Below are 230,686 nucleotides of genomic sequence, written 5' to 3'. Positions count from 1 at the left end.
TTCCATTCCTTTTCAGGTGTATAATGGTGGTCCCGTAGAGCAGGATAACCTCTATTTCATTCATAGGGTGCCCCATTTAATCGAAAACAGTATTGAAATTTCCGATGGTATCTATTGGGGAGGTGATTTTGAAAAAATCATCGATCTAATCAACAAACAGGTCATTTCGGAGAATGACATCCGGTTTTTTCTAGGATATTCTGGTTGGTCCTCTCTTCAATTGGATAGAGAGCTCTCTTCCAAATCTTGGATTGTGGTCCAAAATGATTATGAAAGCGATATTATCAACAAGGCTGCGGATGCTTTTTGGAAAGAAAAAATGCTAGAATTGGGAGGAAACTATTTGTTGTGGTCCAACTCGCCTGAAAACCCTAGCCTAAATTAAAATTCTAACTCAGACGCGCCAAGGCATTTAATTTTCCCAAAACGCTTTTTGCCACTTTGTTTTCATAGGATTTTTTTCTGTACTTGGTTATAGGTTGAATTCCTATTACGCTATTGGTAACCCATAACTCATCTGCCTTTTGCAGTTCAAAAGGTGACACGGCCTCTTCTACCAAGTTAATATCTGCATCCTTTTTCAAGATTTCTATCAACTTCTTTCTCAAAATACCGTTTAGGCATCCGTGTTCTAGAGGTGGTGTCTTTATTTGATTCCCTTTTACAACAAATAAGTTGCCATTTAAGGCTTCTACTACTTGCTTTTGATTATTGACCAATAGACAGTTGTCATACCCGTTCTCATCCGCATAAATGCTTCCAACCACATGCAGAACCTTGTTATTGGTTTTTAAATTGGAAAGCATATCTGGATTCACATAAAAATCTTTGTACAATTCAACCTCATAGGTTTCCTCGTTCAAAATAAAAAAGGGCTGATTCCAAGCCTTTGCCTCTATGATATAAGAAATATCATTGGTTGTTGGAAGATAGAGTCCGCCGTTATTCCTAAAGACCGTAAATCTCACACGAGCAGGCCCGTTCATTAAATCGTTCCCGCTAATGGTTTCCAGAACCTTGTCTTCCAAATTTTCCATGGTAAAATCCATAGGAATTTCCATGCGTAAAATTCGCATGGAGGCCATTAGTCTTAGATAATGGTCTTCCCAAAAGATAAGTTTACCGTTAATGGCCCTAAAACTTTCAAAAAGGGAATCTCCATAGCGAAGGCCCCTATTTTCATGATTCAAATATTGTTCTCCCTGCAGTAAACTTCCATTAAAATTGACCATAAAAAAAGCCTTAAAAAAATTAAGGCCCAAATATAAGGTTAATGTAGAAAAGGAGACTATTTAGACCCCAATACCTGCTTAAGGTCACCTACCTGATTTCTCCACAGCATTTTTGCTTCCTCTACCTCATCTTCTTCTGCAAAATCTGTTATAAAAAGCGAAACATCTTTGGTAATCTCGTCCACTATTATTTTCATTTCAAAAAAGGAATCATCCTCGTTGTCTACCCAAGTAAACTTAACAAATTCCTCACTTTTACGTTTCAGTAGTTTGGCTTCTTCTTCGGCGCCATCCCAAATAAAATTGAAAATCTCTCCTCTAGAATTTACATTGTCCGCGAACCACTCAGACAAACCTGAGGGCGTTGATATATATTGATACAGTAATTGTGGGGAAGCCTGTATTACAAATTCAAGTTCAAATTTTAACTTATCCTCCATTCTTTATTTTTAAGTATGGGCAATATATATATTTCCTTATGATAAAAAAATAAAACTCTAAGAATATTTTTTATGCATTGAATGTTGAAGAACCCGAATATTACCATTATATTTGCAGCCGTTTTAAAAAACGATAGGGCTTTAAAATTCTGCTTGTTCCTTAGAGAAAGGAAGGTTTTTAAGTTTTATTTTTTATATGGCGAGGTAGCTCAGCTGGTTAGAGCGTCGGATTCATAACCCGGAGGCCGAGGGTTCAAGTCCCTCTCTCGCTACAAAAAACCCAAGATGTATTCTTGGGTTTTTTTAATTCTTTTCTTAGAGATATCTTCATAATAAAAAACTAAGTAAAATACTTCTATCTCCTTGCGGCAATTACTTTAATAAATGTATTTTTTCCTTGCTGAATTACCCTCGCTGTTTCTTGATTTTTTAAAAGCGAACATTTCTATTCAGATAATTTTACCCGAGATGGTTGTAGGTTTATAGATACTTTGACGACCAATCTACCGAGAAATAAAATTTACAGATATAATGATAAAAGATAAACTAAAAATAGATATTGTTTCAGATGTGGTTTGCCCATGGTGTACCATCGGCTATAAGCGTCTCAACAAAGCCATTGAAGAGATGGGTCTATCTAATGAAGTGGAAATAGAATGGCATCCGTTTGAGTTAAATCCAAATATGCCTTCAGAAGGCCAAAATACTCAAGAACACTTAGCGGAGAAATATGGTGTAACACCTGAACAACAAAAAGAATCACAAGCCCATATGGCGGAAGCCGGGGAAGAACTCGGTTTTATCTTTAATTACTTTGATGATATGCACATTGTAAACACCCTTGATGCACATGTGCTTTTAGAATATGCCAAAGAGTTTGGTAAGCAAACGGAACTAAAAATGCGCTTAACTACGGCCTATTTTAGTGAAAGAAAAGATGTTTCGAAACGGGATGTTCTTAAAGAAGCGTTACAAGAAGTGGGCCTTGACGCAGAAAAAGGAATACAGTTGTTAGATGAAGACGAAAAGCGCTACGAAGTTAAAAGCAAGATAGCCTACTGGCAAAATCTCGGGGTCAATTCCGTACCCACCATAGTTTTTGACAAAAAAAGTGCCGTTACCGGTGCCCAACCTGTACACATATTCAAAAAAGTCTTGACAGAAATGATGCAAGATTCACAAAGCGTGTGATAGCCCCATAATAGCACACTACATTCAGCACAAGCTCTAATTAACAAGTTAGACCACCCTCATGGCGGTCTTTTTTGTTTCCTATATTTTAACAATCATTAAATTTGATTTTAAATACTTGTAATGAAGAACACCATTTCGGCAAGGGTTGCAGATTTTCTACATAACTACCCGCCATTTAACGAGATTATGATCAGGGAACTACAGATTCTGGCGCAGGAGGTTCAAATTGTTTACAAGGTAAAGGATGAACTTATATTCACCGAAAACGAAAAAGCCCACGATTACTTCTACGTAGTACACAAAGGTGCTGTTTCACTAAGCAAAACAGCGAATGGTGATTTTGTAGATCTATGCGATGAAGGTGATATATTTGGCCTACGCCCCCTTATGGCAAACGAAAATTATAAAATGGAGGCCAAGGCATATGAAGAATCCATTCTATATGCCATTCCCATAGCAGAATTTAGACCCTTTACAAAGAATCATGAGGGAGTGGCTAATTTCTTAATGGAAAGTTTTGCTTCAAACACCAGAAACCCTTACTCCATTGGCAAAAAAGGTAAATTATTTCAAGAAGGACAGGAAGAGTCAATTCCTCAAAACAATGATTATTTAGACTTACAAACTATAAATTATTCCAAAAAGCTCATAAGTTCAACTTCGGGAACTACTATAAAAACGGTAGCCACCCTTATGACACAAAAAAAAATAGGAGCTATGCTAATTTTGAAGGAAAAGCTTCCTATCGGAATCATAACAGATAAGGATTTAAGAAACAAAATTGCCACGGGAGAATACCCTATTTCGGCGAAAGCCAAAGATATTATGAGCTCTCCAGTAATCACCTATCCCAAAAAAATGACTTTGGCCCAAGCACAAATGGCCATGATGAAAAGTGGAATTAGCCATCTTTGTATCACCGAAGACGGAACCCCGAACACTGAGGCCGTGGGCATAATCTCGAAACATGACATTATGCTGGAGCTGGGCAATAATCCGGCCGTTCTTATGAAGGCAATAAAGCGCTCCAATAAGTTCAAAAAAATAAAAACAATTAGGAGGGGCATTATGAGCCTATTACAAGGTTACCTTAGACAGAATTTACCGCTCACACTTACCTCTAAGATAATTTCCGAACTCAATGATGCCTGCATTAAACAGGTTATAGCCATTTCTTTGGAGGAAATGGATACTCCGCCACCAGTATCCTTTTCATGGCTAGCCATGGGCAGCCAAGGCAGAAGTGAACAATTATTACATACCGATCAGGATAATGCTTTGGTTTTTGAAGATGTTTCTCAAGAAGAGTTAGAGACCACTAAGAGTTATTTTCTTGAATTAGCCAAAAAAGTTACCCAGGGTTTACAGTCCATTGGCTATAAATATTGTCCAGCAGATATGATGGCTTCCAATCCAGATTGGTGCATGAGCCTATCACAATGGAAAGAAAGGACCTTGCATTGGATTACCAACCCTGGTAAGGATGAGGTCCTTTTATCTTCCATTTTTTTTGATTTTAATATTTCCTATGGAAATAGAGAATTGGTAGATGAATTAACGGAACATATATTCTCAATAACACAAAAGTATCCTATATTCTTTGTTCATTTGGCCAGTGGGGCTTTACAAAACCCCTCTCCCAGCGGATTTTTCCGTTCTTTTTTGGTTGAAGAAAATGGAGCGCACAAAGATTTTTTTGATTTAAAGCGAAGGGCTCTTATGCCTTTGGTAGATGGCGCCAGGGTGTTGGTCTTATCAAGTCAAGTAAAATCCATTAATAATACGGCGGAACGATTTGAAAAATTAGCAGAGCTAGAACCCAATAATGCCGAACTGTTTTTGGCCTGCTCTTATGCTACCAAGGCCCTACTGAAATTTAGGACCAAACAAGGCCTTCTACATAATGATTCCGGTAGGTTTATAGAGCTAGAAACCTTGAGCAAAGAGGAGAAGGTTAAACTGAAACGTACGTTTAAAACCATAAAAGAACTACAAGAGCTTATAAAATTAAGGTTTAAAGTAGCTAATTTGGTAGGATGATCAACTGGTTTAAAAAGAAAAGAAAAATTAATTATCCCGATTTCTGGAAATCCTATGCTAGGAAATTTAATGACAGTCTACCGGAGGATTTAAATTCCATAAGATTTGTGGTTTTGGATACGGAAACTACAGGCTTTGATTATGAAAATGACAGGGTATTGTCCATTGGAGCGTTAAGTCTAAAAAATAACACCCTTATAGTAAACGAAAGCTTTGAAGTTTTTTTAGACCAGCATTTTTACCACGCCAAGAACGTTGAAATACACGGAATTTTAAGAGATGGCAAGCAGGACCGAATAACCGAATTGGAAGCCCTTATGCTGTTCTTAGAATTCATTGGGAATGCTGTTTTGGTGGCCCATCATGCTAGGTTTGACATAAATATGATCAACCACGCCTTAAAACGACACGGAATGCCCAAACTTAAAAACAAAGTCTTGGATACCTCTGTGCTATACAAAAAAACCTTAATTGCCACTCCGCTATCCAGACCTCAGGAAGTCTATAGTTTGGATTATCTGGCGGATAAATTTGATATTTCGACCAAAGACCGGCACACGGCCCTTGGTGATGCCTTTATAACGGCCTTAGCTTTCCTTAAAATATTGGTGAAGCTTAAAGCACAACGAAATTTTACGGTAAAAAAACTTGTGCGATAATTGGCGAACTATTTACTCAAATAGGCCAAGACATTCTTTTCAATTCGCTCTTGAATATTGGAAATGTCGGCTTTTTCAAATGTCGTTCCGGTAATATTTTCAAAAAGTTCAATATACCTATCACTAACGGTTTCAATATAGGAATCTGTCATTTCAGGAACGCTCTGGCCTTCCAAACCTTGAAATCCGTTCTGTATCAGCCATTGGCGAACGAATTCCTTGGATAATTGTTTTTGACCTTCTCCTTTTTGCTGTCTCTCTTTATATCCATCCGCATAAAAATATCGGGAAGAATCCGGGGTGTGAATCTCATCGATCAGGACAATCTTACCATCTTTGGTTTTACCAAATTCATACTTGGTATCTACCAAAATGAGCCCTCTCTCCGCGGCTATTTCGGTTCCCCTTTGAAATAGACTACGGGTATATTTTTCAAGAACTTCGTAATCTTCTTTGGAGACTATTCCTCTTTTTAAAATTTCCTCCTTGGAAATATCCTCATCATGGTCTCCTTTCTCCGCCTTGGTGGCCGGAGTAATAATTGGTTCCGGAAAGGCATCGTTTTCCTTCATTCCCTCTGGCATAGGTACTCCGCATAACAAACGTTTACCGGCCTTGTATTCCCTAGCAGCATGGCCGGACATATACCCACGAATCACCATTTCTACCTTAAAAGGTTCACATGCATGCCCTATGGCCACATTTGGGTCTGGAGTAGCAATCAACCAATTGGGCACAATATCTTGGGTGGCTGCCATCATTTGGGTAGCAATCTGGTTTAGAATTTGGCCTTTATAGGGAATACCCTTGGGCATGACCACATCGAATGCCGAAAGACGGTCTGTTGCTATCATTAACAAAATATCGTTCTCAAGAGTGTAAACCTCCCTTACCTTGCCTTTATAAACACTTTTCTGGCCAGGAAAATTATAATTGGTATCAATGATAGTATTGCTCATTAGACCTATGTATCGCTATGTATTTTGATTAATTTTTAATTCTGATGCTCTATTGTTTTGTACGCATCCACAACTTTTTTCACAAGTTTATGGCGTATAACATCTTTATCATCTAGGTAAACAATGCCAATACCCTCTGTATTCTTAAGGATCAATAGAGCTTCCTTTAAACCTGAAATTACTCTTCTTGGTAAATCGATCTGCCCCGGATCGCCTGTGACCAAAAATTTAGCATTTTTTCCCATTCTGGTAAGGAACATTTTCATTTGGGCATGGGTGGTATTCTGCGCTTCGTCCAAGATAACAAATGCATTGTCCAACGTACGCCCACGCATAAAAGCCAAGGGCGCTATCTGAATGGTACCGTTCTCGATCAAATGTGCCAATTTTTCCGAAGGAATCATATCCCTAAGACCATCATAAAGAGGTTGCATATAGGGGTCTAGCTTTTCTTTTAGGTCACCTGGCAAAAAACCAAGGTTCTCCCCTGCCTCAACCGCTGGCCTTGTAAGTATGATCCTCTTTACTTGTTTTTCCTTTAACGCTTTAACGGCCAAAGCTACCCCGGTATACGTCTTACCTGTTCCCGCAGGACCAATGGCAAAGACCATATCGTTCTTTTTGGCCGCATCTACCAATTTGCGTTGGTTCACGGTCTGGGCTTTGATCAACCGGCCACTTACCCCATGTACCAAAATTTCTCCACTCCCTTCCGGAGATTCGTAATCAGAAGAAGTTTCGCTGGTGAGCACACGTTCGATGACGTTTTCATCCAATTTGTTGTATTTGGCAAAGTGGGCGGTTAGCATATCCATTCGGGTATCAAACTCCTCCAGCATTTCCTCGTCTCCGTAAACCTTTATTTTATTGCCCCTAGCAACAATCTTTAATTTGGGAAAGTACTTTTTGAGTAGATCAATATTCTGGTTCCCCTGCCCAAAAAACTCCCTTGGGCTAATATCGGTAAGTTCTATTATGAGTTCGTTCAAAAAGAAATAGTGTTAAAATTAAAGCCCTGCTATAATTATTTCGCTTGGCTGTTTTTTTGTCATAATTTTGTTTAACAAACTTAACGAAAATTCAGTTTGTCTAACTAAAAACATATCAACATTGCTGCATGGCAATTATAACCCTTACCACAGATTTTGGAGTTAAAGACCATTTTGTAGGTGCCCTCAAGGGCACTATTTACAGAGAATTGGAAGATGTAAGAATTGTTGATATTTCCCATGATGTAAGTCCGTTCAATATTCAGGAATGCGCCTATATTCTTGAGAATTCCTATAATAGCTTTCCGGAAGGTACCATACATATTGTTGGCGTTGATTCTGAACCCACCCCGGAAAACCAGCATATTGCGGTTTTGGTAGATGGCCACTATTTTATTACTGCCAACAACGGGGTGATAGGGTTGATAACCTCTGCCAAAAACCCTGAAAAAGTGGTGCATTTAAATATCCCGAACCCTACCCATGGCTCCTTTCCTGTAATGGATGTATTTGTGCAAGTTGCTTGCCATATTGCACGTGGTGGTACGCTTGAAGTAGTTGGCCGGCCTTTTAATGAGCTCAAGGAACTACGCGACTTTACCCCTACTGTTGTTGATAATGGAAATAGAATCATAGGAAATGTGATTTACATTGACAATTACGGGAATGTTGTCACCAACATTCATAAAAACTTCTTTGAGGCCTACAGAAAGGGACGAAGCTTTGAACTTAGCGCCCGTAGCACCAAAGTACACCACATTCACAATAAATACAGTGACATTATCAATTTTGAATTGGATAAGGGACAACGTAAAGGTGCCGGAGATTTGTTGGCTCTTTTCAACTCTGCCAACTATATAGAACTTGCCATCTATAAAAGTGACCTTAAAACGGTTGGGGGCGCATCTACCCTTTTAGGTCTGGATTATAGAGATACGATTACCGTTAGTTTCACTTAATCTTAGAATTAGGATGTTCTAGGTTACAAAATGTTATTAAATTTGGAATTTATTGGGGCCCTCGTACATTTTAAGATTTATCCGGAATGTCAATCACCCTTTTTTTATAACTAAGCCAAAGATTTAATGCTCGCTATTTTTAAACGCGAAATACAATCATTTTTTACTTCGCCCATAGCCTATTTGGTAATAGGTCTATTTTTAGTTCTTAACGGATTGTTCCTTTGGGTCTTTAAAGGACCTTATAATATTTTTGAATACGGATTCGCAGATTTAAGCAATTTCTTTCAGTTGGTTCCCTGGGTTTTTCTTTTTTTGATTCCTGCCATCACTATGAAAAGCTTTTCCGAAGAACGTAAGTTAGGAACTTTAGAATTGCTTTTCATCAAACCGTTGAGCCTTTCTCAGACCGTTTTAGGTAAATTTTTTGGAACACTGGTTTTGGGAATCATCGCCCTAATACCCACTTCCATCTATGTGTATGCAATCCATGAATTGGGAACAACGGTGGGCAATTTGGATATGGGCCCAGTAATAGGGTCTTATATGGGCACCCTATTTCTTATGTCTTGTTATACGGCCATTGGCATTTTTGCTTCAACACTTTCTGAAAATCAAATTGTGGCCTTTATCATTGGAGTAGTTCTTTGTTTTTTGTTCTTTTTTGGTTTTGAGGGCTTGGCATCTCTATTTGATAGCGGTCAAGCATCATTGACAGTTCAAAATTTAGGCATGAAACATCATTTTGATAGTATTTCATTGGGAGTATTGGACACTAGAGACCTTCTTTATTTTATTTTACTAACCGCTTTCTTCCTGTTTTTAACATGGCAGCAGCTTAAAAACATGAACCGATAATGAAGAAAGCTCTCCTACCAGCACTAACGGCTCTTTTTATCCTTTTTGTACTAAATTTTATAAGTCAGTTTGTCTACACCCGGTTTGACCTGACCGAAGATGGGCGTTTTACCCTTTCCAACGAAGCCGTGGACATTATTTCATCCTTTGAAAAACCGGTAATTGTTGATGTGCTCTTGGATGGTGAATTACCTCCGGAGTTTGCCAAATTAAGAACGGAAACCAAACAGATTTTAGAAGAATTTGCATCGGGAAACAACCAGATAAAATTTAACTTTATCGATCCTTTGGAGGATTCCGGTTCTGCGGAACAAACGATGGCAGAACTACAAGGATTAGGGCTTACACCCGCCCAAATTACGGTGGAAGACAACGGGAGTATGTCCCAAGATATTGTATTTCCATGGGCTCTAGTCAATTACGATAACAAAACCGTGAAAGTGCCCTTGCTTAAAAATAAACTAGGAGCCAGTTCTGAAGAACGCGTAAACAACTCCGTTCAGCAATTGGAATACGCTTTTGCAGATGCTTTTTCAAAGATATCCATCAAAGAAAAAAAGCAAATAGCCATCGTAAAAGGTAATGGGGAACTCGACGATATCTATATTGCCGATTTTCTCACAACTCTTAGGGATTACTACAATATTGGCGCTATCACCTTAGATTCAGTAGAGACCAATCCGCAAGGTACGTTGGACCAACTAAAACAGTATGACCTAGCAATCATAGCCAAACCCACTCAGGCCTTTTCAGATGGAGAAAAGTTTGTGATGGACCAATTTATGGTAAACGGTGGAAAATCCGTTTGGTTAATGGATCAGGTAACAATGGAGCTTGATAGTTTACTGAATGAAAACGGTAATGCAGTTGCGCTCCCGAGGGAACTTAATTTGACCGATTTCTTTTTTAGATATGGCGTACGTTTAAACGCAGATCTGGTTAATGACATGTACTTTACCCAAATTGTTTTGGCAACAGGAGAAGGGAGTGATTCCCAGTACAACCCTGTACCATGGATGTACCATCCTATGGTGTTCCCCAAAACAAATCATCCCATAGTAAACAATATAGAAGCGTTACGATTTCAATTTGCGGGAAGTATAGACACCTTGGCCAATGCATATCATAAGGAAATACTACTTACCAGTTCTCCCCTATCGCGTTTGGAGGGTACCCCAAAAGTGGTTGACCTCAACATCATAAGTCAAACCCCGGACAAGGAGAAATTCAATAACGGTAACAAAGCTTTGGCGGTTTTGATTACAGGTAAATTTACATCGGCCTATAAAAACCGAATCAAACCCCTTAAACTAGATAGAAGCAAGGATGATGGATCTGCAAGTGCCATGCTGGTCATTTCAGATGGGGATTTGATAAAAAATCAAATTCGTAATGGTAGGCCGCTGGAATTGGGTTATGACAAATGGACCAATAATTACTATGGCAACAAGGAATTTTTACTTAACAGCATCAATTTTATGTTAGATGACAAAGGACTTATAAACATTCGCAGTAAGAAAGTGGCCATTCCGTTTTTGGACCAAAAGAAGATTGCAGCGCAAAAAACCAAGTGGCAACTTATGAATATAGGGGTTCCCGTGGTTTTAACACTCGTTTTTGGGTTCTTGTTCAGCTACTATAGAAAGCGTAGCTATAGCAAGTAGATGTTAATAAGTTTGTTTCGATAAAAAGCACAATTAAAATATCTTTGTTTGTCTTATATTTTGAGGTATTTATAAAATTTTGACAAGACATTTGAGAACATTATATCCTACAAAATTGAAATAACCGTCTTCCTATGAAATTCATAGTATCCAGTACTTATCTCCTTAAACAGCTTCAGGTTTTGGGTGGTGTTATAAACAATAGCAACACCTTGCCTATTCTAGACAATTTTCTTTTTGACCTTAAACAGGACAAATTAACTGTTTCTGCATCAGATTTAGAGACTACGATGAGTTCCGTACTCAATGTAGATTCGGACAATGAAGGTGTTATTGCGGTTCCTGCCAAGCTACTTTTGGAAACGTTAAAGACTTTCCCGGAGCAACCCTTGACCTTTATTGTAGAAGACAACAATACGGTTGAAATAAGTTCTAATCATGGTAAATACGCTTTAGCGTATGCAGATGGCGCAGAGTTTCCCAAAGCGGTGGAATTGGCCAACCCAAGTTCTACTACCCTTATGGGCGATATTTTAGCCACTGCCATTGATAAAACCATTTTTGCGGCCGGAAATGATGATTTAAGACCGGTAATGAGCGGTGTATTCTTTCAGTTTAGCACGGAGAGCCTCACCTTTGTGGCTACTGATGCCCATAAATTGGTAAAATACCAACGTTCGGATGTTACAGCCTCGCAGGTGGCGGAGTTCATTATGCCTAAGAAACCTCTAACTTTGTTGAAGGGTATTTTGGCGGGAAGTGAATCTGATGTGGTCATTGAATACAATGAGAGTAATGCCAAATTCAGTTTTGAGAATACGGAGTTGATCTGTAGATTGATTGATGGGAAATACCCTAATTATGAAGCTGTAATTCCTAAGGAAAACCCTAACCAACTCTCTATTTCCAGAACACAATTCTTAAGTTCCGTTAAGCGTGTGGCTATTTTCAGTAATAAGACCACCCATCAAATACGATTAAAAATTGCCGGTGCAGAACTTAATATTTCTGCCGAGGATATAGATTACAGTAATAAGGCCGAAGAACGATTAACATGTTCGTACCAAGGTGATGATATGCAAATTGGTTTCAATAGCCGTTTCTTGACGGAAATGCTGAACAATTTGAACAGCGATGATGTTTCCTTGGAAATGAGCTTACCTAACCGTGCAGGAATCCTAACCCCAATTGACGGATTGGATGAGGGAGAAAATGTAACCATGTTGGTAATGCCGGTAATGCTCAATAGTTAGATAATAAAACTATCAGATATAGAAAAAGCCTTGGGTATCCCAAGGCTTTTTTATTTCAACTCCAACTAATTTTAGGAAATAAACTTAATGGTCATAAAGTAGCTAGGAGATTCTCCATTGCTGGCCTTTACTGCATTTACTATAGGCAGAATGAAGGCGATAATACCAATAAAAATAAGACTAAGAATACCAAGCCCCAATAGAAGTATGGCCGGTATACTTAAGATTGTAAACAGCAACATGCTCAGTTGAAAATTAACGATGGCTTTTCCATGCTCATCCATTCCTTGAACAGAATCTTTAGAAGTTAACCAAATGACCAACGGTACAATAAGCCCCCCGCATCCTGTCACATACGTTAGTAATTGCGATAGGTGAGCCAACACTAATAGTGAGTTATTAGTTTCCATGGCTCTTTTTTGATTGATGATTTCCATTTGCTTGATGAATTAAAGGGTTACACTTATAAGACGCATGAATTACCGAAATGTTACAACTTCCTAAAAATCCCGTATCCACAAAAAAACCCGTAACAAGGGGTTACGGGTTTTTTAGCATTCAATATGTAAGCTTCTAGCTCTTTCTAAGTTTAAGCTCAAGTTTTCTCAACTTCTCTTTTTTCTTTATAATCTTAAGTTGTTCCTTTTCTATTTTGTTATTGATTTTGTCGATATCATTAGGAGATAATTTTCCTTTGATTTTATCCATCTCCATATCTTCCTTCATAGAATTGATCTTTCGTTCCTTTTTGGCAATAGCCTTCTTTTTATCAACTACTGCATCTTTAAGCTTTTCCCGTTTTTCCGCCGCCTTTTCCATTTTCTTACGGGCCTTTTCCGCTTTCTTAGCTTCTTTTTCCGCTTTTTTTGCCTCCTTCTCGGCCTTTTCTATTTCGGCCTGTAATTTTTTTTGCGCTTCTAAATCAGCTAGTTCAAATGTTTGGGTAGAATCTGTTTCTACCTCTTCTCGTTCCTGCGCATAAACGAAAGACATTCCGCTCATCAGCATCAATCCTACTACATGTAATCTAAACTTCATTTAAATGTATTTTAATTGTTAATGGTATACCGAAGGTATATATTTTAAAAATTTCTACGAACGGCTTGGTACTCTTTTTTCAGGAATGTCATCCTATGAACACTTCAATTCTATTTTATTTAATTTTGCCCAAAATCCGCTCATGATTTCAAATGATACCATCATAGCTTTGGCCACTCCTTCCGGTGCCGGGGCTATTGCCGTTATACGAATTTCTGGCCAGAAAGCCCTATCAATTACCGCTCCTTTGTTCAATTCTGCCTTTGGCAAAGAAGTAATGCAACAACCAAGCCATAGTATTCGTTTGGGTCACATCGTGGATAACGGTAAAACCTTGGATGAAGTACTTCTTTCCTATTTTAAGGGTCCACATTCCTATACCGGGGAAGATGTTATAGAAATCTCCTGCCATGGCTCAACTTACATTCAGCAACAAATAATCCAATTATTCCTTAGAAACGGGTGTAGAACTGCTGAAGCGGGAGAATTTACCTTACGTGCTTTCTTAAACGGAAAAATGGACCTGAGCCAAGCAGAAGCCGTCGCCGATCTAATTTCAAGCGATAATGCCGCATCGCATGAAATAGCCATACAACAAATGCGCGGAGGTTTCAGTAATGAAATAGCCGATTTACGCACAGAGCTTTTGAACTTTGCCTCATTGATTGAACTAGAACTTGATTTTTCCGAAGAGGATGTTGAGTTTGCAGACCGTACACAATTCAAATCGCTTTTAGAAAAAATTAGAGAAGTTCTACGACGCTTAATTGACTCCTTTTCGGTGGGCAACGTTATAAAAAATGGTATTCCCGTTGCTATAGTTGGGGAACCCAATGTTGGAAAATCCACTTTGCTGAATGCCTTGCTAAACGAAGAAAGAGCTTTAGTTTCCGATATTGCCGGAACGACTAGGGACAGTATTGAGGATGAAATTTCTATTGGTGGAATCGGTTTTAGGTTTATTGACACCGCCGGGATTCGAGAAACGCAGGACGTTGTGGAGGGAATGGGAATTCAACGTACATACGAGAAGATAGAAAAATCCCAAGTAACCCTTTTCTTGGTCGATTCCATTCAAATCTTACTTTCCAAGGAACGTAGAAATAACCTACTTACCTCATTGGAGAGAATTAAAAATGACCATCCTGAAAAACCAGTAGTTGTGGTGGCCAATAAAATGGATCAAATTAGCGCTGCCGATATTGAGAAGTTGCAGAATTTGCTAAGTCCTATTGAGGGAATACAAGTGCAACTACTCTCTGCCAAAACCAAAAAAGGGGTTGAGGAGCTTAAAGAAATTCTCCTAGGTTTTGTAAATACTGGAGCCCTTAGAAATAATGAGACCATTGTTACCAATACCAGGCATTACAACTCTCTTTTAAAAGCCTTGGAGGAGATTGAAAAAATACAATTGGGAATGGATCAAAACTTGTCAAGTGACCTTTTAGCCATTGATGTTAGAGAAGCTTTATATCATTTAGGTGAAATCACCGGACAAGTTACCAATGATGAGCTTTTAGGTAATATTTTTGCCAATTTTTGCATCGGAAAGTAATTTAATTTTCCCATACTTGGATGATGTATTCTTTTGTTTGACAATGAAATACTTACATTTTTTTTAGTTACTTTTAATTGATTCTCAAGTGATTTTAATTGACAATTTGGTACACCTAAAATACATCTTGTCATCTTTGTAGCGATTAAAGGTGTACCCTAAAGGCTACACAACTTCCATCCGATGCACAAACAGGAGAAGAATATCACATAATTGTGGAAGGGAATGATGCCGGTTTCCCGTCAATTACCAGATACCAACGGGTAATCTTTACGGTGAAATAGAACATATAACTCTTGAAGATGTTGAAACGGAAAAATCTTAGTTTTCAATTAAGTACATCATCCCTTTTTCTATTATCACCTATATCCCATACCTATGGGAGCTAGACCGTTTGTACCCCTTAAGTTTTAGCTTGTTTCCCTTTATTTCTACCACGGAAAAACTATTGTTTTCCAGGCCTTCAAAATCAACCATTCCCAATACGGTCAAATAATGAATTCCATTTTTACTAATATGGTCTTCCGCATGTACGTGTCCTTGAAAAACTGCTAGCACCTTTCCGGAAGCCTCAAAGAGTTTTTGGGCCTTGAGATAGTCATTTACATGATATTTATGTTCATCCCTAAAGAACTCGTACAAGGGGTGGTGACAAAACACCATTACGGGCAGGGTATTACTTTCCAAATCCTTCTTCAACCAATCTAGTTGCTCCCTTCCTAGGTTGGTATCTTGCCAATCTTGACCTAGTTTATAAAAATGGTCTCTCCCCTCCTTGGTGTGGTTTCCGTCCAGGACTATGAAATGAAAACCGTTTCTATCAAAAGAATAATATCCCTTGTCAGAAACAATTCCGGTATTGGTCACATTCTTAATAAATTGTTGTTTGGTGATGCTATCCACATCATGATTGCCTATACAGTGAAAAGTGTCTCCTTTAAACTTTACAAATTCGGTTTCTATTTTTTGAAGGTACCCAAGCGTCTTTTGTTCGTCCTTGGATTCGTCCTCATCTTTAAAATCGCCCAAATGAACAACAAAGTCCACCTTTTCCTTGTTCATAACCGAAACAAACTCCTGAATTTTTTCCAATGCTCCCCTATAAAATCGGGTGCCGGCCACTTCCCTATCCGCATAATGGGAATCTGAAGCCAATCCAATTCTAATGTTTTTATCAACCATAAAATATGGATCCAACGGAACTATTAAGGTGGATGCGCAGATGGCGGACGACTGTTTTAAAAATTTTCTTCTTCCCATGGATACCGGTTTGTTTATGAGAAAGGCAATTTACATAAGATTATAAATAGCTCATTTAATAATCATCATTTTTTGAAATATCTTATTTTAGAACAATCAACCAAATTACCATGCAGAGCCCTAAATTCAAAAGAAACCTCTCACGTATACTGCCGTATGGCATTATTTGGTTGATAATCGGGTGGTTAATACTCTTTATTCAAGAAGCAGCTACACAACACCAGAATTTAAACCCTGATGCGGCCATTACCCTAACACCCTCGGTTTTTGTTTTCGCCAGCGTAGCCGTAGCCCTTGTCGGTTTTACTGTTGGGGCGCTTGAAGTACTTTGGTTGGGTAGAATATTCGCCAAAAAATCATTTTTCAAAAAAATATTCTTGAAAGTTGCTTTTTACGGGGTATTCTTGACCTTGGTCATGTTTATTGTATATCCTATTGCTGCCGGTTTGGAGTTGGAGTTATCTCCATTACACCCCAGAGTGCTTGAAAAGCTGTCCAATTTTTTTGTAAGTCTAGATTTTGCAAGCACGGCCGTTTCCCTTGGGTTTAGTTTATTTATAAGCCTATTTTACTCGGAGATAAGTGACAACGTTGGTCACGGGGTACTTATGAACTTTTTTACCGGTAGATATCATAAACCGAGAGAAGAAGAGCGAGTCTTTCTTTTTGCTGATATGAAATCATCAACCAGCATTGCGGAAAAATTAGGTCATACCCAATATTTTCAATTACTCCGAGACTACTATCAAGATTTTTCAGATGCCATCATTAATTCTTCGGGAGAGGTCTATCAATATGTTGGGGATGAAATTGTAATTACTTGGAGGGTACATCAAAACCAAAATATCCACAATTGTCTCGATTGTTTTCTTGCCATGAAAAAAAGACTGAAGGCAAAATCCAGCTATTATCAGAATAAGTACGGTGTTGTTCCCACATTTAAAGCAGGCTTGCATATAGGCAAGGTAACGACCGGGGAAATAGGAGACCTAAAAAAAGATATCATTTTTACGGGCGATGTGTTGAATACCACGGCAAGAATTCAAGCTCTTTGTAATGAATTGAGCACTGATATTCTTCTATCTCAAAATCTGGTCAGCCAAATGAAACCATCTTCTAAATTTGCATTTAAGACCGTTGGAGCGCATCCGCTTCGGGGTAAAGAAGAAGTTTTGGAACTTTTTACGATTGTTTCTGTAAATCTCTAATTTCGCTCAAAGCAAAAATATATGGGATAGGAACACTAAGTGCCTTACCCCTTAACAACTTTTATTTTTGTCAATGTTGCTCGATATAGCAAAGTAAATCATCAAGTCCATAGATCATCCTTCAGTAAAAACTATAGATTTCAGTAGTTTTAAAATTGTATTTTTAGGCTGACTACGACTTAAATCTACAAACCATGACCTCTACCGAAGCGCGTCTTAAAGAACGGGTAAAAGAACTCACCTGCCTCTATGAAGTCACTTCCATCATCGTAAATGCAGATTATGATGATTTAAAATCATCTCTTGACGAAATTGTACTCTGCCTTAAAAGAGGTTGGCAATTTGTAGAAGATACCGAAGTTATTTTAGCCTATGACAATTTTCGAGTGCAAACCAAAGATTATAAACCTAGTCAAGTTTGTTTGTATACCAACATCAAGGTCTTTGATGAAAATAGTGGGTATATTAAAGTTACCTACCCAGAAAATAAATACCAATTATCCGATTTTCTAAAAGAAGAGCAAGACCTGTTGGATAATATTAGCTTGACCATTGGCCATTTGTTTGAACGAAAACTGGTAAGAGATAGGGAAGCGGCCATAAAAAGACAAATGGAACGAGCGGACCGTTTGCATATTCTTGGTGAAATTACCGCAGGCATTGCCCACGAGCTCAATACCCCATTGGCCAATATTTTAGGCTTTGCCGAGTTGCTTCAAGAGGCCATTAAGGATAAAGATGCGCTCAGGGACATTGAAAAAATCATGGAAAACGCCATTTTCAGTAGGGAAATCGTAAAAAAATTGATGTTTTTTGCCTGTGAAATGCCACAGGAAATGGTGGAAATTGATTTGATTCCCCTTGCGGAAAACGCCCTTAAACTGCTTCAACCTTCCTTTAGGAATAAAAATATCCGACTCAAAAAACTGTTCAGCCATGACAGCATCAAAATGAAGGCAGATACCGTACAGCTTACCCAAGTGCTTTTTAATCTTATAATGAACGCCATTTACTACTCTCCAGTAGAAGGGGTTATACAAGTGGATATAAAGAAATCCGCTAAAGGTATTCAGATAAAAATTGCAGACCAAGGCGATGGAATTGAAGAAAAAAATGAAGATAAAGTCTTTGAGCCCTTTTTTACTACCAAACCTATGGGAGAAGGCTCTGGTCTTGGACTAAGCGTGGTACACGGCATCATTAGCAGTCACCAAGGCACTATAGGTCACGAGCCCAATAAACCAAAAGGAACTATTTTTAGGGTAGATTTTCCAAATTCCCAAGCATGCTAAGAAAAGAGAATATATTGTTGGTCGATGATGATATTGGCATTTTAGAATTATTGCAGAGGCATTTGCAATCAATGAACTATCATACCTACAAAGCGGTTTCTGTAAAAGAGGCAGTGCGTATCTTAAAGGACACCTACATTGATTTGCTCATAACGGACATTCAAATGCCCGAGGTTGATGGACTTCAACTCTTAAAGTTTACCAACGAACACTACCCCGAAATGCCCAAATTGGTTATTACCGGCTATCCCTCCGTTTCTGGAACTTTGGAGGGCATCAAATCTGGAGCTATGGATTACCTCACCAAACCCTTCACCAAGCAGGAACTGAAAGAAAGTGTTGAAAAAGCCTTTATTCACGGGGCGGAAAAAAAGAAAAAGAAAAGACCTGTTCCCCAAAAGGAGGAATATGGGGGCATGATCGGTAGTTCGAGTCGTTTTCAAGAAGTGACCGAATTGATCGATCGGGTTAAGAACAACAAAGCAACCGTATTAATTCAAGGGGAAAGCGGAACAGGTAAAGAATTGGTGGCTCGCGCCATACATTATTCCGGTAAGTATGCGCGTACCCCATTTATAGCGGTCAATTGCGGCGCCATACCAGAAAACCTACAAGAATCTGAACTCTTCGGCTATGTAAAAGGAGCATTTACAGGCGCCAATGAAAACAGAAATGGATTTTTTCAAGCTGCCAATGGGGGTACTTTATTTTTGGATGAAATTGGCACAGCTTCCTTAGCCGTGCAGACTAAATTGCTGAGGGCCCTGCAGGAAAAAGAAATAGTTAAGGTGGGTTCTAGAAAGGTTGAAAAAGTGGATATCCGAATTATCGCCGCTACCAATGCCAATTTAAGGGAAGATATAAAGAACAATCATTTTAGGGAAGATCTTTATTACCGACTGACCGTAGTAGAAATAAAAGTTCCGCCTCTGCGTGAGCGAAAAGACGACATAGCTCTATTGACTGATAGTTTTTTGCATAAATACGGGCTAGAATACAAAGACCGACCTCTTAAGCTTTCTCCTGAGGCTGCCGAAATTCTTCAACGCTATGAATGGCCCGGCAATGTGAGGGAATTGGAGAATGTAATTCAGCGTGCCATTATAATGGCCGATGGAATCGTAGAAATTAAGCATTTACCAGACCGATTGAAATTTCAAATTGAATTTGAAGACGAAACTTTTGTTTCACTAAAAAAGATGGAAAAGAAATACATCGAACGGGTTCTTCAATATTGCCAAGGAAATAAGACGAAGGCGGCCGAAATTCTTCAGATAGACCGTAAAACCCTGCGAAGCAAATTAGAATAATTTAAACCGAGTAAGAAACACCCGTTTGGGTAAAATATCCCCAACTCTAATTTTAGGCTCAAATTATTACACACTTACAAAATACTAATAACCAGTCATATACAATAAAATCAAAAAAACTTTCATAAGATGGGCACACCCTTTGCCCAATGTGGTACAGAATTGCCCAATTGGGTAGTATGGTTCTGGATGACATTAATGAAAGTGGTTTTTTCAAATATGTCTTTGTATTGAGAAGGACATATTCGGATTAAAATAAATTTCGAGAAAATCGCCGGTTCCTAAATCTCAAAAGGCAGTTCTAAAAAAACAAATTGATAACCTTAAAATTTTTAGAACATGATCAAATACGTAGCAGCATTTTTACTTTCAGGTGTATTTTTAAACGCGCAAGAAGATGTAAAAGTTGGGGACGTTCTTGAAATAGGAAACCCCGAAGCAAGAACATACAAGCACATTGAGGTGCCCAGAGCAAATTTCATTATCAAAAGAGGTGGCATTGCCGATTATAAAACGCTTAAAGGCGAGGAGGTAGTAGTAACTGCCATTAAAGAAAAGAAAGATGGTACCCAAGAAATTAAAATCAAGCGTACCAACGGTCACCGTTTCTTTGGTAGCCACCCGGTAATCGCCGCTAACTATAAAGAAGCTTTGGCTTCCGGTGAATTAAGGGTACAATAATTCTTAGACTTTATAAGTAACTTAGGCCGGTCATTTGATAATGACCGGCTTTTTTATGCTGTTATTTTTCCTTCTGGTAATACTTTCAAAATGAATTTTGAGTTCAACATTTGTTAACTTTAAACAAAACCTCAGAATTGAACCTTTGAAAAAGCGCTTTCTCTACTTGCTCTTCTTTATAACCACACTAGGGTATTCCCAGCAAAACTATCAGCGTACCCTGAAATTAATGGGGAGCAGATTTGATATTACAGTGGTTGCAAAGGATTCGGTTCAAGGCGATAAGTACATCAATACCGCCGTAGCAGAAATTAAAAGGATTGAAAAGCTAATTTCTTCCTGGGATCCCCAATCACAAACGTCATTTATTAATAAATATGCAGGAAAGAAAGCAGTTACCGTTCATCCGGAACTATGGCAGCTCATCAAAAGAAGTTTGAGTATTTCCAAAGCAACCGATGGTGCTTTCGACATTACCTATGCCTCCATGGATAGAATTTGGGATTTCAACAATCCTGACACCTCCTTACCCTCAGCCGAAGAAATAAGGGCGTCTGTCTCTAAAGTAGGTTTTGATAAGGTGGTATTAAACGAAGAAAACCATACCGTTTTGCTTAAAAAATCTGGAATGAAGATAGGATTTGGAGCGATAGGTAAAGGCTATGCGGCCGACATGGCCAAAAAATTATTGATAAAACAAGGTGTTAGCGGGGGAATTATCAATGCCTCTGGCGATATGAACACTTGGGGACAGCAAGCGAACGGAAAGCCATGGAAAATAGCCCTGACCAACCCGCTGAACAAGAATCAAGTCTTTGCTTCGTTTAACTTAAATGAGGAAGCTGTAGTAACCAGCGGCAACTATGAAAAATATAAAATGATTGATGGCAAGCGTTATTCGCATATTATAGATCCACGTAGTGGCTGGCCCGCCAGTGGATTGGCGAGTGTTACCATTTTTGCGCCCCAGGCAGAACTTGCAGATGCCTTGGCTACGGCCGTTTTCGTCATGGGCAAGGAAACAGGGATGAACCTTGTTCATCAAATACCCAAAGTAAAGGCCATCATTATTGATGATCAGGGAAGAATTTTTACTTCCAAAAACATTGAAATAAATAGAACATGGGAAAATTAACGGTTCTTTTGGCCCTATCTGGGCTAATGTTCACAAGCTGTCTAACGGTAAAAGAGTATCAAAAGGTCAACTTGAACGACCCAGATATGGTGCTTACGGATAAAAAAGTGGACCGAAACCTAAATGTGATGCATTCCTACAGAGAGGGTTCCGTAGGTGCGAATGGAGGTAAAACTGGAGGCGGATGCGGATGCAATTAAGAACATTTTCAATCATGCTGAAAAACGGACTAGGTTTTTGTTTTTTCATGGCTAGTTCCTTGCTCACGGCCCAAGATGACAATTCCTATAAAAAACGGGTCTTGGAAACCTCTGAAATAGACTTTCTCACAAGTTACTATACACAAGACGGAGAAAATGCGGCTGTTACCGGTGGTACAGGAACCGAAGAACTTACCGATGCCACAGGCACGGTCATTGTTTCCATTCCCATGAACGATGACGATGTTTTAACGGTCGATGCCGGAATTTCTGCTTACACCTCGGCATCTTCCAGTAATGTAAATCCTTTTGACAGCAATAGCGATGCCGATGCTTTTAATGCCTCTACGGGAGCCTCCCAGTCGGATGTTTGGGTGAATTTTACGGGCACGTATAGCCATAGTTCCGATGACCGAAACAAGATTTGGACAGGAAAGCTCTCCGTGAGTTCAGAGTATGACTATTTTTCTTTTGGATTTGGAGGAAGTTATACCCGTCTTTTCAACGAAAAAAATACCGAAGTCAGCCTAAGCACCAATATATTTCTAGACCAATGGAAACTCATTTATCCCATAGAATTACGGCCTTTTGCCGAAGGCGGCATCGGAGAATTCAGACGTAGTGAAATAACCGGAAACTCCAATTACAACCCAACTTTTACCGATTTGGAAAACTCCAATCGAAATTCCTATGCCCTAGGATTCACCTTGTCGCAAATTCTACACAAAAAACTACAGGGTTTGATTTCGGTGGATGTCGTACAGCAACAAGGTTTGCTCTCTACGCCTTTTCAACGGGTTTATTTTGATGATGTTCCGGATGCTTTTGTGGAAGGTTTTCATCTGGCGGATGATATTGAAAGACTACCGGATAACCGAATCAAATGGGCCCTGGGTACCCGACTCCATTGGTTTTTAAATGCTTCGCTATCCTTGAGAACCTATTATCGATTTTATACCGATGATTGGGGAATTACCTCCCATACGGCCAGTGCAGAACTCCCCATTAAACTAACGGATAAGTTTACCATTTACCCCTCGTACAGATATTACGGGCAGCAAGCAGCCGATTATTTCAACGGTTATGACCAGCATATTTCAACACAGGATTATTACACTTCAGATTTTGACCTTTCCGAATATGTGGCCCAGCAATTAGGTTTTGGCATTACCTATACGGACATCTTTACCAACCTTAAAATCTCAAAAATTGGGCTTAAAAGTGTCGATGTAAAGGTTTACAAATACGACCGAAATACCTCGTTCAACTCTTGGATTGCCCTTGGTGGTTTCAACTTTGTGGTAGATTAAATTATGCTTCAAGGCCTTTCCACTCGTGATAATTGATTGTTTTTACAGGGACATGAACGGCCAATGCCCCTACATAGTCTTTTTTGGGCATAAAGGACGATAAACTCCATTCGTTTTTTTCGTTTTCATCCCAACGAGTAGCAAGTAATTCGGCCTTCTCCCCTATGGTAACCGAAAAATCCGCCAAAGGAAATGAAAGTCCGCTCCCCTTCGCCTTTATGAATGCTTCCTTACGTGTCCAGCATCTATAAAATGCTTCAAATTGTAACTCTTTTTCTATTTTCTTGAGATTTTCAATCTCGTCAGAAGCAAAAAAATTATCGGCAATTTCCATCACCTCAAAATCAGTTTTTATATACTCCACGTCCACACCGAGCTCCAACTTTATTACAAAGGCTAACACTACCATTTCCCCCGAATGGGAAATATTGAATTTAAACTCCGGATAATCTAAAAAATAAGGTTTATCATACGCTGCATAACCCATTTGAATAGAAACTGGAGTACAATTGAGGTACTGGCCCGCCAATAGGCGTAAGCCGCTTCTTGCCAAGATATTCAAGCGTTTGTCTTTTTCGAATTTAAAACGTTGGCTTCGTAGTTGCTCTTCTTGGGACAATAGTTGAAAGTAAGACGTTAAATCATGTGGGAACTTAGCGGTATCAATAGACCAAATATCAACTGAATTACTTAAAAGCGTCATTAACTTATCTATTGTCTTGTAAATTTTTAGACTCGTACCTGTCCATTAAATCATCTACGTTCTTAGCCGTTTCCACCACGGTGCCTTCTAAAAATAATCGATCATGATGGCCTAAGGTTGGCTGCACATGTAAGTTTCCTGTGGTCATTTTTTCCCAAGAAGCAACCACCTTTGTATTGAATTCTTCCTGTTTCTTTTCGGTGAGAAGAAGATTTACAGGACTTTTTATAGGTTGCCAATGATACGAGCGATAAATCTCAATATGGTTCAAATGCAATTCTTGAACAATCTTTTCACTTCCTGTGACATCGTTCGTTTTTAAACGTTCCCTTAGGGGACGAATGAATTTCCCCTTTACAAAATTGGATACGGTCTTCACCGGATTCTTCGCGAACCTACCCAAAAAAGCCTTTGCCCTTCTAGGGGTTTGTGAAGCATCAAAAAGACTTAGGTAGTCGGCCATGGTGTCAGCGATTATTAGGTTGGCCTGCTCGCCTTTTTGTTCTAACTGCCTGCAAACCTCCACACCAATAGCTGTATTGTAGCAATAGGAAATAAAGTGATAAGGCCCGTGTGGTTTTACCTGCTTTATATCGGCTATAAAATCTTTTGCCATGGCATTCACCGATTCATGGAGTACCAACTCCCCCTCATGTGGAGAGGCTTGAAGGGCAAAAACAGGTCGGTCATTTTTTAATTGTTTCCCAAATAGATTGTAAAAGAAAAAATGGGTACCTCCGCTATGCAAACAGAACAAGGGAGGTTTACTTCCGTTAGGTACAATAGAAACTAAATGTTTTAGGTGGAGTTGGGAAATTGCTTCTTCTGTCCTTTGATCTTCTGAGGCCATATAATTGGCCAATTTCTCCACATTTTGATGCTCAAAGAGTTGTTTGGGTTCCAAGTCAATTCCAGCAGCCCTCGCTTTGGCAATCACTTGAATGCTTAAAATAGAGTCCCCACCAATTTCAAAAAAATTATCCGCCACGTCAATATTTGGAAGTTGCAATACTTCCTTCCAGATGGCCAGTAATTTTTTTTCGACATCATTTTTTGGCTCTCGCGCCTCAGGCTTCGCTTTATGTTCTTCTTTATCTAATGGACGTTCATTGCGGAGCGCTTTTTTATTCACCTTCCCATTGGGCAGCAAGGGGAATTCCTCCATTTTTACCCATTGAGCCGGAACCATGTATTCTGGCACCTTGGCTCGAAGACTGCTTTTTAAAGCTTCCAAATTGAAATCTTGCTTAGCTTTCACATAAGCCACAAGTTGTTGGTAATCTGGTTTTTGAGATGATTTATTTCTCTGTAATACACGCTGTTCTGCCCTTGCCCAAAGTAACTTGCGTTCTTCGGGAGTCAGTTTGGTAATTCTATCTTTAAGCGCAGTAGTCAATTTATTCGTTATTTTTTATTCTCTGGAGGACAAGAATGATTCCGTTTTACCTAACATTTCAACTTCGTTTAAAAGTTCCTCAATATCCTCTTCTTCCAGTGTAGCCATCAATTGGCCAAGAAATGCATCGGGATCATCAAAATCTGAAAAATTGCTATCCTTTTCAATTTCCAAGGTTTCAACTTGGGCAATAACTTCGGTCACGGCACCCAATGATTTGATGGCATTCTCCACTTCTTCCAGTTCTATTCTATAACCCCGTAGTTTTACCTGCTGGTCTGCCCTTCCTAAAAATTCCAAGTTTCTATCGGCCCTAAACCTACCCAAATCCCCGGTTTTATACATCTTTTCATAAGCGGAATGGGAAAAGGGATTTTTAAGAAATACCGCAGACGAAAGTTCCGCCTTATTCAAATATCCTTTGGCCAAACTTGGCCCGGAAATATAGATTTCACCCACCGCACCAAACGGAACCATTTCTAAATTCTTATTGAGCAGATAAATCTTGTTACCAGCTACTCCCCTACCAATGGCAACGGTTTTCTCCATTTCTGCGGGAACAATCTCGTGCGCCGTGGCCCAAACCGTAGCCTCTGTTGGTCCGTACTCATTATACAGTTTTGTACTCGGCAACTTTTTAAAGTGTAATTGACATAGGGAAGGAGTACATGCCTCACCTGCAACTATAATTGTATTTAAAGTACGAAGTTTAGCCATCTCCACATGTCTCAGAATAAGTGCGTACAAAGAAGGGAGCATAAGGGTATGACTTACTTGATTTTTTTCAATCAGTTCCCCAATTTTTTGTACATCCTGTTCAATTCTATTTTCGGTAAGAATCAAGTTGCCACCTGTGCAGAGCGTCCAAAAAATTCCAGCCTTTGAGCTATCAAACGAGATGGAAGACATTAAAAGAAACGCTTTGGGGCTATCTTTGTAAAAATCAAGCCGACCAGCGGTTGAGTTGAGGATATCACCATGTGTGATGGGTACTCCTTTGGGTTTGCCACTACTCCCCGAGGTATAAATAACGTAAGCTAGATTATTTCTATTAAATGCTGGAAAAATAATGTTTACCTTAGTATCCGAGGGTTTTACTTCATCAATAAAAAGCGTTTGTATTTCTTTTCCTTTAAAAACTTCCTTTAGCGAACTATGGGAAACTAACAAGGAACATTGAGCATCTTCCAAAACGAAATGTAGCCGTTCCAAGGGGTAATTAGGATCTATGGGTAAATAGGCATTCCCGGATTTTAAAATACCCAACAGACCAATGATCATTTCAATAGAACGGTCCATACACAAGCCGATAATTCTATTGTGTAGGCCTTTTGTCTGGTTCAAAATATGAATTGCTACCTTTTCTGCCCTACTATCCAGATCTTGATAGCTAAGAGCGGTATCACCAAAAGTTACGGCGTTTTTATCGGGGAATTTTTTAGCTACTTCCCCAATGATTTCGTGAATTCCCTGATATTCTAAAAAAGTTTTGATTTTTGCGGGTCTTTCAAGGAAAAAATCTTTTTCCTTTTCCGTTAACAGACAAATTTCTGAGGTTTTAATGGCAGTTGATTCTAAAAGCTGCCTCAAAAGAATTTCATAGTGATCCAACATTCGTTTAATGGTCACTTCTTGAAATAAATCGGTATCGTATTCCAAAGTAAGATCAAGGCTACCTTTTTTTTCCGTAATCGAAAGGGTAAGGTCAAACTTGGCAACCTCTGTATCAAATTCAAACTCTTCGGATAATTGAACCTCATCACCAAAAACAGGAACTTCTTCTTGAGGGTGGTATAAAAACATGACCTGAAAAAAAGGATTTACAGAAAGTGAACGCGATACTTTCAGCTCCTTTACCAAGACATCAAAAGGAATGCTTTTATTGGAAAAAGCTTTCAAGGTATTTGATTTTATTTTTTCTATTAAAGACGCAAATGACTCATTCTCGGAAATCGAATTTCTAAGAACAACCGTATCGATAAAAAACCCAAAGGCATCTTCCAAGGCTTTGTTATTTCTATTGGATACAGGAGTGCCCACCAAAATGTCATTTTGACCCGTATACTTATATAATAGCACGTAGAAGACAGCTAAAAGAAGATTAAAAGGAGTCATTTTTTGGGCTATTGCCAGTTTCAAAATCTCGTTTGAAAAGCGCTCGGACAGCGATTTTGTTAATTGTTTTCCATTGAACCTTGGCACCGCCGGTCTTTGAAAATCCGTCTGAATATTTAAAACAGGTATTTCCCCAGAAAGTTTATCCTTCCAGTAATCCAATGCCTGGGAATTTATTTCTTTATTTCTTTCCCAATGGGCGTAATCCTTATACTGGATTTCTGGTTGAGAAACTATCAAATCGGCTCCGGAAACCAATCTTCTATAATGGATTGCCAATTCATTCTTTAGCAGACCAATAGACCATTCGTCCACAATGATATGGTGCATGGTAAGGAAAAAGACATGGGAATCCTCCGAAAGTTTGATCAGGGAGACTTTTAAAAGCAGCGGACTTGATAACGTAAAAACGGTTCGGGACTGCTCGCGCATCAAGGCTTGCAAAAGCCTATCAGATTCAACACTTGGATGGTTGCTGAAATCCTCCTGTCGTATTTCTGGATTTAAATCGGATGTTTTTATCACAGGAGCACCATTTTCCATCGGAAAATAAGACCTCAGTATTTCGTGATTTTGGCAAACTTGCTCAAAGGCTTGCTGCAAAAATTGAGTCTCCAATTTTCCCTTAAAAAGTAAAGCTTCCGAATAATTATAAAACGGATTTTCAGGATTCAATTGCTGTAAAAACCAGATACGCTGCTGACCGCTGGACAGAGGAATCTTTGCCTCCTCCGGCGCTTTCGGCACCGTGGATTGCGTGGATGTTCTGGATTTGTCCCGATTCTTCCACTTGCTTAAAAGGGAACTATTTGAAGCCTTTTTTTCCAATTAAGAGATCGTTTTGTTTGAAGTTACAACAAACCAATGAACCTGGCGATGGGGTACAAATTGCGATTAACGATTTCATCCAAAGGCAAATCCACATCAAAGGCTCTTTCTATAAACCAATAGGCAGATACCAAAATGAGAAGTGCCGATAGGCCTACCAATAATTTTGGATATATTTTTCGCTTACGGATAAAATATAGAATTGGAAAAATCAAAGCTATGATCACTATTTGACCAATCTCTACCCCTACATTAAAACCTACTAAGGATAAGGAAAGATATTCCCCCTTAAATCCTAAATCCCCTAAAACACTGGCAAATCCGAAACCATGGAACAGACCAAATATAAAGGCAATTACCCAATCCTTACCTTTAAAAATAGGCTTGATATTATGCAGAGCGGCCAAACCTACGGAGAATGCAATAATAGACTCTACCACCCTAGACGGTAATTCTATAATACCCAAAGATGCCAAACTTAAAGTAATGGTATGTGCAAGGGTAAAAAAGGTAACAATCTTTAGAATATACATAAAGGCCGGCTTGAATTCCAACACCGGCTCCCACCCAAATATGTTGAATTTAGGAGACGCTTCCCCCAAGGGCTCCTTTCTTCTTCGTACAACGGACGGTAAAATTAAGGCCAAAAGGAAAAGAATATGGTCCATACCTATCCAAATATGCCAAATTCCCTGTTCTACCATAGCTACAAATCCCTTCCACAGCGATGTTTCTGTAAGGTCAATGGTTCCCTTAGGTTCATCCTTAGTTAGGTAGAGAGCTACAATGGACTCATTATTAATCAAACCGGCTTTCCAATTGTATTCCATGGCAATCAACCCTTGATGCGAAGGGTCTTCTTCCATAAACGCGGTATATTCCACCATTAGGTCATCAGGAATATTTTTTGCCGGTTCCAACCTAAAATGAAAATTGATAAAGTCTCCAAAACTGGTATCAAGTTTAGAAAGCTCACCCGTGAAAACAATTTTGTAAGCTCCTATTTCGGTAGAGGAAAACTGCAAATGGTTCAGTAGGTATTCTTCAATTTTCTTTTGGTAAGGACGCACATCTTCAATACTGGGACCCAGACCTACATCCAATTTAAAGACCGACATAAGTTCGTTCGCATTTACCTCAACGCGACCTTCAATTCCAGTTTCCTCATAGATTCTTAAATAAATAAGGCTCTGTTTGGGTTGGTGGGCATAAATTAAGGTAGGTAGTAAAAGGAAAGCAACAAGTAATGGTAACAGTTTTTTCATAACGTGTAAAAAGGTACAGATTTTTATTGTTGCAAAATAATGCCCGGGTTCGAAAAATGGATCAAGGCGATAAAATATCCATTGTAGCGCAGACAAAATTTAAGTGCAATAGTACATTTGAGTTTCCTAAAATGAGCATTTTTAAAAAAACACTATACTAATCTGTTGGTTTGGTTGATAAATATTGCCAATATTTTAAAAGAAAGTATATCAAAGTAGCTTTTTTTCGATTATCGACCCCAAAATTCGGATTAGCAATCCAACTTTTGTTTGAATTCTTAAAATCCAAAACCTACCTTTACCAAGCTATGAATTAAGAAAATACACCTTTTTATCAGGAGGAGTATTTTGGTTTGTTAATTTTAATCATCAACCAAGTTCCTATCTTGTTATACAACTTACAACATATAATTGAAAGTGTAGCAATATCCCTCCCGGACCGTGTTGCTTTTAGTTGTCTAAAAAAGGTCATTACTTACCAAGAATTGGACCACCAAGCCAATCAACTTGCTCATTTTCTATTAAATAATGGACATTCAAAAGGGGATCGAATAGGAATTTTTATGCCTCGCTGCTTAGAATCTGTAATAGCTGTTTATGGCATTCTTAAATCAGGTGCGGCCTATGTTCCATTAGACCCTTTTGCACCTACCCATAGAACGGCTGCAATTATGGAGGATTGCAACATAAAAACCCTGGTTACTATACCTAATCTAAAAAATAGGACAGAAGGTGTATTAAAGGAGACCTCCCAAGTGCAGCTTATCATCGGACCGGAAACGATTTCTAATGGTACATCTATAGCTTGGGAAACCATCCATGAGGAAAACTATAGCAAGCCCCTATTGGAAATTTTGGAAAGCGATTTGGCGTTTATACTTTATACTTCCGGGTCTACAGGTGCTCCAAAAGGAATTATGCACACCCATTATAGTGCCTTGAGTTTAGCTAAAATTGTGGCGGACACTTTTGACTTTCATGAAGATGATATTTTCGGCAATCCAGCTCCACTGCATTTTGACCCCTCTACCTTCGGTTACTTTGTGGCTCCGTTAGTACGGGCTAAAACCGTGATAATCCCCGAGGCCTATTTAAAAATGCCTGCCAGTTTAAGTGTATTGATTGCTCAAGAAAAAATAAGTGTTTGGTACTCAGTACCCTTAATGCTCATACAACTGCTTAAAAGTAATACGCTTACGAAACACGATTTTTCCCATTTACGATGGATTTTCTTCGCAGGAGAGGTTTTTACTCCCAAGCATCTAAAAGCCCTAATGGAAACCTTACCCCAAGCTAGGTACTGTAATTTATATGGCCCGGCCGAACTTATTCTATGCACCTATTATCCATTAGAAGAAATTCCCGAAGCCCATATCAACATACCCATCGGAAAGACGTGGGCCAACACCGAGTTTAAAATCTTAAATTCTCAAGGCGAAGAAGTGGCACATGGCGAAGAAGGCGAACTGGCCATACGTTCCGCAACCCTAATGCAAGGCTATTGGAACAACCCCGAAATGACCAAAAAATGCTTTTACCAAGTTAATATTGCCCAAGGTTATCAACATACGTATTATAAAACAGGGGATTTAGTAAAATTAAATGAATCCAATGAACTACTCTTTTTAGGTAGAAACGACCGCCAAATAAAGCTAAGAGGCTATCGCGTAGAATTGGATGAAGTTGAAAATATTCTATCACAACATCCCCTGGTGGAAGAAGCCGCGGTAATAGCACTAAAGGACACGGAAGAGACTCAAAAATTACAAGCCAGTATTCTTTTAAAACACGGTAAATCCTTACAAGTGGATGCACTTCAAGAATTCTGTAGCCAATTTTTACCCTCGTATGCCCTCCCTGAGAGTATAACAATAATGAAAGATTTTCCAAGAACCAGTTCCGGAAAAATTGATCGTAGACAAATTGCCAATTTAATAGACCAGCCACAAACATGAAAGATAAAATTTCCAATTATATAATCCACCATATTGCGAAACAGAAAATAGATACAATTCATGCTGACGATGATTTGCTAGCCGACGGATTAATAGATTCTCTTGGAATGATGAAATTGGTGGCGTTCGTAGAAAAAGAGGCTCAAATAAAGATTCCTCCCGAAGATCTGACCCTCGAAAATTTTATGACCATTGATCATATTCTCGAGTATTTGGCAAACCAATCAACAACCTGATATCTTCCTCCCCCATGCAAGATCAAAGCAAAACAAAATTACCATTGACCCAAAGTCAACTTTCTATCTGGGCAAGTCAAAAACTTCAGCCGGATATTCCAACACATAATATTGTCTATACTTTTGAAATTATAGGTTCTCTCAACACAACTGTTTTTAAAAGAGCATTTGCCAAGCTTGTTTCCGAAACGGATGTCTTCAACATAACTTTTGGAGAAGATCAAGGAGAGCCTTATCAGAAAAAATCGAGCTTTAAAAATTTTGAATTGCCCATTTTTAATGTAACGGGCGTATCGGAAAAGGCAGTAGAAAAGCAGATTAACGAAAAGACTTTGGAGCCCATAAATATTGAACACCGAGTGTTTGATGCTCTTCTTTTACAAAAACAAAATAGCTCAATTTGGTTATTAAAATTTCACCACCTCGTAACAGACGCCATTTCCTATCAAGTACTTTATCAGAGATTGAACGTTTTGTATACAAATTTAATGGTCGAAGAAGAAGATGACCAAAATGTTTTAGGTAATTATTTAGATTACGTTTCGTTTGAAAACGAAGCCGTTCTCAGGGAAGATTTTGATGAACAGGCTACCTATTGGAAAGAAAAGTCAGCGCAAATTGTTGATGAGGCAAAATTCTATGGTGAGAAGAAAAAGCCTAATACTACCGCCGCTGAACGTATACTCGTAAACTTAGGGCCAGAACGTTTAGAAAAGCTTAAAAAGCTTAGTCAATTGCCCCAAGTTAGAGGTTGGACTCAAAGTCTGACTTTGTACAACATTTTTATGACTGTTTATGCAAGCTTTATCAACAGGGTAACTGGCAGCGATAAAATTGTCATTGGCTCCCCTTCTCATAATAGGAATGAACCAAAATTTAGTAAAATGCCCGGGCTTTTTGTAGAAGTCCTTCCTTCCTATTTTAATATAGCCGAACAGGAAAGTTTTCAATCCCTATTTCAAAAAGTAAAAATTGAAAGCAATAATTTTTTAAGAAATGTCTCTCCCGGTATGGTGGGCAATGTAAAGGACCATCAGATAACCGCGGTACTGAATTTTATAAATGCCGAATTTCCTGATTTTAACGGCATGCCTACTAAGGTTAAATGGATTCACAATGGGCATATAGACGCATCTCACGATATACGGTGCCACATTTTTGACTTTGAGGGCGATGGTGATTACAACATTGCATTTGACTTAAACAACTCTGTTTTCAATGAAGAAAAAAGAAAAGAGGTACCCCAGCATTTTCTTCTTCTATTAGATGCTTTTTTAGAGAATTTACAATCCGAAATAGACAGTATACCCTTGGTTAAACCCACTTTTTCAGATGAAAGCAATTTTTCCCAAGAAGAAAGTTCAAAAACAAGGACAGTATATGAAGAATTTAAGCTTCAAGCTGAAAAAAATCCAAATTCCATTGCCCTGCAAAGTAGGGCGGAGACACTTACTTATGGAAATCTATACCAAAAAGTAGATGTTCTTGCCAGTCATTTGCTTTCAAAAGGGATACGAGAAGGAGATAATGTTGGGCTGAATTTACAACGAAGTACGGATTATGTGATAAGTGTTTTGTCCATTTTAAAGATTGGGGCGGTATTTGTACCCATTGCTACAGACCAACCTTTGGAAAGAGTAAAATATATCGTACACAAGGCCAATTGCTCATACATTTTGAGCCAAAAAGAACTTCCTTTAGAAATAGCGTTTACCAACCTGAATTTATTCCATTGGTCAAAGCCTCAACAAGAAGACTTCAAATTTAAAATCCCTTCTGATAATCAACTAAGTTATATTTTATTTACTTCAGGAAGTACGGGTAACCCAAAGGGAGTAGCAATTTCCAATGGAGCTTTAAATAATTACCTAAATTGGGCAAAAAAGACCTATGAAATAGATGATAAAAGTATATTTCCCTTATTCACATCCATAGGCTTTGATTTAACGATTACCTCCCTTTTCCTCCCTCTGATATCCGGAGGTAAAATGATCATATACCCTGAAAAAGAGAGCGGTCCGGACACCTCTCTTTTGGACGTAGTTACGGATAATTTGGTAAACACTATAAAACTCACTCCAAGCCACTTAGCGCTCATTTCGGACAGAGACATGAGCAACTCAAAGATTGACATCATGATATTGGGCGGAGAAGACTTAAAGACGGTATTGGCAAAAAAGGTAAAGAAACAATTTCATCCTCAACTTCGCATTTTTAATGAATATGGCCCCACGGAAGCTACCGTAGGATGTATTTACAGCGAGTTTGATGAAACTAGGCACCACCAAACGTCGGTACCCATTGGCAAACCTATCGATAACACGCAAGTCTATATTCTCGACCGGCATATGAATCTGGTTCCCAATGGGGTTCAAGGAGAACTTTACCTTTCCGGAAAAGGTCTGGCCGAAGGCTACATGGGTGAACATGAATTGACAGCCGAGAAATTCTTGGAAAACCCCTACCGACCACAAACCAAAATATACAAGACTGGGGATTTGGCACGTAGGAATGCTGATAAGGAATTGGAGTTTTTAGGCAGGATAGATGATCAGATCAAACTCCGGGGACATAGAATAGAACTTTCTGAAATAGAGGCACAATTACTAAATATTGAGGGAATTGAAAGTTGCTCTGTTGTGGTAGTTTCCGGCAACAAACCGCCTAATCAAGCAGAAACCACAAATTGTGTGAAATGTGGTTTGCCTTCCAATTATCCAAATACGGATTTTGATGAATTAGGTGTTTGCCATCTGTGCAGGGCCTTTGAGTCCTACGAAGAAAAAGCGCATCGGTATTTCAAGAACGACGATGCCCTAGTACAACTTTTAACCTCCAAAAGAGAAGAAAACCCTAATTACGATTGTATTTCCCTTTTAAGTGGTGGAAAGGACAGTACGTACGTTTTGGCCAGACTTGTAAATATGGGGTTAAAAGTATTGGCGTTTACCATGGATAATGGTTACATATCCGAACAGGCAAAAGCCAATATTGATAAGATTGTGCAGAATTTAGGCGTAGACCATGTATATGGTGAAACACCTCACATGAACGAAATTTTTGTGGATAGCCTCCATAGACACCAGAATGTTTGTAACGGCTGTTTCAAGACCATTTATACCCTAAGTACCTCCATTGCCCTAGAGAAGAAAATTCCATTTATAGTTACTGGATTAAGCAGGGGACAGTTTTTTGAAACCCGTCTTACGGAAGAACTTTTTTGGGATGACCATCTCAATACGGAAAAAATTGACCAGACCATTTTAGATGCCAGAAAATTATACCATCAAGAAAACGATGCGGTAAAGAAGCTGTTGGATACTTCTATGTTTGATGATGAAAGCGTTTTTGAAAAAGTACAGTATGTAGATTTTTATAGGTATAGCGATGTGAGCTTGGATGAAATGCTGCAATATCTTAAAGACGAAGTAGGTTGGGTACGACCTACGGATACGGGCAGATCAACCAATTGCTTGATCAACCAAGTGGGAATCTATGTGCATAAAAAAGAATTGGGGTACAGCAATTACTCCTTCCCATACAGTTGGGACGTTCGCTTGGGGCATAAAACCCGAGAGGAAACCTTGGATGAAATAAACGAGGTAATTGACGAAACCGAGGTAAAGAGAATCATGTCTGAAATTGGTTACTCCAAAGATAACGAAGCCGTGGCCAATAGTGACAGGTTAGTTGCCTATTTTACGGGAAATACTGGGGTGTCGGTAAAACAAATACAAACAGTGTTGAGGGAACGACTTCCCTCCTACATGGTCCCCTCCCAATTTAAACAATTGAATGAACTACCACTTACCAAAAACGGAAAGGTAGACAAAAAGACGCTACAACAGCTAACAAGCGTACAAATAGAGCTGGATACCCCGTATGAAGCCCCTAGAAATGAAATTGAGGAGCTTCTGGAGGGTATTTGGAAAGAGGTGTTAAAATTGGATAAAGTGGGTATACACGATGATTTTATCGCTTTGGGAGGTCATTCATTGGCGGCTATTAGAGTGACCGCGAGACTCAATGAGGAAATAGAGAGCAACTTCCCCTTAAATAAGGTATTTGAATACCCTAACATAGAAGCCTATGCGCAATACGTTGAAAAAACGCTTACAGAACTTTTGGAAAATTAAAACCTTTTTAAAATAAACTCGTAGATACAAGAAACCAACTTAATGTAATTGAAACAGAATCTCCTAAAATATGGTGCTCTTTTTATGGCTATATGCTATTTGGCCAACCCCATGCACGCCATGCTAAGCGAGGTGTTTCATGATCTTTCCCATTTAATGGAAGAACCGGCTTCTCTTGTACATCATCATTCACATGGGATAGAGAGTCATTACCACCATCATCAAGGGCATGAACATCCATCCGTATCGCACCATCATCAATTGATTGATTTTTTTGATTCGTTGTTCCAAGAACGCTCCGAGCAAAATAAACAAGATCAAAACGTTCAAAGTTCAATTTCCCTAGATAAACATATCAATTCAACGAATATAAAATTAGCTCCTCTTCACGATTTTGAGAAAAAAGCTGACTTTATAAAAATTTCCCTTCCCTTGCTACAGGGGTACTTTAATAAAATACTTCATCCGCCAAATCTTATTTCTTTCTAAAACAAACTAAGAAGAAAAGGGATTACTTTTCTCAAATTAATAATGGTCTATCTAGAAAAAATAAGCTCGTTTAGGCCAATAACACAAGCTGTTGGACCAATAGGATATTCCTTTTAGGAGATGCCTCTTAGGTTCTTATGGTAAACAGCCATATGACTCACTAAAATTTAAATAAATGAAAAATATAAATACCATCATCCTGTTGGTTTTAACAGGATATTCGCTTAAGGCACATGACCTTTATGGTACCGTTACCAACGAAAAACAAGTTGGTCTAGAAGGTGTAGGTGTATATAATAAGAATACAGGGGGCTATACATATACCAATGTTTCCGGCTATTTTGAACTGGACGATATTTCTGTAGGCGACCAGATATTCTTTTACAGTCTAGGCTTTAAAAACTACGAATTGAACATCACGGAAGACTTATTGGACGGAACAGTAGAAATCGTTTTGCAGGAGTCCGTAGTAAGTCTCGATCAAGTTGTTTTGGTTTCAAAAGTGAATGCCCTCAGTAATTTCGTGAATGTTGATGTTAAGACCAGCCCCGTAAAATCCTCACAGGAAATATTGCGAAAAGTTCCGGGTTTGATTATCGGCCAACATGCCGGAGGTGGTAAGGCAGAACAGATTTTTTTAAGAGGATTTGATGTCGACCACGGTACTGATGTAGCTCTTAGCGTAGACGGTCTGCCCATAAACATGGTGTCACATGCTCATGGACAGGGATATGCAGATATGCATTTTATTATTCCTGAAACCATAGACAATTTAGATTTTGGTAAAGGCCCATATTATGCCAACAAAGGAAATTTTAATACTGCCGGATATGTAGACCTCAAATTAAAGAAGAAAATTGAAAACAGCATAGTTTCCGTAGAGGCGGGACAATTTAATACCCTAAGAACTTTGGGGATGTTTAAGGTTGCAGAAAGTGATTTCAGTAACGCCTATATTGCTTCGGAAATGTTGCTATCGGACGGTCCGTTTGAATCTTCCCAGAACTTCAATCGCCTAAATGTAATGGGTAGGTACAACTACAACAACAGAAAGGACCAAGATCTTACTATTTCCATATCTCATTTTCAGAGTAAATGGGATGCTTCCGGGCAAATTCCCCAACGAGCGGTAGATCAAGGGTTAATTGGTCGTTTTGGCGCAATTGATGATACCGAGGGCGGCAATACCAGCAGGGCCAACTTCTTGGTGAACCATATTAAACAACTTGATGAGCATTCTAGTGTACGTTCAAAAGCCTATATTACTAACTATTATTTTGAACTATTTTCCAATTTTACCTTTTTCTTGGATGATCCTGTTAATGGGGACCAAATTAGGCAATATGAAAACAGAACCATCATTGGTGCTGAAACCGCCTATCAAAATGCTATACACGTAGGTAACCATGATTCCCAATTAAAATATGAAACAGGTCTAGGGTTTAGGTATGATGACGTAAACGATGTGCAATTATCAAGAACGGCTAATAGAAAAACACTTTTAGAAAGATTGGCGTACGGTAATGTAGACGAATTGAATGCCTACGGATTCTTTGACCTTACCTACAAGAAGAACAAATGGACCATTAATCCGGGTTTAAGGTTGGACTATTTTAAGTTTGACTATGAAAACCTTCTAACAGAGGCCTATGACAATAAAGGGGAACAAAAATTATTCTTAGGCCCCAAATTGAATTTAATTTATGCGGCCTCGCCAAATGTTCAGCTGTTTTCTAAAACAGGTATAGGCTTTCACTCCAATGATAGCAGGGTGGTAACCGCACAGAGCGGAGAAGATATCTTGCCAATGGCCATTGGCTCCGATTTGGGTACCATTATAAAACCAACGGATAGGTTGGTTATCAACGCCGCTTTATGGTATCTGTATTTAGAGCAAGAATTCGTTTATGTGGGAGATGCCGGTATTGTTGAACCAAGTGGAGAAACAAAAAGACTAGGGGTCGATCTTGGTTTAAGATATCAGCTTACAGATTGGTTATATGCCAATGGAGACATAAATTACACTTACGCAAGAAGTATTGAAGATCCAGACGGAGAAAATTACATTCCTCTTGCTCCAGATTTAACATCAGCAGCGGGACTAAGTTTTAGTGATATCAATAACTTTTCGGGAGGTATCAATTATAGATATATCAAGGATAGACCTGCTAACGAGGACAATTCTATTGTAGCCGAAGGGTATTTTGTAACCGATTTAAACCTGAATTACTCCATTAAAAACTGGACATTGGGATTGATTGTTGAAAACCTATTTGATACCGAATGGAACGAAACACAATTTGCGACGGAAAGCAGGTTATTTAATGAACCACAATCCTTTGAAGAAATCCATTTTACCCCCGGAACTCCTTTTTTCCTACGAGGGAAAATCTCTGTTAACTTCTAAACAAAGTAATGCCAACATATTGAAAAAGTAGCGGTTATAACCGCTACTTTTTTGTTTAAAATAGGCTCAAAATTTTGATTTTCTATGCGCATTCTTCTAACGTATCTTTGCATTGAATGAAAATTGATTTTTCATCGTTTAATTAGAACAGAATTAGTAGCGCTCACATATGTTCAATTTTTTCAGCAAAAAAAGATTTCTGGTCGATAGCCTCAAGGGGATGGTTGATATCCATAATCATATTTTACCAGGCATAGATGATGGGGCTAAGACAGTGGAAGATTCTATCAATCTTATAAAAGGAATGCGGGAAATTGGGATCAGGAAGTTTATAGCAACCCCACATATCATGCATAACTATTATCCCAATACGCCCAAAACAATTTCTGCTGCCTTGAACAAATTAAGTGAAGAGCTGATCGAGCTAAAGTGGGAAGTTGAATCCTTGGAGGCCGCTGCAGAACATATGATCGATGATAATTTTGAGAACCTGTTGGACCAAAACAAAGTAATGTCCTTAGCAGGAAATTATTTACTGGTGGAAATGTCTTATCTACAACCGCCCATCAATTTCGACGAGGCCATAAAGAAAACTGCCGAGAAAAATTATTTTACCATTCTGGCACATCCGGAGAGATATGGTTTCTTACATTTTAAGAAAAGAAAATATAAAGAGTACAAAGAGCAAGGAATGCTTTACCAAATGAACTTACTTTCTTTAAGTGATTACTATGGTAAGGAAGTACAGAAAATGGCATTAGAGCTTTTAGAGGATAACCTTATTGATTTTGTGGGATCGGATATCCATAACCTACGACAAATTGAAGCCTTAAAGAAAATTACTATAAGTCAAAAAACAGAAGAAAAAATTATCCCAATAGTAGATAGGACTATTGCTAATTTTTACTAAATCAACAAATCTTTAAAAGAGACGGGCGCCATTAGGCGCCCGTCTCTTTTAAATACAATTAAGTAGTACTATGATTTAATTGTCTATCAATAGTTTCATAGTTACAACTTCCCCTTGATTCATTGCAATTCTCACAAAATACAAACCATCAGGTAGCGTATCTACCGCAATAGAAGCTGTATTTTCCGTAGCGGAAATATCCTTAGGCAAATAACCCTTAAGCAATTTCCCTTGTTGGTCATGAATGTTGATTCCGATCATAATTAGGTCCTCTGGCTGATTGATCAGCCTAAAAGTAGCCCTACCATTTGTAATTGGATTTTTCTCGACAATGATACCCATCTTATTACCTTCCCCAACATCAAAAACGGAAATGGTCAAAGTACTTGTATGTTGCTCACCGGAAGTATTGGTAACCGTAAGTTCAACGTCATAAGTACCAGGGTTGGTAAATGTATGTACCGTGTCCAACTCTTCCGTTTCATTAGTTCCATCATCAAATAGCCATATAAAAGAATCTATATCTCCCATTGAACTACTGCCCGTAAAGGTGACTTCTAAGGGGGCCTCCCCCTCTCTAGGAGTTTCGCTTATAACTGATAGTAAACCATTTTCAGGAATGACAGTCACTGTTACCGTATCTGAAGAAGATTCATTTTCGTCGTCTGTAACCGTTAATCTAAATTCGTATACCCCAGCTTGCATATTACTAACAGAAAGTTCAGGATTATTTTCTCCGGACAAACTTGCGTTAGGTCCACTGATCTTGGTCCATGAAAATGAAACTTGTCCTCCATCCGGGTCCATTCCCGAACCAGTAAGAACCACACTATTGTTAGGCAATGTGATTTCCACATTCTGCCCTGCTTCTACAATTGGTGCACTATCTGAAGTTGGTTGAACAATGGCAATACCCGAAATTTTTGGATTTTCTTCTACAGGGGTTAACGTAATGGTCAAGCTTCCATCCGTTACTTCAATATCTGAGAAATTCTCAATAACAGCGGTAGCCGCACCGCCAGCCGCAACAAAAATATCATAGTCATTGATAATACCCTGGCCTTCTACATCAATATGGAATACCCTAGATCCAGCACCACCACTTTCACCATCGCTTCCGGCAACGCCAAAGTAAATTTCCGCAAAATGTAAGTCCACACTATGAGTTCCATTTGAAACGGGAATCTCATAAATTAAATTTCCGCTCGTCCTATACCTTTCGGTTTGATACAATTGATCATTCTCCGTATTGGCAATTTCAATTGCATTGGTAAGAACCGAACCTCCGTTTGAGTACTGATCAGCTGCCCAATTAACACCTCCAAAACTAAATGCCTGGCCTCCGGCATTAATATTGGTAATGCCCATTTGACCAGTTACGATGATGGATACATCATCAAAAGCCATTTCACCTTCGTCATCCGTAACCGTTAGCCTAAAGACGTAAGTGCCGGGTTCCGTTAGACTAGAAGTGGTAGCACTGGCAGAATTGCTATTGTTTAATGTAATTGAAGGACCACTCGTTTGGCTCCATGCAAAAGTAACGGTTCCTCCATCAGGGTCATTTCCGCTACCATTTAGGTTTACAGCTGTTCCCGGAACTACGGATTGGTCCGCCCCTGCATTCACAGATGGGCTACCATCTGTCACTAAAGCCGAGGTATTCTCATAAATTCGAAGTACTTTATTTCTCAACCAACCATTGGAAACCACATCCAAATCTCCATCACTATCAATATCAACTACACGAGCCCCATCATGATGTTCTAAATCAAGGGAACCATTATCCAATACTTTCAGATTAAACTGTCCAGAATCACATAGGTCGTTTTCAAAAGCGATAAGTCTTCGATCACCTCTCCATTCTCCTACTACAATATCCTTATCTCCATCAAAGTCAATATCAACTGCAAAAACACTTAAGCTACCATCTATATTCGCATCAAGTATGTTCCGGACCCAAGGCTGTGTTGGATCCGAAGGCGCCGCAAACCAAGCAAATTCTTTAATATTTCCAGTGGCACCCAAACTCAGTTGCCCCACCACGGCATCAAGGTCTCCATCCCTGTCAAAATCCGCTAATTGTGCTCTATCCGGTGTTGTTACATAAGTAATTCCGGTTGAGAACGTCTCAAACTGTAAATTTCCATTGTTACGTAACCAATTGCTTCCCTGAAATAAATCCAAGTCCCCGTCACGGTCAATATCCCCTGCCTGAATATCCTCTCCTGTACTATCATTACTGATATCTACTAATTGCCAAGTTCCGGTTGTTGGATCGGCAGAAGGTGTTAACATCTGCACTGGTGATCCAGTAGATTCTGCCCCGTTCCAGTTAATTGCCATACGGTATGGACCCCCCACATCAAAAACGCCACCAGCAATACCCGCAAGAAAGGGTTCATAATAGTCCGTATCACCCGCAGGAATATTGTTAAAAACGGTGAAATTTCCTTCGCCATCATTTTGGGCCCAAACTAATTGAGCACCTGTATACTCACCGGTAGTTCCCAAAAGGTCCATATCCCCATCATCATCAAAATCATAGACATGGGCAACATTTTTGAAGGTTCCGCCAATGGTATTCTTTTCCCAGTTTCCTCCTGCGGAACCAGGGTTGCTGTACCACCAACCTCCGGTTACGATATCCTTTAAACCATCACCATCCAAATCATCATCTGCAAATGTATAAACAACGGTATAGGGGTTTTCATCAAATTCATGAACTACCCAAGAATCAGGAAATGCTGTTTCATTACAAGTTATAGCACCAGTGACATTAACGGTTACTTGATCTGAAATACCTGTACCTGTATGATCCGCATTATACAATTCTACTTTAATGGTGTGTTCTCCCAAAGGTAGGTCATCAATGGGTATTGGATCGTATCCATAATACCGATCTACCATAACATCATCTATGAAATAATGAATATGGGTATCCCCTTCATTAATTACCCAATTCTCCACTCTAAAAGCGACCTCAAATGGCTGGTTAACATCCCAACCATTGGAAGGAGAGGTAATCACAATATCCGCATTTGTACTGCCTCCCTCAAAGGTGTCCTTTGATAAAATTTCAATACCATTAACCTTGGGGCTTTGTACGATTCCGTTAAAGTAAATGCTCACAAATCCATCGGAAACATTCACATTATCAAAATCCTTTACTAGTGCGGTAGCAGGATCGGTTTCTGCTAAAATATCGAAATTGGATAGTACTTCTTGACCTTCAATGACCACATCAAAAACCCTTGATCCAGCACCTTTATCTAGTTGGTTGGCATCTACTCCAAAGAATATCTCTGCAAAATGTAAACGAATGTCATATTCCCCTGAAAGTGCAACGGGTATTTCATATCCAAAGGATCCTTGATTGCTGGTATATCTTTCAGATTGGTAAAGAACATCATCATCTGTTCCTGCAACATCTACGGCCTTGACATATTGACTTCCTGAATTGAAATATTGGTCCTCTATAAAAATCTCACCACCTGGTCCGGTAATCTGGCCTCCTCCTGTATTTATTCGAATCTCTTCAAAAACGAAAAAGCTAAAACTATCGGTTATCATAGGAACCCCGCTCGTATTCTGAACATTGGATATACTGAGGTTGTAATCTACTCCTGCACTTAATTGACTAGTATTCAAATAAACTGTGTGACCATCAGGTTGTAGAACGGCACTCTGTACCGTAACGCCGTTGGTAATGGTATAATTAGCAACATTTTCAGCTGTACCCTCATTAACGTATTCCGAAAATTTGACTACCACTTTGTTGTTTCCATCGGGCTCAACTAGCTGTACTTTGGGAGGTGTATTATCTTCGGATATACCATCTCCCAAAAATTCAACATAATTAAGACGGAATATATCTTGCGATACACTTGCATTTTTAAAGACAAAGAACAAATCATGTTTGCCGCCGGGATTGGTAATTGGCGTTTCTACATATTGCCAATTATCATTCCCTCCTGTGGACGGTATAGGTGTTGTCGTAACCAACGTACCCGTGGGACTGTCTAAGCGCAATTCAATACTACCACCGGCATTTGAAGTTGCCACCAAGTACTTCACTGCATTCATGTTCAACAAGTTACGCCCAGTAAACGAAATATAGGAATTGTTATTTACTTGGATGGCACTTGAAGCTCCCTCCAGCTCATAGGTGTTGGGAATAATCGTTACACCGTTCTGAGTATCAAAATATTCTGCTTCCCTTCTTTTTGGATGCACCCGTATTTGGCTTCTAGAAATAAGTCCTCCAGAATCGGTATAATTGGCATTTATAACAAAGAAAATGTCCATTTCCCCGTCAATTTGATGATCACCATCTCCCAAATTAATGGATGTAGTACACGCATCTATCGTACCTACATCATGAAAGTGGTTTTCATGGCCCAATGAGGGTATTACATTCACATCTTCACAGGGTATCACCCCATCCTCTGCATCTGTGGTAACCAAATTAAAATCAGTATCATCGTTCCAATTAAAGAAACCGCCGTCTACGGGAGAATTAAAGCTAAAATCCGCCTGAGTATTCCCCGCGTAGATAGTGATGGTTTTCGCCCCCACGGCTCCATCCGGGTCCGTTACTTTCAATTGTGCTGTATACGTACCTTCAGAATTATAAACGTGTTGGATATTTGGCGTAGTGTAATCTACGTTACCATCTATATCAATATCCCAAGCATAGGAAAGTGGAGAATCCCCATCAGGATCTGTGGTTTGGTCTCCCGTAAAATTGACCGTTAACGGCAATGTTCCATTAGTTACATCTGCCTCCATTACCACCGTTGGTGGAGAATTCGTTGTGAATCCGGTATAATTCACTTGAATTAGTTTACCAATACCATCTGGAATATCTTGAGGACAACAACCTGCACCATAAGCCAAAATGTACATTTTACCGTCAGGACCTAATTCCATGTCTATATAACCGTCTGCGCTATTCCCTGAACCCGGAAAGATGGCCGAAGAAAGTTGCTCTTCGGAAATAATCGTTCCATCAGCTGCCATGTCCACCGCCCAGATTTTACTACTATTAAAATCAAAGAAAAAGAACATATCATCAAACTCCACCGGCAATCGCTGCTCATCTAATAGATCCGTATCATAATCATATCTAAAACCAGCTAAATAACACTTATGGAACTTTTCTATCCAAGCGGGCTGTGCCGGTGGTAATACGGTTAGCCCTGTATTCCATTTTGAAACATTCTCCGGTGCAGCAGGGTCGTTGTAGTATTTCGGATTTGTATACGTTATTTGATAGGCATCATTATCAGCACCCGAAAAATAAGGCCAACCGTAATTTCCCGCTTGCTTGGTCAAATTGATTTCATCCAATCCTTCTGGACCTAATTCTCCAGCAGTATTACCATCCGGGCCTACCTCACCCCAAAATAACCAATCTGTATTCTCCTTATCCACAAAAATCCGATAGGGATTTCGCGCACCCATCACGTAAATTTCAGGTTTTGTATTGGGTGTGTTTGGAGCAAATAAGTTACCGGCAGGAATAGTATACGAAGCGCCAGCTCCTGGCTTGATCCTTAAAATTTTACCTCTTAGGTCGTTGGTATTGGAAGAAGCCTTTTCTGCACTAAAATCTGAATTGTCCTCATCTATGGGCGCATAATATTTGCTTCCGTAGGTGGTATTGTCACCCGTAGCTATGTAGAGATTTCCTTGAGAATCAAAATCCATATCCCCTCCGGAATGCCAAAGCGCCGATCGAGAGGTATTCCATTGAATAATTACCTCCTCTGAACTGAAATCAACTGCATCCCCCACTACACTAAAACGAGAAACCCTATACCCTACAAAATCAATAGGGGCATAATGAAGGTATATTTTGTTATTAGTTTCAAAATTTGGATCTACGGCAATCCCTACCAAACCATCTTCATGTTCATGATAAACGGGTAGAGTTCCAGCCGAAACTGTAAATTTTTGATCAGGTTTGTAAATTAAGATCTCCCCAAAACGATCCAGAATAAAAATTCTTCCGTCTGGCGCAAACTTAAAATTAGTTGCGTTGGAGAGGCCCGTCACAATATCAACTTTTGAGAACTGATCTGTTAATTGGGCATTGACTTGTGAAACACCTGCTATTAAAACGGTAACAAATACAAAGAAGTAAGGTAGAAAGTAGTTCTTTTTCATAATAAGGCAATTCTTTAAACACACCCAGTTAAAGCAGGGATGAAGAAACCGACGATAAATATAAATCAATAACACTTAAAGGATAAAATACCCTACTCAAATTCGTTCAAAGCCAGCTGAACATCGGTAAAGTACATCACGCTTTTTTAATTAACCCGAGCAAAACCAAAACAGGGGATTTTGGTTATAGGTATTCATAAAAAAACCTTGATAAAATCAAGGTTTCAAACAATTGGCTAAAATATTAAAATTTCCACCATTTCTTTTGGGTTTTGCCGTAGCCATACCCATATTTTCCTCCATACCCCAATTTACTGGCCTCCACATCATTAACTACAAAGGAAAGGTCTTTTAGTTTACCTTCTTCCTTTAGTTTTATGGGGTATTGGACTGCTTTTGTTTCGGTAACACCAGCCCTTGTCACATAAATCATCAAATCTGAATACTCGCTGATAAGAAGGGTATCCGTTACTACCATTAAAGGTGCCGTATCCACAATTACATAATCATAATCTTTGGAAACCTGGTCCAAGAGTTCCTTGATTCGTGAACTCATTAACAATTCCGCCGGATTGGGAGGGATTCTACCGGAATAAATGACATCTATAGTATTGTGATGAACTAGCATAGGATTAACAATATCCTTGACTTCCAAGGTATTGTCATAAAGGTACTCCGTTAAGCCCGCATCTTTATTTCTACTAGGCTTGGACATCTTATCTACATCGTTCCCAGTGAAAAAGGTATATAGTTTTGGATTTCTAATATCACCTCCAATTAATAACACTTTTTTATTGGTACTTGCCAATATCATGGAAAGATTGGTTGAGAGAAATGTTTTTCCCTCTCCTGGAACACTGGAGGTAACAAAAACTACATTTCCTCTTCCAGTATTTTTCTCTTTGGTTTTAAGTAAATAATCAAGGTTGGTCCTAATAATTCTAAGGGACTCGGCTAAAACGGACCTATCTTCTTTAATGACCAGTTTGCCATCATTCTTGGATAATTTTGGTAACTCCCCAAGAATAGGAACATTCTTTACTTCCTTTTCCAAGGAGTACATACTGTGAACTTTATTATCCAACAAATCATGCCCATATATTATGGAGAAGGGAACTAGCAAACCTAAAATTATGGAAGCCAAATAAATGATCTTCTTCTTTGGAGATACCGGCAGGTTACTAACGCTATACGCCCTATCTATTACTTTGGACTTTGGAGAGCTGGAAGCAGCCGTAATTTGAGCTTCCTCCCTTTTTTGTAATAAATAAAGATAAAGGGACTCGGTTGTCTGCTGTTGTCTTGTAATATCCCTAAGAGCTCGCTCATTGGCCGGAGACGAGTATATTTTGGAATTAAAACGAGCTTGCTGACTACTCAGTGAGTTTACGGTCATACCCAAGTTGTTCACCGTTCCTCCGAGACTGGACTGCATACTATTTTTTAGCCCGGCAATCTGTTGGTCTAAATTTACGATAACAGGATTTTTCTCATTGGAACTTTTTAAGAGCCTTCTCCGCTCCAATACCAATTGATTGTAACGGTCTATAGTACTCGTAATACTGGGGTCCGAAAGTCCCAAGTTAGTAGGTAATACCTCGTAACTTCCCTGCTGCTGCACTAATTGTTGCATCGATGCCGCAATATTCAACTGATTACGGGCATTGGCCAATTCTTGTTGGTTGGCTACACCTACATTAAGGTTTACATTCGTCTCAGCCGCTATATCCGTAACCCCTCGCTCCGTTTTAAAGTCTTGGGCAGATTGGTCAACACTAGATAGATCGGTTGCAATATTGGCAATCCTTTCATCAATAAAGTTCGAAGTTCTATCAGCGATGATTTGTTTATCTTCAATAGCATTTTGATTATAAACATTGACCAAGGCATCAAGAATATCCGTTGCTTTTTCCTTTATGGCATCTTCCAACGTGAGGTTCACGATATTGGAAAATTCTCCCGGATTGGAAACTATTATGCTTTTTTGATACGCTTGTGCTACTTCACTGATCGGATTTACCGCCACCCTAAGTTGCCTGTCTTTGTAATTTTCGAAGACTCCTACGTTTGGTGTAATTACGATATCACCAATGGGCGTGGGAATATTTTTACCAAAAGCATATACCTTGACCGGCTTGTCCTCTTCTTCCGTAAAACCAAATGTGGTGGAAGAGGCGATGGTAATAAAAAATTCATATTTAGCCCTGTTCAGTACGCTATCCGCAGCAATAAAACTAATATTGACAGGAGGGTTCCTATAAAGCTCCATCTCTTTAATGTTCCCCTGTAATAAAATCTTACTGTTCAGGTTTAAGTCCTTGACAACTTGAATGAAATTTGACCTAGAATTTATAATCTGCAATTCATCCTCAACCTTGTTCTTGCCGCCTCCTAGGATAGGAATGTCTTGAAACACATCCAACTCAGAGCCAGAAGCCTTATCCTCCAGTATTTGAATCTGTGTCTGTACGGCATATTTAGGAGTAGCATACCGAATATATATGAATGCTAGAATAAGAGCTATCAAAATACTCAGTAAAAACCACTTCCAATGCTTTAAATAATTGTCAAGGGTTTCCTTTAGGTCTAAATTACCCGCAAAACTTGTGGAATGAGAACTCATTGGTATCTTTTAAAATTCAATCCTAGTTTGTTCTAGTGATCAATAAAACGGTTGACGTGATTAATAAAGAGGCAACCGATACATAAATGGAAGCTCTATTGTCTAAAGAAGATGTTTTAATAGCTGAATTATTGGGCTCAACATAGACCACATCGTTCTGGGTCAAGTAATACACAGGAGAACTCAAGGCATCTTTGTTGGTCAAATTAATACGGGTATACACCTTTGTTCCGTCAAAATCCCTAATGACCATAACATTTTCCCTTAACCCCTTAATAGTTAAATCACCTGCAAGCCCTAAAGCTTCTAAAACAGTAATTCTCTCCCCGTTAACCGGGTAGGTTCCAGGTCGGTTCACCTCACCTAAAACAGTTACACTAAAGTTCCTTAATCTTATATTGATAATGGGGTCCTTAAGATATTCCGACAAACGATCTCTTAACAACATACGCACCTCTTCGGCAGATAAACCAGCAATTTTTATTTTCCCTATCACAGGAAAATCTATTTCACCATCTTTATCAACTAGGTAATCTACTTGCTCGGGTCGTCCAAAACCGCCTTCTTCAGAAGCACCTCTAAACAGGTTAAAGGGTGCACTTGCTTCCTTATCCAGAGTTGAAACATAAATACTGACCTGATCGTCTACTTTAAATTTGGGAGTAAAACTATTTTTATCCACCAAGGTCTCAAAGTCTCCTGTGTTTTGAAAATAAACCACTTCTTTCCTGGATGCGCAAGAAGTTAGTACAAATGAGGTAATAGATACTAAAAACAGAAATCTAAAGGTTGTTTGTAAGCGATTCATATAGTAAAATTTTTAGGTGCAATGATAGTGAAAAAGATTATAAAACTTTCTTTAATGGTGCTGTCTTCGTGCGTGACTCTTTCTTTTTGTCAAGATTACATAGCTCAGAATTGTTAGAAATATATTCCGGAACAATTTCCTTCATCAAAGCAACCGTACTACCATTAAAGAACATATTGGAAACACAAAGTTCATCGATTTTGGATCGCACATGGGTATAATCAACTTCCCTAGTTTTACTGATCATTATCTTTTTGTGATATGTAGGTAGGGTATTCTCCCCATTGGCCAAAAGTTCCTCATACAATTTTTCCCCAGCCCTAAGTCCCGTAATTTTTATATCGATATCCTCAGGATACTTCAGACCGGATAATTTGATCATATTCTTGGCCAAATCAAATATCTTAACGGATTCTCCCATATCAAATATGAAGATTTCCCCGCCATCACCCATGGCACCTACCTCCAAAACTAATTGAGAAGCTTCCGGAATGGTCATAAAAAAACGGGTTACTTCCGCATGTGTAACGGTCAAGGGCCCTCCTTTTTCAATCTGTTTTTTGAACAATGGAATAACGGATCCATTTGAGCCCAATACATTACCAAATCTAGTAGTTATGAACTTGGTTTTACCCTCCTGTTGCATACAACTAACATACATTTCAGCAATTCTTTTGGTAGCCCCCATTACGTTTGTTGGGTTTACCGCTTTGTCCGTAGAGATAAGTATGAACTTTTCTACGCCATGGGCCATTGAAAGATCAGCAACAACCTTGGTTCCCGCGATATTTATCTTAATGGCCTCATAGGAGTTATACTCCATAAGGGGCACGTGTTTATAGGCTGCTGCATGAAACACGATATCAGGCCTGTGTTCTTGAAAAAGATTGTTCAACCGATTTTTGTCACGAACATCTCCCACCACCGGAATGAAATTATGGTAGCCATTTTGTTTCAATTCTTGTTGAAGGTCATAGAGTGCAGATTCTGCTTGATCAATGATCAACAGTGATTTGTACTCATAAGTACAGAGCTGTCTTACTATTTCACTACCTATAGACCCGGCACCACCTGTAACAAGCACCACCTTATTTTTTACTTCATCCGAAATTTTAGAGTTACGAATGCTAATAGGAGCCCTATCCAATAAATCTTCAATTTGAATTTGCTTGATTTGAGAGACCTTTAGCTCGCCATTGATCCATTGCTCTACAGGAGGGACAATCTTTACTTGTACTGGAAAATCAACCAGCCCTTCTACTAATAACTTAAGATGACTAGGATCAATATTTTGGATAGAGAAAATAACTTCCGATATGCTATTTTTTACAATAAAATCCTTTGAAAGAATGTCTTTGTGAAAAACCTTTACCCCATTAATTTGTTTACCTACCTTTTTTACGTCTTCATCTACGTATCCCACAACTCTTACCCTACTTTTGGTATGGTTTACCAAGGCATTTTGTGTAAGAATTCCGGATTCGCCAGCACCATAAATCAATACGTTCTTATTGATTTTAAAATCACGGGCCATAAAATTGTTATACAGGGACTTAAATACATACCTGGAGCTAGTTAGCGCAACAAAGCTCAATAAACTATGAATGATAATTATGCCTAAAGGGACAGTAAAATTATCAAAAACTCCAAGTTCCCTATTAAATAAGACCATGGATATCAACAGAATACTGGATAGACAAATGGCATTAAAAATATTATACACATCCCTAACCCCTGTATGTCTTACTACCCCCTTATAGGAACCAGTAAATACGAAGGACGCCGCTGATATTAAGGAAATAATAGGCAATTGAACGAACAATTTGTCAATATCAAAATCCAAGGTTAGGTTAAACCTAATGATGTATGAAAGAACAAAAGAAACGACAATCATGCAAACGTCTATGAGCAAGACCAGCCATTTGGATGCATATCTATGGGCGTTATTGACCAAAAAATTCTTTATCATGGTTGTTATATTACATTTTTAATAAGGGCAACTATTCTATGTAAATCCTCTTCTTCAAGATTTGAACCGCTAGGCAAGCAAAGACCACGGTTGAACAAATCTTCTGAAGTACCATCCGTATAGTTTGCACAATCTTTAAATATAGGTTGCAAATGCATGGGTTTCCATAAGGGCCTCGATTCAATATCCTCATCCAAAAGGGCTAATCTTATTTTCTCCCTGACCTCAAAAGAAGGTGTCAAAATACAAGTAAGCCATCTATTGGAGTAATACCCAGATGGCTCATTTAAAAACTCAATATTTGAATTTTCTGTTAAGTGTTCTTTATAAAAGTCATGATTGAACCTTCTGGCCGCCACTCTATCATCCAAAACCTCCATTTGGCCACGACCAATTCCTGCCAATACATTACTCATTCTATAATTATAACCCACATGGGAATGCTGATAATGTGGGGCATCATCCCTAGCCTGTGTGGCCAAGAATACAGCTTTTTTCTTATGTTCCTCATTTTTGGAAACTAAAGCCCCCCCTCCTGAAGTGGTTATAATTTTATTTCCATTGAAGGAAAAGACCCCTATATCCCCAAAACTACCACATTTAATACCCTTGTAAGAGCTTCCCAGCGCCTCCGCACTATCCTCAACAATGGGTATTTGGTATTTTTTTGAAATTTCTGTAATCTCGGTAACCTTATAGGGCATGCCGTAAAGGTGAACGGCTATGATTGCTTTTGGCCTTTTCCCTTGGGCAAGCCTCTCCTTAATAGCTTTTTCCAATAACTCTGGAGAAAGATTCCATGTATCACTTTCGCTATCCACAAAAATTGGGGTAGCGCCTAGATATTTAATGGGATTGGCAGATGCCGAAAAGGTAAAACTTTGACAAAGTACTTCATCCCCAAAACCTACACCTAAAAGTTCAAGGGCTAAATGAAGTCCGGCAGTACCGGAACTAAGGGCGGCAACATGTACATTTTCATCGACATAGTTTTCAATGGCCTTTTCAAAATTATTTACATTGGGTCCTAAGGGTGCCACCCAATTGGTATCAAAGGCTTCTTGTACAAATTTCTGCTCGTTTCCGCCCATATGGGGAGAAGACAACCAAATTTTATGATGTGTCACTGTTTTCACTAGCTAGGGTTTAATTCTTTTAAGATTGGGGTATTAAAAAATAAGCTTAACAATTTAAAGCAGCGTAAAACTAATTCTTAAAAGGTTCCATTAGGATATATTTGGTTAAAGATGTTGAAATAATCGGTTAATCGCATCATAATCCCAATTACACATTAAAAGCAATCATCAATACATACGGCCTAAACAGGTAAAAAGACGTAATAAAGACCCTTATAGCAACGCTCAAAATTATAGCGAACTCAATTCTAGCACCTTAGCTTCTATTATATTCTGCAAAATCCTTATGCTCCTTTTTATATAATTCGTCTTCGGGCAAGGATTTAAAATAGTCATAGGTTACCTTCATTCCTTCCTCTCTAGAAACTTTTGGCTCCCACCCCAGTATTTCCTTAGCTTTTGTAATATCGGGTTGGCGTTGCATGGGATCATCTTTTGGCAAGGGCTTGTAAATCACCTTTTGATCGGTACCCGTAAGTTTTACGATTTCCTCGGCAAAATCACGAATGGTTATTTCATGAGGATTACCAATATTTACGGGCATATCGTAATCACTCAACAATAACCTATAAATACCTTCCACCTGATCATCCACATAGCAAAAGGAACGGGTCTGGCTACCATCTCCAAAAACGGTCAAATCTTCCCCTCTCAAAGCTTGGCCAATAAAGGCAGGTATGACCCTTCCGTCATTCAATCGCATACGCGGACCATAAGTATTGAAAATACGAACAATCCTAGTTTCCAGACCATGAAAACGGTTGTACGCCATAGTAATGGACTCCATAAATCGTTTGGCCTCATCATACACTCCTCTTGGCCCAATGGTATTTACATTCCCATAGTATTCCTCAGTTTGCGGATGCACTAAGGGATCTCCATATATTTCTGAAGTAGAAGCAATTAAAATACGGGCCTTTTTAGACTTTGCAAGACCCAATAAGTTATGGGTACCTAAAGCCCCAACTTTTAAGGTCTGAATAGGAATTTTCAAATAATCTATGGGGCTCGCTGGAGAAGCAAAGTGCAGAATATAATCCAATTCGCCTGGCACATTAACAAACTTACTAACGTCATGATGGTAGAACTCAAAATTCTTGAGCTTGAACAGATGCTCGATGTTTTTTAAATCTCCCGTAATAAGGTTATCCATTCCAATAACATGGTAACCCTCTTTAATAAATCGATCGCACAAATGCGATCCCAAGAACCCCGCTGCGCCGGTTATTAATATTTTTTTCATTTCGAAAAGTTCAATTGGTATTAGTTGATTTTTGCACTTGTCTTATATATACAAACAATTGGCACGAAGATAATTACTCTTCACCTAACTGAAAGCACATCCCTACAAAAAATACTACCAATCACACAATTTATTGGTTGAATTACCAAGCTGAAATTTATTAGTACCCCAAACTTTAGAATTGCTATTTGCCCTCGGAATCAATTTTTATCAAAGAACGGAAGCCAAATCGGATGAACTTAACCTTAAATAATCCTATTTAAACGAAAAAAAGTAGGTTTTTTTTGAGTTATTTGGTAATCTTTGCAACCGAACGAAATGAATTTTACCATGAAAGAAGTAAATAAAATATGCTGCATTGGTGCAGGATATGTGGGCGGACCTACCATGTCTGTTATAGCAAGTCAATGTCCGGAAATAACGGTGACCGTTGTTGATATCAACCAAACTAGGATTGACCAGTGGAATGACGAGGATTTGGACAATTTGCCCGTTTACGAACCGGGGCTTAAAGAGATTGTTGGGGAAGCAAGGGGCAAAAACCTCTTCTTTTCTACGGATGTGGACAAAGCCATTGACGAGGCAGAAATCATTTTTATTTCGGTAAACACGCCTACCAAGACCTATGGTAAGGGAAAAGGACAAGCGGCCGATTTAAAATTTGTGGAGCTTTGTGCCAGAAATATTGCCAAAGTGGCCAAAACCGATAAAATAGTTGTTGAGAAATCAACTTTACCTGTACGTACTGCCAGTGCCATTAAAAGCATCTTGGAAAACACCGGTAATGGCGTCAACTTTGAAATCCTTTCCAATCCTGAGTTTTTGGCTGAAGGTACTGCTGTAGAAGATTTGTTAAAAGCTGATAGAGTTTTGATCGGTGGAGACGATACCCCTTCCGGTCAAGAAGCCAAAGATACCTTAAGCTCTATTTATGAGCACTGGCTTCCCAAAGAACGTATTTTACAGACCAATGTATGGTCTTCAGAACTATCTAAATTGGTAGCCAACGCCTTTTTGGCCCAACGTGTTTCATCCATCAATGCCATCTCCGCATTATGTGAAAGAACGGACGCTAACGTAGCCGAAGTTTCTCGAGCCATTGGAACCGATAGCCGTATAGGACCTAAATTTTTAAATGCCTCTGTCGGGTTTGGGGGTTCTTGTTTCCAAAAAGATATTCTCAACTTGGTATATATCTCCAGAAGCTTCGGGCTGACCGAAGTAGCCGATTATTGGGAACAGGTGATTATTATGAACGATTACCAAAAAAGAAGGTTTGCAGAAAACATTATCTCTACCCTTTATAATACCGTTTCAGGAAAGAAAATTGTTTTTTTTGGATGGGCTTTTAAAAAGGACACCAATGACACCCGAGAATCAGCCGCCATCAATATTGCGGATGCACTTTTAGAAGAAAAAGCGGAAATCGTAGTTTATGACCCTAAAGTATCGGAAAAACAGATTTATGCAGATTTGGATTATTTGGGTACTCGTTCCCCAGAGGAGAACAAAGCCCTGCTAACCGTTGTCACGGATCCAATTGATGCGGTTAAGGATGCACATGCCGTTGCGATACTTACGGAGTGGGATGAATTCAAATCCTATCCATGGGACGCTATTTTTGAAAAAATGTTAAAGCCCGCCTTCGTTTTTGACGGTCGTAGAATTTTGGATAAGGAAAAAATGGAATCGATAGGCTTCCAATATTACAAAATAGGTCAGTCATGAAAATTTTAGTGACCGGAGCCGCTGGCTTCATCGGCTACCACCTTTGCGAGAAATTGGTAAAGGAAGGGTATGAAGTAATTGGATTGGATAATATTAATGATTACTATGATGTAAACCTTAAGTTTGGCCGATTGGAACAATTGGGCATTGATAGGGAAAAAGCAACCCATTTCAATGAAATTGTAGAAAGCTCTCTTTATGCTGGCAAATTCTCTTTTGTACGAATGAATTTGGAAGACAGGGAGGCTTTGCCCAAATTATTTAAAAAGGTCGCTATTGGAAAGGTGTGTAATCTTGCGGCACAGGCAGGAGTACGTTACAGTATTGAAAATCCTGAAACGTATATAGACAGCAATATAGTTGGATATCTCAATCTTTTGGAATGCTGTAGACACCATAAGATAGCGCATTTGGTATATGCTTCCAGTTCCAGTGTGTACGGACTCAATGAAAAGATTCCGTTTTCAACGAACGATACTGTTGACCACCCTATCAGTCTTTACGCGGCGAGTAAAAAGAGTAATGAACTCATGGCGCATACCTATAGCCATCTTTTTGATATTCCAACTACTGGATTGCGTTTTTTTACCGTTTACGGACCGTGGGGAAGACCGGATATGGCACTCTTTCTATTTACGGATGCTATTGCAAAAGGTGAGCCTATCAAAGTTTTTAACCATGGTAAAATGGAAAGGGACTTTACCTATGTGGATGATATTGTAGAGGGAGTCTATAGAATTCTTACAGGCACCTTGGACAACAGACCTAAATACAAAGTCTATAATATTGGAAACAATAACTCCGTGAAATTAATGGACTTTATTGAAGCTATTGAAAATAGCATGGGAAAAAAGGCCAAGAAAAACATGATGGACATACAACCAGGTGATGTGGAGCGAACTTGGGCAGATGTTACTGATTTAATGGAGGATTATGGCTATAAACCGGATACTCGGGTATCCACGGGCATTGAAAACTTTGTAAAATGGTATCAAGAGTATTATTCATAATAATCATTAATATAATCAATTAATCCAAACCCATGATTTAATCATGGGTTTTTTATTTTCAATTTATCAAACTTTCAATTACAAACTTAAACTCATATAAGGAATCGATTTATTAACTTCGGGGTTTGTAAAATTTGTTTTAATGACTCAATCAAAAATTGCCATTATCGGCCTAGGATATGTTGGCCTTCCACTAGCTCGGTTATTTGCCACCAAATATCCAGTTATTGGATTCGATATCAATGAAATTAGAATAAGCGAACTCAACAATGGGACTGATAGCACCTTAGAGGTAAGTGATCAAGAACTACAAAATGTTTTGGTGAGCACTCCTCAAATAGAAAGTAATGGCCTCTTTTGCACCAATCAATTAGATGCCATATCCGATTGCAATTACTACATTGTTACCGTACCTACCCCGGTAGACAGTACCAACAGACCTATTTTGACCCCACTATATAAGGCGAGTGAAACGGTGGGTAAAGTGCTGAAAAAGGGGGATGTTGTAGTATATGAATCTACTGTATATCCTGGGGTAACCGAAGAAGAATGTGTTCCGGTATTGGAAAGAGCAAGCGGTTTAAAATTCAATCAAGACTTTTACGTAGGCTACTCCCCAGAACGTATCAATCCGGGAGATAAAGAGCACACCGTAGAAAAAATCTTAAAGGTAACTTCCGGGTCCACTCCTGAAATAGGCAAAAAAGTAGACCAACTTTATTCCTCGGTTATTACTGCAGGAACCTATTTGGCTTCCACTATAAAGGTGGCGGAAGCTGCTAAAGTCATTGAAAACTCGCAACGGGATATCAATATTGCTTTTGTCAATGAACTGGCAAAAATATTTAACCTAATGGATATCGACACCCAAGCCGTTTTAGAAGCTGCCGGAACTAAATGGAATTTTCTCCCCTTCAAACCAGGATTGGTTGGTGGACACTGTATAGGAGTTGATCCTTATTACTTGGCACAGAAAGCTCAGGCCTATGGCTACCACCCAGAAATTATTTTAGCAGGAAGGCGCATGAACGACGGGATGGGTAAATATGTGGCATCGGAAATTATCAAATTGATGGTGCAAAGGGAAATCAAGATTAAAAATGCCAAAATACTGGTTTTAGGCATCACTTTTAAGGAGAATTGCCCTGACGTACGCAATACCAAGGCCGTGGATGTAATTAAGAATCTAAAGGAGTATGGCACTGAAGTTACCCTTTATGACCCGTGGGCTTCCCAAAAAGAGGTAAGGGAGGAGTTTGATTTGGACATGTGTTCCACAATGCCCAATGAACTCTTTGATGCAATTGTATTGGCCGTAGCACATAAAGAATACCAAAATTTAAATCTTAGGTCTTCCTTGAAGCCAAATGGAATTATTTATGATGTAAAAGGAATAATTAAGGAGCCTGTGGAAGGTCGACTATAAAAAAGAATTGCAAGAAGTAAAAGGAAAGGGGCTGTTAAGCCCCCTTTTTTTGTTGTATTTTCTTCCAAAATTTTTTATTAACAAAACTTTAACACACCCGCTGCAATAGACTGCAAATGCCTTTATTAAAGGCAGCAAGAAGTTGAAGCTCTACTGTTCATCGATTTTTTTATTAAAAAAAAGTTAAAAAAGAGTTCACTGTAATCCATTTCAACTGAGTCTTACGTACATCTCTTCTTGCTTCAAACACTTTTATTTTTAACTCTTTAGAAGCCAAAAAAAGAAAGTAGGCAAAAAATTTTGTCACTCAATTATAGGGTCTATTTTTGCGCGGATTGCTTTTCGTCGATGATTATTTCATTTCATCGATAGTCAATCTAGAAGATTAGAAAATAGTTAACATTTTACCTACCCTATGAACTTTTACCCCACAAAAGTGAACAGGTCCTTTTTGGTCACTGTATTCGTATTTCTTGTTTTAATTCTATCTTGTTCCAAGGACAGCGATTTTTTAAAAGATGCCATTTTGGACCCCAATACCCCTACCGTAAGTTCCGAAGAAGTAGATTCTGAGGATGAGGAGGTTGTTGAGGAAGAGGAAGTGTTGGAAGAAGAGGAAGGAGTTGTAGAAGAGGAAGCCGAAAAGGTTCCTACGGAAATAAGAACAACCATCTTCACCCCAATTCACGATGCCCACTTACAAAGTGGCAAAGGGTATAATGACCACCTCATTCGATTAGAAGAAAACCATAGGGAAAGTTATTTAATGTTTGATTTAAGCCAAATCGACTCCATAGGAGGTTCCTTGGCAGAAACACATTTGGAATTTACCATTGCCACAGATGATGGTCATGGAACCATATCGGTACACAAGGCCGTGGAGGGAAGTTGGACAGAGGAAGACCTATCAGATACCACCGCCCCACAAGTTGATTCGCTTCTGGGCGCGACCACCAATGACTATAGGGTAGGTCAAACAGAGGAAATTATCTTAAAAGAAGACAAGCTTGATCCCGGACTTATCACCTTGGTTTTAAAGCATGAAGACGGCGATGATGTGGCCTTTGCCTCCAAAGAACATCCAAGCCAAAAAGGTCCAAGACTCGTTGTTGTTTATGAAGCGCCACAAGATGCAGAGGCCATTGTTGGGGATGAAATGGAAACGATAGAAGTTACTGACCAAGACCGGGAGGAAGAAAACCCGGAAACCGATACGCCCAATCAAGAAGAGGAACCAGATAGTTCGGGAGAAGAAAACACTCCTGAAACGAACGAGGGAGAAAACCCGGAAACCAATACTCCCACTCAAGAAGAGGAGCCAGATAGTTCAGTAGAAGAAAACACTCCTGAAACGAACGAGGAAGAAAACCCGGAAACCGACACGCCCGTCCAAGAGGAAGAGCAAACAGAAGATGAAACGGCCGCACCACCGGTTAGTAATGACAATGAAGCACCCAAGGCCATTGCTGAAGCAGACGTTACTAAAGGCAACGCCCCTTTAAAGGTTACTTTTAACGGGGAAAATTCCTCTGATGATATCGCCGTAGTAAGCTACGCGTGGGATTTTGCAGATGGTAACTCCAGTAAGGAAAAGAATCCGGTACATACCTTTGAAAAAGCAGGGGAACATAAAGTACGTTTAACCGTTAAGGACGAGCAAGGAGCTTCCAACACCCAAACCTTGACCATTACGGTCACCGAAGAGGAAAAAAGTGCTCCGGTTGCCAAAATAAAGGCCTCCACTACTTCAGGAACGGCACCTCTTAAAGTTAATTTTTCCTCTGCAGAATCTTCGGACAAAGACGATGATATAGCTAGCTATGCATGGAATTTTGGCAATGGTAAAACATCCACTAGTGAAAGTACATCTACTACTTTTGATAAAGCCGGAACCTATGAAGTAGCACTTACGGTGAAGGACAAAGCGGGCTTGACCGGCAAGGCCACTCTAAAAATCACTGTGGAAGAGGAAGAAAATGAGGCCCCTAAGGCCTCGGTCTCTGCCGACAAAACTTCTGGTGAAGTACCTTTAGAGGTTCAGTTTAAGGGAAGTAATTCTTCAGATGACAAGGAAATAGATAGTTATGCATGGGACTTTAAGGACGGTTCCAAAAGCAGTGGGTCCAACCCTAAATATACCTTTACCAAAGCGGGTACGTACCAAGTGAGCTTAACCGTAAAGGATGAGGAAGGTTTATCTGACAGTAGTAGTATTACCATTACGGTCAAGGAAAAACAAAATGAGGCCCCAGTGGCAAGAGTAAGTGCCACCCCTACCAGCGGCGAAGCTCCTTTAGATGTGCAATTTAAGGGCAGTAATTCAAGTGATGACGATGACATTACTAGCTATTCCTGGGATTTTAAGGATGGTTCTACAGCAACCAGTGTAAATCCGTCCCACACCTTTAATGATCCTGGCACTTATAAAGTAAGCCTTACCGTAAAGGATAGTGATGGAGTAACGGATACGGAGACCATTACCATTGAGGTATCACAAAAAAGTTCTGGAGGTGGTAGCAATACAGGCAACTATCCTTCCAATGCCGTATTTGCATCTGATTTTGGATTTAACTCCAGTGATGCAACTGATGCAATTTATAGTGCATTGACATCTGGCAGTTCTTATGTAGTTATAGACAAACAAAGTAGTGATTGGATTGTCAAACCGTTAAAACTATTTAGATTAAGTAACATGACAATTGTATTTGAACAAGGCGTAACTTTAAGGGCCAAGTCAGGTGCTTTTTCATCCTCTAGCAGCATCTTATTTCAATTAGTATCTCCTGAAAACATTACTATTGAGGGAAATGGTGCAACTTTAAGAATGAACAAGTCAGAATATAATTCAATGGAAAATAGGCATGCGCTATCAATTCATAGTGGCAACGATGTAACTGTTAAAAACTTGACTTTAAGGGACAGTGGCGGCGATGGCATATATATTGCCGGTGGAAACAGCAGCAACTATTCCAAAGACATAACCATAGACGGTGTTGTTTGCGATAACAATAGAAGACAGGGAATGACGATTATTAGTGCCGAAAATGTCTACGTACGAAATTCAACTTTTAAAGGCTCAAGTGGTGCAGACCCGGAATCAGGAGTTGATTTGGAACCCAATAACTCAGATGAGCGATTGGTTAATATAAATTTTGACAATTGTAAATTCACCGAGAATGATAGCCATGGAGTACTTATTTCTACAGGAAAGTTGAAAAGTTCTTCAAAACCAATTAGCATTTCTATAAAAAACAGTGAATTTAGTAATAATGTTAAATCCCCTAGTGGAGGCGTTTCAACAACGGATTTATTTGTTACTCAAGGCCTTACTACTAACCCGGTAAAAGGTAGTGTTAATTTTCAGAACGTTAAATTTAGTAATATAAGATACAAGGCCATTATGATTAAGAAAGCTGCGGAGGCATTTAAAGTAAGTTTCAGTAGTTGCTCCGCATATAATATATCTAGAAACGGAAATGACCCTGGCATTTATTTAGAAGCCTATTCCGGAGAGAACTCCACAGGAAATTTGGCATTCGATAATTTTTATATGGAATACTCTAAAAATGTCCCCTTTATGAAAGTGAATGCTCCTAATAGCGGTCATATACTAAGGGACATCTCTGGTTCATTCCGAATTAATGAGCCAAACAACAACCCGTTAGAATATTCCGGAGGATACTCATCTAATAGCAATAGTAACGTAAATATTAAGGTTAGCTACGTAGATTAAAAATCTCATCATAATTGAAAAAAGGGGAAAGGCACTTAAATAGGTGCCTTTCCCCTTTTTTACCAAACTGTATTAAAATAAAAATGGACGAATTATAATCAAATTTCTTAACGAAAGATGCATTTCATCTAAAATTTGAATTTTGGACAACAAAAAGGTATTTTATTAGTTCTTCACTAAGATAATCCGATAAAATAACCCAGTTATCGGTTCTACGAATAAGTTTAAAAAAATTTGCTACAGTCAGGTCCCCAAATCTTGAGGGTAGCGTTAAAATCCTACTTATGCTATGTTGTCAATTACTTTTTATAAAAAAATTTTATCAAAATTTATTTTTGTAATCTTTATCTTACATTTTTCCTGCTCAAAAGATACTGATTTGCTATCTTCACGTTTAATTTCCGATTCTCTTCAAGAGTTTGGGAATGAACTAATTATTAAGAATGATATCTACTATTTTCAAGGTTCAAATGAAATCGTCCTTAATGTTTTAGACAATGACATCATAAACGATGAAAATAATGTGAAGATTATAACCACAACTCAACCTGAAAATGGATCAGTAGAAATTAATTCGGACAATACCTTAACTTACTCTCCCAATAATGAGGTTGAAAGTTCACAAAATGTTTCATCAACCGCAGATATATTAGAAGCGGAAAATCAATCGACTACTGAAGAAAATATCGAGGAAGATACTTTCACTTATACGGTCGAGACCACAGATGAAAATGGACAAAGCACAACCAAAGAGGGAAAAGTAACTATTGAATTTAACAAATATCATCACGAGCTAAAAGCCTTTCCTGACGCTCAAGGTTTCGGGAAGTTTGCATCAGGTGGTCGTGGAGGCAGAATTATAGAGGTTACTAATCTAAATAACAATGGACCTGGTAGTTTAAGAGCTGCTTTAGAAGCTGAAGGTCCACGAAATATAGTTTTCCGGGTTTCTGGCACGATAGAATGTGATTCTTATCTTGTAATCAAAAATGGTAATGGAAACGTAACGATTGCCGGACAAACCGCTCCTGGCGAAGGTATAGCAATTAAAGGTGCGGAATTAAGAATACAGGCTTCTAATGTGATTGTTAGACACATAAGAATAAGACCTGGTGACGAAACATCAGGATCTAATGAAGACGCGCTAAGAGTCGTAGCCTATAAAAACACTTCAGTTAAAGATGTAATTATTGATCATTGTAGTATAAGCTGGGGTAAAGATGAAAACATAGAAATTGGGGGTATCGGAGGAACCAGTAGTGTACAAAATGTCACTATTCAAAACTCAATAATAGGTGAAAATATAAATACTAAATACGGTCTTCTGTTATGGAACAGAGCAAAAAATATAAGTGTTTATCAAAACTTATTTGTACATAATAAGGAAAGGAATATAAGATCTTCCACCTGCACATCAAGTTTTGAAATGATAAATAATTTAATTTATGGTTTTAAAGATGCAACATATCCTACTTATGAGAATCAGTTCGATATTATAGGGAATGTTTATAAGTCAAATCCAGGATTGAAGGCCAACAAAACAGTTATACAACTAACAGCATCTTTAAATAACTGCCCAGATGGTAATATTTCTCAAACTGAAGCCTATATTAAAGATAATATACTAGACGGAGAAAGTGCCTCTTACTCATCGAATATTCAGCCCTATATTAAAAGTAGTAAAATATTCAATTCTGGAATTGAGCCAATGAAATCATCCTCAGTTGAGTCTTATGTCCTAGAGGATGTAGGAGCAACAAAACCAAGTAGAGACTCTTCCGATAGAAGAGTTATCAACAACGTGATTAATGGAGATGGAGGTCTTCTCTCATCCGCAAATAGTGTTGGGTATCCGAACCTTAAGTCTGGTGAGGCTTATCCGGATGAAGATAAGGATGGTATGGATGATGAATGGGAAATCAAGGTAGGCCTAGACCCAAACAATAGTTCAGATGCAAATCTCGATGCCAATCAAGACGGTTATACCAATTTAGAAGTATTTTTTCATTACTTAGCTACTTTATAATATGTTAGCTTTTTGAGGAAATAATACTAATTATTTATCCTCATTTAATGACATCCAAATTAAAGTCTTCGTTCTTTTCTCTAGAATATGAAATATATTTTTCTCCTACCTTGGATACATTGTCCAATATAATTTTTCCATGTACGTCAGACACGCTCTTTAAAGTTCCCATTTTAGAACCCCTAACCACAAAGTAGGGAACATTAGTTTCGTAGGAAATAACAAGATTTTCAAAAACAAACCCACCGAGTGTATATTCACCCGTATAATAATCTGGTACCTCTAAGTAGATTACTGGATAACTTTCATCTTGACATATATTGCTCGCAACACAATTCCTAAAAATCACCCTATAGGAGTCACTCGTTTTTCTGCTATAGCATATTCCCCATTTGGAGTTTTTTATCAAACAATCCTCTAAAAGCACCGTACCCTTAACAGGATTGTTCTTTTTAGCATGAAAGACAATTTCACTTGCTACATATTTATTTTCAAAACTATGATTATTCTCTATTACGCATTCAAAAAAAGAAATATCAACTGGCTTTGAAGTATTATCCAATTTTTGTAGCGCAATGGATATACCTGAATGGTCATTATTACGAAATAGGCAATTTTTAAAAACTATATTATCCAGAATATCACTACTTGAATTTGGCTCTATATCTAATCCAGCTCCAGGCAGGGTGCCTTTGGTATTTAAGAAAGAACTGTTCTTAACCAAGACGTTCTTCCCACTTATAATAGACAAACCTTGCCTTTTATTGTTGTTAGATATGATACTATCGATAAGAATATTTTGGGAGTATTTACCATTTTTTGAACCCGATATATAAATTCCATCACCTCCAGAATCTCTTAAGGTAAGCCCTTTAATTAATATGTTATTACTACTTTTTATACTTATACAATGACGCCATTCACCATCTTGATACTCTTCCTTATTCATTACCAGTTCAGCATTGATGCCATACAATTCAATATCTCTCGAATTTTGTATTGATATCAAAGCGTCATTTTTACCCAAAAATTCGCCTTCCTTTGCGCATAGTTTTACACCATCTTCAAAAATGATTACTTTATTTGAAACATCAGTTAATTTAATAGGAAGGGAAATCCAATCCGATTTTTGTTTAGTGAAAACTATTGTGTCAAAGTTTGATTCAATTGCTTGATTGATGAATTCACTAGAATCATCGGCACTAAAACCGAAATTTGATATGTTAATTTTCTGAGCATTTAATGTTAAACTCAATATCAATGTCAATGAAATTAGAAAATTCTTTTTCATAAAAGCTCTCTCATTTGCTATAACAAAATAATAGGTATTGCCTAAAGTAATGTTAATTTTGTCATTGGGATTTATCCATTCATCTCAAACTTGATAAAAATATACAATAATTCAATCAAGTATGTTGTTTTTTAAACATGTGGAAAAATTAAGCTGAAAATTAATGAGGACAAAAAAATCTATCGCATTTACAATTGGTTCTTTAGGTACAGGAGGAGCTGAAAGAGTAGTTAGTACACTTGCTAATGAACTTATTCATTCATATAATGTCACCATCATAAATTTCTCTAAAAAGAGTCCATTTTATAAGTTAGACCCAAGGATTAACCTTGTTTATTGTCTCGAAGAATTAATGCCGAGCAAATCTATATTTGATACAATAAGATTAAATTGGCAATTGTATCTAAGAATTAAAAATATTGTAACTAATTATAAAATTCAGTTGTTAATAGGATTTTTAACTAGGGAGAATATTCTTTCCGTAATGGCTGCAAAATCCTGTAAAATACCAGTCATAATTAGTGAAAGAAATAACCCTTATAAAATGAGTTTTGGAATTCTTTGGAAACTATTATTAAGATTTAGTTATCCAAAAGCAGATTATTTAGTCATACAAACAAAGGAAATCGAACAATATTTTAAAGCTTTTGTGAAAACGGAAAAGTTAAAGATTCTGGCTAATCCAATTGCTTCTCAATTGACCAATAGCAGAACGTTCTCTTTGGAAAGAAAAAAAGTAATTTTAAATGTGGGACGTCTCAGTGAACAAAAGGCACAACACATACTCATCAAAGCCTTTGCGAATATCAAATCTGAAGGTTGGGAAGTGCATATTGTTGGAAAAGGCGGCAGACAGAGGGAGCTTCAAAATTTAATTAATCAGCTGAACATGGAAGAAAAAATTAAGTTACTACCTCCTACTAAGGAAATTGCCACATATTATAATTCTAGTTCAGTTTTTGTATTCACATCTATTTTTGAAGGGTTTCCGAATGCTTTAATTGAGGCTATGCACTTTGGTTTACCATGTATAGCAACTGACTGCCCTACGGGGCCATCAGAACTTATCAGGAATAACGAAAACGGCTATTTAATTAATGTTAATGATGTTTTGGATCTTCAAAAAAAGTTAGATACGCTAATGAATAATAAGGCTTTGCGTGATAAATTTTCCTTAAATGCTATAAATGAAGTCGATAGATTTAGAGCAAAAGAAATAGCTAAAAATTGGGAAAAATTAATATCTTCTAGTCTTGCATAGGATTGTTTTAAATGATTAATAAATTAAGAAAAATTGTTAAAGAATTTGATTTCAAATCTCTTTTTCAAAATCAGGTAATTACTAACATACTTACTGTTGGTATTTTAACTATACTTGTTAAATTTATAGGATTTTATAAGGAATCGGTAGTAGCAGCAAATTTTGGTCTTTCAGAAATCCTAGACACTTTTCTAATTGCTTCATTGGTTCCTGGTTTTATTGATACTGTTTTCCTTGGAGCGTTTAAGAACGTGTTTATACCAAGTTATGTGGCAGAATTAAAAAAAGGAAAAGAAATTTCTTCATTTCAATCTACTGGTTTTATCGTTACTTGTTTAGTCTCTTTGTTTTTTATGCTCATCGCATACCTTTTTACTGACTTTTATCTTGAAACCTTTTTTAAAGGTCATACCGAAGAATATTATTTAATGATTAAAAGACAATTTCAGTTTTTACTTCCTTGTATTTTTATTTGGGGTTTATCTTCTTTACTTAGTGGCTTGTTAAATATTTATGGAGAATTTAGATATTCCTCTCTTGGTACAGTATTCGTACCTATTTCCATAATTACTTCGTTATTTCTCCTAAGAGATTTATTGGGTTATTTAGTTTTAGCGCTAGGAACACTTTTGGGTTCAATAATTGGTTTATTATATTTCTTTTTATTGTGCAAGAGAAAAAATATCTTAAAATTATCTAGACCTGACTTCCGAAGCCAAAATGCCAAAATTATGTTTTCTCAAATTCCCGCCAAGGTTTCTTCCGGGTTTCTTACTGGAATGAACGGTGTAGTAGACCAATATTTTGCTGCACAACTGGCCATAGGTTCAATTGCTGCAATTAACTATGGAAAAAAGATGCCCGCATTTTTAATAGGTATTTTAGTTATTGCTATAACTAATGTTTTGTTACCCTATTTTTCAAAACTTATTTTAGATGACCGACAGAAATCATTTAAAATGGTATTCAAAATGATGAAAATAACATTTCTAGGTGGAACTCTTTTTGCCGTACTGGGAATATTATTTACAGATTTTTTTGTAGAATTATTTTATCAGCGCAAAGAATTTACACCTAGGGATACCGAATTAGTTTCTATAATACAGAAGATTTTCTTGATTTATATTCCCTTTACCATTGCAGGCATGATTAATGTTAATTTTCTTACCAGTATTAACAAAAATGCTTTTATGGCATATGTCTCTCTTATTGCCTTAGTGATTAATATCGTATTAGATTATATATTAATACAATACTATGGAATACTGGGTATTGCTATTTGTACGACAATAGTTGTCATTATAAAAAATATAATAATGTTCGCCTTTACCTATAAAGAAAGTAAGAAAAAGTTGCTGTTAAAAGAATACTAGAGTTTTCTTAATCATCTAGTTTATTCAAAAATGTTTGCTAGTACGGCGCCATTATTTAATTGATGCATGTTAATTCCTTGTCCAAATACATTGTATTCTATTAAAACCACATCGCCATTTTGGTCCAAAGACAAATCCCATGAAATTAATCTGAAATAAGGAATTTGCTGATGTAGAATTTTAGCAGTATTAAAAACTTTTGGTGCCAAAGGAATCGAAACACTTTCAAACTTCAATCCCGAACTATTAGAATAAAATTTTTCACCCTCCTTATTGTAACCTACATTATTCAATTTTCCGTAAGTATTTATTCCGCATACAAAACCACCTCCTGCAACATTGTCAGTAACAGAACCTTTCTTTCCCATCCTAACTAATGAAGATAGAATTTGTACTTCATTGCTTTTGTTTAGAAAGGACATCACCCTTAAAGTATTAATGGATGAGCTGTTAAGTATAGCCATACTTTCGTGCTGCAGTACCTGCCTTTGGACTATAAAGTCTTTTTCGTATTTAATAAATAACCTTTCTAAAACAATTTCTAGATTATTACCGTCATCTTTTTTTACAAGAACTACGTCTTTACCCCCCCATGTTTCAATAGTTGGTTTTAGTATCAGATTTTCATTTATTAAACACTCTTTTAAAGCTTCATCAAATGAAATAATCTTATTTCCTTTAAGAAAAAATCCGTTTATGTTTTTCACCACAGTCTCAGGTTGTTTTACACCAAAAAACAACTTTTCTAACAAATTTTTATCAGCCAATATACGTTTATCAAAATTGCCGTTCAGCAAAGGTTCTAAATGGATGTAATATATGTTTTCAGGTACATATTTTGCAGAAAAAATCCCGTTACAATCTGTAAAGTATTTATGCCATAATGTACTTACTTTCCCAAATTTTTTTTCAGAATAAAATGCTTTGATTTCTCTTTTATGATCATTTGATAGACTCTTACGCGGTTTTAGCTTTAGCAGATTTCTAATCTTCATTTTCAATTTCAAATTTGTATAACCAGCCTTTAATTTTTTAAAATAAAAGTGATGAATTTTTGATTCTAAACTTTTAAAAAAACTAAATAAACGTATAGTATATTTACCCATTTTTTTCCTATAAGATTTTATGAATTAGTTCAAAATTAACTTTCAACTAAAATTGCGAAACTTTTAATATTTCACAAATTATATTAAGAATATTTTATTTTAGGGGTTAAAAAAACATTATCCTTGGATTTAGAGAGCAATTATTCCAAAAAGTCCTTTTATGTTTAAAATTATAACTCGGGTCTCGATATAGGTGTTTGATTTCATTTTTGGTTTTCGTACAGATATGTACATAAATCCTAAAAATTTAATTTCATACAATATCACGCAAAGGCTATAAATTCTCAGTTCATTAATCTACTATTTGAACTGCCCCGATGCAAAATAACAAAGGCCAAGCAAAACATAGCAATGAAGTTATTTCATACCTACCTTTCTTATGAATTATGCATCATCTCAAATATATAATTAACCTAAAAACAGTAATTGGGCTCAGTTTAACTAATTAAATTTGCCCAAGAATATTATCGAACTATTTTTGCCAAAAATGATAATCAAGTATCTTAAATCTCAATATCGATTAAGAAAATAAAAGAATATGATTGTTCTTTTTTAAATAGAAAAGAATATTCATTCCTAATCTCTGTATTTATTATTCACAGTATTTAATTTATGAGTAAAAGCGTAAAGGTAATTAGGTACTTAATATTAATCTTAATACTGTGGAATTTACCTAGTTATTTGAGAGCTTATTTTAGTCCCATGCTAGGCTCACTTAGCAGTTATGCTTCCACCTTATTATTGGTTATATATTTTCTTTTTGCTAAAAGTAGAGTTTCAATACCAATACCTTTTTTAATTCTGACTCTTTTATATTTTATTTTTAGTGGTTTAAATCCTATTTACGGAATCGGGGAAAATGATCTCTTAAAAGAATTTGTGAGGTCAATTGTCGTCGTACTTTTTTCTGCTCAAGTTTTAAAGGATAGTACAAAAAAAGAAATCTATTACATCTTATTGATAGGAGCGAGTTCCATCATAATTAACGCGGTGATTTTTCCTCTTGCTAATGCAAATTTTTATCCAACATACGGCAGATATAGCGGCTTTTATTTAAATCCCAATTTTGCAGGATCAATTTGCGTTATCGGTTATGCCCTTAGTTATTTGATAAAACACTCCGTCTTACGATTAAGTGGTCAGTTCATTTTGACTATTGCCGGGGTATTTACTTTCTCTAGAACTTTCATATTGATTTGGCTGTTAATCAACATCATAGCCATAATTAGAAGTAAAAAAAATTTGGTAACTCCAATTGTAGGGGCTGGAGCATTCATCTTCTTTTTTACAATTTCAAGTATGCTCTCTTTAAATGAAGAAAGGTTTAATGCCATTGAAAGCATATTTAGTAGCGACAAGGAAGTTCAAACGGAAACTCTAGAGGAGGACTCTAGAACTCAAACTTGGGCAATTTATACAGATTTTATTTTAGAAAAACCTTTTTTTGGAAATGGGTATTATTCATTTCAAACCAAAGCCCCCGGTTTACCTGGAGTTCATAACGCCTATTTAATGATCTTCGGAGAATCTGGAATTATACCTTTTTCAATAATGTTAGGCATTTATACTTTTATACTTTTCCAAAGCCTTAAAACCTTTAAACATAATCCGGAAAATTTTTATTTAGCGTTTGCAATTACCATATTTCTACTTACAGGGCACGGATACTTTGATAACTACTGCAACATTTTCTTAAGTATTTTCGCATATTTAAATGTAAAGAAGCTTCAAAAAAATATTTTGGCTTAAAATAATTTTTAAAGGAGCTTTTAGAAAATAAATTTATATGAAAAAAATTTTAAAAAAAATCAGTAAATCTGGTGCAGTAGGTAAATACATAATTCAGATAGGTTTGAGTCTATACAACTATTATTGGACACATATAGTTTCTGATAAAAAGGTAATAAATAAAATGTTTTTGCAGGCCTTTGGAAGAAAAGTTAATTTTCAACAGCCAATTACGTTAAATGAAAAAATAAATTGGTTAAAAATAAATGACCGCTCTCCACTACATACCCGTTGCGTAGACAAATATGCTGTAAGAGAATATATTTCTGAAAAAATTGGTGAGGAATACTTGGTTCCACTGTATTTCAGAACGTCATATTCTGAGGAAATTACAAACGATAATCTCCCTGATAAACCTTGTATAATCAAAACCAATCATGATAGCGGTGGTGGATACTTCGTAAAAAACAAAAAAGATGTTGACTTAAACATCATAAGAATAAAATTAAGAAATAGGTTGAGAAAAAACTATTATTATAAATATTCTAGAGAATGGCAGTACAAAAACATAAAACCATGTGTAATTGTAGAAAGTCTTCTTCAAACGAAGGATGGAAAAATTCCCATGGATTATAAATTACATTGCTTTAATGGAAAGGTAAGAATGATTCAGGTTGATATTGACAGAGGAACGGAATACCATTATAGAAATTGGTATGATATTCATTGGAAAAGAGAACCATATAGATGGTCTTCAAAAAAAGGTCAAAACAAGTTTACCGACCCCGCAAATTATGATGTCGCTCCTCCAGAAAGTCTTAAGCAAATGATTAAACTTTCAGAATTACTCGCAAAACCTTTTGTATATGTTAGAGTAGATTGGTACGATGTAGATGGAAAGCTATATTTTGGTGAAATCACTTTTCATCATGACAGCGGTTACGCACCCATAATTCCTGAAAAATACGATATTCAACTAGGTAAAGAACTAGTTTTACAAAATTAGAAAAATGAAAATAGATTTTTTAATCAATAAAATGAGCGGTGGTGGTGCAGAAAGAGTAGTTAGCTTATTAGCCAACCACCTTTCAAAAAAAGGTTTGGAAATAAGAATAATTACCTTTACAGGTAGTGACAATTATGAATTAGAACCTGAAATTAAAAGAATAAAATTACATAATCATCCATTATTTCATTCTGTTGTTGTTAATGGCTTCTTTAGCTTGCTTAGCTTTTACAGGAAAAAAGAAAATCGTCCAGATATTATGAGTTCACATATAACTCTTCTATCTTTCTGTACAATACCAATAGCTAAAATCTTTAATATTAAAATAATCATCTCAGAACACATTAACCACAGCTACAGCAATAATTTAATCAAGAGAATTCTCCGCGAAAAAATTTATCGATTTGCAGATTTAATTACCGTCCTAACATCTTACGATGTACCATACTTCAGAAAAAATCATAAAAATGTTCAATTGTTACCAAACCCATGCACCTTTGTAAGGGTTGAGGAATATGAAATTACCTCTAGACCTAAAAATAAAACAAAAGTTATTTTGGCTATAGGGGATTTAAACCGATATCATCATAAAGGCTTTGACAACTTGATTGAAATTGCCGAAAAAGTTTTGCCCGATTTAAAAGATTGGAAGTTAAAAATTGTTGGCGGTGGAGATGAGGGTCTTGAGAAATTAAGTCAAATAGTTCATGACAAAGGCCTTGAGGAGCAAATTATTTTTACTGGGTTTAGAAGCGATATTAGAGAGCTGCTGAAACAATCAGAAATATTCATATTGCCATCAAGATTTGAAGGACTACCTATGACTCTTTTAGAAGCCATGTCCCAAGGTGTTTGTTGTATTGCCTATGATTGTATTTCTGGCCCATCTGATATCATTTCACATAAAGAAAACGGTTGGTTGGTTGAAAATCAAAATATTTCGGAAATGGCCAATTCACTAGAGCATTTAATGTTGAATACTTCCTTACGAAAAAAACTTGCAATTGAAGCTCCAAATGCGCTAAATAAATTTGATATTAATCTAATAGGCGACCAATGGTTAGCACATTTTGAGAATTTACTTAATTCAAAATAATTACAGTCAAAAGAATAATAATGTTCAAGTTTTTCAGAAATTTATATTACAATACCCGTTTAGGAAAAATTTTAATATTTCCTCTACTAAAACTTAGAAATGTAATCATTCCGGAAACAATACTTATAAAAACTAGATTTAAACGTTCTCTAGGTTATTCATTGAATTTGACCAAACCTACAACATATAATGAAAAACTTCAATGGCTAAAAGTCAACGATAGAAGTGATTTGCATATTAAATGTGCAGATAAGTACATGGTCAGAAGTTATATAGAGTCAAATATCGGGAAAAAATACCTTATCCCATTAGTTTACCAAACATTAGATGCTAATGAAATCACCTCTAGTATTTTACCAGAATATCCATTTATTGTTAAAACTAATCATGATAGTGGAGGTGTTTGGGTGATTAGGGATAAATCTAAAATAGATTTAGCTGACCTCAAAAAAGAATGGAAAAAAAATCTTAAAAAGAACTACGATTCGGGAAAAGGAGAATGGCAGTATAAGCAAATCCAACCAAGGTTAGTGATTGAAAAATTACTTTTAGATAAAAACAATGAAATACCATCCGACTTCAAATTCCATTGCCTTAATGGCAAAGTCGCCTTTATCCAAGTGGATTTGAATCGAGCAACAAATCATAAAAGAAATTTATATGACCCAAAATGGAATTTATTACCATTCACGATTAGATATTCAAATGGTATAAATATTGAAAGACCTAAATCGCTTGATAAAATGATCGCCATTGCCGAAAAGTTAGCTAAGGATTTTATCTGTGTAAGAGTAGACCTTTATTTAGTAATGGGAAAAATTTACTTTGGTGAACTCACCTTCCATCCAGGTGCTGGTTTTGATAAATTCACTCCAATGGAGTGGGATTATAAATTTGGGAAAATGCTTCAATTACCAATCGAAAAGTAATTGTGTTATACAATATTTATAAAACTTGGCTCCTTGTCCTTCCTACTGATAGTATTCAGGGGTCTGAACATATTGTTCAAAGTTTTGGAAGGTTTGTTCTACAAAAAGGTCATAAATGCAAGGTGATTATTCTCACCAAAAAACATAGTAAGGGCTGGGTACCTTTGGAGCAAGAAATGGAAGTGACCTATTTCAATTTTTCTTCTTATTTCTTAGGCGCTTTTTGGCTCATCCCCTACCTTTTATTGAAGAATAATAAGAACATAACCCACTCATTTTCCTCCCAAACCATCATCAATGGAACTTTAGGGCTGGCCAAAAGACTGAGAGTTTTAAATGCCCATGTAATCGTTAGGGAATCCAATTCTATCTTTGAATTGCTAAAAGGGTATAAATTAAAAATTTATAGTCTTTTTTATCATTTGGGATACAAAGGTAGCTCCTTGGTCATTACCCAGACGGACTATATGAAGAATCAGTTGGTTAGTTCATTACCACAACTTTCAAAAAAGCTCCATATAAAAACCATACCCAATCCTTTTAATTTTCAAGATATAAATTCGAAAAAGGCGGCGCTTGAACCTTTCTATCAAAATACAAAGTTTATTGTGGCCGCTGGCAGATTGGCCCCTGCCAAAGGTTTTGATATACTTATAGACGCCTTTGGCAGGCTCACAGAACAGAATCCACATTTACATTTGGTTATCTTGGGAGAAGGACCGCAAAGAGAACGTCTTAACCACCAAATTAACGCACATGGCTTAACAGACCGTATTCATATGCCAGGTTATGTAAACAATGTCTATAGTTTTTTTGAGAAGGCGGAGGTATGTGTACTTTCTTCTAGAATAGAAGGTTTTCCCAATGTACTTTTGCAAATGATGTCTCAAAATACTGCTGTTGTTGCCACCCTAAGTGCTGGTGGTATAGATGAAATACCTCAAATTTACACGTGTCCAACAGAGAATAAAGAAGCCCTTATCATTGCCATACAAAAAGCTTTAAAGGAAGATACTACTAACAATAGACCTATCTTTGATGCATACCTGAAGGCTAGGACTTGGGAAAATTTTTATTCAGAAATGGTTATGCACCTTCCTTAAAGGGTATATTTCTAAAAGGAGAGGTACAAAAAAATTAATTACTTAACAATCGTATGCCCAAATCAAGAATACTACTAGTCGCTTCCTTAGATATGTCCCTATTAAACTTTAGGGGAGATTTAATTAAACACTTAATAGCCAATGGTTATGAAGTGGTTTGTGCCGCTCCTAATTTTTCGCAAGAAAATACTAATAAGATAGAAGAGCTGGGCGCTCATTGTGAGGAGTTTAGTTTACAACGTACCGGTCTTAACCCCTTAAAGGATTATGGAAGTATTCAAGAATTAAAGCAAATCATTAGAAAAAATAAAATCGATTTAGTTTTTCCATATACCATAAAACCCGTGGTGTATAGTTCTATTGCAGCTAGGTCACTGAATGTTCCTGTTGTTTCCCTTATCACTGGTCTTGGATTCACCTTTAGCGGCGTTTCTACCAAAGCAAAAATATTACAACGTATTACAGAGAGCTTGTACCGGTACGCACTGCGAAGTAACAAAATGGTTATTTTTCAAAATAAGGACGACCAAGCGCTCTTTTTGGAAAAGAAAATTATATCCCGGTCCCAGAAAACCAGAGTGGTAGATGGGTCTGGTATTAATTTGGATTGGTTTTCCTTTCACCCCAGGGTTTCTAAAGCAACCATCGATTTTGTAATCGTAGGTAGGTTAATGAAAGAAAAGGGCGTTAATCTGTTGGTGGAGGTAGCCAAAGAATTACGCAGCACCTATACACAATCGAGATTTCACTTTATTGGAGGCCCTAGCGTTACTGGTAGCGGTGGCATTAGCGAAGAGGAATTTAAAAAATTACATGAGCAAGATATAATCATCTACCATGGAAAATCAAATGATGTAGCAGGTTTACTAGCAAAAATGGACGTCTTTGTTTTGCCTACCTATTACAGAGAAGGTGTGCCTCGTTCCATTTTAGAAGCGCTTTCCTCCGGTATGCCCATAATTACTACCAATACACCCGGCTGTAAAGAAACAGTGGTAGAAGGTATAAATGGTTTTTTAATTGAACCAAAACTAAGGGAGCCCCTACAGAATGCCGTAAAATACTTTATAGACAATCCTGAGAAAATTCAAGAAATGGGTTTGGAGAGTCGAAAGTTGGCAGAATCAAAATTTGATGTCCAAATTATCAATTCGCACATTCTCGACTCCATCAAATATATACTTAATAACCAAAAAACTTGATCTTCGTCTAGGTATGGGTATTATTAAAAATAATTATGTTTATTTTGCCCTACCTATGCAAACAGCCCATGTACAAGCATTTTTTTAAGCGAATTTTTGATTTTTTTATCGCCCTTTTTGTCTTGCTGCTGGCTTCGCCCGTTATTCTATTGGTTATGCTATTTCTAGGATTGGCCAACAAAGGCAGCATCTTCTTTACCCAACAGCGACCGGGCAAAAATGAAAAGGTCTTTAAGATCTGGAAGTTTAAAACCATGAACGACCAAAAGGATGCAGCGGGCAACCTGCTACCGGATGAAGTACGCTTGACAACTGCCGGTAAATTTGTTAGAAAAACATCTTTGGACGAACTTCCCCAACTTTTTAATGTTCTCAAGGGAGATATGAGCCTTATAGGTCCACGACCATTATTGGTTTCGTATCTTCCCCTTTATAACGCACACCAAAAGAGAAGGCATGAAGTACGCCCGGGCATCACAGGTTGGGCCCAGGTAAATGGCCGTAATGCCATCTCGTGGGAGAAAAAATTCGAGTATGATGTCTATTATGTAGACCATCGGTCTTTTTTGCTAGACCTAAAAATTATCTTTTTGACCATTCAAAAAGTGATTAAAAGTGATGGCATCAGCTCTAGCACAAGTGCAACCATGGAAGTATTTACCGGTACCAAACAACTATGAAATTAAGCGTCATCATCCCTTGTTATAACATGGAACTGTATCTGCAAGAATGTGTAGACAGTTTGTTGGACCAAAATCTAAAGCCTTCAGAATACGAGATTATCATCGTCAATGACGAATCAAAGGACCGCACCTTAGAAATTGCCAATGAATATGCTAGCAAGTATAATCATGTAAAAATAATTAACAAGAAAAATGCCGGAGTAGGTGCCGCCAGAAACTCGGGTTATGACAGGGCGCAAGGGGAGTACATTTATTTTATGGATCCGGATGACTATTTGGCCCAGAATACGGTTCCGCTTTTGTTGTCAATGATGGATTCCAATTCATTGGACATTCTCAGCTTTAAGACCAAATCGGTCTTTGAGACCAAGTACCCTATTTCAGACACCAATTTAGAAGAAGTACCTGATAACTTAAACGTTACCGACGGAATTACGTATATCGCCAACAAAAAGTACCAAAATGAAATATGGTGGTATATCATCAGAAGAGACTTTATAAAAGCTACGGGCATCCGATTTATTGAAGGCAAATGGATGGAAGATGCGATATTGACCGCCGAGCTGTTCTGTGAAGCAAAACGAATGGCACATATTGATTTGGATGTGCACCGCTATCGTATTTTGCCAACTTCAGCCATGCGTAACAAGAGCAGGGAGCATTACAACAAGGTAATTTATGATAATGCCAATGCCGCCCACGTCTATTATGAATTAATGGAACGGCTTCCGAAAGACCACCCCAATGCGAAAGCATGCCTCAAACGTCTTAAGACCAGGCAACAGTCTTTTGTTTTTTTCCTTTTAGTGCGACTGATGAAATCCGATATTTCGGTGGGGGAAATCCCAAAAATGCTCGATGGGTTTGAAAAAATAGACGCCTATCCCCTTAAAAAATTCTTGGGACCCGATTATCACGGTTTTAGTTATTCCTTTTTGGTTTTTATCTTTAACCGTAAACCACTTATCAATCCGTTTATTAAAATTTTTAGGTCATTCTATAACCTGTTTAAATGAATATTCTTATTTCTTCTGCCGGAAGGCGCGTTTCCCTTGTTAGGGCATTTCAAAAAGAACTTAAGAAACTGTTTCCCAATGGGAAGGTTTTTGCGGCAGACGCCAACCCTGTTCTTTCCGCGGCATGCCAAATAGCGGACGGACATTTTAAGGTTCCCTATTTATCGGACTCCACTTATTTTAAGGTATTGATTAAAGAATGCCAGGATAACGATATTAAATTGATAGTTCCTACTATAGATACCGAACTTCTTATGCTCGCAGAAAACAGGGAGCTGTTGGAAGAAAATGGGATCACCCCCGTTATTGCATCAAAGGAGTTTGTCTCCAAATGCCGTGATAAACGGGAAATACACAAGTTTTTTGAATCTCATGGAGTATCGGTAGCCAAGGAATTTTCAAAAAAGGACTACCAACTTCCTTTGTTTATCAAACCGATTGACGGAAGTAGAAGCGTCGATACCTACTTAATTAAAGATGAAAGTGAGTTGACCGACTACCACTTTGAAAACGAAAAATTGATGTTTTTGGAGTACCTAGACCATAATGAATTCAATGAATTTACTTGCGACCTATACTACGGCAGGGACCACCAACTTAAATGTGTGGTACCCAGAAAAAGATTAGAGGTTAGAGATGGGGAGGTGTATAAGGCCCTAACAGTTCATAATAAGCTTGTGCCCTACATTCGTGAAAAACTGGCTAAAGTAGATGGAGCTGTAGGCTGCCTAACTGCCCAATTCTTTCTGCACAATGAAAACGATAAAATTTACGCCATAGAAATCAATCCTAGATTTGGTGGTGGCTACCCCCTCTCCTATCTATCAGGGGCCAATTATCCCAAATGGATTATTAAAGAATATTTTCTCGGGGAGGCCATTGAAGAATCGTTCGATATTTGGGAAAAAGACCTTTTGATGATTCGCTATGACGACGAAATTTTAGTGCATGGATATAAAGGTTAATAACAAAATCGTCATTGTTTTTGATTTAGATGACACCTTGTACAACGAAATTAGCTATTTACGATCGGCCTATCAGGAAATTGCCCAAAAAGTAGATGCGAACAATTGGGAAATTCTTTACGCCAAAATGTTCTCCTTATACCGATGCGGAGAAAATGTTTTTCAGTACATCTCTGAGCAGTATTCAATAGACATACAAGAATTGATTTCCCTCTATAGAAACCATGTGCCCAACATTAAACCTTTCAAAGGGGTTAGTTCCTTATTTGAAGACATTAAAAAAGCCGGAGGAAAAATTGGATTGATCACTGACGGTCGGAGTCGAACCCAACGAAATAAATTAGAAGCCTTGGGTCTTATAAAATACTTTGACGAAATTATTATTTCTGAAGAAATAGGAAGTGAAAAGCCCAATGAAGCCAATTACAAGGCCATTGAAAAGGCATATCCAGATTGCCTTTATTGTTACATTGCAGATAATATTAGAAAAGACTTTATATCCCCTAATAAATTAGGATGGCAGTCTATTGGAATTCTCGATAATGGCCTTAACATACATTTTGACGGTCATTTATATATGAACAAACCTTTTATGCCCAAATACTTTGTTAATTCTGTGGCAGATATCAATATTACCTAATGTAGAAGTAGCGCTCAGCTAGGTTGTATCTAAAAATTTAAAAACTAAAAATCCCCGATATGAATAAAAAATTACCGTTTATCGAAAATATTGCCAATATTTTCATAAAAAACATCTAAAAAAGGTAGTTCGTCGTAGATATTTGCAGTTAAACCCCGTAAACGAGCACACGTGTCTACACATAATACCCCAAAAAAATCAAATTTTCAGATTTGGATTGATGGAATTAAAGAAGAAATCATGCTTTCCTTTTATAGAAAGTATCCTGTTCTTTTTCTGCTTATCTTCTAGATAGCGCTTTCCCCCATTACATTTCTACCCCGCAAAAAGTGAGAAACTTTAAAAATAAGATAGAAAATCTAAAGGACAAGAATGTCTTGTTTACAGATTTTTTCGACACCCTTGTACACCGTAAGGTCCACCCAAATTATACCCTAAAGATTTGGGCCAAATTTATGGTCAGGGAACTAGGGCTAACCATTACGGCCGATCAACTTTTTGGTATTCGCTCAAATGCGACCGAATTTGTTGCTAAAAAGGAACAAAAAAATTATCTAGAGGTAGCTTACGAAAAAATAGTAACGGAAGTTTATTTAAGACTTTTACACAGCGATATACTAAATCAAGAAGATTTTGAAAATTTTAGCGCCCTTTATAAAGAAGCTGATATTCTTTCTGAAATAGCGGTTCAGTTTACCAATGAAGAACTTGTTGCTGAATTATATCGACTAAAGACCCAAGGTTATACTATTTATTTGGTCTCGGATTTCTATTTACCCAAGGCTGTCATATCCAAAATAATCGAACACCACGGTTTTTTAGACCTTTTTGAAGATATTTTTGTCTCTTGCAGTGTAGATGCCTGTAAAGAAAATGGAAGCATTTACGATGATGTTCTCCAACGTTTAAAGGTTAGTCCTGATAAAGTTGTCATGGTCGGCGATAATATGCAAAGTGATGTAATCAATGCTGAAAAGAAAGGGTTAACCGGCATACACTTAAAGCACTTTTCCCATAAAATTAGAAACAAACAAAATTTGTTGGGTAAAGACCAGAAGAGTTTTTATAAGGCCTGCCGAAGTATTGAAAAAATATGCCTAAAAAGCGAATATGCCTTTAGTGAATTTATTCTCCATTTTTACTTCTTTACCGAACGGCTATACATCAATGCCCGAAAAAATAAAATAAAGGATTTATTCTTTTTGGCCCGAGAGGGACATTACCTAAAGGCGTTATTTGACAGCTATCAAGAATTGCATCAGTTTCCCCAAGAAAGCAGGATAAGCACTCATTATTTAAAGGCTTCCCGACAGTCTGCCACGCAATTAGCACTGAAGCCTATAGAAGAGGAGGAGTTCGGGCCTCTCATGAAAAAATTCGGGGATATGTCCCTAACCCATTTTTTAGACTGGTTTCCCTTTTCGGACGAAACTAAGATAAAAATAAAGAGCGAGCTAGATTTTCCGGCGGATGAAACATTGCCGAAGTTCTTTAATTCGGAAATTATGGCCGCCTTAAAGAAAAACGAAACTTTTCAAAAGGCCTATGAGAAAAATCGTAAAATTCAAAAAGAGGCTTTTATCAACTATTTACAGTCTTTTGGAGTCGATTATGAAAAAGAAGGCATTACCCTTGTCGATGTAGGCTGGGGAGGTACCATGCAAGAAGCCCTTTATAAGTATTTTGACAAAGAAATTCCGGTAACGGGCTACTATGTAGGTTTAAAAGAGATTTACAATATTCAAAAAGATACGAAAAGGTTCGGTCTTAATTTCTCGATATATCCCAACAAAACATCATCCGATGATATTTTAATGGCCAATGGCCAACTCTATGAGCAGTTATTAGCGGCTCCACATGGGAGCACGCTTTATTACGCCAACAACCCGATGTCGCCAACGGTAGAACGCCATGAAGAAAATGAGAAATTCGTTTACGATACGTATATTGCACCTATTCAGAGTTTTATGTTCGAGCAGTTCGAGCAGCTTTTTCATGCTTTGAGACCCATCGATTACACCCAAGAAATGGCTCAGGACTATATGACCGATATGGCCTTGAAAACGGGTATCTTTTCTACCAAAAGAAAAATCAACTTCGTGAAAAACCTTTCAAAAGGTTTCTATCAAAATGTAGGGGCCAATACGGTGGGTATCGCCTATGATCCAAAGCAACTTAAAACCTCTAAAACTACCTTATTAAAACGGTTTCTTATATCCCCGGAAAAAGTTTTTAGGTATTTGGTAAAGGTCAAGCCTTTTCTTTATAGTAAAGGACTGTATTGGGCTTCAAAACCTGTTGATTTAGCCTATTACTATATTAAATTGAACTTTTGGGTAAAAAAGAAATGGTTCGATAAAGGGCTTTTACCTTAAAATACAACCTAGTAGTTTACTATTTTAAACTCAGAGCGTCTATTAATCTGATGCTTGTCTTCCGGGCAATACGTATGGTCGTCGCAATCGTTCAATAATTGACTTTCCCCAAAGGACTCTCCATGAAGTCTTGTTTCGGGCACTCCTTGCTTCTTTAAAAATTCAAGCGTTCTGTTCACGCGCCGTTCCGATAGCCACTGGTTGTAAGTCTCGCTTCCCCTAGAATCTGCATGGGAAGAAATTTCCAATTCCAGCTGCGGATATTTTTCCATCATCGCTGCCAAACCTATCAAAACGGTTTTGGCATTTTTATTTAAGTAGGAGGAGTTTAAATCGAAGTAGGCATTGCCAAGACCCTCCATTTGTAATTCGATTTCTTTTAGAAGATTTTCCCTTGCAGCTTTTTTGGCTTCCTCTTCAGCTCTTTGCTGTGCCAAGGCCCTTTCCATTTCCAATTTTCTTGCCAGCTCTTTTTCCTTTTCTACTTGGTTCAATGAATCTAGCTGTCGTTGTTTTTCCTTTTCCAACGCCTCCATCAAGGCCAGTTTTTCTTCTCCGGATTCGTTCAGTACCTTCTCAATACCGAAACGATAGACCACTCCTACCCCATGCTGAAGGTGGTTGGTTGCATTATCATTACTGATTCTCCATTTTCCCGTGGAATTAAAGTCGATTCCGAATCTTTCACTAATCCAAGTTCTAAATCCGATAACTGCATTGTAGGTGCCCCGCCCTACATTATCTGCCTTGGTGTAGCCTAAGCCTACCCCGACGTACGGATCAAACCAAGAATCTTTTTTAAAAACCTTCATTAAATCATAGGTCACCCTAGAATCTATGGCGTAATAGTCTTTTTCTACAGTATTGATACTCCCTTCTATCAGCTTTCCTACCTGGTATTTATTGTAAGTGGCAATGGCATCTACCCCTATACCACTTTTGAAGTAGCGACCCAAGTTGATACGGGAAGGAAAATACACATAGTTCCATTGAGAATCGACCGCTAACAGTTCATCAAACATATCCCCAGAATCGTCCACGGCATTTAATCCAATACCCACGTGCCACGAGCGTTCAATTATACTGTCTCTTGAAGTTAATTCAAGATTCGGTCCCAGTTCTTGTGAGAAGATTGACAGCTGCGAAATAAAAAATACAAGAATGGAGAGAATTGCCAAGTTTTTCATGCTCAATACGATTTGGGAATACTTCTACAAAAATAAAGCCCTTAAGTACGGGCTCTCAAAAAAATACTCAAAAGGCAATTATAATCGTCCTATGGCGCCAAAATTTTGTTAATAGCTGTTCTAATGGGCTTTTACTCGTATTTCTTTTAAGGAAGAAGGGAGTTTAAAAACTCCAAAAGGAAGCATCCTAGAGGTAGCATCCGAATTTATCTGGGTGTCTGAATTCTCTTCTAGAAGAATGGTAGATTCCGTTTCTTCCATTACCGACAAACCCAAATTTTCGGTTCGTTCGGTAAACCCAAAAAAATGAACCACCAGCATGTTTTTTGAAAAGTCTATCTGCGGCACTGCCAAACCGGGCTTTCTTGTTCTATTGACAGATGAAAAAAATTTGGTCAAAGCTTTTTTATCACGAATCACCATCGTCCTATCAAAAGCGGATGCATCGTGATAATCAACCAATACCCTACTTAAAGCTTTTTCATCCTTATGTGAATAACTATTGACTGCAGTATTCTTTTGGGCGTTACAGGAAGTCAATACCAACACCCAAGCGAACAATAAGAGTGTTTTAACATCAGGAATATGATCTGTCAAACCTACTTTTATAGGCCTTTTCATATAGATTTTCATACAAGGGCAGTATTTTTAGAATATCAAATCGTTCTGCAGATGCCCTTGCGTTACTTTTAAACTTTTCCAAATTGGCTTCATCTACCAGAATTTTGAGGGCATTTTTGGCCATCTCATCCACATTTCCAACATCGCTCAAATAACCAGTGACCCCTTCAATATTTACTTCTGGTATCCCTCCTGCATTGCTGGAGATTACAGGCACTCTATTAATCATGGCTTCCAAGGCAGCCAAACCAAAACTTTCGGATTCGGAGGGCAGTAAGAACAAATCCGAAAAGCATAATATTCGGTCAATCTCATTACTGTTTCCCAAGAAAATAACTTTATCGGAAATACCTAAAGAATCACATAAACGTTCCGCGACTTCTTTTTGTGGCCCCTCGCCTACCATAACGAGCTTAGCAGGAATTTCCTTTTCTACTCTATAAAAAACTTCAATTACGTCTGGAATACGCTTAACCTTTCTAAAATTACTTATATGTGTAATTATTTTTTCGTGATCATCTGCCATTAAGGAACGTTGACAATCGGTAAATGAATGGCTATATTTCTTTTTATCGATAAAATTGGGTACAACCTGTATCTCTCTACTGATATCAAAAAATTCCAAGGTTCGCTCCTTTAGGTTCTGAGAGACCGACGTAACCACATCAGACTGGTTGATGCTAAACGTTACAGCAGGTTTGTAGAATGGGTGTTTGCCAACCAATGTAATATCCGTACCATGAAGTGTTGTTATCATGGGAACATACATACCTTCTTCCTCCAGCATTTTTTTGGTCATATACCCAGCATACGCGTGCGGAATGGCGTAGTGCACGTGAAGCAAATCTATTTTGTGAAGTTTGATGGTATCTACCAGTTTGCTGGATAGTGCCAATTCATAAGGTTGGTAATGGAAAAGCGGATACTCCGGTACGTGAACTTCATGAAAATGAATATTGTTACTTAGCAGACTCAAACGTACGGGCTGCTTGTAGGTTACAAAATGTACTTCGTGACCTCTATCTGCCAAGGCAATTCCCAACTCTGTTGCAACAACACCGCTACCACCAAAGGTAGGATAACAAACAATAGCTATTTTCATTCTTCAAATTTAACTAAAACCTCTATCTCTGTCGGGCTTGCCTCGCTGTAATTTCAAACAGGAATAGTTAAGGTTTAGTTAAGAAGAACACAATTAATTTTCCAATGCGTCGTAAATTGCCTGCTGAATACGGGTTCGTAGCCCAGATTTTACTAAAAGCGTGTTGGAAGCCGTGGGATAGGTTCTGTTGGAGAGAAAAACGTAAACCAGCTCTTCTTCTGGGTCGGCCCAAGTATAGGTCCCTGTAAAACCACTATGCCCAAAACTTTTACGGGAAACACAACCACAAGTGGGTCCTTTGTCTTCCAATTGGGGTTTATCAAAGCCCACGCCCCTTCTCACCTTGTTGTCACAGAAATAACAGGTATTGAATTTCTTCACCGTACGATTGTCAAAAAAACGAGTTCCGCCATAGTAGCCTCCTTGTAAATACATTTGCATGATCTTTGCTACATCCTCGGCATTACTAAAAAGACCGGCATGGCCACCCACGCCTCCTTGCATAGCCGCTCCCATATCATGTACATAACCCTGCACGGTTTCGTAACGGTAATATTTATCTTCTTCCGATGGTACAATTCGTTCCTTCGGATACTTATTCAAAGGATTATAACTGGTACTAAAAGCACCGATAGGCTTATAGAGAAATTCATCTACCAACTTATCCAATGACTCCTTATTTTTATCCTCTATATATTTCTTCATCACATAATACGCTACATCACTATATCGATACCGATTGGATTTTAATTCCTGTCTTCCTATTCGGTTATAAATGGAATCCTTATAGGCATCGGTTAAATAAAGTTTGTCCGAAACTTTTATGGAATACCCATCCATAGGTGCTTCCCTATAAAACTCTTTGGAGGGTTTGCGGTTTTTATCCAACGTATCTACATAAAAGGCTATCCATGCAGGCAGTCTACCGTAATGACTTAACGCTTTTAGAACGGTTACATTTTTTAATTCTGAATCTGCATATTCTGGTACTAAATCCTGAAAGGTATTATTGAGGGCGATATCTCCCTCTTCCTCCATTTTCATAATCATGGGAAGCGTACCCAAAATTTTAGTAATGGAGGCCAGATCATAGATATGGTTGGGGGTTATGCTATCCTTGGAATCATAGGTTGGCTTACCAAACCCCTTATTGTATACGATCTTGCCATGTCTTGCGACCAATACTTGTGCTCCCGGAAACATCAAAGAATCCAAACCGTTTTGAACCAATTGGTCTATTTGAGCCAATTTGGAAGGGTCAAACCCTACCCTTTCAGGAAAACTATAACCTAAGCGGAGTAAGGATTTAAGTTCTATTTGTGAATTAACCGGAAATTCTTTGTGAGCCGATACCGGTAATTTTCCCTTGGCACCTATGGCACCAAAAATAATCTCCGCAGCCTTTTCTTGGGCAAAATAGCTATTTTGATAGGCCATCACCACCCCGTCAATATGGTCAAAAGAAGGTACATCCAATAAAGCATATGGTTTTGCAAAAACAGATAGGATAAGATTAGAGGTTCTCATTGCAGCCAATTCTTGCAGCCAGGACAATTCTTTTTGTGAGAATTTATAGGATTTCCAAGGGCTCTCATTACTTTTATGAAGGCCCACAATCACTAAATTGTACTCCTCCAATTTCTTTTTTAACGAAGCAATATCATTCCCTGAAACCTCCGTGACGTCTGCGTACTTGTTGAGGGTTTCAAGAAATGGGTCTGCAGAATCATCTCCAAACTTTACATAGGCAATCTTCTTATTTTCCAATCGTTTGATTCCCATTAGAAAGAAATCGTTTTTCAAAACAGTAATGGCATTCTCTATTGCTTCTTCATAAAGAATATCATCTTCCAAGGAATTTAAGTCTTTAAAAAGATTTTTAGTTTCCACTGGTTTGTATGAATGCAGGCCAACTTTATATTTGGCGCTCAATATTTTTTTTACGGAATAAGCCAAGCGTTCTTCGGAAATTCTTCCTTTTTTATAGGCTTTGGTCAATTTCTCCTTTGCTTTTAAAACTTCCGTAGGCATTAACAAAATGTCATTGCCTGCCATAAAAGCGGCCACCTCTGCATCACCATCCTTACCATGTTGGGTAACCCCCTTCATATTAAGGGCATCTGTAAACACCAGACCTTCAAAACAAAGCTCTTCTTTTAGAACCCCACTAATTATTTGTTCTGAAAGGGAGGATGGCAATCCTTCTTTAATTTCCATAGCGGGAACTTCCAAGTGCCCTACCATAACGCTGCTTAGTCCCTCCTCTATCAATCTCCTGAAAGGGTAGAGTTCTAAACTATCCAGGCGCTCCCTACTAAAATTGATCATTGGTAAGGCGTGGTGTGAGTCTGTAGCGGTATCGCCATGCCCTGGAAAGTGTTTTCCGCTAGAAAGGACTCCAGCACTTTCCATACCTTTCATAAAGGCAATACCTTTCTCCGCTACGTTCTCCCTATCTTCTCCAAAAGACCTGTTACCAATTATGGGATTTTTGGGGTTTACGTTGATATCAATATCCGGCGCAAAATTGATATGTACTCCCAACCTTTTGGCATGTTCCCCAATTCTTTTACCTACGGCGGCCACTATGGTATTGTCCTCAATAGCCCCCAACGTCATGTTCCAAGGAAATGCATAGGTAGAATCCAAACGCATGGACAGACCCCATTCTGCATCCATTCCAACAAGCAATGGCACTTTTGAGGCGGCCTGGTACTCATTGGTTAATTTGGCTTGCATTATAGGCCCTCCCGTAGAGAATATGACTCCACCAATTTTCTGGTTTTCAATGAGTGATTTTACCGCATCAGTGGCAGTTTTTGACTGGTCAGAAGCTACCATGACCATAAAAAGCTGACCTAGCTTTTCATCCAAGGTCATTTGACTGTACTGCTTATCTACCCAGTTTTTCTGGGCAATACTATCCTTTGCGACCAAGGGATTCTTCTGTGCTTGGGCAAAGAAAAAGGTTATTAATAAAAAGGGGAATAGTATTTTAAATCGCATTGTAATATGAACCAATCTATGGCAATAACTAAAAACAATTACAAATATTGCATTTCATCGGATATATATAATGAAACCAATACCTAAGAAGGTCTATAAATTTTAAAGGATTACATGAAACGTGCATGCCAGCTTTCCGAAGCGGGCACCTCCCAATACTCCTCATATTCTTGCTTATTATTCACAAGATTGTTGAAGACAACGGTATTTTTAGAAACTGCTTTTTGCTTGGCCATTTTCTTGAAATCTGCCAATGGCTTATAAGCAATATACTCGCCCTGTTTATAGGAAACATTCATTTTATCCAAAAGCTCAACCTCATACTTTTTTTCCAATTCTTGGATAAAGTGGACCGAGGCATCAATGGAACAACCTGAGGCAGAGGCAACGGATTGGTCCAAACCAAGGATTATAAACCTCTTATATTTAATTTCATATCCCGCATGAAGCGAGCTTCCATGGGCTGTCCATTGTTTTACAAAAGCGTCTAAATCTATTTGAATTTGGGTAATTTCCTCATCTGAGAAGCTTCTATTGGCTTGGTAAATCCAAATTCTAGCTGTTCCAGGAAGGGAATCAAATGCTACTAGCATATATTTTTGGTTATAGGGTTCTCTAAGAGTTCGCTAAAAGCTCGGCAACGTCTAAAACCGTTACTTTATCTTCTTTCTCATGAGCTTTTATTCCATCTGTCATCATGGTATTGCAATACGGGCAACCCGTTGCAATTATATCAGGATTGGTTTCCAAGGCATCTTGGGTACGCATGACATTAATGTCCATATCGCCTTTTTCCGGCTCTTTAAACATCTGTGCCCCGCCTGCACCACAACATAGTGCCGTTCTTTTGTGCCTTTTCATTTCTACCAGAGTGGCATTGGTCTTTTCCAATGCTTGTCTTGGGGCTTCAAAAACAGAATTGGCCCTGCCCAGATAACAAGGGTCATGAAAAGTAATGCGTTTTCCCTTAAATGTTTCACCTTCTATTTGTAAGCGACCGGCATCCATTAGCTCCTTTAGATATTGGGTATGGTGCAGTATTTCGTAATTGCCGCCCAGTTCAGGATACTCATTTTTTATGGTATTAAAAGAGTGGGGATCGCACGTTACTATTCGCTTAATTTCATAACCATTGAGTACTTCTATATTCATCATGGCCTGCATTTGAAACAAAAACTCGTTCCCTGCACGTTTGGCCACATCTCCTGTACAGCTTTCCTCCGTTCCCAAAACGGCGAAATCCACATTGGCTTTGTTCAATAATTTTACAAAAGCTCTAGAAATTTTCTTTGCCCTATCATCAAAACTACCGGCAGAACCCACCCAAAACAATATTTCTGGCTGCTTCCCTTCTGCCATAAAGGCTTCCATGGTCTTTACCTTAAGTTCGCTCATCTTCGTTTCTTTATTCGTTCACCCAATTTAAACGGTCCATTTGGTTGTACGGCCATGGCGCTCCGTTGTTCTCTATATTGGACATCATATTATTCAGCTCGGTAGGTGCCGCGGATTGTTCCATGACCAAATACTGCCGCATATCCATAATAATGGACAGTGGGTCTATACTCACGGGGCAAGCCTCTACGCATGCATTACAGGTAGTACATGCCCATAATTCTTCTCTTGTTATATAATCATCCAAAAGTTGCTTGCCATCATCCTTGAACTCGCCCTTGTCTTGGTCCATATTCTTTCCAACCTCTTCCAAACGGTCCCTAGTATCCATCATTATCTTACGAGGCGATAATTTTTTACCAGTTTGATTGGCAGGACACTCATCGGTACAACGACCACACTCTGTACAAGTATAGGCATTCAATAACTGCACCCAATTGAGGTCCCTAACATCCGATGCGCCAAACTTATCGGGTTCTGCTGCATCTTCTGCAGGAGCAGCGAAAGGGTCGGCATTAGGATCAAGCATTAATTTGACTTCAGCGGTAACCGCCTCTAAATTTTTGAATTTACCTTTTGGGGTTACCCTTCCATAAAAGGTATTGGGGAACGCCAATAAAATATGTAAGTGCTTTGAAAAATACAGGTAATTAAGAAAAAACAGGATACCCACTATGTGCAACCACCACGCGGCTCTTTCCAAAATAACTAAGGAAGAGATACTCATTCCCTCCATTAATTGAGCCATAAATTGACTAACCGGAAAAGCGCCGGCCTTTGTATAGTGTTCTGCGCCCAATTGCTGTAGCTGATAATCGGCAGCGTTCATGGTCAAGAACAACAGCATTAGCACCAACTCAATATATAAAATTAAATTACCGTCTTTCTTTGGCCAACCTTTCATTTCGGGCTTTAAAAACCTGCGTAGTTTAATTACATTTCTGCGTATCCAAAAAGCAACTACGGATACAATCACAAGAAATGCCAGAATCTCAAAGGAACCAATTAAAAAGTCATAGGCAGCACCTAATGGCGCAAATACCCTATGTGTACCTAGCAAACCATCGATGATGATTTCAAGTACTTCAATATTTATAATGATAAAACCTACGTAAACGATAATATGAAGTAGGCCGGCTACTGGTCTTACCACCATCTTGGACTGACCCAAGGCAATCCTGACCATGTTTTGCCACCGTTCCTTCCGATTATCGGAAACATCAACGTCCTTACCCAAGTTGATATTTCGTCTTAATCGGCCCACATTTTTTGCAAAATAACCTATTGCGGCTATTAAGACTACCGCAAATAAAACATTTGGTAAATATGTCATCTTTTAATTCTCTACATTTGGTCTGGCCGCAGGGTCTTCTTCGGGAAGCTCATATTCTTTTTGCTTTTTTCCAAAAACTGAAACATTGACGTACCGTTTGGGATTGAGCCTAAAATCCTGAAGCAAAAGGTCTAGTTCCCTAGAAGCATTATTTAGGTTATCATAAAGTTCTTCGTCTTTCATCAACTTACCCAAGGTGCCATCCCCATTTTCTATTCGGGCCATTAAACTGTTTAAATTGGCCATGGAAGATTCTAAACTTGCCAAGGTTCTTCCTAGTCCGGCATTGTTCAATGAATCGGATAACTTGGCAAAGTTGGCCGTTAATTCTTCAAAGTTTTCAAGAGAAGTACCAAGCTTTCCTTCATTATTGCTCAATATTCTATTAAGAACTTGTGCACTTTGCTGAAAGCTGGCCACCGTGGCATTTAATCCACTTAACGTTTCACGTAAATCCTTACGGGCATTATCATCTAGCACATCATTTACATTTCTTAGCAAGGTGTCCGCATTGGTCATTGCTCCTTCTACCTTTCTTTGTAAAGGTGTTAATTGCTTTTGTACTAATTGGGTAAGGCCTGGTTGCGTTAGGCTTGGAAGCGTATCACCACTTTTTGCCAATTGGGCGCCATCAAAAACCGGTTTTATCTGCACGCCTTTACCGCCTATAATTCCTGTATCATATAACTCTGCAGGACTTTTACTGGAAAATTCAAAATCACTTTTAACAAACAAGGTAACAAGTAGGCTTCCTCCCCTATCCTTAAAGCTGATATCCGTAACATTCCCCACGGCAAAACCGTTTATAGTTACCGGTGTACCTGTCTGAAGACCGCCCACATCCTTGTAAATTACATAAAGTGTTTTGCCATTTTCAAATAGTGGTGAAGATTTTAAATAGCTAAATCCTAAAATGAACAACAGGATACCGCCAACAACAATAATTCCTGTTTTAATTTCCCTAGATAGTTTCAAATGACTCGATTTTGGGGTTAAAGTGACTACTTAAAATCCTTTCGTCCTTAACAAAATTAGAAATAAATTATGGAAGGTTATGATTTATCTTGTCCTAAAGCTATTTGATACTCTCCTTAAAGGGAATCCTTTCACCATTACTATACGCAACTATATAAGATGAAGTATAACCTTTTAAGTCGGCATTGCTTTTCAACATCTTGGCCTCCCTGAGCGACCTTGTACTCCCATAAACATATCTAAACAGGTTCTTATACGGTTCTTTAGCCACTTGGCTCAGCCCATTAAAAGATGCCGGTCTTAGGGGCAAATTTTTGGCGCTCGCCATGATTTGAACCTTGTAAACAATAATCTCTTCCGCTGCTTTTTCCTCTTTGGTGGAAGACACAACACCGGTATTATCTGTTTCAACCCGCTTCTTTTCCGAATTTGAAGCGTTTTGCTGGGCCTCCCTTATAATTTGCGAAGCTTCTTTCTTCTTTTTGGCTACAGAAGAACTATTATTCTCGTTGGCAATGACCAAATTTTCCTCCTTTTTGGGGCTTGCTTTTGGCAAAACTTCTTTTTCTTCTACCGTTTCCTTAGGTTTTTCAATCACTTTCTCAGTTTCGTCAGCCTTGGGCTCTGGGGCAGCAACTACGTTTTCAGCATAATCGGCCATATTCGCTTGAGCATTGTTTTTATAGGCCAATATAGCTTCAGCAATGGCGGTGCCCATTTCTGTTTGCCCGTTTTTGGAATTCAAATAGGCACCTTCCTGTTTGTTCGTAAGAAACCCTGTTTCTACCAAAACACTGGGCATAAAGGTTTGATGTAAAACGATAAAACCTGCCTGCTTTACCTTTCTATCATTTCTTTTAAGTTTTCCCGAAAAATTATCCTGCATTGCTTTTGCCAAAGTGATACTATTGTCCAAAAACTCCTCCTGCATGATGGTAAGGCCTATTACAGATTCCGGGGAGTTAATATCATAATCCGCATATCTATTTTGGTAATTATCCTCCAAATAAATTACGGAGTTCTCCTTTTTGGCCACCTCAAAATTCTGTTTATTGGCATGAAGCCCTAAGACAAAAGTACCTGCGCCGTTGGCATTGGAATTATGGGAGTCACAATGAACGGAAACAAACACGTCTGCATTGGCCTTATTGGCAATCTGTCCTCGAACATACAAATCTACGAACGTATCATCCTTACGGGTGTAAATCACATTTATATCCTTGTTCTTTTCAAGAATGGCCCCCACTTTCAAAACAATTTTTAAGGCAATATCTTTTTCCAGATAACCGTTTCCTAAATTTCCAGGATCATGGCCACCGTGTCCTGCATCCAAAACAACGGTAAATTTGTCGTCATTTTGAAATGTAGACGTACTTTTGCCCCAAAAAACCTGTGGCAACAAAAAAGCGATAAAAAGGAATAGCTGTAATCTCATCAAGTGCTTAGTAACACTGTATTTAGATGCGTTCATTATGGTTAAATTTATGGTAAGGCGCTATAAGCGGAAGAAAAAATATATGTAAGTTTGACCTCCGAAAGCCAAGCCAATCGCTTACAAAAATAGGATATATAGCCTTGCAATCAAACATACACTTTTTTCTTTTCATGGCATTGCTATTGCTGGGCACTTTTTCGGTAACTGCCCAAGAAGGCGGTATAGTACCGTTACCCATTAAAGCGGAGAAAGATACCTTAATAGCGCCACTAATTCCCAATCCGCTTACCCAAAACCAAGCTAAAAACGATAGCCTACAAGCAGATACCGTGCCAAAACAGCCTTCTGTTTTGTTGGATAAAATAAAATATAAGGCTAAAGATTACGTAAAACTGAGCCAAAAAGACCAAAAAATTTATCTCTATAACGAAGCAGAAATTTATTATCAAGATACGGAGTTAAAAGCCGGAATCATCGTAATGGATTATGTGAAAAACGAGGTCTATGCGGGCCGAATCAAGGACTCCTTGGGCAACTATACCCAGCTACCCTACTTTAAACAAGGGGACAATGAGGTTAAACCGGATAGTATCAGGTTTAACTTTGATACGGAAAAAGCCCTGATTTTTAATTCACGTACGGAACAGCAAGCAGGTCTTGGACAATTGGGTAGTGATGCAATGAAAGTTTATGCCCAAACCACAAAAAAGGAAAACGATTCCGTTTACTTTATGAGCGAGGCCAAAATTACGACCTCGAACGACACCATCAACCCGGATTATTACATAAGGGTTAGGAAAGCTAAGTTCGTACCTAAGAAAAAGGTAATTGCTGGTTTTAGTAATCTGTACATTGCGGACGTACCCACACCCATTGCATTGCCTTTTGCTTATTTTCCGCTAACGGTAGGTAGAACTGCAGGTTTAATGATGCCAACTTTTGGTAACGACCCCAATAGAGGTTACTTTCTGCAAAATGGAGGTTATTACCTACCCTTTAGCGATTATGCGGATTTGACCGTAACCGGTGATTTTTACACCAATGGCAGTTATGGTTTTAGAACGGCAACGGTCTACACCAAAAGATACAAATACAGGGGAAATATTAATTTCAGGTATGAAAACTTGGTAACCAGCCAAAGGGGTTTTGATGACTATAGCAATCAAAAGATCTGGAATTTTCAGATGTCCCATTCCCAAGACACAAAAGCAAGCCCCAACTCTCAGTTCTCGGCAAATGTGAACTTAGGTAGTAGCTCCTATTACCAAAACTCGCTAAACCAAGTAAACTTGCCGCTAACACAAAACAACACCTTATCATCATCCATTTCATACTCTAAAACATTTCCCAACTACCCATCTGTAAACATGAGTTTGACCGCTTCACACTCACAAAACACGAGTGCCTCGGCTAGGGAAAACCCAGATTTAAAAAACATACAGATGACCCTGCCTACCTTTCAGGCAAGTATGGAGCGTATTTTCCCCTTTGCCAAAAGGGAGGGCATTAAAAAAGGGGCAATTCAGAACATCAATTTTCAGTATGATGTGAATGCGAGAAATCAGCTTACCACCAATGATGAGGACTTTTTGACCGCCGCCATGTTTGACGAAGCTAAAATTGGAGCTAGGCACCGTTTGCCAATTAGCACGAACTTTAAGGTTGCCAAATTTTTCAGCGTTAGTATGGGAGGGAGTTATGAGGATGTGTGGACGCTGGAAACCTACCGTCAGAGGTATGAGCTAGGAACCAATGGTGAGGTTGGTGAAGTGGTAAGGGATACCATACCAGGCTTTGATAGATACAATAAATACAACTTGAGCGCCAGTGTAGGTACCACCCTTTACGGAACGTTTAACTTTGGGGAGGAGAAGAAAATACAGGCCATACGCCACGTCATGAGGCCCTCTTTAAGTTATGGATACGCGCCTTCCTTTGATCAGTTTTATGATGAATATTTAAATAATGACACAGGCGAAGTGGTACAGTACAGTAGATTTGAAGGAACATTGAACGGTGCGCCTAGTCTTGGAAAATCCAACAGTTTAAGTTTCTCCTTGGCCAATACCTTAGAAGCGAAAGTAACGGATAAGGACTCGACTGCCACCGAAGCCAAGAAAGTTTCTATTTTGAACAACTTCAATATCTCAACTGGATATAACTTTGAATCTGACTCCCTAAAACTCAGTCCTCTTAGGGTGAATGGTGGAACCAACATCCTGAATAATAAAATGTCCATTAACTTTTCGGCCGGTCTAGATCCTTATGCGATAGACAACAACGGTCGCCGGGTAGATAAATTTAATATAGATAACGGCGGAAGCCTTTTTAGATTGACACAGGCCAATATCAACATTGGATATTCTATTGACAGTGAGACTTTTGGAAAGAAAAAAGAAGATTCAGAGGATGATGAAGAGGAACCGGGTGCTTATGATTACGTAGCCCAAAGTGGTGGACGTGATGACGACCTATTTGGACGTTCTGACAATTACAATAATGAATTACCGGAAGATAGATATGGCGAAAGGGATGAAGATGAGGATATTGAAAACCCACCCTACGCCACCAAAATACCTTGGAACTTTAGACTGGCCTACTCTGCCAGTTATTTGAACTCCGCAAGACAAAATGAGTTTAGCAGTCACTCCCTCATGTTCTCTGGAGATATAGAACTATCTCCCCGATGGAAAGTTGGTGGGTCTTCCGGGTATGATTTTAAGAACAAGGGCTTTACCTTAACCCAATTACGCTTTGAAAGGGATTTAAAAAGTTTTAGAATGAACTTTAACTGGACCCCCTTTGGAACCTATACGCGCTGGTACTTCTTCATTGGAATCAAGAGCTCCATCCTAAGTGATTTGAAATGGGAAAACAGAAGTCAACGATAACATAATTGTAACATGGAAAAGAAAATTATTAATACTTCAAATGCCCCAGCGCCTATTGGACCTTACAACCAAGCAGTACTTGTTGCGGGCACATTATATATTTCTGGGCAAATACCGCTGGATGCCGAAACCGGAAAACTAATAGAAGGTGACATTAAAGCCGAGACAAGAAAATGTATGGAAAACTTGAAAGCCATACTTACAGAAGCTGGTATGACCTTTGAAAATGTGGTCAAGAGCAGTATTTTTTTAAACGATATGAAGCAATTTGCCAATGTAAATGAAATTTACGGTTCTTACTTTAACGAAGAAACCGGTCCAGCCAGAGAAACAGTTGAAGTTGCCAATCTTCCTAAATTCGTAAATGTGGAAATATCGATGATAGCTGTTGAATAATTTAGCCTACCCCAAGAAAACAAAAAAGGCCCCTATGAAGGCCTTTTTCCATTATTTATAACTCAATCGTTAGAGTGTTTCTCTATGAAATTCCATGAGCCCTTCAATAGGCCTTTGGCGTATAACACCTACGATTAAATCATTTCTTTCCAATACAGTAACCAGTTCCTCCCTTAAGTAATGTGCAATACTGCCCACAAAGTTGATCGGTACTTTGGTGGCAAGCTCAAACTGCATAATGTAATTATTTACAAACTGCTGAAACCCTTTATCGATGACCCCCTTACAATATGGGTGTGCTCTGTTCTCGATTAAAAATCTGGCAAAAGTGGCCAAATACGTATTTGGATTAGGTTGCTTGTATAGGTTCTCCTTGATGACGTCTGGGTCCAAATCGTATTCCTTGGCAAATTTAATGGCCAAATCTTGGGGTATTTTATGAAAATAGTAATCTCTGATCAATTTACGACCAAAGAAATTACCACTCCCGTCATCCATAGGTATATAACCTAAAGAAACCACTTTTTGAAAAAGTTGATGCCCGTCATAATAACTACAATTGGACCCAGTACCTAGAATACAAACTATTCCTTGATGACCGATTTTCGTAGTTGAAAAAATGGCAGCATACGTATCTTCCTTAACATCGGCCACGGCATTGGGAAAAAAATCCTTGAAGATATTTCTCAAAAACTTTTTCATTCTTTCCGTACCGCAACCTGCACCGTAAAAATGTAATCTGGTAACCTCTTTTCTGTTCTTGGAAAGCTCAAAATTATTGGCCAACCTATCCTCGATAACCTCACGGGTAAGTACTTCTGGGCTCAACCCAAGCGTTTGGGTCAAAAAGAGCTGTTCCCCATTTTCATCAAGGGCTATCCAATCAGATTTTGTGGCACCGCTATCTACAATTAAAATCATATAAACCGTTTAAAAAAGAAATCCTGAAAATAAGCAAATTTCGCCCACTTTCAGGATTCCATAGCAAATACATTAAATATTATAAACTAGCAACGTGTTGCACCATATCTACCATTTTGTTGGAGAAACCGGCTTCGTTGTCATACCAGCTTATCAACTTGTAGAATTTAGAATTCAACTCGATACCGGCACCTGCATCAAAGATACTTGTGCGTTTATCACTTACGAAATCTTGAGAAACAACAGCTTCCTCAGTATATCCTAAAACACCTTTCAATTCGCCTTCAGAAGCCTCCTTGAATGCTTTTTTGATTTCTTCGTAAGAAGTTTCTTTTTCCAATTTTACGGTCAAATCAACAACTGAAACATCAGCCGTTGGAACCCTAAATGCCATACCGGTTAATTTACCTTCCAATGCAGGAATCACCTTAGTCACGGCCTTGGCAGCACCTGTAGAAGCAGGAATAATATTAAGCATAGCACTTCTACCACCTCTCCAGTCTTTTTTGGAAGGACCATCAACGGTCATTTGTGTAGCAGTAGTTGCGTGAACGGTAGTCATCAAACCTTCTGCAATACCAAAGTTATCATTCAATACTTTAGCCAATGGAGCCAAACAGTTAGTAGTACAAGATGCATTGGAAACGATGGTATCCGTAGCTTTAACATCTTTATGGTTAACCCCCATTACGAACATTGGAGCATCTTTGGAAGGAGCGGAAATAACCACTTTTTTGGCACCACCGTCAATATGGTATTGAGCAGTTTCCAAAGTTGTAAAGATACCTGTACACTCTGCAACCACTTCAACACCAACAGCATCCCATTGGATACTTTTTGGGTCACGCTCTGCGGTAATTCTTACAGTGTTTCCGTTTACAATTAAGTTACCACCTTCAACTTCTACTGTACCGTCGAATTTACCGTGTACAGAATCATATTTTAAAAGGTAGGCCAAGTGCTCAACATCCAAAAGGTCATTGATAGCTACTACGTTTACACCTTCTCTCTTAACGGTTTCCCTAAAGACCAATCTTCCAATACGGCCGAATCCGTTAATTCCTATTTTTAAGTTTGACATGTGTTTTTGTTTTTAGAATTAATTACGTTGTCATTATTTCAGAAACTCTAATAAGTTCCTTATCTATTTTTGTATGACCCTTAATAGCTTTGCTAATCGGGGTCAATATAATTTTGTTGTTCTGAACACCAACCATAAAATTGGTTTGGCCCTCTAATAGGCTTTCAACCGCCTTAACACCCATTCTACTTGCCAAGACCCTGTCATAACAAGAAGGAGCTCCACCACGCTGCATATGCCCTAACACGGATACACGCACGTCATAAATAGGTAAGTGCTTTTCTACATATTCCTTAAGTTCAAAAACGCTCTTTCCGGTCTTATCACCTTCGGCTACAACCACTATACTGGAAGACTTACCTGATTTCTTGCTACGCTTCAAGGACTCCAATAGCCTTTCCAGCCCTCTGTTGTGTTCAGGAATCAAAATCTCCTCTGCACCTGCTCCAACACCTGTATTCAAAGCAATATGACCCACATCCCTACCCATAACCTCTACAAAAAAGAGTCTGTTATGGGAACTTGCGGTATCGCGGATTTTATCAATCACCTCAACTACCGTATTCATGGCAGTATCATACCCCACCGTATTGGAAGTACCAAAAATATCGTTATCAATAGTACCCGGTATACCTATAATTGGAAAGTGGTATTCTTGACCAAAGACCATGGCTCCGGTAAAACTTCCGTCTCCACCAATCACTACGAAGGCATCAATACCTTCGGCTTTTAGTTGTTCGTATGCTTTTTTACGCCCTTCGGGAGTTCTAAAATCATCACAACGAGCAGATTTTAATATGGTTCCGCCCTTATTGATAATATTATTGACGCTCCTTGCGTCCATAGGCTTAAAATCGCCCTCAATCATTCCTTGATACCCTCTGTAGATTCCAACACAATCTACCTTCATGTAGGCACAAGTTCTCACCACCGATCTGATGGCCGCATTCATGCCCGGAGAATCGCCTCCAGACGTTAAAACGCCTATCTTTTTTATCTCTGAAATCATTAAAAAAAACTAAGTTGCAATAATAACAAACTTATTTGAAACTTGCAGACAGATCTATATCAAATTTATGTCAAAGATTGTTACGAAATCGTTGTAAACTTCACACTTTCTGCCACGCAATCCTAAATTTCTTTCTTGAACACTCCCCAAATGGTCTAATTTTTAAGAATTTGTAGTTAGAACATTCCCAAAAAGCCTTAAATACTCAGTTAAAGGGCTACAATTACTTAGTCGCAAGAAAGCTAATAAAATTACTTTTTAAGCCTTTTATCCTTGGGATAGAACCGCAGTAAACTATCACGCCCCATTACCGCAGTAGGCGTGGATTCTGGTGAAGGTAGTTTTTCTTTGTCGGGAGTTTGATTGTTTTCCCTTTTAAGTATGGAACGAAATAACTGACGAAAACTATTAAAGTCTACTTCGTATTGAAGACCCACTCCTTGGGTGTAGCCAAACCTATCTGCCAAATAATCCTGGATTTCGCTTTCCCTATTAAAGAACTTAGCACTTAAGGTTCCTTCTTCATTCAGCAGTAACTGAATTTCAAAATCCCCGGCCACCACGGTTTCCGTTGTACCACCAATAGGCACCCCTACCTTTCCATTGAAGAGAACGCGATCACTTATTTGTGTAGATACTGTAAATCCAATCCGGTTCTCTGTTTGAAAGTCCGCATTACGGTCCAAAACCCCCTGCTCATAGGATAGCCCTAAATTAAAATTATCATTATCTCCCAATACCTGATTCAACAATCCTGAAGCCGATTGCAATAAATTACCGGTCACCGCCTGTTGGTTAATACCTGTCTGGTCATTAACAAATGAACCTTGAGCCAAAAGAACAAGAGCATTTTGTTCCTCTACGGTAGGATCCTGTAGACGGTATTCCAACTCCGATTTGATGATGGAGTTGGTACCGGGAAAATCTATATTAAATTCAATATCCGGACTTTCAAGGTCATCTGTGAGCTTGATGACTACTTCTGTTGGAAGTCTTCTGGTATAACCCGGATTGTCCAATAAAGGTGCGGGATTGGCATTTAGGGAATACACCGCTTCCAGATCCAATGTAGCTTTTAAGGGCTCACGATCCCAAACAATGGTTCCCCCTGGTTTTACTTGAAATGTTTTGTTGATTACTCCTCCAAATTTATAATTGTATTGGCCGTTTACCACAACAAAATCTCCGTACATCTCAAAGGCACCTCGCGTATTGATCCGAATTAAAAGAATACCTACTCCACTACCTCTTAAGGAACTACCTGTTCTGGTATCGGTTACAATTTCTACTTCGGCATCAGGGGTAACATCAAGGTCAAATGTTAATTCCAACCCTTGAAATTCATCCAAAACCCTGGTCTCTTCTATTTTGTTATGACCGTTCTTTTCAACAAAGTTTATAAAGGAATAATCCCCTATGGTAGCCACATCGCTTAAGGGAATTTTTAAAGAAGTACCGGGAGCCGTACTTCCCTCCACATTAATATTCAGTGCATTGGTAGGCCCAAAAATCCTGCCCTTCCCATTTAGGAACCCTGTACCATAGTATAAGACCTCTTCCTCAAAATCCGTATTTAAAATAAGAAGTCTATTGTCGTTGGTATCAACATTTAAATCAAGTATCCAATCATCAAAATACGAATGACTGATGGTTCCATCAAGGGTGGCTTTGGTATTTTTAGCAACATCGGTCACCCTAATATTATCAAAATCGAATGTTTGCTTGGTTAAATTAACCCTGGAATTCTGTGCAAAATTATAATCCACATTAAGATAGGGTATACCAATACCGGCATTATCCAAGGTAAGGATACCACTAAACTCGGGATTGTCCACAGGGCCGTCTATACGCGCATTTCCGCTTACATCCCCTCTAATATTACTAATAATATCCTCGCCCAAGGGAGCGAAAGGCTCAAGATCAAAATCTTCAAAATTCACCAAAAGCTTGGCCTCGGGCATATCGCCCTGATTCAAGATATTCCCAACAATACCCAGTTTCTCCCTACCTTGATCGGTTATCTGAGAATTGACTACGAAATCCGTTAAATCCTTATTACCGACAATACCCAAGGAAAGATCCCCTAACCGAATATCATTTATGGAAAAATCCTCCACTCCTAAATTGGAAGAGGGCAGATAAACATTATCCCTTTGGAGAATATTTAAGGTTCCATTTACCTCGCCCTGTAATTTAAGACTATCTATGGCCGGTGTAATCTTGTTGAGGGAAACAATTTTAAATTGAAGCTGCAGATCTTTGTACGTAGAGTCCGCCAATTCACCGCGAAGCCTTATTTGCTCTTCCTCGCTATTGTTCATGACAATTTCCTCAATATTGATACTATCCAAAGTGCGGTTAATGATTACCTTATTTTTATCATTACCTTCTTTGTTCAACACCCATGTATTGCCCTTAAAACTGACATCTGAGGTTTTGAGCCCGATGACCGATTTATTCTCTTTGTTAAAAGTATGGTAGAAATTGAGATTGTAGCTGTCATTGAAATTACTACCTCCCTTAAATTCCGTACGGAAAAACAAGGTGTCCTTTAGCGTTGTGTTAATGAGCTTAAAATCCTGAACATCATAATAACTGGTCCTTAAGTCCCCCACGGAGACAAACGTATTAAAAAGAGGATTTTTGTTGTCTATCTTCACATCAATACTATCCGCCTCATTGCCATAGGCCACAATGCTTGGTGATTTAAAATTAAGTTTAAAGTCGCCATCATCAGCAACGATATTTCCGCGGATAAAAGTGTTTGGGTCAAACCGAACTTCCGGAAAGAAAACATCTACAATCTTGTTATATATTTTAAAGTTGAATGCCAAGGTCTGCCCTTCGGAAATGGTAAAAGGCCTATAATTGGTGTAGATACTACCCAAAGAGTTTTGTACCAGCCTACCCAACTCCTTAACACGAAAATTGCCCTTCATATATCCAGTGATAATGTCCGGTGAGTTGATATCTATCACGCGTGTAGTATCGCTTTCAAACTTTGAAGAAACCTTAAAATCCTCAAAATAATAAGTGTCATTCTGATTTTGGAAAACAGTTTTGGTAAAATTGACATCCCCTACCAAGTTATCAAGTGTATTTCCTGTGATGTTCATATTCACATTTCCTTTGAAAATGGAAATACTATCATTTATAAAGTTGAGTTTGTTCAAATCTGCATAATCCACGGACGCAATGAAGTTGAAATCATTCCGGTCCTCTCCAAAATCTGCCAACCCTTTAAAACTGAATTTTAGATTTTCATCATTACTTAACAGCGTACCATCAAATAATTGTTCCTTGAGGATACCACTAACCTTGATATTACTGTAGTCATAATTATTGAAGTTCACCGAGTATACCTCTCCAATCACCTCCGTATTCAAGGTCTCTTGTACAAAGCCCTGTCCTTCTACATTAAAATCCAAACTGGTTTTGCCTAGACGCTTGTTTTCCACAAATTCACCCAAATCAAAATCGATCAAGCTTACAAACCCATTGTAGGTGGCATTATCAATATTATTTACATTGGTGAGCTGCAGGTCTGCATAACTACTTCCAATGGCCGTATTTAAATTTACTTTGGCATCAATAGAAGTTTCGGTAATTGTGGCATCGCCACGAATGGTGAATTGACCTAATTTTTGAAAGGAAGACGGCAAGGATTTCCCCAATATGTTGGGCATTAGCGATCTTAATTCATAATAACTGGAAGTTACATTTTTCATGCTCGCCATCATCACAAATGGCTTGGACCGTGTAAAAAGGTTCCTAAAATTAAAATCTCCTCTTATACCCGTATTATCAGATTGAAGAAAGAGTTCTTCCGTGTTTAGATTATTTAGAACGCCGCTAACCCGTGTAGAAAAATTTACCTCTTTACCGCTCCCAAATTGGTTGTACAGCATATTAATTTCATCAAAGGCAAGGGCAGATTCTTCAAACTCTGCATCAACTTTCACCTTGTTCAAGAAATCTGCAAAGTCTTTTCGCTCATAATTAAATTCCAACTGTCCTTTCAGATGTGAACCCGAAGTTTTAATTAAGAGTGAATCAAAACTCATTCGCTGCTTGGTATATTTAAAATCCGTGGCCATGTGAGCTACATCAATACCTCTTTGGCTTGCAAATGACATATCATTGATGCCAACACTAACCTCCGGTCCCAAAATCAAGAAATCATCCGCAACAATGTTCAGGTTACTAAAATTCAGGATTTCCTCTGTTTCAAAGTTTTCATCCAACAACCTAAAATTGCTATTTGCTATATCAATATGTGAGGAAGAGAAATAAAATGGATCAGTACCAGGTTTTCTGGGCTTACCATCGTCCAATTTATCTATGAAAACTTCAAGATTGGTGTTCTTGTCATCCTTGTAAGTTTTTAGCTTAAAGTCTAACCGGTCAATAGCAATATCACCAAATTCTAGACGACCTTTGGTTAAATTACGCATACTAAGCACCGAAGTTGTTAACCTATCAATATGAAAAAGCGTATCTTTCTTGTAATCCTCAATAAAGACACCTTGCAAATTGGTATCCCATGTTATTAGGGAAATTCGCAATTTTTCAATGGTAATATTTACGTCAAAATCTTTGTTAAGCGTATTTGTGGCATACTGTGCAAACCTAGTCTGAACGATGGGCAAAGAAAGAACCAGCGTACCCAGGACACAGATAACAAGAAGCACCAAAAGGGTCCTAACCAGTATTTTTCTTAGTTTTTTGATAGGGTCAATATGTTTTACCTTTGCCTTTCAACTATTATTCCAAACTAAATGGAAAATAAATCAATTTATATTCTGGCCATTGAATCTTCTTGTGACGATACTTCTGCGGCGGTACTTTGCAATAAAAAAGTGCTTAGTAATGTAACCGCTACACAAAAAATTCATGAGGAATACGGAGGTGTCGTACCTGAACTTGCATCAAGAGCGCACCAGCAGAATATTGTACCTGTAGTGCATCAGGCTTTGAACAAGGCAAATATCGATAAAAAACTAATATCTGCCATAGCTTTTACAAGGGGACCTGGATTAATGGGATCTTTATTGGTAGGTACTTCGTTTGCCAAATCCTTGGCACTGGGATTAGACATCCCGCTTATAGAAGTCAACCATATGCAAGCCCATATTTTAGCGCATTTTATAGAGGGGCAAAATGATGAAATGCCCGAATTTCCATTTTTGGCCATGACCATTAGTGGAGGACACACTCAAGTGGTTCTTGTAAAGGATTTTTTTGATATGGAAATTTTAGGTGAAACCTTGGATGATGCCGTGGGCGAGGCCTTTGACAAAAGTGCCAAGATTTTGGGCCTACCTTACCCTGGCGGACCTTTAGTGGATAAATATGCCAGAGAAGGAAACCCAAAAGCTTTTACCTTTCCCAAACCAAAGGTAGTAGGTCTTAATTTTAGCTTTAGCGGCCTTAAAACAAGTATTCTTTATTTTATACAAAAGGAAACGGCCAAAAACCCAAATTTCATAAAAGAGAACATAGCGGATATTTGCGCCTCCATACAATTTACGATTATTAATATTCTGATGGACAAGCTTAAAAAAGCCGTCAAAGAAACCGGCATAAAACAAATTGCCATTGGAGGAGGTGTTTCTGCAAATTCCGGCATTAGGGAAGCCCTAAAAATGGCCGAGAAAAACAAAGGATGGAAAACCTTTATTCCAAAATTTGAATATTGTACGGATAATGCCGCTATGATCGGTATCGTTGGCCAGCTCAAATACGAAAAAGGCAATTTCACCAATTCATCCGTTAGCGCCAAGGCCAGATATACTATCACCCAAGCAGAGCAACCCATTTGATAAACCTATAACCATGCAGCTGTTTTACCATCCGCAATTAGACCAAAGTGTTAGTCAATTTACTTTTCCCGAAGAAGAGAGCAAACATATAGTACGCGTATTGCGAAAGAAGGTTGGCGACCAACTAATGGTAACCAACGGTAAAGGCTTTCTGTTCACTACGGAAATCATTTCTTCCGAACCCAAAAGGTGCAAGGCACAAGTACTCAAAGCACAAAAAAAACATCAAAAAATGCATTGGTTCCATATGGCCGTGGCACCAACCAAAACCAATGACCGATTTGAGTGGTTTTTAGAAAAAGCCACAGAAATAGGTATCAATGAAATCACCCCTATTTTTTGTGAACACTCCGAAAGAAAAACGGTTAAAAAAGAACGCTTGGAAAAGGTATTACTTTCCGCTATGAAGCAAAGTTTACGCACCTACCTTCCAATACTTAATGATGCCATTAGCTATAACGACTTCCTGAAAAAAGAACACAGTGGGCTTTTATTTATCGCGCATTGTGAGGAAGACGAAAAAGTTGAACTCAAGCGTAGAGTGGCCCCGGACAAAGATATCACCATCTTAATTGGACCTGAGGGGGATTTTAGTACGCAGGAGATAAAAAGCGCCAAGGAAAGGGGCTTTTTGCCAGTTTCCTTAGGGGATAGTAGGTTAAGAACGGAGACAGCGGCTTTGGTCGCTTGCACAACGGTCAACCTCATCAATAATGGCTAAAAATCAAATTTAACCAACCTATTTCTTGAAATCACTAAGTTTGAATTAAGACAATACAAACGGAAAGTATTACTTTCAAAGACCGCAATTAACATTCTCACAATAAGAATTTTAAAATTAAAAATTCACTAGCCCAGATGTATTAAAAGCTGTACAGCAAAAAATGTTTCATTTGAAAAATAGCGTTCCAAGCTTTTTAATTGTTTTATTTCGAAGGATGATTTTTAAAGACACTATTCATACATTTGAGTTATTGAACCAAAGGGTCAAACTACTATGAAAAAACTATTGCTAATCAGCTTATTGTTGACCTCTTTTTCTTTTCTCACTCTTACAGCCCAGGAGGTTGCTATTTTAAAGTACAAAGGCGGTGGTGATTGGTATGCCAACCCTACCGCACTTCCCAATCTTATAAAATTCTGCAATACCAATATTCAAACCGCTTTGGATGAAAAACCTCAAACCGTTGAAGTAGGAAGTCCGCTTATTTTTCAATACCCCTTTCTACATATGACGGGACATGGCAATGTAGTTTTTTCGGAGGAAGAAGCTGCAAACCTTAGGGACTATCTTTTTTCGGGAGGCTTTTTGCATATAGACGACAACTATGGAATGGCTCCTTATTTAAAAAAAGCGCTGCAACAGGTTTTCCCTAACCAAGAGTTAGAAGAAATTGGTCGAGACCACCCTATTTTCAATAGTTCGTTTCCATTCCCAAATGGATTACCGAAAATTCACGAGCACGACGGAAAACGTCCTCAAGCGCTGGGTATTTTTCAAGAAAACAGGTTGATTTTGTTATTCACAACAGAAAGTGACTTAGGTGATGGATGGGAAGACCCATCTGTTCATAATGACCCAGAGGATGTTAGACAAAAGGCATTGCAAATGGGGGCAAATATCATTTCATACGTCTTTAAAAACTAACCGCCTGTAAAAGCGAAAAACAAGATGAGCAAGACACCAGAGAGAAAAATAAATTCTAAAATGATTTCCCAAGGAATTTTAAGGGCCGTAGGAATTATTTTGGGAGTTGTACTAGTACTTTATTTTTTATGGCAAATTCAATCCGTAATTGCGTATTTGGCCATTGCAGCCGTTATTGCTTTGATAGGTAGACCCATTGTTCTTTTCTTGAGACGAAAGCTTAAACTACCCAACACCCTGGCCGTTATCCTCACCATGATTTTCATGGTTGCCATATTGGCCGGCATCATTTCGCTTTTTGTGCCACTAATTTCTGAACAAGGTAAAAACTTGGCCCTATTGGATATAGATAAACTACAGGCAAACATCAACACCCTTTACGTTGAAATTACTGAATATATTGGCGCATCACCCGAAGTGGTTGGCGAAATATTGCAAGAAAGCGAACTGGAAAAGACATTGGTAGACAGGCTAGATATTGGGTTCATCCCCAATTTTCTAAATTCCTTTCTAAATGTTCTCAGCACAGCAAGCATAGGATTGTTTTCCGTTTTGTTCATTTCTTTTTTCTTTTTAAAGGACAGCAACCTCTTTCAAAGGGGAATTTTGGCGTTTGTTCCACAAAACAAGGAAACTGGCACTGTAAACTCCATAGACAAAATTAACAACCTACTTTCAAGGTACTTTGTAGGGCTCCTTTTACAGATATTCATCCTCTTTGTCATTTACACTATCACCCTGTTAATTGTGGGTATAGAAAACGCCATTGTTATCGCCTTTTTATGTGCCCTTTTTAACATCATTCCTTATGTCGGCCCAATTATTGGCGGAGCTATTATGATCGTCCTGACTATGACCAGCAATTTAGGCATGGATTTTAGCACCGTAATACTACCTAAAACAGGTTATGTTCTAATTGGTTTGGTTGTAGGCCAATTGGTGGATAATTTCTTTTCACAACCATTTATTTTTTCTAATAGTGTCAAATCCCATCCACTAGAAATTTTCCTTATCATAATTATTGCCGGATTACTTTTTGGGGTAGTAGGAATGATCATTGCCGTACCGGGATATACCGCTATAAAGGTCATTTTGAAAGAATTTTTAGCCGAAAACAAGCTAGTAAAATCACTCACCAAAACTTTATAGTTAAGATTTGAATACTAATATTTTAAAGACTGGTGTACAGAATTTTATAAAAAATTCAAAACACACTGACACTGTGTCGGTTTTGCTAAAAAAACCACTTTTTGAGGATGTTTCCAATAAAGAATTAGCTGAGCAAATTGAAGCATATCACAAGACTAAAAAAAAACTTCCCCATTGGTCAAAATCTGCCAACATATACTACCCCAACAAACTTAATATTGAACAAACATCCTCTGAAATTACGGCAAAATACAAAGCCGAAATTTTAGGAGGTAAATCACTCGTAGACCTTACCGGAGGATTGGGTGTAGACAGTTACTTTTTCAGTAAAAAATTTGAGAAAATAATCCATTGTGAAATCAGTGAAAATCTATCGGTGATTGCACGTCATAATTTTAAGGAACTTGGAGCAAACAACATCATTTCCCTAAATAAAAACGGAATAGAGTTTTTGAGGGAGACAAAAGAGCGATTTGATGCTATTTTCGTTGACCCATCCAGAAGAGATTCCTTAAAAAAGAAGGTTTTTATGTTACAGGATTGCACTCCTGATATAATCGAAAATCTAGAATTACTTTTAAATAAATCCAATCAAGTACTAATAAAGACATCTCCGCTTTTAGATATTAGTTTAGGACTAAAAGAACTCACCAATGTTCATGAGATTCATATTGTGGCTGTGGAAAATGAGGTCAAAGAACTCTTATGGTTAATTAAAAAAGAAGCTTTAAAAGAACTCACCATTGAGACTGTAAACATTCACAAAAAAGGCGTACAACAATTTCAATTTGACTATAAGGATGAACAAGAAGCAACGGCAACATTTTCAAATCCGTTACAATATCTGTATGAACCAAATTCTGCAATTCTAAAATCCGGTGCTTTCAAAATCATCAGTCAACAACTGGGTATTCACAAATTACATGAGAATAGCCACCTCTATACTTCAGAAAACATCATACACTTTCCTGGAAGAAGATTTAGAATTGAAAAGTTCTTACCATACAATAGAAAATCTCAGAGAGAGCTAAAAGGAATAAAAGCCAACATTAGCACAAGAAACTTTCCTCTATCAGTTCAAGAAATAAGGAGCAAACACAAAATACAGGACGGAGGCTCCCACTATATCTTCTTTACTAAGCTAATGGACGCTACCACTTCCTTCTTAATTTGCTCTAAAACACCCTAAAATCATCCTTCTTCTATTTAAAAAGTTAGGCTCAAAAACAACAAGTAAGAAATTTAAAAAATGTAGGAAAATATGTTTTAAATATAAACTGCAAACCGAATTAGCCTAAAACTAAAATTGACAAATTAGGACGTCTTTTACTGCAATAACCTCAACAAATTCGGGTATTTAAAAGAATCACATAATTTTTAAAAGTATAAAACATATTTTTAAAAATTTACATTTTCACATTAACGACCTTAAATTATCATAAAATTTTGTTATCATTACACTTGTTTTATGGTTTTCTTAACTCTTGCTGTCGTCTAGAATTTGAAAAATCAGTAAAAACTCAATTCAATTAAAACTAACAAACAACAATTATTATGAATCAAAAACTCGTTTATGATTCGTTAAAGTCCAAGGGAAAAAACTCCCTCGCGGGATTAGGACTTTTATCGATTTTAATGCTGGGGTCCCAAGCGACTCTAGCGAATCCCGAACCTGAAAATAGAATTTCAGTAAGTATTTTTCAGTCAACCGTTTCAGGAACCGTCCTAGACAGTGAGGGTGTTCCCCTTCCTGGAGCCAACGTTTTTGAAAAAGGAACCACAAATGGCACCCAAACCGACTTCGATGGAAATTTCAGTCTAGAAGTAGATTCACAAGCTACTCTTGTGATAAGTTATTTAGGCTTCAAATCACAAGAAGTGACCGTCAACGGACAATCGACGATTACTATCACCTTGGCAGAAGATGCAGCTGCCTTAGAAGAGGTGGTCGTAACCGGTTATCAAACAGAAACTAAGCGAGAAACCACGGCAGCCGTTTCAGTTGTACAAGCTGAAAAATTAGCAGCCATACCATCGGGTAATGTAGAACAACAATTACAAGGTAGGGTAGCAGGTGTAACTGTTTTAACAAACGGTCAACCAGGGACGACATCCCAAATAAGAATTCGAGGGTTTGGTGCATTTGGAGGTAATGAGCCTCTATATGTCGTTGATGGATTACCTGTTGGCAATACCGAGTTTCTAAACCCTGATGATATTGCTACCACCACAGTACTTAAGGATGCGGCGGCTGCCTCTATTTATGGAGCTAGAGCTGCCAACGGGGTTGTTGTTTACACAACTAAATCCGGTTCAAGAGGTAAACGTAAAACAGAAATGACAATTAACATTTCTAGCGGTGTCAGCGACCCTAATTCCAATGGAGCAATAGAAACATTGAGCCCCTTTGACCAGGCCAGATATACCCATATTGCGTACGAGAATAATGCCGCAGTAAGCGGAGACCCTGTAGTTTACAATCATCCACAATATGGGTCCAATCCTACCCCAGTATTACCGGAGTACTTATATGCAGACGGACTGAACGGTGTTTCAGCAAGTGAAATTAATTTTGCAGAAATAGCACAAAACTATGAGAATGACCCAGAGAATACATTTTTGATCAAGTCCAATTTGGCGGGAACTAATTGGTATAAAGAAATCACTAGGATTGCACCTATAAGTAGGTTCACCGTTGGTTTTGATGGCGGTACCGATAATGGACGCTTCTATTCAAGTATATCAGGTCAGACTCAAGCTGGTATATTATTGAATAATGATTTTGAAAGGTATACGGCTAGATTTAATTCTGAATGGGATATTGCTCCATGGCTCAGTATTGGAGAAAACTTTCAAGTTACCTATAGATCCGTTACAGGAGGGTTCGGTGGTGAAGGTGGCATTGGTGGAGCTGATGACGAATCGCGTATTACCGATGCCATTCGTATGTCGCAGATAATACCTGTCTATGATGAATTTGGCAGTTTTGCAAGTACTAAAGCTGCCGGTTTCGGTAACCCTAGAAACCCTGTAAGAGTTTTGAAAAACGATGATGGAAATGATCAGGCCTATGGAATTGGGGGAACCGGTAACGTATACGTTCTATTAAAACCTATCGATGGTTTAACGCTACGCTCAAGCCTTGGTGGAACCTATAATAATTCACATTATGTGTCATACAGTTATAGATATCTTGGAGATGCCGAGCCACAGGCAAATAATGGTTTTAGTGAAGGAAGTAGCTACTTTTTTGGATGGACTTTTACCAATACTGCTAGTTACGATAAGACATTTGGGAAACATCGAATTAAAGCATTGGCTGGTGTAGAAGCTTTAAATACAGGAAAAGGTAGAAACATCAATGGTTCTGGTACTAATCCGTTTTCGACTGATGTAGATTTCCAAAGCCTGAGTGTTGTACAAAATCCAGTAGTCAACAGTAGCCAATTTAAGGGAGTAAATTTTTATTCGATTTTTGGCAAACTCGATTATAATTTTGATGAGAAATACTACCTTACAGGCGTTCTACGTAGAGATGGTGCCTCCCGATTTGGTGGCAATAATAGATATGGGGTATTTCCTGCTGTATCAGGTGCCTGGAGAGTTATTGCAGAACCATTTTTACAAAACCAAGATATTATTTCCGACCTGAAAATTCGTGGTGGATGGGGCCAAATGGGTAACTCAAACAATGTTAATCCAAATAACCAATACTCACTTTACGCATCTGACAGAGGAGGTACATTTTATCAAACTACTGGCCAAGCTTCCGGTGCAGATGAAGGGTTTGCTGCTAGCCGTATTGGAAATCCTAATGCAAAGTGGGAGACAAGTACTAGTACAAACATCGGTTTTGACTTAAGCCTATTTAATAACAGACTTGAGTTTATCCTCGATTGGTGGAAGAAAGATACAGAAGACCTACTTTATCAATTGCCTCTTCCTGGAGTAACAGGAAATTTTGCGGCGGCCCCTTCGGTTAACATAGCAAAAATGTCCAATAAAGGAATAGATTTTGAAATCATAGGAAGAGGAAATTTAGCTGATGACTTTACCTTTGAAGCCAGTGTAACGGCGGCATTCTTAAATAATGAGATTGTATCCCTTGCACCTGGATTAGATTTTTTTGATGGCCCTGCTGTAAGGGATATACGAGCAACTAGAAATGCCGTTGGCCAATCTTTATCAGCTTTCTACGGATATAATGTTATAGGTTATTTTAATTCACAGGCCGAGGTTGACGCCAACGTTTATGTCAATGATGAAGGAGAAACTTTACCAGCGCAAGACGGACAAGGTTTAGGAAGGTTTAAATATGAGGATGTTAATGGAGATGGAAGAATAACTCCAGACGACAGAAAATTTTTGGGTAGCCCTGTACCTGATTTTACGGGAGGTCTAACTCTTAATCTAAAATACAAGCAATTAGAATTTGAGACATTTTGGTACACCTCAATAGGTAATGAGATTTGGAATCAAACTAAATGGTACACTGATTTCTATGGTACTTTTGAAGGAGCGGCCAAAGGTACTGCCGCTTTTAAATCATGGACACCAGAACTAGGTAATAACGCAGTAGCGCCCAGATGGGAAAGTGCCTCTAATTTTAGTACAAATACTGTGGGTAATTCGTGGTATGTAGAAGACGGAACCTATGTGCGCTTACAACGCATAGGTCTATCATACGATTTTAGAGAATTGACGGAAAGATTGGGTTTGACTAAATTAAAAATAGGTCTGGCCGCTAACAATATTTGGACTATTACCAACTATGGAGGTATCGACCCAGGAGTTGGAGGTGGCGTTGATACTAATTTCGGTATAGACATTGGTAATTATCCTGTTTCCCCCCAATATTTAATCAACTTTGAAATTGGAATTTAAATTTTAAGAAGATGATAATATCAATTGTAAAACGATATATAGAAAAAAGTTATGAAAACAGATAAAAATACAAATAGGCTAATAATTGTTTTTGCGCTAATGCTTGGACTTATTCTATCTTGTAGCGATGAGTTTCTAGAGGTTCCTCCTACAGGCGTGCTGGCTGATGCACAGGTAAGTACTGCTGATGGAATTGACGGCCTCTTAATAGGTGCATATTCAATGCTAAATGGTGCATTAACAGGAAACAGGGGTTCAACACCTAACAACTGGCTAACTGGATCAATTTTGGGCGGAGATGCAAATAAAGGAACCGATCCAGGTGACGGAGCAAACCTTGCAACCTTTCAAAGGTTTCAAGCTGATGCCACATTCGCTGAAATCAATGAATTATGGAATGCTCGTTATGAAGGTGTCAATCGTTGTAATGTAGTTTTAAGAACTGTTGAAGAAAACCTAGATGCGCTTACCACTGAGAAAGCCACTAGTGTAAGAGCTCAAGCGCGAATGCTCAGAGGGCACTTTTATTTCGATTTAAAGAAACAATTTAACAACATCGTTGTTTTTGACGAAAATGTACCTACTGAAGAAATTCCCGAAATTCCAAATAACGGTGATGCTTGGGCTCAAATTGAAGCTGATTTTCAATTTGCCTATGATAATTTGTCAGTTCAAACCGATGCCGGAAGAGTAAATAAATGGGCGGCGGCGGCATATATGGGTAAGGCTAAATTATACCAAGGTAAATACGCCGAGGCCAAAGAATGGTTCGACGATTTTATTGCAAACGGGGTAAATTATAATGGAGAAAAGTTTGCTTTGCTGCCCAGTTACCCAGAGATTTTCAATGCAGAGAATGATAACCATAATGAAACAATTATGGATGTAGAATCTTCCAACGCTACCGGTAGTGTACGTAATGCTAACTGGTTTGACGATTTGAACTATCCATATCTTACTGGAGTTGAAGGTCCAGGGGATTGCTGTGGTTTCTTTCAACCTAGCTTTGAATTAGCAAACTCGTTTAGAACTACTGCGGAGGGACTACCGCTTCTTGACAAGTCTTATAGAGATCCAGAAAATGAACTTGTTACCGATATGGGAATTGCATCTACAGAAGCTTTTACTCCCGATAGCGGTCCTTTAGACCCAAGAATTGACTTTTCCGTTGGTAGAAGAGATATTCCTTATTTGGGTTGGAAACCACATCCAGGGCAAGCTTGGATTCGAGTGCAAAGCTATGGGGGGCCTTATTCTCCCAAGAAATTTGTTTATTACGCCGGTCAAGATGGATCATTTACTGATACCAGCTCATGGACAAGGGGTTACGCTACCATGAATTATCCTATCATTCGTTATGCTGATGTACTTTTAATGGCTGCGGAAGCAGAAATAGAAGCAGGAAGTTTGGAACAAGCTCGTACCTATGTTAATATGGTTAGAGAAAGGGCTGCTAACTCAGAATTCTGGATTAAGAATGATGATGGTTCTGACGCAGCTAATTATGTAATCGCTGAATACCCTGAATCTCAATTTGCAACTCCCGAATCTGCAAGAGAGGCGGTATATTTTGAAAGAAAACTTGAACTTTCGGGAGAAGGCCACAGATTTTTTGATTTGGTTCGATGGGGAATTGCTGATCAAGAGATCAATGAATACTTGGACTACGAAGTGCAGTATTTGCAAAGCGCCTATTCAGGAGCTCAATTTACCCCCGGTAAAGATGAGTATAGGGCAATACCACAAACTCAATTAGATTTACAACCTGGAGTTCTAACTCAGAATCCGGGGTATTAAAATAATTCTTAAATCAACTAAAGCTGCTCTCTTGAGAGCGGCTTTTTTTGTTTCTTAACCTTAGTTCTTTCATATTTGTCCTACAGGACTATCTACCTAATTATTTAATTTCAATTACATGAAATATATCAGCTATTTTCCAGCTCTTGGTCTATTTGCTCTTTTGCTCATTAATTGTGAGGAAAAAAAGCCAGTATCCAAATTTGTACAAGTTGATTCCCAAGTGTCAGGTTTACTATTCAACAATCAATTGGCTGAAAATGACTCTATTAATATAATCGACAACGAATTTGTTTATAATGGCGCAGGTGTGGCCTTAGGTGATTTAAATGGTGATGGGCAGGATGATATATTTTTTGCTGGAAATCAGGTAGCAAATAAACTATTTCTAAATAAGGGAAATTTAAAGTTTGAAGATATATCAAGTCTCTCAAAAATTCAGAAAACTGATTCCCTACTATGGTCTTCCGGCGTTACTTTGGTGGATGTTAACGCTGATGGAAAATTGGATATTTATGTTTGTAATACCTTTAGAAAGCAAGACTCCAGACGCAAAAACCTGTTGTACATAAATCAGGGAAATAACGATAGTGGCATACCGGTATTTAAAGAATTATCTGAATCATTTGGTCTTGACGATGATACATATTCTTCCCACGCCCAGTTTTTTGATTACGATAGGGATGGTGATTTAGATTTGTTCATAGGCGTAAACAGGATAGAAGGAATTGACCCCACTGAATTTAGACCTCTTGAAGATGATGGCACCTCTATGAGCAAGGATAGATTATATGAAAACACGTATAATGATAGCCTTCAACAACAAGTTTTCATCAATGTATCGGACAAGGCTGGAATTAGGTATCATGGGTATAGTCATAGTACGGTAATTAATGATTTTAATGAGGACGGTTGGCCAGATATCTATGTTGCCAATGATTTTTTAAGTAATGATCTATTGTACATCAATAATCAAGATGGAACATTTACCAATAGAGCCAGGGATATGTTCAAACATTTTAGCCTTTCCTCTATGGGTAGCGATATTGCGGACATTGACAATAACGGGTCTTTAGAACTGTACACCACAGAAATGCAGCCGTACTACAACAAGAGAAAAAAGCTCTTTCAAGGTCCAAGTAGTTACCAAAAAGAAATTTTTACCAAAAAATACGATTACGAAAAGCAATACACTCGCAATACCTTGCAAACAAGCCATGGTATAAATCCAGAAACAGGCCTCCCCATTTTTGGTGAAATTGCAATGCATAGCAATGTAAAAGAGACAGATTGGAGCTGGACTCCCCTATTTGCCGATTATGATAATGATGGTCTACAAGATTTGTTCATTACCAATGGTTTTCCAAAAGATGTAACTGACCGAGATTTTGGGGATTTTAGATCAACAGCTAGCAGACTTGTAAGTAAGGAAAAATTAATTGAGGCAATTCCAGAAATTAAGATACCCAACTTCATGTTTCAGAATGAGGGTAATTTAGAATTTACCGATGTTACCGATTCTTGGGGTCTCAACTTCCCTACTTATTCCAGTGGTGCCGCTTATGGAGATTTAGATAACGATGGTGATCTTGACCTTGTTGTCAACAACATTAATAGTAATGCACTGTTATTAGAAAATAAATCCAATTCAGGAGAGAACATCAATCATTATGTAAGGATAAAGCTGATTGGAGAAAAAATTAATAGGCAAGCCATAGGCTCAACTGTTGAGATTTTTATGGATAGCATTAGGCAGAAAAAAACACTACTCTCGGGTAGAGGCTATTTGTCGCAACCGGAGAGTAATTTGCACTTTGGCTTGGGCCGGAGACTGAAAGTAGATAGTGTTATTATAACTTGGCCCAATACAAAAAAACAAACATATTATGAAATAGAAGCTGATAGCATCTACCAAATCACATATAATCCTAATAATATACAAAACCAAAAAAACAGTGCCCCAAAGTCAACCCCTCTATTTACGAAAGTTTCGGATACCGTAAACCTTAAACACTTTAGTAGGGATATTGATTTTATTGACTTTAACTTTCAGAGAACCTTGCCCCATAAATTTTCGCAATATGGCCCCGCATTGTCCGTTGGCGATATTAATGGCGATGGGTTGGATGATATGTTTGTCGCTTCAAGTAGAAATTTTAAGGAAAAATGGTTTATCCAACAAGACAATGGCACTTTTCTTCAACAAGAAGTAGCCTACAAAACTTCGGAAAATCTTGAGGAGGAGGATGCGGGAACCCTTTTGTTCGATGCTGATAATGATGGGGATTTAGACTTATATATAGCGAGGGGCTGTGCACAGTACCCTGAAAAACATATTTATTATCAAGATGTTTTATTGATAAACGATGGAAAGGGCAATTTTGAGCAAACAGATACTGCGCTACCAACGCTTACAAGCAATGCATCTTCCGTAAAGGCCGCGGATTATGATAGAGACGGAGATTTGGATTTATTTATAGGAAGCCGGGTACTTCCTTTTGCATATCCAATGGCTGATCGATCCTACATTCTAAAAAATGAAAGCGCCAATGGCACACCTAAATTTGTTGATGCAACGGCCAAAGTATCAAAACAACTAGTAAGACCAGGCCTTATTAGCGATGCCTTATGGACAGATTTTAATAATGATAATTGGCCAGATTTAATACTTGCATCTGAATGGGCTCCTTTAAGATTGTTTAGAAACAATAAAGGGGCATTGATTGAAATTACCGAAGATTCTGGTATTGCTGATCATTCGGGTTGGTGGAACAGTCTTGCTGCTGTAGATTTAGATAATGACGGAGATATGGATTATATAGCCGGTAATGTGGGAGAAAATATCAACTTTAAGGCCACACCTCAAGAGCCAGTAAAAGTCTATGCCAAGGATTTGGACAATAATGGATCTATAGACCCTCTTATTTCATATTTTTTGAGAGATAGCATAGGTACAAAAAAGGAGTATCTGTACCATCCGTGGCAAGACGTGACCAAGCAATATGTAGGAATTAGGAAAAAATTCAATTCGTTTGGGGAGTTTGGAGAATCAACCCTACCAGAAATGTTTTCAGATGGTTTACTTAATGATGCAAAAGTACTTTCATTGAATTACATGAAGAGCTCTTGGATAGAAAACTTGGGTGATGGCAAATTTAAAATGCATTCTCTTCCAGTATCTGCACAACTCGCACCAATTTTTGGTATTCTACCCTATGATGTGAATGATGACACCCTAATGGACTTGATGTTAATTGGTAATGATTTTGGTATGGAAGTACAACAAGGTCCCGCAGATGCCTTGGTAGGAGTTGTTTTAATAAATAAAGGGCAAGGACAATTTAAAACCGTTTCTCTTGCAGAATCGCAGTTTTTTGTTCCTGGTGATGGCAAAAGTCTGGTTCACTTGAACACCAAAAATGACACTAACATTATTATTGCTTCCCAAAATAACGACTCCTTAAAGATTTTCAAGGCCAACAGAAATAATATAACTAAGAGCCTGAGAGTCAAACCAAATGAAGTTAAGGCTAAGGTGGCATACAAAAATGGCAGCAAGAGGTTAATTGAATTCTATTATGGGAACACCTTCCAATCGCAATCAACTAGAACTATTCAATTAAATGAGCATATTGAAAAAATTGACTTATTCACCAATAAGGGAGAGCTAAGCAGAACAATAGGTAATTAAATTTTGTACTAAAAAAAGCCCCAGATTTTCTGGGGCAGTATAGTATCAATATTCATTAGGATGCTTATAATCCCCATACCTATATTTAATAGTTCTTTTTAAGGGTATTTGCATTCCTTTGGTTTCTTCCAACCAATCATAAATGGCAGTGGACATGGATTTAACAATGTCCTGTTTATCAGGGTCTGCAATTAAATTGTACATTTCATCTGGGTCATTCTGCAAATCGTAAAGCTCATTACGGTCCCAGATACCTTGAAATTTCATGTATTTGTATTTATCCGTTCGCATACCAAAAACCGTTGGGGTCATGGGAAAGTCATATTCCCAAAAGTATTCGTAAAAAACCTCAGTTCTTCTTGGTGCGTTTTTGTCTCCGGACAAAATAGGAATAAAAGATACCCCAGGCATTTGTTCAGGTTGTTTTACTCCCGCTTCAGCCAAAACGGTAGGACCAATATCAATATTCTGTACCATAGCCTTTGGTTTTACGCCCCCGTCAAAAATTTCAGGACACCTAACTAATAAAGGAACTTTTACGGACTCTTCATAAAAATGGCGTTTATCTATTAAACCGTGTTCTCCCCAGCTAAACCCATTGTCTCCCATATAAATGACTAGAGTGGACTCATCCAAACCCTCATCTTTTAAATATTGCATAACGGCACCAACACTTTCATCCACCCCCAAAAGGGTTTCGCAATAATCCACCACCATTTCATGAATATCCCTATTATCATGGTACATGTAATCCACCCCATGCCAACTTACTCGCTGATCAGCTACCCACTGGGGCCATTTTAAATCTTTATAGGCGCCTGTTTTAGTCTGGTCGTAAGTAGAAGGAAGGTCAATTTTCTTACCCGCGTACGTACCTTTATGTCTACGGGCGGGTTTAAAGGCAGCATGCACAGCTTTGTGGGAGAGATATAGAAAAAAGGGTTTTTCCTTATCCCTATTCTTCATCCAATCTATGGCATGGTCCGTTAGCAAATCGGTAATATAGGTAGAATCTTTATAAGCAATTCTCTCTCCATTAATATTTAAAGTGGGGTTGTAATACACCCCTTGACCGGGAAAACTTTCCCAGTGCGAAAATCCTGGTTGGGGCTCATCCCCATGGTCACCCATATGCCATTTTCCAAAAAAGCCTGTCTGATAACCCGCTTTTTGAAGATACTGTGGAAAATAGGTTAAGTTACCCGGGTCAGGTGCCTGATTATCTACAATGGTATGGGAGTGCGAAAATTGTCCTGTTAATATAGAAGCCCTACTAGGTGAACATAAAGAAGTAGTTACAAATGCATTGGAAAAATAGGCTCCTTCTTCAGCAAGTTTATCCATGTGCGGTGTTTTTAACCAAGGTACCTTACCTGTAAATCCCATATAATCATATCTGTGATCATCGGTTAAGATAAAAACTACATTTCTAGGTTTCTTTTTACCTTTTTTATCGATGGGGTCGGTATTAGACCTGACAGAATAACTAAGTGCCAAAAAGCAGATTAATACTAATTTTAGTGTTTTCATAGTGTTCAAGTTGAAATTGTTCTAGTTTATTTCGGTTCCCTAGACTGGTCCATAAGCCACTCATAGAGCTCTTCTGTATTGTAAGCTTGCACCCAAGAGTCATGGCCCACCCCTGGGTAATTGGTAAAACGGACCTCGTATCCCATAGACCTTAATCTGTTCACCATATTTTCCGATTCACTAAAAGGAATAGATTCATCTTCCTCTCCGTGAAACACCCAAATACCCAGCTTTTTATCGATCCAAGAGGCATATGGTAAAGGAGCCATACCACACACAACGGCCAGAGCGGCAAATTTCTCCGGATACTGAACTACCATTTCCCAAGCAGCTCCACCTCCCCTACTCAAACCTGTTAAATAAATACGATTTTTATCCACGTTATTGTTTTCCACAACAGTTTCCAATAATTGGTTCACCGCCCTGGTATTCCACCATTTTTTTCTATGGGGATTCTGCGGCGCCAAAATGAGAAAAGGAAATTTTTTACCTCTGGCAATTAATTTTGGAGGTCCATTTCTTTTTACGGCCACCAAACTATCCCCAGATTCTCCTCCTCCGTGTAGAAAAAGAAGTAGTGGAAATTTCTCATTTGATTTTTCATCGTAGCCCTCTGGATAATATAAATAGTAATCTAACTTTTCCTTGGTTACTGTTTCATAACTATCATCTATTAATCTTGATGATTGAGACGCACATCCTTGAAAAGCAAAACAAAGGACAAGCATCCAAGTAAATTTGGGCATACAATGTTGATTTGGGTTACTAATTTTGAAAGAGATTAAATTACAAATAAATGTGAACGGTTACAAAAAAGAAACGGACACCTGTCGGTATCCGTTTCTCTTCTTAAAAGCATCCTTATTTATCGGTATAATGTAAAATGACCTACATACCGTATATCCCTATCATCATTTTGGTTAACAACGTACCAGTAATCACCAGTTGGTAGCTCCTTACCTTCATACGTACCATCCCATTTGCTCACTTGGTCAAGTTCAGCAACCACACGGCCATAACGGTCGTAAATAATTACCTCTATATTGGGGAAGAAGTCTCTATTGCCTGGTGCCCAGAAATCATTCTCGTTATCTCCGTTAGGTGAAAAGAAATTAGGAATTTCCAGCATTCCGGTGAACTCAAATGGTATGGCCGCAACTGCTACACAACCGTTTTGATCTACTACCCGTATTTCAACCGTACCACTATCCGTTGTGGTATACAAACCTTCGGACCCGTACGATGTTCCATTAAAGAAGAACTCATAGCCCCCAAAACCACCTTCTGCTGTTGCCGTAATCTCATTTGGACCGGTCTTTTCTGCGGTAAGGGTTAAAGGGTTATACGAATCTATAGTAAATTCAACCGAATTGGTACAACCATTCTCATGGTAAATGTATACCGTATAATCACCAGCTGGAAGATCACCCCATTCTCTCTCTGTTGTTGCTAATGATGTAATGGCATCCGTTGGGTCTACTGGGTTTATTGCGAACAATAATTCAGGCATTAAACTTGAATCTTGTATCTCAACCCTAGCTGTACTGTTTGGGAATATTCCCTCACATCCATATTGAACAATTGGTTCTGCCGTAAGGTCTACCCCAATTTCAATTGGGATAAGTACATCTGTACCGCACATATTGGCATCCTGAACAAATACAATATAGGTTTCCCCACCTATCAAATTATCCAATAATAAATCATCATTTCTCTCAAATACCTCTGTTCCATCCGAATTAGGACCTATAATTCTGGTTTCATAGTAAGTAGCCAAGGTAATAGGGTCTACAAAAGGTGTTCCTCCAGAAATTGTTAACTGGGCCGTACCATCTGCAAAACCGATACAGGTTTCCGGAGTGGTCTCCACATCCGTAATTTCCAATTCACTAGGCTCCGTTACCACAATCTCAAAAGTCTGAGGACAACCTTCCGCATCTTGCGCCAGTACCGTGTAGGACGGATTGCTAGGCGTATTCGCCGGTAAATCTGTAAAGGTATAAACCAACGGATTGTCCGGGTCAGAGAAAAACTCACTTAGGTTTGGTTCTATTGCAAATTTCACAAGTCCAGGAGTTGCACTGGTAACCTCCATGGTGATAGTGCCGTCCGCTTCTCCAAAACAAGTGGTAGGGGTACTATTAAAATCAATAGTCACAGGTTCTGCCGGAGCAATGGTAAATGGCCCCTGTACTACCCCACAATTCGCTCTACTAATAACCGAAATCCAGTAATCTCCAGAATCCAAGTTTTCAAAAGTACCAAAGTCCTGCATAGGTAAATTATTGTAGGTAGGTAAGGATTCCGCAGCAAAAGCGTCAGTACCTGGATCCGTATTATAAATTCTAAATTCATATATACCAGTACCACCATTGGCTACGGCCTCAATTCTTCCATCAACCTCATAAGCACATGACACATCAAAAGTTGGCGAGGCTAGGTCTAAACTTAAAGGCTCTGCGTCCGTAATGGTTATACCATTGGTCTTTCTTGCCAAACAAGAACTTAATCCTCCTACTTTTCTAACCTCATACCTATAGGAGTTTCCTATGGTTCCAGGAATATTGGTTTCAACAGGTAGGCCATTTGAATCTATCCCGCTAATAGGAGACCATGGTCCACCCGAACCGTTAACACTGTACTCATAGGTAACACTAGGATCTGGATCAGGATTGTTCACTCGTATCATCATGGTGGCAATGTTACCACAGGCCGGCACCGATGTCTGAATCAAAACAGGATTGATCGGTGGTGGTGGAATTACCTGTACGGGAGGCGTTACAAAACTACAATCCAGTGTAGAAACAACCTCCACTGCATACCAACCGCCAGGGATCACACCTGTTCCAGCAGTTCCTACGAATTCTGGGTCTGTTTGATATCCTGTTGAAGAAATAACATCTGTATTGTTATTACTTCCCAAATGAAGTAACCTATACTGATATCCGCCTCCTGGAACACCTCCTATAGCACCGGGGGTTGTTGTACCCGGCTCTACAGCCACAATTACGGCGTCATTACCTTGAGGACATTCCAATTCTCGAGTAATAATAGCTTCCGCATCAATAGGTGGAACCGGTAACAGTTCCAATTCTTCGATATGTGTACACCCTTCGGCATCTCGCACCGTTACCCTATAGTTTCCAGCGGAAAGACCGGTAAACCTATCATTGGTGCCGTTAGCCGCAAAAGTTGCATACGCCGCGTTGGAATGTGGTGCAAAACCACTACCAACGGGATTCTCATATTCCAACATATATTCATAAGGCGCAGTGGTCCATCCTCCTTGAGTCGAAACAAAAATTTCACCAAGGTCGTCGTTACAGCCCACACGGCCTACCTCGTCCATGGTAGTAATCACCAATTGCTCACTTGGCATTTCTATGGTACTTGCGTTACTAAATACATTACAGGCTACAGCGGTCATTCCCATTTCACGGATGACGACACGAAGATTACCGCCTTCCAGACCAGTAATTACAAATGGGTTACCATCTACCGCTGTATCTATACTTCCGGTAGAATTACCTCCCACAGGTGCTCCAAAAGCTCCGCCGATAAAACCAGGGTCATTTGATTCATAAACCGTATACTCGTATACACCGTTAAAGCCAGAAACATCAATGGTCAATTCTCCATCCAAAGCGTTAAAGCATCCTACTGGATCATTTTGTGAGATGGTTACCGTAGGTAAAACAGGCTCTAAAACCGTGTAAGCGGCTATTGGATAGGTGCAACCACCCACATCGTTTACCTGTAAATTATACTCTCCAGAAACCATGGGCAGATCAAATTCCACAAACGTACCACTAGGTTGCGAAACACTGCTTACATTAGCTACACTAAATCCTTGGTCTTCAATAATAAAATTGGTAGAACCAGTAACCTCAACCCGTATTCTTTCGGGGTTTTCACAATCCATTGGTCGAATTTGGGTAATTATTGCCGATACATTATTGGGTGCCAATACGGTCACGGAATCAAAAAACTCACAGCCATTGGAATCAATCGCGTAAATGGTAATCGTTTGATCCACACCCGTATCAACTATTTCAAAAGTTGGACTCGTTTGGTAACTGTCCGCCGGGTCTAATTTATATCCATAAGGACCGCCATTACCAACGTTCGTACCAACGATACTTGCTGTTACATTAGTCGTGCTATATTGATTCGCCGCAGGGTTACAAACTAAAGTTCCCGCAGTCACATCAATTTCAAATGGGGGTGGTTCATTAATAACAACTTCTTCCCTATCAAAACAATTTCTATCGGTAACCACCTCAATTACGTAGGTACCCGGCGTTAAATTCAAGAATGTTCCTGAGGCATTTGTTCCTGCTCTACCTGAAGTATCTAGATTGGCAGGCATACTGGCCAATGTAGAATTGTAGAGGTTGTATTCTTGAATACCGTCTATATCAGTTCCTGATTGTATAGAAGCAGAAATACTACCATCATTCGCACCATTACAGCTTATATCCGAAGCACCGGCATCATCAATATTTGGCTGGGTAGGATTGGATCTGAAAATATCATCTACTAAGAACGTACAGTTAGTAACTCCATCATCCACTAAATTGTCAGTAACCTCCACCTCATAATCTCCAGGAGGTATATTCTCAAAAACACCATCACTATTAGGGTCCGTAATGTTTACGGGAGTACCAAACATATCTATACCCGTTAATACATAACTAAAGTCTCCACTACCACCGTTAGCGGTAATTGTAATTTCACCATCACTATCAGTACAATTTGGTTCAGTACTAAAACCTCCTGACGCTGAAAGTACTTGATACACTTCTGCTACGTCATCTACATCACAACCATTGGCATCAATTACGTTTACAGGATATGATCCAATGTTACTTACGAAGAATATCGCTTGTGTTGGAGTTCCAGGAACATAGGGTGGTGTTTGGCTAACTCCGTTCAATGTAAATGTTGGAGTATCAATATCTCCAGGCATTTCAACCGTTATCTCGAAACCACCTACCGGAGTTGTTACATCACACTGATTGTTAACACTAATATTTGGAGCTGGCAAATCAGGATTTAGCTGAATCACAGCCGCTGTAACCATAAAGGAACAATTATTGGCATCCCTTACCCAAATATCATAATCGGTACCAGGCGCCAATGACCCTGGAAGTGCCACGGTGGAGGCATCGGTAAAATCACCTATAGCGGGAGGAGTACCTGCCGGCATATAGGCATATAGATATGGGCTACCCGTGCCAAACGGTGTACCACCACTTCCACGTACGGTCAATTGCCCTAAGGCGTTACAGTTAGCGTTTTGGTTGTCTATAATATCTACACGGGGCATATTTACGGTTGCTTCATCTTCATCACCGCCAGAACAATCACCTGCATCCAGTACAGAAATACCATATCTTCCCTGTGGAACGGTCAAATCCGTACCTAGGGCGGTCAAAGAAGAATTGGTTACATTATAAACTTCAGCGCCTGTATCTAAATTTGTTATGATTACATCGAAAGGAGCCGTACCACCTGTGATAGTGTAATTTACACCTACATCACCATTTCTACAAGTTGCACCGTCAACCGTTATCGTAACCGTAGGACCCGGTCCATCAGGCAAAGTAATCACTTCTTGATAAGTACAACCTGTAGCCGTATCACGAACCTCAACGGTATAAGAAACGCCCCAAAGAAGACCGGCAAAACAGTGATTGGTAGCTGTATTATTAGGAGCGGTCCAACCTACTAATGGATCCGGGTCCACCAATCGAATTTCATACGGGCCTGTTCCATTCACGATTTCCACGCAAACTGTTGTTCCTCCAGGACTACAGATAGCTGGCGGTGGTGGATAGGTGGGAATTATATCCAGGGCTGCAGTGTTAATTGTAAAAGGTTCAATATCGTTACATCCTCTAGAATCAATTATTATCATCTGATAATTTCCAGGAACCAGACTTGGATCAGAAATATTCACTGGAAAATCTGCATCCGCCACGTTATTTTGCGATACAAACTCATTTCCAAAATTATCCTCAATAACGATGGTATAGGTTTCCACCCCGGCCGTTGGTAAATTTACCGTTACCCCACCGGACAAATCACCAGCATTACAGCTAGCGTCAATGGGCGTTACCGTAGCATCTGGTGCAGGGTTGGGGTCTGGGGCAACCGTAATAGCCACAATACCGGTAATACAGTTTCTGGCATCTTTTACCATATACTCATAATCTCCTGCTGCCAAACCAGAGTAAATGGTTTGATCGGAGAAAGAGTAAGTGCTCGTTGGATCCGGGTTATTTGGATCGGGAATCAAAGTGCCTACTGGGGCAAAAATCACCTCAAAAGGTGGCACGCCCGAAGATACCGTTGGTATTACCTCCACAAAACCACTGTTTGGATCACCGCAACTTGGGCCTACAATTCTATGGGTTGCCGCTATATTGGTAGGCTCGGCAAAAGTCAATATTTCAGAAGTATTGTTACAACTGTTGTTATCAGTAACTTCTACGGTATAATCTCCATGAGAACCGAAAGGAACTGTATAGTTAAATGGGTTAGAGGGTAAAGTATTACCCGTATGACCCGCTACAGGAGTTCCGTCTAAATAAATGGTATAAGACGTAGAGGCCAGATTACTCACATCACCTCCGGAAACCGTGATTTCCATTTCCCCGTCACCACCACAAGGTATTTCAGAAACTACATCTAAATTCACCTGAACTTGAGGTGGTATTCTAATACTTGAGGTGGAAGCGATACAATCGTTCCCATCCACTACCTCAATAGTATAATTACCTGGCACCAATCCCGTAAAAGTATAGGTTCCGGCTGTTCCAGGCGTTTGCAAGGAACCTCCGTTTATACGATATCTATGGGATGCCAGAGGTGCTGAGCCTGCGGTTGAAGTAACAGAAAGTTGACCGTTATTGGTTGGCGAATAACAAAAGTCCCCACTATCCAAAGCAATTGTTGGCGCCGTTACACTGGTAAGTGTAAAGGTTGTGGACTCCCTACATCCTTCGGAATCAATGACGGTTAAAGTATAGGTCCCTTCTTCGGTTAAATTTCCAAAATTTCTACCTGTTTTTGGTCCTTGGGTTCTTCCATCGGAAGGTGGCCACAATAGTTCATATCTATAACTTCCAAAACCTCCGGAAGCATTCGCCCTAACCCTACCAATATTGTTGTTTTGACAACTCATATCAGTTACATCGGCTGTTATACCCAAAGGAGTGGCTGCTTCTTCTACATCAAAAGAGGCCGTGGAAACACAATTCGTATCGTTATCGGTCACCGTTATTTCATACGTTCCTGCACCTAAACCTGAAATGGGAATATTTAATGCCGTACTATTACTACCGCTTGTAATAACAGCAGCTGAAGGAGCGGTTCTATTAACTACATAATCATAATCCGTTGCAAAACCATCGACCAAAAAACCGCCGTCACCGTCCGTAGCCCCAGGACAAACCTTTCGATCACCACCTGATTGTACTCTGGCTCGAATAGTGCTAATTCCTCCCGTCGTAAAACTGGCATTGTACGTACAACCATCAGTATCGGTTATTTCAAATTGATAGGAAGTATCCAAATCCAATCCATTAAAAACGTTGCTTGCCTGTGCCGGTGGCAATGCTGTAGCGGGATTGGAAGAAATGATTTCATACTGAGCTACGGTAAATGTAGCAGGTTGAACATCTATGGTAACCCTACTAGTTCCGGTAGCACAATCTAAATTATCCTGTACAAAATTGATAGCCGTTGGCGGAACTGGTTCTGAAACCGTGATGGGAGCCAATGCTTGATAACACCCGGCATCGTCCCTAATGTAGGGAATATAGGTGCCCGGCGCTAGCCCATTAAAACTAGTTCCTGCCTGGTAATTGGTATTATCAATACTATATTCATAACCAGAACCGGATCCCCCAGTAGCCGGAGTAAAATCGATAATAGCCCCGCTATTGCTACAAGTATAATCTTGTGTCAAACTTGCAGAACCGTTCAAACCGCCTTCTGAGCTCACGGTAACCGCCGGAAGTGAAAGAACACATGAAAAAGCTCCCTGAGAATATCTTACTTCAACTATATTATAAGTTCCGTCAGCTACAGGTATGGTTGATGAGCTTGTAAACGGATCACCGGCATTGTTGGTAGCCCTAAATTCCAGATTAAATCCTCTGGGATCATTAATGGTAAAATCTACCTTACCTCCTCCATTGGTACAAGTACCAATAATATCGGACGCTGTTACATCTGGCGGATCCAGTTCTGCTACATATTCAGATTTTTCAGCGGTACAACCTTGATCATCCGTAATGAAAAATGTATAAGTTCCAGGCGAAGTTACCGTATAGGAACTGGTTCCCGTAAAAAATCCGCCTGAATTACCTCCATCGCTCACGGTATAACTATATGAACCGGATCCACCAGACGGGGTTACATCAATATCAACACTTGATATCGTAGAACAACCAAAACTCATACCATTGGTATCAGTAACTACAGAAATGGGGCTTAACCCCTCTCCAACAGTAATTGGATTTCCGCTAGTATCCGTATATTGGATTGGCGCAGGAATTCCATTGGGAATGTCCTCACGACAATCATTAGTCTCAACCTTTACGGCATACGTACCTTCGCTTACCGCCCCAAAAGTATAGGTGTTACTACTAATGGTAGAAGTAAATTCTATTTCGGCGCCGTTCTCATCCAATAAGGTATACACATAAGGTCCAGGCACTTCTGGATTAACGGTAACATCAATACTTCCTGTTTCACCACTACACACCGGATTGGTAAACGTAACTTCTATTTCAATATCAACCTCTTCAATTTCGATTACTTCATATAAGTACTCACATACCTGACCCGAAATGTTCAAACGGGCCTGTACCTGATAGGAGCCCGGAGTCAAATTATCAAAAATGGAAGAAGATTGGTAAGGACCAAAAGGGTTGGCCCCTTCCCTAATTCTAAATTGATAACTATTAGGTAGTCCCGTAATTTCAATCCTTCCTGGATTGTTACACACATAATCTTTTTTGGTATAGGTCTGGGTAATGGTACTCTTAACAACTTCAATATAATAATACTGACCTCCATTTACCTGAACCCTAAATTCCGCACCATTGGCCGCAGAAATAGTACTGGCATCCAAATTAAAGGATGGCCCATCATGTACTTCATTGTAGGTGCCAGCATAGTCTGGACATTCTACATTGGTATTTGGGGTACCGGCCAGTTGCTGCCAAGAAACCGTTGAATAAGGCCCCCCGGATAAGGTAATATTTCTGTCATCAGAATCCCCACAAAGTATAAAACGCGCTATGGTTGCCCCATCATTGGCACAACTTACGGTTTCATCTGCCCCTTGTATGATAGTCATAAACATGGGAGCTGCAGCAGCACTCTTTACTGCTTTGTTTTTTTGGGTATTCCTCAAAAACGTACTTTCCTTCGTGTGATTTTCTGTCTTAACGGTAGAAACCACTTCCTTGACTACCTCGGCAACCTCGGTAATTAGGGTATAGACTTTGGGATTGGCTATTGCCGTAGTGCCTACTACTGAAGATATCAGTAATATTAGGGCAATAAGAATATGCCTCTTTTTTGTTGGGAACATAGGTTAAGTCTTGGTTAAAAGAATAGCAGCCTTTGGGGAGCATTTATTCTTCAGATGTAATTATTTATACTTATAAATTCTCTTTATATTTATCTGCTAAGCATACTATAATATTATTTTTAACGTAGAACCATGAAAAATAGTGTATTTCTAATCTTCTCTTCCCTTATTTTCTTTTACTCATCTTGTGCTCAAGACCCTGAAAACCAAGTTGATGATGTAACAAACACACCATTTCAGGCAGAACTACTGATCGATGAAATGCAAATTCCATGGGGAATGACTTTTTTACCGGATGGAAGTATGCTTGTAACTGAAAAATCTGGAGAAATCATTCACTTTAAAAATGGAACTAAAACACAAATAGAGGGCGTACCAAAAGTTTATGCACGCGGACAGGGTGGATTATTGGACATTGAAGCGCACCCAAATTACAGTGAAAACGGTTGGATTTATATTTCCTACGCATCAGAGCAAGGTGACGAAAAAGGTGGGAATACCGCTCTTATGAGAGCGAAACTCCAAGGTAACTCGTTAGTGGATAGTGAAGTGCTGTATAAAGCAACACCCAACACTACAAAAGGACAACATTTTGGTTCTCGAATAGTATTTGACAACGACGGTTATTTGTTTCTTTCGATTGGAGAAAGAGGTGATCGAGATACCAACCCGCAAGACATAACCAGGGACGGTGGAAAGATTTATCGTTTTAATGCAGATGGCAGCATTCCAAAAGACAATCCATTTGTCAATGAATCCGGTGCAAAAACGGCCATTTATAGTTATGGTCACAGAAACCCACAGGGATTGGCCAAACATCCAGAAACAGGGGAGATATGGGACAATGAACACGGCCCTAGAGGCGGGGATGAAATAAATATTGTTAAGCCAGGAGCCAATTACGGTTGGCCCGTAATTACTTACGGAATCAATTATTCTGGCACCCCCATAACAGATGAAACGGAAAAGGAAGGAATGGAGCAACCCATTCATTATTGGTTACCGAGCATAGCACCTAGCGGCATGGCTTTTGTTTCTACGGATACTTACAAAGGTTACAAAGGTAGTATCCTGGTAGGATCTTTGAAGTTTCAATATTTGGAAAGGTTGGTTTTGGATGGAAATAAAGTTGCCAAAAGAGAGAAGTTAATGCCCGAAATTGGTCGAGTTAGAGACGTAAAGGAAGGCCCTGATGGTCTTATTTATGTTGCTGTTGAAGGTAAAGGAATTTATAAATTGGTTCCTAATAATTAAAAAGTAGTTATTCCGTAGTAATGGTCATAAGAGTATTCCCCCTCGTTATTCTTTTCTTCTGTATTGGCACAGTCTCAATATTTGGGCAAGAAGCGGATTTAGAAGAAAGTATGCTTAGAGGAGAGATGGTATATATGGATTTTTGCGTTACCTGTCATCTTGAAGATGGAAAAGGCGTTGCCAATACCTTCCCTCCTTTGGCCCAGTCAGATTATCTTAAAAATAATAGAGAGGCAAGCATTAGAGGGATCAAGTATGGACAGCAGGGAGAAATGGTTGTCAACGGCGTTACCTATAACAACGTGATGGCCCCCATGGGATTGGATGATTCGGAAATTGCCGATGTCATGAATTATATTTTAAATTCATGGGGCAATTGGTCCGACCATTTTGTCACTACGGACGAAGTTGCGAGAGTAGAAAAGTAAAATTTATACCCCTGCGTCAATGGCCGCTTTTACAGAGCCGTGCTTTCTAAGTAATAATTCTGCTTGTTCATAAGGTATTTGAAGACCTTCGGCCACATACCTTGCTCCTCTGTCCACAAGTTTGTTATTACTCAATTGCATGTTGACCATTTTATTGCCTTTTACCCTACCGATACGGATCATCAAGGCAGTTGAAATCATATTGAGGGCAAGTTTTTGCGAAGTGCCACTTTTCATTCTCGTACTCCCAGTTACAAACTCCGGTCCAACATTCATCTCAATAGGAATATCGGCAGAAGTGGCCAAGGGTGAACCTGGGTTATTGGTGATACCCGCTGTCAAAAGACCATTCTTTTTAGCTTCGGCTATTCCGCCAAGTACGTAGGGCGTAGTGCCAGAAGCGGCTATTCCTACAACCACATCCAACTCGTTTATATCATGCTCCATTAGGTCTTTCCAAGCTTGTTCCGTATCGTCCTCTGCATTTTCCACGGATTTTCTAATGGCCTTATCGCCGCCAGCTATAATACCAATGACCCTGGTATGGGGCAACCCGTAGGTTGGTGGTATCTCGGAAGCATCCAAAACACCCAATCTTCCACTGGTTCCCGCACCAATATAAAATAACCTCCCCCCTTTTTCAAAGCGTTCGGCAAGTCCATCAACTAATTGGGTAATGTGAGGAATGGCCTTTTCTACAGCTATGGCCACTTTTTGATCTTCCTCATTCATTTTATTGAGGATGGATAAGGTATCCAATTGCTCCAAATGGTCATGATTGGAAGGAGATTCAGTAATTTTGGTGTAAGTCATGGCTATTTATAAAATATGTATATCGTGGTTTCTAAATGAATTCAATAAGGCATCCGTTGGATTCAATTCGGTAATCATCGTATTGATGGCGTTTATATCACAGGTTTTATAACGGTGTTGCGAATTCAATTTTTCCGAAATGGATAAAAGTACCGTTTTTTTAGAGCTTTTTATCACTGCTTTTTTTACTTGTACAATATCCCAGTCAAATTCTGTGAGTCCGTAAAAGGAATCTACATAACCTGTACCTATAAAACTAAAATCTACCCTGATTTCGGACAGGTTATGAATAGCGTTGGCCCCAATGGTGGTCTGTGATTCACTGGATACCTGCCCCCCAACGATGATGACGTTTACGTTGGGTTTGTTCAACAGTTCTGATGCTACCGGCAAGCTATGGGTGAAACAGGTGATTTCGAGGTTATGGGGCATAAGCCTTGCGAGCTCAGAGCAGGTGGTACCACCATCAATAAAAATAACCGAGCCCGGTTTTAATAAACTCAAAGCCTTTTGTGCGATAATATTTTTTTCCTCAAGCCTATAGACGTTCTGGTTCCGTGTACTATTGACCGTAAAACCCAAGGAAATAGCGCCGCCATGTACTTTTCGCAGCTTATTTTCAGAATCCAACTCCTTTACATCCCTTCTAACGGTGTCAATAGAGACGTCAAGTGCTTCGGCAATATCCGTAAGCAGGATCCGGTTGTGAAGTTCAACCTCGTTGAGTATGGTCTGTTGCCGCTCTTCCTTTAACATAGCGTCATGGAATTCTTAATTTTTCGGGGACAAATATAGGTAATTATATTGAATGCCGTTTTTTTCTACCTTGAAGTTAACAAATCATTAAAAATGCAAAAAACAGCATTTTAAAAAGCAAAAAACAGCAAAATATCGATTTTCATGCCTATATTTGCATGGATTTAAACCTCTACCAAAAGAACTATCTTAAAATGAAAACAATTCTCGAAAAAAACGGATCTTCAATTGAATATAGACCTGTAGGTCAATTTGAAGAGACTAGATTTGAAAAAATTCACAATGTTATTTTTTCGGACTCCAACAGAGCATCCATAAAGGTCGCTGAGGAAATTGCTGCTCTCATCAGAAAAAAGCAAAAGGAAAATAAAAACTGTGTTCTAGGACTTGCTACAGGCTCCTCTCCTATTAGAGTTTATGAGGAGTTGGTTCGCATGCACAAAGAAGAAGGATTGACATTCTCCAATGTTATCACTTTTAACTTGGATGAGTACCTTCCCATGGAAAAGGAAAATCGCCAAAGCTATTGGTACTTTATGCACGAACACTTATTCAATCATATAGACATACCTGAGGAAAACATTCACATTCCAGATGGTACCATTCAAGGTGATGACGTAATCGACTATTGCTTGGCATACGAAAAGGCGATAAAGAAGGCCGGGGGCCTTGATTTTCAATTATTAGGGATTGGTCGTACCGGACATGTTGGATTTAATGAACCTGGTTCCCACTACAACTCCGGCACTAGGGTCATTACACTTGACCACATCACCAGAGTAGATGCTGCCCCCGCTTTTTTAGGTATAGACAACGTACCTAGAAAAGCCATTACTATGGGTATAGCCACGGTAAGAAGCGCCAAAAGAATCGTTTTATTGGGTTGGGGCGAAAACAAAGCGGATATCATCAAAAAAACGGTAGAAGGCGAAATCTCTTCTCAAGTTCCCGCTACCTATTTACAGGAGCATAAAAACTGTACGTTTGTTCTGGATACAGGAGCCGGCAGCCAGTTGACCAGAAACAAGACTCCTTGGCTTGTAGATGAATCCTTGGATTGGACGGAAAGCCTTACATCTAAAGCCATTGTTTGGTTATGTGAGCAGACCAACAAGTCCATTCTTAGCCTAACGGACAAAGATTACAATGACAACGGTATGTCCGGATTATTGGCGACCCAAGATTCTTACGACCTTAATATAAACATGTTCAATAGGTTACAACGCACCATTACGGGATGGCCTGGTGGAAAGCCAAATGCCGATGATACCAACAGACCGGAAAGAGCGGAACCCGCAAAGAAAAGGGTGATACTTTTTAGTCCGCACCCAGATGATGATGTTATTTCTATGGGAGGTACTTTTGATAGGCTAATCGAGCAAGGCCATGAGGTTCATGTGGCCTACCAGACTTCTGGAAATATTGCCGTTTCCGATGCAGATGCCCTACGTTACGCCGGTATAGCAAAAAGAATTAATTATTCTGATGAAGCGCAAAAATTGATAGACGATATCAAGGCTAAGAAAGAAAGTAGTTTTGATACCCTTGAAGTAAGAAAACTAAAAGGCAATATTAGAAGAGGAGAATCCTATGCGGCAACCCGTTACTTGGGACTTCCGGATGAAAACGTACACTTCTTGGACCTTCCTTTTTACGAAACAGGGACCATTAAAAAAAATAGCCTGTCCGACGCGGATATCGAAATAATGATGAATATCATCAAAGAGGTAGAACCACATCAAATCTACGCCGCAGGGGACTTAGCTGACCCTCACGGAACACATAAGGTTTGTTTGGATGCCGTATTTGAGGCCATGAGAAGATTAAAATCGGAACCTTTTATGAAAGATTGTTGGTTATGGTTATATCGTGGTGCTTGGCACGAATGGGATATTCACGAGATTGAGATGGCCGTTCCTATGAGTCCGGACCAAGTATTGAAAAAGCGTTATGCCATTTTCTGCCACCAATCCCAAAAAGACGGGGTGATGTTCCAAGGGGATGATGCTAGGGAGTTCTGGATGAGAGCCGAAGAAAGAAACAAAGATACTGCACAAAAATACAGAGCTTTAGGGCTTTCGGATTATGCTGCAATCGAAGCCTTTGTTCGCTATGAAGTAAACTAAACAACCACCTATATCAAAAGAGGCCTATCTTAAACAATAGGCCTTTTTATTTTTTATGACTACTAGACTACTTACATATCTCTTTCTTGCAGGATTAATTACCTCCTGTTCCGCATACAAAAAAGGACCGCAACCCAAACGTGAATTTCGAGGGTTTTGGGTAGCTACCGTGGTCAATATCGATTGGCCAAAAAATCCAAATGATGAAATCGCCAAAAAGAAGAGGGATTATCTTGATCTTTTGGATTACTATGAAGAATTAAAGTTTAATGCGGCCATTGTTCAAGTTAGAACAGCCGGGGACGCTTTTTATAAATCAGACTTTGCCCCTTGGTCCCGCTACCTAACAGGAGAGGAAGGAAAAGCGCCCAAAGATAGCTCCGAGGATATCTTAACTTGGATGGTTCAAGAAACCCATAAACGCGGAATGGAGTTTCACGCATGGCTCAATCCGTATAGGGCTACCTTTAATCTAGATACCTTAAACCTTGCTGCTGACCATGATTTTTATCAACATCCTAACTGGATGATCAAATATGGTAAAAAATATTACTACAACCCCGGTCTGCCGGAAGTACAAGACCATATGGCTTCCATCATTACCGAATTGGTCAACAACTACAAGATTGATGGTATTCACTACGACGATTATTTCTATCCCTACACTATTAAAGACGAAATTTTCAATGACTCCCTCGCCTATCAAAAATACCAACTCCCGGGTCAGAATTTAGAGGATTGGCGCCGAAGCAATATGGATTCCCTCATCAAAAAAAGCTTTGAAGTCACTAAAAATAATAAACCATGGGTGCAATTTGGCGTGAGTCCGTTCGGGGTATGGAAAAACAAAAGCACGGATCCGAGAGGTTCCGACACCCAAGCAGGGCAAACAACGTATGAAAACCTATATGCCGACCCTTTGTTGTGGATGGAAAAAGGATGGTTGGATTACATTGTGCCGCAACTGTATTGGAGTATGGAACTCAGTGTTGCCTCTCATAAAAAGTTAGTGGATTGGTGGAGTGAAAATAGCACCAATACCCAACTTTATATCGGAAACGGGCCTTACAAGATTGAAAATAACAGCGACAAGGCCTGGAACCGTAAAAAAGAACTTCCTGATCAAATTCTATACGCGCGTAAAAACGAAAATGTAGATGGTAACGTCTTTTTTAGTGCAAAAAGCCTGAAGGAAAAAAAGAAAAAGCACGAACGCATCCTAAAGAGAAACTTCTATGCTCAAGATGCTTTAACGCCAATGACCAGTAAAGAAACACCTACTAATAACCATCCTGAATATATTTCAAAAGCATATGTAGGCAATACAATCAGGTTTTATTTTAAAAACCTCAGCATTGCAAAGCAATGGGTGGTTTACAAATCAGAAAAAAGCCAAGAGGAAACCCTCCGCCCTAAAAATATTATTGCAAAGCCCTTTATTACCAATCCCGAATATATTGAGATTCTAATTTCTGATTTAAAGGGTAGAAAGAAAATTAGCTATACTTTTTTAGATAAGTATGGAAAGGAAAGTGAACCTAAAACCCTACTTTTAAACTAAAGCATTTTACATGATTAAAAAAGACAAATGGGCTTGGGGCTGGGTTCCTCCGTTATATTTCGCAGAAGGACTTCCCAACGTAATAATTGCATCGGTTTCCGTAATCATGTACAAGCAGTTGGGCATCAACAATACGGATATTACCCTTTACACCGGTCTTTTATACCTGCCTTGGGTGCTAAAACCTATTTGGAGCCCCGTGGTAGACCTAAAAAGTACCAAGAGAAATTGGTTTTTGGTAATGCAACTACTTATTGCCGTCATGTTTTTGGCCGTTGGGCTCACAGTTCCCACACAAATGTTTTTTGTAACCACCTTGGCCTGCTTTTGGGTAGCGGCCTTTGCTTCCGCTACGAACGATATTGCCTCTGATGGCTATTATATGATTGGACTTTCTGAAAAAAAACAGTCCTTTTTCGTGGGAATCAGAAGCACCTTCTATCGCTTGGCCATGGTTACCGGTAGCGGACTCATCGTTGTTTTGGCCGGCTATTTGGAAGAAATGTATGGAGACAATACCAAGGCATGGAGCTATACCATGATTATCACCGGTCTTTTGATGCTGCTATTAACGGTCATCAACTTTTTTACTACCCCTAAATTTGAATCTTCCCTAGAAATAGAAACGGAAAAACCAAAGGCTTTCTTAGAGGTTTTTACCTCCTTTTTTAAAAAACCGAATATTGCCGTGGCATTGGCCTTTATTTTAACCTACCGGTTAGGTGAATCTCAATTGGCAAAAGTGGCACAGCTCTTTATGTTGGATGACCTTTCCGAAGGCGGACTGGCCATTTCCACGGAAAACGTGGGTATTATTTATGGGGTCGTGGGCCTAATTACCCTTTCGGCTGGGGGTATTTTAGGGGGGATTCTCATTTCAAGGGATGGTCTCAAAAAATGGATGCTCCCTATGATGCTTTCCTTAAATGTCCCCAATGTGCTTTACGCGATTATGGCAGTTACCCAAACAAAAAGCCTTGTTTTTGTGGTTGCTACCGTGGCTTTTGAGCAATTTGGTTACGGCTTTGGCTTTGCCGCATTCTTAATGTACCTCATCTACATAGCAGAAGGAGCCTCAAAGACATCCCATTATGCCATCGCTACCGGATTTATGGCCCTAGGTGCCATGCTACCGGGCATGATCAGTGGGGCCGTACAAAACTGGTTGGGTTATGATGGTTTTTTCATTTGGGTGGTCATTTCTGCCCTACCTGCCTTTTTACTTTTAAAATATTTACAATATCCCCCAGATTTCGGGAAAAAATCGTCTACTGCCAATGACTGATGTAGCTACCATCAATATTAAAAATTTGACGCTAAGAGAAAAAGTAGGTCAGCTTTTTATGCCCGCTGCCTTCATCAATGATACCGAAGAAGAAATTCAAGCTTTGGAAAAATTGATTACCGAAGGTAAGGTCGGCGGTATCTGCTTCTTCCACAGTAGGGCCAGTGCCGCTACCAATTTTGAAGGAAAGAAAAAAATAGTAAAGAACGAGCAGAGTTTCAATTCCCTGAAAAACCTCATCCAACGGTATCAAAAAGTTTCCATGACGCCCTTATTGATTGCGATTGATGCAGAATGGGGCCTGGCCATGCGTATAGAAAACACACCACAATACCCTTATGCCATAACTTTAGGTGCCATTCAAGATGATGAACTTATCTTTCAGGTAGGTAAAAATATAGCAAAAGACTGCAAAGCAGCCGGTATCCATTGGAACCTCTCCCCTGTTGTAGACATTAACAACAATCCCAACAATCCGGTAATAGGTTATCGTTCCTTCGGAGAGGACAGAAATTTGGTTACCCAAAAGGCTTTGGCCTATGCAAAAGGAGCCCAAAGTGAAGGTGTTCCTGTAAGTATTAAACATTTTCCCGGGCATGGAGATACAGCCACGGATTCCCACCTAGGGCTTCCACATATTGATAAAAGCAAAGCAGCGTTGATTCAAAATGAGCTTTATCCCTTTCAAAAACTCATTGATGAAGGTGCAGAAGCTGTGATGGTAGGGCATCTTTCGGTTCCAGCATTGGCAGGGAACAAAAACATACCCAGTAGCATTTCAAAAGAAATTATCAAAGGTGTGCTTAGAAACGAAATGGGCTTTGAGGGCGTGGTTATTTCAGATGCCTTGAACATGCATGCCGTTTCTAAGAACTATCCTGAGAAAGGAAAATTGGAATGGCTAGCTTTTGATGCCGGAAACGATATTCTCTGTTTTGCCGAAAATACGATGGAAGGCATTGAAAAAATCCTAAAAAACGCTTCCGAAGAACAAATTGAAGAAAGTTTTCATAGGGTATATATTTTAAAAGAAAAGGCCTTTGGCCATGTTGATAATGAAGTTAGCTTAACTGATGCTTCTCCCCTCAACACCGCTATTGCCAAAAAAAGTATCACTCTTTATAAGGGAAACGTCTCTGATATGGAGCAATTTAGAAAAGAGGGATTTCAAATAGTTTGCAATCGCCCTGAAAAGGCGACCTCTTTTTTAAACGGATTATCCTTTGAAAACTGCAACAACATTTTGGATTTTCAGGCTTTCAAGGATGAAAACCTTTTGCTAGCACTATTTCCGCCACAAATAAAACCTAATAACAATTTTGGTTTTTCTGTGGAAGAATTAGAGAAAATCAATTTGCTTTTAGCTTCAGGAAATACGGTTTTATATCTTTTTGGAAACCCTTATGTTTTGAACCATTTGCAAGTGGAAAAGGCAAAGGCGGTGGTCATAGCCTACCAAGATTTTAAAGAGTTTCAAGAAGTAGCGCAACAACATTTCTTAGGAGAACACCAAGCAGTTGGGAAACTTCCGGTAACCATTGAAAAATAAGATGATGAAAACTCACAAGATAATCGGTTTAATGTCAGGCACTTCGCTGGATGGTTTGGATTTGGCGTATTGCATCATTCAAGAAAAAGAAGGAGCTTTTAATTTTGAAATAGCGGAAACCATGAGCATTTCCTATTCCAAGGAAATGAAGGAAAAATTAAAAAACTCCATTTACCTGAAGGCCGATGAACTTCTAGTATTTCATAATGCATATGGTACTTGGCTGGGCGAACAAACCTTGCAATTTATCCAAGATAAGCAGCTAGAAGTTGACGCCATTGCCAGTCACGGGCACACCACTCATCATCAACCTGAAAACGGACTTACTTTTCAAATTGGTTCGGGACAACATTTGGCGAATGCTGCAGGGGTGAAAACGGTCTGTGATTTTCGCACCAATGATATCGCGCTCAACGGCCAGGGAGCCCCGCTTGTACCTATAGGCGATCGATTGTTTTTTGGCGATTATGATTTCTGCCTCAATTTGGGCGGCATCAGCAATGTGTCCTTTGAAAAAAAAGGAAAAAGAATTGCCTATGATATTGGCTTAGCCAACATGATTCTCAACCATATCACCCAAAAGGAAGGTTTGGAGTATGATAAAGGCGGTATGCTCGCTCGTGGCGGAGTGGTCAATGCCAACATGTTGCAACAATTGAACGATTTGGAGTTTTACGGTCTACCCTACCCGAAATCCATCGGTTTTGAATGGTTTGTTGACAAAGTGGTCCCCATTGTAGACCAGACCAATGATAGCATGGCCAATTTACTTTGTACAAGTATTCACCATGTCTGCGAACAGGTAGCCATTCAAATTAAGCAAAATTCAGTGTCCACCGATCAGACCCTTTTTGTTACGGGCGGTGGAGCGCTCAATGATTACTTATTGGAAGTATTACAAGAAAAATTGGGCAGCACCACTAAAGTGGTGGTTCCTGAAAAAAAACTCATCGAATTTAAAGAAGCCCTTGTTTTTGCATTAATGGGCGCTCTACGATTAGAAAACGATATCAACGTTCTTAGTTCGGTCACCGGAGCAAAAAGAGATTCTTCGAGCGGAGTGGTGTTTTTACCGAATTAAAACATTCGAAATCGTTATATTAGTAGCTTACAACTTAAACGCTACTATCTCAATGTCCGACAAACAAAAAAAGGCCAGTGCCTACTGGCGCGAAAACGTTAGATATCTGTTCATTCTTCTGGCAATATGGTTCGCGGTTTCCTATGGCGCAGGCATTATTTTTAAAGATGCCCTCAACCAGATTAAAATGGGAGGCTTTGAATTGGGGTTTTGGTTCGCCCAACAGGGTTCAATTTATGTTTTTGTTGTACTCATTTTCGTCTACGTACGCCTAATGAACTCTTTGGACAAAAAATACGGCTACAACGAATAATTACACCAACCACCTTTTTTGAAAAGGCTAACCAAAAACTTAAACTATGGATGTTCAAACCTGGACGTACCTTCTCGTAGGTATTACATTTACACTATACATTGGCATTGCCATTTGGTCAAGAGCCGGTTCCACAAATGACTTTTATGTAGCAGGTGGAGGCGTTTCTCCCCTTGCGAACGGAATGGCCACCGCAGCTGATTGGATGTCCGCCGCATCGTTTATTTCCATGGCCGGAATCATCTCCTTTGCCGGTTATGACGGTTCGGTATACCTTATGGGGTGGACAGGCGGTTATGTGTTATTGGCTCTGCTATTGGCCCCCTATCTGCGTAAGTTTGGGAAGTTCACTGTTCCCGATTTTATTGGCGACCGCTATTATTCCAAAACCGCTCGTATTGTAGCGGTCATCTGTGCCCTAATTGTGTCTTTTACCTACGTTGCCGGGCAAATGCGTGGTGTAGGCGTCGTTTTTTCACGATTTCTAGAAGTAGATATCAATACCGGAGTGATCATTGGTATGGTCATCGTTCTATTTTACGCCGTTTTAGGAGGAATGAAGGGCATCACCTATACTCAAGTAGCACAGTATTGTGTATTGATTTTTGCCTTTATGGTGCCTGCCATCTTTATATCCATTCAAATGACCGGAAATCCCATTCCTCAATTAGGTATGGGATCCCAATTAAATGACGGCTCGGGCATGTACTTATTGGACAAGTTAAACGGACTCTCGACCGAACTAGGTTTTGCCGAATACACCGATGGCAAAAAATCTACAATTGACGTATTCATGATTACATTGGCATTGATGGTGGGTACGGCAGGATTGCCCCATGTGATTGTCCGGTTTTTTACGGTAAAAAGAGTGAAAGACGCTCGAAAATCGGCCGGATTGGCTCTTTTACTAATTGCCATTTTATATACCACCGCCCCTGCAGTTTCTGTTTTTGCCAGAACCAATATGATTAATACGGTGAGCAATAAAGAATATGCCTCCATGCCTCAATGGTTCAAAAATTGGGAAACTACGGGTCTATTGGCATTTGAGGACAAAAACGGGGATGGCAAAATTCAATATGTGGCAGATGCTACCAAAAATGAGTTGACCGTAGACCGTGATATCATGGTATTGGCCAATCCGGAAATCGCGGATTTGCCCCCTTGGGTCATAGCTTTGGTGGCTGCCGGAGGATTGGCGGCTGCCCTTTCTACGGCTGCAGGGTTACTTTTGGTAATTTCCGCATCGGTATCCCATGATTTGATCAAAAAAGTATTTGTCCCCACTATTTCCGAAAAGGGAGAACTTTGGGCCGCGAGAGGCGCTGCTACCGTTGCAGTGGTTATTGCAGGCTATTTTGGCATCAATCCACCCGGGTTTGTAGCTGCGGTTGTCGCCTTGGCATTTGGGTTGGCCGCAGCCTCTTTTTTTCCGGCTATTGTTCTGGGCATATTTTACAAAAAAATGAACAAGGAAGGTGCTATTGCGGGCATGGTCATTGGAATTTCACTGATGATTTTTTACATGCTGAAATTTAAGTTTGGAATTTTCGACGGGGGTAAAGAAGCCGTTGCTTCCCTTGAAAAAGACTGGTGGTTCGGTATTTCACCGGAGGGTTTTGGCAGCGTTGCAATGCTGGTGAATTTTATCATTTCCATCGTCATCATGAAATTCACCCCCCCACCACCGGAAGATGTACAAGAAATAGTAGAAGATATTAGAATACCAAGTGGTGCCGGAGAGGCGTCATCACATTAATTTTTTATTTAATTTTAGAGAAATAGAGCACACGAATGAGTAATTACCACATCAAACACCTAGAAGAGTATTTTCAAGTTTACCGAAAGTCCGTTAGAAATCCGGAAGCATTCTGGGAAGAAATTGCCGAAGAGCATTTTGTCTGGAGAAAAAAATGGAACAATGTTCTTAGTTGGGATTTTTCAAAACCTGAAATAAAGTGGTTTGAAGGCGCAAAATTAAATATAACCGAAAACTGTATCGACCGGCACTTACCAACCCGAGGCGATAAAACGGCTATTTTATTTGAGCCCAATGACCCCAATGAAGAAGCACAGCACATCACTTACCGCGATTTGCACGAAAGAGTCTGTAGAATGGCCAACGTGCTTTTGGACCAAGGTGTAAAAAAAGGAGATAGGGTCTGTATCTACCTACCCATGATTCCAGAGCTCGCAGTGGCCGTTTTGGCCTGCGCACGTATTGGAGCTATACATTCCGTAGTTTTTGCAGGATTCTCCTCTAGTGCGTTGGCCGCAAGAATCAATGATAGTGACTGTAAAATTGTACTTACTTCTGATGGTTCGTACCGCGGATCTAAAACTATTGATTTAAAAGGTATTGTAGATAAGGCGTTGGACAATTGCCCTGGTGTAAAAAGTGTATTGGTCGCCAAAAGAATCAATACCGATATTCCTATGAAAGATGGGCGCGACCATTGGTTGCAACCTCTTTTAGATGAAGCTTACGCGGATTGTGTGGCTGAAATTATGGATGCCGAAGACCCACTTTTTATTCTTTATACTTCCGGGTCTACCGGAAAACCAAAAGGAATGGTACATACCACCGGCGGTTATATGGTTTACTCGGCCTATACATTTAAAAATGTTTTTCAATACCGTGAGGAAGATGTATATTGGTGTACGGCCGATATTGGTTGGATTACAGGACACTCGTATATTGTTTACGGACCCTTGGCCAACGGTGCCACAACCGTCATGTTTGAAGGTGTGCCCTCCTACCCTGATTTTGGAAGATTTTGGGAAGTTGTAGAAAAACACAAGGTCACTCAGTTTTACACCGCACCAACGGCAATCAGGGCTTTGGCAAAAGAAAATCTAGAGTTTATTGATAAATACGACCTATCTTCATTAAAAGTGTTAGGCTCCGTTGGGGAACCCATTAATGAGGAAGCCTGGCACTGGTACAATACCAATGTTGGAAAGAAAAATAGCCCTATTGTCGATACCTGGTGGCAAACCGAAACCGGAGGTATTATGATTACACCTATCCCCTATGTGACACCCACTACTCCTACCTACGCGACCTTGCCCTTTATTGGCATTCAACCAGCTTTAATGGACGAAGAAGGGAAGGAACTAAAAGGAAAACAGGTTTCCGGTAGGCTTTGCATCAAATATCCATGGCCATCAATAGCCAGAACAATCTGGGGAGACCACGATCGCTACCGAGATACGTATTTTTCCGCTTATAAAGACATGTATTTTTCAGGGGATGGCGCCTTTAGGGATGCTGTTGGATATTATCGAATAACAGGTCGCGTAGACGATGTGGTGATTGTTTCAGGTCATAACTTAGGAACGGCTCCTATTGAAGATTCCATTAACGAACATCCGGCCGTGGCGGAAAGTGCCATTGTTGGTTTCCCCCATGATATCAAAGGAAATGCCCTGTATGGTTATGTTATTCTCAAGGAAGTTGGGGAAAGCAGAAACAGGGAAAATCTGGCAAAGGAAATCAATCAACAAATCACAGAACATATTGGCCCTATTGCCAAACTGGACAAAATCCAATTTGTATCTGGATTGCCAAAAACACGAAGTGGTAAAATTATGAGACGTATTTTACGTAAAATCGCCTCTAAGGATACCTCTAACCTAGGTGATACCTCAACCCTTCTTAATCCGGAAGTAGTAGAAGAAATCATCAACGGAGCGCTTTAAATTAACGTGACGAAATAATTCAAAGGTTCTTGTCTTAAAGGCGAGAGCCTTTTTTATTATCCCCTAGAAAATCTCGCAGCGACTTTCTTTTTCGTAACGGCCAACATAATGGCCAAGGAAATAAGTCCGCAAACGGCCAAACCTAAAAACATAGGCCACACACTATCTATCACATACTGACTGATAAAACTGGCGATGGGCACTGCAATCACTGTGGAAACAAAGCCATTAATGGCAGCTCCAATTCCTGCAATATGACCTATGGGTTCCATAGCAATGGATCTAAAATTTCCCCAAAGAAAACCTAAGCAGAAAAATTGTAGCGAAAGAAATGATACCAAAACAAATACCGATGGATTAGGTTGGTTCCAGAAAACCAAAACGTATAACAGCGCAATAGCACAAAAGGCGGTCAAGGCCATAAGCGCCAACCGTCGCATTCCAAAACGCATGACCAGTGTCCCGTTTAATAGTGTAGACAGCCCAATGGAAACCGCCAATCCCGCAAAAATATAGGGAAAGGATTCTACCAGACCATATTGTTCCTCAAATACCTGTTGAGAACCGCTTAGGTAGACCAAAAAAGCCCCGGTAATAAATCCGGAAGTAAAGGTAAATGCAACGGTCTCCCGGTATTTGATAAATTCCAAGGTCCCGTTTTTAAAAACTTTTAAAGAAAACGGAATTTTATAAATAGGTTTTAGGGTTTCCGGTTGTCGTTTCCAGAACCAAATACAAATAATTACTGCAAAAAACAGCTGCACATAAAATATGGCCTGCCAGTTAAAAGCATCCATAATCCACTTTCCGGTAGCGGGTGCAATTACAGGAACCAATATAAAAAAGGCCGTTACAAAAGACATGATTCGGGCCATATAATCCCCTTTGTAAGTATCCCTTATGATTGAAATTGCGATACTTCGGGGTGCCGAAAGACCTACTCCCTGAATCATTCTTCCTATGATCATAATGGTCAAATTGGGCGCCAACAAACAAACAGCGCTACCCAAGGCAAAAAGTATGAAACCAGCATATACAATGGGTTTTCTTCCGTAACTATCAGAAAGCGGACCGAAAAAGAGTTGACCAATGCCCAATCCCAAAAAAATCATGGTAATAAGCATCTGGTTATCAGTGGCATCAAAACTGTTGATGGATTCACCTACCTGAGATAATGCCGGCAAAAGAGCATCTAGGGCCAATGCCACAATGGACATCAAGGATGCCATTAACGCAATGAACTCAAAATTAGGTTTTACATTCTCATTTTGCATGGTACAAAATTAGGCATATAAGTATGAAGCATGAGCATGCCAACAACGTTTTACAGAATTGTACCCATTTGCACTTCAAATATGTATTTTTGTCAAAAAATTACTTGGAATGCTGATTATAGGGATTGCTGGAGGAACCGGTTGTGGAAAAACCACAGTGGTCAATCAAATTATAGATGAACTACCCGAAGGGGAAGTGGGCGTTATTTCACAAGATTCTTACTATAACGACTTGTCCCACTTACCATTGGAAGAACGGAGAAAGACCAATTTTGACCACCCCCATTCCATTGATTTTGAACTATTGGAAAAACATTTGGTAAAACTTAAAAACGGGCATTCGGTGAAGCAACCTGTGTATTCGTTTCTAGAATGCAATCGTACGGACAAAACCGTACCGGTTCACCCAACCAAGGTCTTAATTGTGGAGGGCATCTTGATTTTAACCAATTCCCGATTACGAAAAATGATGGACATTAAGATTTTTGTTCATGCTGATTCTGACGAACGCCTCATTAGACGATTAAAACGCGATGTAAATGAACGCGGCTGGAATTTAGATGAAACCTTAGAAAAATACCAAAGTAGTATTAAGCCAATGCATATTCAATTTATTGAACCCAGTAAAGAATATGCAGACATCATCATACCCAATAACAAATACAATACCGTGGCCATAGACATTGTAAAAACAATTATCAATGAGAAATTAACCTAGTTTAAATGGGCCTTAAAGAATTAAGACAAAAGAAATGGTTTAGCCTGCTTACCAATGTGTACATCTTGGTAGCAACGGTTTTTGTTATATGGATGCTTTTTTTTGATACCAATTCCTTGTTGATTCACCTAGAGCTCAAAAAAGAAATCAACAAGCTTGAAAAACAACAGGAATTCCTGAAGCAAGAGATTGCAAAGGACAAGAAAATACTGGAAAAACTGTCCGATCCTGATGAATTGGAAAAATTTGCCCGGGAAAAATATTATCTAAAGAAAAAAAACGAGGAAATTTACCTAATTGAGTATGAAGATAGTTTACAAGTAAAAAACGAAGAGTAACGTTTTAATCAACTCCAGGACTGTACTTCATCGAATATCTTTTTACTTAACCAACTTTAACGCAAAATACCTCGGTTATTCACCTTGTGTTAACAAAATGGTTTCAATCACATTGTAAATAATCGTATTTTTACCCTCTAACAATCACGAATAATGGGCAAGATAATTGCTATAGCAAACCAGAAAGGCGGAGTGGGTAAAACCACTACTACCGTTAACTTAGCGGCCTCCCTTGGGGTGTTGGAAAAAAAGGTTCTTCTTATTGATGCAGACCCTCAGGCCAACGCTACCTCGGGCTTAGGAATTGATGTGGAAGAGGTTGAATTGGGAACTTACCAGCTCTTGGAATTGACCCAAAAAGCAGAGGAAACCATCATAAAAACGGATTCTCCTAATCTTGACTTGATACCGGCACATATAGATTTGGTTGCCATTGAAATTGAGCTTGTGGACAAGGACGACCGGGAATATATGATGAAAAAGGCCATTTCCGAACTTCGTGATACCTATGATTATATTTTAATAGATTGTGCTCCTTCCTTAGGGCTATTGACCTTAAATGCCTTAACGGCAGCAGATTCAGTAATTATTCCTATTCAGTGCGAATATTTTGCTTTGGAAGGTTTGGGCAAATTATTGAATACGATCAAGAGTGTACAGAAAGTACACAACCCCAACTTAGATATTGAAGGTATGCTATTGACCATGTACGACCAACGCTTACGGTTATCCAACCAAGTAGTAGAGGAAGTTCGTAAACATTTTGCAGACATGGTTTTTGATACTATTATTCAAAGAAATGTACGTTTGAGCGAAGCCCCAAGTTATGGGGAGAGCATTATAAAGTATGATGCCAGTAGTAAGGGAGCTACCAATTATCTCAACTTGGCCAATGAAGTGGTCAAGAAAAATAAAGAAATAGCTTAATGGCGAGAGCAACAAAGAAACAAGCATTGGGCCGTGGACTTTCGGCTTTATTGAAAGACCCGGACAACGATATTAAATCTGCATCGGACAAAAATGCCGATAAAGTAGTGGGCAACATTGTAGAATTGGATGTTGAAGCCATTGAGGTCAATCCATTTCAACCACGTTCCAACTTCAATGACGAGGCATTACAAGAATTGGCCATTTCCATTAGGGAGCTAGGCGTTATCCAACCTATTACCGTAAGAAAACTAGATTTTAACAAATACCAGCTAGTATCCGGTGAGCGCAGGTACCGCGCCTCTAAATTAATCGGACTTGAGACCATTCCCGCATACATTCGTATAGCCAACGACCAAGAATCCTTGGAAATGGCCTTGGTGGAAAATATTCAGCGCCAAGATTTAGACCCCATTGAAATTGCATTGTCCTACCAACGTCTTATGGACGAAATTGAACTTACCCAAGAAAAATTGAGTGAGCGTGTTGGTAAAAAAAGGTCTACCATCACCAATTATTTAAGGCTTCTACGTTTAGACCCAATTATCCAAACCGGTATGAGAGACGGTTTTCTAAGTATGGGACATGGCAGGGCATTGGTTAATATTGAAAAGAAATCTGACCAAATTGCTCTTTACGAAAAAATTGTTGGTGAGAACCTAAGTGTACGCGAAACAGAAAAAAGAGTAAAGGAATACCGTTCCGGGCCAGAAGATACCAAAGGCAAAAAAACAAAACGCGTTCCGGACTTTGTTAAAAAAGGAGCAGACACCTTTACGGACCGTTTATCCGTAAAAGTTGCCGTTTCTGCAACAGATAAAGGCAAAGGCAAAATAACCATACCATTTCACTCCGAAGAAGAATTCAAAAGAATCAAAAAATTGATACTTGGTGAATAAATCCATAATGATATGGTTCTTATGGGCATTGGTTGTTTGCAGCACATTTGCCCAAGAACAAGAGACACCTACAAAAGAAATAGATTCCCTTCAAACCTCTATGAAAGAAGAGGGTATCGTGGTTGTAGATACTGTAAAAACCAAAAAGAATAGGTCCATAAATCCTTTGGCGCCCAGTAAAGCTGCATTTTACTCCGCAGTCTTACCCGGTCTGGGTCAGGTATACAACAAACGTTACTGGAAAGTTCCTTTAGTCTATGGCGCTATTGGTGCAGCCGTATATGGATACACGTGGAATGATAGTAGGTATGATCGTTTTCGGACAGCTTTCAAAAGAAGACAGGCCGGTTTTACAGACGATGAATTTTATGACCTAAATGGTGATGGCTCCGGTCCAGATTTGGAAACGGACGACCTTCAGAGCCAACAAGAACGATATCAAAGAGATCGCGATTTACTCTTATTGGTTTCTGTAGCACTATATGCCCTCAATATTGTTGATGCCAACGTAGATGCACATTTAAAGCAATTTAATGTAGATGACGACCTTAGTTTTGATATGCAACCTTACATTGACCTAGACCCCGTAGCCAATGTACCGCATTACGGCATGACAATGACTATTAAATTTTAGGGGTAATGGCGTCCACTTTGCACAAAAACTTACAATTAGCCTATAAAATGGGTTTCAAACCTTATTTTTGGGCCATTCAATAAAAATTTTAATACTACATCAACGGTGAATATAGCACTCTTCGGATACGGAAAAATGGGAAAAATGATAGAGCAAATTGCTCTTGACAGAGGCCATAAAATTGTTGCAAAAATTGAGGTAGACACGAAAGAAATCGATTTTTCTCAAATGGATGTTGCCATCGATTTTAGCATGCCCAGTGCCGCTTACGAAAATATTACCAAATGTTTTGAGCACAAGGTTCCCGTAATTTCAGGCACTACCGGTTGGCTTGATAAATTTGAGGAGGCCAAGAAAATATGTACCGATAATGACAGTGCGTTTATTTACGCTTCCAACTTCAGTCTGGGAGTGAACATTTTCTTTGAGCTCAATCAATATTTAGCTAAAATGATGAAGTCCTTGGACCAGTATAAAGTGTCCATGGAAGAAATTCATCACACCCGAAAATTGGATGAACCCAGTGGTACGGCCATTACTTTGGCGGAGGGCATCATAAACAACAGTGATTACAAAGGTTGGAAATTGGAAAATGCCGCAGAAAACGAAATTCCCATTACCGCCAAAAGAATAGGAATGACTCCCGGTACACATTCTATAGATTATACGAGCAAGGTAGATTCCATTGAAATAAAGCATACGGCCCACAACAGGGAAGGCTTTGCATTGGGAGCCGTTATTGCTGCGGAATGGATCAAGGGAAAAAAAGGCATTTTCACCATGAAAGATGTGTTAAACCTAGGTTAAGCTGTTATTGATTATCCAAAGAAAGAACTTATTTGCGTTAAACCAATCGATATAATACTCTCAAAATGAACGCTACACAGTGGTTACTATTTATTCTGATCGTTCAGGTTATTCATTTTTTAGGCACGTGGAAATTGTATGTAAAAGCCGGTAGAAAGGCTTGGGAAGCAGCAGTTCCCGTATACAATGCCATCGTTCTGATGAAAATTATCAATAGGCCTACTTGGTGGACGGTCTTGCTGTTCATTCCTATTATCAATCTTTTAATGTTCCCCATCATCTGGATCGAGACCATTAGAAGTTTTGGCAGAAATAGCACGGCTGAAACGTGGATCGTGATATTAACCCTTGGTTTTTACATCTATTATGTAAATTATGCCCTTGATGTAAAATTCATTGAAAACCGAAGTTTACACCCTACCACTGCCATGGGAGAATGGGTAAGCTCCATAGCTTTTGCGGTTATAGCCGCTACCTTGGTACATACTTATTTTATTCAGCCCTACGTGATACCTACTCCTTCTTTGGAGCGTACGTTACGTGTGGGAGACCTCTTATTCGTAAGCAAGTTTCATTATGGGGCACGAACGCCCATGACCACTGTGGCCGCACCTATGGTTCATGATACATTACCTATCGTTAGAACCAAATCATACCTTAAAAAACCCCAATTACCGTATTTTAGGCTACCTGGGTTTACAAAGGTTGATAGAAACGATATTGTGGTCTTTAGTTGGCCTGCAGATACCGTTCGCCAATTTTTCAGGAAAGAAGCTGGAGTAGACAAACCCATCGACAAGAAATCAAATTACGTTAAACGTTGCGTTGGTATACCTGGTGATTCCCTTGAAATTATTGATGGTTACGTTTATATAGACGGTAAACAGTTGCAATTATCGGATCGTGCCAAACCGCAATATGATTATACAGTTTATGCCAACAAAGGGGTTTCTTCTAAATTACTGCAAGAAATTGGGGTCATGGATTTTCAGCGGAAATATCTCACCGGAGCTATCAATCAGACTCAATTTGATGCTATTAGAAAGTACCTTATCGGTTCTGACCGTACTACGGATGGGAAAATTGCCCTGTACACCAAAGCTAGCGGTATTCCTGTCAATGTTATTAGAAGTCAAGGCTTGGCCATGACCGAAGAAACACCTAGGGAACGTATTGCGGCCCTTACCGATGAAATGGTCGCTGAACTAAAAAAGAACAACTCCATTGATTCCGTAGTAAAAGAATTGGATGAAAAAGGAGTGGCGGGCTATAACAATTTCCCACAGAACCCAATGTACCCTTGGAATTACGACCAAATGGGTCCTATTTATATTCCAGAGGAAGGGGCAACGATTAAACTCGATTTAAAATCGCTTCCCCTTTACAAAAAAATCATTACAGAGTATGAAGGCAACACCTTGAGTGTTTCCGGCAATCAAATTAAGGTGAACGGCCAAGTAACCGATTCTTACACTTTTCAGCAAGATTATTATTGGATGATGGGTGATAACCGGGATCATTCAGAAGATAGCCGTGCTTGGGGGTATGTTCCCGAAAATCACATTGTGGGGACACCTATTTTTATTTGGATGAGCGTTGATAATTTCAATGAGGGAATTTTTAATTGGAAGCCCCGTTGGGACCGAATTTTTACAACGGTTAATGGAGAAGGTGAACCCGTGTCCTACTTCAAATATTTTATCATCGCCTTGGTCGCTTACTTTGTAGGTAGCTGGCTGTGGAAGCGTAAAAAATCAAATGCCTAATCGCATATTCCCAGATTATGATTTCTTTTGAGGAAGCGTTTGAAAAGGTTCTGAGCCATACCATCGAGTTAGGCACAGAAACCCTTCCCCTGCTCTCTTCTACCCATAGAATTTTGGCAGAAGACATTATGGCTGATAGGGATTTTCCTCCTTTTAATCGATCTACCAAAGATGGTATTGCCATTAATTACAGGGCCATTGAAGAGGGAATTACCGAGTTTCCTGTACAGGGAGTGCTGAGTGCCGGCCTGTCCCAACAACGATTGGAGAACGCCTCTCATTGTTTGGAAATAATGACCGGAGCCGTTCTACCCCACGATGCGGACACAATTATCATGTACGAGGAGACCGAAATTTCAAACGGCATCGCCAAGATCACCTCCACCCCCAAAAAAGGGCAGAACATCCATTCGCAAGGGAGTGATATTGAAAAAGGGGAAGTCATCCTAAAAAAAGGGACCCAAATTACTTCGGCCGTGATAGGGGTTTTGGCATCGGTGGGCAAGCATCAGGTACTGGTTCAAAAAGCTCCCAGAATCTGTGTAATTTCTACCGGAAACGAACTTGTGGAAGTACATGATACTCCTGAACCGCATCAAATTAGAAAATCGAACGTAATTTCACTTTCCGCTGCCTTATCCAACCAAAGGATAGCACATGAGTTGGTACATCTTCCCGATGTTAAAGAAGCCATAGAAAGCAAGCTAAAACAAGTTTTAGAGGATTTTGATGTGTTGATGTTAAGCGGTGGTGTTTCCAAAGGAAAATTTGATTACATCCCAGAAGTATTGAATAGTTTGGGTGTGGAAAAGATTTTTCACCGGGTAGCTCAAAGACCGGGAAAGCCGTTTTGGTTTGGTCGCCATGAAAAATCAGGCAGCGTGGTATTTTCATTCCCAGGAAATCCCGTTTCTACATTTGCTAATTATCACGTCTATTTTCTGTCGTGGCTCAAGGTTGTGAATGGGGATATTTCTACCCATATAGAAGTGACCTTGCAAGAAGAAGTGAATCCGCACCCTACATTGACCTTATTTTTACAGGTACAAACCCACTGGAAAGGCTCAAAACTGCATGCCCGTTTAATAAAAGGCAATGGCTCGGGTGATTTGGTCAATTTAGCCCAAGCCCACGGATTTATAAAAGTACCTACAGGAGAAAAAGTCTTCGAAAAAGGACAAACCTTTACATTTTTCCCTGCAAGTTAATTGCTACTTGCCTTCGTATTTTTCCGAATACCGTTTCCAAAGTTCCGTTTGATGGGTTTCTAAAGAGACTTCCCGTCCATCAATAAATGCGTGAATCAATCGGTTGCCCTTCATATCCAATGCATCGCCTTCGGAGATAAATAAAGTAGCACTTTTACCTTTTTCAAGCGTACCAAAGTCCTTATCAATACCCAAAATTTTGGCCGTATTACCGGTAATCAACTGCAAAGCTTGCTCTTTACTCAAACCATGAACTACGGTTTGCCCCGCAAAAAAGGGCAAATTCCTTGTCTGAAAATTGGAAGTTTCCGAATTCTGGAGCCCCACAAGAAGCCCTGCTTCCACCAAAATTCCCGGTAATTTATAGGGCAAGTCATAATCCTCATCATCAGAATGGGGCAACATATGCGTATGCCTTACCAACACAGGAATCTCGTTCAATTTTAAAAAATCAATGGTTTTGTAGGCCTCATATCCACCCACCAGAACAATATCCTTTACGCCGTTTTCTTTCAAAACTTTTACTCCATCCAAAATCTCCTTTTCGCCACTGGCGTTTAAATAAAGTTTTTGCCCCCCTTTAAAAATCCCTTGCATGGACTCAAAAGCGGGGTTTAGCTCTTTGGTATCAGCTTTTCCGTAAGCCAAGGAGTTCTTCAGAAATTCTTTAACCTCAGCTATTTGATTTGAGTAATTTTCGTTTGGCTTGCCACGATGGTAGCTAGAAGGCCAATTTAAGTGGATGCCATCATCTGCTTTTACTGCGGCATCTTCCCAATTCCAAGCATCAAATTGAACAATGGAGGAAGTACCGGAAATTCGCCCCCCCTGAGGCGTAATTTGGCCAAGAAGAATACCATTGGGCCTCATACTTTCCACCACTTTTGATTCGGCATTATAGGCAATCAAGCTTCTTATATGGGGAATCATTTCTCCAATCTCATCCTGGTCCCTACTGGCTCTCACTGCATCGATTTCTACCAATCCTAAAGATGTGCTAGGCGCGATAAATCCAGGGTAGACGTGTTTTCCATCGCCCTTTATTTTTCTTCCCCTTCGAGCAATTTTAGTCATGGCACTTCCAACAAAGGTCAGCTTGCCTTCTTGAAACATAATTAGGGAGTTTTCTACAACCTCCCCATTGCCCAGATGTGCGGTAGCCCCTTCTATATAAACCGCCTCGTTTTGCTTATCACCCGGCGTTTGTTGCGCTACCGTAAATTGAACTACCAGTAGAGCAACCCATATTGTTATTCCTAATTTCATATCCTTTATATTTTTCATTTTTGGTTACCTGAAACCTTCCTACTCGTGGTGGTCGTTTAAACTTCCGGTATCACAGTGCATCAATTCCTTTTTCTTTAAAGCAGGTTGTTGTGTTTTTTTACCCCCCTGTTTTTCCAAAAGCATCTGGTTGATCAGTTTGGCACGCTCTTTTTTTACTGCCTCTCGCATCTTTTTATCGGTTTCCAAATCAAAATAAACAGCACCGTCGATAATAGTTTTTTCCGCCTTTGCATAAATAGATAAGGGATTGTGTGACCACAGTACCAAATCTGCATCTTTACCTTCCTTGATACTGCCCGTTCTCTCGTCTAAATGCAACAGTTTTGCCGGATTGATCGTTACCATCTTCCAAGCTTCCAATTCTGTCATTCCTCCATATTTAATGGTCTTGGCCGCCTCTTGGTTGAGTCTGCGAATCATTTCTGCATCATCACTGTTGATAGCCACCGTAACCCCTTGATCATGCATAATGGCCGCGTTATAGGGAATAGCATCGTTCACCTCAAACTTATAAGCCCACCAATCTGAAAAAGTACCTCCACCTACACCGTGTTCCTTCATCTTATCAGCTACTTTATAACCTTCCAGAATATGGGTGAAGGTATTGACCCTAAAACCGAATTTTTCAGCCACCTTCATCATCATATTGATTTCACTCTGTACGTAACTGTGACAACTTATGAAACGTTCTCCTTTTATAATTTCGGCCAAAGTTTCCATTTCTTCATCATACCGTACAGATTCTCCTTTGGCTTTTACCTCCATATACTCTTTAGCCCGTTGAAAATAATTGACGAAAACCTGCTCCACCCCCATTCTAGTTTGAGGAAAACGGCTGTAACTACCCCAATTACTTTGTTTCACGTTCTCTCCCAAAGCAAATTTGATGAATTTGGGGGTGTTACTATAAATCATTTCCTCAGGACTTTCTCCCCATTTCAACTTCATGATAGCAGACTGACCACCGATAGGATTCGCGGACCCGTGCAGTAACTGTAAACTGGTAACGCCACCTGCAAGGGCATGATAGATGCCTTTATCTTCATAGTCTACTACATCTTCCATTTTTACCTCTGCCGAAGAATTTTGGCCGGCCTCATTTACGGCAAGGGCCGCAATATGACTGTGCTCATCAATAATACCGGCACTTAAGTGCTTGCCGGTAGCATCGATGACCTTAGCTCCACCGGCCTTAACATCCTTTCCAATTTTTTCTATCTTGCCATTCTTGACCAAAACATCTGTATGCTCTAAAATACCGGCATCTTCACTGGTCCACACGGTGGCATTTTTGAATAACATGGTTTGTTGTTTTGGCAAGGAAGTGTTTCCATATGCAATATTGGGAAATGTGACGGGAACCATTTCCGGAACTACCGGCTCGTCCTTTTCTTTGGCCTTGAAAGCTTTTGTTCTTACTGCCCTAAAAGTGGTTTCACTCCCATTGGATGCGATGGCCTTTCCCTCTAAATTCTTAGTATCCTCAGTAATTGCTCCACTTAAACGATACGTAGCTCCATTTTGATTGTTAACCAATGACATTACCAGCCAATCATTCTTATACTCCAATTTGGTGTTCAGCTTTAACGTATCCTTTTTTACTTCTGCCTTTGGCTGTAATACTTCCCCTGTAATACTTAACTGAAAGGAATCGGTTCCAATGGACAAATCATAATCGCCACGAAGGTCTTTCTGGTTGATATCATTGACCACGTGCTTTTGACCTTGTACCCAATTTTCGTATAACAAAGTTCCATCCTCAAAAATATCGCCGGAAGAAATCAAAAAATTAGCATAGCGGCCCGCTTCCAAAGTTCCCAAACTTTCGGATTTCCCTAAAATCTGGGCGGGTACAACTGTCAATGCCTCTAAGGCTTTTTCCTTTGAAAGTCCATAAGCAATGGCCCTCTTAATTTTATCCTTAAAATCTACGGTCGATTTTAGTCCGTGTAGGGTAAGGGAAAACGGAATACCATTTTGGGCCATAACTTTTGGATTGGCAGGCGCTTGATTCCAATTTCGCATATCGGCCAAAGAAACATATTTAGTAGTATACGGGTTAGAGACATCATAAGCATCTGGAAAATTTAAGGGCAATACCAAAATTGTATTCGCAGCCTTGATATCGGCCACTCTTTCATATTCGTCCCCACCGCCTAAAACAATGTATTGAATACCAAATTTATCCCCGATTCCGTCAGCCCTTAGAACATTGCCCTTATCCCCTGCCTCAAAAATTTGTACCAAAGATTTGTTGCTGTTAAGAGCCTCCAAAGAACGGTCTTTGGTCTCACTATTTCCTTGAGCATACCAATCTGCGTCATAGTACATTTGTCGCAATAGCGCCATACTTCCCATTAACGAGGTGGGATAGGCCTGCCTGTGGGCAATGCTTTTTTTAAAGGAAAAATATTGAGCTGAACGGTCATCTAAAATGCGCTCCGCATCACCCTCTTTTCCATTGAGCGCTACCAATACACCGGTTCCGCGGGCTATACCATCATGACGGTGGGTATTGACAACGCCGAAACCAACCTCCCGTAAATTTTTGGCAGTAGACTCATCATAAACAAAGGAATTGACCGCACCAAATTCTGGCATTATATGGTCGTTCCAGTAATAACCTTGGCGTGAAGGCTCATATTCGGCAGAGCGGCCTCCTTCTTTGCTTTTTTCCGGTTTGGCAACACCGAATTCTGAGAAAACATCTATAAATGAAGGGTAAATCCATTTTCCTGCTACATCAATTTTAACTGTGTTGGCAGGGATTTTTACCGATTTTCCCACTTGCATTACCTTTCCCTTCTTAATCAAGAGAGTACCATTCTCAACGACTTTGGATGGTGAGACATAAATTTTGGCATTAACTATAGCCGTATAATTATTGTTTTGGGATTTTACCTGAGTGTTATCAGGAAAATATTCTTGGGATGAGAGCAAGCCCATACCAAGAATTAAAAGGATTACAAAAGCAAAGGATTTGTTCATAGAGCGTATTCTAAAAAGAAAGTTTTAAAAATAAAGAAAGGCGAAAGAAACAAGAAATGTTTTAGGATGCGAAAGTTACTTTTTTATAATTGGCAAAAACAGCTAAGCTGAACTGCCGATACCAAAAGCACTTAAACACAATTTCAAGAAATCCATTATTAAAGCGGGTATTTTTCATGAAAGCCCACCATCAACTCCACAATTTTACTGTAGCTTTCTATACCGTCTTTTTGCTGATTGGCTTTTAAAAAGGTATTGAAAATTGACTTAAATATGGGCTCAAAAGGATTTTCATACTTTTGGTTGAACTCGTACAGCTCTCTATAATTCTCCCTCACCCCTTGATTGACCCCGTCAAAAATTTCATTGAACACAGCTTCATCATATCGTTTTACAGCACTTAAGCAGTGACTTAATCCATAGGCAGAAGCGGAGTACTGAAAGTAAATATCTTCACTTTTCATGGTCATATAGTAGCCAATAAAATTGGTTTCGTTCTCTTTGGCGTAACCAACTTGGTGTCCTACCTCGTGGGCCGCTACCACTGGAAACCTAAAAACAGGGGTCTTAGCATTCACTTGCGCCTCATTGGTAAAAGGGTTTAGATAGCCACCAATACCTAAATAACAGGAAAGCAAGCTAAACACAGACTTTTTTAAACTTGCATTTTTATACTCCAAGAAAGTAGTTTGACTTGAAGTTTTACGGTATTCTTCAATTGTTTTCTCAAAAATTTCGTTTCGGGTGTATGGCACCTGTACCATGGTGATGGTATCGCCAGTAATTTCCTCTTGCAGCAGATTTACCTTCTTCACCAGTTGCTTACTTAGTTTAAGTACTTCGGCGGTTTGAACGGAATCCTTAATAGCAAAATTTTCGGCCAACGGCTTGCGATAGTAGTTTAGCCCCCATACCAAATTGAAAGTGAAATAGAACACGGACAATACCAACACTACATCCCTCAAAAAAAATAAGGGCTTCAACTTAATTTGTTTCCGGTGCCGTACGAGGTAGGTCAAACCTAGAATTAGTAAGGTGGCATATATCAAATCCCCTATGGAAAAGGGCAACCAACCAAATAACATTCTAAAAAACCGACTTATATACGGATAAATCCCATTGCTATAGTACGTTTCAATCCAATCAGAATGTCCCGCCAACCACATAACCAAAATGATCTGAAGAATTAGACTTAGGGCAATGTAATTCTTTAACTTATTGTTCAAAGTGAAACTTATCGGTTATAATTTTAACATTCAACTTCAAATTTTGTATTCATCTAAATCTAGATGACCACACAAAGCTCTCACAAAATTAACCAATAATGCACGCATGCCAATTGGAGAGTATGTATTTTTGTGCCCTAAAATTGGATTATGAGCAACGAAATAAGAGAATTATCCCCTAAACCGGTCTGGAACAAATTTGCCGATTTAAATGCCGTACCTCGTCCCTCAAAAAGAGAGGAACGCGTAATTGAATTCATGATGAATTTTGGCAATTCTCTCGGGTTGGAAACCTCTAAGGACGAGGTAGGTAATGTAATCATAAGAAAGCCTGCCACGCCCGGAATGGAAGATAGAAAAATGGTGACCCTACAATCACATTTAGATATGGTTCACCAAAAAAATAACGATACCGTTTTTAATTTTGACGAACAGGGCATTGAAATGTTCATTGCCGATGATTGGGTAAAGGCCAAGGGAACTACCCTAGGTGCCGATAATGGTATGGGTGTTGCCGCTATCATGGCGCTTTTAGAAAGTACCGATATTGCGCATCCGCCATTGGAAGCATTATTTACCATTGACGAAGAAACCGGAATGACCGGTGCCATGGGACTCAAAGGTGGCGTTTTACAAGGCGAAATCTTATTGAATCTGGATACCGAAGAAGATGATGAAATCGATATTGGTTGTGCCGGTGGTATCGATGTGACTGCTACTAGAACCTATAGCCAAAAACCGGTGCCAAGGGCCACTGTTGGTCTAGAAATTTCCGTAAAAGGACTGAAAGGCGGGCACAGTGGTATAGAAATACACAAAGGCTTGGGCAATGCGAACAAAATCATGAACCGTATTTTGTATAATGGTACCAATCAGTTTATGATGCGAATTGCCCAGATTGAAGGGGGTAGCTTACGCAATGCCATCCCTAGAGAAAGTGTTGCGGTGGTCGTATTGTTGAAATCTCAATTAGATGCTTTCAAGAAAGATTTTGAAGCATGGGGACAAACTATAAAGGAAGAACTTAAATTTATAGAACCAAACTTGGAGATAGGTTTGAAAGAAACCAAATTACCCAAGCAAATAATGGGCTTAGGTGCGCAAGAACGCTTGTTACAGGCTATTTATACGGCACATAATGGAGTATATGCTATGAGTGCTGCCATACCCGATTTAGTGGAAACCTCCAATAATGTGGCCAAAGTGGTAGTTAAAAACGGGGAAGTAAAAATAGGCTGCTTAACACGTTCCTCTGTAGATTCTGCCAAAATGGATTTGGCTCACGCTCTAAAAAGTGCATTTGAATTGGCCAAGTGCAATGTAAACTTCAGTGGTACCTACCCAGGTTGGTCTCCCAATCCAAATTCCAAAATATTGGACGTTGCTAAAAATAAGTACACTGAGTTGTTTAAGGAAGAACCTAAAGTAATTGCTTGTCACGCGGGGCTAGAGTGCGGAATTTTAGGTAAAAATTACCCTGAAATGGATATGATCAGCTTTGGACCTACCATTTTAGGAGCACACTCTCCAGATGAGCGGGTGAGTATTACGTCAGTTCAGAAATTCTGGAAGTTTCTACTAGAGGTTTTAAAGGATACGCCCAAGAAATAAAAAAAGGGTCGGCCATTGGCCGACCCTCCTATTTAAACTTTCTGTAAACTTGGAGCTTCATCCGCTTTTGGATTAGGCCCCCATTTGTTTTCATGGGGTTCACTATCGCAGCATGCCAAATACAAATTATAGAAAGGCACTAGAATGAACCATCCACTTTTCCCTACATCGTGCATTCTTCTCACACCTACTCCTATTGCTGGAAGTAAAACGGCAAAAGAATAGATCAATGATACTACAAACAATACGGGAGCATCAGCTACCACTGCCAAAATCTGTAGTCCGTAGGAAATCAACATATTGAACAGAAAGAACATCCAATATTCTTTTCGTCTTGCCCTTCCTTCAAAATTCACATAGTTCTGCCATACTTTAAAGTACCAATTCATAAAAGTTAAGATTTAGGTTATTATTGAAAAGTATAAACGGCACTAAGACAAGACTAGTATTTTTTTTAGACGAACTGCATTCCTTTAAGTAGCCCATGCAAACCATATAAACAATAAAACCTCGCAGTTGCGAGGTTTTATAATATCATAGTATGCTAAAAAGATTATTCTGCGATTCCGGTAATTTCCAAATCGAACACCAAGCTGGCATTTGGTGGTATGGGTCCAGAACCTTGGGGGCCATAACCTAAATGAGAAGGGATAAAAATACGTTTCTTATCTCCCACCTTCATATTTAAAAGACCTTCTTTAAAGCCAGCAATAAGACCGGCATCAGGACTATAATCCATTGGTAACGAATTGTAGCCGCCGCCCAACTTTCTTCTTTCATCAAACTTGTTGTATTTAACGGCCACATCCTCATAATTACTATCAAACAAGGTACCATCTTCCAAATACCCGGCATAGTGTACTAAAACTTTACTACCTATAGCAGGTTTTTCGCCTTCACCTTCTTTTAAGGTTTTGATTTTTAGTCCGGATGGCAATTCCTCTGCTTCGTTTTTTTCTTTTTCAAGCGAAGCTACAAAATCAGCTTTCATTTTTTCAAAGGCAGCAATTTTAGCTTCCTCCTCTGCAAAATAGTCGCTCATTACCTGAACTGCATCAAACTTCTTAGCTTCTTTTCCGTTTCTTACGATTTCCACCTTGTTCATTACAATTTCAGAAATAGGCCTATCTTTCGATACCGGATCTTGCGAAGTTTCTACGTTGGCAATGGTATCTACTACATCCAACCCTTCAACCACTTCTCCAAAAACAGTATGTCTTCCATTTAAAAAGGGAGTTGGTTTGTGGGTAATAAAGAACTGACTACCATTGGTCTTGGGACCACTATTTGCCATTGAAAGAATGCCTTTTTTATCATGCACAAGGCTGTCATTAAATTCATCCTTAAATTTATAACCAGGATTGCCCCTACCTGTCCCAGTTGGGTCTCCACCTTGAATCATAAAATCTTTGATCACGCGGTGAAAAATAATTCCGTCATAATAGGGTTTATCCTTTAAACTGTCTGTAACAAAGGGACTTTTACCTTCTGCCAAAGAAACAAAATTAGCCACGGTGACCGGTGTTTTTTCGTATTCCAGCTTTACGATAATATCGCCTTTATTGGTTTGAATATCTGCAAAAAGGCCATCGCCCAGTTCTGCATATTGACTTTTACATCCTGCCAAAATAACACCTAGAACAAGTACGATTGCATACGCTTTTTTCATTGCTTACTAATTTGGGTTTTATACTATAAATTAACTCATTATTCTTGGTCTTCCTTCTCAATAGTAAGAATGGACAACTTGACCTTTAAGGGAACGTTCACCCCTATTTTATTATTATCCCCATGATATCCAAATCCTAGGGAAGAAGGGAAAAAGAAGACCGCCGTCTCCCCCTCCTTTAATAATTTAACACTATTCCTTAATCCAGGGAAAAGCTCTTGTTTATCTACCTTATAGGTCACTGTACCCGTCTCTTCTGCACTGTAAATGGTATCATTCTCAAAACTGTAGATTTCGTATTGCATGGTGACCAAATCATCTGGTTGGGGAGTTGGAAGGTCCTGCTCGTTCTCCACTTCGTAATAATACCAAGAACCTGAAGCGGAATTTTTATACTCGTGAAGGGAATCTTTTGTTATGATAGATTGAATACTTTTTTCCTCTTGTGCCAAGAGCTCTTTATTTCTTTCTACCGATTCCTTAAAAAAACTACCCGTCTTTACCTCCACAGGTCTTCTTGGCTCAGGCCCCCCACAACTGGCAAAAAGTAGAATTAATAAAGTGGAAAGAGTTAATATTCTCATACGGCAAGCTGGTTTTTATAATCCTTCAACAAAGATTCAAAATACAAAGCAGTTTCTTGCAAGGATTTTTCACTTCTTCCGCCAGCGGCATTATTATGCCCTCCTCCATTAAAATGACTTCTAGCAAATTCGTTCACTGAAAAATCGCCAATAGAACGAAATGATATTTTAATGATACCCTCTTCCTTATTTTCTATAAAAATGACGGCAAAATTAATTCCTTCCAAAGTGAGTCCGTAATTGACAAACCCCTCCGTATCTCCTTTCTGATAATTATGGGCATCCAGTTCATCTTGGCTTAGAGTAATGTAGGCAGTTTTAAACTGCTCCAGAATTTTCATATTATTAAGGGCTACCCCCAACAATTTAAGTCTTGCAGGAGTATTGGTATCAAAGACCCTATGATGAATCTCGGTATTTTCTGCTCCCCGATCAATTAAATCGGCAACAATTCGGTGGGTTTCTCCTGTAGTAGACCTGAATTTAAAAGACCCTGTATCCGTCATTATCCCCGTGTAGAGGCAACTTGCCATCTCTGAGGTAATCTTCTCCACACCATCTACCGCTTCAATGAAGTTATAGACCATTTGGCAGGTAGAGCTCATTTCTACATCAGAGTACATTATTTTTGCATAATCTGATGGAGCTTGATGGTGATCGATCATCACAAACGGAATTTTCTTTGCAGCCTCCTCAAGCGGCTCCTCTAACTGGCCCACCCTGCCCAAGTGATTAAAATCCAAGGTAAAGACCACCGTAGCATTTTCTATTTTATCCTTGCACTGATGATTTTCCTTTTCAAAATTCAAAATTTGGTCACTTCCTGGCATCCATTTTAAAAACTTTGGATAGTCATTTGGAACTATAACGGTAGCATCCTGACCATTATTTTTAAAAAAATGCCAAAGTGCCAATGTGGAACCTATAGCATCGCCATCAGGATTTTTGTGTGGTATGATTACCATATTTTGCGGGGTGGAAAGTAGTTCTTTAACCGCTTTTACTGTCTCCAAATTCATGCGCGCAAAGATACAATTTATTAATGTAGAGAAAATGAACAATGGTCTATTTTTGCAGTAGTAAATATGCCACCATGAAATACCACTTATTCTCCATTGTCATCCTAACATCTCTTTTCTTTGCCTGTAGTACCAAAAAAGAAATGGTGAATTTCGCGCCAAAGACGGCTGCCAACGATCAATTACCGTCTCATTTTAATTTGGCTTTTGGTTCGTGTAACAAGCATAATGAACCCAATGACCTATGGGACGATATTCTAGTTTCTAAACCCGACGTTTGGATCTGGGGTGGCGATATAATTTATTCGGACACCTATAACATGAAAAAGCTAAGAAGGCTTTACAACAAACAAAACAAAGTTGCCGGTTACGCGGCATTAAAAAGTAAAGTTCCGGTTATTGGCACTTGGGACGACCATGATTACGGCGTAAACGACAGTGGCACAGATTATAGCAAAAAGAAGGAGAGTCAGGAGGAGCTACTCAATTTTTTAGGGGTGCCTGAAGATAGCCCCAGAAGAAAACAAGAAGGTATTTACACCTCTCACGACTACAAAACGCCTAAAGGCTCACTTAAAATACTTGTTTTGGATACCCGATATTTTCGCACCTCCCTTACTCCCAGTAAGGTAATTGGTAAAAGATACGAGGCCGATAAGGAAAAAGATGCTACCATCTTGGGTGTACAACAATGGAAATGGCTTGAGAATGAATTGACCAATTCCGAAGCGGATTTTAATGTGATAGTAAGCAGTATTCAGGTTTTATCTTCGGAACATGGTTTTGAAACTTGGGGTAATTTTCCTGAGGAAACTAAAAAATTATTGGAAGTTCTTGTAACTTCCAAAGCCAAAGGGGTCATCATTCTTTCGGGCGACAGACATATTTCAGAATTTTCCAGAATTGATCTAGAAGGATTGAACTATCCTTTAGTCGATTTTACCAGTAGCGGACTAACCCACTCTTATGATGGTTTTAACGTGGAACCCAATTCTTATCGCATTGGTAGCGTAGTTTCTAATAAAAGTTTTGGGTTGCTTAGGTTTAACTTTGAAACCAAAAAAGTACATATGCAAATCAAAGGCGATAACGGAACAATATTACAAGAACTGGAACAAACCTATTAATTATTGCCCATTGTTGAATAAAGCTTATTTTTGCAAAAAATTAAAAACATGACTACAAACAGAACATTTACAATGATCAAGCCAGATGCCGTTGAAAAAGGGCATATTGGAGCTATTTTAGAAAAAATTTCAGCTGCTGGTTTCAAGATCGTTGCAATGAAATATACGCAATTGAGCACAAGAGACGCTCAAGAGTTTTACGCCATACACAAGGAAAGACCATTTTTTGGCGAGTTGGTAGAATTCATGACAAGAGGTCCTATTGTCGCTGCCATCTTGGAAAAGGGCAATGCCGTAGAGGATTTTAGAGCGCTTATTGGCGCCACCAACCCCGCAGAAGCCGCGGAAGGAACCATAAGAAAAATGTTCGCAACGGATATTGCCGAAAACGCTGTTCACGGTTCTGATAGTGATGAAAATGCTGCCATAGAAGGAGCCTTCCACTTTTCAGGTCGCGAAATATTCTAAGCCTCCTTTACTAGAGGTATAAATGACAGAGCCTTCACTACATGTGAGGGCTTTTTTTATCTCAATACCAGCTTCTTAACTAAATCCCGCCCCAAATCTTCATTGAGCATAGTTATAATCTTAGACTTACCCAAACTCAATTCTTCTCGGAGCACGGAAGAAGAGAGTCCAACAAAAAGGGTATCTCCCCTAAGCTCCACTGTGCTGGTATAGTTATTTACCCCATTGCCCATCAAATTTTTCCAAGCTTCACGTACATCAACCTTATCCATTCCAGGCTGTAGTCGGTTTTCTTTAATAAACTCGTTCAAGGCTTCACCCATACTTAGGTTATCATTTTTTCTTTTTGCCATTATTTGGGTATTGAAATGGGTTCAAATCTTGTATAATTATAGGTAATGCCATCCTCATTAACAACGGAAAAGGACGTTTTCTGTAGGGTCATTAATTTTTCTGACCATTGCGTTAGTTCCGTTTCATAATGCATCCAAAACTCCCCGTTTTTTTCTAAAATGGTAAAGTCTTCCAAATCGTTCGTTGTCTTGTAACTACCTTGTAGATTTGGACTCATTTTCTTTCTATATCCCTTTAAATCTTCCAAATAAATAAAGTCTACATTGGTATTGGCAGAGTATTCCTTAACGCTTCCATCAGGTAATGTCACTTTCTCAATTTCCCAATAGCCGTTCAATTGATTTAGTTCTTCTTTATTAATTCCTTCGGAACAACCGAGAATTAGAACGAAGACTAGAAACGGAATTAAAAACCTCATTTTTTTCAACATCATCTCTAAAGTTTTAGGCTGCACCAATGGGGAACATTTTATATGATTGGTGTATCTGTTTTACAATAGATTCCGTGCGATCGGCATGCGTATCACTAATAAATATTTGCCCAAAATTATCGTTGTTCACCAAATTGATAATATGAGCCACCCGATGTCCATCCAATTTATCAAAAATATCGTCCAAAAGTAAGATAGGTGTACTATTAGATTGTTCCTTTATAAACTGAAATTGCGCAAACTTCAGAGCGATTAAAAAAGACTTTTGTTGGCCTTGGCTCCCGAATTTTTTAATAGGATGACCATGGATCTCAAAACTCAGGTCATCCTTATGGGTACCCACAGAAGTATACTGCAAAGCTTTATCTTTTTCAAGATTATCCTCCAAAAGCTGTATCAATCCACTATGTAGCAATTTGCTTTCATACACCAAGGAAACTTGTTCCTTTCCTCCGGTTATAATTTCATGTTGCTCTTGAAAAATAGGGACAAAGCGCTCTAGAAACTGCTTTCTTTTTTTAAATATTTCCGAACCAAAATCGTTCAATTGATCATTATAGACTGCAAGCGTAGTACCATCAAAGGTACGGTTGGCCGCAAAATACTTCAATAACGAGTTACGTTGGGCCAGCACTTTATTATATTTCAATAAGTTTTGCAGATATGCCTTGTCTGACTGTGAAATGACCCCATCCATAAATTTACGTCTGGTTTCACTTCCCTCAATGATCAAGTCCCTATCTGCCGGAGAAATCATAACCATTGGCAAGAGGCCTATATGATCGGCCAATCGGTCATAAATTTTACCATTTCTTTTCATGACCTTTTTGGTACCTTTTTTTAAACTACAGACCACTTTCTCCTCCCGTTCATCTTTTTCAAATTCCCCATTGATTACAAAAAACTCTTCTCCATGCTTAATGTTTTGGGAAGATACCGGGTTAAAATAACTCTTTCCAAAAGCCAAATGGTAAACGGCATCCAGCACATTGGTTTTACCAATACCATTGGCCCCCACAAAACAGTTGATTTTGTCATCAAGCTGAAAATCTCTTGAATCAAAATTCTTGTAATTGATAAGGGAAAGTTTTTTTAAAATCATGTAACTACATGGGGGTTTTAGTGCTTGAATCTATCGAAACATCAAAAATAACGAATAAATACCCTTTAGGTTTTAGATAAAAATTTTATTTTTGCGCGACCTATAAAATAAGAAGATGGCCACATATAAAAAGCGCGGATTTAAACCTCAAAACAAAGTTGAAGAGCAAGTTGTTGAAGAACAGGAAAGCGCAACGGCAGAAGTATTTAGTACGTTAGATGAAAGTGCCTCTAAAACAGAGGAATGGGTTGCCTCTAACCAAAACTATATTTTAGGTGTCATTGGTGTAATTGCCGTAGCTGTATTGGGCTACCTTGCTTACGTACAGTTTGTAGAGAAACCAAAAGAGGCAAGTGCTACCAATGAAATGTACTATCCGCAACAGTATTTTGACCAAGCGATAAATAGCACAACCGCTAAAGACTCTCTTTATAATTTAGCCTTGAACGGAGCCGAAGGAAAATACGGTTTCTTGGATATTATTGATGAATATAGCGGAACCCAAGCGGCCAACCTTGCCAACTATTCCGCCGGTATGGCTTATTTGAACATGCAAAAGTACCAGGAGGCCATTACACACTTAGAGGATTTTAAATCTGAGGATGATATCTTGGGGGCATTAGCAAAAGGTGGTGTGGGCGATGCCTTTATGCAATTGGGCCAAGCAGAAGATGCTTTGGATTATTATGAAAAAGCGTTGAACCATAGCGACAACAACTTTACGGCACCAAAATTCCTTTATAAAGCAGGCGTTACTGCTCTTGATTTAGGTGATAAATCAAAAGCTTTAACCTATTTTGAACAGATAAAGGAGAAATACGCTTCTTCTGCGGAAGCAACTACTGTAGATGCCTTCATAGGCATGGCTAAAAGTACTAAATAATGGCCACCGAAAATAAAAACCTATCCGTTTACGATAAGGAAACCATACCCAATGCCAAAGCCCTTCGCTTTGGTATTGTAGTTTCTGAATGGAACGATGAAATTACCGAAGGCCTTTACAATGGTGCCCATGAAGCCCTATTGGATTGTGGAGCCCTGGAAAAAAACATTGTTAGATGGAATGTACCTGGCAGTTTTGAACTTACCTTCGGAAGTAAAAAATTGGCCGCTACAAAAAAACTGGATGCCATTATAGCTATTGGAAGTGTCATTCAGGGTGAGACCAAACACTTTGATTTTGTATGTAGCGCCACCGCACAGGGAATTAAAGACCTGAACGTGCAATTGGATATTCCAGTGATCTTTTGCGTTTTAACGGACAACAACATACAACAGTCACGTGAGCGCAGTGGAGGAAAACACGGCAACAAAGGTACGGAGGCCGCCATCGCTGCCATAAAAATGGCTACCCTAGGGAAATAATTCCTGAATTTTTCTTACTTCTATTGTTTTCATTTTATATAGAATTAAGTACACCTAACCATCTGAGCTGCCCACACTCGACGTTTTAACAAATTTTGGCGTTGGCTATGGGGCATATTTTTTGATTTTAAGTACCTTTGAAAATCATGGGAATGCTCAGTAAATTCACGAAACTCAAGCGAAATAAGAAGTTTGAATACGCTCCTCGTTACTATGACGATAAGGGCAAGGGCAGCCCATTTAAAATGGAAGCTAAATTTGATAAATACAGAACTACCCTCAATACCCCTCGTGGTCTAAAAGGGAAGTTCAGTAGTGCCATGGACGATATGAAGCGGGAAGGAGACCGCAATCTCAAAATAAGAATGGCCATTATCATTGGTATTTTAGTTCTCATTGCTTTGTTTATCCTAGATTTTGATCTTACAATATTCTTCCCTAACTAATGGCGGATATCATTAAACTTTTACCGGACCACGTTGCAAATCAAATTGCTGCTGGGGAGGTAGTACAGCGCCCTGCATCAGTGGTTAAAGAACTATTGGAAAATGCTTTGGATGCCGGTTCCACCACTATAAAGCTGATTGTAAAGGATGGTGGCAAAGCCTTGATCCAAGTAGTTGATGATGGGGTTGGAATGAGCGCTACCGATGCCCGACTTAGTTTTGAACGCCATGCCACAAGTAAAATCCAACAGGCAGAAGACCTCTTCAATCTTAACACCAAAGGGTTTAGGGGAGAGGCATTGGCCTCCATTGGAGCAATTGCCCATGTTGAAATGCAAACAAAACCGGAAGAGAAAGAGGTTGGCACCCACCTAAAAATGGAGGGTAGTAAAATTGTATTTCAAGAAGTGACCGTTACCCCCAAAGGCACGTCCATGGCGGTGAAAAATCTATTCTTCAATATCCCAGCGAGAAGGAACTTTCTTAAATCTAACCAAGTAGAATTAAGGCACATTACCGATGAATTTCATAGGGTAGCCTTGGCCCACCCAACAGTTTCCTTTCACTTTTATCATAACGGAAGTGAACTTTTCAATCTTCCCGCAGATAATTACCGTAAAAGAATAGTAAATATTTTTGGGTCCCGTACCAATGAAAAACTGGTGCCCGTAGATGAAGAAACCCCTATTGTTAAAATAAGCGGCTTCATAACCAAACCAGAATTTGCAAAGAAAAGTAGGGGCGAACAGTTTTTTTTCGTCAATAACCGATTTATAAAAAGCCCATATCTGCATCACGCTGTGGTTTCGGCCTTTGAAGGCCTCATAAAACCAGATACTTTTCCAGGATACTTTCTTTATTTGGAAGTTGCGCCAGGATCCATTGACATCAACATTCATCCTACCAAAACCGAAGTTAAGTTTGATGATGAACATACCTTGTACGCTATTTTAAGGTCTACGGTAAAACATAGTTTGGGACAGTTCAATGTGGCACCTGCCCTAGATTTTGACCAAGACCCAAATCTGGATACCCCGTATGATTTTAAGAATAAATCTGCAGTTCAGCCAAAAGTTACTGTAGATGCCAACTTCAATCCCTTTTCAGATACCCCAAAGAAATCTAGCTCCTCCCCTACCTACTCGTACCAGCCCAAGGCCAGCAAGAACTGGGACAGCCTCTATGTGGGTATGGAATCTAAGATGGGGGGCAATGAACCTATAAACAGTATCAGTTTTGAATCTGAGGCCATTACAGGTTCCATTTTTGAAAACGAAAAGGAAGTACAGGAAACGGTGGCTACCACCTTTCAGATAAGAAGAAAATATATCGTTACCAGTATAAAGTCAGGAATGGTGGTAATTGACCAAAGTAGGGCACATCAGAGAGTGCTTTATGAAAAATTCCTGAAGAACAGCACCGTTAAGGATGCGGTGAGTCAGCAATTGTTATTTCCCCTTACCTTAACTTTTTCAAGGGCAGAGATTCATACATTAAAGGAAATCAAAGAGGTTTTGCTTTCTATTGGTTTTATCTTTGAAGATATGAAAGAGGATGCCATTACAGTGACAGGAATTCCGTTATTGGTGACAGAAAGTGAGGTTGGCATGATATTGGACCAATTGATATCTGACTATCAACAGGAAATTAATGGCGAAAGTTTTTCGCAGAGCGATATCCTTTCAAAAACATTGGCAAAGACATTGGCGGTAAAAACGGGAGAAATATTGGATAATCAGTCGCAAATAGCTTTGGTAAACGATTTATTTGCCTGTACCGATGCTACCGTAAGCCCATTTAACAAACCAGTATACGTTACCATTACGGAAAATGACATCGATAAAAAATTTATTTAAATGAGAGGACTCACCGAAGCGGTAAAACATTTACTCATTATCAACATTTTGTTCTTCGTGGCTACCCAGCTATATGGCGACCAAATGTACGCTTGGTTTTCTTTGTGGTATCCAGAGAATCCCAATTTTGAGTGGTGGCAAATTTTCACCCATATGTTCATGCATGGCAATTTCATGCATATCCTTTTTAATATGTATGCCCTTTATGCTTTTGGCACCCCTCTTGAAAGAATGTGGGGACGCAACAAGTTCCTTTTCTTTTATTTTTCCGCTGGTCTAGGGGCGGCTTTACTGCATACCGGTGTCAATTACTATCTTTTTAATGATGGCCTACAAGCCTTACTGGATAGCGGTATAGGCAAGACTGAATTAATGCAAATCATTACGGATGGTAAATACAGCCCTTCATGGGAAACCGTGATCGGTCCGGACAAGGTAGATAGCTTTTTGAGTGCGTTTTCAACGCCGGCAGTAGGGGCCTCCGGAGCCATTTATGGTATTTTGGTTGCATTCGCCTTTACCTTTAGCGAAGCTGAACTCATGCTTATTTTTCTTCCCATCCCCATTAAAGCAAAATATTTTGTCCCTTTGTTGATTTTAGGGGATTTATTTTTTGGATTTACGGGAACTGCAACTGGTATTGCCCACTTTGCCCACATTGGAGGCGCTCTTTTTGGGTTCCTAATGATGTGGTACTGGAAGAAGAATCAGTTTAACAATAATCGTTGGAATTAAGATGAACAACGGAGGTCTAAAATATCAATACGCCCGGCTGAGTGTCTCAGAAAAGCTTATCGCCATTAATGTAGTGGTGTTTATTGTAATGGGTCTTATTACGGCACTGATCAGCCCAACGGTAGAGGACTGGTTCGCACTGCCAAAGGATTTTTTCGATTTTCTGATACAACCTTGGTCCATTATTACTTATTCCTTTCTCCATGGAGGTATTTTTCATATACTTTGGAACATGTATATTTTATATGTTGCAGGTCGTATTCTACTGAACCTTTTTGATGGCAGGCGATTCTTAAACGTATATTTTCTCGGGGTAATATTAGGTGGTCTCTTATTCCTTTTAAGTTATAATATTTTCCCTGCTTTAGTTGGTATCAACACCTCTCTTATTGGTGCCTCAGCAGGTGTAATGGCTGTTTTGATATTTGTATGCACCTATATTCCCAATCAGGAAGTGAAATTGCTCTTTTTTAATGTAAAGCTCTGGCATATCGGTGTTTTTGTGGTCCTGATGGATTTGGTTCAAATTCCTTTGGGAGGCAATGTAGGAGGGAGATTGGCCCATTTGGGCGGTGCATTCTTGGGATATATGTATGCCAGACAATTATATAACGGGGTGGATATAGGTGAAGGATTTTCCAAACTTGTAGACGGAATCGTGAATTTATTCAAAAAGAGAGAGAAGAAATCGCCCTTGAAAACGGTCTACAAAAACAGAAAATCTTCAAACACCAACGCCTCCAATTACGACAAGCAAAGCCAACAAAAGAAAATTGATGCCATTTTAGATAAAATCAGTCAATCTGGTTATGAAAGTTTGACCAAGGCCGAAAAGGATTTTCTTTTTAAGGCTGGTAAGGAAGAATAGATGTATGAAGGGACTTTCTTGGTTCAATAAGCTCGTTTATTCCATTAATATTTTAGTAGCGGTTTTACTGCTAATTGCCTGCGCAGTTCCATATCTAACCTATGATTTTTTCTCTTTCCTTACTTTTTTGGGGTTGGTAGTGCCCTTTTTGGTCGTTGGTAATTTCCTGTTTTTTCTCTATTGGTTGCTGCAAAGGAAAAGACAAATGCTCACCTCTCTCATCATTCTGGTAGTGGGATATCTAGTTCTAGGCACCTTTATAAAACCAAGTTTTGGGGAAGAAAATAAAAGCCTTGGGGATTTAAAGGTAATGAGTTATAACGTGAGGGGGTTTAACCGTTTGGAAGCTGACCGATCCGTTAACACCAGAGAAAAAATTACAGAGCTAATAGCCTTAGAAAAACCCGATATCATCTGTTTTCAAGAAGTGGGCATCAGCATGAAGCCTGAATTCTTGGACTACCCCTACTCCTTCCTTGATAAATTCTACGATAGCAACAAAGTGCACTTGGGTGTTTTTTCTAAATATCCTATTATCAAAGCGGAAACGATTCAGTTCAAGAACAGTATCAACAATGGTTCTTACACCGATATTTTATACCAAGGCGATACTATCAGGGTCTATAATGTTCACATGCAGTCTTTGGGAGTAACACCAGGATCAGGAAATGTTCGTTCAAAGCCTGTTGAATACGTTTATGACAAGGTCAACCATCGATTTAAAAGACAAATGAACCAGGCAAAACTTGTACAACAACATAAAAATAATAGTCCCTACCCCACTTTGCTATGTGGCGATTTTAATAACACTCAATTTAGTTCTACTTACCACCTTTTAAAGGGTGATATGAAAGATACATTTATTGAAAAAGGAACAGGCTTAGGCAGAACTTACGATTTACTTTTTCTGCCTTTTAGAATCGATTTTATTTTTGCCGATGACCATTTTGAAATTAAATCACACAAGAATTACGATGACAAATTTTCAGATCACTTTCCTATTATGTCCACATTTGATTTAAGGCATTAGAAGACAGTCTGATATGTCTGCCACGATGTGTATCAACAATGCCAATCCCACTAATCTAGTTTTCTTGAAAAAGAATAAGACTACATATAATCCAATAGCCCAATAACTGTGCAAGGGATGAAACCCAATACTACACCTGTTAGCTTCAAAAATGGGTGTGGCCAATAAATGATCAACATCAATGACAATACCAGCCAAAAGAATAAGAATAGCCTTTAAACGATTGTCCTTAAAAAAGTAGAAGCCTACGAGAACAGGCACTAAAAAGTGAATGCCGTAATGGACCAAAAATCGTAACATAACAATTTAAATGTCTAGCTGCTTTAAATAGGATAAGGCACTTGTTCCTTCATTAAAAAGCAGGTCCACTATGCTTAAATTGGGCAAAAAACCGTGTCTGTCACCAAATACTTGATTATAGACCGGAAAATCAACAACCGTCTTTTTCTTAGCGTTGACCAATACCCTTTGGTCATTTAACTTTTCAGGATGCAGAATAAACTCTTCTGTTTTATTCTCTGGCATTTCCACCTGTAAACAATCACAAATAGTTTCGATGGCAAATAGGTTCAAGTCCAACAAAAACTTATGTTGCTTTTCAAAAATTGGTGCCAATTCATCTTCATAAAATTCAAAAAAGGGTGAAGTTCTATAGGCCGTTTGCAGGGTTCTCCAATGTTGTCTCGACCACATTCCGGAATAATCCAAAACTACATCCTTAAACTTCTGCCTGCCTTGGGAACCACCAACATGTTTTATAGGAATACTTAGCATATGTTTCCCCTGGTCAGTGCCAATATAACAGCGATTTCTAAAGGTCTGTTTTTGGAAATTATCTTCTACCTCCCAACAGATTTCTTCTGAAACGATTTTAGCGAATGTTTGAATATTGGGCAAATACGCCGGATGCAACAATGTTTTCAATCTACTTTTCTTTTAACGGTTTCCATTCGAAAATGGGGAGACTTAGGATAAGTGGGGTAGGTATTTTATCAATATTCGAATGCCCACCGCAAAAACTAAAAAGGCTGTAACCCTTTTTATTCCATTAGGGGAAAGTCGCTTTAAACTTAGCCGAATTCCTAACTGACCGCCCAAAAGCACGGCCACTACAAGACCTAAAGTTTCTTTCCATGGCAAATTTAACATTTCTCCTTGAACCAAGCCCACCAAGCCACTAATGGAATTTACCAAGATAAAAAAACTGGCCAAGGCAGCAATTTTAATGGATTTATTCCACTGTAAATGATTTAGAATAGGCGCTAAAAAAATACCCCCGCCAATACCTACTAAACCGGATAATAATCCGATGCCACCACCCAAAACAGCGGTAAGGTACTTGGGGTAGGATTTTACTTTATCGCTTGTATTAGAAGAAGTAAATGTCTGCCATACCAAAAAAATGGAAGATATCACCAGTGAAAACCCCAAGAGTACGAAAAAAACATGCTCTTGTAGCCGGAACGATGCCCCAATAAAAGCCATGGGAATACTGCTCAACACAAATGGTAGGAATTTCTTAAAATCGCTATGGCCGTTTTTAAAATAAAGATAGGAACTGCCCGAAACCACCACCAAATTGCATACCAACGCTATGGAGCGGATGGCGAAAAAACCTGAGAGAAACAAGGTCAACAGGGCCAAATAACTGGAGCCACCACCAAAACCTACCGAAGAATAGAGCGTGGCGATTACAAAAAAGCCCAAACTAAGCAGTACAAACTCTTCAGTGCTCAGCAGCATGCAATTTTATTTGGTTCATACCTCCCGTTACATTGACCAATTGGGCCATAGGTTGCAGTTCTTGTAGTTTTGCTATGGCCTTTTTACTGCGAATTCCCGATTGGCAAAGAAGATAAGCCGTTGAACTAAAATCGATTTCCCCTAAGCGGCTTTCCAGCTCTCCCAAGGGAATATTTTTAGCAACGGACAAATGGTTTCTTGCAAATTCCTTTTCTGTACGAACATCAATGAGTTGTATTTCATCTGTTTCCATAAGATTGGAAAAATTTTCTGCGGAAATTTCATTCACGCCAACTTCACAATCAAAATCATAACTACTTTGAAGTTCGCTGATTTCTAAATTTTCAGTCCTCAGCCCAAATTTTATTTTCTGGAAGGTATTGCCGAGTGCATCAAAAAGCAACAATTTACCGGACAAAGCCTCCCCCAATGCAGTAATGACTTTAACTGCTTCCAAGGCTTGAAGATTCCCAACTATACCGGGTAAAATTCCCAATACCCCGTGATCATTGCAATTGGGCACCTCATCGCTTTTAGGCATGGTAGGGAAAAGACAGCGATAGGTTGGACCTCCATTATAGTTAAAAACACTCACCTGACCTTCAAAACCATGTAAAGCACCGTAAATAAATGGCTTATTTAACATTACACAGGCATCGTTCACCAAATATCGGGTGGGAAAATTATCCGAAGCATCCACCACCAAATCATATTCTCGAATAAGACTCAAAGCATTTTCTCTATTCAAAAAGATTGGATATTCTATAATCTTGGTATCAGAATTCTGTTCGCGCAGCTTTCTTGCCAGAACATTCACCTTTGGTCGGTCAACATCCGCCTCGGCAAAAGCTACCTGCCGATGTAAATTAGTAATGGAAACCACATCATTGTCAACAATACCCAAAGTTCCCACACCCATAGAATTCAAATAGGTGAGCACCGGAATGCCCAAACCGCCGGCACCAATGACCAGCACCTTAGCTTTCTCTAGTTTTTGCTGGGCCTCTTCCCCAAAACCGGGCAAGATTACCTGTCTTTGGTAGCGTTCCATTATTCCGTGGATAGTTTAACGATGGCTTCTTTGTATTCTTCTTCCGAATTGGCATTCATCAGCACATTACTATCCTGCGGAAAAACCAATTTCACCTCGCTATTGATCAAGAATTTTCTAGGACAGGAACCATTACCCTCATCCAAATATTGTTTAGCCTTTTCCAAGGCTACAGGTTCCCAAATGGCACAAATAGGCTCTGGTAGCGGATTTTCCTCATGTGCAAATGAAGTAGCGAAAACGTTAGGGTCCCTAGCTGCAATCAATTCTTGAAGTGATTTTAAATCGATTAGCGGAAGGTCACAAGCCAAAACTAGCCATGCGGCTTCAGGATATTTCTTATGGGCGGATAAAAGTCCGTTAAACGGACCCTTATATTCATCCGTATCTTCAATCAATTGAAAATCAGAAGCGATCTCTTTGGATTGTTCGGGCCGAACGCTCATAAAAGTCTCCTCGCAAACCCTGTCCAACAAATGGTACACATACTCTCTTTGCGGCATTCCGTGGTAATGGATAAGACCTTTGTCCTTTCCCATTCGGGTGCTTTTTCCACCGGCTAAGACCAATCCGTACAATTTAGGACCTATAATCACTCTTACCTCCTGTTTTCTCGTTCAACTTAATTTCTCCAATTACAATATCATGCGAAAGTGCCTTGCACATGTCATAAATGGTCAGTGCACTCACCGAAACGCCCGTAAGCGCTTCCATTTCCACCCCCGTACGTTCATTGCATTTTACGGTGCAGGTAATAAGTAAACAATTATCACTTGGGACTATGTCCACCTTTACCTTGCTCAAACTCAATTGATGGCACAGGGGTATCAACTCCGAAGTTTTTTTAACTGCCTGTATTCCCGCAATTACGGCAGTTTGTATAATGCTCCCCTTCTTTCCCAAAAAATCCTGTGCACTCAGTTCTTCAAAAACGGCAGATGGAAAAACCACCTTCCCAGAGGCAATGGCCGTTCTGGCGGTTATTTTTTTCTTCGAAACATCTACCATGGCGGCATTTCCGGCATCATCTAAATGAGAAAGTTTGCTCATATTTTTGGTTCTCTTATCCTCTAAATTGAATTATTATCCCCCGATGGATGTCATGGAATTATCAAAAACACCTTGATACTTTTTTTGGGCCTCAAAGCCTGTTTTTGCACGACTTCCAACTGCTTCTAAAATGTGCTGTTTCACGAGCTCATCACTTTTTTCACGTCTGAAAATATCTCTAACATTCATACTAGGTTTTCCATACAAACAGGTGATGACATCGCCCGTGGCCGAAATTCGAAGCCGGTTACAAGACCCACAAAAAGTTCGGCTAAAGGAGGGGATAACCCCAAATGAGCCTTTGAATCCGGGCACTTTGTAATTAATGGAAGTGGATGTTTTTGGAGATTCCAGTTGATAATAATCCGGATAGGCATCCGCAATGTGGGCCAATATCTTTTTATAGTCCCAAACGATGGACTGAAATTTCTTGGATCCGCCGTTAAAAGGCATTTCCTCTAAAAAGCGCACCGAAACGTTGTAATGTTTGGCAAGCTCCAACATCGGTAAAATGTCTTGGGTATTTTGCCCATCTAAAGCAATAAAATTAATGCGAACATTGAAACCTTCGGAAATCAATCGCACCAAATTTTCGTACACCGTATCATATTGGTTGCGGCGGGTTATTCGCTCAAAGGTGTCCCTGTTAATGGCATCCATGCTGATGTTCATATTCAGAATGCCCAATTCTTTAAGCTCGTCAATATAAGGTCCGATCAAAGTAGCATTGGTTGTAACCGAAATATCTTTAAGACCTTGAAGTTTGCTCAATTTACGGAACAGCACCATCAAATCTTTACGCACAAAGGGCTCTCCCCCGGTAATTCTGATTTTGTCCACCCCCTGGTCTACCAAAAGCTCACTGAGTTTGCCCAATTCCTGCATGGTAAAAAGCTTGTCACTTTTAGCAAAGTTGATGCCTTCCGCAGGCATACAATAATTGCAGCGCAAATTGCAACGATCGGTGACCGCCAAACGTACGTAATTGATTTTTCTACCGTGGTTGTCTATCAGCATATCATCTTCCTTCTCTTACAAAGTAAATAGATCTTAAGGGGTTGCCGAAACCCAGACGGATTTATTCTTGAACATTTCCTTTTTCCAGATGGGTACGGTCTCCTTCAAAGTGTCAATCAAAAACCTGCAAGCCGTAAAACAAGCGTCTCTATGTGCCGAAGATGCCCCCACGACCACTACAGGTTCTTCCACCCCCTTTTCACCAACGGCATGCCTTATAACCACCTTGTTCAAATCCCATTTTTTCATAGCATCTTGAGCAATTTTAGACATTTCTTTGATGGCCATGCCCTGATAGGTTTCGAACTCCAAAGCCATAACCTGCTCGTTTTGGGTAAATTCCCTTACCGCACCCACAAATACACAAATTCCACCGCTATTTGGATCTGACAGTTCTTGATAAACCTCGGAAGGGTCTAATTCATCTACTATTTCAACAATGATTTTATCTACCATTATCCGCCACTTACAGGAGGTATCAATGCTATTTCATCTTGGCTTTGCAGTAAAACCCCGTCTTCGGCGTATTCGCTATTAACAGCCACTGCCAACGAAGAAAGTTTTCCCAGCTCCGGAAAATCAGTAGTCAGCTGTTGCTTTAATTCCGCCACCGAAATAGGCATCACAGCATTTTCACTGATTGTATAACTAGATGAGCCAACGATGTCTTTGGCAATACCAAATAAAAGTACCTCCATTAAATTAGTATTTGAGCTCCAAATTACTCAAAAAAAAGCGAATGTTTAAGGGTTTAAGACTTCTTTGGCACTTTCCGGTTGTTGGTAAAAGACATCAGGTTTTTGCTGGGTCTCCAATGTTACATTCTCAAATTTCACAGGGTCTTTACCCTCTTTGATGCTTCTACCCTCATAATTATGCCAAGTTATGGACTTTGGCAACAATACCCCGTCAATATTCTGCCAATCGTTGTAGCGTATCCATTTTACATTGTCTGACTTCTCATCACTACCATAGGTAAAAGTATAGCCCAACCAAGTCATTTGGTAGGTTTCAGGGTCGTAGTGAAGAAAATAATCATCTTTGGAGGAGGCTCCTACCCCATCATTAAAACTGATATGGATGCCGGGATAGCTTTTGCCTTCATATTCTAAAGGTTCGGTTTCGCCATAATTTATTCCCGGATCGGCAAAAACAAAGGGCATCGCATAAAAATAGAACATCAAGTTGTGGTACACCGCAGCATTGCCCTTGTACGCCGCATTGTCGTCTTTTAACCAAATTTTTGAACCGTCGAAACCCATTAATATGGTACCCATATCGATACGGTCACGTCTCGATTTTAAGTCGATGGTATGTATCTCCTTACCATCTGGCTTGGGCATTTCATAGCTTAAGGTCTGCTTCGTTTTCCATTTGGCCAAGGTACCATGGGCATCCAATACTTTTGTGAATGACTCGGGAAAGCCGTGGTCTTTAATTTCTTCAACGGCCGAGTTTTCTGCAGCAACATTATTTTCTTTTGTTTTCTGAGGAGCATCTTTGCAACTAAGTATCAATGTACCCAATAAAAACAATGTTATATTTTTAATCATGATGTTGTTTTTTGGTTTTAGATCTTAGGTCGAAGCATTTTGCTTTTCTTTACATTTGCCCCGTGCAAAGTTTCAAGGAAATCAGTAGTGTTCAGAACTCGCTCGTCAAAAAAGTGGTTCTGCTAAAAGAAAAATCCCGCGAGCGGAAGAAAACCGGACTCTTTATTATAGAAGGGCTACGTGAGCTACAGCTCGCTCTCAGAGCTAATTTCGAAATAGAATGTGTTTTGTTCCAACCTCAACTATGTGAAGAAAAAAGATTGGAGCAGCTTCTTTCAAAAACAGGGACCTCCACAGAAATTATTACGGTTACCAATGAGGTTTACCTTAAAATGGCCCACCGTGGCACTACGGAAGGTGTTTTGGTCATTGCCAAAAGCAGAAGCCACACTTTGGACACCTTCGTCCTAAAGACCAACAACCCGCTGATCCTAGTAGCCGAGGCGCCCGAAAAGCCCGGAAATATTGGGGCGCTCCTACGAACGGCAGATGCTGCAAATTTAGATGGGGTAATTATTGCTAACCCCATAACCGACCTTTATAACCCCAATATTATCCGTTCAAGTGTGGGCTGTGTGTTCACCAATAATCTGGCCATGGGCAGTACCGAAGAAATTCTCGGTTTCCTCAAACAAAACAATATTAAAATTTATTGTGCCGCACTAACCGCTTCCATCAATTATCTAAATGCTGATTTTAAAGGTGCGAATGCCATAGTCGTAGGTACAGAGGCAACGGGACTGTCGAAAAGCTGGTTAGACCAGTCACACCAAAATATTATTATACCCATGGAAGGCGAAATTGACAGTATGAATGTGTCCGTATCCGCAGGTATTCTTATCTTTGAGGCCAAAAGACAACGAACCTAATCGTTTCTGGCAACTAAATACTGACCGTTTATAAGCAAAACCATTCATAATCTTGGTTATGCTACCATACCAAACCTTAAACCATAGTAAAATGAATACATTGTTTTACGCCATTGTTGCTATTCTGGTCTTTCAATATGTGCTTGAAACCCTTTTGGATTATTTAAACGCAAGACATTATAATGACCCTATTCCTGAAGGATTGACGGACGTTTTTGACGAAGAAGAGTATAGAAAGTCGCAGGCCTACAAGAAAACCAACTATAAGTTTGGAGTCATCACCTCCACTTTCTCACTAATTCTCACATTAGGCTTTTTATTTTTTGGAGGTTTTGAATGGGTAGACCAGTTGGTACGTGGTATTACCACAAATCCTATTTTAATGGCCCTTTTATTTTTTGGAATCATTTTTATAGGAAATGACCTTATTTCGCTTCCCTTCTCCTACTATTCCACTTTTGTAATCGAAGAGAAATTCGGCTTTAACAAAACTTCAAAAGGGTTGTTTTTTATAGATAAGTTAAAGGGCTGGGCCATGTTGGCGGTCGTTGGCGGTGGAATGCTTTCCCTGATTATATGGTTCTTTCAATGGGCCGGATCCTATTTTTGGTTGTATGCTTGGCTTATCATTTCAGTTTTCACACTTTTCATGAATCTCTTTTACAGCAAATTGATAGTTCCCCTGTTCAACAAACAAACACCCTTGGAGCAAGGTAGCTTGAAAAGTAAAATTGAACAATTTGCAAAGAATGTAGGTTTTGAACTGCAAAACATATTTGTTATTGACGGGTCTAAAAGATCTACGAAAGCCAATGCCTATTTTTCCGGCTTTGGAAGGGAAAAAAGAGTAACCCTTTTTGACACCCTCATCAATGATCTGGAAGAAGAGGAAATTGTTGCCGTATTGGCCCATGAGGTAGGGCATTACAAGAAAAACCACATTATCTACAATCTTGTAGCTTCATTAGTATTAACGGGAGTTACCCTTTTTATCCTCTCTTTATTTGTCAACAATCCTCTAGTATCCTATGCAATAGGCGTCTCCAATCCTTCTTTTCATGCCGCTTTAGTTGGTTTTGGTATTCTATACAGCCCCATTTCTGAAATTACTGGACTAATCATGAACCACTTATCACGGAAATTTGAATATCAGGCCGATAATTATGCAAAGCATACCTATGCAGCCTTGCCACTCATTACCTCCTTAAAAAAGCTGAGCAAGAACAGTTTAAGTAATTTGACCCCGCACCCGGCTTATGTATTTATGCACTATTCCCATCCACCCTTAACCAAAAGAATTGCCAATCTTATCAGCGAAAAATAGTTTCCCAAAACTTTTGAATAATGGGCCAACATTAGGTTGAAGGCTCCCTACGGGCATAATTTTTGTTGTGAATCTTTAAAGATTATCCTACTTTTATTTAACTATGACGGAGGCAGCTTTAGAACAGGAAAATAAAGAGATAGCCAAGCAGTATAAAGAATTGCTTCGGATAAGCTATCAGCACTTATCAGATGATGATAAAACACTCATTCGTTCGGCTTTTGAGATAGCGATTGACGCCCATAAAGACCAACGAAGAAAATCGGGCGAAGCCTATATTTTCCATCCAATAGCTGTTGCTAAAATTGTCGCTTCTGAAATTGGGTTGGATGCCACCTCCATTGCCTCTGCCCTTCTCCATGACGTGGTGGAAGATTCAGATTATACCTTGGATGACATGGAGCGCATGTTCGGGGAGACCATTGCCCGAATTGTGGACGGCCTAACGAAAATTGCCCACCTCAAGAAGGACATGAGCACATCTCAGCAGGCAGAGAACTTTCGCAAAATGCTTCTCACCCTTCACGATGATGTTAGGGTAATCCTTATAAAAATTGCCGATCGCTACCACAATATGCTCACCATGGATTCCATGCCAGAGCATAAACAAGTTCAGATGGCCTCTGAAACCCTATATATTTACGCTCCGCTAGCACACAGGATCGGTCTCTACAATATAAAAACGGACCTAGAGGACCTGAGTCTTAAATACACCGAACCTGATGTGTACAGGGATATCAAAGAGAAAATTGAAGACTCCAAGGAAGAACAACTAGCTTATATTGATGCTTTTTCGCAAGTTATTGACAATAGTTTAAAGGCTGAAGGCCTCAATTATCTTATTAAGGGGCGCATGAAATCGATTTTCTCCATTAGGAGAAAGATGAAAGCCCAAAATGTGGGATTTGACGAGATTTATGACAAGTTTGCCATACGTATCATTTACAAATCTGACCGCCAAAACGAAAAGTTTTTGGCTTGGAAGATTTACTCCATAGTTACAGACCATTTTACACCCAATCCGGTACGTTTACGGGATTGGATTTCTTCACCAAAATCTACTGGATATGAAGCCTTGCACATAACGGTTATGGGCCCCAAAGGACGTTGGGTAGAAGTACAGATCCGTAGTGAGCGCATGCATGAAATTGCTGAAAAAGGTTATGCCGCCCATTTTAAGTACAAACACGGCGAGCAAAAGGAAATGGGTATTGAAATGTGGCTCAATCGCCTACAAGAAGCATTGGAGAACGCCAATAGCAACGCTATAGATTTTGTGGAGGAGTTTAAACTCAACCTTTATTCAAAGGAGATTTTTGTTTTTACACCTAAAGGTGAATTAAAATCACTCCCCAAAGGAGCTACCCCATTAGATTTTGCTTTCCACATTCATACAGAAGTGGGAATGCGCACGAGAGGAGCCAAAGTAAACGGGAAACTGGTACCCTTGAACACCACCCTACAAAGTGGAGACCAGGTAGAGATTATAACATCCGATCAAGCAAAACCAAATCAAAATTGGTTGGATTATGCCACTACAGCTCGCTCCAGGGCCAAAATAAAATCCTCGCTAAGGGAAGAAAAGAAATCGGTTGCCGAAGACGGGAAAGAAATTTTACGTCGTAAACTAAAATCGCAGAAAATCACCCTGAATGAAGATTCCATCAATAAAATGGTGGTGTTTTTTAAGTTAAAAACCAGTTTGGACCTTTTTTACAGGGTAGGTATTGGAGCTATAGATAACCAGATGATCAAAGATTTTGTTTCATCCTATAGCAATGCCTTCATTAGTTTCTTTAAAAATAAAATTAAAAGAAACCCTGTTCCGGAGACTATTGACAGGGAGGAAATAACTACCAAATATGACGTACTTGTTTTTGGAAAGGAAGAAGAAAAATTAGACTATACCCTTAGTAAATGCTGTAATCCCATACCTGGGGATGATGTTTTTGGTTTTGTAACCGTAAACGAAGGCATTAAAGTGCATAAGAAAAACTGTCCCAATTCCATACAGCTTCAATCCAATTATGCGTACAGGATCATTCAGGCTAAGTGGATAGATTCTACCCAAGAAGAATTTAGATCGGAGATAAAACTTACGGGAATTGATAATTTAGGTCTTGTAAATGAAATAACGGAAATTATTTCTGATGAGATGCACGTGAACATGAAAAACCTCAACTTTAGTACGGACGGTGGCACTTTTACAGGAAGAATTACCGTGGTGGTCAAAAACAACGGCATTCTTAAACAGTTAATGGATAACCTCAAGAAAATTCAAGGAATCGATAAAGTAACAAGAATCTAGATAGGTAATTAAAATATAACTGTACATTTGCAAATTGAAGTACGTAAACCTGTTATGGCAGATAATAAAAATCAAGAAATAGTAAAGAACGTTTTTACCTCATTCCTAGAGGATAACGGACATAGAAAAACTCCGGAACGTTATGCTATTCTTCAAGAAATTTATGAAAGTGATGAGCATTTTGATATTGAGTCGCTTTACATAAACATGAAAAATAAAAACTACCGGGTAAGTAGGGCTACGCTTTACAATACGATAGAACTTCTCTTAGACTGTAAGTTGGTACGCAAGCACCAGTTTGGCAAAAGCCAGGCACAATATGAAAAATCCTATTTTGATCGCCAGCATGACCACGTCATCCTTACGGATACCGGTGAGGTGGTAGAATTTTGCGACCCTAGGATACAGTCTATAAAAAAGACCATAGAAGAGGTTTTTGATATTAAGATCAACACCCATTCCCTCTATTTTTATGGCACTCGAAACAAAAATGAAAAAACCAACAGCTAAGCGAATTTTTTAATGGCAGTAGATTTATTGTTAGGATTACAGTGGGGAGACGAAGGTAAAGGTAAAATCGTTGATGTACTGACCAAGAACTATGATATTATCGCCCGTTTCCAGGGCGGTCCAAATGCAGGGCATACTCTTGAATTTGACGGAATAAAACACGTGTTGCATACAATTCCATCCGGAATTTTTCACAAAAATGCAGTGAACGTGGTGGGCAACGGAGTGGTTATAGATCCCGTTATTTTTAAAAAGGAGCTAGATGCCTTAAAAGAGTTTAAAATCGATATTAAATCGAAATTGCTCATTTCAAGAAAGGCCCATTTAATCTTACCTACCCACCGTTTATTGGATGCGGCTTCTGAAACAGCAAAGGGTAAAGCCAAAATTGGTTCCACCCTTAAGGGTATTGGCCCAACCTATATGGACAAAACCGGCAGGAACGGCATGAGGGTAGGTGATCTTGAAATGGATGACTGGAAAGAGAAGTATAGAGCTCTGGCAGACAAGCACGAAGCTATGATCGATTACTACAATGTAGATATCGAATATGATTTGGCGGAATTGGAAACCGACTTTTTTGCTTCCGTTGAAGAATTGAAACAGCTCACTTTCATAGACAGTGAAGAATATTTATTCCAAGCTCAAAAATCTGGTAAGAAAATTTTGGCAGAGGGTGCGCAGGGGTCTTTATTGGATATTGATTTTGGAACCTATCCATTCGTAACTTCCAGCAATACTACAGCTGCAGGAGCCTGTACCGGTCTAGGGGTGGCCCCTAATCAAATAGGAGATGTAAAAGGAATTTTTAAGGCCTATACTACCAGAGTTGGTAGCGGACCTTTTCCAACCGAGCTTTTCGATGAAGATGGAGAGACCATGGGTCGTGTAGGTAATGAATTTGGAGCTACTACAGGTAGGCCAAGGCGTTGTGGTTGGTTAGATTTGGTTGCCCTCAAATATGCCGTTCAGGTGAACGGGGTTACCCAATTAATGATGATGAAAGCCGATGTTCTTAGTGGATTTGAATCTATAAAAGTATGTACCGCTTACAACTACAAGGGAGAAGAAATTACCCATTTACCTTACAATATTGAAGCGGAGAACGTAACGCCTATTTACAGTGAAATGAAGGGCTGGAAAGAAGACCTTACCAAAATGAGTAGTGCTGAAGAACTTCCGGAAGCGTTAAAGTCCTATATCTCATTTTTGGAAAAGGAACTAGAAGTGCCTATCACCATTGTTTCCGTAGGGCCGGATCGTACGCAGACAATTTTGAGATAATCTTAGTTTAGCATAGGTTTGGCAACGTTTTACTTCCTAAATCTATGCTAAACTCCAATTTTTAAGGGCTAAAAAGGCTAATTTTGGTCAAAAATTACAGAGAAAATTGAATCTGCTCTTTCGAATTCTATTTTTTTTCCTTTGTGCCATTCCCGTATTGGCCCAAAACCCAAATGCCGCTAAAGATACCACACAAAGCAGGCAAATAAATATTGTATACGGCGCCAACTTTACCAAAAACGAGGCTAAGTTTCCGGGAGCCTCCATCTTTAGCAAGGACAACAGGCAGGTACAGTTTGAACATCAAGGTGCGGACCTCTGGTGCGATATTGCTATTTACTATCAAAAGGAAAACCGCCTGAGAGCATTAGGTAATGTTAGACTGCAACAAGGTGACTCTATAGAACTCACAAGCGGTAAAATAAATTATGACGGGGAAACCAAATTGGCCAAAGCTTTTGAAGACGTGCTTCTTGAAGCGGACCAACAAACGGGTAAGATGACCTTAAAAACTGACACCCTATATTTTGACCGTGAAAATCAGGAATCTTACTACAATAGCTCAGGGACCATTATAGATTCTACCAATACACTTACCAGTGAAATTGGAAGATATTTTATGGAGTTGAAAAAATATCAGTTTCTGGACAGTGTACATATTGATAATCCTCAGTATACCTTGGACTCAGAACGTTTGGATTACTATACCAATTCCAAGAACGCCTACATGTACGGACCTTCCACAATTACGGGAGAAAGCTATAAAATCTATTGTGAAAGAGGATTTTATGATACCAAGATAGAAAGTGGGTACGGAATTAAGAACACCCGAATAGATTACAATAACAGAATTATAGAAGGCGATAGCGTCTATTTTGACAAGGCTTCGGAATTTGCTTCGGCCACCAATAATATTGTAGTTACGGACACTGTAAACAACGGGGTTATCAAGGCCCATTACGCAGAAGTTTTTAAAGCAAAGGATTCCGTTTTCGCTACAAGAAGGGCCGTTTCCATAAGTTTGGTAGAACAAGATTCCCTTTACATGCACGGAGACACCTTAATGGTTACCGGTAAGCCTCAGAACAGAATTTCCAGAGCCTTTCACAATGCTAAATTCTATAAAACAGATTTAAGCGGCAAATGTGATTCGCTTCATTTTTCAGAAAAGACCGGCATCACCCAATTGATAAAAAATCCCGTTCTGTGGAATGGGGAGAATCAAATGACCGGAGATAGCATCCATTTAATTTCCAACCTAAAGACGGAGAAAATGGATTCTCTCAAGGTAATTAACAATGCTTTTATTGTTTCCTTGGACAGTATTAGTAAAACGGGGTATAATCAAGCCAAAGGAAAGGACCTTTTTGGCAAGTTTAAAGATAATGAGCTCAAGGTTATAGACCTTATCAAAAATACAGAGGTAATCTATTACATGTACAATGATGAGGACCAATTAATTGGTATAGACAAAACCATTTGTAGTAAAATTAGAATTACAATGGCCAATAATGATGTAGAAGACCTTACCTTTTTTACCGATCCGGACGGTGATATATTTCCGGAAAAAGAGCTTCCTGTTGAGAGCAGAAAATTAAAAGGTTTTATTTGGCGCGGTGATGAGCGCATTATAAAAATGGAGGACATCTTTGACGAAGATGACAAAAATCTTGAGCTGGTTGTAATTAGGGGTATTGACAATCCCATTGATATTGACGCAGAAGAAGCGGAGCGATCACAAAATTCCAATGATCCCATTAACGGTATTCCTTCTACTCCGGTAAAAAAAGAGCGCCCCTCTGTTGCTGATAGGCCCAAACAAGTAAAGGTTACCTCTGACCCCAATCAATTTCAATAATTTTAAAAGAGGCCATGAAAGAAGATTTCTTGAAATTCCAGGCCCAAACTTCTCCACATCCGTTAGCGATGGAAGTGTCCAAGGCCAAAGGAAGCTATATTTATGATGAAAAGGGCCAACCCTATCTAGATTTTGTGGCAGGGGTTTCTGCCTGTACTTTGGGGCATTGTCACCCTAAAGTTGTTAAGGCCATACAGGAGCAGGCAGAAAAGTACATGCACGTAATGGTTTATGGAGAATATGCGCAAAGTCCTGCTGTCAATTACACCAAATTATTAGCCTCCCTTCTTCCTCCCAATTTACAAAGTACGTATTTAGTAAACTCGGGTACCGAAGCCATTGAGGGAGCTATAAAATTAGCTAGAAGGGCCACAGGCCGTAGCGAACTCATTGCCGCCAAAAACGCCTACCATGGCAATACCATGGGCAGTTTGAGCCTTTTAGGAAAGGAAGAAAGGAAAGGCCCATTCAGGCCACTTTTACCGGATGTTTCCTTTATTAATTATAATGATGAGGAAGATTTAGCTCGTATCACCTCAAAAACAGCAGGCGTTGTTCTTGAAACCATTCAAGGAGGAGGAGGATTTATTCTACCTACGGCTAACTACCTTAAAAAAGTTAGGGAACGCTGCCATGAGACTGGGGCCCTATTAATTTTGGACGAAATACAGCCCGGCTTCGGCAGAACAGGAACATTTTTTGCCTTTGAGCAGTATGAAATTGCGCCAGATATACTGGTTATTGGTAAAGGAATGGCCTCTGGAATGCCAGTAGGTGCCTTTGTGGCTTCCATAGAATTAATGTCCCACCTACAACAGGGCCCTAAATTAGGACATATTACAACTTTTGGCGGTAATCCGGTGATTGCAGCCGCTTCCTTGGCAACCCTTAGAGAGCTTCAGGAAACAAGTATAATGTTGGAGGTATCCGAAAAGGAACAACTCTTTAGAGAACTACTACAACATGAAAATATACTGGAAATAAGAGGTAAGGGCCTAATGCTTGCACCTATTTTAAAAACGGCCGAAATGGCCAATCATGTAATATTGACATGTGCCAAAAAAGGGCTGATTTTATTCTGGTTGCAGTTTGAACCTAGAGCCCTGCGCATCTCTCCTCCCCTAACCATTTCAAAGAAAGAAATAGAGGAAGGCTGTGGCATGATACTTGAAGTTATAAATATGTATGAGCAATAAGATGTTAACTAATTTGTTAATAATATAGGCTCCAAGGGGAAAAAAAGTGCTTTTTAAAAAAGTACTTTTAATTCCATAGTTTAACCAAAACGTTCATATGGCGTTAGAATCTAACGAAAGGCCAGACCAATCCATCGCCAAGTTTGAATCAATGCTCAAAACTGACGATGTTTACTTCTTCGATGCTGAAGATTTTGAGGAAATCATCCATCATTATCTAAACAACGGCAAGATAACACTGGCAAAAAAAGCGATCCGAATTGGGCTGCAACAACACCCAGGTTCCATAGAACTCAAACTGCTAGATGTAGAGGTGCTCGTTTTTGAGAACCATCTTGATTTAGCAGAGCAGTACTTAGATGAGCTGCAAGTGTTGGATAGCAGTAATGAGGAAATTTTTATACAGCGTGCCAACATATTCTCCAAAAAAGATAACCACGAGGCCGCTGTGGAATTATTGAACCACGCCCTGAATTTAACCGACAATAGTTTTGACATCTATTCCCTTTTGGGAATGGAGTACCTCTTTATGGACGATTATAAGTTGGCCAAGGAGAGTTTCATGAGATGTGTTGATTTTGATGATCAAGACTACTCATCCCTATACAATGTTATTTACTGTTTTGAGTTTTTAGAAGACCACGACGGTGCCATTGTTTACTTGAATGATTACTTGGAAAGAAACCCGTACTGCGAAGTTGCTTGGCATCAATTGGGGAAACAGTATATTTCCAAGAATATGCTTTCAGAGGCTTTGACTGCCTTTGATTTTGCAATCATTTCAGATGACACCTTTATTGGAGCATATTTTGAAAAAGGGAAGGTTCTCGAGAAAATGGGCAAATACAATGAGGCCATTGAAAATTACGAGACCACCATACAAATGGAAGACCCCACTTCCCATGCTTATTTGCGCATCGGAAAGTGTTATGAGCGGTTGGAAAATGATGAAATGGCCAAGTATTACTATTACCATACCGTTCATGAAGACCCTTTATTGGACAAAGGATGGTTGGCCATCACCGATTTTTATTTCAGAAAAAAGAACTACAAAAAGGCATTGTTTTATGTAAACAAGGCTTTGAATATAGATGGTGAAAATGCACAATACTGGAAAAAGTGTGCCATGATCAATGCTGCTCTGGATCGGTATGACCAAGCGGATTACTCCTACAAGCAAGCGGTAGATCTGGGAAATTATGAGCTAGGCACCTGGTTGGATTGGGCCGATGTAATCAAAAAAAATGATGACATACCCGGTGCTATTCAAGTATTGTCCCAAGGGCAGGAATTTTATCCGGATAATGCGGAATTGAAATACAAAACCGCAGGGTTCTATCTGGAAACAAATGACACCATTAATGCCAGGATAAGCTTAATAGATGCCTTAAAAATGGATTTTAAAAAATTAGAAGTCTTTAAGCAGCAATTCCCTCAATATGCCACCTCTGATTGGGTACGAAAAATTGTGGCTACCTTTGAAAAATCCATCAGGCAGTAACATAATCCTTGTCCAAACTGAAGTAGTAATTTAGATATTGGGCACTTACCACTATAAAAGTTTATTTTTGTTTCTGTTGAAACAAATTTCATGGAGAAAAGAAACTTTATCCAATACCTTATAGTTACTCTTAAAGGTATGGCCATGGGTGCCGCAGATGTAGTTCCTGGTGTATCTGGTGGTACCATCGCTTTTATTTCGGGTATTTATGAAGAGTTGATAACATCTATAAACAATGTTGACCTTTCCCTTTTCAAAACCTTAAAGGAGCAAGGTCTAAAGTCCGCTTGGAACCAGCTAAACGGTAATTTTTTACTGTCCCTATTTATTGGCATAGGAATAAGCGTACTTTCATTGGCCAAACTGGTAAGTTGGCTATTAGAAAACAAACCCATTCTCATTTGGTCTTTCTTCTTTGGATTGGTCATAGCCAGCATACTTTTAGTAGGGAAAGAGGTAAAAAAATGGAACGCCACAACTTTTTTCTTTTTGACTTTAGGGGCATGCGTTGCTTATTACATAACCATATTACCTCCTTCGGGGAGTGTAGATAGCCTTCCTTTTCTTTTCTTATCGGGAGCGCTAGCTATTTGTGCCATGATATTGCCTGGTATTTCCGGAGCATTTATCCTTGTGCTTTTAGGTTCCTACAAAACTATTATAGATGCGGTTCACAATTTGGATATTAAGGTGATTGCAGTAGTTGGTGCAGGGGCCATTTTTGGATTGTTAAGTTTCGCCAAATTGCTTAAATGGATGTTCAACAATCACAAAAACCTCACACTGGCCCTACTTACTGGTTTTATAATTGGGTCCCTCAATAAAATCTGGCCTTGGAAAAGAGTATTGGAAACCAGGACCATTGGCGAAAAAATCATTACGATTGACGAAAATGTATCCCCATTTAGCTTTCAAGGGGACAATCAGTTGGTAATTGCTATTATTGCGGCCCTTGTGGGCTTTCTGCTCATTTTTCTTTTAGAGCGAACCGCTGCCAAAAAATAATAGTGATTCATGTACGAGCCGCGCAGCATACAGGATAAGTTTTTTCTGGTCATTAAAGGCCTATGCATGGGAGCTGCCAATAAGGTACCTGGGGTTTCCGGAGGCATTGTGGCCTTTGTTGCCGGTTTTTATGAAGAGTTTATTTATTCACTTCAAAAGGTAAACGGTAAAGCCTTCAAATTACTTTTTAATGGTAGGTTCAAGAGCTTTTACAGATACATTAACGGCTCCTTTCTATCCTTGCTCATTTTTGGGATGCTTGTAAGTTACTTTAGCGTCTCTAAAATTTTGGATTATTTTCTGGAACAAAAGGAACTATATGTATGGGCGGGATTTTTTGGAATGATCCTGGGATCTATTTATTATATTTCAAAAGACTATGAACACTGGAACCGCAAAACCATTATTGCAGGACTTATCGGTCTTCTTGTAGGTATTTCGATTAGTTTTCTAAGTCCCGCAAAAGAAAACGATAATCTGTTATTTATTTTTCTTTGCGGTATGATCAGTGTATCCGGTATGACCTTACCCGGATTGTCCGGATCTTTTATTTTGATTCTTTTAGGCAACTACGTGCTGCTATTGGTAGATTCTGTGAATGCACTGTACGATACGTTTGCTGAAATTTTGACGGGAGACTTTAGTTTTGTAAAAAACCAAGAACGATTGGACACCCTTGTCATTCTTGCGGTTTTCACTACCGGTTCTGCTGCCGGCCTTGTCAGTCTATCGCACCTGCTAAGCTACGTTCTTAAACACTATAAATATATTACTACAGCTGTTATCATTGGTTTCATCACCGGTTCTCTTGGCACTGTTTGGCCGTGGAAAAGAACCATTTTTAAAACGGATGAGCAAGGGGTAAATATCCTGGACTCCAACGGAAAGGAAATCATTGTAAATTATGAACGGTACTTTCCTAAAATGGATCTAGCCGAAACTTGGTGGGCCATTTTTTTTGTTCTTGTTGGAATAGGTATTTTATTGGGCCTAGATTGGTACGGAAAAAATAGAAAATCATAAATGACAAAACACAATCATAGATTTGGTCTTGTAGGCAAAAACATCTCTTACTCCTTTTCAAGGGGATACTTCAAGGATAAATTTGAACAGTTACAATTATCTGGTTATACCTACGAAAATTTTGATTTACAAGCTGCAAATGAATTTCCAAGCCTTCTAAAAAACAACATGGATCTGAAAGGTTTGAACGTGACCATTCCCTATAAACAAGATGTTATCCCTTATCTAAAGGAACTCACTCCCCAAGCTAAAGAAATAGGTGCCGTAAATACCATTCAGTTTTCAGAAAATGGCCTTATTGGCCATAATACAGATGCGTACGGATTTGAAAACTCCATCAAACCATTTTTACAACCCCAACATACCAAAGCCCTAATATTGGGAACAGGCGGGGCTTCCAAAGCTGTGGCCTTTGTACTTGATCAATTGCAAATTGAAAGAAAATATGTTTCCAGAAAAAGGGATGCGCACAAATTATCCTATGATGATTTGGATATAGAGGTTATAAAAGAGTATACGATCATCATCAATTGTACACCCTTGGGCACGTTCCCCGATGTTGAGGCCAAACCAAATATCCCGTATAAGGGAATTACCCAGAACCATTTGTTGTTCGATCTCATCTATAATCCATCGGAAACTGCTTTTTTAAAGGAGGGAAACAAACGCGGCGCCAAAATTTGCAATGGTTTAAGAATGCTGGAACTTCAAGCGGACAGAGCTTGGGAAATTTGGCAGGAAACTTTTTAGCTTACCGCACCCAAATTACAAATTCCGCATTTTCAATACCAATATTTGTTTAAATGAAATGCCATCCAATTCTTAGGGGTTTTACCTATAAATCTGCTTTCTTAAAATAGTCTTATAACCTTTGTACTTTATTAGGTTGTTAGTATCTTACCAATAAATAGGCTAGCTAAACAAACATAAGGACAAATTACTAATGTTCTGAAAATCAAACTATTTGATTTTCACCAAAGCCTTGGGAGCAAACATAGGTGACTATATTCCATACGGATTAGAAGAATGTAGGACATCTACAAAACAAGAACGATCATGTCTGAAGACAAAAAACTTCAAGAGAACACCTCAGAAAATGAAATGGAAAATACCACAGGTATTTCTGCTACGGGTGATGAAGGTGCCAAAGTTGAGGAAATTCCTGCAACTGAAGAGAATATCGCAAACGATGTAGATTCGGACTCCAAAGACGCTACAGAAGATAGTAAGGAGGAACCTATGGGAACTGCGGAAGAAAAGAATGAGGACGTTCTCAATGAAATTGATGAGAATAACGCGGAAGATGCCGAGGATAGCGATAATGAACACAGGCACACCATTCCTATATTGGACTACCACTCCATGTCCATGGAAAATTTGGTAGGAGAACTTCAGCGATTGGTCCGAAATGAAAAAGTACAGGCCTTAAAAAAACATGTAGACGGAATAAAATCTGAGTTCGATTTAAAATTTCAGGATTTTATAGATGAGAAGAAAGAAGATTTTATTTCCAATGGAGGCAATGAAATAGACTTTAGATACAATTCGGTTACCAAAAGACAGTTTAATGAAGTTTATTCGGATTATCGCGAAAAACGGAATCAATACTATAAAAATCTAGAAAAGGATTTAAAGGCCAATCTTAATAAAAGACTGGAAATAATTGAAGAACTAAAGGGGTTGGTGAACGTGGAAGAGGATATGAACACCACCTACAAAAACTTTAAGGATTTACAGGAACAATGGAGAAATGCCGGCCCTATTCCCAGAAATAACTACAATGATGTATGGCGAACTTACCAGCATCATGTGGAGATTTTCTATGATTTCCTGCATCTTAATAGAGAATTGCGCGACCTTGATTTTAAGCACAACCTAGCCGAAAAGGAAAAATTGGTACAACAGGCCGAGGCATTGGCAACGGAGCCGGACCTGAACAAGGTTTTTAGGGAATTGCAGATTCTCCATAAAATCTGGAAAGAGGATATAGGCCCTGTTGGCCAAGAACATAGAGAAGCAATTTGGGAGCGCTTTAGCAATGCTACCAAGGTACTGCACCAAAGAAGGCAGGACCATTACAAGGAACTGGACGCCCAATATGAAAAGAATTGGGAGAAGAAACAGGAAATAATCAAGTCCATTAGGCAGATAGCGGAAAATACGGCCAATAATCATAGGGGTCTACAGCAACAAATTAAAAAAGTAGAGGAGTTTCGTGAAAACTTCTTTGGGGCCGGGAAAGTTCCCAGAAATAAAAATGAAAAAACCTGGGCTTCCTTTAAAGATGCTGTAAGGTCTTTTAATCGAAATAAAAACAGCTATTATAAAAACCTCAAAAAAGACCAACAAGAAAATCTTCAGAAAAAAAGGGAGTTGTTGGATTTGGCTGTTTCATTAAAAGACAGTGAGGATTGGGATAGTACCACCCAAGAAATGAAGCGCATTCAAAGTGAATGGAAGAAAATTGGGCATGTTCCCAGAAAGTACTCAGATAAGATTTGGAAAGAGTTTAAAAACGCTTGTAACCATTATTTTGATAGGCTCCACGCCCTTAAAAATAAAGGTGCAGCAGAAGAGGAGGAAAATTATAGAAAAAAAGAGGAATGTCTTAACCGGCTTAAAACTGTCCAATTAAGCGGTGACAGGGAAAAGGACATTTTGGTACTAAAGGAGTTTATTGCCGAATGGAAAAATTACGGCAGGGTTCCGTTCAGAAAGAAAAATATAGACCAGAAATTCAATAAAATTTTGGATGCCATGTTCAAGAAATTGAAAGTAAGCAGACAAGATGCAGAATTATTGAAATACGGTAACAAAGTTCAGGAACTGGCAGATTCAGAAAATGTAAGGGCCATTCAAAATGAGCGTAGTTTTATCCGCAAAAAAATAGAGGAAATCAAAGGGGAAATCCGTCAATTGGAAAACAACCTTCAGTTTTTCTCCAATGCCAGTGAAGACAACCCCTTGGTGCAAGATGTAGTAAAAAGGGTCAATAGCCATAAAGAATCTTTAACTACCTGGAAAGCAAAACTCAAAAAGCTTAACATCATGGAAAACAGTCTTCATAGAGAGACTGAAAGCGATGACGAGTCTACTGAGGATTCCGAGGAATAAATTACCCTGAACCTATTAAAATCCCTTATGCCTATGCATTCCATTGTTAAATCATTAGTTGTTTTTGCCGTTGTTAGTTTTGGATTTCAGAATGCTCTCAAGGCCCAAGAAGATCGGTTTAACAAGGAAAAAGATTTGTTATTGGGTCACTTTGACTGTAAAACAGACGTGGATGACTTGCACACCGTAGCAGCTTTTAAAAGTTTAATGGTTCACCCGGAATATACGAGTATTAAATATCATGCGGTTGCAGGAACCTACGGAGAACAAGAAGGGTTGTACGTGACGCCCAATAGTCTTTTTAAAATGGCTTTTGGCAATAATTGGACCGATGCGCACAAGGATTTTGAAAAGGCCGTAGTAAAAGTAAAGAAGTTGGTCAAGAAAACATTGGACAACGGCGGTAGGGTATGGATAGCCGAAGCCGGTCAATCAGATTTTTCCGCAGCCCTTATGAAAGCGGTTGCCAAAGAAGATCCCCGCCTGAGCTTAAAAGATCATTTTCTTATTGTGCAGCATAGTGACTGGAATGAAAAAGTAACCAATACCCATGCGCTGGAGTATGTGCAAAACAAGGCTACCTATCATAAAATTCCCGATGGCAATGCTGTAGGAAATGGCACCCCGGGTTTTAGAAGCGAAACCTTTACAGATTGGGACCATCATATTACTAATTCAGACCTACTTAAATTATGGGAGCACGCCATTGAATTAGGACTGCAATATAATGGCGTTGACGGTAGATACAATAATGTGGCGGTTGCCAAAGGGGGAGTTGATTTCTCTGATCTATCAGAAGTTTGCTGGCTACTTGGCATAGAAAACATCAGAGACAGCAAAGAGTTTTTTAATCTTTTTCTTACAAAAAATTAAGAATACCCACAATAATCTTTCTTTCGTTTTCGTTTAAAAGGTTTAATGTTCGTAGTAAACGGACTTAAATGAAAGTTCCCCTATAATTTTCATTTAAGATTAACATCATTAAACCATTGAATAGATGATCAAACCAACTATTCCTGCAAATGAGGAAGATAGACTAAAAGCCCTTCAAAGCTTTCATATTCTTGATACTTTGGCCGAAGAAGAGTATGATGCCATAACACGGATTGCCGCGGATATCTGCGACGCTCCAATGGCTCTTGTATCCTTGGTTGATCAGCAGCGGCAATGGTTTAAATCGCATTTTGGTATCGATGCAACCGAAACGCCAAGAGATTTGGCATTTTGCGCACATGCCATTAATGACCCCAAGAACTTACTTGTAGTGCCCGATGCAAACGAAGATGAGCGCTTCTTTGACAATCCATTAGTGACTGGTGGACCCAATGTTCAATTCTATGCCGGTGCTCCCTTAAACACAAAAGATGGCTTTACCTTAGGAACGCTTTGCGTAATTGACACAAAACCAAGGGCACAGTTTACACCTAAGCAATATGAAGCCCTACAGTTTTTGGCCAATCAAGTTATGGCGCAGTTAGAACTAAGACGCCAAAACTATTTGCAACTTGTCACCAATACTGAACTTCAAGCCAAAAATGATCAATTAAAGCATTTCACCTATCGCATGGCCCATGATATGAAAACGCCTTTACACGGTATTACGTCATTGGTAGGTTTTATGAAGGAAGATTATTTGCACCTCTTAAAGAATACGGAGATTCCAGACTGGTTAGATACTATTGAGGAACGTATCTATTACATGGAATCAATGATTAGGGGAATAACTCAATACATAAAAATTACCAATGCCGAAGTTTGCTTTGAGAACTTCATTCCCCAAAAGAAGGTTGAACTAATTGCAAAGGAAATAGACCCAAAAAATAGAATTGAAATTGTTTTTGACAGTTTCGGGAAAGAAATCAATCACTCCTTCCCGGGATTTGAACAAATTTTCAGAAACCTCCTCCAAAACTCCCTCAAATTCTGTGAAGACCCTATTAAAGTTTGGATAGGATTCAAAGAGGACCAGGACTTTTATCAATTTACATTTGAGGACAATGGGGAAGGAATACCTGAAAAATATTGGCATAAGGTCTTTGTCATGTTTGAAACGCTTCACAAATCGGGCCCCAAGGACACAGGAATTGGTTTGGCAACAAGCAAAAGTATTGTAGAAAGACTTGGAGGAGTCATTACTTTAGGCCATAGACCTAATGGACAGGAGGGCGTTTATTTTCATTTTACTTTGCTAAAGGAGAATTTGTTTGCATAGGAGCTTTATGTAACTTGGCTACTTAAAGTCAGAAAACATGAAGCTAAGCCTTTTCCAAGTTGATGCTTTTACCGATAAAGTATTCGGAGGGAATCCTGCGGCAATCTGTCCATTAAAAGAGTGGTTAGAAGACCAGCTTATGCAGAAAATAGCCATGGAGATTAATTTGGCGGAAACTGCATTCTATGTTCCTAAACAAGATCACTTTGAAATTAGATGGTTTACACCTACTACTGAAGTTGACCTCTGCGGACACGCCACATTAGCTGCCGCCCAGGTTTTATTCAATTTGGAAGGGTATTCTAAAAACCAGATCAAATTTATCTCTCCAAGAAGTGGCCATTTACTCGTAGAAAAACAAGAAGATCTTTTAAGTATGAACTTCCCTGCGGACGTACTTGAGAAAATCTCACTAACGGATGACTTAATAAAATGCTTTCAGATAGAGGCAAAAGAAGCATACAAAGGAAAAACCGATCTTGTCTTGGTATTTGATTCTGAAGAAGAAATCACAGCCCTACAGCCCAAACTGGAAAACATCAAAAGGTTGAAAGCCCGTGGAGTCATTGCTACCGCAGTAGGCAGCTCCGTAGATTTTGTTTCGCGTTTTTTTGCACCTCAATCGGGGATTAATGAAGACCCGGTTACGGGCTCCGCGCATACCACTTTAACCCCTTTATGGCATCAAAAAACCGGTAAAGCCGAGTTTACCGCTAAACAACTATCCGCAAGAGGTGGGGCTTTGCAATGTTCCTTGTTGAAAAACCGAGTAGAAATGCGTGGAAAATGCCAATTATTCCTAACTGGGCACATTCATTTATAATCGTATACCAAGCCTTTTTGATTTCAGGGACCCCATATTTATAAGGTTTAAATTGGTAGATTTGAAATACCAATTTAAATCCCAATCAAATGAGAATTTTTTCGGTCGTTCTTCTGTTTTCCATATTTCTGTCCTCTTGTAATTTTGAAGAAAAAAAAGAGGTGAGCTCCATAAATCCCGAAAACTGGTCCAAAAGAAAAGTGGATGTAAGCTCTTTGGATAGTCTGGAATATGGAAAATCCTACTTATCCATCTATTCTCAAATTTATAGCCTTTCGGAGCATAAAACGCATAATCTCACGGCCATGGTTAGTATGCGAAATACCAGCGACCAAGATACTATCTATCTTTTAAAAGCCGAATATTTTGATACCCATGGGAAATTGGTTCGTACCTATTTTAACCACCCTTTGTATCTGGCGCCCATGGAAACCACCGAAATAATTATAGACGAGGTAGACGTAGAAGGGGGCACGGGTTCCAATTTTCTATTTGAGTGGAAAATTCCTTTAAATGCACCGGAGCCCCTGTTTGAAGGAGTCATGAATTCTACCGTAGGGCAACAGGGACTTTCCTTTACAACACAATCCAAAAGGATAAAGTAAATGAAAATTGTTTCATGGAATTGTAATGGTGCATTGAGGAACAAATTGCATGAATTAGTAAATCTGAAAGCGGACATATACGTTATCCAAGAATGTAAAAATCCCAGTAATCACCCTAACACTCCCTATGAATTATGGGGAGCTAACCACCTCTGGATAGGAGATTCAAAAACCAAGGGTTTAGGAATCTTCGCAAAAAAAGATATTGAAATGTTACCGCTTAACTAGCCAGACTATTACAAAGACCACCAAGTAAAGCTATTTCTTCCTTGCTTGGTTAACAACGATTTTCAATTACTAGGAGTGTGGACAAAACGAAACAAGTCCCCTAATTTTGGTTACATAGGACAGTTCTGGAAATACCTACAAATAAATCTAACTAATTTCAACAAGATTTTAATAGCCGGGGATTTTAATAGCAATAAAAAATGGGACCAATGGGATCGTTGGTGGAATCATACAGATGTTGTTCACCAACTCAAAGAAAAAGGAATTGAAAGCCTGTATCATACCTATTATCAAGAAAATCAATCAGAAGAAAGGATACCTACTTTTTACCATCATAAAAACCTTGAAAAGCCATACCACATAGATTACTTTTTTGGGGCTCCTTTTTTTCAATCTATGGAAACCTATTCAATTGGCAAACCTACTAATTGGCTACATTTAAGTGATCACATGCCGCTTATTTTAAACTTCTAAATCATCACTCAATATATATTAAAAAAAAAGACCGCAAATGCGGTCTTTTCATTTTGTACTAAGTAAATGCCTATTTAGCAACGTTCACAGAACGAGTTTCCCTGATCACGGTAACTTTCACTTGCCCCGGATAGGTCATATCCGTTTGGATTTTCTGAGAAATTTCAAACGAAAGCTGGGCCGCTTTTTCATCGTTTACTTTTTCACTTTCCACTATAACCCTAAGTTCCCTACCCGCTTGTATGGCATAGGCTTTTTGAACCCCTCCAAAACCAAAGGCTATATCCTCCAAATCCTTTAATCGTTGGATATAGGAATCCAAAACTTGTCTACGAGCACCTGGCCTGGCTCCACTAATGGCATCACAAACTTGAACAATGGGCGCAATCAAGGTTTTCATTTCTATTTCATCATGGTGGGCACCAATGGCATTGCATACGTCTGATTTTTCACCGTATTTTTCTGCCCATTGCATACCTAAGATGGCGTGAGGAGTTTCCACCTCGGCCTCGGTATTAGGAACCTTACCAATATCATGCAACAAACCGGCACGTTTGGCCAATTTGGGGTTAAGGCCCAATTCGGCTGCCATTACTCCACAAAGTTTGGCTACCTCCCTAGAGTGCTGCAATAGGTTTTGACCATAGGATGAGCGGTATTTCATTCTACCTACGGCCCTCACCAATTCTGGATGCAACCCGTGAATACCCAAATCAATAACGGCACGTTTACCTACCTCAACAATTTCCTGTTCAATCTGCTTTTCGGTTTTCTTGACAATTTCTTCAATTCTAGCAGGGTGTATCCTTCCATCTGTCACTAGCTTATGGAGTGACAACCGAGCTACTTCCCTCCTAACCGAGTCAAAACAAGAGAGTATAATTGCTTCAGGAGTATCATCTACTATAATCTCCACCCCTGTGGCAGATTCCAAAGCCCTAATATTTCGTCCTTCCCTACCTATGATCCTACCTTTAACATCATCGGATTCCAAATTAAAAACGGAAACGCAGTTCTCCACTGCTTCTTCCGTACCAATTCTTTGAATAGTGTTAATAACTATTTTCTTGGCCTCCTGCTGTGCCGTAAGTTTAGCTTCTTCCAAGGTTGCCTGGACAAAAGCCATGGCGTCCGTTTTGGCGGTTTCCTTCAGAGATTCCAGTAACTGACCTTTGGCCTCATCAGCAGAGAGCCCGGAAATGACCTCTAACTGTTGAACTTGGTTCCTATGGAGCTTATCCAGTTCTGTTTGTTTCTTCTCAAAGAATTCTTCCTTATGGTTCAACTCCTTAAGCTTGGAATCCAACTGCTGGTTCAGCTTTTTGTTTTTGGCCAATTCACTGCTTACCTGTGACTCTTTATCACGGGTACGCTTTTCGGCTTCGTTTATTTTCTTGTCCTTATTAACAATTACTTTTTCATGCTCTGCCTTGAGTTCCAAAAACTTCTCCTTGGCTTGAAAAATTTTGTCCTTTTTAATGTTTTCCCCTTCCGTTTTGGCATCCTTTAGAATGGCCTCCGCCTTGTTTTTGGCTTCGGAAAGGGTCTTGGACGCTTTTCCCTTTTCCAAAAATTTAGCTATCGCAAAGCCAATGACGATACCTACGATTGCTGCTATTATTAATGTTGCAATATCCATATACTTAATATTTAATATAAAAAAACCCACATTGGAGAAGTTTTGTACAAACTCCTAAAAACAGGTTTAGGGCTAACAGGCTGCTCAAGGATCCTTATACTAGTAAGGCCTGCTTTTACAACCTAAACTCACCCTTTTTAAACAAATTAACGTTGAGTTTGTCAAAAGATAGTACCAATGTGGGCAGTAACTTTATGCTATTTTAAAGAACGTCTACTTTACACCAAGCTTAGATGCAACCAATTGTTCCAGAGATTTTAAACGCTCCGTAGCTTCTTGGTTGTTTTCGGTTTGATCAATGCCCCGCTGTTCAATTTTAGAGGCAAACTGTAAAGCGCACATGGCCAGTACATCTTGCTTGTCCCTAACGGCGTAACTCTGTTCAAACTTTTTTGCCAATTGCTCAATATTCTTGGCCGCTTTTCGCAAGCCTTCTTCTTGGCTTGGGTCTATGGTCAAGGGATAAACTCGGTCCGCAATGGAGAGCTTTATTTTGAGCTTTTCTGACATTTTGATTTTATTATTCCGAAAGTTGGGCTATGCAATGGTCCAACTCCCTTATCAAAGCATTTATCTTAAGCTTAGCTTCTGTCTTATCTGTATTACTGCCAAACATCGAGTCTGCTAGTTTAAGTGAATTGTATTTTTCCTCCCAAAAGGAAACGGATTCCAAAACCTTTTCCCGGTCATTTTTCAGGGAATTTAGTTCTTCTTCCAATCTGGTATTTGTCTGTTGGAGCAACTCCATCTTATGCAGTAACTTGCTGATTTTGTTCTCCAAAGAGTCGACAACCTGGACCAATTCACTCATAATTTCAAACGCGATGCATTTTACACAAAGTTAACATACCTAATACTTCCTAGCAATTCTTTTTTCAAATAATGTTGAAGTAATACTTTAACAAGTTTATTTACGTTGAAACTCAGTGGACTTAGCATTTTTATGAATTTGATTTTTCAAGTTTACAATACGTTTGGCTAATTTCGTATTTCTTTAAAAGATTATGGGCAAATCTATTTTACTACTACTTTTTTGTTTTTGTATTACGGTCAACGCACAGGAAAACTATCCTAAGGACGCTTTTAGGTCGCCAATGGATATTCCTATTATACTAGCCGGTACATTTGGAGAGCTACGCTCTAACCATTTTCATTCCGGTATAGACATTAAGACCAAACAAAGGGAAGGTCTCCCCATTTACGCTATTGGCGATGGAAGTGTTACGCGAATAAAAGTCTCCCATTGGGGTTATGGCAAAGCCCTTTACATTGCACACCCAAATGGTTATACTTCAGTGTACGGACACCTTCAAAAGTTTGGGCCAGAAATTGAGGAATACATCAAAAAAGTACAGTATGATAAAAAATCATACGAGGTAGAGGTATTTCCCAAATATGGGGAACTAAAGGTTACCAAAGGTAACGTAATTGCCTACGGCGGAAATACAGGTGGCTCATCCGGCCCACACCTTCACTTTGAAATTCGCAGTAGTATTTCAGAAAAACCTACCAATCCGCTTTTGTACGGTTTTGAGGTGAGGGATGCCACCAATCCTACGTTGGAAAAAATATATGGGTATGCATTATCTGATGATGCCGTTGTGAATCAGAGTAAGGAACCTATTGAAATCAGTTTTAAAAAACAGGCAGACGGTACCTTTTTGGCCCAAAAAGTAAACGCCTCAGGAACCATTGGTTTTGGCTTTATAGGATATGACCGCCAAGATTTGGCAGCCAACCGTAATGGGGTTTATTCCGTACAGCAATTGGTAAACGGTACCACCTACACTGAATATGATTTGGAGAGTTTTTCATTTTCCGAAACACGGTTACTGAACACTTTAATTGATTACGATCGCTATGGCAGATATCGCCAAAGGGTACAAAGACTTTTCAAGGCTCCGGGAAATAAACTTAGTATTTACAATACCATCTACAATGATGGAAAAATAGATGTTAGGGAAGGACTAAGTTATCAAGTAGAACTGATTATAAAAGACTTTGAAGGTAATATTACCAAGGCGATTATTCCCGTAGAAGGTAAAAAAGAAACGGTGGTTGTTGAGAAAGATGAAGAGAAAACGGAAAATTACGTCATTGCCAAAAAACCCAATAATTATGATTTGGGTGGTGCCAAGGTGTACTTTCCGGCCAACACTTTTTATGACAATTTTTATATTGATTTAGAAAAAGGGGAAGACACGGTAACCATTCATAACAGCCGCGTAGCCGCTCATAGAAACTTCACCATCACCTTTGATGTTGAAAAATATAGTGCCGATGAACGTAACCAGATGTTCATTGCCAGATTGGATAGCAGATTAAGACCGCATCACTCCTCCACTTATAAAAGAGGAAATACCTTTACCACCCGTACCCGTAACTTGGGCACCTATACGCTAGCAAAGGATACGGTTGCCCCAACTATTAGACCTAAAAATTTTAAAGACCAAAAATGGTTAAGTAATTACCATTATCTAAGCGTTCATATTTCCGATGACCTTAGCGGCGTGGATACCTACTCCGCTACCATTAACGGCAAATGGATTTTAATGGAGTACGAACCTAAGACCAACACCTTGACCTATAATTTTGACGATGTAATTCTGGACCAAAAGGAATGCAACCTAGAAGTTATTGTTACGGACAATGTGGGTAACACCAGTACATTTAAAAGCACCTTTTTTAGAAAATAATCCCTCTTGAAGTGGCAAGCATCGGTCCTTTTATTTTTGCTGACATTTTTTGTCTCGGTTAGCTACGCCCAAAAAGCGAACCTTACAGGAATTGTTACCAACGAACTTGAGCAACCCCTAGCAGATGTATCGGTACGTGTTGATGACCAAGGTACTAGTACGGGTCCTAATGGATTTTACTTTTTGGAAGTACCGGCAGACCAATCCATAATCGTAGAATTTTCACATGTGGGATATAAGACCGTTCAACTGAACGAACTTATTCTCAACACCAATGAAACCTTTGAGTTCAACCCTGTTTTAAAAGAGAACATCACTCAAATTTCCGAAGTAACGGTAAGTTCATCGGGACGAAAAAAGATAGCGGGTATTACAACGATCGCTCCAGAAATTATTAGAAAAATACCCGGTGCCAATGCCGGTGTAGAAAACCTATTGAAACTACTGCCAGGAGTTACATCCAACAATGAATTAAGTACGCAATATAGTGTTAGAGGTGGCAATTATGATGAAAACTTGGTCTACATCAATGGCATTGAAGTTTACAGACCTTTTCTCATACGGTCTGCACAACAGGAGGGGCTTAGTTTTGTAAATAGTGATATGGTCCAAAATGTAGCGTTTTCCTCTGGCGGATTTCAGGCAAAGTATGAAGATAAATTATCCTCCGTTTTGGACATTACCTATAAAACCCCAAACGATTTTAGCGCTCAATTAGACCTTAGTTTCTTGGGTGCTTCCGCAACGGTAGAATCCACTTCAGCTAATAAAAAATTTAGTACTATCAATGGTCTGCGATACAGAAATAACAGCCTATTGGTGAACAGTACCCAAACACAAGCTAATTTCAATCCCGTTTTTATAGATTTTCAGACCTATAGTAATTATAATTTCAGCCATAAATTCCATTTAAGTTTCCTTGGCAATATCTCCGTGAACGATTACCAAAATGAGCCCTTAAGCCGTTCAACTACCTTTGGAACCATTAATGACCCAAGAACTCTGAACGTTTTCTACGAAGGGAGGGAAAACAACCAATACAACACCACTTTTGGCGCCTTAAAGGCCACTTATTTCACCAACGACCAAACCATTGTTCATTTTACAAGTTCTGTGTATCACACACAGGAAGAGGAATATAGCGATGTAATAGCAAGTTACGCTTTGTCGCCTTTGGAAATTGGCGATTCCGATGGGGCTTCTTCACCACGAGGTGTTGGCAGTCAATTTAAAAGAGCTAGAAATGATTTGGATGCCTTAATAGTGAATATTGGACATACAGGGAGTTATATTCAAGAAGAAAAGAAACTAAGTTGGGGACTAAAATTTACCCATGAAAATATAAGGGACCAAATTAGGGAATCAGAATTTTTGGACTCTTTGGGTTATTCCGTGCGGCCTCCACTGGAGGAATTTCGCAATAACCAACCCTATGAACCCTTTGAAGCCCCATTGGTACCTTTTACAGGTATTTATGCCAGAAACTACGTTAATACCAACAGGATTTCCGGTTTTATCCAATTCAGCAATAGAATTACGTTCAATTCCCATGAATTTTATTACAATGCCGGCCTACGCTCCCAAAATTGGCATGTAGGCGGTCAAGGCCTTATAAGCGCATCCCACGTCATATGGAGCCCAAGATTTCAACTGGCGTTAAAGCCTAATTGGAATAAGGATATGCTTTTTCGATTGTCCGGCGGGGTGTATCAACAACCTCCATTTTACAGGGAACTCAGAGATTTTAACGGTAACGTTCATCCTAAAACAAAAGCACAAAAATCCGTGCATTGGGTGGCCGGTAATGAATATTCCTTTACATGGTGGAACCGGCCATTTCAATTGAGTAGTGAACTGTACTACAAAGACCTATCCCAAGTAAACACCTATACGTTAGATGATGTTAGGATTAGATATGTGGCCAATAACAACGCCACTGCCTATGCATACGGTACAGACGTGAGAATACAAGGAGCATTTGTGCCAGGCACTGAATCTTGGTTGAGCCTTGGGTTTTTAAGAACAGAAGAAAATAGCGACGATCAGGGGTATATTGCCAGACCTACGGACCAACGCTTTAAATTGGGCATTCTCTACCATGATTATATTCCCCAAATACCCAATTTTAAGATGTATCTTAACTTGGTTTATAATACCGGAGTTCCTGGTGGTTCTCCCAGTTATACCGATCCCTATAATTACCAAAGCAGATTACGGGATTATAAGCGTGCCGATTTAGGAATTTCCTATATTTTTGCCGATGGCAATAAAAGTTACCCAAAAGGACATTGGTTCTTTAAATTTGAAGAGTTAAGTGCCGGATTGGAACTTTTTAATATGTTCAACATCCAAAACTCCATTACCAATACCTGGGTGAGGGACGTAGAAAGTAAAAACCAATACGCCATTCCCAATTTTATGACGGGAAGGGTATTGAACCTAAGAGTACGAATGCGTTTTTAGATAATGATGAAGAAGCTGATTTTTACCATTCTTATGATAACCGTGGGTATTGTCAATGCCCAAAAGAATATTTATGAAAGCAATAAATTTGATGACCTAAGTGATGACCATCAAGTCCTTGCAATTATACCTTTTTTAACCAAGTTGGATCTAACCGATGATATCTCCAAAACGGAATTAAAGACTTTGGAAGAAAAAGAAGGTTACGCGGTACAAAATGCCCTAGAAACCTACTTTTCCAAACGAAAAAAGAAAAAGAAGTTCTCCGTAGAGTTTCAGAATATAAAAAACACCAACGCCATTTTGGCTCAGAACGATATTTCCTTTAAGAATATTGACGTTTATACCATTAAACAGCTTAGCGAAATATTGGGAGTTGATGGGGTAATTAGTGGTAACATAGATTTGAACGTACTTCTTTCCAACGGAGTGTCCACAGATTTTAACTTTATGGATTACTTCTCCGGAAGCGCCAATTACGGGCGCATTGGTGTTAAAATAAGCGATGGGGATAGTGGCAAACTACTTTGGAAGTACGAAAAGGAAATCAATAAAAAATCGGGCAAAAACACCAACGATCTTATTGACCGTATGATGAAACTGGCGGCGCGTAAATTTCCTTACGACAGGGAAAAACGTAGGGATAGAAAGCAATCCAATTAATTCTCCACAAAGGACTTTAATACCTGCACGGTATAATCCAATTCTTCTTTGGTGTTGAATTTTGAAAATGAAAAACGTATAGAAGGCTTTTTAAGGTCTTCTTCTTTTAAAATTTCGGCCAACACATGAGATACACCTTCACTACCAGATTGGCACGCACTGCCTTTGGAACATGCAATTCCTTTAATGTCCAAATGAAATAATAGCATCAACGCTTTTTGAGGGTCTATGGGCAAACGCACATTGGCCAAGGTATAGGTGCTTTTTTCCATATCACCTGAAAGCCCATTAAGTGCAACACCTGGTATTTCTTGCTTTAACCGATCTATAAAATATTGCTTTAAATCTTGCACATAGGCCATTTCATCTTCCAATAAATCGTAGGCAGAAGTAAATGCTTCTTCAAGCCCCACTATATTGTGAAATGATTCCGTTCCTGCTCTAAATCCTCTTTCTTGGCTTCCTCCAGAAATCATAGGTTTTAAACCGGAATTTCTTTTAATGAACGCGAATCCTATACCCTTTGGTCCATGAAATTTATGCGCAGCGGCCGTCATAAAATCTACAGGCGTCTTTTTCACGTCCCAAGGATAGTGACCAATGCTCTGCACGGTATCTGAATGAAAATAAGCATTGTGCTTATGACACAAATCACATACCTCATCAATGGGCAAAATGTTTCCTATTTCATTGTTCACATGCATAAGGCTCACCAGTTTCTTGGATTCATCTGCCTCTAAAAGTGTTTCTAAATGATTTAAATCCGGGTTACCCTCGGCATCAAGGCGAACAAATTGCAATTTAATTCCGGCCTCCTTTTCCAGGTCCTCCGCGGTATGAAGAACTGCATGGTGTTCAATCTTGGTGGTAATTATGGTTTTAACACCTAAATCCCTAACAGCACAGCGCAAGATCATATTATCCGCCTCAGTTCCGCCAGAAGTAAAAATAATTTCGGAAGGGTGGGCGTTTAAGTATTTGGCAATTGTTTTTCTAGCGCTTTCAATGGCGGTCTTGGCAGAGCGGCCAAAACTGTGTGTTGAGGAGGGATTGCCATACATTTGAGACAAGGCCTCCTGCATTTTGGTTATAACATTGTCTCTTACCTGAGTGGTAGCCGCATTGTCCAAATACACTTTTTCCATAATAAGTACTGCGTTCTTTTAATGAAATAAGGGGGCAAAATTAGAGTAATTAAAGTTAATTTCTCCCTAAATGGCCTTAAACTTGTTCCTAAATTCCTTTAAATTTGGCCCATGAAGAAAACCATGCTTTCCTGTTTACTTTTGGCACTTTTTTCGTGCGATGATGGCGATTTACAAATAGAACAAGTTGATTTTGATTCCGTTAGTATTTCTAATTGTGGAAAGGAAGAAGATGCCACCGAAACCACATTTTTCTTTAAAATTGATGGAGACGAAGCACTGATTCTAGATTTGGAAGGAGGCCTGCTGTCCAACGAGACTTCAGAAACGGGCACGATTACAAGCGCAATACCTTCATCTTCCAGTTTAACCTACCGCTTGTTTTCAGATGATGTTTCTTCGGATTATTTTTGCAGCAACATTCCGCCCATTGAGCCCATGGTCATGGAAGAAAATACGGCCACTGGCGGCACCTTGGGCGTTGAAACAAAAATATTATCCGCCGCAAGAAATGTGAAGAACTATGGCCATCAGATTACCATTACTGGCCTTACCCTGGTAAACGCCCAAGGCGAAAGTATTACGGACACTTCTTCTTTTAATTATGGAACCTTCACCACAAGTACTGCCAATAGTGCAAGTTTAGAAGTGCCCTTTTCTAATTATAGCGACATTGATTCCTATGTGGAATGTCTGGAAAACCCGAGCGAAGGCACCATACGGTTGTACAAGACCATAAACGATGAGTTTTTAAGCATTGATGTTCCTTTTGACCAGTTGGTCAACACCGTTACGGAAGACACCCCAAGATCCGTGGATATATCCGCTGGAGCATTGCGATATGTGGTTGCCGATGTGGAAATAGCCGAGGATATGCCGTGCTCAACCACGCAGCTTTCTGAAGATATCAATTCATGGTACTATGACTCCATTGGCGGTAGCTTAAAAATAGAAACGCTTGCCGGCGAGGCTGACGAAAACGGAAATATTACCTACACACACAATTTTACCGTAGACAGTCTTATTCTGCAACTAAAAGGTAATGGGGATGATGTGGACGACGTTCAACTACCGCTGATCGAAAATGTGGAAATGGGAAGTTATACCACATTTGGAAATTAGTTACCCATTCTGAAAAATGTAGACTTCAGTGGCCCCCAGGCCATATTGGCTATAATCCGCATCATAATATTTTAAATTGTCATACCTGCGAAAAAGGGAATAAAGTTCTTCCCTGAGAACCCCTTCTCCAACCCCGTGAATAAAAATAACTTTTTGTATGCGCTTGCCAATGGCAAACTCCAACTGCCTTCTGGCCGCATCCATTTGAATATTTAGCATATCAAAATTACTGAGGCCTTTGGTATTTTTGGTCAATTGATTGATATGAAGATCCACCTCCATTTTTGGAGCGTTTCTTTTTTTTGGTTTTACGGAAGCTGATCTTTTTCTTTTAGGTTGTTCTTTTTGAGATTTCATCTGGCTGACCTCAAAATTACTTACCCTTATTTCACCGCTTTCCACAATAACGAGTTCAGCAGGTTCAAAATCAAGAAAAAAGCCTTCGTCGGTCTCAATGGTGATTTCAGTGGGTCGTACTTTAATTACCCTTCCTGAAATTAGATCATCCAATACCTCTACGCTATCCCCTACTTTAAAAACGGTCATGTTTTATTTTATATCCACAAAAATAATGGTAATTTTCCTCAACAAAATTGATTGAGTTTTGAAATTTCAACTAACCACCTTTCTTCTGGGAATAGAAGATTATATGCTTCCTTGTTTGACCAAGCAATTATGGGGATTTGATTGCCCTGGTTGCGGTTTGCAACGTTCCTTGGCTTTTCTATTAAAAGGGGATTTTTCAGGTGCTTTTGAAATGTACCCTGCTATTTTCGCCCTCATACCATTATTTGCACTGGTTATACTTGACAACTTTTTCAAAATAAACATTAGTAACAAAATCATTGTTTTGTTGTCTATTATAAGTGTAGCAATGGTACTGGGCAGCTACATACTTAAATTCTTATAACCTAAACCTTTAAAATATGGAACAACAAAAATTACCTAACGCTACCTTAGCCCTTGTTCTGGGAATCGTATCTTATATCTGCTGCTGTTTTAGCGCCGGTTTAGGTGGCATAGTGCTCTCTGGGATTGCCTTCTTTCTGGCCAATAAAGATGAAAAGCTATACCAAGAAAATCCGGAAAACTATTCCAACTACAGTCAAGTAAAAACTGCTAAAATTGTTGCAATCATAGGATTAGTTCTTGGAGTTCTTTCCCTAGTTTGGACGGTTTTCTCCATTATGCAAATGGGCGGTTGGGAAGCCTATATGGAGCAGACCAAGGAAATGATGGAGCAATGGGGAATTGAAGAATAACAATTAGGATATGAACCAACAACAATTACCCGGAGCCAGTACGGCCTTAACCATGGGCATTATAGGGGTTATCGCACCTTTTGTATGCTGCGGTCCTTTTGCCCTTATCTTTGGTATAATTGGCCTTAATAGTGCCAAAAGTGCCCAAAAGCTATATGACGAAAATCCTAATCTCTATACGGGAATAGAAAATGCCAAAACCGGTAAAACACTTTCCTATATATGTATAGGTATTTCCATTGTACTCTTACTTTTTACCATTTTGTACTTTGGTGCCATAATAGCATTCTTTACCACAGATGGTTTTGGTGTAGGACTTGATTAAAGACATATTCTTATCCAATAAAAAGCCCGTTCCTATAGTTGGAACGGGCTTTTTACTTCCACTACACTACACTTTAAAATTAGTTGTCAAACTCTTTTAAAGTGGATGTAATTATACTAACGCACTCCAGCAATTGTTCCTCATTCATTACCAAAGGAGGCGCAAACCTAATGATGTTACCGTGCGTCGGTTTCGCTAGAAGTCCATTTTCTTTTAGCGCCATACAAATATCCCAAGCGGTGGAACTATCTTCGGTATCATTGATCAGAATAGCATTCAACAGTCCCTTGCCCCTTACTTTGGTCACAATAGAACAGTTTACAATAAATTCGTTCATTTTCTCCCTAAAAAGCTCCCCTAGGCTATGGGCGTTTTGAGCCAGTTGTTCTTCCTTGACAACTTCTAGAGCCGCCATACCAACAGCGGCAGCTACGGGATTTCCCCCAAAGGTGCTTCCGTGGTTGCCTGGCCTTATAACACCCATAATGCTATCATCCGCCAATACCGCCGAAACAGGATACGCTCCACCGGAGAGTGCCTTGCCAAGGATCAAAATATCCGGTTTAACGTTTTCATAATCTACTGCCAACATTTTTCCGGTTCTGGCAATACCCGTCTGAACCTCATCGGCAATAAATAGCACATTATATTTTTCGCACAAGGCTTTTGCTTTGGTGAGATATCCTTCAGACGGAACATAGACTCCCGCTTCCCCTTGAATAGGCTCTACCAAAAAGCCAGCTATATTATCATTTTCACTCAATGTCTTCTCGAGCGCCTCTAGATTGTCGTAGGCTATTTTAACAAATCCGGTAGTATAGGGACCAAAATTTTTTCGGGCTACGGGATCGTTACTAAAAGAAATAATGGTCGTTGTACGTCCGTGAAAATTATTTTCACATACAACAATTTTAGCCTCGTTTTCAGGAATACCCTTTTCTTCATAGGCCCATTTTCTACAGACTTTTAAAGCCGTTTCAACCGCTTCGGCACCGGTATTCATTGGCAAAAGCTTGTCAAAACCAAATGTTTCAGTCACGTACTTCTCATAAGTACCCAACATATCATTGTAAAAGGCCCTAGAAGTGAGTGTCAATGTTTTGGCCTGTTGGGTCATCGCCTCCACAATTTTTGGATGGCAATGGCCTTGGTTCACTGCAGAATAAGCCGATAGAAAATCGTAATACCTTTTTCCTTCAACATCCCAAACATAAACACCTTCGCCCCTGCTTAGTACCACAGGTAGCGGATGGTAATTGTGCGCACCGTATTTGTCTTCCAATGCTATTGCATCTTGAGAAGTCATTTTTTCTAAAACTGACATGATAAAAAATTACTTTAAATAAAACTTCAGTAATTCCTTCTATACCTTTATCCTTTCGATTTTACCGGCAAGAGCCGAAACGAAAATTCAGCGTAGGAGAGAAATCATCCTTGTAGAGCCGTAAAATTACAAAATATCGATGAAGAGTCCTATAAAATTAAGGTTGAAGGTGTTGCTTCCCTAGATTAAAAGTTGAATACTTTAATTATCTCTTAAACCTCCCTTTCTATTGACAGAAACATTCTATTTTTACGCCATGCGAAAGAACAGAAGGCGAAAGGTTTTTGAGAATGTAGAGGTCATTGATGCCGGTGCCAAAGGCAAAACGGTGGGCAAGGCCCCGGATGGGCGGGTTATTTTCCTGACCAATACCGTACCCGGTGATGTTGTAGATGTACAGACCACTAAGAAGAGAAAGGCCTATTTTGAGGGTGTGGCTACCAAATTCCATTCCTTTTCAAACAAAAGGACCGAACCACAATGCCAGCATTTTGGGGTTTGTGGAGGATGCAAATGGCAGGATATGGGCTATGAGCACCAATTGTTCTATAAACAAAAGGAGGTTGAGAACAACCTTAGAAGAATTGGACATTTAGAATTGCCCGAAACTACTCCTATTCTGGGTTCCAAAAAAACATATTTCTATAGGAACAAAATGGAATTTTCATTTTCGGACAGTAGATGGTTGACATTGGACGAAATTAATTCCGAAAAGGAATTTGACGACAAGAATGCCTTAGGGTTTCATATACCGGGGATGTGGGATAAAATTTTGGACATTAAAAAATGCCATCTGCAGCAGGATCCTTCCAATGCCATACGTTTGGCCACCAGAAATTTTGCCGTTGAACACGGGTTGAAATTTTTCAACCCAAGAAACCAACATGGTTTGCTAAGAACACTTATGATCCGTACTTCTTCAACTGGAGAAATTATGGTATTGGTTCAGTTTTTTGAGGATGATGCACAAAAAAGAAGCTTACTCTTGGACTACTTAAAAGAAACATTCCCAGAAATAACTTCCCTACTCTATGTTGTAAACCAAAAACAGAACGATACCATTTACGATCAGGAGATAGTCTGTTTTTCGGGTAGGGACCATATTTTTGAGGAAATGGAGGGCCTTAAATTCAAGATCAACGCCAAATCATTTTACCAGACCAATTCTGAACAGGCATACGAGCTTTATAAAATTACCCGGAACTTTGCAGCCCTTGAGGGCAATGAACTAGTATACGACCTGTATACGGGAACAGGGACAATTGCACAGTTTGTTTCTAAAAAGGCAAAAAAAGTAGTAGGAATAGAGTCGGTTCCAGAAGCAATTGCAGATGCCAAGGCCAATGCCGTAAGAAATAACATTGAAAATGTAGATTTCTTTGTGGGCGATATGAAAAACGTTTTTAATGAGTCGTTTATAGCTCAAAACGGCGTTCCTGATGTTATTATTACCGATCCCCCAAGAGATGGTATGCACAAGGATGTGGTACAGCAAATATTGAACATCGCCCCCAATAAAGTGGTGTATGTTAGTTGCAATAGTGCTACCCAGGCAAGGGATTTGGAAATGATGAAGGAGATATACAAAGTTACCAAAGTGCAACCGGTAGACATGTTCCCACAAACACACCATGTGGAAAATGTTGTACTTTTAGAAAAGATTGCGCCCAATGAATAAATTGAGAATCGTACTCTTACTGTGTATAGGCATCCTATCCTTTGCTGCCTGCGAAAAAGATGACATCTGTGTAGATGCCGATACTCCAAATCTGGTCATTCGATTTTATGACATTATAGATACGACACAAACAAAGGAGGCACAAAATCTGATTGTTAGCGGACTTTTGCCTGAAGGCGCACAAGATACCATAGACAACGTTTCCTTAGATTCCATTGTGCTGCCACTAAGGGTAGACTCCAATACCACTTCATTTATACTTTCTAGGCAAACATCAATTGATGACAAAAATATAGACACCCTTACTTTTAATTATGAAACAAGGGAGTTATACCAATCTAGGGCCTGCGGTTATATCGTTAATTATGATAATTTGGGTACCAGCCTAAACGAGCCTATAGACAGTCTCTGGATCAAAGAAATAAGATTGGTTACCACTACCATAGAAAATACATTCTCGGCACATGTTAAGATTCTTCATTAGCGCCCTAATGGTCATGTGGGTATTGGGTTCAAATGCCCAAGAAAAACCTATAGACCTCAACAAAAAGGACACGGTCACCTACAAACAATCCTATGGATTACGGGTTGGGGCAGATTTAAGCAGACCCCTCATCTCTTTCTTGGAGGAAAACTATACGGGGTTGGAAGTGGTAGCGGATTATCGCTTGACCCAAAAACTATACTTGGCAGGGGAATTGGGCAATGAGAAAAAGACTATAGGCGTGCCGTTGGGCAGTACCATTGAGGATATCTCCGGAGATCTTTATGATTTTACCGCCTCAGGAAGTTATCTAAAGTTAGGGATAGACTACAACACCTACGGCAACTGGTATGGAGAGCAAAATATGATTTATATTGGCGGTCGCTATGCCTTTAGTACTTTTAGCCAAACCCTCAACAACTATAAAATTTTCAATACGGACCGCTATTGGAGCACTGATGATTTCACCCCTGGATCGGAACAAATTGGCGAATTTGGCAGCCTCAACGCCTCTTGGCTAGAGTTTGTAGTTGGCATAAAGGCGGAACTGTTCAAAAACCTGTATTTAGGTACCAGTGCAAGGCTAGGCTTTTTAGTTACCAATAAAGACCCCGATAATTTCAAAAACCTATTTATACCTGGCTTTAATAAAGTTACGGATGGAAGTCGTTTTGGGGTAGGTTACAATTACTCTATTTCCTATTTAATTCCCCTCTACAAAAAAGCGAACAGCCCTGCGGATAAAAAGCCAGTACCTGTAGAGAAATAGATTTATAGTGGAAAAAAGATAGCCCTATTTAGACTGATATTTCGCTTTTTTGCTGCCTTCGTACATTTCATACTTTACCAATCTAGACTCCAAATGGCTATTGTAAACCTTGATTTTTCTGGAAGGCCGTAATCCTACATGTTTTAAAGCCTCAAGGTTGGAGGTGATAAACCAAGCTATAGTGCCAGGATATTCCCTTTTTAGGGTATCACCAATATCGGCATAAAAGGCTTCCACATCAAAATCGGAATCCAAATCCCTACGATTTAATCGTTCTCCGTACGGAGGGTTAAAAACCATATGCAAGGGGCCATCATTAAACTTCTCCGTCTCAAAGAAATTCTTTCTTTCAACGGTTATATATTCGGATAAATTGGCATTCTTAATATTTTCCAAGCTTTTTCTAATGGCCGAAGGCGCCTTATCATAGCCCACAATTTTATAGTGGAATTCCCTTGTTTTGTTCAGACAGACTTCAACAATCTTATGAAACAACTCCTCATCAAAATCTTTCCATTTTTCAAAGGCAAACTCCTTTCGGTTAATATTTACCGGTATGTTACAAGCAATCATGGCCGCCTCCGTTAACATAGTCCCACTACCGCACATAGGGTCCAGGAAATCACATTGGCCGTCCCATCCGCTAAGTAATAACAATCCCGCGGCAAGCACTTCGTTAATGGGTGCAATATTGGTAGCAGTCCTATACCCCCTTTGGTGCAAAGACCTTCCGGAACTATCCAAGGACACATTGCAAAAATCCTTATGAATATGGATATTGATACGTACGTCCGGGAATTTTACGTCCACACTAGGGCGCTTGCCCTCCGTATCCCTAAACTTGTCCACAATGGCATCTTTCACTTTTTGGGACACATATAGAGAATGCGAAAAATTATCTGAATGTACGGTTGAATCTATAGCAAAAGTTGTGTCTACGGATAGGTATTCTTCCCAATCCATGGCATAAACACGTTGATACAGCTCCTTTTCCGAACGAACTGGGAAGGAATGAACCGGTTTAATAATTTTCATGGCCGTTCTTAGGCACAGATTGGCCTTGTACATAAAGCCGGTATCTCCTTCAAATGAGACGCTTCTAGTACCAATGGCAACGTTACCGCCACCTATATTTCGAATTTCCTTAGCTAGTATTTCCTCTAGGCCAAATAAAGTCTTGGCCACCATTTTAAAATTTGCACTCATAAAAACGACATGAAAGTTGCAAAAATAGGTTAATTTTGGCCCAAACCTTAAGATTTTGGGCTATTTCGTACACCTTGGGAGGTAAGAAAGTTTTTCTCCCTAATACCGACCAAGAGCAATCGATACATTATTCCGTCCGCATCAAAATTCATGACCTACCTACTTTTAATACTTGGAGTCCTATTAAGCTTTGTCTTTGTCTACACGGTTAAACCTGCCAACAAAAACCATTTTAAGCTGGTATTGGCCTTTAGCGGAGCCTTTTTGCTCGCTTTGACCATTTTTGAGCTATTTCCATCTGTTTACGAAAAAACAGATTCCAAAACGGTGGGAGTTTTTGTAATGCTAGGCATACTATTGCAAATTTTTCTGGAGTTTTTTAGTAAGGGTGCGGAACATGGGCATGTACACATCAACCATGAAAAAAGTGGTTTTCCGTTGTCCATATTTTTAAGTTTGTGTATTCACTCTTTTTTGGAGGGTTTTCCCATTGGTCATCACCATACCATGCTTTATGGTGTTTTGATCCATAAAATACCCATCGCCATTATATTGAGCATTTTTTTGCTCAACTCTAAAATAGCTTTTAAAAAGGCATTATTATTTGTAGGACTATTTTCTTTAATGACACCTTTAGGCAGTTTTATTGCCTCCAACGACAAATGGGTACGGGAGTTTTACGTTCCTATTACTGCTCTAGTTATTGGGGTGTTTTTGCATATTTCTACCGTTATTCTTTTCGAGAGCTCTGAAGGCCACTCCTTTAACTTGAGGAAAATCTTTGTTATTATTTTAGGAATCCTATTCGCTTATTTCATTTAAATGTTCAGCAGGGAAGAATCAAAAAAATTGAGAGAAGAGTTCTGGATAGCTTTTGGAAAGTCATATCCAAAAAAATGGATTCTTTACAATACCAAAATAAAGGGGCTGAGCCTTAAATTTCACTTTGATACGAAAAAGGCGATGGTTCTCTTAGATGTTGAGACCGATGACCTTGAAAGACGAATAGAGCTTTGGGAAAAAATACAATCCTTGAGGTCCCTTTTAACCTCAGAAGACTATTTGCCCAATGCCCAGTTTGAAGACATATATTTTCTAGAGAACGGAAAGGAAATCTCCAGGGTGTATGTGTTGAAGGAAAATGTTTCTATACACAATAAAAACACCTGGCAAGAAACCATGGTGTTTTTAAGTGTATCTATGTTACGCCTAGAAACCTTTTTTACGGATTTCAAGGAAATTTTAAGCTCGTAAACCTATTCTTGGGTCATCTTGTACCCTTCTATAGTGGTGTAATACTTAGAAATCATATTGGGCACCTCCCACTCCGGAAGTTTGCCGGCCTCGTAGTATTTCAAAAAGTTTTCCGTTACTTGTCCAAAATGGGCTTCATGACCAATTTTGAACTCCTCTGGAATTGCTATTTTAAAAGTACCATCTTCCATTTTTTCTACAGTGGTTCCCGCAAATTCATCCTGTACTTTACCGTTAACAGCTTCATTTAAAACCTCCTCAAATCCTTCTGCCTCTTTTGGGTGAACATATAGTATAGGTTTATAACCTTCCGCTTCACCTTGCTTTATGATCAAATCACTTTTTGTGCCCCGCATAATACTATAGTGGGTGTCTCCAGTACCTTCTGGCGCCTGGTAGTTCCAAATAACGGAAACCTTTGCAAACTTACCATTGATCTTGTACACCATTTCACCATTGGCAAAGACATGAAGATCTTCACCTTTCAAATCTTTATTTAAATAATCAGGATACGCTTCCAATCCGGTCACTTTATTAAATTCCTCCGGCGTTAGAACAGTCGGCCAACGTTTGGCCTTTACCATTTCAATATTGGCAGTATCAATTATCTCGCCCGGAAAAGCTTCCCATTGTACCAAATCGACCAAATGAGTGGTCACATCTACAATACCTTCCCCTTCTTCGTTTACATCAAAAAACCAGGCCGGTCTCACTAAGGGATTTCCACTCACATACTTAAAAAAATGATGCACACTTTCTTTACTAATAGCCGGTTCCTCTGCGGTTCCATCTGTTAATTCCCCAAAAACACTGGGCATGGTAGATAGTAATTTTTGCATCATTGTAGTAGACTCAAAGCGCTCTGTCATAATATCATAAATGAGCACATTGTTCTCCTTGGCAACCTTAAAAGCTTCCTTTAATTTTTCAAAACCTTGCGGGTCAATCACCAAAGGCTTATCTGCATATACATTTAAACCTGCCTTTACCGCTGCTAGTACATAATCGATTTTTTTAGAGTTTTTTCCGGCAACAATCATAACGTTTCCGGGTTTATCAGCTATCATCTGTTCCAGATAATCCTCTCCAAAATTGCTCTCCACTGTCCATTGAGTGGGAGCTTCATCCCTCGTATTATAGGCTTCTATTTTACTTAAAAAGTCTTTTACCTCAGGCCCTTCCGGAGCAAAAAGATAAATAGTAGAATCTACTTGGGGATACATTTTTTTATGTACCAAAGCGGCATGAAAATGCCCCGGGTCCAATGTCATTAATTTCACCTTGCTGGATATTTCTTCATTACTAGGCTCTTGATTTTTCTTTTCTTCGGCACAGGAAAAAAGTAATACCGCGCACAAAAGAGTTACGAATTGCTTCATTATTCTATGTAGTTTTCAGTGTTTTTTTAGATTATTTTCAAATGTACGTTTAAAAATAAAACACCTCCGTGAACTGGGAGGTGTTTTATATATACTAAAATAGTAATTAGGCCTGCACATAATCTGTACCGTAGGGTTTTCTTTGTTCCCTACGTAGCATGGCGTTGGCTTCATCGTCATTGATAAATTCCTCTTTTTCGGGATCCCACTCCAACTTTCGGTCAAACTGCATAGCTATGTCACTAATCAAGCAAATTACACCAGCTTTATGACCTTTTTCTATATCTGATATCGGTTGTTTTCTAGTCTTTATACAATCCAACCAATTGCCATGTTGATCGTCTATTTTTTCTAGGTGGATTTCGTTTTCACCGATTACGGATTCCAATATTTTGGGGTCCGAAGCATTTAAAGCTTTAGCACTTTTTTCCTTATCCACGGGGTCGGAAGCCGAAGCTTGATAAGCTCCTCGGGAAACAAAAATCCAACCATCTTCCCCAATGTACTTAATTCCATTGGTATAGCCTCCACTGGTATAGACGGTCATTCCGTTATCATATTCATGTTTAACAAAGAAGTCTCCATGTACGTTCCACAATCCGGATTTTGGAAATTCTGCAAGTGCCTCTACCGATTTTGGCCCTGTCAGTTCCGTATTCATTCCCCAAGCAGCCGAATCATAATGGTGCTGGCCCCATCCAGTAATCATTCCCGCACCATAATTCCTAATTCGCAACCAACCCGGCCTACTATAGCCCTCTTGGGGATGTACCCCGATTTCCGTATAGGGTACTTCTGGAGTAGAACCCAACCACATATCAAAATTTAGATTTTCCGGTACCGGCATGGCAGGAGCCTCTGGACCGGCAGGGTCTCCCGGTAGGCCTATTTTTACGGTATGTATCTTTCCAATACGACCATTTCTAACCAACTCTGCCGCTACCCTAAATTGTGGCATGGCACGTTGCTGGGTACCCACTTGAAGAATAACGCCCGTATCTTTTACGGCTTTTCGTAATTGCTGACCTTCCCTAACCGTCAAGGAAGTCGGTTTTTGAAGATAGATATCCTTTCCAGCATAGGCCGCTTCCATTGCCGGTTGTGAGTGCCAGTGGTCAGGAGTACTGATAACAACGGCATCAATATCCTTGTCCATCAACATCTCCTTATAATCCTCGTACACTTTGGTGCTATTGTACTTCTTTTTATCAAGTTTCTGTTGATAAAAGGAATCTACCAAAACTTTGGCATCATCTGCACGTTTGGAATCTACATCACATACAGCTATATACTTGGTTTGATCAAATCTAATGGTATCATGAATATCATGGCTACGTGCAATACGGCCACATCCTATTTGACCAATGTTTATCTTATTGCTTGGCGCATCCTTACCTAAAACGTTTGCGGGAACAATAGTGGGAAACCCCACCATAGCGGCGGTACCCAATGCGGTTCTGTTAATGAATTTTCTGCGTTGCATTCTTCTTTATATTTAATTTTTGGTTACTTCAATTTTTGGTTCATTGGCAAAATTTTGCCAGTATGTTTCTGCCTCTTGGGCGGTTAATTCCCCATCAAAGACTATCATCCTATAAGTTAACCCATATTCCTCATTAGGTTCAATTTTCCATTCTTCGTGGCGTATAGGGCAAAATTCAAAAAACATATCACCTCTTCCTCCATTGGCATCCAAAGGCCAAATTCGCATAGGCTCAGGATGGTTCCTATTGCTTGGATGACTTAGAAACAATATACCACTGGTTCCTTTGCCATCTGTTGACTCCCCAGTTACAATACACCATTTTGCGTTAGTGCCATCTGCGGTTGCCCGATCATTTCCTTCTGAAGTAAGTACTGTGCAATTATCAGCTTTCCAACGTTCATGGAACCTTAGACCCAAACCACCTCCGTAACGATATGCCTCAAAGAGGATGCCTTTTTTTAAGGGGGAACTAAAGTTAGTGATATAATCGAACATATATCGGTCTGGTCTATTGATATCCCAAACCTTTATCGTTACATCCTCATTCAAGGCGATTTGAGGGTTTTCTTGGGTTTTTAAATCTATGTGTTCTTGGGAGGCTGTAAAAGAGGAAAACAACTTACCCGAAGTTTCGCTTTTAAAATTTTTAAAAAGGACCGTTCCCATTCCTTCCCTTAGATTCCAAAAATCTACCCGTTGCCCATTAACCTGCGTATGTGTCCAAGGCCCCCAAAGACCGTAGTGATGGTAATGATCCTCAGGTTGTATTCTGGTCAAGGTATCGCCTTTAGGCGTGATAATTGGGTGAACGTAGCCGGACTTTTCATAAAGGGAATCTACGCCCTCTGGTGGATATCTCATTCCATACCGATAAGATATGGCCGACTTTCCATTCAATTGAACGGTCAAATCTCCAGATTCCTTTTCAATTCTAAAAGGATTACTTTTTGTAGATTTTCCTTGTCTATTTGCAAACTTAAAGGAACTTTCCTCCTCTTTACCAGCAATGAACCATAGTTTTCCATCCTCCTGTTGATAAGGCACTTCATTTCCGTTTGCCGTTACCAACACCAATGAACTGTCCAATTGCAATCCGTTGGATTTCAGTTCATCTTCCTCAACAAACCGAGGTTGATTTAAAGGAATTCCATTGCCTTTTGCAACTGCAAACTCTAAAGACTTTTCTTTTTCGCAAGATGCTGAAAGAAAAATAATTAATGCAAGGCAGTATAGAATAAACTTTTCTAAATAGGTTCTTATTATTTTTAGGATATTATACATTTTCATTTCTTAATGAAATCACTTCCAAATAAAATGGAATAATTTATTATTTAACAAAACTAAAAAATATTACCAATTACGCAACCGGTTACATAAATTACTTTAGTAAAAGCCCTTAATACCTTAAAATAAAAACAAACCTGTTAACCAAACCACCTAAAGGACTCTAGGATTTAGTTAGCCTCACTCTTTTGGAACTAATAACATTCAACATTAACCAGTTTTGAAAATATTCTGTATACTTGTTGCATAATTTATTGCGTAGAGCCAAGTGTCCAAAAAAACCACCATATACGACCTAGCCAAGAGGCTAGGGATTTCACCCGCTACCGTTAGTAGAAGTTTAAATGACCATCCATCTATTAGTGGAAAAACAAAAAAAAAGGTTCTTGAGGCTGCAAAAGAAACAGGTTATAGAATAAATAAATTTGCTTCTAACCTAAGCCTTCAAAAGTCCAATACCATTGGAGTTATAGTACCAAGGTTGAATTCAGATTTTATGTCCACTGTGTTGTCCGGTATTGAAACTATTGCCAATAATGCAGGGTACAATTTGGTCATTAGCCAGTCACTGGAACAGGAAGAAAAGGAGAAGTTCAATACCAAGACCCTATTTGAAAGCGGCGTAGATGCTTTATTGGTATCACTAGCAAACGAGACCATGAACTATGACCACTTTTCCATTTTCACCGATCGTAAAATACCTTTACTTTTTTTTGATAGGGTTATTGATTTACCCAACTGCCCAACTATAATTATTGATAACGAAGCGGCGGGTTACCAAGCTACGGAGCATCTTATTCAACAAGGATGTAAGCACATTATACATGTGTCTTCCGGTCTTAACCGAAGTGTATATAAGCTTAGGTATGCAGGGTACCGAAAGGCCCTGAAGGAAAATGAAAACAATTTTAGGGAGCGTGTTATTCAGGTAGATAATTTTTCTCCCCCCGAAGCCAAAAAGGTCATTGACTTTATAAAAACATCAGTACATCCCATTGATGGAATTTTTGTCTCTAGTGATTCTCTAGCAGTTTATATCATCAAAGAATTACGGAGTAATGGTTACCAAGTACCCAATGACATTAAGGTAGTTGGATTTAACAATGACCCGGTAGCACAGGTCATTACCCCAGAACTTTCCACTATCGAATATCCGGGATATAAAATGGGTAAATTAGCGGGACAAAGTATTCTTAGCCATTTAAGTGGTTCCATAAATATTGAAACTGCCGATCAAATCATATTGAAACATCGTCTTATCATTAGGGAGTCTTCACAAAAATAAATTCTAAAAACCAAACTAATGAAAATTAAAATTAGCTTAATTCTTTTATTAACTGTATTTAAACTGACCGCACAGAGCTTGGAGTCCTTTGACCCCAATGAAGAGTGGACGACTAAAATTGAAAACTTAGCTCCGGATAACGCAAGGGTGGAAGCCCCTACCAGAAAAGTTCTAGTATTCTCGCAGCATACCGGTTTTTATCACTGGACTGCACCGCACAACATAGAAATGCTTAAAATTTTAGGAAGAAAATCGGGTGCCTTTGAGGTCACCAACTCCTATGATATTGATAGTTTTAAAAAAGAAAACTTAAAGAACTATGATGCGGTAGTTTTCAACAACTGCAACCCAGCCGGTCCTAAACGTGATTTATTTTGGGATTTACTTCAAAAGAACTCCAACCTATCCGATGAAAAAATTGCCGCTCTTTCCAAAGAATATCAAAAAGGTTTTATGGAATATATTGCTGAAGGTGGTGGTTTAATGATTTTACACGGGGCTATCACCGTACAGAATAACTCAGAAGAGTTTAGTAAAATGACAGGAGGCAGCTTTGATTACCATCCAAAGCAGCAAGAAATGCACGTAATGGAAGTGAATGACAAGCATCCTTTGGTACAGGCATTTTCAGGTAATGGATTTACGCATGTAGATGAACCGTACTTTTTTAATAATGCCTATTCAGACTATAATTTTAGACCGTTGTTATATATAGATGTCACAAAACTGGAAGGACTTAAAAAAGAGCCGGAAGCGGATATTAGTTATGTTTCTTGGATTAAAAAACACGGTAAAGGAAGGGTTTTTTACAGTTCCCCTTCCCATAATGCCCAAACTTTGGACAATCCGGAGTTTTTACAATTTTTATTGGATGGAATGCAGTATGTGACTGGAGACCTAGAATGTGACGACAGCCCCATTGGAAAATAAATCCTTGGAAAATCAAATAAAAAATGGCCGACTAATGTCGGCCATTTTTTATTTTATGGTTTTTATGGTTTTATCCAATTCTTGAATAGTAAATCCTCCCCCCTCCTTAGGGGCCATATCTCTTAATTCCTTAACCCTTTTATCACTTAATCCTTTAGGATACTTAGAAAAGGCATTGGTAACATAAGAAACTAAGGCAGAAATATCTTTGTCGCTCAATGTTTCGTTTGAGTTTAATCCCGGCATGGCATGATTCATATCGTACATGGTTCCGTTCACTTCTATAGGTCCTTTTAATCCATGTAATATGATGAGGCCCAGTTTTTCCGAAGGAAGCACATGTTCAGAATCCACTAACGGTGGAGCCAACCCTTCGGCACCAGTCCCATCCGCTTGATGACAAGCTGCGCAAATCTGTCTATATAATTTAGCTCCTTTGGTCCTTGAGTCTTGTCCGGAACCGTTTCTAACGTAAATTGGGTTTTTCTTATCTGCGGTTTTACGTTTAAAATTCCTCACGAGGTTTTGTGCCAATAAAGAGTCCTTTTCAGTTAGCATCAACTCTTCTCTATTTTTATCATCCAGATTTCCCATTCCACTTACCAATGCTTCTTGAATAACCTGATTGAGTGGATACTTGGTTTTCAATTCCTGCAAAATAGGAGAAAATGCGTCGGAATTAGCATTGGCCCAAATACCAATGGTACTGGCCAAATACAAATCAATGCCCTTGTCATTCCTATTGAACAAATTAAGAAAGAGGTTTTTAACTTTTTCAGCATCCGAATTTCGAATAAATTTCTCCAAGATAACAACCGCATGGGCCACCACTTCCGGTGTACTGTTTTCTGCCACTTCAATCAACATATTAGAATCCAGACCTTGTTCTAGTCCGTTCAGCGTATTCAGTGCATGAATTTGGGATACAGGATGCTCTTTATTTCTGGCCAATTCCAGTAAGGATGGGATTGCAGCAGTCAATTTTTTATATACCAAGCGATGCTGCGCTTGATCTCTTAGATAACCATTGGAACTGGTTAACAGTTGAACCAACTCATTTGGCCCCATTTCATCCAAATTGGGAACCGTTTTATTTTTTTGGGATTGGTTGCTAACTCTAAGAATCCTACCTGAATTAATGATTGTATCAAGTTGCGCTTCCATGGCTTTTTTTTTCAGGTATGGACTCAAAAACGCTTGATGCTGAATCACCCCTCTATGCATATCTACCACGTACATGCTACCATCCGGACCGGTGGTAAGGTATACCGGTCTAAAACCTTCATCTGTACTCGCCAAGAACTCCTTGCCTTCCCAAGCTTGATGGGCCTCAACCCTATCACCCTTAAAGTCAAGTATATTTCGTTTTATCGCATTAATTTCCGGTATACACACAAATGCATTTTCATCGTAGCCTTCCGGAAACGTCCCTCCCCTATAAATAAACGGAGCACATGCCGCAGTAACTTCCAGTAGCAAACTGTCACTGTTCAAAACCCCATCTACATAGCCCCTGTTTACCCTAGCTGCATGCAAAGGATAAACCCTTTGGTCCGATGTTAACCTCTGATTGACCCCTTTATTAGGAATTAAAAACTCGTTGCGTACCAATCTATTGGGTAGAATATAATCTCCTAAAAGTTGGGTGGAATTATTATTGTAGTACAATCTACCTGTATTATCGTGGGTTACTCCCCATTGCCCCCTATAGGTGGTAGGTTCCTTTATCCATTCCCCATTTTTTCTTTGGTACCTAAAATGGCTACCGGCATTATATAACCAATTATCTACATTGAGATGAAGCCCATTTGGTTGATACTCTGGATTTCCTTCTAAAGCGTATAAAGAATCTACCAACACCCTATTCACAGGCTTATCATCTTCATCAACTTCAACAAACCATAGGTTGGGTGGCTCTGAATAAAGAACTCCACCATAGACCAAACTTATGGCCCTAGGCATTACCAAACTATCCAGAAAAACTTTTACATGGTCTGTAGCGCCATCCTCGTCCCTATCTTCAAGAATTTTGATGGTACCTGTTGGAGCGTTTTCTCCAACACCATCCAGTTGACGCATAAATCCGTTCATTTCAACGGCCCAAATACGGCCCTGGGAATCAAAGTCAATTTGCACGGGAGCTTCCAGAAAAGGTTCTGAAGCAACTACCTCCAAATTAAACCCTTCCTCCACCTTATATCCGTCCAATGATACGGTAGGTTCCTCAAAATTCTCATTACAACTCATGGCAACAACCAACAAAAAAATAGTTGGAAGTACGCTTAAAAGACTCTTTTTCAACAATTTCATTATTTAAAAATGCGCAATACTATTTCAAAATTTTTCACACTACATCTATAAACATGACCAACCAATGACTTATTGCTCCAGCCAATACAAACAGATGCCAAATAAAATGATTAAAGGGAATTTTATCGATTGCATAAAAAAGGATTCCAAAGGTATAAAAGAGACCACCAAGAAACAATAGCCAAAGCCCTGTTGAAGACATAATGTTTGTTAAATTACTAATGTCCAATACAATTAACCAACCCATTATGATATAAAGCAACAGTGAAAGGTACTCCAATTTACCCGTATAGAACAGTTTAAAAATAGTGCCTACGAAGGCGATGCCCCAAACAATCCAAAATATAAGAAGACCATTTCCGTCATTTAGTAGAAGTAAGGTGACCGGGGTATACGTTCCCGCAATTAAAAAAAAGATATTGATATGGTCTAAAACTCGAAGTTTATGCTTGATCGCTGGTCTATTCACAAAATGATAGGCTGCCGAAACCCCCATCATAGAAATTAAAGTAATAGAGTATAAAATGATAGCAACAACCGATATTACCGACTCATTATCATTCTTGTACAATAGGATTATAAGCCCACACAGGGCCAGAAGCATCCCAACCAAATGAGAAATGGCATTCAGCTTTTCCTCTTTGATGTGCAAAGCCTCCATACTTAATTTAATAAGTTCAAATCAACTATTATTCCACTATCAGCTTAATACGCATGGTATTGGCATGACCTGGAAAGGTACAAACTATCCAATATTCCCCCGTAGCATTGGGCACTTCAAAATAAATGGTTTCGGCCTCCTCTGGCTGTAAAATACCAGTATGCACCAAGACCAAATCAGAATCGGGTACATAATTAACGTCAGCACCATCAAGCCCTAAATCCAAGGCTAACTTAGCCACTTCATTTACAGATTCCTCACCTTTTTGAGTTACCACTAGGTTATGCAGCATATCATCATTATTGGTGAAGGTTATTTCTACTTTAGATCTTTTCTGCAACCGTAATTCCTTAATGCTATACTTCAACCCGGGTTCTGTACCAATTACCACCTTTTTATTAGGACCATTTACCCATGTGAGCGGCATTTCATTTTTTCTTTTAGGCTGTTCTACACCTTTATCTGCTGAAAGCGCTTCTAGAGGTTTAGATTTTAAAGCTCCTCCCGGAACTTCGTTCAAGGTGTAATAGGCGGTTGAATGCAGAAGCTCTTCACCGCTATTGGATTTTATCATCGGGGATTTGATTTGATGTATAAAACCAATTCTCATACCGTCAATTTTCAAATAAACGCTTTTACCATCTTCTCCAAGTTGAGCATCTACTACTTTTGCCTTTTTCTGATCAACGATAGGGCTACCATAAGTATTGTGATATAAATAATTGAAGCTGGTAATTTCGTAGTTAGCAAGATCTTCAGCCAGATATACATTTACAGGCTTGGTAAACTCTATGAGAAATCCATCATCCTTGGCTTTTATCGTTTTCATTTCAAAAGGCATTTTACCGGTCCAAACCAACCGCTGTAGACCAAAACTTTTTTTACCTGTGGAAGCCCATCCTCTACTTGTCATCCCAACGAACATACTAGAATCGCTACCCCACAACATTCTGAGAATTCCAGATGAAAAACCCTCTACAAAAGGAAATACAGCTCCTTGATACACGCCGTTCACCTTCTCCATGGCAACACGCATTATTTTGCTATGCCCTTGATCCCCTACAAACATTTGACCTTTAAACGGACCAAAATTCCCCCCAGTTTCATCAAAAACCATATCTGAGGTTGAAATACCTAATATAGTATGGGGCAACCATATGGCAGGAGCTTTTAGTGCGGGAACTTTCTTGGCATATTCATATAGGCTCAATCCGGATTGCTCCTCAATATCTTCCATTTTTAAATCGATGGGCGAATTAGGCTCCCCAGACCAAACCAAACCCTCGGGATTACCTGCAAAATCACCTTTCTCCAAATGGGTAATTCTACCGGAACCAACCCAGTCTCCCTGATTTTCAGAATAGAAAATGTCACCGGAGGCATTTAAAACAAAACCAGAGGGCGAACGCAAGCCCGTAGCAATCGGTTCCATTTCTCCCTCGGGTGAAATTTTTAGCAGCCAACCTCTCCATTTAGCAAGACTGGCTCCGTGACCTATCCAAGATAAATTCAGCGTTACCAACATATCCCCATCTTCCGTAAATTTGGGACCGTAGGAATAATCGTGATAATTACCTGAAAGAGGCCATGCATAAATAGTTTTATAAAGGTCTGCCTTACCATCGCCGTCTCTATCAGTTAATTTTGTCAATTCCCCTCTTTGAGAAAGAAAAAAACTATTATCCTTATAATTGAGACCTAAGGCTTCGTGGAGGCCTTGAGCAAAAAGTGAATAATTTGGAGATTTACTATATGGATTATCAATAACCCACACTTCTCCCCTTCTTGTAGAAACTCCCAGTTGGTCCCTATCGGTAAGAGCCAATCCTCCAACCTCCAAAACTACATCCTCAGGAATTGGAACATCCACTATTTTGTAGTAAATAGACTCTTTTTTTGCATTTTCCGTTTGACTGAATACAAATTGGAAGCTTCCAATAAATGTGATTAAAAAAATATAAATATTTCGTATTTGCATGACTTACTTACCAAATGATATTATACTCTAATGAACTATTTCCTGCTGGAACTTTTACCAACATTTCCTCGGTACCCTCATTATTCCGCAATGTTGGTGTAATACCTTCTGTTTTAATTTCTATAAAGTAATTAGCACCATCCACTAGAAAAGTACCATCTGGCAATTCTTTAATAGCATCCCCTTCAGCCAATCTATGCCAAATTGCCTTATCTCCCTTTTTAGTAATTTTACGATTCAAACTACGATAGGTACCAAGCGGTTCTAATTTATCCAATACTTGTACTCCTGAAATAGTTCTCAAAAATATAGGGTAGCCTTGTTCGTTTAATTCATATCCATCATAATTCTGGGGGGAAGCAGCAAAATCATTTTCTGGCCAAACGGCTTTTTCCGAATCCAAACTTGCAAATTGTGGTTTACCCGAAAACAACAACGTAAAACCCATAGGTCTACCTAACTGTTCTATACCCCTATTGTGCCACATATCCGTGACGTCATAAAATGTCCCACTCCATGCTGCAAGTAATGTACCAGAGGACAAATCATAATTAAAATGCGTCCCTACTGGTGACCCCACCGCAATGGTGTGCGTACGTTTGATATTATTATGCATGAAAAAACCCCTTTGGGCAACGACTGAACTATGTGCTTCCAAAACCACCTTATCATTATCATTTACCTCATGAAAAACCAAGGAACCAGGCGCACTTAGTTTTTGTAATTGAATTCCTGGCCCTTCGTATCCAATCTCAAAGCCTTTAGTCCACTGATTATTTTTATTATAGATAAACTGAAATGGAGTTTTACCTTTTTTCAACTCAACAATGTTTCTTCCAGGGTTATTTACCTCAAATGACCCATCCTGCATAACTATGGTATCTCCATCAATTAACAAAGCACCACCTGCGCTATGAAATTTTGTTTGAAATAAATATTCCCCAGTCTTTGGAACGATTAAATCGCCGTTATACTCTACTAACCTAAAGACCCTATTTTCAGTTATAACAGAAGAACTAACACTGTCTACAGCCAATTTCCTTAACACAGGAATAGTGTCCAAGTTAGGTATGTGAACTCCCTTGTAATCATATTCAACCACCTTCAAATTAGATAGAGCTAATTGATAATCATCATAGGATTTATATTTTAAATTACGAAAGGCTACAGGACCATGGTCTCCTTGAATCATTAATGGCCCTTTTTCAACCTCTTCGTTAGACAGTCCTGATCTGGTAGGACCTGAAAGTTCAACATCCTCATGAATAAGTACATCATTCAACCAAACTTTTTCAAATGTAGCGTTTGCTATTTTATTCCCTGAAAAGTCAAATTTAGGGGCATGAAAAATAACTCTTAGGTGTTGCCATAGGCCCGGAGCCTTAGACGCATTTTCTTTTGGCGAATGCCCATCAAAACCTTTATCTTCCCCTGCACGATTATCATCCCACCTTTGATAAATACCCCCCATATCTGTATAGGTTGGATGGTCCACTCCCCAACTATCAAACAATTGTACCTCATACCTTCCTTGAAAATAAATGCCCGAATTAGATTTATAAGGTATCATAACATCCACTTCCAATTCCAAATCACCATGTTCGAAGTTTGTAATCAAATGATTTTTCGAGTCATTGGTAGGCTTATTTAATAACACGCCAATTCCCTCTTCAGAATGAATAGAATTTTCCTCAAATCGATTGACATATACATCTCCAACAATTTGCCAATTATTGGAATTATGTTGAAAGGAACCAAAATCAATAAGGTTGATAGCGGTAAAAGGAATAACCATCTCGCTGGAGTTTTCGGTATCTTTTTGAGTCATCTTTTCGGACTCTGTACACGCAGATAGGAAAAAGATAAAAATTAGTGCTGATAGGGTATTTTTCATTGGCTTTGGTTTGGTTTGGTGTAAAAATAAAACTCTCTTATAAGAATCATTACATTATGTTATATTTTTCCATAACTAATAAGAGATTTTATGTTGAAATTGGTATTTGTACAGTAAACCCCGAAGAAGTAGGGATTAAATAGGTTTATTAAGTAAAATCCCTGAGTACACCCCATAAAAAAAGCCCCTTCACATTTTGTGAAGGGGCTTTTGTAAGAAAGGCGGCGACCTACTCTCCCACTTGGTGTAGCAGTACCATCGGCGCTGGCGGGCTTAACTTCCCTGTTCGGA

General features: G+C 39.1%; 181 protein-coding genes, 1 tRNA gene, 1 rRNA gene, 1 other RNA gene and 1 pseudogene (1 of these 185 cut by a window edge). 111 read left to right on the top strand and 74 right to left on the bottom strand.

What is annotated here, in order from left to right; genetic code table 11:
• Window positions 1–385: the 3' portion of a YqgE/AlgH family protein gene (locus IL355_RS15285; protein ID WP_192462984.1), read on the top strand. 176 nt of this gene lie to the left of the window's left edge; only the last 385 of its 561 coding nucleotides appear in the window; its start codon lies off the left edge, out of view; the stop codon is at window positions 383–385.
• Between the two features lie 4 nt (window positions 386–389).
• Here the strand turns inward: IL355_RS15285 and IL355_RS15280 are convergent, their stop codons facing one another.
• The gene (locus IL355_RS15280) at window positions 390–1,232 is read right to left on the bottom strand and encodes an aminotransferase class IV (protein ID WP_192462983.1); all 843 of its coding nucleotides are present in this window, start codon (window positions 1,230–1,232) and stop codon (window positions 390–392) included.
• Window positions 1,233–1,288: 56 nt separating this feature from the next.
• Window positions 1,289–1,672, bottom strand: a complete 384-nt coding sequence (locus IL355_RS15275; protein WP_187458093.1) for an START-like domain-containing protein — start codon at window positions 1,670–1,672, stop codon at window positions 1,289–1,291.
• 198 nt (window positions 1,673–1,870) lie between these two features.
• Here IL355_RS15275 and IL355_RS15270 point away from each other — a divergent pair.
• The 4 genes from IL355_RS15270 to IL355_RS15255 all read left to right on the top strand — a co-directional run bounded on the left by IL355_RS15270 (window position 1,871) and on the right by IL355_RS15255 (window position 5,565).
• Window positions 1,871–1,944 (top strand) — tRNA-Met (locus IL355_RS15270).
• 262 nt (window positions 1,945–2,206) lie between these two features.
• The gene (locus tag IL355_RS15265; protein ID WP_192463093.1) at window positions 2,207–2,863 is read left to right on the top strand and encodes a DsbA family oxidoreductase; all 657 of its coding nucleotides are present in this window, start codon (window positions 2,207–2,209) and stop codon (window positions 2,861–2,863) included.
• Between the two features lie 123 nt (window positions 2,864–2,986).
• A complete protein-coding gene (locus tag IL355_RS15260) occupies window positions 2,987–4,906 on the top strand; it encodes a DUF294 nucleotidyltransferase-like domain-containing protein (RefSeq protein ID WP_192462982.1) in 1,920 nt (639 codons plus the stop codon).
• Window positions 4,903–5,565 carry a 3'-5' exonuclease gene (locus tag IL355_RS15255; protein ID WP_192462981.1) on the top strand — a complete coding sequence of 221 codons (663 nt, stop codon included), beginning with the start codon at window positions 4,903–4,905 and terminating at the stop codon, window positions 5,563–5,565. Before IL355_RS15260 ends, IL355_RS15255 begins: the two co-directional genes overlap by 4 nt.
• 8 nt (window positions 5,566–5,573) lie before the next feature.
• Here the strand turns inward: IL355_RS15255 and IL355_RS15250 are convergent, their stop codons facing one another.
• On the bottom strand, window positions 5,574–6,524 hold the full coding sequence (locus IL355_RS15250; RefSeq protein ID WP_192462980.1) for a phosphoribosylaminoimidazolesuccinocarboxamide synthase: 951 nt from the start codon (window positions 6,522–6,524) through the stop codon (window positions 5,574–5,576).
• A gap of 35 nt (window positions 6,525–6,559) precedes the next feature.
• The gene (locus IL355_RS15245; protein ID WP_192462979.1) at window positions 6,560–7,513 is read right to left on the bottom strand and encodes a PhoH family protein; all 954 of its coding nucleotides are present in this window, start codon (window positions 7,511–7,513) and stop codon (window positions 6,560–6,562) included.
• A 128-nt stretch (window positions 7,514–7,641) separates the two neighbouring features.
• Between IL355_RS15245 and IL355_RS15240 the strand changes: the two genes are divergently transcribed.
• From IL355_RS15240 to dnaN, 4 genes are all read left to right on the top strand, one after another.
• Window positions 7,642–8,472 carry an SAM hydrolase/SAM-dependent halogenase family protein gene (locus tag IL355_RS15240; protein ID WP_192462978.1) on the top strand — a complete coding sequence of 277 codons (831 nt, stop codon included), beginning with the start codon at window positions 7,642–7,644 and terminating at the stop codon, window positions 8,470–8,472.
• Between the two features lie 126 nt (window positions 8,473–8,598).
• Entirely contained in the window at window positions 8,599–9,330 is a 732-nt protein-coding gene (gene gldF, locus IL355_RS15235; RefSeq protein ID WP_192462977.1) for a gliding motility-associated ABC transporter permease subunit GldF, read from the top strand.
• A complete protein-coding gene (gldG, locus tag IL355_RS15230) occupies window positions 9,330–10,994 on the top strand; it encodes a gliding motility-associated ABC transporter substrate-binding protein GldG (RefSeq protein WP_192462976.1) in 1,665 nt (554 codons plus the stop codon). The genes gldF and gldG overlap by 1 nt, the downstream gene beginning before the upstream one ends.
• Window positions 10,995–11,128: 134 nt before the next feature.
• Window positions 11,129–12,247, top strand: a complete 1,119-nt coding sequence (gene dnaN, locus IL355_RS15225) for a DNA polymerase III subunit beta (protein ID WP_192462975.1) — start codon at window positions 11,129–11,131, stop codon at window positions 12,245–12,247.
• Window positions 12,248–12,318: 71 nt separating this feature from the next.
• Here the strand turns inward: dnaN and IL355_RS15220 are convergent, their stop codons facing one another.
• Window positions 12,319–12,684 carry a DUF4870 domain-containing protein gene (locus tag IL355_RS15220; protein ID WP_192462974.1) on the bottom strand — a complete coding sequence of 122 codons (366 nt, stop codon included), beginning with the start codon at window positions 12,682–12,684 and terminating at the stop codon, window positions 12,319–12,321.
• A 136-nt stretch (window positions 12,685–12,820) separates the two neighbouring features.
• Entirely contained in the window at window positions 12,821–13,285 is a 465-nt protein-coding gene (locus IL355_RS15215; RefSeq protein ID WP_192462973.1) for a hypothetical protein, read from the bottom strand.
• Between the two features lie 142 nt (window positions 13,286–13,427).
• On the opposite strand from IL355_RS15215, the gene mnmE reads away from it, so the two are divergent.
• Together mnmE and IL355_RS19450 are read left to right on the top strand one after the other, a co-directional pair.
• Window positions 13,428–14,840: a tRNA uridine-5-carboxymethylaminomethyl(34) synthesis GTPase MnmE gene (gene mnmE / locus IL355_RS15210; protein WP_192462972.1), complete on the top strand. Its 1,413-nt coding sequence runs from the start codon at window positions 13,428–13,430 to the stop codon at window positions 14,838–14,840.
• A gap of 179 nt (window positions 14,841–15,019) precedes the next feature.
• Window positions 15,020–15,124, top strand: a pseudogene (locus IL355_RS19450) (hypothetical protein); the annotation flags it as partial.
• 79 nt (window positions 15,125–15,203) lie between these two features.
• Here the strand turns inward: IL355_RS19450 and IL355_RS15205 are convergent.
• A complete protein-coding gene (locus IL355_RS15205; RefSeq protein WP_192462971.1) occupies window positions 15,204–16,100 on the bottom strand; it encodes a metallophosphoesterase family protein in 897 nt (298 codons plus the stop codon).
• Between the two features lie 110 nt (window positions 16,101–16,210).
• Here IL355_RS15205 and IL355_RS15200 point away from each other — a divergent pair, with 110 nt between their 5' ends.
• From IL355_RS15200 to IL355_RS15170, 7 genes are all read left to right on the top strand, one after another.
• Window positions 16,211–17,308, top strand: coding sequence for an adenylate/guanylate cyclase domain-containing protein (locus IL355_RS15200; RefSeq protein WP_192462970.1), 1,098 nt, complete (start codon window positions 16,211–16,213; stop codon window positions 17,306–17,308).
• Between the two features lie 194 nt (window positions 17,309–17,502).
• Window positions 17,503–18,600 carry a sensor histidine kinase gene (locus IL355_RS15195; RefSeq protein WP_192462969.1) on the top strand — a complete coding sequence of 366 codons (1,098 nt, stop codon included), beginning with the start codon at window positions 17,503–17,505 and terminating at the stop codon, window positions 18,598–18,600.
• A complete protein-coding gene (locus tag IL355_RS15190; protein WP_192462968.1) occupies window positions 18,594–19,910 on the top strand; it encodes a sigma-54-dependent transcriptional regulator in 1,317 nt (438 codons plus the stop codon). The genes IL355_RS15195 and IL355_RS15190 overlap by 7 nt, the downstream gene beginning before the upstream one ends.
• 339 nt (window positions 19,911–20,249) lie before the next feature.
• Window positions 20,250–20,591, top strand: a complete 342-nt coding sequence (locus tag IL355_RS15185; protein WP_192462967.1) for a hypothetical protein — start codon at window positions 20,250–20,252, stop codon at window positions 20,589–20,591.
• Between the two features lie 145 nt (window positions 20,592–20,736).
• Window positions 20,737–21,726, top strand: coding sequence for an FAD:protein FMN transferase (locus IL355_RS15180; protein WP_225621272.1), 990 nt, complete (start codon window positions 20,737–20,739; stop codon window positions 21,724–21,726).
• Complete coding sequence (locus IL355_RS15175; protein ID WP_192462966.1) at window positions 21,714–21,926, top strand: DUF4266 domain-containing protein; 213 nt, start codon at window positions 21,714–21,716, stop codon at window positions 21,924–21,926. The genes IL355_RS15180 and IL355_RS15175 overlap by 13 nt, the downstream gene beginning before the upstream one ends.
• On the top strand, window positions 21,917–23,236 hold the full coding sequence (locus tag IL355_RS15170; RefSeq protein ID WP_380081247.1) for a DUF3570 domain-containing protein: 1,320 nt from the start codon (window positions 21,917–21,919) through the stop codon (window positions 23,234–23,236). Before IL355_RS15175 ends, IL355_RS15170 begins: the two co-directional genes overlap by 10 nt.
• 1 nt (window position 23,237) lies before the next feature.
• Here IL355_RS15170 and IL355_RS15165 read toward each other — a convergent pair whose 3' ends face one another.
• Genes IL355_RS15165 through IL355_RS15150 form a run of 4 tightly spaced genes read right to left on the bottom strand, consistent with a single transcriptional unit; the run spans window position 23,238 to window position 29,543 of the window.
• Window positions 23,238–23,939, bottom strand: a complete 702-nt coding sequence (locus IL355_RS15165) for a 4'-phosphopantetheinyl transferase family protein (RefSeq protein WP_192462964.1) — start codon at window positions 23,937–23,939, stop codon at window positions 23,238–23,240.
• 4 nt (window positions 23,940–23,943) lie between these two features.
• Window positions 23,944–25,335, bottom strand: a complete 1,392-nt coding sequence (locus IL355_RS15160; RefSeq protein ID WP_192462963.1) for a thioesterase domain-containing protein — start codon at window positions 25,333–25,335, stop codon at window positions 23,944–23,946.
• Window positions 25,336–25,350: 15 nt separating this feature from the next.
• Window positions 25,351–28,278 carry a non-ribosomal peptide synthetase gene (locus IL355_RS15155; protein ID WP_192462962.1) on the bottom strand — a complete coding sequence of 976 codons (2,928 nt, stop codon included), beginning with the start codon at window positions 28,276–28,278 and terminating at the stop codon, window positions 25,351–25,353.
• A gap of 23 nt (window positions 28,279–28,301) precedes the next feature.
• Complete coding sequence (locus tag IL355_RS15150) at window positions 28,302–29,543, bottom strand: HupE/UreJ family protein (protein ID WP_192462961.1); 1,242 nt, start codon at window positions 29,541–29,543, stop codon at window positions 28,302–28,304.
• 353 nt (window positions 29,544–29,896) lie between these two features.
• Here IL355_RS15150 and IL355_RS15145 point away from each other — a divergent pair, with 353 nt between their 5' ends.
• The 6 genes from IL355_RS15145 to IL355_RS15120 all read left to right on the top strand — a co-directional run bounded on the left by IL355_RS15145 (window position 29,897) and on the right by IL355_RS15120 (window position 39,676).
• Complete coding sequence (locus IL355_RS15145) at window positions 29,897–31,498, top strand: amino acid adenylation domain-containing protein (RefSeq protein ID WP_317175505.1); 1,602 nt, start codon at window positions 29,897–29,899, stop codon at window positions 31,496–31,498.
• Entirely contained in the window at window positions 31,495–31,734 is a 240-nt protein-coding gene (locus IL355_RS15140) for an acyl carrier protein (RefSeq protein WP_192462959.1), read from the top strand. The genes IL355_RS15145 and IL355_RS15140 overlap by 4 nt, the downstream gene beginning before the upstream one ends.
• 14 nt (window positions 31,735–31,748) lie before the next feature.
• The gene (locus IL355_RS15135; protein WP_192462958.1) at window positions 31,749–35,870 is read left to right on the top strand and encodes a non-ribosomal peptide synthetase; all 4,122 of its coding nucleotides are present in this window, start codon (window positions 31,749–31,751) and stop codon (window positions 35,868–35,870) included.
• 48 nt (window positions 35,871–35,918) lie between these two features.
• Window positions 35,919–36,359 carry a hypothetical protein gene (locus IL355_RS15130; RefSeq protein WP_192462957.1) on the top strand — a complete coding sequence of 147 codons (441 nt, stop codon included), beginning with the start codon at window positions 35,919–35,921 and terminating at the stop codon, window positions 36,357–36,359.
• Between the two features lie 175 nt (window positions 36,360–36,534).
• Window positions 36,535–38,766 (top strand): TonB-dependent receptor, encoded by a 2,232-nt coding sequence (locus tag IL355_RS15125; RefSeq protein ID WP_192462956.1) that lies wholly within the window; start codon window positions 36,535–36,537, stop codon window positions 38,764–38,766.
• Between the two features lie 169 nt (window positions 38,767–38,935).
• The gene (locus IL355_RS15120; RefSeq protein ID WP_192462955.1) at window positions 38,936–39,676 is read left to right on the top strand and encodes a tyrosine-protein phosphatase; all 741 of its coding nucleotides are present in this window, start codon (window positions 38,936–38,938) and stop codon (window positions 39,674–39,676) included.
• Window positions 39,677–39,751: 75 nt separating this feature from the next.
• Here IL355_RS15120 and IL355_RS15115 read toward each other — a convergent pair whose 3' ends face one another.
• The 6 genes from IL355_RS15115 to IL355_RS15090 form a co-directional block, all read right to left on the bottom strand.
• Window positions 39,752–45,847 carry a malectin domain-containing carbohydrate-binding protein gene (locus tag IL355_RS15115; protein ID WP_192462954.1) on the bottom strand — a complete coding sequence of 2,032 codons (6,096 nt, stop codon included), beginning with the start codon at window positions 45,845–45,847 and terminating at the stop codon, window positions 39,752–39,754.
• A 244-nt stretch (window positions 45,848–46,091) separates the two neighbouring features.
• On the bottom strand, window positions 46,092–48,470 hold the full coding sequence (locus IL355_RS15110) for a GumC family protein (RefSeq protein ID WP_192462953.1): 2,379 nt from the start codon (window positions 48,468–48,470) through the stop codon (window positions 46,092–46,094).
• A gap of 22 nt (window positions 48,471–48,492) precedes the next feature.
• On the bottom strand, window positions 48,493–49,278 hold the full coding sequence (locus IL355_RS15105) for a polysaccharide biosynthesis/export family protein (RefSeq protein WP_192462952.1): 786 nt from the start codon (window positions 49,276–49,278) through the stop codon (window positions 48,493–48,495).
• Window positions 49,279–49,315: 37 nt separating this feature from the next.
• Window positions 49,316–51,247: a polysaccharide biosynthesis protein gene (locus IL355_RS15100; protein WP_192462951.1), complete on the bottom strand. Its 1,932-nt coding sequence runs from the start codon at window positions 51,245–51,247 to the stop codon at window positions 49,316–49,318.
• A gap of 5 nt (window positions 51,248–51,252) precedes the next feature.
• Window positions 51,253–52,338, bottom strand: coding sequence for a DegT/DnrJ/EryC1/StrS family aminotransferase (locus tag IL355_RS15095; protein WP_192463091.1), 1,086 nt, complete (start codon window positions 52,336–52,338; stop codon window positions 51,253–51,255).
• 301 nt (window positions 52,339–52,639) lie between these two features.
• Window positions 52,640–53,626, bottom strand: a complete 987-nt coding sequence (locus IL355_RS15090) for a UDP-glucuronic acid decarboxylase family protein (RefSeq protein WP_192462950.1) — start codon at window positions 53,624–53,626, stop codon at window positions 52,640–52,642.
• Window positions 53,627–53,956: 330 nt separating this feature from the next.
• Here IL355_RS15090 and IL355_RS15085 point away from each other — a divergent pair, with 330 nt between their 5' ends.
• The 5 genes from IL355_RS15085 to IL355_RS15065 all read left to right on the top strand — a co-directional run bounded on the left by IL355_RS15085 (window position 53,957) and on the right by IL355_RS15065 (window position 63,549).
• On the top strand, window positions 53,957–55,354 hold the full coding sequence (locus IL355_RS15085) for a UDP-glucose 6-dehydrogenase (protein WP_192462949.1): 1,398 nt from the start codon (window positions 53,957–53,959) through the stop codon (window positions 55,352–55,354).
• The gene (locus tag IL355_RS15080; RefSeq protein WP_192462948.1) at window positions 55,351–56,364 is read left to right on the top strand and encodes an NAD-dependent epimerase; all 1,014 of its coding nucleotides are present in this window, start codon (window positions 55,351–55,353) and stop codon (window positions 56,362–56,364) included. Before IL355_RS15085 ends, IL355_RS15080 begins: the two co-directional genes overlap by 4 nt.
• Before the next feature lie 142 nt (window positions 56,365–56,506).
• Window positions 56,507–57,790: a nucleotide sugar dehydrogenase gene (locus IL355_RS15075; protein WP_192462947.1), complete on the top strand. Its 1,284-nt coding sequence runs from the start codon at window positions 56,507–56,509 to the stop codon at window positions 57,788–57,790.
• A 415-nt stretch (window positions 57,791–58,205) separates the two neighbouring features.
• Window positions 58,206–61,523, top strand: a complete 3,318-nt coding sequence (locus IL355_RS15070; protein ID WP_192462946.1) for a PKD domain-containing protein — start codon at window positions 58,206–58,208, stop codon at window positions 61,521–61,523.
• A 289-nt stretch (window positions 61,524–61,812) separates the two neighbouring features.
• Window positions 61,813–63,549 carry an Ig-like domain-containing protein gene (locus tag IL355_RS15065; RefSeq protein WP_192462945.1) on the top strand — a complete coding sequence of 579 codons (1,737 nt, stop codon included), beginning with the start codon at window positions 61,813–61,815 and terminating at the stop codon, window positions 63,547–63,549.
• A 40-nt stretch (window positions 63,550–63,589) separates the two neighbouring features.
• Here the strand turns inward: IL355_RS15065 and IL355_RS15060 are convergent, their stop codons facing one another.
• Complete coding sequence (locus IL355_RS15060; RefSeq protein ID WP_192462944.1) at window positions 63,590–64,840, bottom strand: right-handed parallel beta-helix repeat-containing protein; 1,251 nt, start codon at window positions 64,838–64,840, stop codon at window positions 63,590–63,592.
• 163 nt (window positions 64,841–65,003) lie between these two features.
• On the opposite strand from IL355_RS15060, the gene IL355_RS15055 reads away from it, so the two are divergent.
• Both IL355_RS15055 and murJ read left to right on the top strand, forming a co-directional pair.
• Window positions 65,004–66,101, top strand: coding sequence for a glycosyltransferase family 4 protein (locus IL355_RS15055; protein WP_192462943.1), 1,098 nt, complete (start codon window positions 65,004–65,006; stop codon window positions 66,099–66,101).
• Between the two features lie 11 nt (window positions 66,102–66,112).
• A complete protein-coding gene (gene murJ / locus IL355_RS15050) occupies window positions 66,113–67,474 on the top strand; it encodes a murein biosynthesis integral membrane protein MurJ (RefSeq protein WP_192462942.1) in 1,362 nt (453 codons plus the stop codon).
• A gap of 20 nt (window positions 67,475–67,494) precedes the next feature.
• On the opposite strand, the gene IL355_RS15045 is transcribed toward murJ, so the two are convergent.
• The gene (locus IL355_RS15045; RefSeq protein WP_192462941.1) at window positions 67,495–68,580 is read right to left on the bottom strand and encodes a sugar-transfer associated ATP-grasp domain-containing protein; all 1,086 of its coding nucleotides are present in this window, start codon (window positions 68,578–68,580) and stop codon (window positions 67,495–67,497) included.
• A gap of 702 nt (window positions 68,581–69,282) precedes the next feature.
• Here IL355_RS15045 and IL355_RS15040 point away from each other — a divergent pair.
• From IL355_RS15040 to IL355_RS14990, 11 genes are all read left to right on the top strand, one after another.
• Window positions 69,283–70,329, top strand: coding sequence for an O-antigen ligase family protein (locus tag IL355_RS15040; protein WP_192462940.1), 1,047 nt, complete (start codon window positions 69,283–69,285; stop codon window positions 70,327–70,329).
• A gap of 37 nt (window positions 70,330–70,366) precedes the next feature.
• Window positions 70,367–71,314 carry an ATP-grasp fold amidoligase family protein gene (locus tag IL355_RS15035; RefSeq protein ID WP_225621271.1) on the top strand — a complete coding sequence of 316 codons (948 nt, stop codon included), beginning with the start codon at window positions 70,367–70,369 and terminating at the stop codon, window positions 71,312–71,314.
• Between the two features lie 4 nt (window positions 71,315–71,318).
• Window positions 71,319–72,410 carry a glycosyltransferase family 4 protein gene (locus IL355_RS15030; RefSeq protein WP_192462939.1) on the top strand — a complete coding sequence of 364 codons (1,092 nt, stop codon included), beginning with the start codon at window positions 71,319–71,321 and terminating at the stop codon, window positions 72,408–72,410.
• Between the two features lie 20 nt (window positions 72,411–72,430).
• Window positions 72,431–73,339 carry an ATP-grasp fold amidoligase family protein gene (locus tag IL355_RS15025; RefSeq protein ID WP_192462938.1) on the top strand — a complete coding sequence of 303 codons (909 nt, stop codon included), beginning with the start codon at window positions 72,431–72,433 and terminating at the stop codon, window positions 73,337–73,339.
• Window positions 73,340–73,341: 2 nt separating this feature from the next.
• Window positions 73,342–74,442, top strand: a complete 1,101-nt coding sequence (locus IL355_RS19390) for a glycosyltransferase (RefSeq protein WP_192462937.1) — start codon at window positions 73,342–73,344, stop codon at window positions 74,440–74,442.
• A gap of 53 nt (window positions 74,443–74,495) precedes the next feature.
• Window positions 74,496–75,644 (top strand): glycosyltransferase family 4 protein, encoded by a 1,149-nt coding sequence (locus tag IL355_RS15015; RefSeq protein WP_192462936.1) that lies wholly within the window; start codon window positions 74,496–74,498, stop codon window positions 75,642–75,644.
• Window positions 75,645–75,712: 68 nt separating this feature from the next.
• The gene (locus IL355_RS15010; RefSeq protein WP_192462935.1) at window positions 75,713–76,324 is read left to right on the top strand and encodes a sugar transferase; all 612 of its coding nucleotides are present in this window, start codon (window positions 75,713–75,715) and stop codon (window positions 76,322–76,324) included.
• A complete protein-coding gene (locus IL355_RS15005) occupies window positions 76,321–77,343 on the top strand; it encodes a glycosyltransferase (RefSeq protein ID WP_192462934.1) in 1,023 nt (340 codons plus the stop codon). Before IL355_RS15010 ends, IL355_RS15005 begins: the two co-directional genes overlap by 4 nt.
• Window positions 77,340–78,308 carry an ATP-grasp domain-containing protein gene (locus tag IL355_RS15000; protein WP_192462933.1) on the top strand — a complete coding sequence of 323 codons (969 nt, stop codon included), beginning with the start codon at window positions 77,340–77,342 and terminating at the stop codon, window positions 78,306–78,308. Before IL355_RS15005 ends, IL355_RS15000 begins: the two co-directional genes overlap by 4 nt.
• Complete coding sequence (locus IL355_RS14995) at window positions 78,292–78,948, top strand: HAD family hydrolase (protein WP_192462932.1); 657 nt, start codon at window positions 78,292–78,294, stop codon at window positions 78,946–78,948. The genes IL355_RS15000 and IL355_RS14995 overlap by 17 nt, the downstream gene beginning before the upstream one ends.
• A gap of 329 nt (window positions 78,949–79,277) precedes the next feature.
• On the top strand, window positions 79,278–81,323 hold the full coding sequence (locus IL355_RS14990) for an HAD family hydrolase (RefSeq protein WP_192462931.1): 2,046 nt from the start codon (window positions 79,278–79,280) through the stop codon (window positions 81,321–81,323).
• A gap of 8 nt (window positions 81,324–81,331) precedes the next feature.
• Here the strand turns inward: IL355_RS14990 and IL355_RS14985 are convergent, their stop codons facing one another.
• The 9 genes from IL355_RS14985 to IL355_RS14945 all read right to left on the bottom strand — a co-directional run bounded on the left by IL355_RS14985 (window position 81,332) and on the right by IL355_RS14945 (window position 92,413).
• A complete protein-coding gene (locus IL355_RS14985; protein ID WP_192462930.1) occupies window positions 81,332–82,510 on the bottom strand; it encodes an OmpA family protein in 1,179 nt (392 codons plus the stop codon).
• A gap of 120 nt (window positions 82,511–82,630) precedes the next feature.
• A complete protein-coding gene (locus IL355_RS14980) occupies window positions 82,631–83,131 on the bottom strand; it encodes a hypothetical protein (RefSeq protein ID WP_192462929.1) in 501 nt (166 codons plus the stop codon).
• Window positions 83,088–84,233, bottom strand: coding sequence for an N-acetyl-alpha-D-glucosaminyl L-malate synthase BshA (gene bshA / locus IL355_RS14975; protein WP_192462928.1), 1,146 nt, complete (start codon window positions 84,231–84,233; stop codon window positions 83,088–83,090). The genes IL355_RS14980 and bshA overlap by 44 nt, the downstream gene beginning before the upstream one ends.
• 93 nt (window positions 84,234–84,326) lie before the next feature.
• On the bottom strand, window positions 84,327–87,239 hold the full coding sequence (locus tag IL355_RS14970; RefSeq protein ID WP_192462927.1) for a glycoside hydrolase family 3 N-terminal domain-containing protein: 2,913 nt from the start codon (window positions 87,237–87,239) through the stop codon (window positions 84,327–84,329).
• A 110-nt stretch (window positions 87,240–87,349) separates the two neighbouring features.
• On the bottom strand, window positions 87,350–87,832 hold the full coding sequence (locus tag IL355_RS14965; RefSeq protein ID WP_192462926.1) for an ABC transporter ATPase: 483 nt from the start codon (window positions 87,830–87,832) through the stop codon (window positions 87,350–87,352).
• 22 nt (window positions 87,833–87,854) lie between these two features.
• Window positions 87,855–88,634 carry a (Fe-S)-binding protein gene (locus tag IL355_RS14960; RefSeq protein WP_192462925.1) on the bottom strand — a complete coding sequence of 260 codons (780 nt, stop codon included), beginning with the start codon at window positions 88,632–88,634 and terminating at the stop codon, window positions 87,855–87,857.
• A 10-nt stretch (window positions 88,635–88,644) separates the two neighbouring features.
• Window positions 88,645–89,967, bottom strand: coding sequence for a (Fe-S)-binding protein (locus IL355_RS14955; protein ID WP_192462924.1), 1,323 nt, complete (start codon window positions 89,965–89,967; stop codon window positions 88,645–88,647).
• 3 nt (window positions 89,968–89,970) lie between these two features.
• Window positions 89,971–90,942: an MlaD family protein gene (locus IL355_RS14950; protein WP_192462923.1), complete on the bottom strand. Its 972-nt coding sequence runs from the start codon at window positions 90,940–90,942 to the stop codon at window positions 89,971–89,973.
• Window positions 90,943–91,042: 100 nt separating this feature from the next.
• Window positions 91,043–92,413, bottom strand: a complete 1,371-nt coding sequence (locus IL355_RS14945; RefSeq protein ID WP_225621270.1) for an N-acetylmuramoyl-L-alanine amidase family protein — start codon at window positions 92,411–92,413, stop codon at window positions 91,043–91,045.
• A gap of 134 nt (window positions 92,414–92,547) precedes the next feature.
• On the opposite strand from IL355_RS14945, the gene IL355_RS14940 reads away from it, so the two are divergent.
• Together IL355_RS14940 and IL355_RS14935 are read left to right on the top strand one after the other, a co-directional pair.
• Window positions 92,548–95,268 (top strand): putative LPS assembly protein LptD, encoded by a 2,721-nt coding sequence (locus IL355_RS14940; protein WP_225621269.1) that lies wholly within the window; start codon window positions 92,548–92,550, stop codon window positions 95,266–95,268.
• Window positions 95,269–95,280: 12 nt separating this feature from the next.
• Window positions 95,281–95,664 (top strand): RidA family protein, encoded by a 384-nt coding sequence (locus IL355_RS14935; protein WP_192462921.1) that lies wholly within the window; start codon window positions 95,281–95,283, stop codon window positions 95,662–95,664.
• 69 nt (window positions 95,665–95,733) lie between these two features.
• On the opposite strand, the gene IL355_RS14930 is transcribed toward IL355_RS14935, so the two are convergent.
• The 4 genes from IL355_RS14930 to IL355_RS14915 all read right to left on the bottom strand — a co-directional run bounded on the left by IL355_RS14930 (window position 95,734) and on the right by IL355_RS14915 (window position 103,405).
• Entirely contained in the window at window positions 95,734–96,585 is an 852-nt protein-coding gene (locus tag IL355_RS14930; RefSeq protein WP_192462920.1) for an N-acetylglucosamine kinase, read from the bottom strand.
• Window positions 96,586–96,664: 79 nt separating this feature from the next.
• Window positions 96,665–97,666 (bottom strand): type I glyceraldehyde-3-phosphate dehydrogenase, encoded by a 1,002-nt coding sequence (gap, locus tag IL355_RS14925; RefSeq protein WP_192462919.1) that lies wholly within the window; start codon window positions 97,664–97,666, stop codon window positions 96,665–96,667.
• A gap of 22 nt (window positions 97,667–97,688) precedes the next feature.
• Window positions 97,689–98,675, bottom strand: coding sequence for a 6-phosphofructokinase (pfkA, locus tag IL355_RS14920; RefSeq protein ID WP_187456885.1), 987 nt, complete (start codon window positions 98,673–98,675; stop codon window positions 97,689–97,691).
• A gap of 251 nt (window positions 98,676–98,926) precedes the next feature.
• Window positions 98,927–103,405: a translocation/assembly module TamB domain-containing protein gene (locus IL355_RS14915; protein WP_449401712.1), complete on the bottom strand. Its 4,479-nt coding sequence runs from the start codon at window positions 103,403–103,405 to the stop codon at window positions 98,927–98,929.
• A 48-nt stretch (window positions 103,406–103,453) separates the two neighbouring features.
• On the opposite strand from IL355_RS14915, the gene tsaD reads away from it, so the two are divergent.
• The 8 genes from tsaD (at window position 103,454) to IL355_RS14875 (ending at window position 117,666) form a co-directional block, all read left to right on the top strand.
• Window positions 103,454–104,497 carry a tRNA (adenosine(37)-N6)-threonylcarbamoyltransferase complex transferase subunit TsaD gene (tsaD, locus tag IL355_RS14910; RefSeq protein WP_192462918.1) on the top strand — a complete coding sequence of 348 codons (1,044 nt, stop codon included), beginning with the start codon at window positions 103,454–103,456 and terminating at the stop codon, window positions 104,495–104,497.
• 13 nt (window positions 104,498–104,510) lie between these two features.
• Window positions 104,511–105,218 carry a 16S rRNA (uracil(1498)-N(3))-methyltransferase gene (locus IL355_RS14905; RefSeq protein WP_192462917.1) on the top strand — a complete coding sequence of 236 codons (708 nt, stop codon included), beginning with the start codon at window positions 104,511–104,513 and terminating at the stop codon, window positions 105,216–105,218.
• A 276-nt stretch (window positions 105,219–105,494) separates the two neighbouring features.
• A complete protein-coding gene (locus IL355_RS14900; protein ID WP_192462916.1) occupies window positions 105,495–106,145 on the top strand; it encodes a DUF4159 domain-containing protein in 651 nt (216 codons plus the stop codon).
• Window positions 106,146–106,193: 48 nt separating this feature from the next.
• Window positions 106,194–107,294 carry an AI-2E family transporter gene (locus tag IL355_RS14895; RefSeq protein WP_192463087.1) on the top strand — a complete coding sequence of 367 codons (1,101 nt, stop codon included), beginning with the start codon at window positions 106,194–106,196 and terminating at the stop codon, window positions 107,292–107,294.
• A 73-nt stretch (window positions 107,295–107,367) separates the two neighbouring features.
• Window positions 107,368–108,483, top strand: a complete 1,116-nt coding sequence (locus tag IL355_RS14890; RefSeq protein ID WP_317175504.1) for a THUMP-like domain-containing protein — start codon at window positions 107,368–107,370, stop codon at window positions 108,481–108,483.
• Window positions 108,484–108,848: 365 nt separating this feature from the next.
• The gene (locus IL355_RS14885; RefSeq protein ID WP_192462914.1) at window positions 108,849–112,178 is read left to right on the top strand and encodes a SusC/RagA family TonB-linked outer membrane protein; all 3,330 of its coding nucleotides are present in this window, start codon (window positions 108,849–108,851) and stop codon (window positions 112,176–112,178) included.
• A 51-nt stretch (window positions 112,179–112,229) separates the two neighbouring features.
• Window positions 112,230–113,975 (top strand): RagB/SusD family nutrient uptake outer membrane protein, encoded by a 1,746-nt coding sequence (locus IL355_RS14880; protein ID WP_192462913.1) that lies wholly within the window; start codon window positions 112,230–112,232, stop codon window positions 113,973–113,975.
• Between the two features lie 118 nt (window positions 113,976–114,093).
• Window positions 114,094–117,666 (top strand): VCBS repeat-containing protein, encoded by a 3,573-nt coding sequence (locus IL355_RS14875; protein WP_192462912.1) that lies wholly within the window; start codon window positions 114,094–114,096, stop codon window positions 117,664–117,666.
• Window positions 117,667–117,711: 45 nt separating this feature from the next.
• On the opposite strand, the gene IL355_RS14870 is transcribed toward IL355_RS14875, so the two are convergent.
• From IL355_RS14870 to IL355_RS14860, 3 genes are all read right to left on the bottom strand, one after another.
• A complete protein-coding gene (locus IL355_RS14870) occupies window positions 117,712–119,196 on the bottom strand; it encodes a sulfatase family protein (protein WP_192462911.1) in 1,485 nt (494 codons plus the stop codon).
• A 26-nt stretch (window positions 119,197–119,222) separates the two neighbouring features.
• Complete coding sequence (locus tag IL355_RS14865) at window positions 119,223–119,942, bottom strand: carboxylesterase family protein (RefSeq protein ID WP_192462910.1); 720 nt, start codon at window positions 119,940–119,942, stop codon at window positions 119,223–119,225.
• A gap of 119 nt (window positions 119,943–120,061) precedes the next feature.
• Window positions 120,062–128,806 (bottom strand): T9SS type B sorting domain-containing protein, encoded by an 8,745-nt coding sequence (locus IL355_RS14860; protein WP_192462909.1) that lies wholly within the window; start codon window positions 128,804–128,806, stop codon window positions 120,062–120,064.
• 132 nt (window positions 128,807–128,938) lie between these two features.
• Between IL355_RS14860 and IL355_RS14855 the strand changes: the two genes are divergently transcribed.
• A complete protein-coding gene (locus tag IL355_RS14855) occupies window positions 128,939–130,060 on the top strand; it encodes a PQQ-dependent sugar dehydrogenase (RefSeq protein WP_192462908.1) in 1,122 nt (373 codons plus the stop codon).
• A gap of 20 nt (window positions 130,061–130,080) precedes the next feature.
• Window positions 130,081–130,488 carry a c-type cytochrome gene (locus IL355_RS14850; RefSeq protein WP_225621266.1) on the top strand — a complete coding sequence of 136 codons (408 nt, stop codon included), beginning with the start codon at window positions 130,081–130,083 and terminating at the stop codon, window positions 130,486–130,488.
• 3 nt (window positions 130,489–130,491) lie between these two features.
• On the opposite strand, the gene murQ is transcribed toward IL355_RS14850, so the two are convergent.
• Window positions 130,492–131,301: an N-acetylmuramic acid 6-phosphate etherase gene (gene murQ / locus IL355_RS14845; protein ID WP_192462907.1), complete on the bottom strand. Its 810-nt coding sequence runs from the start codon at window positions 131,299–131,301 to the stop codon at window positions 130,492–130,494.
• 6 nt (window positions 131,302–131,307) lie between these two features.
• Complete coding sequence (locus IL355_RS14840; RefSeq protein WP_192462906.1) at window positions 131,308–132,057, bottom strand: DeoR/GlpR family DNA-binding transcription regulator; 750 nt, start codon at window positions 132,055–132,057, stop codon at window positions 131,308–131,310.
• A gap of 194 nt (window positions 132,058–132,251) precedes the next feature.
• Here IL355_RS14840 and nagB point away from each other — a divergent pair, with 194 nt between their 5' ends.
• The 8 genes from nagB to acs are packed head-to-tail and all read left to right on the top strand — an operon-like array spanning window position 132,252 to window position 143,674.
• A complete protein-coding gene (gene nagB, locus IL355_RS14835) occupies window positions 132,252–134,183 on the top strand; it encodes a glucosamine-6-phosphate deaminase (protein ID WP_192462905.1) in 1,932 nt (643 codons plus the stop codon).
• Window positions 134,184–134,238: 55 nt separating this feature from the next.
• Entirely contained in the window at window positions 134,239–135,744 is a 1,506-nt protein-coding gene (locus tag IL355_RS14830; protein ID WP_192462904.1) for a glycoside hydrolase family 10 protein, read from the top strand.
• Window positions 135,745–135,754: 10 nt separating this feature from the next.
• The gene (locus IL355_RS14825; protein WP_192462903.1) at window positions 135,755–137,029 is read left to right on the top strand and encodes an MFS transporter; all 1,275 of its coding nucleotides are present in this window, start codon (window positions 135,755–135,757) and stop codon (window positions 137,027–137,029) included.
• Window positions 137,022–138,578, top strand: coding sequence for a glycoside hydrolase family 3 protein (locus IL355_RS14820; RefSeq protein WP_192462902.1), 1,557 nt, complete (start codon window positions 137,022–137,024; stop codon window positions 138,576–138,578). Before IL355_RS14825 ends, IL355_RS14820 begins: the two co-directional genes overlap by 8 nt.
• 1 nt (window position 138,579) lies before the next feature.
• Window positions 138,580–139,659 carry an anhydro-N-acetylmuramic acid kinase gene (locus tag IL355_RS14815; RefSeq protein WP_317175503.1) on the top strand — a complete coding sequence of 360 codons (1,080 nt, stop codon included), beginning with the start codon at window positions 138,580–138,582 and terminating at the stop codon, window positions 139,657–139,659.
• 52 nt (window positions 139,660–139,711) lie between these two features.
• A complete protein-coding gene (locus IL355_RS14810; RefSeq protein ID WP_192462901.1) occupies window positions 139,712–139,972 on the top strand; it encodes a DUF4212 domain-containing protein in 261 nt (86 codons plus the stop codon).
• Window positions 139,973–140,018: 46 nt separating this feature from the next.
• Window positions 140,019–141,731 (top strand): sodium:solute symporter family protein, encoded by a 1,713-nt coding sequence (locus IL355_RS14805; RefSeq protein WP_192462900.1) that lies wholly within the window; start codon window positions 140,019–140,021, stop codon window positions 141,729–141,731.
• A gap of 35 nt (window positions 141,732–141,766) precedes the next feature.
• Window positions 141,767–143,674 (top strand): acetate--CoA ligase, encoded by a 1,908-nt coding sequence (acs, locus tag IL355_RS14800; RefSeq protein WP_192462899.1) that lies wholly within the window; start codon window positions 141,767–141,769, stop codon window positions 143,672–143,674.
• Between the two features lie 56 nt (window positions 143,675–143,730).
• Here the strand turns inward: acs and IL355_RS14795 are convergent, their stop codons facing one another.
• Window positions 143,731–144,948 (bottom strand): multidrug effflux MFS transporter, encoded by a 1,218-nt coding sequence (locus IL355_RS14795; RefSeq protein ID WP_192462898.1) that lies wholly within the window; start codon window positions 144,946–144,948, stop codon window positions 143,731–143,733.
• A gap of 109 nt (window positions 144,949–145,057) precedes the next feature.
• Between IL355_RS14795 and udk the strand changes: the two genes are divergently transcribed.
• From udk to IL355_RS14755, 8 genes are all read left to right on the top strand, one after another.
• Window positions 145,058–145,666, top strand: a complete 609-nt coding sequence (gene udk, locus IL355_RS14790) for a uridine kinase (RefSeq protein WP_192462897.1) — start codon at window positions 145,058–145,060, stop codon at window positions 145,664–145,666.
• A gap of 5 nt (window positions 145,667–145,671) precedes the next feature.
• Window positions 145,672–146,004, top strand: coding sequence for an FtsB family cell division protein (locus tag IL355_RS14785; RefSeq protein WP_192462896.1), 333 nt, complete (start codon window positions 145,672–145,674; stop codon window positions 146,002–146,004).
• 153 nt (window positions 146,005–146,157) lie between these two features.
• Entirely contained in the window at window positions 146,158–146,931 is a 774-nt protein-coding gene (locus IL355_RS14780; RefSeq protein WP_192462895.1) for a ParA family protein, read from the top strand.
• Window positions 146,931–147,830 (top strand): ParB/RepB/Spo0J family partition protein, encoded by a 900-nt coding sequence (locus tag IL355_RS14775; protein WP_192462894.1) that lies wholly within the window; start codon window positions 146,931–146,933, stop codon window positions 147,828–147,830. Before IL355_RS14780 ends, IL355_RS14775 begins: the two co-directional genes overlap by 1 nt.
• Window positions 147,823–148,464 (top strand): DUF5683 domain-containing protein, encoded by a 642-nt coding sequence (locus tag IL355_RS14770; RefSeq protein ID WP_317175502.1) that lies wholly within the window; start codon window positions 147,823–147,825, stop codon window positions 148,462–148,464. The genes IL355_RS14775 and IL355_RS14770 overlap by 8 nt, the downstream gene beginning before the upstream one ends.
• 105 nt (window positions 148,465–148,569) lie before the next feature.
• Window positions 148,570–149,271, top strand: coding sequence for a 4-hydroxy-tetrahydrodipicolinate reductase (gene dapB / locus IL355_RS14765; protein ID WP_192462893.1), 702 nt, complete (start codon window positions 148,570–148,572; stop codon window positions 149,269–149,271).
• A 65-nt stretch (window positions 149,272–149,336) separates the two neighbouring features.
• Entirely contained in the window at window positions 149,337–151,037 is a 1,701-nt protein-coding gene (gene lepB, locus IL355_RS14760; RefSeq protein WP_192462892.1) for a signal peptidase I, read from the top strand.
• A gap of 17 nt (window positions 151,038–151,054) precedes the next feature.
• Entirely contained in the window at window positions 151,055–152,245 is a 1,191-nt protein-coding gene (locus IL355_RS14755) for a molybdopterin molybdotransferase MoeA (RefSeq protein ID WP_192462891.1), read from the top strand.
• A gap of 3 nt (window positions 152,246–152,248) precedes the next feature.
• On the opposite strand, the gene IL355_RS14750 is transcribed toward IL355_RS14755, so the two are convergent.
• From IL355_RS14750 to IL355_RS14740, 3 genes are all read right to left on the bottom strand, one after another.
• The gene (locus tag IL355_RS14750) at window positions 152,249–153,511 is read right to left on the bottom strand and encodes an amidohydrolase family protein (protein ID WP_192462890.1); all 1,263 of its coding nucleotides are present in this window, start codon (window positions 153,509–153,511) and stop codon (window positions 152,249–152,251) included.
• Between the two features lie 39 nt (window positions 153,512–153,550).
• Window positions 153,551–156,520 (bottom strand): amidohydrolase family protein, encoded by a 2,970-nt coding sequence (locus IL355_RS14745; RefSeq protein WP_192462889.1) that lies wholly within the window; start codon window positions 156,518–156,520, stop codon window positions 153,551–153,553.
• A 158-nt stretch (window positions 156,521–156,678) separates the two neighbouring features.
• On the bottom strand, window positions 156,679–157,746 hold the full coding sequence (locus IL355_RS14740; protein ID WP_192462888.1) for a DUF3810 domain-containing protein: 1,068 nt from the start codon (window positions 157,744–157,746) through the stop codon (window positions 156,679–156,681).
• A 150-nt stretch (window positions 157,747–157,896) separates the two neighbouring features.
• On the opposite strand from IL355_RS14740, the gene IL355_RS14735 reads away from it, so the two are divergent.
• Window positions 157,897–159,357, top strand: coding sequence for an aminoacyl-histidine dipeptidase (locus tag IL355_RS14735; protein WP_192462887.1), 1,461 nt, complete (start codon window positions 157,897–157,899; stop codon window positions 159,355–159,357).
• Window positions 159,358–159,389: 32 nt separating this feature from the next.
• On the opposite strand, the gene IL355_RS14730 is transcribed toward IL355_RS14735, so the two are convergent.
• The 4 genes from IL355_RS14730 to IL355_RS14715 all read right to left on the bottom strand — a co-directional run bounded on the left by IL355_RS14730 (window position 159,390) and on the right by IL355_RS14715 (window position 162,629).
• Window positions 159,390–159,746: a DUF805 domain-containing protein gene (locus IL355_RS14730; protein ID WP_192462886.1), complete on the bottom strand. Its 357-nt coding sequence runs from the start codon at window positions 159,744–159,746 to the stop codon at window positions 159,390–159,392.
• A 164-nt stretch (window positions 159,747–159,910) separates the two neighbouring features.
• Window positions 159,911–161,026: a peptidylprolyl isomerase gene (locus IL355_RS14725; protein ID WP_192462885.1), complete on the bottom strand. Its 1,116-nt coding sequence runs from the start codon at window positions 161,024–161,026 to the stop codon at window positions 159,911–159,913.
• A 38-nt stretch (window positions 161,027–161,064) separates the two neighbouring features.
• Entirely contained in the window at window positions 161,065–161,610 is a 546-nt protein-coding gene (gene gldI, locus IL355_RS14720) for a gliding motility-associated peptidyl-prolyl isomerase GldI (protein ID WP_192462884.1), read from the bottom strand.
• A complete protein-coding gene (locus IL355_RS14715; RefSeq protein WP_192462883.1) occupies window positions 161,607–162,629 on the bottom strand; it encodes a DHH family phosphoesterase in 1,023 nt (340 codons plus the stop codon). Before IL355_RS14715 ends, gldI begins: the two co-directional genes overlap by 4 nt.
• A 74-nt stretch (window positions 162,630–162,703) precedes the next feature.
• On the opposite strand from IL355_RS14715, the gene IL355_RS14710 reads away from it, so the two are divergent.
• Both IL355_RS14710 and IL355_RS14705 read left to right on the top strand, forming a co-directional pair.
• Window positions 162,704–163,756, top strand: coding sequence for an alkaline phosphatase D family protein (locus IL355_RS14710; RefSeq protein ID WP_192462882.1), 1,053 nt, complete (start codon window positions 162,704–162,706; stop codon window positions 163,754–163,756).
• Between the two features lie 48 nt (window positions 163,757–163,804).
• A complete protein-coding gene (locus IL355_RS14705) occupies window positions 163,805–164,224 on the top strand; it encodes a nucleoside-diphosphate kinase (RefSeq protein ID WP_192462881.1) in 420 nt (139 codons plus the stop codon).
• 56 nt (window positions 164,225–164,280) lie between these two features.
• Here the strand turns inward: IL355_RS14705 and IL355_RS14700 are convergent, their stop codons facing one another.
• The 3 genes from IL355_RS14700 to recF are packed head-to-tail and all read right to left on the bottom strand — an operon-like array spanning window position 164,281 to window position 166,110.
• Window positions 164,281–164,577, bottom strand: coding sequence for a DUF721 domain-containing protein (locus tag IL355_RS14700; RefSeq protein WP_192462880.1), 297 nt, complete (start codon window positions 164,575–164,577; stop codon window positions 164,281–164,283).
• The gene (locus IL355_RS14695) at window positions 164,577–165,011 is read right to left on the bottom strand and encodes a hypothetical protein (RefSeq protein ID WP_225621264.1); all 435 of its coding nucleotides are present in this window, start codon (window positions 165,009–165,011) and stop codon (window positions 164,577–164,579) included. The genes IL355_RS14700 and IL355_RS14695 overlap by 1 nt, the downstream gene beginning before the upstream one ends.
• A gap of 10 nt (window positions 165,012–165,021) precedes the next feature.
• Window positions 165,022–166,110, bottom strand: coding sequence for a DNA replication/repair protein RecF (gene recF, locus IL355_RS14690; protein WP_192462879.1), 1,089 nt, complete (start codon window positions 166,108–166,110; stop codon window positions 165,022–165,024).
• A gap of 115 nt (window positions 166,111–166,225) precedes the next feature.
• Between recF and IL355_RS14685 the strand changes: the two genes are divergently transcribed.
• From IL355_RS14685 to IL355_RS14655, 7 genes are all read left to right on the top strand, one after another.
• Window positions 166,226–166,993, top strand: coding sequence for a tetratricopeptide repeat protein (locus IL355_RS14685; protein WP_192462878.1), 768 nt, complete (start codon window positions 166,226–166,228; stop codon window positions 166,991–166,993).
• Window positions 166,993–167,475 (top strand): 6,7-dimethyl-8-ribityllumazine synthase, encoded by a 483-nt coding sequence (ribH, locus tag IL355_RS14680; protein WP_187456844.1) that lies wholly within the window; start codon window positions 166,993–166,995, stop codon window positions 167,473–167,475. The genes IL355_RS14685 and ribH overlap by 1 nt, the downstream gene beginning before the upstream one ends.
• A gap of 152 nt (window positions 167,476–167,627) precedes the next feature.
• Window positions 167,628–167,921 carry a hypothetical protein gene (locus IL355_RS14675; protein ID WP_222937266.1) on the top strand — a complete coding sequence of 98 codons (294 nt, stop codon included), beginning with the start codon at window positions 167,628–167,630 and terminating at the stop codon, window positions 167,919–167,921.
• Window positions 167,921–169,777 (top strand): DNA mismatch repair endonuclease MutL, encoded by a 1,857-nt coding sequence (mutL, locus tag IL355_RS14670; RefSeq protein ID WP_192462877.1) that lies wholly within the window; start codon window positions 167,921–167,923, stop codon window positions 169,775–169,777. The genes IL355_RS14675 and mutL overlap by 1 nt, the downstream gene beginning before the upstream one ends.
• Window positions 169,778–170,512, top strand: a complete 735-nt coding sequence (locus tag IL355_RS14665) for a rhomboid family intramembrane serine protease (protein ID WP_187456841.1) — start codon at window positions 169,778–169,780, stop codon at window positions 170,510–170,512.
• Between the two features lies 1 nt (window position 170,513).
• Complete coding sequence (locus tag IL355_RS14660) at window positions 170,514–171,380, top strand: rhomboid family intramembrane serine protease (RefSeq protein WP_192462876.1); 867 nt, start codon at window positions 170,514–170,516, stop codon at window positions 171,378–171,380.
• 4 nt (window positions 171,381–171,384) lie between these two features.
• Entirely contained in the window at window positions 171,385–172,410 is a 1,026-nt protein-coding gene (locus IL355_RS14655) for an endonuclease/exonuclease/phosphatase family protein (RefSeq protein ID WP_192462875.1), read from the top strand.
• On the opposite strand, the gene IL355_RS14650 is transcribed toward IL355_RS14655, so the two are convergent.
• Genes IL355_RS14650 through IL355_RS14605 form a run of 10 tightly spaced genes read right to left on the bottom strand, consistent with a single transcriptional unit; the run spans window position 172,399 to window position 178,824 of the window.
• Entirely contained in the window at window positions 172,399–172,710 is a 312-nt protein-coding gene (locus IL355_RS14650; RefSeq protein ID WP_192462874.1) for a DUF6122 family protein, read from the bottom strand. The two genes, IL355_RS14655 and IL355_RS14650, sit on opposite strands and share 12 nt — an antisense overlap.
• 6 nt (window positions 172,711–172,716) lie before the next feature.
• The gene (locus IL355_RS14645) at window positions 172,717–173,334 is read right to left on the bottom strand and encodes a WbqC family protein (RefSeq protein ID WP_192462873.1); all 618 of its coding nucleotides are present in this window, start codon (window positions 173,332–173,334) and stop codon (window positions 172,717–172,719) included.
• Window positions 173,335–173,376: 42 nt separating this feature from the next.
• On the bottom strand, window positions 173,377–174,153 hold the full coding sequence (locus IL355_RS14640; protein ID WP_192462872.1) for a sulfite exporter TauE/SafE family protein: 777 nt from the start codon (window positions 174,151–174,153) through the stop codon (window positions 173,377–173,379).
• The gene (locus IL355_RS14635) at window positions 174,137–175,204 is read right to left on the bottom strand and encodes a HesA/MoeB/ThiF family protein (protein ID WP_192462871.1); all 1,068 of its coding nucleotides are present in this window, start codon (window positions 175,202–175,204) and stop codon (window positions 174,137–174,139) included. The genes IL355_RS14640 and IL355_RS14635 overlap by 17 nt, the downstream gene beginning before the upstream one ends.
• Window positions 175,204–175,800 (bottom strand): NTP transferase domain-containing protein, encoded by a 597-nt coding sequence (locus tag IL355_RS14630; protein ID WP_317175501.1) that lies wholly within the window; start codon window positions 175,798–175,800, stop codon window positions 175,204–175,206. Before IL355_RS14630 ends, IL355_RS14635 begins: the two co-directional genes overlap by 1 nt.
• Complete coding sequence (moaC, locus tag IL355_RS14625; protein WP_192462870.1) at window positions 175,784–176,254, bottom strand: cyclic pyranopterin monophosphate synthase MoaC; 471 nt, start codon at window positions 176,252–176,254, stop codon at window positions 175,784–175,786. Before moaC ends, IL355_RS14630 begins: the two co-directional genes overlap by 17 nt.
• Before the next feature lie 33 nt (window positions 176,255–176,287).
• On the bottom strand, window positions 176,288–177,271 hold the full coding sequence (gene moaA, locus IL355_RS14620; protein ID WP_192462869.1) for a GTP 3',8-cyclase MoaA: 984 nt from the start codon (window positions 177,269–177,271) through the stop codon (window positions 176,288–176,290).
• 33 nt (window positions 177,272–177,304) lie between these two features.
• Window positions 177,305–177,727 (bottom strand): molybdenum cofactor biosynthesis protein MoaE, encoded by a 423-nt coding sequence (locus tag IL355_RS14615; protein ID WP_192462868.1) that lies wholly within the window; start codon window positions 177,725–177,727, stop codon window positions 177,305–177,307.
• Entirely contained in the window at window positions 177,727–177,969 is a 243-nt protein-coding gene (locus tag IL355_RS14610) for a MoaD/ThiS family protein (protein ID WP_192462867.1), read from the bottom strand. The genes IL355_RS14615 and IL355_RS14610 overlap by 1 nt, the downstream gene beginning before the upstream one ends.
• A gap of 45 nt (window positions 177,970–178,014) precedes the next feature.
• Window positions 178,015–178,824, bottom strand: a complete 810-nt coding sequence (locus IL355_RS14605) for a DUF6503 family protein (RefSeq protein ID WP_225621263.1) — start codon at window positions 178,822–178,824, stop codon at window positions 178,015–178,017.
• Window positions 178,825–178,886: 62 nt separating this feature from the next.
• Between IL355_RS14605 and IL355_RS14600 the strand changes: the two genes are divergently transcribed.
• The 17 genes from IL355_RS14600 (at window position 178,887) to IL355_RS19250 (ending at window position 199,158) form a co-directional block, all read left to right on the top strand.
• Window positions 178,887–179,693 carry a TrmH family RNA methyltransferase gene (locus tag IL355_RS14600; RefSeq protein ID WP_192462866.1) on the top strand — a complete coding sequence of 269 codons (807 nt, stop codon included), beginning with the start codon at window positions 178,887–178,889 and terminating at the stop codon, window positions 179,691–179,693.
• Between the two features lie 91 nt (window positions 179,694–179,784).
• Entirely contained in the window at window positions 179,785–181,017 is a 1,233-nt protein-coding gene (locus tag IL355_RS14595; RefSeq protein ID WP_192462865.1) for a M48 family metallopeptidase, read from the top strand.
• Window positions 181,018–181,120: 103 nt separating this feature from the next.
• On the top strand, window positions 181,121–183,325 hold the full coding sequence (locus IL355_RS14590) for a RelA/SpoT family protein (protein WP_192462864.1): 2,205 nt from the start codon (window positions 181,121–181,123) through the stop codon (window positions 183,323–183,325).
• A gap of 54 nt (window positions 183,326–183,379) precedes the next feature.
• Window positions 183,380–183,835 (top strand): Fur family transcriptional regulator, encoded by a 456-nt coding sequence (locus IL355_RS14585; RefSeq protein WP_192462863.1) that lies wholly within the window; start codon window positions 183,380–183,382, stop codon window positions 183,833–183,835.
• Between the two features lie 12 nt (window positions 183,836–183,847).
• Window positions 183,848–185,119, top strand: a complete 1,272-nt coding sequence (locus IL355_RS14580; protein ID WP_187456825.1) for an adenylosuccinate synthase — start codon at window positions 183,848–183,850, stop codon at window positions 185,117–185,119.
• A gap of 148 nt (window positions 185,120–185,267) precedes the next feature.
• Window positions 185,268–186,977 (top strand): OstA-like protein, encoded by a 1,710-nt coding sequence (locus IL355_RS14575; protein ID WP_317175506.1) that lies wholly within the window; start codon window positions 185,268–185,270, stop codon window positions 186,975–186,977.
• Between the two features lie 14 nt (window positions 186,978–186,991).
• Entirely contained in the window at window positions 186,992–188,173 is a 1,182-nt protein-coding gene (locus IL355_RS14570; RefSeq protein WP_192462861.1) for an aspartate aminotransferase family protein, read from the top strand.
• A 97-nt stretch (window positions 188,174–188,270) separates the two neighbouring features.
• Complete coding sequence (locus IL355_RS14565) at window positions 188,271–189,674, top strand: tetratricopeptide repeat protein (protein ID WP_192462860.1); 1,404 nt, start codon at window positions 188,271–188,273, stop codon at window positions 189,672–189,674.
• A gap of 90 nt (window positions 189,675–189,764) precedes the next feature.
• On the top strand, window positions 189,765–190,679 hold the full coding sequence (locus tag IL355_RS14560) for a DUF368 domain-containing protein (RefSeq protein ID WP_192462859.1): 915 nt from the start codon (window positions 189,765–189,767) through the stop codon (window positions 190,677–190,679).
• A 9-nt stretch (window positions 190,680–190,688) separates the two neighbouring features.
• Window positions 190,689–191,702, top strand: a complete 1,014-nt coding sequence (locus IL355_RS14555; protein ID WP_192462858.1) for a DUF368 domain-containing protein — start codon at window positions 190,689–190,691, stop codon at window positions 191,700–191,702.
• Entirely contained in the window at window positions 191,703–192,452 is a 750-nt protein-coding gene (locus IL355_RS14550) for a shikimate dehydrogenase family protein (protein ID WP_192462857.1), read from the top strand.
• A 306-nt stretch (window positions 192,453–192,758) separates the two neighbouring features.
• Complete coding sequence (locus IL355_RS14545) at window positions 192,759–194,816, top strand: DUF349 domain-containing protein (protein WP_192462856.1); 2,058 nt, start codon at window positions 192,759–192,761, stop codon at window positions 194,814–194,816.
• A gap of 33 nt (window positions 194,817–194,849) precedes the next feature.
• Window positions 194,850–195,689, top strand: a complete 840-nt coding sequence (locus IL355_RS14540) for a hypothetical protein (RefSeq protein ID WP_192462855.1) — start codon at window positions 194,850–194,852, stop codon at window positions 195,687–195,689.
• 124 nt (window positions 195,690–195,813) lie between these two features.
• Entirely contained in the window at window positions 195,814–197,028 is a 1,215-nt protein-coding gene (locus IL355_RS14535; RefSeq protein ID WP_192462854.1) for a sensor histidine kinase, read from the top strand.
• 37 nt (window positions 197,029–197,065) lie between these two features.
• Window positions 197,066–197,851, top strand: a complete 786-nt coding sequence (locus IL355_RS14530; protein WP_192462853.1) for a PhzF family phenazine biosynthesis protein — start codon at window positions 197,066–197,068, stop codon at window positions 197,849–197,851.
• Between the two features lie 89 nt (window positions 197,852–197,940).
• Entirely contained in the window at window positions 197,941–198,456 is a 516-nt protein-coding gene (locus IL355_RS14525) for a DUF3124 domain-containing protein (RefSeq protein ID WP_192462852.1), read from the top strand.
• Window positions 198,457–198,759: 303 nt separating this feature from the next.
• The gene (locus tag IL355_RS19250; protein WP_225621262.1) at window positions 198,760–199,158 is read left to right on the top strand and encodes a hypothetical protein; all 399 of its coding nucleotides are present in this window, start codon (window positions 198,760–198,762) and stop codon (window positions 199,156–199,158) included.
• Window positions 199,159–199,228: 70 nt separating this feature from the next.
• Here the strand turns inward: IL355_RS19250 and rny are convergent, their stop codons facing one another.
• The 4 genes from rny to IL355_RS14500 form a co-directional block, all read right to left on the bottom strand.
• The gene (rny, locus tag IL355_RS14515) at window positions 199,229–200,797 is read right to left on the bottom strand and encodes a ribonuclease Y (RefSeq protein ID WP_192462851.1); all 1,569 of its coding nucleotides are present in this window, start codon (window positions 200,795–200,797) and stop codon (window positions 199,229–199,231) included.
• 48 nt (window positions 200,798–200,845) lie between these two features.
• Window positions 200,846–200,955: non-coding RNA, 6S RNA (gene ssrS / locus IL355_RS14510), on the bottom strand.
• A gap of 55 nt (window positions 200,956–201,010) precedes the next feature.
• Window positions 201,011–201,307: a cell division protein ZapA gene (locus IL355_RS14505; protein ID WP_187456813.1), complete on the bottom strand. Its 297-nt coding sequence runs from the start codon at window positions 201,305–201,307 to the stop codon at window positions 201,011–201,013.
• Window positions 201,308–201,317: 10 nt separating this feature from the next.
• A complete protein-coding gene (locus tag IL355_RS14500) occupies window positions 201,318–201,608 on the bottom strand; it encodes a cell division protein ZapB (protein WP_187456812.1) in 291 nt (96 codons plus the stop codon).
• Window positions 201,609–201,801: 193 nt separating this feature from the next.
• On the opposite strand from IL355_RS14500, the gene IL355_RS14495 reads away from it, so the two are divergent.
• The 3 genes from IL355_RS14495 to IL355_RS14485 are packed head-to-tail and all read left to right on the top strand — an operon-like array spanning window position 201,802 to window position 206,619.
• A complete protein-coding gene (locus tag IL355_RS14495) occupies window positions 201,802–203,493 on the top strand; it encodes a M23 family metallopeptidase (protein ID WP_192462850.1) in 1,692 nt (563 codons plus the stop codon).
• 6 nt (window positions 203,494–203,499) lie between these two features.
• Window positions 203,500–205,956: a TonB-dependent receptor gene (locus IL355_RS14490; RefSeq protein ID WP_192462849.1), complete on the top strand. Its 2,457-nt coding sequence runs from the start codon at window positions 203,500–203,502 to the stop codon at window positions 205,954–205,956.
• Between the two features lie 6 nt (window positions 205,957–205,962).
• A complete protein-coding gene (locus IL355_RS14485) occupies window positions 205,963–206,619 on the top strand; it encodes a hypothetical protein (RefSeq protein WP_192463080.1) in 657 nt (218 codons plus the stop codon).
• Here the strand turns inward: IL355_RS14485 and IL355_RS14480 are convergent.
• Window positions 206,616–207,764: a cysteine desulfurase family protein gene (locus IL355_RS14480; RefSeq protein WP_192462848.1), complete on the bottom strand. Its 1,149-nt coding sequence runs from the start codon at window positions 207,762–207,764 to the stop codon at window positions 206,616–206,618. The two genes, IL355_RS14485 and IL355_RS14480, sit on opposite strands and share 4 nt — an antisense overlap.
• Before the next feature lie 111 nt (window positions 207,765–207,875).
• Between IL355_RS14480 and IL355_RS14475 the strand changes: the two genes are divergently transcribed.
• Entirely contained in the window at window positions 207,876–208,886 is a 1,011-nt protein-coding gene (locus IL355_RS14475) for a hypothetical protein (RefSeq protein WP_192462847.1), read from the top strand.
• Here IL355_RS14475 and IL355_RS14470 read toward each other — a convergent pair whose 3' ends face one another.
• Window positions 208,887–209,432, bottom strand: a complete 546-nt coding sequence (locus IL355_RS14470; protein WP_192462846.1) for a Smr/MutS family protein — start codon at window positions 209,430–209,432, stop codon at window positions 208,887–208,889.
• 58 nt (window positions 209,433–209,490) lie between these two features.
• Here IL355_RS14470 and IL355_RS14465 point away from each other — a divergent pair, with 58 nt between their 5' ends.
• Genes IL355_RS14465 through IL355_RS14455 form a run of 3 tightly spaced genes read left to right on the top strand, consistent with a single transcriptional unit; the run spans window position 209,491 to window position 210,473 of the window.
• On the top strand, window positions 209,491–209,796 hold the full coding sequence (locus tag IL355_RS14465; RefSeq protein WP_225621261.1) for a DUF2752 domain-containing protein: 306 nt from the start codon (window positions 209,491–209,493) through the stop codon (window positions 209,794–209,796).
• A gap of 16 nt (window positions 209,797–209,812) precedes the next feature.
• The gene (locus tag IL355_RS14460) at window positions 209,813–210,148 is read left to right on the top strand and encodes a CCC motif membrane protein (protein ID WP_192462845.1); all 336 of its coding nucleotides are present in this window, start codon (window positions 209,813–209,815) and stop codon (window positions 210,146–210,148) included.
• Between the two features lie 10 nt (window positions 210,149–210,158).
• The gene (locus tag IL355_RS14455) at window positions 210,159–210,473 is read left to right on the top strand and encodes a CCC motif membrane protein (RefSeq protein ID WP_192462844.1); all 315 of its coding nucleotides are present in this window, start codon (window positions 210,159–210,161) and stop codon (window positions 210,471–210,473) included.
• A 79-nt stretch (window positions 210,474–210,552) separates the two neighbouring features.
• Here IL355_RS14455 and rocD read toward each other — a convergent pair whose 3' ends face one another.
• Window positions 210,553–211,797 carry an ornithine--oxo-acid transaminase gene (gene rocD, locus IL355_RS14450; protein WP_192462843.1) on the bottom strand — a complete coding sequence of 415 codons (1,245 nt, stop codon included), beginning with the start codon at window positions 211,795–211,797 and terminating at the stop codon, window positions 210,553–210,555.
• Window positions 211,798–212,053: 256 nt separating this feature from the next.
• Between rocD and rlmD the strand changes: the two genes are divergently transcribed.
• From rlmD to IL355_RS14435, 3 genes are read left to right on the top strand one after another with little or no spacing between them, the layout of a single operon-like run.
• Entirely contained in the window at window positions 212,054–213,475 is a 1,422-nt protein-coding gene (gene rlmD / locus IL355_RS14445) for a 23S rRNA (uracil(1939)-C(5))-methyltransferase RlmD (RefSeq protein WP_192463078.1), read from the top strand.
• Window positions 213,468–213,959 carry a DUF6452 family protein gene (locus tag IL355_RS14440; protein ID WP_192462842.1) on the top strand — a complete coding sequence of 164 codons (492 nt, stop codon included), beginning with the start codon at window positions 213,468–213,470 and terminating at the stop codon, window positions 213,957–213,959. The genes rlmD and IL355_RS14440 overlap by 8 nt, the downstream gene beginning before the upstream one ends.
• Window positions 213,940–214,728, top strand: a complete 789-nt coding sequence (locus IL355_RS14435) for a DUF6048 family protein (protein ID WP_192462841.1) — start codon at window positions 213,940–213,942, stop codon at window positions 214,726–214,728. Before IL355_RS14440 ends, IL355_RS14435 begins: the two co-directional genes overlap by 20 nt.
• Before the next feature lie 24 nt (window positions 214,729–214,752).
• On the opposite strand, the gene IL355_RS14430 is transcribed toward IL355_RS14435, so the two are convergent.
• Window positions 214,753–215,934, bottom strand: a complete 1,182-nt coding sequence (locus tag IL355_RS14430; protein ID WP_192462840.1) for a THUMP domain-containing class I SAM-dependent RNA methyltransferase — start codon at window positions 215,932–215,934, stop codon at window positions 214,753–214,755.
• 150 nt (window positions 215,935–216,084) lie between these two features.
• Between IL355_RS14430 and IL355_RS14425 the strand changes: the two genes are divergently transcribed.
• Window positions 216,085–216,756 carry a ZIP family metal transporter gene (locus IL355_RS14425; protein WP_192462839.1) on the top strand — a complete coding sequence of 224 codons (672 nt, stop codon included), beginning with the start codon at window positions 216,085–216,087 and terminating at the stop codon, window positions 216,754–216,756.
• Entirely contained in the window at window positions 216,757–217,188 is a 432-nt protein-coding gene (locus tag IL355_RS14420) for a DUF4268 domain-containing protein (RefSeq protein WP_192462838.1), read from the top strand. It begins immediately after the preceding gene.
• A gap of 2 nt (window positions 217,189–217,190) precedes the next feature.
• Here IL355_RS14420 and IL355_RS14415 read toward each other — a convergent pair whose 3' ends face one another.
• The 3 genes from IL355_RS14415 to IL355_RS14405 all read right to left on the bottom strand — a co-directional run bounded on the left by IL355_RS14415 (window position 217,191) and on the right by IL355_RS14405 (window position 221,334).
• Window positions 217,191–218,567: a putative oxidoreductase C-terminal domain-containing protein gene (locus tag IL355_RS14415; RefSeq protein ID WP_192462837.1), complete on the bottom strand. Its 1,377-nt coding sequence runs from the start codon at window positions 218,565–218,567 to the stop codon at window positions 217,191–217,193.
• A gap of 106 nt (window positions 218,568–218,673) precedes the next feature.
• Window positions 218,674–220,050 carry a Gfo/Idh/MocA family protein gene (locus tag IL355_RS14410; RefSeq protein WP_192462836.1) on the bottom strand — a complete coding sequence of 459 codons (1,377 nt, stop codon included), beginning with the start codon at window positions 220,048–220,050 and terminating at the stop codon, window positions 218,674–218,676.
• Window positions 220,051–220,062: 12 nt separating this feature from the next.
• Entirely contained in the window at window positions 220,063–221,334 is a 1,272-nt protein-coding gene (locus IL355_RS14405; protein ID WP_192462835.1) for a DUF6807 domain-containing protein, read from the bottom strand.
• 271 nt (window positions 221,335–221,605) lie between these two features.
• On the opposite strand from IL355_RS14405, the gene IL355_RS14400 reads away from it, so the two are divergent.
• Both IL355_RS14400 and IL355_RS14395 read left to right on the top strand, forming a co-directional pair.
• Window positions 221,606–222,622: a LacI family DNA-binding transcriptional regulator gene (locus IL355_RS14400; protein ID WP_192462834.1), complete on the top strand. Its 1,017-nt coding sequence runs from the start codon at window positions 221,606–221,608 to the stop codon at window positions 222,620–222,622.
• Between the two features lie 18 nt (window positions 222,623–222,640).
• Window positions 222,641–223,552 carry a ThuA domain-containing protein gene (locus IL355_RS14395; protein WP_192462833.1) on the top strand — a complete coding sequence of 304 codons (912 nt, stop codon included), beginning with the start codon at window positions 222,641–222,643 and terminating at the stop codon, window positions 223,550–223,552.
• 48 nt (window positions 223,553–223,600) lie between these two features.
• On the opposite strand, the gene IL355_RS14390 is transcribed toward IL355_RS14395, so the two are convergent.
• The 5 genes from IL355_RS14390 to rrf all read right to left on the bottom strand — a co-directional run.
• Window positions 223,601–225,862: a DUF7133 domain-containing protein gene (locus IL355_RS14390; RefSeq protein WP_192462832.1), complete on the bottom strand. Its 2,262-nt coding sequence runs from the start codon at window positions 225,860–225,862 to the stop codon at window positions 223,601–223,603.
• A gap of 34 nt (window positions 225,863–225,896) precedes the next feature.
• Window positions 225,897–226,523 (bottom strand): PAQR family membrane homeostasis protein TrhA, encoded by a 627-nt coding sequence (gene trhA, locus IL355_RS14385; protein ID WP_192462831.1) that lies wholly within the window; start codon window positions 226,521–226,523, stop codon window positions 225,897–225,899.
• 28 nt (window positions 226,524–226,551) lie between these two features.
• Window positions 226,552–228,393 carry a sulfocyanin-like copper-binding protein gene (locus IL355_RS19385; protein ID WP_317175500.1) on the bottom strand — a complete coding sequence of 614 codons (1,842 nt, stop codon included), beginning with the start codon at window positions 228,391–228,393 and terminating at the stop codon, window positions 226,552–226,554.
• A gap of 115 nt (window positions 228,394–228,508) precedes the next feature.
• On the bottom strand, window positions 228,509–230,395 hold the full coding sequence (locus IL355_RS14375) for a family 16 glycoside hydrolase (protein WP_192462829.1): 1,887 nt from the start codon (window positions 230,393–230,395) through the stop codon (window positions 228,509–228,511).
• Window positions 230,396–230,611: 216 nt separating this feature from the next.
• Window positions 230,612–230,686 (bottom strand): 5S ribosomal RNA (rrf, locus tag IL355_RS19465); the annotation flags it as partial.

The organism is Euzebyella saccharophila (assembly GCF_014855495.1).
Taxonomy (GTDB): domain Bacteria; phylum Bacteroidota; class Bacteroidia; order Flavobacteriales; family Flavobacteriaceae; genus Euzebyella; species Euzebyella saccharophila.
The sequence above is the reverse complement of the archived record's forward strand: the minus strand, read 5'-3'. Positions and strand labels throughout refer to the sequence as shown.

What these genes read in the sequence shown, in the direction of transcription:
- IL355_RS15280 (WP_192462983.1), bottom strand. Translation starts at nt 1,232, where the DNA reads ATGGTCAATTTTAATGGAAGTTTACTGCAGGGAGAACAATATTTGAAT.
- IL355_RS15275 (WP_187458093.1), bottom strand. Translation starts at nt 1,672, where the DNA reads ATGGAGGATAAGTTAAAATTTGAACTTGAATTTGTAATACAGGCTTCC.
- IL355_RS15260 (WP_192462982.1), top strand. Translation starts at nt 2,987, where the DNA reads ATGAAGAACACCATTTCGGCAAGGGTTGCAGATTTTCTACATAACTAC.
- IL355_RS15255 (WP_192462981.1), top strand. Translation starts at nt 4,903, where the DNA reads ATGATCAACTGGTTTAAAAAGAAAAGAAAAATTAATTATCCCGATTTC.
- IL355_RS15250 (WP_192462980.1), bottom strand. Translation starts at nt 6,524, where the DNA reads ATGAGCAATACTATCATTGATACCAATTATAATTTTCCTGGCCAGAAA.
- IL355_RS15240 (WP_192462978.1), top strand. Translation starts at nt 7,642, where the DNA reads ATGGCAATTATAACCCTTACCACAGATTTTGGAGTTAAAGACCATTTT.
- gldF (WP_192462977.1), top strand. Translation starts at nt 8,599, where the DNA reads ATGCTCGCTATTTTTAAACGCGAAATACAATCATTTTTTACTTCGCCC.
- gldG (WP_192462976.1), top strand. Translation starts at nt 9,330, where the DNA reads ATGAAGAAAGCTCTCCTACCAGCACTAACGGCTCTTTTTATCCTTTTT.
- dnaN (WP_192462975.1), top strand. Translation starts at nt 11,129, where the DNA reads ATGAAATTCATAGTATCCAGTACTTATCTCCTTAAACAGCTTCAGGTT.
- IL355_RS15220 (WP_192462974.1), bottom strand. Translation starts at nt 12,684, where the DNA reads ATGGAAATCATCAATCAAAAAAGAGCCATGGAAACTAATAACTCACTA.
- IL355_RS15215 (WP_192462973.1), bottom strand. Translation starts at nt 13,285, where the DNA reads ATGAAGTTTAGATTACATGTAGTAGGATTGATGCTGATGAGCGGAATG.
- mnmE (WP_192462972.1), top strand. Translation starts at nt 13,428, where the DNA reads ATGATTTCAAATGATACCATCATAGCTTTGGCCACTCCTTCCGGTGCC.
- IL355_RS15205 (WP_192462971.1), bottom strand. Translation starts at nt 16,100, where the DNA reads ATGGGAAGAAGAAAATTTTTAAAACAGTCGTCCGCCATCTGCGCATCC.
- IL355_RS15200 (WP_192462970.1), top strand. Translation starts at nt 16,211, where the DNA reads ATGCAGAGCCCTAAATTCAAAAGAAACCTCTCACGTATACTGCCGTAT.
- IL355_RS15195 (WP_192462969.1), top strand. Translation starts at nt 17,503, where the DNA reads ATGACCTCTACCGAAGCGCGTCTTAAAGAACGGGTAAAAGAACTCACC.
- IL355_RS15190 (WP_192462968.1), top strand. Translation starts at nt 18,594, where the DNA reads ATGCTAAGAAAAGAGAATATATTGTTGGTCGATGATGATATTGGCATT.
- IL355_RS15185 (WP_192462967.1), top strand. Translation starts at nt 20,250, where the DNA reads ATGATCAAATACGTAGCAGCATTTTTACTTTCAGGTGTATTTTTAAAC.
- IL355_RS15175 (WP_192462966.1), top strand. Translation starts at nt 21,714, where the DNA reads ATGGGAAAATTAACGGTTCTTTTGGCCCTATCTGGGCTAATGTTCACA.
- IL355_RS15170 (WP_380081247.1), top strand. Translation starts at nt 21,917, where the DNA reads ATGCAATTAAGAACATTTTCAATCATGCTGAAAAACGGACTAGGTTTT.
- IL355_RS15165 (WP_192462964.1), bottom strand. Translation starts at nt 23,939, where the DNA reads ATGACGCTTTTAAGTAATTCAGTTGATATTTGGTCTATTGATACCGCT.
- IL355_RS15150 (WP_192462961.1), bottom strand. Translation starts at nt 29,543, where the DNA reads ATGAAAAAACTGTTACCATTACTTGTTGCTTTCCTTTTACTACCTACC.
- IL355_RS15140 (WP_192462959.1), top strand. Translation starts at nt 31,495, where the DNA reads ATGAAAGATAAAATTTCCAATTATATAATCCACCATATTGCGAAACAG.
- IL355_RS15135 (WP_192462958.1), top strand. Translation starts at nt 31,749, where the DNA reads ATGCAAGATCAAAGCAAAACAAAATTACCATTGACCCAAAGTCAACTT.
- IL355_RS15125 (WP_192462956.1), top strand. Translation starts at nt 36,535, where the DNA reads ATGAAAAATATAAATACCATCATCCTGTTGGTTTTAACAGGATATTCG.
- IL355_RS15120 (WP_192462955.1), top strand. Translation starts at nt 38,936, where the DNA reads ATGTTCAATTTTTTCAGCAAAAAAAGATTTCTGGTCGATAGCCTCAAG.
- IL355_RS15115 (WP_192462954.1), bottom strand. Translation starts at nt 45,847, where the DNA reads ATGAAAAAGAACTACTTTCTACCTTACTTCTTTGTATTTGTTACCGTT.
- IL355_RS15110 (WP_192462953.1), bottom strand. Translation starts at nt 48,470, where the DNA reads ATGAGTTCTCATTCCACAAGTTTTGCGGGTAATTTAGACCTAAAGGAA.
- IL355_RS15105 (WP_192462952.1), bottom strand. Translation starts at nt 49,278, where the DNA reads ATGAATCGCTTACAAACAACCTTTAGATTTCTGTTTTTAGTATCTATT.
- IL355_RS15100 (WP_192462951.1), bottom strand. Translation starts at nt 51,247, where the DNA reads ATGATAAAGAATTTTTTGGTCAATAACGCCCATAGATATGCATCCAAA.
- IL355_RS15095 (WP_192463091.1), bottom strand. Translation starts at nt 52,338, where the DNA reads ATGGGCGGAAACGAGCAGAAATTTGTACAAGAAGCCTTTGATACCAAT.
- IL355_RS15090 (WP_192462950.1), bottom strand. Translation starts at nt 53,626, where the DNA reads ATGAAAAAAATATTAATAACCGGCGCAGCGGGGTTCTTGGGATCGCAT.
- IL355_RS15085 (WP_192462949.1), top strand. Translation starts at nt 53,957, where the DNA reads ATGAAAGAAGTAAATAAAATATGCTGCATTGGTGCAGGATATGTGGGC.
- IL355_RS15080 (WP_192462948.1), top strand. Translation starts at nt 55,351, where the DNA reads ATGAAAATTTTAGTGACCGGAGCCGCTGGCTTCATCGGCTACCACCTT.
- IL355_RS15075 (WP_192462947.1), top strand. Translation starts at nt 56,507, where the DNA reads ATGACTCAATCAAAAATTGCCATTATCGGCCTAGGATATGTTGGCCTT.
- IL355_RS15070 (WP_192462946.1), top strand. Translation starts at nt 58,206, where the DNA reads ATGAACTTTTACCCCACAAAAGTGAACAGGTCCTTTTTGGTCACTGTA.
- IL355_RS15065 (WP_192462945.1), top strand. Translation starts at nt 61,813, where the DNA reads ATGTTGTCAATTACTTTTTATAAAAAAATTTTATCAAAATTTATTTTT.
- IL355_RS15060 (WP_192462944.1), bottom strand. Translation starts at nt 64,840, where the DNA reads ATGAAAAAGAATTTTCTAATTTCATTGACATTGATATTGAGTTTAACA.
- IL355_RS15055 (WP_192462943.1), top strand. Translation starts at nt 65,004, where the DNA reads ATGAGGACAAAAAAATCTATCGCATTTACAATTGGTTCTTTAGGTACA.
- murJ (WP_192462942.1), top strand. Translation starts at nt 66,113, where the DNA reads ATGATTAATAAATTAAGAAAAATTGTTAAAGAATTTGATTTCAAATCT.
- IL355_RS15045 (WP_192462941.1), bottom strand. Translation starts at nt 68,580, where the DNA reads ATGGGTAAATATACTATACGTTTATTTAGTTTTTTTAAAAGTTTAGAA.
- IL355_RS15040 (WP_192462940.1), top strand. Translation starts at nt 69,283, where the DNA reads ATGCTAGGCTCACTTAGCAGTTATGCTTCCACCTTATTATTGGTTATA.
- IL355_RS15035 (WP_225621271.1), top strand. Translation starts at nt 70,367, where the DNA reads ATGAAAAAAATTTTAAAAAAAATCAGTAAATCTGGTGCAGTAGGTAAA.
- IL355_RS15030 (WP_192462939.1), top strand. Translation starts at nt 71,319, where the DNA reads ATGAAAATAGATTTTTTAATCAATAAAATGAGCGGTGGTGGTGCAGAA.
- IL355_RS15025 (WP_192462938.1), top strand. Translation starts at nt 72,431, where the DNA reads ATGTTCAAGTTTTTCAGAAATTTATATTACAATACCCGTTTAGGAAAA.
- IL355_RS15015 (WP_192462936.1), top strand. Translation starts at nt 74,496, where the DNA reads ATGCCCAAATCAAGAATACTACTAGTCGCTTCCTTAGATATGTCCCTA.
- IL355_RS15010 (WP_192462935.1), top strand. Translation starts at nt 75,713, where the DNA reads ATGTACAAGCATTTTTTTAAGCGAATTTTTGATTTTTTTATCGCCCTT.
- IL355_RS15005 (WP_192462934.1), top strand. Translation starts at nt 76,321, where the DNA reads ATGAAATTAAGCGTCATCATCCCTTGTTATAACATGGAACTGTATCTG.
- IL355_RS15000 (WP_192462933.1), top strand. Translation starts at nt 77,340, where the DNA reads ATGAATATTCTTATTTCTTCTGCCGGAAGGCGCGTTTCCCTTGTTAGG.
- IL355_RS14995 (WP_192462932.1), top strand. Translation starts at nt 78,292, where the DNA reads ATGGATATAAAGGTTAATAACAAAATCGTCATTGTTTTTGATTTAGAT.
- IL355_RS14985 (WP_192462930.1), bottom strand. Translation starts at nt 82,510, where the DNA reads ATGAAAAACTTGGCAATTCTCTCCATTCTTGTATTTTTTATTTCGCAG.
- IL355_RS14980 (WP_192462929.1), bottom strand. Translation starts at nt 83,131, where the DNA reads ATGAAAAGGCCTATAAAAGTAGGTTTGACAGATCATATTCCTGATGTT.
- bshA (WP_192462928.1), bottom strand. Translation starts at nt 84,233, where the DNA reads ATGAAAATAGCTATTGTTTGTTATCCTACCTTTGGTGGTAGCGGTGTT.
- IL355_RS14970 (WP_192462927.1), bottom strand. Translation starts at nt 87,239, where the DNA reads ATGCGATTTAAAATACTATTCCCCTTTTTATTAATAACCTTTTTCTTT.
- IL355_RS14965 (WP_192462926.1), bottom strand. Translation starts at nt 87,832, where the DNA reads ATGCTAGTAGCATTTGATTCCCTTCCTGGAACAGCTAGAATTTGGATT.
- IL355_RS14960 (WP_192462925.1), bottom strand. Translation starts at nt 88,634, where the DNA reads ATGAGCGAACTTAAGGTAAAGACCATGGAAGCCTTTATGGCAGAAGGG.
- IL355_RS14955 (WP_192462924.1), bottom strand. Translation starts at nt 89,967, where the DNA reads ATGACATATTTACCAAATGTTTTATTTGCGGTAGTCTTAATAGCCGCA.
- IL355_RS14945 (WP_225621270.1), bottom strand. Translation starts at nt 92,413, where the DNA reads ATGAACGCATCTAAATACAGTGTTACTAAGCACTTGATGAGATTACAG.
- IL355_RS14940 (WP_225621269.1), top strand. Translation starts at nt 92,548, where the DNA reads ATGGCATTGCTATTGCTGGGCACTTTTTCGGTAACTGCCCAAGAAGGC.
- IL355_RS14935 (WP_192462921.1), top strand. Translation starts at nt 95,281, where the DNA reads ATGGAAAAGAAAATTATTAATACTTCAAATGCCCCAGCGCCTATTGGA.
- IL355_RS14930 (WP_192462920.1), bottom strand. Translation starts at nt 96,585, where the DNA reads ATGATTTTAATTGTAGATAGCGGTGCCACAAAATCTGATTGGATAGCC.
- gap (WP_192462919.1), bottom strand. Translation starts at nt 97,666, where the DNA reads ATGTCAAACTTAAAAATAGGAATTAACGGATTCGGCCGTATTGGAAGA.
- pfkA (WP_187456885.1), bottom strand. Translation starts at nt 98,675, where the DNA reads ATGATTTCAGAGATAAAAAAGATAGGCGTTTTAACGTCTGGAGGCGAT.
- tsaD (WP_192462918.1), top strand. Translation starts at nt 103,454, where the DNA reads ATGGAAAATAAATCAATTTATATTCTGGCCATTGAATCTTCTTGTGAC.
- IL355_RS14905 (WP_192462917.1), top strand. Translation starts at nt 104,511, where the DNA reads ATGCAGCTGTTTTACCATCCGCAATTAGACCAAAGTGTTAGTCAATTT.
- IL355_RS14900 (WP_192462916.1), top strand. Translation starts at nt 105,495, where the DNA reads ATGAAAAAACTATTGCTAATCAGCTTATTGTTGACCTCTTTTTCTTTT.
- IL355_RS14885 (WP_192462914.1), top strand. Translation starts at nt 108,849, where the DNA reads ATGAATCAAAAACTCGTTTATGATTCGTTAAAGTCCAAGGGAAAAAAC.
- IL355_RS14880 (WP_192462913.1), top strand. Translation starts at nt 112,230, where the DNA reads ATGAAAACAGATAAAAATACAAATAGGCTAATAATTGTTTTTGCGCTA.
- IL355_RS14875 (WP_192462912.1), top strand. Translation starts at nt 114,094, where the DNA reads ATGAAATATATCAGCTATTTTCCAGCTCTTGGTCTATTTGCTCTTTTG.
- IL355_RS14870 (WP_192462911.1), bottom strand. Translation starts at nt 119,196, where the DNA reads ATGAAAACACTAAAATTAGTATTAATCTGCTTTTTGGCACTTAGTTAT.
- IL355_RS14865 (WP_192462910.1), bottom strand. Translation starts at nt 119,942, where the DNA reads ATGCCCAAATTTACTTGGATGCTTGTCCTTTGTTTTGCTTTTCAAGGA.
- IL355_RS14860 (WP_192462909.1), bottom strand. Translation starts at nt 128,806, where the DNA reads ATGTTCCCAACAAAAAAGAGGCATATTCTTATTGCCCTAATATTACTG.
- IL355_RS14855 (WP_192462908.1), top strand. Translation starts at nt 128,939, where the DNA reads ATGAAAAATAGTGTATTTCTAATCTTCTCTTCCCTTATTTTCTTTTAC.
- IL355_RS14850 (WP_225621266.1), top strand. Translation starts at nt 130,081, where the DNA reads ATGGTCATAAGAGTATTCCCCCTCGTTATTCTTTTCTTCTGTATTGGC.
- murQ (WP_192462907.1), bottom strand. Translation starts at nt 131,301, where the DNA reads ATGACTTACACCAAAATTACTGAATCTCCTTCCAATCATGACCATTTG.
- IL355_RS14840 (WP_192462906.1), bottom strand. Translation starts at nt 132,057, where the DNA reads ATGTTAAAGGAAGAGCGGCAACAGACCATACTCAACGAGGTTGAACTT.
- nagB (WP_192462905.1), top strand. Translation starts at nt 132,252, where the DNA reads ATGAAAACAATTCTCGAAAAAAACGGATCTTCAATTGAATATAGACCT.
- IL355_RS14830 (WP_192462904.1), top strand. Translation starts at nt 134,239, where the DNA reads ATGACTACTAGACTACTTACATATCTCTTTCTTGCAGGATTAATTACC.
- IL355_RS14825 (WP_192462903.1), top strand. Translation starts at nt 135,755, where the DNA reads ATGATTAAAAAAGACAAATGGGCTTGGGGCTGGGTTCCTCCGTTATAT.
- IL355_RS14820 (WP_192462902.1), top strand. Translation starts at nt 137,022, where the DNA reads ATGACTGATGTAGCTACCATCAATATTAAAAATTTGACGCTAAGAGAA.
- IL355_RS14815 (WP_317175503.1), top strand. Translation starts at nt 138,580, where the DNA reads ATGATGAAAACTCACAAGATAATCGGTTTAATGTCAGGCACTTCGCTG.
- IL355_RS14810 (WP_192462901.1), top strand. Translation starts at nt 139,712, where the DNA reads ATGTCCGACAAACAAAAAAAGGCCAGTGCCTACTGGCGCGAAAACGTT.
- IL355_RS14805 (WP_192462900.1), top strand. Translation starts at nt 140,019, where the DNA reads ATGGATGTTCAAACCTGGACGTACCTTCTCGTAGGTATTACATTTACA.
- acs (WP_192462899.1), top strand. Translation starts at nt 141,767, where the DNA reads ATGAGTAATTACCACATCAAACACCTAGAAGAGTATTTTCAAGTTTAC.
- IL355_RS14795 (WP_192462898.1), bottom strand. Translation starts at nt 144,948, where the DNA reads ATGCAAAATGAGAATGTAAAACCTAATTTTGAGTTCATTGCGTTAATG.
- udk (WP_192462897.1), top strand. Translation starts at nt 145,058, where the DNA reads ATGCTGATTATAGGGATTGCTGGAGGAACCGGTTGTGGAAAAACCACA.
- IL355_RS14785 (WP_192462896.1), top strand. Translation starts at nt 145,672, where the DNA reads ATGGGCCTTAAAGAATTAAGACAAAAGAAATGGTTTAGCCTGCTTACC.
- IL355_RS14780 (WP_192462895.1), top strand. Translation starts at nt 146,158, where the DNA reads ATGGGCAAGATAATTGCTATAGCAAACCAGAAAGGCGGAGTGGGTAAA.
- IL355_RS14775 (WP_192462894.1), top strand. Translation starts at nt 146,931, where the DNA reads ATGGCGAGAGCAACAAAGAAACAAGCATTGGGCCGTGGACTTTCGGCT.
- lepB (WP_192462892.1), top strand. Translation starts at nt 149,337, where the DNA reads ATGAACGCTACACAGTGGTTACTATTTATTCTGATCGTTCAGGTTATT.
- IL355_RS14755 (WP_192462891.1), top strand. Translation starts at nt 151,055, where the DNA reads ATGATTTCTTTTGAGGAAGCGTTTGAAAAGGTTCTGAGCCATACCATC.
- IL355_RS14750 (WP_192462890.1), bottom strand. Translation starts at nt 153,511, where the DNA reads ATGAAATTAGGAATAACAATATGGGTTGCTCTACTGGTAGTTCAATTT.
- IL355_RS14745 (WP_192462889.1), bottom strand. Translation starts at nt 156,520, where the DNA reads ATGAACAAATCCTTTGCTTTTGTAATCCTTTTAATTCTTGGTATGGGC.
- IL355_RS14735 (WP_192462887.1), top strand. Translation starts at nt 157,897, where the DNA reads ATGAGCAACGAAATAAGAGAATTATCCCCTAAACCGGTCTGGAACAAA.
- IL355_RS14730 (WP_192462886.1), bottom strand. Translation starts at nt 159,746, where the DNA reads ATGAATTGGTACTTTAAAGTATGGCAGAACTATGTGAATTTTGAAGGA.
- IL355_RS14725 (WP_192462885.1), bottom strand. Translation starts at nt 161,026, where the DNA reads ATGAAAAAAGCGTATGCAATCGTACTTGTTCTAGGTGTTATTTTGGCA.
- gldI (WP_192462884.1), bottom strand. Translation starts at nt 161,610, where the DNA reads ATGAGAATATTAACTCTTTCCACTTTATTAATTCTACTTTTTGCCAGT.
- IL355_RS14715 (WP_192462883.1), bottom strand. Translation starts at nt 162,629, where the DNA reads ATGAATTTGGAGACAGTAAAAGCGGTTAAAGAACTACTTTCCACCCCG.
- IL355_RS14710 (WP_192462882.1), top strand. Translation starts at nt 162,704, where the DNA reads ATGAAATACCACTTATTCTCCATTGTCATCCTAACATCTCTTTTCTTT.
- IL355_RS14705 (WP_192462881.1), top strand. Translation starts at nt 163,805, where the DNA reads ATGACTACAAACAGAACATTTACAATGATCAAGCCAGATGCCGTTGAA.
- IL355_RS14700 (WP_192462880.1), bottom strand. Translation starts at nt 164,577, where the DNA reads ATGGCAAAAAGAAAAAATGATAACCTAAGTATGGGTGAAGCCTTGAAC.
- IL355_RS14695 (WP_225621264.1), bottom strand. Translation starts at nt 165,011, where the DNA reads ATGATGTTGAAAAAAATGAGGTTTTTAATTCCGTTTCTAGTCTTCGTT.
- recF (WP_192462879.1), bottom strand. Translation starts at nt 166,110, where the DNA reads ATGATTTTAAAAAAACTTTCCCTTATCAATTACAAGAATTTTGATTCA.
- IL355_RS14685 (WP_192462878.1), top strand. Translation starts at nt 166,226, where the DNA reads ATGGCCACATATAAAAAGCGCGGATTTAAACCTCAAAACAAAGTTGAA.
- ribH (WP_187456844.1), top strand. Translation starts at nt 166,993, where the DNA reads ATGGCCACCGAAAATAAAAACCTATCCGTTTACGATAAGGAAACCATA.
- IL355_RS14675 (WP_222937266.1), top strand. Translation starts at nt 167,628, where the DNA reads ATGCTCAGTAAATTCACGAAACTCAAGCGAAATAAGAAGTTTGAATAC.
- mutL (WP_192462877.1), top strand. Translation starts at nt 167,921, where the DNA reads ATGGCGGATATCATTAAACTTTTACCGGACCACGTTGCAAATCAAATT.
- IL355_RS14665 (WP_187456841.1), top strand. Translation starts at nt 169,778, where the DNA reads ATGAGAGGACTCACCGAAGCGGTAAAACATTTACTCATTATCAACATT.
- IL355_RS14660 (WP_192462876.1), top strand. Translation starts at nt 170,514, where the DNA reads ATGAACAACGGAGGTCTAAAATATCAATACGCCCGGCTGAGTGTCTCA.
- IL355_RS14655 (WP_192462875.1), top strand. Translation starts at nt 171,385, where the DNA reads ATGAAGGGACTTTCTTGGTTCAATAAGCTCGTTTATTCCATTAATATT.
- IL355_RS14650 (WP_192462874.1), bottom strand. Translation starts at nt 172,710, where the DNA reads ATGTTACGATTTTTGGTCCATTACGGCATTCACTTTTTAGTGCCTGTT.
- IL355_RS14640 (WP_192462872.1), bottom strand. Translation starts at nt 174,153, where the DNA reads ATGCTGCTGAGCACTGAAGAGTTTGTACTGCTTAGTTTGGGCTTTTTT.
- IL355_RS14635 (WP_192462871.1), bottom strand. Translation starts at nt 175,204, where the DNA reads ATGGAACGCTACCAAAGACAGGTAATCTTGCCCGGTTTTGGGGAAGAG.
- moaC (WP_192462870.1), bottom strand. Translation starts at nt 176,254, where the DNA reads ATGAGCAAACTTTCTCATTTAGATGATGCCGGAAATGCCGCCATGGTA.
- moaA (WP_192462869.1), bottom strand. Translation starts at nt 177,271, where the DNA reads ATGCTGATAGACAACCACGGTAGAAAAATCAATTACGTACGTTTGGCG.
- IL355_RS14615 (WP_192462868.1), bottom strand. Translation starts at nt 177,727, where the DNA reads ATGGTAGATAAAATCATTGTTGAAATAGTAGATGAATTAGACCCTTCC.
- IL355_RS14610 (WP_192462867.1), bottom strand. Translation starts at nt 177,969, where the DNA reads ATGGAGGTACTTTTATTTGGTATTGCCAAAGACATCGTTGGCTCATCT.
- IL355_RS14605 (WP_225621263.1), bottom strand. Translation starts at nt 178,824, where the DNA reads ATGATTAAAAATATAACATTGTTTTTATTGGGTACATTGATACTTAGT.
- IL355_RS14595 (WP_192462865.1), top strand. Translation starts at nt 179,785, where the DNA reads ATGAATACATTGTTTTACGCCATTGTTGCTATTCTGGTCTTTCAATAT.
- IL355_RS14590 (WP_192462864.1), top strand. Translation starts at nt 181,121, where the DNA reads ATGACGGAGGCAGCTTTAGAACAGGAAAATAAAGAGATAGCCAAGCAG.
- IL355_RS14585 (WP_192462863.1), top strand. Translation starts at nt 183,380, where the DNA reads ATGGCAGATAATAAAAATCAAGAAATAGTAAAGAACGTTTTTACCTCA.
- IL355_RS14580 (WP_187456825.1), top strand. Translation starts at nt 183,848, where the DNA reads ATGGCAGTAGATTTATTGTTAGGATTACAGTGGGGAGACGAAGGTAAA.
- IL355_RS14570 (WP_192462861.1), top strand. Translation starts at nt 186,992, where the DNA reads ATGAAAGAAGATTTCTTGAAATTCCAGGCCCAAACTTCTCCACATCCG.
- IL355_RS14565 (WP_192462860.1), top strand. Translation starts at nt 188,271, where the DNA reads ATGGCGTTAGAATCTAACGAAAGGCCAGACCAATCCATCGCCAAGTTT.
- IL355_RS14560 (WP_192462859.1), top strand. Translation starts at nt 189,765, where the DNA reads ATGGAGAAAAGAAACTTTATCCAATACCTTATAGTTACTCTTAAAGGT.
- IL355_RS14555 (WP_192462858.1), top strand. Translation starts at nt 190,689, where the DNA reads ATGTACGAGCCGCGCAGCATACAGGATAAGTTTTTTCTGGTCATTAAA.
- IL355_RS14550 (WP_192462857.1), top strand. Translation starts at nt 191,703, where the DNA reads ATGACAAAACACAATCATAGATTTGGTCTTGTAGGCAAAAACATCTCT.
- IL355_RS14545 (WP_192462856.1), top strand. Translation starts at nt 192,759, where the DNA reads ATGTCTGAAGACAAAAAACTTCAAGAGAACACCTCAGAAAATGAAATG.
- IL355_RS14540 (WP_192462855.1), top strand. Translation starts at nt 194,850, where the DNA reads ATGCATTCCATTGTTAAATCATTAGTTGTTTTTGCCGTTGTTAGTTTT.
- IL355_RS14535 (WP_192462854.1), top strand. Translation starts at nt 195,814, where the DNA reads ATGATCAAACCAACTATTCCTGCAAATGAGGAAGATAGACTAAAAGCC.
- IL355_RS14530 (WP_192462853.1), top strand. Translation starts at nt 197,066, where the DNA reads ATGAAGCTAAGCCTTTTCCAAGTTGATGCTTTTACCGATAAAGTATTC.
- IL355_RS14525 (WP_192462852.1), top strand. Translation starts at nt 197,941, where the DNA reads ATGAGAATTTTTTCGGTCGTTCTTCTGTTTTCCATATTTCTGTCCTCT.
- rny (WP_192462851.1), bottom strand. Translation starts at nt 200,797, where the DNA reads ATGGATATTGCAACATTAATAATAGCAGCAATCGTAGGTATCGTCATT.
- IL355_RS14505 (WP_187456813.1), bottom strand. Translation starts at nt 201,307, where the DNA reads ATGTCAGAAAAGCTCAAAATAAAGCTCTCCATTGCGGACCGAGTTTAT.
- IL355_RS14500 (WP_187456812.1), bottom strand. Translation starts at nt 201,608, where the DNA reads ATGAGTGAATTGGTCCAGGTTGTCGACTCTTTGGAGAACAAAATCAGC.
- IL355_RS14495 (WP_192462850.1), top strand. Translation starts at nt 201,802, where the DNA reads ATGGGCAAATCTATTTTACTACTACTTTTTTGTTTTTGTATTACGGTC.
- IL355_RS14485 (WP_192463080.1), top strand. Translation starts at nt 205,963, where the DNA reads ATGAAGAAGCTGATTTTTACCATTCTTATGATAACCGTGGGTATTGTC.
- IL355_RS14480 (WP_192462848.1), bottom strand. Translation starts at nt 207,764, where the DNA reads ATGGAAAAAGTGTATTTGGACAATGCGGCTACCACTCAGGTAAGAGAC.
- IL355_RS14475 (WP_192462847.1), top strand. Translation starts at nt 207,876, where the DNA reads ATGAAGAAAACCATGCTTTCCTGTTTACTTTTGGCACTTTTTTCGTGC.
- IL355_RS14470 (WP_192462846.1), bottom strand. Translation starts at nt 209,432, where the DNA reads ATGACCGTTTTTAAAGTAGGGGATAGCGTAGAGGTATTGGATGATCTA.
- IL355_RS14460 (WP_192462845.1), top strand. Translation starts at nt 209,813, where the DNA reads ATGGAACAACAAAAATTACCTAACGCTACCTTAGCCCTTGTTCTGGGA.
- IL355_RS14455 (WP_192462844.1), top strand. Translation starts at nt 210,159, where the DNA reads ATGAACCAACAACAATTACCCGGAGCCAGTACGGCCTTAACCATGGGC.
- rocD (WP_192462843.1), bottom strand. Translation starts at nt 211,797, where the DNA reads ATGTCAGTTTTAGAAAAAATGACTTCTCAAGATGCAATAGCATTGGAA.
- rlmD (WP_192463078.1), top strand. Translation starts at nt 212,054, where the DNA reads ATGCGAAAGAACAGAAGGCGAAAGGTTTTTGAGAATGTAGAGGTCATT.
- IL355_RS14440 (WP_192462842.1), top strand. Translation starts at nt 213,468, where the DNA reads ATGAATAAATTGAGAATCGTACTCTTACTGTGTATAGGCATCCTATCC.
- IL355_RS14435 (WP_192462841.1), top strand. Translation starts at nt 213,940, where the DNA reads ATGTTAAGATTCTTCATTAGCGCCCTAATGGTCATGTGGGTATTGGGT.
- IL355_RS14430 (WP_192462840.1), bottom strand. Translation starts at nt 215,934, where the DNA reads ATGAGTGCAAATTTTAAAATGGTGGCCAAGACTTTATTTGGCCTAGAG.
- IL355_RS14425 (WP_192462839.1), top strand. Translation starts at nt 216,085, where the DNA reads ATGACCTACCTACTTTTAATACTTGGAGTCCTATTAAGCTTTGTCTTT.
- IL355_RS14420 (WP_192462838.1), top strand. Translation starts at nt 216,757, where the DNA reads ATGTTCAGCAGGGAAGAATCAAAAAAATTGAGAGAAGAGTTCTGGATA.
- IL355_RS14415 (WP_192462837.1), bottom strand. Translation starts at nt 218,567, where the DNA reads ATGAAGCAATTCGTAACTCTTTTGTGCGCGGTATTACTTTTTTCCTGT.
- IL355_RS14410 (WP_192462836.1), bottom strand. Translation starts at nt 220,050, where the DNA reads ATGCAACGCAGAAAATTCATTAACAGAACCGCATTGGGTACCGCCGCT.
- IL355_RS14405 (WP_192462835.1), bottom strand. Translation starts at nt 221,334, where the DNA reads ATGTATAATATCCTAAAAATAATAAGAACCTATTTAGAAAAGTTTATT.
- IL355_RS14395 (WP_192462833.1), top strand. Translation starts at nt 222,641, where the DNA reads ATGAAAATTAAAATTAGCTTAATTCTTTTATTAACTGTATTTAAACTG.
- IL355_RS14390 (WP_192462832.1), bottom strand. Translation starts at nt 225,862, where the DNA reads ATGAAATTGTTGAAAAAGAGTCTTTTAAGCGTACTTCCAACTATTTTT.
- trhA (WP_192462831.1), bottom strand. Translation starts at nt 226,523, where the DNA reads ATGGAGGCTTTGCACATCAAAGAGGAAAAGCTGAATGCCATTTCTCAT.
- IL355_RS14375 (WP_192462829.1), bottom strand. Translation starts at nt 230,395, where the DNA reads ATGAAAAATACCCTATCAGCACTAATTTTTATCTTTTTCCTATCTGCG.